Source organism: Micromonospora sp. NPDC005413, assembly GCF_040606435.1.
In the GTDB taxonomy this organism is placed as follows: Bacteria; Actinomycetota; Actinomycetes; order Mycobacteriales; family Micromonosporaceae; genus Micromonospora.
This window is the reverse complement of the sequence record NZ_JBEXEV010000002.1, coordinates 313738-540666: the sequence shown is the minus strand read 5'-3', so window position 1 is coordinate 540666 and position 226929 is coordinate 313738. Positions and strand designations below refer to the sequence as shown.

General features: G+C 71.1%; 214 protein-coding genes, 2 tRNA genes and 1 pseudogene (1 of these 217 only partly in view). 119 read left to right on the top strand and 98 right to left on the bottom strand.

Annotation, left to right across the window (positions count from 1 at the left end; all coding sequences use genetic code 11):
• A protein-coding gene (locus ABZS37_RS05275) for a molybdopterin-dependent oxidoreductase (protein ID WP_355165727.1) crosses the window boundary here: on the top strand, positions 1-378 show its end. It extends 1371 nt beyond the left edge of the window; 378 of the gene's 1749 nt are visible here — the last part of the coding sequence; its start codon lies beyond the left edge, outside the window; the stop codon is at positions 376-378.
• Positions 379-999: 621 nt separating this feature from the next.
• Here ABZS37_RS05275 and ABZS37_RS05270 read toward each other — a convergent pair.
• Both ABZS37_RS05270 and ABZS37_RS05265 read right to left on the bottom strand, forming a co-directional pair.
• Positions 1000-1554: a hypothetical protein gene (locus tag ABZS37_RS05270; protein WP_355165725.1), complete on the bottom strand. Its 555-nt coding sequence runs from the start codon at positions 1552-1554 to the stop codon at positions 1000-1002.
• A gap of 845 nt (positions 1555-2399) precedes the next feature.
• A complete protein-coding gene (locus tag ABZS37_RS05265) occupies positions 2400-2783 on the bottom strand; it encodes a WhiB family transcriptional regulator (RefSeq protein ID WP_354995091.1) in 384 nt (127 codons plus the stop codon).
• Between the two features lie 252 nt (positions 2784-3035).
• Here ABZS37_RS05265 and ABZS37_RS05260 point away from each other — a divergent pair, with 252 nt between their 5' ends.
• Complete coding sequence (locus ABZS37_RS05260) at positions 3036-3854, top strand: response regulator transcription factor (RefSeq protein WP_355165723.1); 819 nt, start codon at positions 3036-3038, stop codon at positions 3852-3854.
• A gap of 23 nt (positions 3855-3877) precedes the next feature.
• Here the strand turns inward: ABZS37_RS05260 and ABZS37_RS05255 are convergent, their stop codons facing one another.
• Positions 3878-4294, bottom strand: coding sequence for a DUF5319 domain-containing protein (locus ABZS37_RS05255; RefSeq protein WP_355165721.1), 417 nt, complete (start codon positions 4292-4294; stop codon positions 3878-3880).
• Positions 4295-4479: 185 nt separating this feature from the next.
• Here ABZS37_RS05255 and guaB point away from each other — a divergent pair, with 185 nt between their 5' ends.
• The gene (guaB, locus tag ABZS37_RS05250) at positions 4480-6042 is read left to right on the top strand and encodes an IMP dehydrogenase (RefSeq protein ID WP_354995094.1); all 1563 of its coding nucleotides are present in this window, start codon (positions 4480-4482) and stop codon (positions 6040-6042) included.
• Between the two features lie 36 nt (positions 6043-6078).
• Complete coding sequence (locus tag ABZS37_RS05245) at positions 6079-7197, top strand: GuaB3 family IMP dehydrogenase-related protein (RefSeq protein WP_355165719.1); 1119 nt, start codon at positions 6079-6081, stop codon at positions 7195-7197.
• Positions 7198-7266: 69 nt separating this feature from the next.
• Here the strand turns inward: ABZS37_RS05245 and ABZS37_RS05240 are convergent, their stop codons facing one another.
• Positions 7267-10584: a ThuA domain-containing protein gene (locus ABZS37_RS05240; RefSeq protein WP_355165717.1), complete on the bottom strand. Its 3318-nt coding sequence runs from the start codon at positions 10582-10584 to the stop codon at positions 7267-7269.
• Positions 10585-10799: 215 nt separating this feature from the next.
• Positions 10800-11915, bottom strand: a complete 1116-nt coding sequence (locus tag ABZS37_RS05235) for a sugar phosphate isomerase/epimerase (RefSeq protein ID WP_355165715.1) — start codon at positions 11913-11915, stop codon at positions 10800-10802.
• 326 nt (positions 11916-12241) lie between these two features.
• On the opposite strand from ABZS37_RS05235, the gene ABZS37_RS05230 reads away from it, so the two are divergent.
• Positions 12242-13663, top strand: coding sequence for a M1 family metallopeptidase (locus tag ABZS37_RS05230; protein ID WP_355165713.1), 1422 nt, complete (start codon positions 12242-12244; stop codon positions 13661-13663).
• A 109-nt stretch (positions 13664-13772) separates the two neighbouring features.
• Complete coding sequence (locus tag ABZS37_RS05225) at positions 13773-15230, top strand: M1 family metallopeptidase (protein WP_355165711.1); 1458 nt, start codon at positions 13773-13775, stop codon at positions 15228-15230.
• Between the two features lie 238 nt (positions 15231-15468).
• Here the strand turns inward: ABZS37_RS05225 and ABZS37_RS05220 are convergent, their stop codons facing one another.
• Positions 15469-16596 carry an LCP family protein gene (locus ABZS37_RS05220; RefSeq protein ID WP_355165709.1) on the bottom strand — a complete coding sequence of 376 codons (1128 nt, stop codon included), beginning with the start codon at positions 16594-16596 and terminating at the stop codon, positions 15469-15471.
• Positions 16597-16741: 145 nt separating this feature from the next.
• On the opposite strand from ABZS37_RS05220, the gene ABZS37_RS05215 reads away from it, so the two are divergent.
• Positions 16742-18439, top strand: coding sequence for a GMC family oxidoreductase (locus tag ABZS37_RS05215; RefSeq protein ID WP_355165707.1), 1698 nt, complete (start codon positions 16742-16744; stop codon positions 18437-18439).
• A 149-nt stretch (positions 18440-18588) separates the two neighbouring features.
• A complete protein-coding gene (gene guaA, locus ABZS37_RS05210; protein ID WP_355165705.1) occupies positions 18589-20145 on the top strand; it encodes a glutamine-hydrolyzing GMP synthase in 1557 nt (518 codons plus the stop codon).
• 125 nt (positions 20146-20270) lie between these two features.
• Here guaA and ABZS37_RS05205 read toward each other — a convergent pair whose 3' ends face one another.
• Positions 20271-20561 (bottom strand): PspC domain-containing protein, encoded by a 291-nt coding sequence (locus ABZS37_RS05205; protein ID WP_355165703.1) that lies wholly within the window; start codon positions 20559-20561, stop codon positions 20271-20273.
• 143 nt (positions 20562-20704) lie between these two features.
• On the opposite strand from ABZS37_RS05205, the gene ABZS37_RS05200 reads away from it, so the two are divergent.
• From ABZS37_RS05200 to ABZS37_RS05190, 3 genes are all read left to right on the top strand, one after another.
• Positions 20705-21655 (top strand): NUDIX hydrolase, encoded by a 951-nt coding sequence (locus tag ABZS37_RS05200; protein ID WP_355165701.1) that lies wholly within the window; start codon positions 20705-20707, stop codon positions 21653-21655.
• Between the two features lie 1118 nt (positions 21656-22773).
• A complete protein-coding gene (locus ABZS37_RS05195; RefSeq protein ID WP_355165699.1) occupies positions 22774-23679 on the top strand; it encodes an NUDIX domain-containing protein in 906 nt (301 codons plus the stop codon).
• Between the two features lie 345 nt (positions 23680-24024).
• Positions 24025-24963, top strand: a complete 939-nt coding sequence (locus ABZS37_RS05190; protein ID WP_355165697.1) for a CDP-alcohol phosphatidyltransferase family protein — start codon at positions 24025-24027, stop codon at positions 24961-24963.
• Positions 24964-25020: 57 nt separating this feature from the next.
• On the opposite strand, the gene ABZS37_RS05185 is transcribed toward ABZS37_RS05190, so the two are convergent.
• The 3 genes from ABZS37_RS05185 to ABZS37_RS05175 form a co-directional block, all read right to left on the bottom strand.
• Positions 25021-26274: a phosphatidylserine decarboxylase gene (locus ABZS37_RS05185; protein WP_355165695.1), complete on the bottom strand. Its 1254-nt coding sequence runs from the start codon at positions 26272-26274 to the stop codon at positions 25021-25023.
• Between the two features lie 170 nt (positions 26275-26444).
• Positions 26445-27125: a hypothetical protein gene (locus ABZS37_RS05180; RefSeq protein ID WP_355165921.1), complete on the bottom strand. Its 681-nt coding sequence runs from the start codon at positions 27123-27125 to the stop codon at positions 26445-26447.
• A complete protein-coding gene (locus tag ABZS37_RS05175) occupies positions 27122-28951 on the bottom strand; it encodes a PspC domain-containing protein (protein WP_355165693.1) in 1830 nt (609 codons plus the stop codon). The genes ABZS37_RS05180 and ABZS37_RS05175 overlap by 4 nt, the downstream gene beginning before the upstream one ends.
• Positions 28952-29106: 155 nt before the next feature.
• On the opposite strand from ABZS37_RS05175, the gene ABZS37_RS05170 reads away from it, so the two are divergent.
• The 7 genes from ABZS37_RS05170 to ABZS37_RS05140 all read left to right on the top strand — a co-directional run bounded on the left by ABZS37_RS05170 (position 29107) and on the right by ABZS37_RS05140 (position 37388).
• Positions 29107-30372: a PspC domain-containing protein gene (locus tag ABZS37_RS05170; protein ID WP_355165691.1), complete on the top strand. Its 1266-nt coding sequence runs from the start codon at positions 29107-29109 to the stop codon at positions 30370-30372.
• Between the two features lie 2 nt (positions 30373-30374).
• The gene (locus ABZS37_RS05165) at positions 30375-31061 is read left to right on the top strand and encodes a response regulator transcription factor (RefSeq protein WP_355165911.1); all 687 of its coding nucleotides are present in this window, start codon (positions 30375-30377) and stop codon (positions 31059-31061) included.
• Positions 31062-31650: 589 nt separating this feature from the next.
• On the top strand, positions 31651-33291 hold the full coding sequence (locus ABZS37_RS05160; protein ID WP_355165689.1) for an ABC transporter substrate-binding protein: 1641 nt from the start codon (positions 31651-31653) through the stop codon (positions 33289-33291).
• Positions 33292-33439: 148 nt separating this feature from the next.
• Complete coding sequence (locus ABZS37_RS05155) at positions 33440-34366, top strand: ABC transporter permease (RefSeq protein ID WP_354995109.1); 927 nt, start codon at positions 33440-33442, stop codon at positions 34364-34366.
• Positions 34359-35327 (top strand): ABC transporter permease, encoded by a 969-nt coding sequence (locus ABZS37_RS05150; protein WP_355165687.1) that lies wholly within the window; start codon positions 34359-34361, stop codon positions 35325-35327. Before ABZS37_RS05155 ends, ABZS37_RS05150 begins: the two co-directional genes overlap by 8 nt.
• Positions 35328-35353: 26 nt before the next feature.
• Entirely contained in the window at positions 35354-36382 is a 1029-nt protein-coding gene (locus ABZS37_RS05145; RefSeq protein WP_355165909.1) for an ABC transporter ATP-binding protein, read from the top strand.
• Positions 36375-37388 (top strand): dipeptide ABC transporter ATP-binding protein, encoded by a 1014-nt coding sequence (locus tag ABZS37_RS05140; protein WP_355165685.1) that lies wholly within the window; start codon positions 36375-36377, stop codon positions 37386-37388. Before ABZS37_RS05145 ends, ABZS37_RS05140 begins: the two co-directional genes overlap by 8 nt.
• 167 nt (positions 37389-37555) lie before the next feature.
• On the opposite strand, the gene ABZS37_RS05135 is transcribed toward ABZS37_RS05140, so the two are convergent.
• Positions 37556-37951, bottom strand: coding sequence for a chorismate mutase (locus ABZS37_RS05135; protein ID WP_355165683.1), 396 nt, complete (start codon positions 37949-37951; stop codon positions 37556-37558).
• A gap of 302 nt (positions 37952-38253) precedes the next feature.
• On the opposite strand from ABZS37_RS05135, the gene pcrA reads away from it, so the two are divergent.
• Positions 38254-40659, top strand: a complete 2406-nt coding sequence (gene pcrA / locus ABZS37_RS05130) for a DNA helicase PcrA (protein WP_355165681.1) — start codon at positions 38254-38256, stop codon at positions 40657-40659.
• A gap of 194 nt (positions 40660-40853) precedes the next feature.
• On the opposite strand, the gene ABZS37_RS05125 is transcribed toward pcrA, so the two are convergent.
• Positions 40854-41639: a M23 family metallopeptidase gene (locus ABZS37_RS05125; RefSeq protein ID WP_355165679.1), complete on the bottom strand. Its 786-nt coding sequence runs from the start codon at positions 41637-41639 to the stop codon at positions 40854-40856.
• A 274-nt stretch (positions 41640-41913) separates the two neighbouring features.
• Positions 41914-42621 carry a M23 family metallopeptidase gene (locus ABZS37_RS05120; protein ID WP_355165677.1) on the bottom strand — a complete coding sequence of 236 codons (708 nt, stop codon included), beginning with the start codon at positions 42619-42621 and terminating at the stop codon, positions 41914-41916.
• 502 nt (positions 42622-43123) lie between these two features.
• Between ABZS37_RS05120 and ABZS37_RS05115 the strand changes: the two genes are divergently transcribed.
• The 3 genes from ABZS37_RS05115 to sucD all read left to right on the top strand — a co-directional run bounded on the left by ABZS37_RS05115 (position 43124) and on the right by sucD (position 46071).
• Positions 43124-43528: a cobalamin B12-binding domain-containing protein gene (locus tag ABZS37_RS05115; protein ID WP_354995116.1), complete on the top strand. Its 405-nt coding sequence runs from the start codon at positions 43124-43126 to the stop codon at positions 43526-43528.
• A gap of 474 nt (positions 43529-44002) precedes the next feature.
• The gene (gene sucC / locus ABZS37_RS05110; protein ID WP_355165675.1) at positions 44003-45181 is read left to right on the top strand and encodes an ADP-forming succinate--CoA ligase subunit beta; all 1179 of its coding nucleotides are present in this window, start codon (positions 44003-44005) and stop codon (positions 45179-45181) included.
• A gap of 2 nt (positions 45182-45183) precedes the next feature.
• A complete protein-coding gene (gene sucD, locus ABZS37_RS05105) occupies positions 45184-46071 on the top strand; it encodes a succinate--CoA ligase subunit alpha (RefSeq protein ID WP_355165673.1) in 888 nt (295 codons plus the stop codon).
• A 95-nt stretch (positions 46072-46166) separates the two neighbouring features.
• On the opposite strand, the gene ABZS37_RS05100 is transcribed toward sucD, so the two are convergent.
• Complete coding sequence (locus ABZS37_RS05100) at positions 46167-46433, bottom strand: DUF4190 domain-containing protein (protein WP_355165671.1); 267 nt, start codon at positions 46431-46433, stop codon at positions 46167-46169.
• Positions 46434-46633: 200 nt separating this feature from the next.
• Between ABZS37_RS05100 and ABZS37_RS05095 the strand changes: the two genes are divergently transcribed.
• Positions 46634-47923, top strand: a complete 1290-nt coding sequence (locus ABZS37_RS05095) for a DUF6350 family protein (protein ID WP_355165669.1) — start codon at positions 46634-46636, stop codon at positions 47921-47923.
• A 70-nt stretch (positions 47924-47993) separates the two neighbouring features.
• On the opposite strand, the gene ABZS37_RS05090 is transcribed toward ABZS37_RS05095, so the two are convergent.
• Positions 47994-48479: a DUF4190 domain-containing protein gene (locus ABZS37_RS05090; protein ID WP_355165667.1), complete on the bottom strand. Its 486-nt coding sequence runs from the start codon at positions 48477-48479 to the stop codon at positions 47994-47996.
• A 322-nt stretch (positions 48480-48801) separates the two neighbouring features.
• Between ABZS37_RS05090 and purN the strand changes: the two genes are divergently transcribed.
• Positions 48802-49422 carry a phosphoribosylglycinamide formyltransferase gene (gene purN / locus ABZS37_RS05085; protein ID WP_355165665.1) on the top strand — a complete coding sequence of 207 codons (621 nt, stop codon included), beginning with the start codon at positions 48802-48804 and terminating at the stop codon, positions 49420-49422.
• Positions 49419-50990, top strand: a complete 1572-nt coding sequence (gene purH, locus ABZS37_RS05080) for a bifunctional phosphoribosylaminoimidazolecarboxamide formyltransferase/IMP cyclohydrolase (protein WP_355165663.1) — start codon at positions 49419-49421, stop codon at positions 50988-50990. The genes purN and purH overlap by 4 nt, the downstream gene beginning before the upstream one ends.
• Before the next feature lie 194 nt (positions 50991-51184).
• Here purH and ABZS37_RS05075 read toward each other — a convergent pair whose 3' ends face one another.
• The 5 genes from ABZS37_RS05075 to ABZS37_RS05055 all read right to left on the bottom strand — a co-directional run bounded on the left by ABZS37_RS05075 (position 51185) and on the right by ABZS37_RS05055 (position 56953).
• Positions 51185-52219, bottom strand: coding sequence for a dipeptide ABC transporter ATP-binding protein (locus ABZS37_RS05075; RefSeq protein ID WP_355165661.1), 1035 nt, complete (start codon positions 52217-52219; stop codon positions 51185-51187).
• Entirely contained in the window at positions 52200-53231 is a 1032-nt protein-coding gene (locus tag ABZS37_RS05070) for an ABC transporter ATP-binding protein (RefSeq protein WP_355165659.1), read from the bottom strand. Before ABZS37_RS05070 ends, ABZS37_RS05075 begins: the two co-directional genes overlap by 20 nt.
• Positions 53232-53237: 6 nt before the next feature.
• Positions 53238-54194, bottom strand: a complete 957-nt coding sequence (locus ABZS37_RS05065) for an ABC transporter permease (RefSeq protein WP_355165657.1) — start codon at positions 54192-54194, stop codon at positions 53238-53240.
• An 18-nt stretch (positions 54195-54212) separates the two neighbouring features.
• Positions 54213-55151: an ABC transporter permease gene (locus tag ABZS37_RS05060; RefSeq protein ID WP_354995126.1), complete on the bottom strand. Its 939-nt coding sequence runs from the start codon at positions 55149-55151 to the stop codon at positions 54213-54215.
• A 197-nt stretch (positions 55152-55348) separates the two neighbouring features.
• The gene (locus ABZS37_RS05055; protein WP_355165655.1) at positions 55349-56953 is read right to left on the bottom strand and encodes an ABC transporter substrate-binding protein; all 1605 of its coding nucleotides are present in this window, start codon (positions 56951-56953) and stop codon (positions 55349-55351) included.
• Positions 56954-57402: 449 nt separating this feature from the next.
• On the opposite strand from ABZS37_RS05055, the gene ABZS37_RS05050 reads away from it, so the two are divergent.
• Together ABZS37_RS05050 and ABZS37_RS05045 are read left to right on the top strand one after the other, a co-directional pair.
• Positions 57403-58263, top strand: a complete 861-nt coding sequence (locus ABZS37_RS05050) for a bifunctional methylenetetrahydrofolate dehydrogenase/methenyltetrahydrofolate cyclohydrolase (protein ID WP_238644677.1) — start codon at positions 57403-57405, stop codon at positions 58261-58263.
• Between the two features lie 95 nt (positions 58264-58358).
• On the top strand, positions 58359-59309 hold the full coding sequence (locus ABZS37_RS05045; protein WP_354995129.1) for a malate dehydrogenase: 951 nt from the start codon (positions 58359-58361) through the stop codon (positions 59307-59309).
• Between the two features lie 238 nt (positions 59310-59547).
• Here the strand turns inward: ABZS37_RS05045 and ABZS37_RS05040 are convergent, their stop codons facing one another.
• Complete coding sequence (locus ABZS37_RS05040) at positions 59548-60345, bottom strand: MBL fold metallo-hydrolase (protein ID WP_355165653.1); 798 nt, start codon at positions 60343-60345, stop codon at positions 59548-59550.
• A gap of 138 nt (positions 60346-60483) precedes the next feature.
• Between ABZS37_RS05040 and ABZS37_RS05035 the strand changes: the two genes are divergently transcribed.
• A complete protein-coding gene (locus tag ABZS37_RS05035) occupies positions 60484-61701 on the top strand; it encodes an NADP-dependent isocitrate dehydrogenase (RefSeq protein ID WP_354995131.1) in 1218 nt (405 codons plus the stop codon).
• 302 nt (positions 61702-62003) lie between these two features.
• Here the strand turns inward: ABZS37_RS05035 and galT are convergent, their stop codons facing one another.
• From galT to ABZS37_RS05015, 4 genes are all read right to left on the bottom strand, one after another.
• Entirely contained in the window at positions 62004-63080 is a 1077-nt protein-coding gene (galT, locus tag ABZS37_RS05030; protein ID WP_355165651.1) for a galactose-1-phosphate uridylyltransferase, read from the bottom strand.
• On the bottom strand, positions 63077-63901 hold the full coding sequence (locus ABZS37_RS05025; RefSeq protein WP_355165649.1) for a DeoR/GlpR family DNA-binding transcription regulator: 825 nt from the start codon (positions 63899-63901) through the stop codon (positions 63077-63079). The genes galT and ABZS37_RS05025 overlap by 4 nt, the downstream gene beginning before the upstream one ends.
• A 112-nt stretch (positions 63902-64013) precedes the next feature.
• Complete coding sequence (gene cysC / locus ABZS37_RS05020; protein ID WP_355165647.1) at positions 64014-65543, bottom strand: adenylyl-sulfate kinase; 1530 nt, start codon at positions 65541-65543, stop codon at positions 64014-64016.
• An 88-nt stretch (positions 65544-65631) separates the two neighbouring features.
• Positions 65632-67146, bottom strand: coding sequence for a glycosyltransferase family 2 protein (locus tag ABZS37_RS05015; RefSeq protein WP_355165907.1), 1515 nt, complete (start codon positions 67144-67146; stop codon positions 65632-65634).
• A gap of 243 nt (positions 67147-67389) precedes the next feature.
• Between ABZS37_RS05015 and ABZS37_RS05010 the strand changes: the two genes are divergently transcribed.
• The 5 genes from ABZS37_RS05010 to ABZS37_RS04990 all read left to right on the top strand — a co-directional run bounded on the left by ABZS37_RS05010 (position 67390) and on the right by ABZS37_RS04990 (position 71564).
• The gene (locus ABZS37_RS05010; protein ID WP_354995136.1) at positions 67390-68304 is read left to right on the top strand and encodes an ABC transporter ATP-binding protein; all 915 of its coding nucleotides are present in this window, start codon (positions 67390-67392) and stop codon (positions 68302-68304) included.
• Positions 68297-69202: an ABC transporter permease subunit gene (locus ABZS37_RS05005; RefSeq protein ID WP_355165645.1), complete on the top strand. Its 906-nt coding sequence runs from the start codon at positions 68297-68299 to the stop codon at positions 69200-69202. Before ABZS37_RS05010 ends, ABZS37_RS05005 begins: the two co-directional genes overlap by 8 nt.
• Positions 69202-70113: an ABC transporter ATP-binding protein gene (locus ABZS37_RS05000; protein WP_354995138.1), complete on the top strand. Its 912-nt coding sequence runs from the start codon at positions 69202-69204 to the stop codon at positions 70111-70113. The genes ABZS37_RS05005 and ABZS37_RS05000 overlap by 1 nt, the downstream gene beginning before the upstream one ends.
• Before the next feature lie 2 nt (positions 70114-70115).
• Complete coding sequence (locus ABZS37_RS04995) at positions 70116-70826, top strand: ABC transporter permease subunit (protein WP_355165643.1); 711 nt, start codon at positions 70116-70118, stop codon at positions 70824-70826.
• Between the two features lie 93 nt (positions 70827-70919).
• Positions 70920-71564, top strand: coding sequence for a hypothetical protein (locus ABZS37_RS04990; RefSeq protein ID WP_354995140.1), 645 nt, complete (start codon positions 70920-70922; stop codon positions 71562-71564).
• 78 nt (positions 71565-71642) lie between these two features.
• Here ABZS37_RS04990 and valS read toward each other — a convergent pair whose 3' ends face one another.
• From valS to ABZS37_RS04950, 8 genes are all read right to left on the bottom strand, one after another.
• A complete protein-coding gene (valS, locus tag ABZS37_RS04985) occupies positions 71643-74207 on the bottom strand; it encodes a valine--tRNA ligase (RefSeq protein WP_355165641.1) in 2565 nt (854 codons plus the stop codon).
• Positions 74208-74300: 93 nt separating this feature from the next.
• Entirely contained in the window at positions 74301-76181 is a 1881-nt protein-coding gene (locus ABZS37_RS04980) for an ABC transporter ATP-binding protein (protein ID WP_355165639.1), read from the bottom strand.
• Positions 76178-78034 (bottom strand): ABC transporter ATP-binding protein, encoded by a 1857-nt coding sequence (locus ABZS37_RS04975; RefSeq protein WP_355165637.1) that lies wholly within the window; start codon positions 78032-78034, stop codon positions 76178-76180. Before ABZS37_RS04975 ends, ABZS37_RS04980 begins: the two co-directional genes overlap by 4 nt.
• A gap of 37 nt (positions 78035-78071) precedes the next feature.
• Positions 78072-78581: a methylated-DNA--[protein]-cysteine S-methyltransferase gene (locus tag ABZS37_RS04970; protein ID WP_355165635.1), complete on the bottom strand. Its 510-nt coding sequence runs from the start codon at positions 78579-78581 to the stop codon at positions 78072-78074.
• Positions 78578-80092 carry an AlkA N-terminal domain-containing protein gene (locus ABZS37_RS04965; protein ID WP_355165633.1) on the bottom strand — a complete coding sequence of 505 codons (1515 nt, stop codon included), beginning with the start codon at positions 80090-80092 and terminating at the stop codon, positions 78578-78580. The genes ABZS37_RS04970 and ABZS37_RS04965 overlap by 4 nt, the downstream gene beginning before the upstream one ends.
• 86 nt (positions 80093-80178) lie before the next feature.
• The gene (locus ABZS37_RS04960) at positions 80179-81612 is read right to left on the bottom strand and encodes an FAD-dependent oxidoreductase (protein WP_355165631.1); all 1434 of its coding nucleotides are present in this window, start codon (positions 81610-81612) and stop codon (positions 80179-80181) included.
• A gap of 253 nt (positions 81613-81865) precedes the next feature.
• The gene (locus tag ABZS37_RS04955; protein WP_355165629.1) at positions 81866-82369 is read right to left on the bottom strand and encodes a hypothetical protein; all 504 of its coding nucleotides are present in this window, start codon (positions 82367-82369) and stop codon (positions 81866-81868) included.
• Positions 82366-82875, bottom strand: a complete 510-nt coding sequence (locus ABZS37_RS04950) for a SigE family RNA polymerase sigma factor (RefSeq protein WP_355165905.1) — start codon at positions 82873-82875, stop codon at positions 82366-82368. Before ABZS37_RS04950 ends, ABZS37_RS04955 begins: the two co-directional genes overlap by 4 nt.
• 139 nt (positions 82876-83014) lie before the next feature.
• On the opposite strand from ABZS37_RS04950, the gene ABZS37_RS04945 reads away from it, so the two are divergent.
• Both ABZS37_RS04945 and ABZS37_RS04940 read left to right on the top strand, forming a co-directional pair.
• Positions 83015-83521 (top strand): hypothetical protein, encoded by a 507-nt coding sequence (locus ABZS37_RS04945; protein WP_355165627.1) that lies wholly within the window; start codon positions 83015-83017, stop codon positions 83519-83521.
• Positions 83522-83645: 124 nt separating this feature from the next.
• Positions 83646-84380 carry a peptidase E gene (locus ABZS37_RS04940; protein ID WP_355165625.1) on the top strand — a complete coding sequence of 245 codons (735 nt, stop codon included), beginning with the start codon at positions 83646-83648 and terminating at the stop codon, positions 84378-84380.
• 7 nt (positions 84381-84387) lie between these two features.
• Here the strand turns inward: ABZS37_RS04940 and ABZS37_RS04935 are convergent, their stop codons facing one another.
• From ABZS37_RS04935 to ABZS37_RS04910, 6 genes are read right to left on the bottom strand one after another with little or no spacing between them, the layout of a single operon-like run.
• The gene (locus ABZS37_RS04935) at positions 84388-84735 is read right to left on the bottom strand and encodes a hypothetical protein (RefSeq protein ID WP_354995150.1); all 348 of its coding nucleotides are present in this window, start codon (positions 84733-84735) and stop codon (positions 84388-84390) included.
• Positions 84736-84764: 29 nt separating this feature from the next.
• A complete protein-coding gene (locus ABZS37_RS04930; RefSeq protein ID WP_355165623.1) occupies positions 84765-85319 on the bottom strand; it encodes a nucleotidyltransferase domain-containing protein in 555 nt (184 codons plus the stop codon).
• The gene (locus ABZS37_RS04925; protein WP_355165621.1) at positions 85316-85885 is read right to left on the bottom strand and encodes an exonuclease; all 570 of its coding nucleotides are present in this window, start codon (positions 85883-85885) and stop codon (positions 85316-85318) included. The genes ABZS37_RS04930 and ABZS37_RS04925 overlap by 4 nt, the downstream gene beginning before the upstream one ends.
• Positions 85882-86373: a hypothetical protein gene (locus ABZS37_RS04920; RefSeq protein WP_355165619.1), complete on the bottom strand. Its 492-nt coding sequence runs from the start codon at positions 86371-86373 to the stop codon at positions 85882-85884. Before ABZS37_RS04920 ends, ABZS37_RS04925 begins: the two co-directional genes overlap by 4 nt.
• Positions 86374-86381: 8 nt before the next feature.
• Positions 86382-86699, bottom strand: a complete 318-nt coding sequence (locus ABZS37_RS04915; RefSeq protein WP_355165617.1) for a hypothetical protein — start codon at positions 86697-86699, stop codon at positions 86382-86384.
• Between the two features lie 4 nt (positions 86700-86703).
• Positions 86704-87123 carry a YbaB/EbfC family nucleoid-associated protein gene (locus tag ABZS37_RS04910; protein ID WP_355165615.1) on the bottom strand — a complete coding sequence of 140 codons (420 nt, stop codon included), beginning with the start codon at positions 87121-87123 and terminating at the stop codon, positions 86704-86706.
• A gap of 158 nt (positions 87124-87281) precedes the next feature.
• Here ABZS37_RS04910 and ychF point away from each other — a divergent pair, with 158 nt between their 5' ends.
• A complete protein-coding gene (ychF, locus tag ABZS37_RS04905; RefSeq protein ID WP_354995156.1) occupies positions 87282-88367 on the top strand; it encodes a redox-regulated ATPase YchF in 1086 nt (361 codons plus the stop codon).
• Here ychF and ABZS37_RS04900 read toward each other — a convergent pair.
• Both ABZS37_RS04900 and ABZS37_RS04895 read right to left on the bottom strand, forming a co-directional pair.
• Positions 88357-89496, bottom strand: coding sequence for a site-specific integrase (locus tag ABZS37_RS04900; protein ID WP_355165613.1), 1140 nt, complete (start codon positions 89494-89496; stop codon positions 88357-88359). The two genes, ychF and ABZS37_RS04900, sit on opposite strands and share 11 nt — an antisense overlap.
• Positions 89489-89944 carry a helix-turn-helix transcriptional regulator gene (locus tag ABZS37_RS04895; protein ID WP_355165611.1) on the bottom strand — a complete coding sequence of 152 codons (456 nt, stop codon included), beginning with the start codon at positions 89942-89944 and terminating at the stop codon, positions 89489-89491. The genes ABZS37_RS04900 and ABZS37_RS04895 overlap by 8 nt, the downstream gene beginning before the upstream one ends.
• Positions 89945-90051: 107 nt before the next feature.
• Here ABZS37_RS04895 and ABZS37_RS04890 point away from each other — a divergent pair, with 107 nt between their 5' ends.
• The 9 genes from ABZS37_RS04890 (at position 90052) to ABZS37_RS04850 (ending at position 97526) form a co-directional block, all read left to right on the top strand.
• Positions 90052-90237: a helix-turn-helix domain-containing protein gene (locus ABZS37_RS04890; protein ID WP_355165609.1), complete on the top strand. Its 186-nt coding sequence runs from the start codon at positions 90052-90054 to the stop codon at positions 90235-90237.
• Position 90238: 1 nt separating this feature from the next.
• Positions 90239-90751 carry a hypothetical protein gene (locus tag ABZS37_RS04885; RefSeq protein WP_355165607.1) on the top strand — a complete coding sequence of 171 codons (513 nt, stop codon included), beginning with the start codon at positions 90239-90241 and terminating at the stop codon, positions 90749-90751.
• Positions 90748-92124: an AAA family ATPase gene (locus tag ABZS37_RS04880; protein ID WP_355165605.1), complete on the top strand. Its 1377-nt coding sequence runs from the start codon at positions 90748-90750 to the stop codon at positions 92122-92124. The genes ABZS37_RS04885 and ABZS37_RS04880 overlap by 4 nt, the downstream gene beginning before the upstream one ends.
• Positions 92121-92759 (top strand): hypothetical protein, encoded by a 639-nt coding sequence (locus ABZS37_RS04875; RefSeq protein ID WP_355165603.1) that lies wholly within the window; start codon positions 92121-92123, stop codon positions 92757-92759. The genes ABZS37_RS04880 and ABZS37_RS04875 overlap by 4 nt, the downstream gene beginning before the upstream one ends.
• Complete coding sequence (locus tag ABZS37_RS04870; protein ID WP_355165601.1) at positions 92756-93103, top strand: hypothetical protein; 348 nt, start codon at positions 92756-92758, stop codon at positions 93101-93103. The genes ABZS37_RS04875 and ABZS37_RS04870 overlap by 4 nt, the downstream gene beginning before the upstream one ends.
• Before the next feature lie 282 nt (positions 93104-93385).
• On the top strand, positions 93386-93805 hold the full coding sequence (locus tag ABZS37_RS04865; RefSeq protein WP_355165599.1) for a hypothetical protein: 420 nt from the start codon (positions 93386-93388) through the stop codon (positions 93803-93805).
• Positions 93802-94536, top strand: a complete 735-nt coding sequence (locus ABZS37_RS04860; RefSeq protein ID WP_355165597.1) for a hypothetical protein — start codon at positions 93802-93804, stop codon at positions 94534-94536. The genes ABZS37_RS04865 and ABZS37_RS04860 overlap by 4 nt, the downstream gene beginning before the upstream one ends.
• A 114-nt stretch (positions 94537-94650) precedes the next feature.
• Positions 94651-97395 (top strand): phage tail tape measure protein, encoded by a 2745-nt coding sequence (locus ABZS37_RS04855; RefSeq protein ID WP_355165595.1) that lies wholly within the window; start codon positions 94651-94653, stop codon positions 97393-97395.
• Positions 97392-97526, top strand: a complete 135-nt coding sequence (locus ABZS37_RS04850; protein ID WP_355165593.1) for a hypothetical protein — start codon at positions 97392-97394, stop codon at positions 97524-97526. Before ABZS37_RS04855 ends, ABZS37_RS04850 begins: the two co-directional genes overlap by 4 nt.
• A 497-nt stretch (positions 97527-98023) precedes the next feature.
• Here ABZS37_RS04850 and ABZS37_RS04845 read toward each other — a convergent pair whose 3' ends face one another.
• A complete protein-coding gene (locus tag ABZS37_RS04845) occupies positions 98024-98209 on the bottom strand; it encodes a hypothetical protein (protein WP_355165591.1) in 186 nt (61 codons plus the stop codon).
• 111 nt (positions 98210-98320) lie between these two features.
• Between ABZS37_RS04845 and ABZS37_RS04840 the strand changes: the two genes are divergently transcribed.
• A complete protein-coding gene (locus tag ABZS37_RS04840) occupies positions 98321-98581 on the top strand; it encodes a hypothetical protein (protein WP_355165589.1) in 261 nt (86 codons plus the stop codon).
• 55 nt (positions 98582-98636) lie between these two features.
• Here ABZS37_RS04840 and ABZS37_RS04835 read toward each other — a convergent pair whose 3' ends face one another.
• A complete protein-coding gene (locus ABZS37_RS04835) occupies positions 98637-98951 on the bottom strand; it encodes a hypothetical protein (RefSeq protein WP_355165587.1) in 315 nt (104 codons plus the stop codon).
• A gap of 433 nt (positions 98952-99384) precedes the next feature.
• Between ABZS37_RS04835 and ABZS37_RS04830 the strand changes: the two genes are divergently transcribed.
• Both ABZS37_RS04830 and ABZS37_RS04825 read left to right on the top strand, forming a co-directional pair.
• Complete coding sequence (locus ABZS37_RS04830) at positions 99385-99621, top strand: hypothetical protein (protein WP_355165585.1); 237 nt, start codon at positions 99385-99387, stop codon at positions 99619-99621.
• Positions 99618-99998 carry a hypothetical protein gene (locus ABZS37_RS04825; protein ID WP_355165583.1) on the top strand — a complete coding sequence of 127 codons (381 nt, stop codon included), beginning with the start codon at positions 99618-99620 and terminating at the stop codon, positions 99996-99998. Before ABZS37_RS04830 ends, ABZS37_RS04825 begins: the two co-directional genes overlap by 4 nt.
• On the opposite strand, the gene ABZS37_RS04820 is transcribed toward ABZS37_RS04825, so the two are convergent.
• From ABZS37_RS04820 to ABZS37_RS04800, 5 genes are all read right to left on the bottom strand, one after another.
• Complete coding sequence (locus ABZS37_RS04820) at positions 99949-100338, bottom strand: helix-turn-helix domain-containing protein (RefSeq protein ID WP_355165581.1); 390 nt, start codon at positions 100336-100338, stop codon at positions 99949-99951. The genes ABZS37_RS04825 and ABZS37_RS04820 overlap by 50 nt on opposite strands.
• A gap of 959 nt (positions 100339-101297) precedes the next feature.
• A complete protein-coding gene (locus ABZS37_RS04815) occupies positions 101298-101654 on the bottom strand; it encodes a hypothetical protein (RefSeq protein WP_355165579.1) in 357 nt (118 codons plus the stop codon).
• Positions 101651-101920, bottom strand: coding sequence for a hypothetical protein (locus tag ABZS37_RS04810; RefSeq protein ID WP_355165577.1), 270 nt, complete (start codon positions 101918-101920; stop codon positions 101651-101653). The genes ABZS37_RS04815 and ABZS37_RS04810 overlap by 4 nt, the downstream gene beginning before the upstream one ends.
• Positions 101920-102546, bottom strand: a complete 627-nt coding sequence (locus tag ABZS37_RS04805) for a hypothetical protein (protein WP_355165575.1) — start codon at positions 102544-102546, stop codon at positions 101920-101922. Before ABZS37_RS04805 ends, ABZS37_RS04810 begins: the two co-directional genes overlap by 1 nt.
• A gap of 137 nt (positions 102547-102683) precedes the next feature.
• Positions 102684-102992: a hypothetical protein gene (locus tag ABZS37_RS04800; protein WP_355165573.1), complete on the bottom strand. Its 309-nt coding sequence runs from the start codon at positions 102990-102992 to the stop codon at positions 102684-102686.
• A 508-nt stretch (positions 102993-103500) separates the two neighbouring features.
• Between ABZS37_RS04800 and ABZS37_RS04795 the strand changes: the two genes are divergently transcribed.
• A complete protein-coding gene (locus tag ABZS37_RS04795; RefSeq protein ID WP_354995157.1) occupies positions 103501-103791 on the top strand; it encodes a DUF1905 domain-containing protein in 291 nt (96 codons plus the stop codon).
• 59 nt (positions 103792-103850) lie between these two features.
• On the opposite strand, the gene ABZS37_RS04790 is transcribed toward ABZS37_RS04795, so the two are convergent.
• Both ABZS37_RS04790 and ABZS37_RS04785 read right to left on the bottom strand, forming a co-directional pair.
• Entirely contained in the window at positions 103851-104216 is a 366-nt protein-coding gene (locus ABZS37_RS04790; protein WP_355165571.1) for a hypothetical protein, read from the bottom strand.
• A gap of 220 nt (positions 104217-104436) precedes the next feature.
• Positions 104437-105369: an MBL fold metallo-hydrolase gene (locus tag ABZS37_RS04785; protein WP_355165569.1), complete on the bottom strand. Its 933-nt coding sequence runs from the start codon at positions 105367-105369 to the stop codon at positions 104437-104439.
• A gap of 139 nt (positions 105370-105508) precedes the next feature.
• Between ABZS37_RS04785 and ABZS37_RS04780 the strand changes: the two genes are divergently transcribed.
• Complete coding sequence (locus ABZS37_RS04780) at positions 105509-107158, top strand: FAD-binding dehydrogenase (RefSeq protein ID WP_355165567.1); 1650 nt, start codon at positions 105509-105511, stop codon at positions 107156-107158.
• Positions 107159-107242: 84 nt separating this feature from the next.
• On the opposite strand, the gene ABZS37_RS04775 is transcribed toward ABZS37_RS04780, so the two are convergent.
• The gene (locus tag ABZS37_RS04775) at positions 107243-107338 is read right to left on the bottom strand and encodes a hypothetical protein (protein WP_355165565.1); all 96 of its coding nucleotides are present in this window, start codon (positions 107336-107338) and stop codon (positions 107243-107245) included.
• 49 nt (positions 107339-107387) lie between these two features.
• Here ABZS37_RS04775 and ABZS37_RS04770 point away from each other — a divergent pair, with 49 nt between their 5' ends.
• Positions 107388-108395, top strand: coding sequence for a hypothetical protein (locus ABZS37_RS04770; protein WP_355165563.1), 1008 nt, complete (start codon positions 107388-107390; stop codon positions 108393-108395).
• A 12-nt stretch (positions 108396-108407) separates the two neighbouring features.
• A complete protein-coding gene (locus ABZS37_RS04765; RefSeq protein ID WP_355165561.1) occupies positions 108408-108923 on the top strand; it encodes a pyridoxamine 5'-phosphate oxidase family protein in 516 nt (171 codons plus the stop codon).
• A 570-nt stretch (positions 108924-109493) separates the two neighbouring features.
• Here ABZS37_RS04765 and ABZS37_RS04760 read toward each other — a convergent pair.
• The 4 genes from ABZS37_RS04760 to ABZS37_RS04745 all read right to left on the bottom strand — a co-directional run bounded on the left by ABZS37_RS04760 (position 109494) and on the right by ABZS37_RS04745 (position 112994).
• Positions 109494-109817 (bottom strand): hypothetical protein, encoded by a 324-nt coding sequence (locus tag ABZS37_RS04760; RefSeq protein WP_355165559.1) that lies wholly within the window; start codon positions 109815-109817, stop codon positions 109494-109496.
• Between the two features lie 204 nt (positions 109818-110021).
• Positions 110022-110525 carry a MarR family transcriptional regulator gene (locus ABZS37_RS04755; protein WP_355165557.1) on the bottom strand — a complete coding sequence of 168 codons (504 nt, stop codon included), beginning with the start codon at positions 110523-110525 and terminating at the stop codon, positions 110022-110024.
• Positions 110526-110615: 90 nt separating this feature from the next.
• Positions 110616-111914: an MFS transporter gene (locus ABZS37_RS04750; protein WP_355165555.1), complete on the bottom strand. Its 1299-nt coding sequence runs from the start codon at positions 111912-111914 to the stop codon at positions 110616-110618.
• 321 nt (positions 111915-112235) lie between these two features.
• Positions 112236-112994 carry an XRE family transcriptional regulator gene (locus ABZS37_RS04745; RefSeq protein WP_355165553.1) on the bottom strand — a complete coding sequence of 253 codons (759 nt, stop codon included), beginning with the start codon at positions 112992-112994 and terminating at the stop codon, positions 112236-112238.
• Positions 112995-113380: 386 nt separating this feature from the next.
• On the opposite strand from ABZS37_RS04745, the gene ABZS37_RS04740 reads away from it, so the two are divergent.
• The 4 genes from ABZS37_RS04740 (at position 113381) to ABZS37_RS04725 (ending at position 115912) form a co-directional block, all read left to right on the top strand.
• Complete coding sequence (locus ABZS37_RS04740; RefSeq protein WP_355165551.1) at positions 113381-114571, top strand: helix-turn-helix domain-containing protein; 1191 nt, start codon at positions 113381-113383, stop codon at positions 114569-114571.
• A gap of 89 nt (positions 114572-114660) precedes the next feature.
• Positions 114661-115119: an SRPBCC domain-containing protein gene (locus ABZS37_RS04735; protein ID WP_355165549.1), complete on the top strand. Its 459-nt coding sequence runs from the start codon at positions 114661-114663 to the stop codon at positions 115117-115119.
• The gene (locus ABZS37_RS04730; RefSeq protein WP_355165547.1) at positions 115116-115466 is read left to right on the top strand and encodes a metalloregulator ArsR/SmtB family transcription factor; all 351 of its coding nucleotides are present in this window, start codon (positions 115116-115118) and stop codon (positions 115464-115466) included. The genes ABZS37_RS04735 and ABZS37_RS04730 overlap by 4 nt, the downstream gene beginning before the upstream one ends.
• A gap of 2 nt (positions 115467-115468) precedes the next feature.
• Complete coding sequence (locus tag ABZS37_RS04725) at positions 115469-115912, top strand: SRPBCC domain-containing protein (protein WP_355165545.1); 444 nt, start codon at positions 115469-115471, stop codon at positions 115910-115912.
• Here ABZS37_RS04725 and ABZS37_RS04720 read toward each other — a convergent pair.
• The 5 genes from ABZS37_RS04720 to ABZS37_RS04700 all read right to left on the bottom strand — a co-directional run bounded on the left by ABZS37_RS04720 (position 115896) and on the right by ABZS37_RS04700 (position 120108).
• Positions 115896-117176: an MFS transporter gene (locus tag ABZS37_RS04720; protein ID WP_355165543.1), complete on the bottom strand. Its 1281-nt coding sequence runs from the start codon at positions 117174-117176 to the stop codon at positions 115896-115898. The two genes, ABZS37_RS04725 and ABZS37_RS04720, sit on opposite strands and share 17 nt — an antisense overlap.
• 112 nt (positions 117177-117288) lie before the next feature.
• Positions 117289-117663 (bottom strand): VOC family protein, encoded by a 375-nt coding sequence (locus ABZS37_RS04715; protein ID WP_355165541.1) that lies wholly within the window; start codon positions 117661-117663, stop codon positions 117289-117291.
• Positions 117664-117866: 203 nt separating this feature from the next.
• Positions 117867-118598: a class I SAM-dependent methyltransferase gene (locus tag ABZS37_RS04710; RefSeq protein WP_355165539.1), complete on the bottom strand. Its 732-nt coding sequence runs from the start codon at positions 118596-118598 to the stop codon at positions 117867-117869.
• Positions 118599-118827: 229 nt separating this feature from the next.
• Positions 118828-119190 carry a PH domain-containing protein gene (locus tag ABZS37_RS04705; RefSeq protein ID WP_007464929.1) on the bottom strand — a complete coding sequence of 121 codons (363 nt, stop codon included), beginning with the start codon at positions 119188-119190 and terminating at the stop codon, positions 118828-118830.
• 30 nt (positions 119191-119220) lie between these two features.
• Positions 119221-120108, bottom strand: a complete 888-nt coding sequence (locus tag ABZS37_RS04700) for a LysR family transcriptional regulator (RefSeq protein ID WP_355165537.1) — start codon at positions 120106-120108, stop codon at positions 119221-119223.
• A 118-nt stretch (positions 120109-120226) separates the two neighbouring features.
• Here ABZS37_RS04700 and ABZS37_RS04695 point away from each other — a divergent pair, with 118 nt between their 5' ends.
• Together ABZS37_RS04695 and ABZS37_RS04690 are read left to right on the top strand one after the other, a co-directional pair.
• On the top strand, positions 120227-120580 hold the full coding sequence (locus ABZS37_RS04695) for a DUF1801 domain-containing protein (protein ID WP_355165535.1): 354 nt from the start codon (positions 120227-120229) through the stop codon (positions 120578-120580).
• On the top strand, positions 120577-120972 hold the full coding sequence (locus ABZS37_RS04690) for a VOC family protein (protein WP_355165533.1): 396 nt from the start codon (positions 120577-120579) through the stop codon (positions 120970-120972). The genes ABZS37_RS04695 and ABZS37_RS04690 overlap by 4 nt, the downstream gene beginning before the upstream one ends.
• A 243-nt stretch (positions 120973-121215) precedes the next feature.
• On the opposite strand, the gene ABZS37_RS04685 is transcribed toward ABZS37_RS04690, so the two are convergent.
• The gene (locus tag ABZS37_RS04685; protein ID WP_355165531.1) at positions 121216-121524 is read right to left on the bottom strand and encodes a 4a-hydroxytetrahydrobiopterin dehydratase; all 309 of its coding nucleotides are present in this window, start codon (positions 121522-121524) and stop codon (positions 121216-121218) included.
• Between the two features lie 183 nt (positions 121525-121707).
• On the opposite strand from ABZS37_RS04685, the gene ABZS37_RS04680 reads away from it, so the two are divergent.
• A complete protein-coding gene (locus ABZS37_RS04680; protein ID WP_355165529.1) occupies positions 121708-122148 on the top strand; it encodes a (deoxy)nucleoside triphosphate pyrophosphohydrolase in 441 nt (146 codons plus the stop codon).
• 191 nt (positions 122149-122339) lie between these two features.
• Here the strand turns inward: ABZS37_RS04680 and ABZS37_RS04675 are convergent, their stop codons facing one another.
• The 6 genes from ABZS37_RS04675 to ABZS37_RS04650 form a co-directional block, all read right to left on the bottom strand.
• Entirely contained in the window at positions 122340-123401 is a 1062-nt protein-coding gene (locus ABZS37_RS04675) for a succinate dehydrogenase/fumarate reductase iron-sulfur subunit (protein WP_355165527.1), read from the bottom strand.
• Complete coding sequence (locus tag ABZS37_RS04670; RefSeq protein ID WP_355165525.1) at positions 123398-125326, bottom strand: fumarate reductase/succinate dehydrogenase flavoprotein subunit; 1929 nt, start codon at positions 125324-125326, stop codon at positions 123398-123400. The genes ABZS37_RS04675 and ABZS37_RS04670 overlap by 4 nt, the downstream gene beginning before the upstream one ends.
• A 12-nt stretch (positions 125327-125338) precedes the next feature.
• Positions 125339-126145 (bottom strand): hypothetical protein, encoded by an 807-nt coding sequence (locus ABZS37_RS04665; protein WP_355165523.1) that lies wholly within the window; start codon positions 126143-126145, stop codon positions 125339-125341.
• A 264-nt stretch (positions 126146-126409) separates the two neighbouring features.
• A complete protein-coding gene (locus tag ABZS37_RS04660) occupies positions 126410-127807 on the bottom strand; it encodes a metallopeptidase TldD-related protein (protein WP_355165521.1) in 1398 nt (465 codons plus the stop codon).
• Positions 127804-129240, bottom strand: coding sequence for a TldD/PmbA family protein (locus ABZS37_RS04655; RefSeq protein WP_355165519.1), 1437 nt, complete (start codon positions 129238-129240; stop codon positions 127804-127806). Before ABZS37_RS04655 ends, ABZS37_RS04660 begins: the two co-directional genes overlap by 4 nt.
• A 33-nt stretch (positions 129241-129273) precedes the next feature.
• Positions 129274-129822: a Uma2 family endonuclease gene (locus ABZS37_RS04650; protein ID WP_355165517.1), complete on the bottom strand. Its 549-nt coding sequence runs from the start codon at positions 129820-129822 to the stop codon at positions 129274-129276.
• Between the two features lie 276 nt (positions 129823-130098).
• On the opposite strand from ABZS37_RS04650, the gene ABZS37_RS04645 reads away from it, so the two are divergent.
• The 6 genes and pseudogenes from ABZS37_RS04645 to ABZS37_RS04620 all read left to right on the top strand — a co-directional run.
• The gene (locus tag ABZS37_RS04645; protein ID WP_355165903.1) at positions 130099-131154 is read left to right on the top strand and encodes an ABC transporter ATP-binding protein; all 1056 of its coding nucleotides are present in this window, start codon (positions 130099-130101) and stop codon (positions 131152-131154) included.
• Positions 131151-132215, top strand: coding sequence for a dipeptide ABC transporter ATP-binding protein (locus tag ABZS37_RS04640; protein WP_355165515.1), 1065 nt, complete (start codon positions 131151-131153; stop codon positions 132213-132215). Before ABZS37_RS04645 ends, ABZS37_RS04640 begins: the two co-directional genes overlap by 4 nt.
• Entirely contained in the window at positions 132212-133225 is a 1014-nt protein-coding gene (locus tag ABZS37_RS04635) for an ABC transporter permease (protein ID WP_355165513.1), read from the top strand. Before ABZS37_RS04640 ends, ABZS37_RS04635 begins: the two co-directional genes overlap by 4 nt.
• A gap of 10 nt (positions 133226-133235) precedes the next feature.
• Positions 133236-134222, top strand: a complete 987-nt coding sequence (locus tag ABZS37_RS04630; RefSeq protein WP_355165511.1) for an ABC transporter permease — start codon at positions 133236-133238, stop codon at positions 134220-134222.
• 156 nt (positions 134223-134378) lie between these two features.
• The gene (locus tag ABZS37_RS04625) at positions 134379-136121 is read left to right on the top strand and encodes an ABC transporter substrate-binding protein (protein ID WP_355165509.1); all 1743 of its coding nucleotides are present in this window, start codon (positions 134379-134381) and stop codon (positions 136119-136121) included.
• Between the two features lie 78 nt (positions 136122-136199).
• Positions 136200-136367 (top strand): annotated as a pseudogene (locus ABZS37_RS04620) (3-phosphoshikimate 1-carboxyvinyltransferase); the annotation flags it as partial.
• A 60-nt stretch (positions 136368-136427) separates the two neighbouring features.
• Here ABZS37_RS04620 and ABZS37_RS04615 read toward each other — a convergent pair.
• Positions 136428-137240 (bottom strand): DUF427 domain-containing protein, encoded by an 813-nt coding sequence (locus tag ABZS37_RS04615; protein ID WP_355165507.1) that lies wholly within the window; start codon positions 137238-137240, stop codon positions 136428-136430.
• A 561-nt stretch (positions 137241-137801) separates the two neighbouring features.
• Positions 137802-139946: a prolyl oligopeptidase family serine peptidase gene (locus ABZS37_RS04610; RefSeq protein WP_355165505.1), complete on the bottom strand. Its 2145-nt coding sequence runs from the start codon at positions 139944-139946 to the stop codon at positions 137802-137804.
• 86 nt (positions 139947-140032) lie between these two features.
• Between ABZS37_RS04610 and mshB the strand changes: the two genes are divergently transcribed.
• The 3 genes from mshB (at position 140033) to ABZS37_RS04595 (ending at position 141957) form a co-directional block, all read left to right on the top strand.
• Positions 140033-140959: an N-acetyl-1-D-myo-inositol-2-amino-2-deoxy-alpha-D-glucopyranoside deacetylase gene (mshB, locus tag ABZS37_RS04605; protein WP_355165503.1), complete on the top strand. Its 927-nt coding sequence runs from the start codon at positions 140033-140035 to the stop codon at positions 140957-140959.
• 17 nt (positions 140960-140976) lie between these two features.
• Positions 140977-141411 (top strand): hypothetical protein, encoded by a 435-nt coding sequence (locus ABZS37_RS04600; RefSeq protein WP_355165501.1) that lies wholly within the window; start codon positions 140977-140979, stop codon positions 141409-141411.
• An 81-nt stretch (positions 141412-141492) separates the two neighbouring features.
• Positions 141493-141957, top strand: a complete 465-nt coding sequence (locus tag ABZS37_RS04595; RefSeq protein WP_355165499.1) for a hypothetical protein — start codon at positions 141493-141495, stop codon at positions 141955-141957.
• A 424-nt stretch (positions 141958-142381) separates the two neighbouring features.
• Here ABZS37_RS04595 and ABZS37_RS04590 read toward each other — a convergent pair whose 3' ends face one another.
• Entirely contained in the window at positions 142382-143545 is a 1164-nt protein-coding gene (locus tag ABZS37_RS04590; RefSeq protein WP_355165497.1) for a GNAT family N-acetyltransferase, read from the bottom strand.
• Positions 143546-143624: 79 nt separating this feature from the next.
• On the opposite strand from ABZS37_RS04590, the gene fdxA reads away from it, so the two are divergent.
• From fdxA to ABZS37_RS04565, 5 genes are read left to right on the top strand one after another with little or no spacing between them, the layout of a single operon-like run.
• On the top strand, positions 143625-143951 hold the full coding sequence (gene fdxA / locus ABZS37_RS04585) for a ferredoxin (protein WP_091422126.1): 327 nt from the start codon (positions 143625-143627) through the stop codon (positions 143949-143951).
• Positions 143948-145054: a succinyldiaminopimelate transaminase gene (dapC, locus tag ABZS37_RS04580; RefSeq protein WP_355165901.1), complete on the top strand. Its 1107-nt coding sequence runs from the start codon at positions 143948-143950 to the stop codon at positions 145052-145054. The genes fdxA and dapC overlap by 4 nt, the downstream gene beginning before the upstream one ends.
• Positions 145055-145070: 16 nt before the next feature.
• The gene (locus ABZS37_RS04575) at positions 145071-146099 is read left to right on the top strand and encodes a prephenate dehydrogenase/arogenate dehydrogenase family protein (RefSeq protein WP_355165495.1); all 1029 of its coding nucleotides are present in this window, start codon (positions 145071-145073) and stop codon (positions 146097-146099) included.
• Between the two features lie 10 nt (positions 146100-146109).
• Positions 146110-146760 carry an SIMPL domain-containing protein gene (locus ABZS37_RS04570; protein WP_355165493.1) on the top strand — a complete coding sequence of 217 codons (651 nt, stop codon included), beginning with the start codon at positions 146110-146112 and terminating at the stop codon, positions 146758-146760.
• Positions 146760-147407, top strand: a complete 648-nt coding sequence (locus ABZS37_RS04565; protein ID WP_355165491.1) for a nucleoside/nucleotide kinase family protein — start codon at positions 146760-146762, stop codon at positions 147405-147407. The genes ABZS37_RS04570 and ABZS37_RS04565 overlap by 1 nt, the downstream gene beginning before the upstream one ends.
• A gap of 23 nt (positions 147408-147430) precedes the next feature.
• On the opposite strand, the gene ABZS37_RS04560 is transcribed toward ABZS37_RS04565, so the two are convergent.
• Positions 147431-147988, bottom strand: coding sequence for a sugar O-acetyltransferase (locus ABZS37_RS04560; protein ID WP_355165489.1), 558 nt, complete (start codon positions 147986-147988; stop codon positions 147431-147433).
• A gap of 139 nt (positions 147989-148127) precedes the next feature.
• Between ABZS37_RS04560 and ABZS37_RS04555 the strand changes: the two genes are divergently transcribed.
• Positions 148128-151493 (top strand): S8 family serine peptidase, encoded by a 3366-nt coding sequence (locus ABZS37_RS04555; protein WP_355165487.1) that lies wholly within the window; start codon positions 148128-148130, stop codon positions 151491-151493.
• Positions 151494-151544: 51 nt separating this feature from the next.
• Here the strand turns inward: ABZS37_RS04555 and dapD are convergent, their stop codons facing one another.
• Positions 151545-152504, bottom strand: a complete 960-nt coding sequence (gene dapD / locus ABZS37_RS04550; protein ID WP_355165485.1) for a 2,3,4,5-tetrahydropyridine-2,6-dicarboxylate N-succinyltransferase — start codon at positions 152502-152504, stop codon at positions 151545-151547.
• Between the two features lie 123 nt (positions 152505-152627).
• Between dapD and dapE the strand changes: the two genes are divergently transcribed.
• The 8 genes from dapE (at position 152628) to ABZS37_RS04510 (ending at position 164962) form a co-directional block, all read left to right on the top strand.
• The gene (dapE, locus tag ABZS37_RS04545) at positions 152628-153701 is read left to right on the top strand and encodes a succinyl-diaminopimelate desuccinylase (protein WP_355165483.1); all 1074 of its coding nucleotides are present in this window, start codon (positions 152628-152630) and stop codon (positions 153699-153701) included.
• Between the two features lie 367 nt (positions 153702-154068).
• Positions 154069-154932: a TIGR00730 family Rossman fold protein gene (locus ABZS37_RS04540; RefSeq protein WP_355165481.1), complete on the top strand. Its 864-nt coding sequence runs from the start codon at positions 154069-154071 to the stop codon at positions 154930-154932.
• Positions 154932-155477, top strand: coding sequence for a TIGR00730 family Rossman fold protein (locus ABZS37_RS04535; protein ID WP_355165479.1), 546 nt, complete (start codon positions 154932-154934; stop codon positions 155475-155477). Before ABZS37_RS04540 ends, ABZS37_RS04535 begins: the two co-directional genes overlap by 1 nt.
• Positions 155478-155615: 138 nt before the next feature.
• Positions 155616-159125, top strand: coding sequence for an ATP-dependent DNA helicase (locus ABZS37_RS04530; RefSeq protein ID WP_355165477.1), 3510 nt, complete (start codon positions 155616-155618; stop codon positions 159123-159125).
• 34 nt (positions 159126-159159) lie between these two features.
• A complete protein-coding gene (locus tag ABZS37_RS04525) occupies positions 159160-162528 on the top strand; it encodes an ATP-dependent DNA helicase (protein ID WP_355165475.1) in 3369 nt (1122 codons plus the stop codon).
• A 226-nt stretch (positions 162529-162754) separates the two neighbouring features.
• Positions 162755-162958 (top strand): cold-shock protein, encoded by a 204-nt coding sequence (locus tag ABZS37_RS04520; protein WP_101369720.1) that lies wholly within the window; start codon positions 162755-162757, stop codon positions 162956-162958.
• A 223-nt stretch (positions 162959-163181) separates the two neighbouring features.
• Positions 163182-164504, top strand: coding sequence for a DEAD/DEAH box helicase (locus ABZS37_RS04515; protein ID WP_355165473.1), 1323 nt, complete (start codon positions 163182-163184; stop codon positions 164502-164504).
• A gap of 257 nt (positions 164505-164761) precedes the next feature.
• A complete protein-coding gene (locus ABZS37_RS04510) occupies positions 164762-164962 on the top strand; it encodes a hypothetical protein (RefSeq protein ID WP_355165471.1) in 201 nt (66 codons plus the stop codon).
• Between the two features lie 107 nt (positions 164963-165069).
• Here ABZS37_RS04510 and ABZS37_RS04505 read toward each other — a convergent pair whose 3' ends face one another.
• The 4 genes from ABZS37_RS04505 to ABZS37_RS04490 are packed head-to-tail and all read right to left on the bottom strand — an operon-like array spanning position 165070 to position 168262.
• The gene (locus ABZS37_RS04505) at positions 165070-165546 is read right to left on the bottom strand and encodes an Rrf2 family transcriptional regulator (protein WP_355165469.1); all 477 of its coding nucleotides are present in this window, start codon (positions 165544-165546) and stop codon (positions 165070-165072) included.
• A 1-nt stretch (position 165547) separates the two neighbouring features.
• Positions 165548-166432: an ABC transporter permease gene (locus ABZS37_RS04500; RefSeq protein ID WP_355165467.1), complete on the bottom strand. Its 885-nt coding sequence runs from the start codon at positions 166430-166432 to the stop codon at positions 165548-165550.
• Complete coding sequence (locus ABZS37_RS04495) at positions 166422-167201, bottom strand: ABC transporter ATP-binding protein (RefSeq protein ID WP_355165465.1); 780 nt, start codon at positions 167199-167201, stop codon at positions 166422-166424. The genes ABZS37_RS04500 and ABZS37_RS04495 overlap by 11 nt, the downstream gene beginning before the upstream one ends.
• Positions 167198-168262: an ABC transporter substrate-binding protein gene (locus ABZS37_RS04490; protein ID WP_355165463.1), complete on the bottom strand. Its 1065-nt coding sequence runs from the start codon at positions 168260-168262 to the stop codon at positions 167198-167200. The genes ABZS37_RS04495 and ABZS37_RS04490 overlap by 4 nt, the downstream gene beginning before the upstream one ends.
• Positions 168263-168435: 173 nt before the next feature.
• Here ABZS37_RS04490 and ABZS37_RS04485 point away from each other — a divergent pair, with 173 nt between their 5' ends.
• From ABZS37_RS04485 to nudC, 4 genes are read left to right on the top strand one after another with little or no spacing between them, the layout of a single operon-like run.
• Positions 168436-169551 carry an LLM class flavin-dependent oxidoreductase gene (locus ABZS37_RS04485; RefSeq protein WP_355165461.1) on the top strand — a complete coding sequence of 372 codons (1116 nt, stop codon included), beginning with the start codon at positions 168436-168438 and terminating at the stop codon, positions 169549-169551.
• A 10-nt stretch (positions 169552-169561) separates the two neighbouring features.
• Positions 169562-170872 carry a pitrilysin family protein gene (locus ABZS37_RS04480; RefSeq protein ID WP_355165459.1) on the top strand — a complete coding sequence of 437 codons (1311 nt, stop codon included), beginning with the start codon at positions 169562-169564 and terminating at the stop codon, positions 170870-170872.
• Positions 170869-172221 carry a pitrilysin family protein gene (locus tag ABZS37_RS04475; RefSeq protein ID WP_355165457.1) on the top strand — a complete coding sequence of 451 codons (1353 nt, stop codon included), beginning with the start codon at positions 170869-170871 and terminating at the stop codon, positions 172219-172221. The genes ABZS37_RS04480 and ABZS37_RS04475 overlap by 4 nt, the downstream gene beginning before the upstream one ends.
• Before the next feature lie 46 nt (positions 172222-172267).
• Entirely contained in the window at positions 172268-173227 is a 960-nt protein-coding gene (nudC, locus tag ABZS37_RS04470; protein ID WP_355165455.1) for an NAD(+) diphosphatase, read from the top strand.
• Between the two features lie 126 nt (positions 173228-173353).
• On the opposite strand, the gene ABZS37_RS04465 is transcribed toward nudC, so the two are convergent.
• From ABZS37_RS04465 to ABZS37_RS04455, 3 genes are all read right to left on the bottom strand, one after another.
• On the bottom strand, positions 173354-173629 hold the full coding sequence (locus ABZS37_RS04465) for a hypothetical protein (RefSeq protein ID WP_355165453.1): 276 nt from the start codon (positions 173627-173629) through the stop codon (positions 173354-173356).
• A gap of 208 nt (positions 173630-173837) precedes the next feature.
• Positions 173838-174077, bottom strand: a complete 240-nt coding sequence (locus tag ABZS37_RS04460) for a DUF397 domain-containing protein (RefSeq protein WP_354995379.1) — start codon at positions 174075-174077, stop codon at positions 173838-173840.
• 73 nt (positions 174078-174150) lie between these two features.
• Complete coding sequence (locus ABZS37_RS04455; RefSeq protein WP_355165450.1) at positions 174151-175131, bottom strand: helix-turn-helix transcriptional regulator; 981 nt, start codon at positions 175129-175131, stop codon at positions 174151-174153.
• Positions 175132-175317: 186 nt separating this feature from the next.
• On the opposite strand from ABZS37_RS04455, the gene ABZS37_RS04450 reads away from it, so the two are divergent.
• Positions 175318-176643, top strand: a complete 1326-nt coding sequence (locus ABZS37_RS04450) for an MFS transporter (RefSeq protein WP_355165899.1) — start codon at positions 175318-175320, stop codon at positions 176641-176643.
• A gap of 67 nt (positions 176644-176710) precedes the next feature.
• Here the strand turns inward: ABZS37_RS04450 and ABZS37_RS04445 are convergent, their stop codons facing one another.
• On the bottom strand, positions 176711-176953 hold the full coding sequence (locus ABZS37_RS04445) for a mycoredoxin (RefSeq protein WP_354995376.1): 243 nt from the start codon (positions 176951-176953) through the stop codon (positions 176711-176713).
• Positions 176954-177045: 92 nt separating this feature from the next.
• Between ABZS37_RS04445 and ABZS37_RS04440 the strand changes: the two genes are divergently transcribed.
• The 3 genes from ABZS37_RS04440 to ABZS37_RS04430 all read left to right on the top strand — a co-directional run bounded on the left by ABZS37_RS04440 (position 177046) and on the right by ABZS37_RS04430 (position 180075).
• The gene (locus ABZS37_RS04440) at positions 177046-179211 is read left to right on the top strand and encodes an ATP-dependent DNA helicase UvrD2 (protein ID WP_355165448.1); all 2166 of its coding nucleotides are present in this window, start codon (positions 177046-177048) and stop codon (positions 179209-179211) included.
• A 120-nt stretch (positions 179212-179331) separates the two neighbouring features.
• Entirely contained in the window at positions 179332-179580 is a 249-nt protein-coding gene (locus ABZS37_RS04435) for a hypothetical protein (RefSeq protein ID WP_355165446.1), read from the top strand.
• 129 nt (positions 179581-179709) lie between these two features.
• Positions 179710-180075: a WhiB family transcriptional regulator gene (locus ABZS37_RS04430; RefSeq protein WP_121674877.1), complete on the top strand. Its 366-nt coding sequence runs from the start codon at positions 179710-179712 to the stop codon at positions 180073-180075.
• 293 nt (positions 180076-180368) lie between these two features.
• Here ABZS37_RS04430 and ABZS37_RS04425 read toward each other — a convergent pair whose 3' ends face one another.
• The 3 genes from ABZS37_RS04425 to ABZS37_RS04415 all read right to left on the bottom strand — a co-directional run bounded on the left by ABZS37_RS04425 (position 180369) and on the right by ABZS37_RS04415 (position 183208).
• Positions 180369-181715: an AarF/ABC1/UbiB kinase family protein gene (locus tag ABZS37_RS04425; protein WP_355165444.1), complete on the bottom strand. Its 1347-nt coding sequence runs from the start codon at positions 181713-181715 to the stop codon at positions 180369-180371.
• Entirely contained in the window at positions 181712-182824 is a 1113-nt protein-coding gene (locus ABZS37_RS04420) for a TOMM precursor leader peptide-binding protein (RefSeq protein ID WP_355165442.1), read from the bottom strand. Before ABZS37_RS04420 ends, ABZS37_RS04425 begins: the two co-directional genes overlap by 4 nt.
• A gap of 213 nt (positions 182825-183037) precedes the next feature.
• Positions 183038-183208 (bottom strand): DUF5679 domain-containing protein, encoded by a 171-nt coding sequence (locus tag ABZS37_RS04415; RefSeq protein ID WP_167457767.1) that lies wholly within the window; start codon positions 183206-183208, stop codon positions 183038-183040.
• 513 nt (positions 183209-183721) lie between these two features.
• Between ABZS37_RS04415 and ABZS37_RS04410 the strand changes: the two genes are divergently transcribed.
• Both ABZS37_RS04410 and ABZS37_RS04405 read left to right on the top strand, forming a co-directional pair.
• Positions 183722-184252, top strand: coding sequence for a M48 family metallopeptidase (locus tag ABZS37_RS04410; protein ID WP_355165440.1), 531 nt, complete (start codon positions 183722-183724; stop codon positions 184250-184252).
• Between the two features lie 684 nt (positions 184253-184936).
• The gene (locus ABZS37_RS04405) at positions 184937-185545 is read left to right on the top strand and encodes a hypothetical protein (protein WP_355165438.1); all 609 of its coding nucleotides are present in this window, start codon (positions 184937-184939) and stop codon (positions 185543-185545) included.
• A 120-nt stretch (positions 185546-185665) separates the two neighbouring features.
• Here ABZS37_RS04405 and ABZS37_RS04400 read toward each other — a convergent pair whose 3' ends face one another.
• Entirely contained in the window at positions 185666-186886 is a 1221-nt protein-coding gene (locus tag ABZS37_RS04400; protein ID WP_355165897.1) for a zinc-dependent metalloprotease, read from the bottom strand.
• A gap of 184 nt (positions 186887-187070) precedes the next feature.
• On the opposite strand from ABZS37_RS04400, the gene ABZS37_RS04395 reads away from it, so the two are divergent.
• From ABZS37_RS04395 to ABZS37_RS04365, 7 genes are all read left to right on the top strand, one after another.
• On the top strand, positions 187071-188084 hold the full coding sequence (locus tag ABZS37_RS04395) for a PDZ domain-containing protein (protein ID WP_355165436.1): 1014 nt from the start codon (positions 187071-187073) through the stop codon (positions 188082-188084).
• 96 nt (positions 188085-188180) lie between these two features.
• Positions 188181-191168 carry a UPF0182 family protein gene (locus ABZS37_RS04390; protein WP_355165434.1) on the top strand — a complete coding sequence of 996 codons (2988 nt, stop codon included), beginning with the start codon at positions 188181-188183 and terminating at the stop codon, positions 191166-191168.
• Positions 191169-191349: 181 nt separating this feature from the next.
• Positions 191350-191859, top strand: a complete 510-nt coding sequence (locus tag ABZS37_RS04385) for a SigE family RNA polymerase sigma factor (protein ID WP_355165432.1) — start codon at positions 191350-191352, stop codon at positions 191857-191859.
• On the top strand, positions 191849-192793 hold the full coding sequence (locus tag ABZS37_RS04380) for a hypothetical protein (protein ID WP_355165430.1): 945 nt from the start codon (positions 191849-191851) through the stop codon (positions 192791-192793). Before ABZS37_RS04385 ends, ABZS37_RS04380 begins: the two co-directional genes overlap by 11 nt.
• A gap of 84 nt (positions 192794-192877) precedes the next feature.
• Positions 192878-192951, top strand: a tRNA-Met gene (locus tag ABZS37_RS04375).
• A gap of 300 nt (positions 192952-193251) precedes the next feature.
• A tRNA-Met gene (locus ABZS37_RS04370) sits at positions 193252-193325 on the top strand.
• A gap of 321 nt (positions 193326-193646) precedes the next feature.
• Complete coding sequence (locus tag ABZS37_RS04365) at positions 193647-193895, top strand: hypothetical protein (RefSeq protein ID WP_354995367.1); 249 nt, start codon at positions 193647-193649, stop codon at positions 193893-193895.
• A gap of 62 nt (positions 193896-193957) precedes the next feature.
• Here ABZS37_RS04365 and ABZS37_RS04360 read toward each other — a convergent pair whose 3' ends face one another.
• Complete coding sequence (locus ABZS37_RS04360; RefSeq protein ID WP_355165428.1) at positions 193958-195289, bottom strand: extracellular solute-binding protein; 1332 nt, start codon at positions 195287-195289, stop codon at positions 193958-193960.
• Between the two features lie 136 nt (positions 195290-195425).
• On the opposite strand from ABZS37_RS04360, the gene ABZS37_RS04355 reads away from it, so the two are divergent.
• Complete coding sequence (locus tag ABZS37_RS04355) at positions 195426-196259, top strand: phosphoribosylaminoimidazolesuccinocarboxamide synthase (protein ID WP_355165425.1); 834 nt, start codon at positions 195426-195428, stop codon at positions 196257-196259.
• Between the two features lie 15 nt (positions 196260-196274).
• On the opposite strand, the gene glpK is transcribed toward ABZS37_RS04355, so the two are convergent.
• Positions 196275-197759 carry a glycerol kinase GlpK gene (gene glpK, locus ABZS37_RS04350; protein WP_355165423.1) on the bottom strand — a complete coding sequence of 495 codons (1485 nt, stop codon included), beginning with the start codon at positions 197757-197759 and terminating at the stop codon, positions 196275-196277.
• Positions 197760-197836: 77 nt separating this feature from the next.
• Between glpK and ABZS37_RS04345 the strand changes: the two genes are divergently transcribed.
• Complete coding sequence (locus ABZS37_RS04345) at positions 197837-198775, top strand: ribose-phosphate pyrophosphokinase (RefSeq protein ID WP_355165421.1); 939 nt, start codon at positions 197837-197839, stop codon at positions 198773-198775.
• 172 nt (positions 198776-198947) lie between these two features.
• Here the strand turns inward: ABZS37_RS04345 and ABZS37_RS04340 are convergent, their stop codons facing one another.
• Entirely contained in the window at positions 198948-199403 is a 456-nt protein-coding gene (locus tag ABZS37_RS04340; protein ID WP_355165419.1) for an ATP-binding protein, read from the bottom strand.
• 120 nt (positions 199404-199523) lie between these two features.
• Between ABZS37_RS04340 and ABZS37_RS04335 the strand changes: the two genes are divergently transcribed.
• Positions 199524-200663 (top strand): DUF5931 domain-containing protein, encoded by a 1140-nt coding sequence (locus ABZS37_RS04335; protein WP_355165417.1) that lies wholly within the window; start codon positions 199524-199526, stop codon positions 200661-200663.
• Between the two features lie 14 nt (positions 200664-200677).
• Positions 200678-201331 (top strand): response regulator transcription factor, encoded by a 654-nt coding sequence (locus tag ABZS37_RS04330; RefSeq protein WP_355165895.1) that lies wholly within the window; start codon positions 200678-200680, stop codon positions 201329-201331.
• A gap of 6 nt (positions 201332-201337) precedes the next feature.
• On the opposite strand, the gene ABZS37_RS04325 is transcribed toward ABZS37_RS04330, so the two are convergent.
• From ABZS37_RS04325 to ABZS37_RS04315, 3 genes are all read right to left on the bottom strand, one after another.
• On the bottom strand, positions 201338-201910 hold the full coding sequence (locus ABZS37_RS04325) for a DUF5709 domain-containing protein (RefSeq protein ID WP_112583682.1): 573 nt from the start codon (positions 201908-201910) through the stop codon (positions 201338-201340).
• A gap of 90 nt (positions 201911-202000) precedes the next feature.
• Positions 202001-202741 (bottom strand): ATP-binding protein, encoded by a 741-nt coding sequence (locus ABZS37_RS04320; protein ID WP_355165415.1) that lies wholly within the window; start codon positions 202739-202741, stop codon positions 202001-202003.
• Positions 202742-202800: 59 nt separating this feature from the next.
• Positions 202801-203832: an SDR family oxidoreductase gene (locus ABZS37_RS04315; protein ID WP_355165413.1), complete on the bottom strand. Its 1032-nt coding sequence runs from the start codon at positions 203830-203832 to the stop codon at positions 202801-202803.
• 204 nt (positions 203833-204036) lie between these two features.
• Between ABZS37_RS04315 and ABZS37_RS04310 the strand changes: the two genes are divergently transcribed.
• On the top strand, positions 204037-205236 hold the full coding sequence (locus tag ABZS37_RS04310) for a glycosyltransferase (RefSeq protein ID WP_355165411.1): 1200 nt from the start codon (positions 204037-204039) through the stop codon (positions 205234-205236).
• A gap of 25 nt (positions 205237-205261) precedes the next feature.
• Here ABZS37_RS04310 and ABZS37_RS04305 read toward each other — a convergent pair whose 3' ends face one another.
• The 4 genes from ABZS37_RS04305 to aroA form a co-directional block, all read right to left on the bottom strand.
• Positions 205262-206116 carry a hypothetical protein gene (locus ABZS37_RS04305; RefSeq protein ID WP_355165893.1) on the bottom strand — a complete coding sequence of 285 codons (855 nt, stop codon included), beginning with the start codon at positions 206114-206116 and terminating at the stop codon, positions 205262-205264.
• A 59-nt stretch (positions 206117-206175) separates the two neighbouring features.
• Positions 206176-206994 (bottom strand): histidinol-phosphatase, encoded by an 819-nt coding sequence (gene hisN / locus ABZS37_RS04300; protein WP_355165409.1) that lies wholly within the window; start codon positions 206992-206994, stop codon positions 206176-206178.
• Positions 206995-207022: 28 nt separating this feature from the next.
• The gene (gene rsgA / locus ABZS37_RS04295; protein ID WP_355165891.1) at positions 207023-208018 is read right to left on the bottom strand and encodes a ribosome small subunit-dependent GTPase A; all 996 of its coding nucleotides are present in this window, start codon (positions 208016-208018) and stop codon (positions 207023-207025) included.
• Positions 208019-208154: 136 nt separating this feature from the next.
• The gene (gene aroA / locus ABZS37_RS04290) at positions 208155-209456 is read right to left on the bottom strand and encodes a 3-phosphoshikimate 1-carboxyvinyltransferase (protein ID WP_354995356.1); all 1302 of its coding nucleotides are present in this window, start codon (positions 209454-209456) and stop codon (positions 208155-208157) included.
• Positions 209457-209558: 102 nt separating this feature from the next.
• Here aroA and ABZS37_RS04285 point away from each other — a divergent pair, with 102 nt between their 5' ends.
• From ABZS37_RS04285 to ABZS37_RS04250, 8 genes are all read left to right on the top strand, one after another.
• The gene (locus tag ABZS37_RS04285; RefSeq protein ID WP_355165407.1) at positions 209559-210269 is read left to right on the top strand and encodes an SOS response-associated peptidase; all 711 of its coding nucleotides are present in this window, start codon (positions 209559-209561) and stop codon (positions 210267-210269) included.
• A gap of 196 nt (positions 210270-210465) precedes the next feature.
• Complete coding sequence (locus ABZS37_RS04280) at positions 210466-210858, top strand: WhiB family transcriptional regulator (RefSeq protein ID WP_354995354.1); 393 nt, start codon at positions 210466-210468, stop codon at positions 210856-210858.
• 51 nt (positions 210859-210909) lie between these two features.
• The gene (locus ABZS37_RS04275) at positions 210910-211527 is read left to right on the top strand and encodes an alpha/beta family hydrolase (protein WP_355165405.1); all 618 of its coding nucleotides are present in this window, start codon (positions 210910-210912) and stop codon (positions 211525-211527) included.
• 272 nt (positions 211528-211799) lie between these two features.
• Positions 211800-212624 (top strand): sigma-70 family RNA polymerase sigma factor, encoded by an 825-nt coding sequence (locus ABZS37_RS04270; RefSeq protein ID WP_355165403.1) that lies wholly within the window; start codon positions 211800-211802, stop codon positions 212622-212624.
• A 1-nt stretch (position 212625) separates the two neighbouring features.
• Positions 212626-212913: a mycothiol system anti-sigma-R factor gene (gene rsrA, locus ABZS37_RS04265; RefSeq protein ID WP_355165401.1), complete on the top strand. Its 288-nt coding sequence runs from the start codon at positions 212626-212628 to the stop codon at positions 212911-212913.
• A 42-nt stretch (positions 212914-212955) separates the two neighbouring features.
• Positions 212956-213126, top strand: coding sequence for a hypothetical protein (locus ABZS37_RS04260; protein ID WP_272613379.1), 171 nt, complete (start codon positions 212956-212958; stop codon positions 213124-213126).
• Positions 213127-213330: 204 nt separating this feature from the next.
• Positions 213331-213552, top strand: a complete 222-nt coding sequence (locus tag ABZS37_RS04255; protein WP_354995411.1) for a biotin/lipoyl-binding carrier protein — start codon at positions 213331-213333, stop codon at positions 213550-213552.
• Positions 213549-214058 (top strand): GNAT family N-acetyltransferase, encoded by a 510-nt coding sequence (locus ABZS37_RS04250; RefSeq protein WP_355165399.1) that lies wholly within the window; start codon positions 213549-213551, stop codon positions 214056-214058. The genes ABZS37_RS04255 and ABZS37_RS04250 overlap by 4 nt, the downstream gene beginning before the upstream one ends.
• 50 nt (positions 214059-214108) lie before the next feature.
• On the opposite strand, the gene ABZS37_RS04245 is transcribed toward ABZS37_RS04250, so the two are convergent.
• On the bottom strand, positions 214109-214726 hold the full coding sequence (locus tag ABZS37_RS04245) for a TetR/AcrR family transcriptional regulator (protein ID WP_355165397.1): 618 nt from the start codon (positions 214724-214726) through the stop codon (positions 214109-214111).
• A gap of 110 nt (positions 214727-214836) precedes the next feature.
• Between ABZS37_RS04245 and ABZS37_RS04240 the strand changes: the two genes are divergently transcribed.
• The gene (locus tag ABZS37_RS04240) at positions 214837-216420 is read left to right on the top strand and encodes an MDR family MFS transporter (RefSeq protein WP_355165395.1); all 1584 of its coding nucleotides are present in this window, start codon (positions 214837-214839) and stop codon (positions 216418-216420) included.
• 52 nt (positions 216421-216472) lie between these two features.
• Here the strand turns inward: ABZS37_RS04240 and ABZS37_RS04235 are convergent, their stop codons facing one another.
• Positions 216473-218302, bottom strand: coding sequence for a tetratricopeptide repeat protein (locus tag ABZS37_RS04235; protein WP_355165393.1), 1830 nt, complete (start codon positions 218300-218302; stop codon positions 216473-216475).
• A 190-nt stretch (positions 218303-218492) separates the two neighbouring features.
• On the opposite strand from ABZS37_RS04235, the gene ABZS37_RS04230 reads away from it, so the two are divergent.
• Together ABZS37_RS04230 and ABZS37_RS04225 are read left to right on the top strand one after the other, a co-directional pair.
• Positions 218493-219524, top strand: coding sequence for an SIS domain-containing protein (locus ABZS37_RS04230; RefSeq protein ID WP_355165889.1), 1032 nt, complete (start codon positions 218493-218495; stop codon positions 219522-219524).
• A gap of 25 nt (positions 219525-219549) precedes the next feature.
• On the top strand, positions 219550-221124 hold the full coding sequence (locus ABZS37_RS04225) for a histidine kinase N-terminal domain-containing protein (protein ID WP_355165391.1): 1575 nt from the start codon (positions 219550-219552) through the stop codon (positions 221122-221124).
• A gap of 184 nt (positions 221125-221308) precedes the next feature.
• Here the strand turns inward: ABZS37_RS04225 and ABZS37_RS04220 are convergent, their stop codons facing one another.
• The gene (locus ABZS37_RS04220) at positions 221309-222808 is read right to left on the bottom strand and encodes a glycosyltransferase family 39 protein (RefSeq protein WP_355165887.1); all 1500 of its coding nucleotides are present in this window, start codon (positions 222806-222808) and stop codon (positions 221309-221311) included.
• 332 nt (positions 222809-223140) lie between these two features.
• Here ABZS37_RS04220 and ABZS37_RS04215 point away from each other — a divergent pair, with 332 nt between their 5' ends.
• From ABZS37_RS04215 to ABZS37_RS04200, 4 genes are read left to right on the top strand one after another with little or no spacing between them, the layout of a single operon-like run.
• A complete protein-coding gene (locus ABZS37_RS04215) occupies positions 223141-224853 on the top strand; it encodes a nitrite/sulfite reductase (RefSeq protein WP_355165389.1) in 1713 nt (570 codons plus the stop codon).
• Positions 224850-225011: a hypothetical protein gene (locus ABZS37_RS04210; RefSeq protein ID WP_354995344.1), complete on the top strand. Its 162-nt coding sequence runs from the start codon at positions 224850-224852 to the stop codon at positions 225009-225011. The genes ABZS37_RS04215 and ABZS37_RS04210 overlap by 4 nt, the downstream gene beginning before the upstream one ends.
• Positions 225008-225769, top strand: coding sequence for a phosphoadenylyl-sulfate reductase (locus tag ABZS37_RS04205; RefSeq protein ID WP_355165387.1), 762 nt, complete (start codon positions 225008-225010; stop codon positions 225767-225769). Before ABZS37_RS04210 ends, ABZS37_RS04205 begins: the two co-directional genes overlap by 4 nt.
• A gap of 8 nt (positions 225770-225777) precedes the next feature.
• Positions 225778-226563, top strand: coding sequence for a CbiX/SirB N-terminal domain-containing protein (locus ABZS37_RS04200; protein ID WP_355165885.1), 786 nt, complete (start codon positions 225778-225780; stop codon positions 226561-226563).
• A 68-nt stretch (positions 226564-226631) separates the two neighbouring features.
• Here ABZS37_RS04200 and ABZS37_RS04195 read toward each other — a convergent pair whose 3' ends face one another.
• On the bottom strand, positions 226632-226889 hold the full coding sequence (locus ABZS37_RS04195) for a WhiB family transcriptional regulator (RefSeq protein ID WP_007072794.1): 258 nt from the start codon (positions 226887-226889) through the stop codon (positions 226632-226634).
• Between the last annotated feature and the right edge of the window lie 40 nt (positions 226890-226929).

Genomic DNA, 226929 nt, shown 5'->3' with positions numbered 1-226929 from the left:
GACGCGTACTGGGTGCCGCGCGGCTGGTCCGTCGAGGGGCCGATCAAGACCCAGTCGCGGATCGACACGCCCCGGGGACGCAACAAGCTGACCACCGGGCCGGTGACCGTCGCCGGCGTGGCCTGGGCGCAGCACAGGGGCATCCGCCGGGTCGAGGTCCGCGTCGACGGCGGCGAGTGGCAGCAGGCGGAGCTGGCCCCGACCGTGTCGGTGGACACCTGGGTGCAGTGGTCCTGGCGCTGGGACGCCACGCCGGGCGAGCACCGGCTCCAGGTCCGGGCGAGCGACGCGACCGGCGAAACCCAGACCGAGCGTAAGCAGGATGTCGTCCCGGACGGCGCCACCGGCTGGCACACGGTCACTGTCACCGTCCGCTGATCCCCGCATGCGACGGACGGTCGGTCGTCGCCGCCCGCCGCCGAGCCGTCCGACTGATCAGCGGTACGCCCTACCGTGGAGATCTTGGACAATTTCCGTTATCTGCTAACGGAAACTGTCCAAGGTCTGCGGGTAGGCGCCAGTTGGGGCAAGGTCATTCGCCTCCCGCATCAGCCGGCGCGTCGCGCGCAGCGCGTGTTCGCGCACCGGCCAGTGCGTCGCTCGCTGCGCGTCCCTGCACCGGCCAGTGCGTCGCTTCCAGCGCGTCCGCATCGGACCGTGCGTCGCTTCCAGCGCGTGCCTGCGTCGGACAGCGCGTCGTTCGCAGCGCGTGCCTGCGTCGGACAGCGCGTCGTTCGCAGCGCGTGCCTGCGTCGGACAGCGCGTCGTTCGCAGCGCGTGCCTGCGTCGGACAGCGCGTCGTTCGCAGCGCGTGCCTGCGTCGGACAGGGCGTCGTTCGCAGCGCGTGCCTGCGTCGGACAGGGCGTCGTTCGCAGCGCGTCGCGGACCGGCCAGCGCGTTGCGCGCAACCACCAACCCGCGCGGGGTGTGCGGGCGTGGAAATGCCGCTGGCCGGCACCCCGGGTTGGGGTGCCGGCCAGCGGGTCTAGTTCGGTGGGTCAGCTGTTCCAGTGCTGGGCGACGAGGTCGGTGGCCTGCTGCTCCCACTGGGCGTAGGCGTCCGGGTACGCCGAGACCTGCACGGTCTGCGCGGCGACGGTCAGGGGCATGTCCTGCCATCCGTCGACCTGCTTCAGACCCTTGAGGAAGGCGGCCGTCGAGTAGGCGGGGTCGGTGATCTGCTCCGGCGTACCCCAACCACTGGTCGGACGCTGCTGGAACAGACCCAACGAGTCATGGTCATTCTTGTCGCCGAGGTGACCCAGGTTCTCCAACTTCGACTCCTGCAGACTCGTGGCGATCGAGATGACCGCGGCCCGCTCCGGCAGACCAGCCTTCTTCGTCGCGGCGATGATCGCCTTCACATTGGCGGTCTGCTCATCGTTCAGGGTGATCCGGGACTGGTCACCCTGCGGCTTGGCCGTCTGCACCGCGACCGCTACCGGCTTGGTGTCGACCGGGTTGGCGTGAGCGGCGATCGGACCGGCGAAGACACCACCGGCGAACGCGAGACCAGCAACAGACAACACACTCTTACGAATGATCGTGTTCATGAGAGTTAGCTCCTTCGGGGGTAAGGACACCCAGCCGCCAAAGGGGGAACCGGCGTGCAGGGTGTGAGCACCTCGTCCGGGCGCATCAAAAATCAGGGGGGAAAGTCTTTGAGGTTCGGCGCCTGCGGGCCGGGGGTGGCTTGGGGCGCCGAGGTCGGCGGCCTACGAGCGGAGGGCTCGTGGCGCCGGGTCCAGGTGTAACGACCGGGGGGCCGGGGTCATTCCGGGGGTGGCCCATCCACCGGCACCCACAAGGAGACGCTGACCGGGCGGTCGTTCGTGAGGACTGCAACGACCGGACGGAGCCAAGCATTCCAACCCCGGGGGGTCAGCACTCCAACCCGGGGTGGCGGGCCGGTGGTGCTGCGATCGTCAGGGTATGTAACGACCCCGGGCCGGCCATGATTCCGGGCCACGGGTGCGACCGATCACAGGCTAGAATCACCCCAAACCGGACAATGGCGATATCCCACCGAGTGGCGACGGGCCGCCAAGCCTCGGGCGCTGCCGGTGACGCGAACGCCGGGGGTGCGTGCCGTGTCCGCACGCCGGGGGTGCGTGCCGTGTCCGCACGCTGGAGGTGCGTGCCGTTTCGCTCTGAGCCCGCGCAACAACACCCGTCCGATACCCGGACAGCACCCGGACAGCCGGCCGTGCCAGCGGGGAGGGGGCAACGAAAACGCCCAGGAACGGCGATCCACTCCAGATCGGCGATGTTGGGGTATCCGGCACGACGCGATACCCCGATATCGGCGATCTGGTGTGATCGTGTGTCCGCGCTTGGCGGACGCGAAACCGCGCCTCCGAGTCGGGGGCGCGGTTCGCGGATGTAGGGGAGTGTCGGGTCAGGCGACGTTGCGTTGGGCCGGGACGGTCGACTTGTGCGGGCGGCCCAGGCGGGCTTCCAGTCGTGCGACGTCGACCCGGGCGTGTCGACGGTCTGCCAGGTCCTCCCAGCCGACGGCGAGCAGTCGCAGCCGCTCCGACTCGCTGAAGCCACCCCACACGCCGTACGGCTCGCGGACCGACAACGCGTGTGCGGCGCACTCGGCCCGGACCGGGCAGGCGCGGCAGACGGCCTTGGCGGCGGACTCGCGGCGCAGCCGGGACGACCCGCGCTCACCGTCGGGGTGGAAGAACTGAGCGCTGTCGCGCCCTCGGCAGGCACCGAGCCGCTGCCAGTCCCAGAGATCGACGATGGGTCCGGGCAGTCTACGTACGTTCGACATCAGCACCCCTCCTCCCGCGCGGCTCCGCGAGAATCCTTGTGGCCGGCATCCGGGCGGCGGGCCGCGCAGGCGCACCGTTCCCGGCCTGGATCTCCGGTACCCGGGCCGTCGGCGACTCACACATCTGTGATCGAAAACGTCATCGAAATTGCCGGTTTTGCCCTATCTGTCGGAAAAGTTCGAAGGATTGCCGGGAACCCCCTCCCCAGCCGACCCCGCCATGGTCTGCTCGTTGGCGGAGAGGAGACCACAGTGCGTACCGTTCTTGTGTGCGTTCGGACACCACTCGCGGCGCAGCACCTTACTTCTGCTGCCGCGCGACTGGGGTTGTCCGCGATCGTCCGTACCGCCGTCTCCGATCCTGAGGTGATGCTGCGGTTGGCCGAGCGACCGGCCGACGTGGTGCTGGCCGACACGGCCCTCACCAGGCCGGACAGCGCCGGCTTCGTCCGTCGGGTGCTGGCCCGCGCGCCGCAGGCCGCGGTGCTGCTGCTCGGCACCGAGGAGTCCGAGGCCGCCGCAGCCACCATCAGTGCGGGAGCCCGGGGTCTCATCCAGAATGTCGACCACGACCTGACCAGCGCGGTGGCAAAGGCTCTGCTGCTGCTCACCGCGCCTGGTCGGGCCTCCCGCCAACGGATCACCGACCCGGCCCGGGACGCCGCGGCGGTCGGTGGTTCCGGTCGTTCCGGGCCGTCGCCGCGTGGCTCCGGCGAGCCCGGCTGGACGGCCACGCCCGGCGAGGTGCCGGCGGGTGTGCCGTCGGTGCCGGTGCAGCGGGGTGATGACGAGGCCGAGTCGGCGAATGGCGAATCGGCGGCCGACCAGACCGACGTGGCCCGGCCCGCCCCGAACACCCGACCCGCCCGGGCGTCGGTCGGGCTCACCGAGCGCGAGCTTCAGGTGCTGCTCGGCATGGCTGAGGGCAAGAGCAACGCGGAGATCGGCCGGGAGTTGTTCGTCTCGGAGGACACCGTCAAGACGCACGCCCGCCGGTTGTTCCGCAAGCTCGGTGCGCGGGACCGGGCGCACGCGGTGGCGGCTGGCTTCCGCGCCGGCCTGGTCGCCTGAGGCACGCGCCGCGCCGCCGTCACCTACGTGGCGGTCGGGGTGTCCGGCTCGTCCTCGGTGCCTTCGGTCAGGGTGTCGTGCACCCCGTCGGCGTACCCACGGGCGTAGTCCCAGGTCACGTAGTGGTCCGGGTCGGGGTCGTAGGCGGGCTCGTGCACCCGGGGCCGACCCGAGTTGAGCAGGTGCCGCAGGTTGCCTCGGAGCAGGTCCCAGTCGAAGTAGTGCGGCTCCCGGCAGTCCTCGCATTCGATCACCAGCCCGCGGACCCCGATCGGGGCCAGCAGCGCCTGGTAGATCTCCAGGTCGGCGAGGTCTTCCAGCACGTCCTGCCGCTCGACGTCGGTCAGCGGATCCGGCGTCGCGTCGTCGCCCGGGTCGTCCAGACCCGCGGTCGGATCGGCCGGGTCGCCGTTGAACGGGTCGATGGGCTCGTCGTGCACCCCCTCACCGTAGACCCAACGCGGCGGGAACGTCCGCCCCCCGGCCTTGCGCCGGGCCGGCCCGCCACGGACAGGTCGCCCAGCTCACTGGGTACGATGAGACGACGTGCTTGCATCGTGGCGCGCTCCGGTGCCCGCCCGCGCCACCTCGCTGAAGCCCATCCGAGCAGCTCAGGGGAGCAATCGTGGAAAATTCGCCCAACAACGAGCTTCTGGCCGGCGTCGAGCACGCCGACCTGGGCGGCCACCTGCCCGAGCTGCCGGCCGGCTCCGCCCGGGTGGTTCCACTCGGTCTGACCTTCGATGACGTGCTGCTGCAGCCGGGCGAGTCGGACGTGGTGCCCAGCCGGGTCAACACCCGCACGAAGCTCACCCGCAACGTCGAGCTGTCCATTCCGCTGCTGTCCAGCGCTATGGACACCGTGACCGAGGCCCGGATGGCGATCGCCATGGCCCGTCAGGGCGGCATCGGCGTGCTGCACCGCAACCTCTCCATGGAGGACCAGGCGCTCCAGGTCGACCTCGTCAAGCGCTCCGAGTCCGGCATGATCACCAACCCGGTGACCGCCCGCCCGGACGACACGCTGCGTGAGGTCGACGAGTTGTGCGGGCGTTACCGCATCTCCGGCGTGCCGGTGGTGGACGGCGACGGCCAGTTGGTCGGCATCGTCACCAACCGGGACATGCGTTTCGTCTCCGAGCCGGACACTCCGGTCCGCGAGATCATGACCCACACCCCGCTGATCACCGCCCGGGTCGGGGTGAGCAAGGACGACGCACTGGCGCTGCTGCGCCAGCACAAGGTCGAGAAGCTGCCGATCGTCGACGAGTCGGGCCGGCTGCGCGGCCTGATCACCGTCAAGGACTTCACCAAGAGCGAGCAGTACCCGGACGCCAGCAAGGACGACGCCGGCCGGCTCCGGGTCGCCGCCGCCATCGGCGTTGGTGAGGACTCCTACAAGCGGGCCCGTGCCCTGGTCGACGCGGGCGTCGACGTGCTGATCGTGGACACCGCACACGGCCACCAGCGGGCCGTGCTGGACATGGTCCGCCGGCTCAAGTCCGACGTCACGATCGACATCATGGGCGGCAACGTGGCCACGTACGCCGGCGCGAAGGCGCTGGTCGACGCCGGCGCCGACGGCGTCAAGGTGGGCGTGGGGCCGGGGGCGATCTGCACCACCCGGATCGTCGCCGGGGTCGGCGTGCCGCAGGTGACCGCGATCATGGAGGCGGCCCGGGCCGCCCGCCCGGCGGGTGTGCCGGTGATCGGTGACGGCGGCATCCAATACTCGGGCGACATCGCCAAGGCCCTGGTGGCCGGTGCCGACACGGTGATGCTCGGCAGCCTGCTGGCCGGTTGCGAGGAGAGCCCCGGCGAGCTGATCTTCGTCAACGGCAAGCAGTACAAGGCGTACCGCGGGATGGGCTCGCTGGGCGCGATGCAGTCCCGGGGCCAGGCCAAGTCGTACAGCAAGGACCGCTACTTCCAGCAGGACGTGCTCAGCGACGACAAGCTGGTCCCGGAGGGCGTGGAGGGTCAGGTTCCCTACCGGGGGCCGCTCTCCCGCGTGGCCCACCAGCTGGTCGGCGGGCTGCGGCTCGCGATGGGGTACGCCGGTGCGGAGAACATCCCCGATCTGCACCGCCGGGGCCAGCTCATCCGGATCACCGCGGCCGGGCTGAAGGAGAGCCACCCGCACGACATCCAGATGACCGTCGAGGCGCCCAACTACCACACCCGCTGACCTCCCCCACCACCCCCGAAGACACCTGGAGTTTCCATGCGTGACGTGGTCGAGATTGGGCTGGGCAAGACAGCGCAGCGCGGCTACCACCTGGACGACATCGCCATCGTGCCGAGCCGCCGGACCCGGGACGTCGACGACGTCTCGACCTCCTGGCAGCTCGACGCGTACCCGTTCGGCATTCCGTGCGTCGGCCACCCCTCCGACGCCACCATGAGCCCGTCGTCGGCGGTGCGGCTCGGTGAGCTCGGCGGCCTCGGCGTGCTCAACGTCGAGGGGCTCTGGACCCGCTACGAGAACCCGACCAAGGTGCTGGAGGAACTGGCCGGCCTCGGCGAGGACGCCCGCGCCACCAAGCGGCTCCAGGAGGTGTACGCCGAGCCGATCCGCCCGGACCTGATCGCGGAGCGGGTCCGTGAGCTGCGGGCCGGTGGCAGCACCGTGGCGGTGCGGGTCTCCCCGCAGCACACCCTGGCGCTGGCCCCGGTGATCCTGGACGCCGGGGTGGACATCCTGGTCATCCAGGGCACCATCGTCTCGGCCGAGCATGTGTCGACCACCGACGAGCCGCTGAACCTCAAGGAGTTCATCGCCGACCTCGACCTGCCGGTGATCGTCGGCGGCTGCACGGACTACAAGACGGCGCTGCACCTGATGCGTACCGGCGCGGCCGGTGTGATCGTGGGCATCGGTGGCGACGAGTGGTCGACCACCGAGTCGGTGCTGGGCATCCGGGTGCCGATGGCCACCGCGATCGCCGACGCCGCGGCGGCACGCCGGGACTACCTGGACGAGACCGGCGGCCGGTACGTGCACCTGATCGCCGACGGTGACATCCAGACCTCGGGCGACATCGCCAAGGCGCTCGGTTGCGGCGCGGACGCGGTGATGCTCGGTGAGCCGCTGTCGCTCTGCGACGAGGCGCCCGCCGGTGGTGCCTGGTGGCACTCGGCGGCGAGCCACCCGTCGCTGCCCCGGGGTGCTTTCGAGGTTGCCGGTGAGCCGCTCGGGTCGATGGAGGAGCTGCTCTTCGGCCCGGCGGACGAGGCCGACGGTCAGCTCAACCTGTTCGGCGGGCTGCGTCGGGCGATGGCCAAGTGCGGTTACCGCGACCTGAAGGAGTTCCAGAAGGTCGGCCTGGTCCTCGACCGCTGACCTGTCCGTGAAACGCCGGAAGGCCGGCCCCGCTGTGATGCGGGGCCGGCCTCCGTCGTACCGGGCATGTCAGCCTTCGCTGAACTCCACCCAGTTGAGGTTGCCCAGGCCGCTCGTCGGGCCGCCCGGTACGGCGCGGTAGACCAGGTAGAGCCGGTGCGCTCCGGCCGGCTGGTCCACCGGTACCGCGGTGCTGGTGAAGGCCGAGTTTCCGGCCGTCGCGTTCAGCGTCGCCGTGGCGACGACCGGGCCGGTCGGCGAGTCGAGTCGCAGCTCCACCGCCGCCCGTGGGGTGCCGGCGGTGGCGGCCGAGCCGCCGGAGTGTCGCAGCGTCACGGTGGACACCCCGCCCAGGTTGATCGGGTCGAACGCGATGTGGTCGCCCGGGTCGATCGCGCTGACGTGCTGCCCGCCGCCGGTGTCACCGGTGGCGGCCACCTCGACGCCCTGCCTCACCTGGGCGTTCTCGGCCTGCTGACGGTGCGTCTGGATGATCGCCTGCCCGACCGTGGTGATCGGGGCCTGACCGCCTCCGCCCAGGTCGGTGTACGAGGCGCTGATCCCGCCGTACAGGTACCCGCCAGCGTGGTCACCGCCGTCGGCCGGGGTGGCGAGGGTGCCGGTGCAGCCGGTGGTGGAGCTGTCCGGGTGGCCGTGGCTGTCGTGGCCCAGGACGAAGGTCACGGTCACCCGTGCGCAGTCCACCGGCCCGTCCTCCGGGTCGGTCACCGTGACCGTGTAGGGCACGCTTTCACCCCAGGTGAAGAAGCTGCCACCCACCGGGGAGGTGACGGTCACCGTGGGTGCGGTGTTGCCGACCACGATCTCCTTGGTGAGCACCGCCGTCTTCCCGCTGGAGTCCGTCACCGTCAGCTTCGCGGTGAACGTCCCGTTCGACGTGTAGGTGAACGACGGGGCCGGGTCGGCCGAGTCGACCGTGCCGTCGCTGGTGAAGTCCCAGGCGTACGAGATGGACTCGCCCGGGTCCGGGTCGTAGCTGCCGGCCGAGGAGAACCGCACGGTCAGCGGTGCCGTCCCCGAGGTCGGGGTGGCGTCGAGCTTCGCCACCGGTGACCGCTTGCCCTTGACGTACCGGATCACCGACAGCTGCGCGTCGGGGTTGGCCCGGAAGAAGCCGTCGCCGTACTCCAGCAGGTAGAGCGAGCCGTCCGGGCCGAACTCCATGTCCATCGGGTTGTCGAAGACGACACCTGGCAGGAATTGCTCGACGCCGGTCAGGGTGCCCCGGCCGTCGGTGCGCATCATGAAGATCTTGTCCCGGGTGAACTCACCGAACACCACCGCGTCCTGGTAGTACTCGGGGAACTTCACCTCCGAGGTCGACGCCGGGTCGTACGAGTAGATCGGGCCGCCCATCGGGCCGACGCCGCCGGTGCCGATCACCGGCCACTTGAAGTCGCAGCTGACCGGCGGGTTTTCCAGGTACGACCCGGCACACGGGGTGCGCCCGTCGAACGTGTACCAGAACTGTGGCTGCTCGACCTTCGGCAGCACCCGCAGGCCGGTGTTACGCGGCGAGTTGTTGACCGGGGCGCCGCAGTTGAACGGGGCACCGGAGGTCCGGGTGACGAAGTCGAAGTCGATGTACGGCAGGCTCGGCGAGTAGCAGTACGGCCAGCCGTAATTGCCGGCCTTGTTGGTGGCGAACCAGCGGCCGGTGCCGTCCGGCCCCCGGGTGGCGCTGGGTACGCGGGAGTCCGGCGAGTAGTCGCCGACGTAGACCATGCCCCTGGCGTCCACGTCGTACCGGAAGGGGTTGCGCAGCCCCATCAGGAAGATCTCCGGCCGTGTCTTGGCGGCGGTGTCCTGCTCCTCGGGGAAGAGGTTGCCCTTCGGAATGGCGTACGTGCCGTTGGCCCGCACCTTGATCCGCAGCAGCTTGCCCCGCAGGTCGTTCGTGTTGGCCGCCGAGCGCTGCGCGTCGTAGCCGGGGCCCTGGGTCGGAGACTCGTTGATCGGGGCGTAGCCGTCGGAGCCGCCGGCGTTGGTGTCGTCTCCGGTGATCAGGTAGAGCAGGCCCTTGCCGTCGAACTTGATCTCGCCTGCCACGTGGCAGCAGATGCCGCGGTCCACGTCGACCCGGAGGATCTGCTGCTCGGTGCTCATGTCCAGGTGCGGGGTGGGGGAGTCCACCAGCTTGACCCGGGAGAGCTGGTTGTAGCCCTTGAACTTGTCCCACACGGTCGGGTCGGTGGAGGTGGCCGGCGCGTCGCCCTCGTTGACGCCCGGGGTGGCCGGGTCGTCGACCGGGGTGTTCAGCTTCGGCGCGTAGTAGATGTAGACCCACTTGTTGGTCGCGAAGTCCCTGTCGATCGCCACCGACTGGAGGCCGTCCTCGTCGTGCTGGTACACGTCGACGGTGGTGATCACCGGGCTGGCGCCGGTGGCGGGGTCGTAGAGCCGCACCTCGCCGCCGCGGGTGTTGTGCAGCACCCGACCGTCCGGGAGCACGGCCAGCGACATCGGCTCGCCCGGGTCGTCGTTGAGGGTGACCTTCTCGTAGTTGCCGAGCACCGTGGCACCGCAGTCGCCCTCGACCACGCCGGCGGACCACTGGATGCCGCCGAGCAGGTGCTCACGGAACTTCGCCGAGCGGTACGTCTCGATGCTGTGCCCGAGGCCGGTGTAGAAGGAGCGCCCGCCCTGGTGGTCCTTGCACCAGGTGATGGGGTGGTCGTGCCCCATCGCGCCGCCCGTGTAGGTCTTCTCGTCCACGGTGGCCAGGACGTGTGCGGAGCCCCGGACGTTGCGGCTGAAGTTGTACCACTCCTCGGTGAGGGTGAGCGTGCGCGGCAACGTCTCGCTGGCCGGGTGGGCCCGGTCGGCCACGTCCAACACACCGCGGACGGCCGGCGAGGCGCCGGCCACCTTCGCGCCGACCAGGTCCTGGTAGAAGGCCCAGTCCGGCTCGGTCTCCGCCGCCGCGTGCACGCCCACGTAACCGCCGCCAGCCTTGACGTACGCCTCGAAGGCGGCCTCCTGGCTGGTGTTGAGCACGTCGCCGGTGGTGTTGAGGAAGACCACCGCACGGAACTTCGCCAGTTCGGCGGCGGTGAACACGGCAGCGTCCCGGCTCACCGTGACGGTGAAGTCGTTCGCCCGGGCCAGCTGCCGGATGGTCTCGACGCCGTCGGGAATGGACGCGCGGCGCTCACCGGCGGTCTTGGTGAAGACCAGCACCCGGTAGGTCTGCGGGGCGCGGGCGGTGGAGCGCAGCGCGGCCGGTCCGTTCTCCACGGCGGCCGGCGCGGTCGGGGCCACGTCGTCGGTCGGTGCGGCGGTGGCGGGGACGGCGGAGGTGAGGGGGATGGTGAGGATCAGTCCAGCGGCGACGGCGAACCATCGTCGTCCGGTCGGTCGGGGCATCGGTTCCTCCGGTGGTCGGCAGGCGCGCGGCATCCCCAGCTTGTTAAGCGGGCAGCGCGTCTGCGTTGGGGGATGGACCGGGGCGCGTCCCGTCGCCGTACGGGAGGCGCGGGGTGACCGGGCCGGTGTCGACCGGGCCCGTCACCGGAAGCCGGCGCTGTGGCCGGCGGAGTGGGGCGCGACCGGCGTCGGGCGGACGCCGGTCGCGCCGGGTGTCACTTCTCGACGTAAATGGTCAGGTCGGACATGTTGCGGTAGCTGGTTGCCGCGAAGTCGAGCGACTGGCCCTTGTTCTCCGCGCCGCCGGGGGCGGTGTCCATCTCCCAGTTGGCGTGGTGGAAGTTCCGCTCGCCGATGGTCTGGAAGAACTGCTGGAAGTTGAGGTCGCCCTCGCCCAGCGGGGTCATCTGGTAGCCGTTGGGAACGCTGGTGTCCCCGTCACCGTCCTTGGCGTGGAAGAGCGGGAACCGGGTGGTCCGGTCGGCCACGGTGAGGATCGGGTCGAACAGGTCGGTCACCTCCTGGCCAGCCGCGTTGACGTACTTCTGGTGCTTGTAGCGGGCCACGTAGGCCCAGTAGATGTCGAGCTCGAAGAAGACGTACCGCGGGTCGGTGATCTCGAAGAAGTACTCCAGCCGGCGGACGCCGGAGGATCGGGTCTGCCGGCCCTGCGCGTCACGCGGGCCACGGTCGATCAGGAAGCTGTACGCGGCGTCGTGGTTGTGGGTGTAGAGCCGCATGCCCCGGGCCCGGGCCTGCCGGCCCAGCTCGTTCCAGGTGTCCGCGGCGGCGTCCCACTCGGCCTTGTACGCGCTGCTGGTCGGGTCGCTGCCGGTGCCGATGTTCTTCATGCCGAGTTCCTCGGCGATGTCCAGTTGCTGCTGGAAGGTGGCCGCCTGGATCGAGGCGTGGGTGCCGTTGGCGACCAGGCCGTTGTCGTCGAGGATCTTGCGGATCTCGGTCGGGGTGATCTGCCGGCCGAGGATCTCGGTGCTCTGGGTGTAGCCGGCGAACTCGATCTCCTTGTAGCCGATCTCGGCGAGCCGGGCGAGGACGCGCTCGAAGCCGTACGGCACTCCGCTGTCGTCGGGTGCGGCGGTGATCCGGTCCCGGACGCTGTAGAGGATGATGCCGCGGTTCTTCGTCGGGATCAGCGGTTCGACCCGCAGCTTGCCCTTGTCCTTGGGGTTGGCGAGCGCGGGGGTGCCGGTGGCGAGGACCGGCAGGCCGGCCGCGCCGAGCGCTGCGGCGGCGCCGGCGGAGGCGGCGAGTAGGGACCGGCGGCTGAGCCGGCCGGCGGAGGGTGCGTCGGGTGCGGTGTGGTCTGGCATCGTTCCACCTTTCGCGACGGTGGTTGCCGTCGATAAACGATCAGCAGAGGTGCGACGAGGGTCCGGTCGCGGGGCGCCGCCGAGCGCCCGTCGCGCGTGTCGGGGCGGGCGGCAGATGCCGTCCCGACGGTGATCGGTACGAATGTTCCGAGCACGTTACATCTTGGAGACAGACACTAACGTCGGTCTAAGCCGAAAGAAAGTGCCGATCGACGGGAACTTTTGTTTGTTTGAGCGAAAGTGACTGATGATCGTCAATATTGGCCGCACGTCCAGTGGCGCTGACTACGCTCGTCCTGACCGGGGATGCCGCAGGAGGAGTGTGCATGGTCCCTACCGGACGGACGCCCACCAGCAACCGGCTGGCCGCCACCGCCACCGCGTTGACCTGCGCGGTCGCGCTGATCGCCGCCGGTTGCACGGGCGACGACAGCGACGGCTTCCGGCCCGGAGCCGCCGACGTGGGCGACCCGTACGTGCCGGGGCGCGGTAACGGCGGCTACGACGTCACGCACTACGGCCTGGACGTCCGCTACGACCCGTCGACCGACCGGCTGACCGGTCGAGCCGTCATCACGGCCACCGCCATGCAGGACCTGTCCCGGCTCAACCTGGACCTCATCGGCCTGGACGTCGGCACGGTGAGCGTGGGCGACGCACGGGCCGACCACCGCCGCGACGACGGCGAACTTGTCGTGACCCCACGCGACGGGCTCCCACACGGTCGGCAGTTCACCGTGACAGTCGACTATGCGGGTGTGCCCACCGCCGCCGACGGGGCGCTGGGCAGTGGCGGCTTCCTGCACACCGCCGACGGTGCGGTCGCGCTCGGCCAACCCGACTCTGCCGCCACCTGGTTCCCCGTCAACGACCACCCATCGGACAAGGCCAGCTACGACCTGGCGGTGACCGTGCCGGACGGCCTGGCCGCACTGAGCAACGGGGTGCCCGGGCCGAAGAGCAGCGCCGACGGCTGGACCACCTGGCGCTGGTCGGAGCGCACCCCGATGGCCAGCTACCTGAGCACGCTGGTGATCGGTGACTACCGCGTGGTGAGTGGCAGCCACGCCGGCCGGCCGATGGTCACCGCGGTGGCGGCGAGCCTGCCGGCGACCGGCGGCGCGGCCAGCTCACTGGCCCGTACCGGTGAGATCGTCGACTTCCTCGCCAGCCGCTTCGGCCCGTATCCGTTCGACTCGTACGGCGGGATCGTGGTCGCCGACGACCGGATCGGGTACGCGCTGGAAACCCAGTCCCGGCCCGTCTACGGGCCGGCCTTCTTCACCGACGACCGGCCCAACCCGGGCGTGGTCGCGCACGAGCTGGCCCATCAGTGGTTCGGCGACAGCGTGTCGCTCAGCAGGTGGAGCGACATCTGGCTCAACGAGGGCTTCGCCAGCTATGCCGAGTGGCTGTGGGAGGAGCACGACGGCGGCCGGACCGCGCAGCACAACTTCGATCTCCAGTACGCGGCGACCGACTGGTCGCAACCGTCGGTCGAGCCGGGCCGGGAGCGGATGTTCGGCACGGCTGTCTACAAGCGCGGAGCGCTCGCCGTGCACGCGCTGCGCCGGACCGTCGGTGACGACACGTTCTTCCGCATCCTGCGTACCTGGACCACCGAGCGGGCGGCGGGTAACGGGACCACCTCGGACCTCGTCGCGCTGGCCGAGCGGCGGGCGGGTCGACAGCTGCGCCCACTCTTCGACGCCTGGTTGGTGGGCGGGTCGGCCCCCACACTGCCGTGACCGAGCCGCGATCGTCGGTCGATATGCTCCCGCCTGCGAACGACGGGAGACGTCCGTTCGCGCGGAGCGGCGTACGCCGCCACCGCCACCGTACGGGGGAGGGTTTGGGATGCTGGTGACGCGGCACAGACTGCGGATGGGTGTCGGTCTGCTGGTGACCGGAGCACTCGCACTGTCCGGGTGCGGCTCGACGACCCCTGCGGCGGCGCCGTCACCGAGTGCGTCCCCCACGCCGTCGCGGACGTTCACCGCGGGCGCCCAGGGGGTCGGCGACGCCTACTTCCCGAGCTACGGCAACGGCGGCTACGACGTCGCGCGGTACGCGGTCAAGGTGCGCTACGACCCGGCAAAGGACCAGCTGACCGGTACGACCACCGTGCAGGCCACCGCGACGGCCGACCTGTCGACGTTCAACCTCGACCTGGCCGGCCTGACCGTCACCGCGGTCACCGTGGACGGCGCACCGGCAACCCACAGCCGGGAGCGGAACGAGCTGGTGATCAAGCCGGCTTCCGGCCTGATCAACGGCAACGGGTTCGTCGCCGAGATCACCTATGCGGGGGTGCCGAAGCCACTGAAGAACGAGATCCTCGGTGACGGCGGGTTCCTGCACACCGCTGACGGTGCCATCGCGCTGGGGCAGCCCGAGTCGGCGAGCACCTGGTTCCCGGTCAACGACCACCCGTCCGACAAGGCGGCCTACGACTTCGAGATCACCGTCCCGGACGGCCTGACCGCGGTCAGCAACGGCGTTCCCGGCGGGAAGGCCAGCACGGCCGGTTGGACCACCTGGAAGTGGTCGGAGAAGTCGCCGATGGCCAGCTACCTGAGCACGCTGGTGATCGGCAAGTTCCGGATCACCACTGGCCAGCACAAGGGCCGCCCGGTGTACAGCGCGGTCACCACCAAGGTGGCCAAGGGCGCCGCGGACGCGTCGATCGCGCAGACCGTCAAGGTGGCCGACTACCTGGAGACCGTGTTCGGGCCGTACCCGTTCGACGCGTACGGCGGCGTGGTTGTCTCCGACAGCCGGATCTCCTACGCCCTGGAGACGCAGAGCCGCCCGGTCTACTCCGCCGGCTTCTTCCGAAGCGGCGAGAACACCGAGGTGGTCGCCCACGAGCTGGCGCACCAGTGGTTCGGTGACAGCGTCGCGCTGGCCAAGTGGGAGGACATCTGGCTCAACGAGGGCTTCGCGACGTACGCGGAGTGGCTCTGGGCCGAGCACACCAAGGAGTACACCGCCAAGCAGGCGTTCGACATCCGGTACGCCAGGGTGCCCGCCCAGGTGTGGAAGACGCCGCCGGGCAAGCCGGGTGTGAAGGAGCTGTTCAGCGAGTCGGTCTACCAGCGCGGTGGCATGACCCTGCACGCCCTGCGGGTGGCCGTGGGCGACAAGGCGTTCTTCGAGATCGTCAAGACCTGGGCGGCGGAGAAGCGCAACAGCACCGCCACCACGGCCGAGTTCGTGGCCCTCGCCGAGCGCATCTCCGGCAAGCAACTCGACGCCCTCTTCGACGCCTGGCTCTACGGAACCAAAAAGCCCCCAACCCCCAAACCCCTCTAACCCCCGCGCCCCGCGTCCCGCCCCCGCGCTCCCCGCGCCCCGCGCTCCGCGCCCCCGCGCCCCGCGCCCCCGCGCCCCGCGCTCCCGCGCCCCGCGCCGTTGATCTAGGGCATATCGCCGTGAGTTGATCTCCCAGAGCAGTGATATGCCCTAGATCAACGGGGATGGCGGCGGCGAGGGAGGGGAGGGAGGGGAGGGAGGGGGTAGGCGAGGGCGGGAGGGGCGGGAGGCGGGCGGGTCAGGATTTGACTACCAGGGTGGGGTGGGATTTCAGGTACGGGTCGGCGCGGCCGGCGCGGAGTTCGGTGAGGAACTCGCGGCCGGTGGCGGTGAGCTGTTCGCCGCGGTAGGCGCTGCCCTTGCCGACGCCGGCACCGGGCAGGCCCACCAGCGCGAACCGGTTCTCCGGCACTCCACTCAGGGCGTACGCCACGTCGACGATCCGGCGCCCACCCACGTAGATCAGCGTGTCGCCCAGTGCGGCGACCACCTTGTCGACCCGCTCCGGTTGCCGGGCCAGCCCTTCGTCCAGGATCTTGCGGGTCAGCGCCCGGATCAGTTGCTGCTGGTGGCGCTGCCGGGCGTAGTCACCGCCGGGGATGTAGCGCTGCCGCGCGTAGTCCAGCGCCTGCCAGCCGTTGAGATGCCGGTCGCCCTTCTCGTAGACCATCTGCGGCCCCGTGTATCCGCCCGGCGCGCTCTCCCGGTAGCGGCCGTCCGGTCGGCGGTGCATCGAGGCGACCCGCTGGTCGACGTAGATGTCCACCCCGCCCAGGGCGTTGACCAGCCGGTCGAACCCGTTGAACGTGAGCACCGCACCGGCGTCGATGCGCAGCCCGGTGTATCCGCTGACCGTGCTGCGCAGCAGCTCGTACCCCTGGGCTGTGCTCGGCTGCTTGGGTTTGCCCGGCACCCGGCTGCCGTAGCTCATCGCGTGGGTGAGCTTGGTCTTGCCGCCCTTGTAGCCGGCCTTCGGGAACGCCGGGATGTCCACCAGCAGGTCGCGGGGGAGTGAGAAGAGGTAGGCCCGGCCCAACCCCTTCGGTACGTGCAGCACCAGCACGGCGTCCGAGTGCGGCTCCCACCCGGGCACGCTGACCCGGGTGTCCACGCCGACCAGCAGCAGGTTGAGTGGGCCGGTGATGTTGGCACCCGGCGGCGGTCCGGACGGGCTGGGGCTGGGGGTGGGCGTGTTGGCCGGCGACGGGCTCGACGAGGCGGCCACCGGCGCCGTCCGGTCGGGCGTGCTGTTGCCGGTCAGCCGGGTGATCACCACCGCCCCGGCCGCGACCAGCGCGACGACGGCGAGGGCCGTCAGCCCCAGCACCAGCCACCGTTGGCGCGGCGCCATCGACGCGAGGTTCATGTTGGATTTCCTTCCACCCGTATCCGAACAACGCTCCGACGGGTGCCCCAGGTTGCGGCCCGGAGGCGTCCGGTCGGTTGGCCGGTGCATGATCGCGCGAAAACGGGCGCTGGCGCGAGCGCTACTGGCGAGTAATGATGCCTTCATGCGGTATGACGTGGTCGTCATCGGGTCCGGCTTCGGCGGCAGCGTCACCGCGCTCCGGTTGGCCGAGAAGGGCTACTCCGTCGCTGTGCTGGAAGCTGGTCGGCGCTTCGCCGACGACGAGTTCCCGCAGACGTCCTGGCAGGCCCGCCGATTCCTGTGGGCACCGAAGCTGGGCTGCTACGGCATCCAGCGCATCACCCTGCTCCGCCCGGCCGCCCGGCGTTCCGGCGGCGGAGTGCTGGTGCTCTCCGGCGCGGGGGTGGGCGGTGGTTCGCTGGTCTACGCGAACACCCTCTACGAGCCGCTGCCGGCCTTCTACACCGACCCGCAGTGGCGGAACATCACCGACTGGCGCGACGAGTTGGCCCGCCACTACGACCAGGCGAAGCGGATGCTCGGCGTCACCACGTACCCGGTGAACACCGGCGCGGACCGGGCCATGCGGGCGGTGGCCGAGCGGATGGGGGTGGGGCACACCTTCCACGCCACCCCGGTGGGCGTGCACATCGGCCGACCCGGTCAGCGGGTCGCCGACCCGTACTTCGGTGGCGCCGGCCCGGAGCGCACCGGCTGCCTGCACTGCGGCTCGTGCATGACCGGCTGCCGGCACGGGGCGAAGAACACCCTGGTCAAGAACTACCTCTGGCTCGCGGAGCGGCTCGGCGTCACGGTGCACCCGTTGACCACGGTGACCGCCGTCCGACCGGTCGCCGACGGCGGGTACGGGGTGCACACCGAGCGCACCGGCAGCTGGCTGCGCAAGGGGCGGCAGGTGATCCACGCCGACCAGGTGATTTTCGCCGCGGGGTCGCTCGGCACCCAACGGCTGCTGCACGCGATGAAGGACGATGGTGCGCTGCCCGGGCTCTCACCCCGCCTCGGCGAGCTGACCCGGACCAACTCGGAGGCGATCCTGGGCGCCTCGGTGGCACGCCAGCAGGCCCGGGCCGAGGGGTTGGACTTCACCGAGGGGGTGGCCATCACCAGCTCGTTCCACCCCGACCCGCAGACGCACATCGAGCCGGTCCGCTACGGGCACGGCTCCAACGCGATGGGGCTGCTCCAGTCGCTGCTGGTCGACGGCGGCCCACACCGGGTGCGGCGCTGGCTGGGCAGCATCGTGCGACAGCCGGGGCTGGCCGCCCGGATGCTGTCGGTGCGCGGCTGGTCGGAGCGAACGGTGATCGCCCTGGTGATGCAGTCGGTGGACAACTCGCTGACCACCCGGTGGCGGCGCGGCGTGTTCGGCCGCCGGCTGGTCACCGGCCCGGGCCACGGCTCGCCGAGCCCGACCTGGATCCCGGCCGGTAACACGGCGGCACGGCTGCTCGCCGACGAGATCGGTGGCACCCCCGGCGGCTCGCTCACGGAGCCGTTCGACGTCCCGGTGACCGCGCACATCCTGGGCGGGGCGGCGATCGGGGCCACCCCGGCCGACGGGGTGATCGATCCCTACCACCGGGTGTACGGGCACCCGGGGCTGCACGTCGTCGACGGCGCCGCGGTCTCGGCCAACCTGGGCGTGAACCCTTCCTTGACGATCACCGCACAGGCGGAACGAGCGATGTCCTTCTGGCCCAACAAGGGCGAGGAGGATCCGCGGCCGGCGCTCGGTGCGTCGTACAGCAGGCTGGCACCCGTACCCCCGCACCACCCGGCGGTGCCGGCGGACGCCCCCGCCGCGCTGCGTCCCTGACCCGCACCTCGGCGATCTTGCAGTTTCGGTCGCCGTCATACGGCAGATGTGGCTTTTGGTCGGGCAGTAAGTGCAAGATCGCGGCGGGAGGGGGTCGGGCGGCGAGCCGGTGCCCGCGGCGGCCGTGACTGTCGGTAGGCTTTGTGCACATGAGCCTGCCTCGCCCCGTCCTCGTGGTGGACTTCGGAGCCCAGTACGCCCAGCTCATCGCCCGCCGGGTCCGCGAGGCGAAGGTCTACTCCGAGATCGTGCCGCACTCGATGCCGATCGCCGAGATGCTGGCGAAGAACCCCGCCGCGATCATTCTCTCCGGCGGCCCGGCCAGCGTCTACGCCCCGAACGCGCCGCAGATCGACGCGGGCGTCTTCACCGCCGAGGTGCCGGTCTTCGGCATCTGCTACGGCTTCCAGGCCATGGCCCAGGCACTCGGCGGCACCGTCGCGAAGACCGGCAACCGCGAGTACGGCGGCACGCCGTTGCGCCCCCGCCTCCTCGACCCCGGTGTGCTGCTCCGCGACCTCCCGGCGGACCTGCCGGTCTGGATGAGCCACGGCGACTGTGTCACCGAGGCACCCGAGGGCTTCACGGTGACCGCCGAGTCGGCGGGCGCCCCGGTGGCCGCATTCGAGGACCTGGCCGGGCGTCGGGCCGGCGTGCAGTTCCACCCGGAGGTCGGGCACACCGCGCACGGCCAGGAGATGCTGACCCGCTTCCTGTACGACATCGCGGGCATCGAGCCCACCTGGACGCCCGAGAACATCATCGACGAGCAGGTTGCCCGGATCCGCGCCCAGGTCGGCGACAAGGAGGTCATCTGCGGCCTGTCCGGCGGGGTGGACTCGGCGGTCGCCGCCGCGCTGGTGCACAAGGCGGTCGGTGACCAGCTCACCTGCGTCTTCGTCGACCACGGCCTGCTGCGTGCCGGCGAGGCCGAGCAGGTGGAGAAGGACTACGTGGCCGCCACCGGCATCAAGCTGAAGGTGGTCGACGCCGCCGACCGGTTCCTCGGCGCGCTGGCCGGGGTGACCGACCCGGAGCAGAAGCGCAAGATCATTGGCCGGGAGTTCATCCGGGTCTTCGAGGCCGCGGCCCGCGAGATCGCCTCCCACGGCGACGTGGAGTTCCTGGTCCAGGGCACCCTCTACCCGGACGTGGTGGAATCCGGCGGCGGCACCGGCACCGCCAACATCAAGAGCCACCACAACGTCGGCGGCCTGCCGGAGGACCTGAAGTTCGCGCTGGTCGAACCACTGCGCACGCTGTTCAAGGACGAGGTCCGCGCGCTCGGCCTCCAGTTGGGCCTGCCCGAGGCGATGGTCTGGCGGCACCCGTTCCCGGGCCCCGGCCTGGCCATCCGGATCATCGGCGCGGTCGACCAGGAGCGCCTCGACCTGCTCCGCGAGGCCGACCTGATCGCCCGCGAAGAGCTGACCGCCGCCGGCCTGGACCGGGGCGTCTGGCAGTTCCCGGTGGTGCTGCTCGCCGACGTGCGCAGCGTCGGCGTGCAGGGAGACGGGCGCAGTTACGGGCACCCCGTGGTGCTGCGCCCCGTCTCCAGCGAGGACGCGATGACCGCCGACTGGTCACGACTGCCCTACGACGTGGTTGCCCGGATCTCCACCCGGATCACCAACGAGGTGGCCGAGGTGAACCGGGTGGTGCTCGACGTAACCAGCAAGCCGCCAGGCACCATCGAGTGGGAGTAAACCCCCACCCCCACCCCCACCCTCTCCCCTCTCCCCACCCTCTCCCCTCTCCCCACCCCCACCCCTACCTCCCGCCGATCTAGGGAAGATCGCTGCTAGTTGATCTCCGATCGCGACAATTTTCCCTAGATCGACGGGGGCGGGGTCGGGGGCGGGGCTTGCGGCGCGACGCCCGCCGCGTGCGGCCAGGCGGGCGCGCTGGCCGGCTCCTCGGGCATCAGGAACCACATGATCGGGTACGCGAACAGCGCGAGCCCGCCGGTGAGCAGGCCGCTGACCGCGAAGATCACCCGGACCAAGGTGGGGTCGACGGCGAAGTAGCGGCCGATGCCGCTGGCGACCCCCGCGACCATGCGGTCGGTGGTGGGTCGCCGGAGCTGCTTGTACGGGGCGTGGGGAGCGGCGGTGTATGTCATACCCCCACGGTCCGCGCCGGTGCCCGGCCTGCCCTCGGTGACCGCCCGGATCCTTACCCTGACCAATCCCTGATCGGGGTCAGACAGTCAGGAATCCGACTCTTTTCCGTTCCGGTAACCCGGCCCGGGGAGAATTTGCTTCCGTGACCACCTTGCTGGAGCCGCTCCGCAGGATCGCGGCATACGCAGTTTGTGCTGACTCAGAGGGCCGGGTTCTGCTGGTCCGCGCATCGGAGCGCTCCGGCACGCCCGGGACGTGGTCGCTGCCCGGCGGGGCGGTCGACCACGGCGAGGACCCGAACCACACAGTCGTCCGCGAAACCGCAGCCGAGACCGGCCTCTCGGTCGCCGTCTCGGGCCTGGCCGACGTCCTCGCCGACATGCGAGCGCTGCCGGAACGCGGCATCACCATCCACACCGACCGGCTCATCTACCGGGTGGCGGTGCGCGGCGGCACACTGGCCGATCGGGTCGGCGAGCGTCCCACCGACCTTGCCCGCTGGTACACCCTCGACGAGGCGCGTGAGCTGCCGCTGCGCTCGTTCACCGCACGTGCCCTCGGGCTGCCCGCCTCCTCGGCCGACGTGGTGCCCGACGAGGCGCCCGAGTTCCCCTCCTTCTACGCCGTGCCCGGCCCGGACGGGCTGCACCGCGCGCAGCGCTTCGCCGCGTACGCGGTGTGCACCGACCCGGCCGGCCGGGTGCTGCTCACCCGGGTCTCCGACGGCTACCCCGGCGCCGGCTGCTGGCACCTGCCCGGCGGCGGCACCGACTACGGCGAGCAGCCCGGCGCGGCCCTGATCCGGGAGTTGGTCGAGGAGACCGGGCAGACCGGCCGCCTGGTCGAGCTGCTCGGGGTGGCCAGCCACCGCGACGCCGCCTCGCTCGGCCCCGAGGGCTACCCGATCGACTGGCACGGGGTGCGCGCCTTCTACCGGGTCGTGGTCGACCAGCCCAACCCGCTGACCGTGGCCGACGTGGGCGGCTCCACCTGCGAGGCCCGCTGGTTCGGCCGCGAGGAGCTGGGCGCCCTCCCCACCCACCACCTCACCGAGGTGACCGCCGAAGCAGTCCAAGCCGCCCAGCTCACCTGACCTCCGCCGCCTCGGTCGCGGGCTGTCGTGCGATCCGAGGGGTCGTGGGTTCTGGCGGCCCCGGCGGTCGTGCGGTCGTGCGTCCCCGGCGGTTGTGCCGTCGTGCGCCTCCGGCGGTCGTGCGGTCGTGCGTCCCCGGCGGTTGTGCTGTCGTGCGCCTCCGGCGGTCGTGCGGTCGTGCGTCCCCGGCGGTCGTGCACCTTTGACGGTTGTGCGGGCGGTCGTGCGTCCGGGCGGTCGTGCGGGCGGTGGGGACGGTCGTGCGTCGGCGGGTTGTGCGGGCGGTCGTGGTGCGGGCGGTGGGGACGGTCGTGGGTCCCGGCGGTCGTGAGGGCGGTCGTGCGGCCCCGGCGGTCGTGCGGTAGTGCGCCTCCGGCGGTTGTGCCGTCGTGCGCCTCCGGCGGTCGTGCGGTCGTGCCTCCCGGCGGTCGTGCGCCTCCGGAGCTTGTGCAGGCGGTCGTGGGTCCGGGCGGTCGTCCGATCGTGCGGGCGGTGGGGATGGTCATGCTGGCGGTCGCGCCTCCCGGCGGCCGAGCGCGCGTCATGGGTCCGGACGGCGGTGCGGACGGTTGCCCAGCGATCTGAAGGCCCACTGGGGCGCGATACGGCGGGAACGAGCCCGCGGAAGAGCGATGTGCCCGCCTGATCGACTCCTTATCGCCGACATCGCGGTATCCCAGCGCCGGGATACCGCAACATCGGCGAGACGGAGTCGATCACCGTCCGACCCGCCTCCACCAGCGCGGATGGCCCTGCACAGCGCGGACTAATAGAGCAAAACGGACGCCCGCACAACACGGCCGGGTGAGGGCGGGCAGTGCAGCCCCCGCGCCACCTTGTCCGGCTGGTCGCCCGGCACGCGTGTCAGGAACGCGCCGGGCTGAAGTGCGCCGGGGATGCCGCAGCATCGGGTCCCGCCAGGCCCGCCGATCGCAAATCCCTCCACCGCCCGGCCCCTGCTGCGCCTCGGCATGGTCATCGACGCGCTCTCCCGCTCCCTGGTCCTCCCAGCCCCATCTCCCCGTTGATCATGAAGTTATTGTCAGGACACGCCGAGATGGACGGCGATAACTTCATGATCGACGGGGCGTTCGGCGGGGAGCGGAGGCGGGGCGGGGATGGAACTTGTGCGGCGGGTCGGGGTTCTTGGGGTTTCGTGGGATTCTGGGCGGGTCTTGGTTGTTCGGGACGGGGTAGGGGGTGAGTTTCCCGGGCTTTGGCGGCTGCCAGGCGGTGCCGTCGCGCACGCCGAGCACCCGGAGCACGCCGTGGTTCGCGAGATCACCGAGCAGACCGGGCTGACCGTGACGGTGGGCCGGCTGCGTGCGGTGGTCGCCGACGTGACCACGTACCCGGAGGACGACGCCGCGCTGCACACCGACCGGCTGTTGTTCGAGTTCAGTGTGCGCGGCGGCGCGCTGCGCGACGCCGGAGGCGGCCGGGTCGATCAGGCTCGCTGGCTCACCCCGACCGAAGCGGCGCAGGTGCCGCTGACACCGTTCACCGCCGAGGTGCTCGGCCTGCCGGTCACTCCGCTGCCGTCCGGAACGCGCCGGTCGCACGAGCCGTTCCCACCGCCGCACCCCGATCGCCGGCTGCGTTTCGGGGCGTACGGGCTGGTCACCGACCCGGCCGGGCGGATCCTGCTGACTCAGATCGCGGACGGCTATCCCGGGGCCGGCCAGTGGCACCTGCCCGGCGGCGGCACCGATCACGGTGAGCAGCCGACGACCGGGCTGCTCCGGGAGTTGGTCGAGGAGGGCGGCCAGTTGGGCCGGGTGGTGGAACTCCTCGGCGTGAACAATCTGCACAATTCCGCCGCACTCGGCCCGGAGGGCCGACCTTTGGACTGGCATGGCGTACGGGTGATCTATCGGGTGCTGGTGGACGTACCTACCGACGCGGTGGTCACCGAATCCGCCGGAGGTTCGACGGCACGGGCAGGCTGGTTCACGCGCGACCAGGCTGTTGAGCTGCCGTTGAGCGACATCGCTGCTTCGGCAATCGGACAGGGTGGCCGATAGCACACCGCTCGGTGAGCCGAGATGGTGACCCTCCGGTACAGTCAAGGGCGGGAATGATGGAGGAAACGGGCGATGAGGCCCGGGATGGGAACAAGCGAGCGGTTCGAGCGGTTTAAACCATATGCAAGTACCGCCGGCAGCTATCGCCAAGCCACGTCCCCCTATGCGATGGTGTACTCCGCAAAACGGCTGCCAGGCCACGGAAGGTCCGGCACGACACAGCCGGACACCCGCCCCACGGCGGCCAGCCGATCCGGTGATGGAGGAAACGTGCCGAGAGCCCCATGGCGCCGGCGTCGTACTACTGACAGTCCGCGCCCCGCAGGGCGTCGCTGGGCGGGCCGGTTGCGCCGCAGCAGCACGTTCGCCCGCCAGGTGCTGTTGGTCCGGGTTGGTCGCCGTGACGGCGACCTGCACACGACCGACATGACCCCGCCCGAGCACAGGTACGCCGACCGGCAGCGCCGTCGCTACGGCCTGGACCGGCTCAGCCGGCCGGCACCGGGCGTCGGTCGAGCCGAGATCGAGGCGGTCATGCCGGTCAGCCCGGCGATGCCGCCGATGGCGCACGCCGACGAGGCTTCGTCCCGGTCGATCCCACTGCTTCCCGGTGAGCGCACCATCGCACGCCGGATGAAGTTCGGCCTGGTCAACGCCTGCACGCTGGCTAGTCTCATGCTCGGCATGCTGGCCATCTTCCTGGCCATGCAGGGCGAGGTGCGCATCGCCGCGCTCTGCCTGATCGCCTGCGTTGCCTTCGACGGTCTGGACGGCGCACTGGCCCGCCGGCTCGGCGTGGCCAGCCCGTTCGGCGCGCAGATGGACTCACTGGCCGACATGTGCTCGTTCGGTCTCGCCGCGCCGGTCGTGGTCTACGCCTCGCTCGCCGGCTCCGTCTCGACGGCTGCGGCGGCGGTGGCGTGCGCCCTGGTCGCGGCGTGTGCCGCGATTCGACTGGCCCGTTTCAACGTCTCACCCAAGGACGGGCGCTTCTTCTGCGGGGTGCCCAGCACCATGGCGGCCGCGGTGCTCGCCGTGACAGTGGCGATCGGCCTGCCGGTGCCCGGCGCCGTGCTGGTCGCCGGGGTGGCGCTGCTCGCCTTCGCGATGGTCTCGAGCTTCCCGTACGCCAAACTGGCCCGCCTGGTGAAGCTGCCGCCGTGGCTCTGGCTGGCCCCGGTGATCGGCGCGCTGGTCGACATCCGGCTCACGTTCGCCCTGATCGTGGTGGGCTACCTGGTCAGCGGGCCGGTGCTCTGGCTGCGGCAGCGCCGTACCGCCTGATCTGAGCAGACAGAACGGGGCGCCGCGGACAGCGGCGCCCCGTTTCTCGTTAGCGGGTCAGCGCCAGCGGGCGATGACCGTGGACCCACCGACGACCTTGTCGCCCGGCCCGACCAGCGGGTCCGCGGCCTCCGCCGGGAGGTAGACGTCGGTCCGTGAGCCGAACCGGATCAGCCCGAAGCGTTCGCCCTTGGCCAGCAGCGCGCCGATCGGCGCGCGCTGCACGATCCGGCGGGCGATCAGCCCGGTGCGCTGGGCGACCACCACCGTGCCACGAGCGGTGTCCAGCACGGTGTACGCCGCCACGTTGTGTTCCGCGTCCGGCTTCATCGCGTTGACGAAGCCACCGTCGGCGACGAAGTAGTCCACCACCTTGCCGGCGACCGGGGCCCGATTGACGTGCACGTCCAGCACTGACAGGAAGACCGCGACCCGCAGCCACTCGCCGTCGCCGAAACGCTCGTCGTGCAGTCGCTGCACCGACAGGACCCGCCCGTCCGCGCTGGCGACCACGGCGGTCGGGTCTTCCGGCACGTCCCGCTCCGGATCCCGGAAGAACGCGGCGACCGGCCCTGCGGCCAGCGCCGGCAGCAGCCAGAGCTTGGACGACGGACGCGCCACCCGGGCCAGCGCCGCGAGGCCCAACGCGATGCCCGCCGCGGCCACGCCGTTGGAGTCGATGTGCATGCCGCGGGTCAGCGGCACACTCGACGGCCGGTGCGCGGGGGCCAACCGGTCGGCCGCGGCCGGGCTGGCCGGGGTGAACCGCAGTCGGTAGACCCGTACCGGTGGCGAGTTGCGCAGCACCAGATCGGCGCCGACGCCGTAGAGGGCGTCCTGTCGAGCCAGTTCGACGGCGGCGCCGGTGGTGCGGCCGGGCGTGGCGGTGGTCGCCACGGTCAGTACCGCGCCGTCGGCAAGGTACTTGACCAGGCCCTCGATGCCGCTGCGGGTCTCGTCGGCGGTGCCGGTGAACACGTCGCCGACGATGACGACCGCGGCGGCCTCGGCCTCGGCCAGCGAGTCGACGACGTCCACCCGGTCGGCGACCCAGCGGCCCTGGGCGGTGACGTGCTCGCGGAGCGCTGCGGCGCCGGACAGCTCGGCGGGCACCACGGTGAGCCGGTCACCGGGGAGCAGCGCCTCGATCGCCGCGGTCAGCACCGCGGATTCCGGGCTCGCGCCGACCAGCAGGGCGACCTTGGGATCGTTGATCCGGGCCAGCTCGGTGACGAGCGTACGGGCGGCTCGCTCGCCGATGCGGACCGGACCGGACCGGCCGGTGGTACGCACGGCGGGGGACTGGGTCATGTCGGGCGGGCTCCTGACGGGGGTAGAGACGGGAATCGCGGCGGGACCGCCATGGCGGGACGGGCCGGCCGGCGGAGGCGAGATCTCCACCAACCAGCATATGCGTCCGTCCGCGCCAGCCGCACCGCCGTGGCCGGGGGGAGTAGGCCGACGCAGGCAGGCACCCGAGGTCACGGCTCCCTGCGCCGATCCTCCCGCTCGTCGCCCGGCCGCTCGCCGACGGCCTCGATTGGATGGTCGGGCCGCGTCGGCTCGTCGCCCTCCGCCGGGGCCGGTCGGGTGAGAATCCCGATTGTCGGCTCCTCGTTCCGGTCGTCGGGCTGGCCGGAGACCGGAGCCGTCTGCGGCTCCGACGGCGGGTGAGCCAGCCAGGCCGGGTGGATCACCTCGGTGGTCGGCGGCTCCGGTGTCGGTCCCGGCGGGGAAGCGTCCCAGGTGGAGCGTTCGGCTTCCCAGACCGGCAGACCCGCGCCGGAGGTCGACGCGGCGGCCCCGGAAACCGGCGCGGCGGCCCCGGAGACGGGCGCGGCGGCCCCGGAGACGGGCGCGGCGGCCCCGGAAACCGGCGCGGTCGCGCCGGAGACTGGTGCGGCGGCCGCAGCGGCACTGGCCTCGGCGGCACTGGCCTCGGCGGCACTGGCCTCGGCGGTCGGCTCCGGTCGGCCCGACTGACCCGAGCGCAGCGCACCGACCAGCCCGAAGATTCCGATCAGGATGAGGGCGCTGGCCAAGAACCAGCCGACCGGCGGCAACGCGAGCCCGAGCAGTTGGGCGAGCAGCCACCAGGCGGACAGCGCCAGGAACACGAGCCCAAAGGCGAACGACACCAGATCCGTGCGGTGAGCCTTCACCGGGTCACCTCCAGGTTGCCGGCATTGACATGGATGTAGAGGCGTAAGGTCCCGCCGCCGGGCCCGTCCGCGCCGACGTCGGTGGACTCCCGCAGGTTGCCGTCCAGCCCGCTGGACCGGTTGCCGAAGACGTTGGCGTCACCCGCGTTGACGTCGGCCACCGTGGTGACGTCCACGTTCGGCGGCACGACCACGGTCGCCTTGCCGAAGTTGATGGCGACGGTCACCTGGGTGTCCCGTTTCGTGAAGTCGATCCCTCGCAGGTCGAGCACGGCGTCACCGAAGCTGTTCTCGTACCGGTCGGCGAGGTCGCGATAGTCGGTGGGCGCCCAGGTCACCGCACCGTCGACCCCCCGGATCCGGTCGTAGGACTCGGCGACCGTCGCCGTGCCCAGCGCCGCCGCGGTCACCAGGCCAAGCGCGATGAGCCAGCGGGCCCGCCCGAACCAGGTGCCGACCAGCAGCCCCAGCCCGATCGTGGCCAACGCGGCCGCGAAGTACGCCGAGGCGCTCACGGTGAAGACGTCCAGCAGATCGAGCAGGGCGACCACACCGAGGACCAGGAAGATCAGGGAGAAGGTCACCGCGCCGAGCGGTGAACGCTCCCGGGGACGCTTCGGCGGCTTCGGTGGCTTCGGTGGTTTGGGCGGGGGGTACGCGGCGGGCGCGGGTGAGGCGTACGGGCCGTGCGGCGCGAACGGGGGACGGTAGCCGGACGGTGGCGCGGCGGTCGGGTAGCTGGACGGGGCAGCGGGTGCTGCGGTCACCGGCGCAGACGGCCAGCCAGCGCTGGGCATGCCGGTGCTCGGCCAGCCTGTGGCTGGTGTCGGCCAGCCGGCCTGGACAGTGGTCGTGCCGGCGGGTTGCCCGGACACCGGGCCGACCCCGGACACCGGCTGCGCCGTGGCGGACGGCAGCGGAGCGTCGGTCGGCTGCACGCCGTACGCCGGGGCGGTGACGGTGGGCGTTCCTCCCGTCGTCGCGGTGGCGTACGCCGGATCGCCGCCAACCATCGGTGCCGTTGCCAGCGGGCCGGTCGATGGCGCCGCGCCGTACGACGGTGCGGGCCAGGCCACCGGAGGGACCGGACCGGGCGGGGTGCCGGACGGCGCGGACGGCGCCGGCCCGCCCGGGGCGCCGGGCTGTGGATTCCGGCTGGGACGGTTGAGCAGCAGCGCGCCGGCGACCAGGATGGCCGCGCCGAGCAGCACCGCACGGAAGGCGTCGGTGACGATGTAGCCGAAGCTGGCCGCGACCAGGATGCCCAGGATGATCACGGTCACCGGCGACATGCTGGAGCGACCGCGCCCGAGCATGGACTCGACGGGGGACGCGGTGTCGCCCTCGTTCGGAATGATCAGCCAGGCGGCGACGTACACCAGGATGCCGATGCCCCCGAAGAACCCGAGCACCGCGAGCAGCACCCGCCAGAGCACCGGATCGGTGTTGGTGGCTCGTCCGATCGCCGCGCAGACGCCGGCCAGGTACCGCCCCTCACGCGGCCGAACCAGCCCGTACCGCGAGGTGAAACCGGTGCCGCCCAGCGGCGCGGACGGACCGGGACCCCCTGGCCCGGGTGGCGTGCCCCCGGCCCCGTAGCCGGTGCCGGCCGCGAACCCCGCGCCGGGGCCGTGGGCCGCGCCGTGCGGCGCGTAGCCGCCGGCCGGATCGCCGGGTGCGGTGGCGGCGGCCGGGCCGGAGCCGGTGGGTGGGCCGAACGCGGTGGGCTCGGTCCATTCGGCGGGCGTCGCGGCTGGTGAGGGCGGTGATGAACCGCCCGGCTGTGCCGACCCCGGTCGGGGTGGCGGGGCAGCTTCCTCGGTCATGCTTCGATCCTGCTGCCAGGTGAACCCGAGCGGCCTCAGGACCCGACCCTGACCCCACCCTGATATCCGGCGGCAGGAATGTCGGGGGCGTCCCCGTGGTCGTGGAGGCCGCAGCGTGTGACGATCGGATCACCGACCTTGACCAGCCCGCCACCGTGACCAGGGAGCCTCCGATCAGCACCGTGACTGCGCCCGCGCGCCTCTACCGCGCCCCCGAGCACCGGATGGCCGCCGGCGTCGCCGCCGGTATCGCCGACCATCTCGGCATTTCGGTGCTGCGGGTGCGCGTCGCGTTCATGGTGCTGCTCGGGCTGAGCGGGCTCGGCCTGCTGCTTTACGCGGCCTTCTGGGCGGTGGTGCCGCTGCGGCCCGGTGACACCGCGGTGCCGCCCCGGCGCGACGTGGCCCAACTCCTGCCGTTCGTGGGGATCGGGCTCGGTGTCCTGCTGATCCAGGTGATGGTCTTCGACTCGGTAGGCGCGGCGGGCACCGCCGGCTGGCTGGTGGCCATCATCGCGGTCGGCGCCGGGGTCATCTGGCACCAGTCCGCGCCCGAGCGGCGGCGGCAGTGGGGCGACACCATGCCGGTGCCCTGGCTCGGAGCGGTCGTCGAGGAGAGCGACCGGCGGGCCTTCGTGCTCCGGTTCATCGGCGGGGGAGTGCTGGTCGCGGTCGGCATCATCGGCGTCGCGGCCGTCTACTCGCCGGCGCAGAACTTCGACGCGGTCATCAACGGCGTGATCTTCGCGCTGGTCGGGCTGGCGGGCGTCGGCGTGGTCGCCGCGCCGGTGCTCTGGCGGACGTACAGCCAGCTCCGCTCGGAGCGTGAGGGGCGCATCCGCGAGCAGGAGCGGGCTGAGTTGGCCGCGATGGTGCACGACCAGGTGCTGCACACGTTGGCTCTGATCCAGCGCAACGCCAGCGACGTCAAGACGGTGCAGCGCCTGGCCCGAGGGCAGGAGCGTTCCCTGCGCAACTGGCTCTACAAGCCGACCGCCTCGCCGAGCGAGCGCTTCGCCGCCGCGTTGGAGCAGGCCGCAGCCGAGGTCGAGGACACCTTCGCGATCACCGTGGAGGCGGTGGTGGTCGGGGACCGGGAGACCGACGAGAAGGTCGGTGCGCTGGTCGCGGCCGCGCGGGAGGCGCTGGTGAACGCGGCCCGGCACGGCGGGGTGCAGACCGTGTCGCTCTACGCCGAGGTGGAGCCCGATCAAATCAGCGTCTTCGTCCGGGACCGGGGGAAGGGCTTCGATCCGGATACCGTGGAGGACCACCGGCACGGCGTACGCGGCTCGATCATCGGGCGGATGAAGCGGCACGGCGGACGGGCCGAAATCCGGTCCGGCCCGGGGGAGGGGACCGAGGTCCGGTTGATCCTGCCGATCTCCCGGGACTCGTCCGCAGCGGAGAGGAACAGATGACCATGGCCGAGCAGCCGACCGAGCACCTCGACCCGGCGGAAGCCCGCCCTGAGCGGCTGCGGGTGTTCCTGGTGGACGACCACGCCATGTTCCGGGCCGGGGTGCGCGCGGAGCTGGGCGCCCACGTCGAGGTGGTGGGCGAGGCGAGCACGGTGGCCGAGGCGGTGACTCGGATCGCCGCCGTCAGCCCCGACGTGGTGCTGCTCGACGTGCACATGCCCGACGGCGGCGGACGCGCGGTGCTGGAGGCGATGCGACGCAGCCACCCGCAGGTCAAGTTCCTGGCGCTGAGCGTGTCCGACGCGGCGGAAGACGTCATCGGGCTGATCCGTGCCGGTGCCCGGGGGTACGTCACCAAGACCATCTCCCCGGACGAACTGGCCGCGGCGATCCGGCGCGTGGCGGACGGTGACGCGGTGTTCAGCCCACGGCTGGCCGGGTTCGTGTTGGATGCCTTCGCGGCCCGACCGGACGCCCCGGTGGCCGACCCCGAGCTGGACCAGCTCACCAACCGTGAGCGGGAGGTCCTGCGGCTGCTGGCCCGGGGGTACGCGTACAAGGAGATCGCCAAGGAGCTGTTCATCTCCATCAAGACGGTGGAGACGCACGTGTCGAACGTGCTGCGCAAGCTTCAGATGTCCAACCGTTACGAGCTCTCCCGCTGGGCGGCGGATCGCCGCCTCGTGTGACGGTGGTTCCTCAACGGCGAGGATCAGAGGAACGACCGCGGCGCCCTCGTCCACCCAGCCGGTGATCGTGCCCGTGCAGCCGTGTTGACCTCGTCCGGACGGGTGGAAATGCGGGTGGTGACGCACGCCGCACCGCGTGAGGTGAACCCGGGGGCAGCGCCGACGGCGTGAGCCGAGGCTGAGGCCCAATGGTCAGGTGACCCACGTATTTCCTGCTCAATGCTGCCCACACCGACCGGTTTATGATCATTTTTCAAGTATCGGCAACGTGGCGAGCAACTAACGGCTTGATAACGGCACCTTCACGGAAGCGGCCAGTGGGTGTCACAGTGGCAACACCTCACCATCGGTGTGTGGCACTCCGTACGGCTCATGGCCATGACCTCGTCGATCGCGGCGGTTCGTGGCTGTGTCGTCTGCGTCGTGTCGCGCCTTGTTGGAGGGGGAGCCCGGCGGATCGGAACATCAGGGGTGTCCCCAACTTCCCTGTGGTCCCGGCGACCCGCGCCCCGGGTGGTCGGGCGGTGTCACCCCCAAACGTGCGTGAACTCCACGACGGAACCTGGTTAGAAAGAGGAGGCCCCTCGGAATGAGAGTCTCGAAGCGGGCGACGAGCGCGATCGCGCTCAGCGCAGCTGCCGCACTTGTCGCGAGCGGTTGCTCGAGCGGTGACGGTGACGGCGACGCTGCCACCAGCAAGGATGGCGCGATCGTTGTGCACGGTGTCCAGCCGGAGAACCCGCTGGTCCCGTCGAACACCACGGAGACCGGTGGCGGCAAGGTCATCGACTGGCTGTGGACCGGCCTGGTCGAGTACCCGAACGACGGTGGGGCCCCGCGCAACGCGCTGGCGGAGTCGATCAACACCACGGATTCCAAGGTCTTCACGATCAAGATCAAGAAGGGTACCAAGTTCCACGACGGTACCGAGGTGAAGGCGAAGAACTTCGTCGACGCCTGGAACTGGGCCGCCTACTCGCCGAACGGTGCGCAGAACGGCACCTTCTTCTCGGACATCGCCGGCTTCGACAAGACCTACACCGAGGACCCGGATGGCCCGGATGGCCCCAAGAAGGCCCCGGAGCCGTCGGCCAAGGAGATGTCCGGCCTGAAGGTCATCGACGAGCAGACCTTCGAGGTCACCCTGGGAGCGCCCACCGCGGTCTTCCCGACCAAGCTCGGCTACAGCGCCTTCATGCCGCTGCCGGACGCCTTCTTCACCATGAAGCCCGAAGAGTTCGGCAAGAAGCCGATCGGTAACGGCCCGGTGAAGTTCGTGTCGTGGGAGGACAACGTCCTCATCAAGCTGACGCGCTTCGACGACTACAACCTTCGCGACAAGATGAAGGTCAAGGACGTCGACGTCAAGCTCTACCAGGACGAGACGGCCGCCTACGCCGACCTGCTGGCGAACAACCTCGACTTCATGGAGGTTGTCCCCACCTCGGCGCTCGCCGGTGACAAGTGGAAGACCGACCTCGGTGACCGGGGCCTGTCGACCGTCACGCCGTCGACCGCGTTCATCGCGTTCCCGATCTACGACAAGCGCTTCGCGAACCCGAAGCTGCGTCGTGCCGTGTCGCTGTCGGTGAACCGGCAGGAGATCTCGGACAAGATCTTCTTCGGTACCCGCAAGCCGGCCGACAGCTGGGCGAACCCGCTGACCCCGGGCGCCAAGCCGGGCAACTGCACCGCCTGCAAGTTCGACCCGACCACGGCCAAGCAGCTGCTGACCGAGGCCGGTGGCTTCACGGGCGAGATGGTCTTCTACTACAACGCCGACTCCAGCCACAAGGACTGGATGGACGCCGTTGCGCAGCAGGTCAAGACCAACCTCGGCATCGAGGCTCGGGCTGAGGGCGTGCCGACCTTCGCGGTCTTCCGCCAGAACATCAACGCCCACAAGATGACCGGTCCGTACCGTGCCGCCTGGCAGCAGGACTACCCGGACGTCGAGAACTGGGTCAACCCGCTCTTCATCACCGGTGGCTCGTCGAACGACGGCCTCTACAGCAACAAGGACCTCGACGCCCTGGCCAAGCAGGCCAGCGGTGCGCCGAGTCTGGAAGCTTCGCACGAGGCCTTCGCCAAGGCCGTCGAGCTGGTTGACCAGGACGTCCCGAGCATCCCGGTCTACTTCTACGGTCAGCAGTCCGGCCACTCGGAGAAGATCAAGAAGCTCGAGCTGAACAACGTCGGCGAACTCGACATCACCTCGGTCGAGCTCTGATCCGAACGGTCTGACCCCGGGTCGGGCTCGCCACATCCGGTGAGCCCGACCCGGGGCCGTTCCGCGAGTGGGTGTTACAACACTCCACTCGCACGTTGTCACCACCGTGTCGGCCGTCCGACGCGCCCCCTGTCTGGAGGACCACCCCATGGGCCGTTATCTGTTGAGACGGCTGCTCCAACTCGTGCCGGTCTTCATCGGTACGACGTTCCTGATCTACTGGCTCGTCTGGTCTGTCCCAGGCGATCCGTTCGCCGGCAAGTGCGGTGAGCGTCGCTGTCCGGACCAGTACATCGCCTTCATGACTGAGAAGTACCACCTCGACCAGAACGTCTTCGTGCAGTACGCCAACTACATGAAGAACCTGCTCCAGGGTGACTTCGGTCAGACGTTCTCGCAGCGCGAGATCAGCGACATCATCGCGACGGCGTACCCGAACACGCTGAAGCTGGCCCTGGTCGCGCTCGCCATCGAGGCCGTGATCGGCCTCGGCGCCGGCGTGCTGACCGGTCTGCGGCGCAACGGCTTCCTGGACAACCTGGTCCTGGTCTCCACGCTCTTCCTGATCGCGCTGCCGGTCTTCGTCGTCGGCTTCGTGCTTCAGTGGTTGCTGGGCGTGCAGTGGGGCATCGTCAAGCCGACCGTCTCCTCCGAGATGCGGTGGTCCGAGCTGATCGTGCCGGGCTTCGTGCTCGGCAGTGCGTCAGTGGCGTACATCGCCCGGGTGGCACGGACGAGCATCGCGGAGAACCGCAGTGCCGACTACGTGCGCACCGCTATCGCCAAGGGTCTTCCGATGCGCCGGGTGGTAGGCGTGCACCTGCTGCGCAACTCGCTCATCCCGGTGGTCACCCTGCTCGGCACCGACCTCGGTGCCCTGATGGGCGGCGCGATCGTCACCGAGGGGATCTTCGGCATCAACGGGATCGGCCGCGCGGTGTACCGCGCGATCGTGACCAAGGAGAGCGCCACCGTGGTGGGCATCGTGGTCGTCCTAGTGCTGGTCTATCTCGTGATGAACCTGCTGGTTGACCTGCTCTACGCCGCCCTGGACCCGAGGATCCGTTATGAGTGACCCGAGTATCGCATCGATCGTCAGCACCCCTCCCACGCATCCAACCGACTCTGGCGCCGCTGCCCCCGGTGGCCTGCCGCAGAGCAACGAGAAGCCGCGCGGCCTGCTCGGTGACGCCTGGCGGGACCTTCGGCGCAAGCCGTTGTTCTGGATCTCCGCCACGTTGATCGTGCTCTTCCTGCTGATGGCGGCCTTCCCGGCGCTGTTCGCCCCGGGTGACGCGGTCAACGGATCCCTGTCCCGTAGCCTCAACAAGGCGTCCGGGGACGCCTGGTTCGGATACGACCTGCAGGGCCGGGACGTCTACGCCCGGGTCATCTACGGCGCGAGCGCCTCCATCCAGGTCGCCGTGCTCGCCGTAATCGGCACCCTGCTGCTGGGCGGCACCATGGGCATCATCGCCGGCTACCGCGGTGGTTGGGTCGACGGGCTGCTCAGCCGGATCGCCGACGTCTTCTTCGGCCTGCCGTTCGTGCTCGGCGCGATCGTCATCCTGACCACGTTCAACGGCTCGGGCACCAGCAACAGCAAGTTCGAGATCACGGGCCTGGTGACCATTTCCCTGATCGTGCTGAGCTGGCCGGTCGTGATGCGGCTGATGCGCTCCTCGGTGCTCGCCACCAAGGAGGCCGACTACATCGTGGCGGCCCGCGCGTTGGGTGCCGGCACCGGCCGGATCATCCTCAAGCACCTGCTGCCGAACTGCCTGGCCCCGCTGCTGGTCTACGGCACGATCATGGTCGGCTCGTTCATCGGCGCCGAGGCCACCCTGTCGTTCCTGGGCGTCGGCCTGAAGTCGCCGGTGGTGTCCTGGGGCATCATGATCAGCGACGGTAAGGATTTCATCCGGGTTGCGCCAGGGCTGGTCTTCTTCCCCGCCGCGTTCCTCGTCACCGCAGTGCTGAGCTTCGTGATGCTCGGTGAGGCGGTCCGCGAGGCCCTCGATCCGAAACTCCGCTAGGGGAGATCCAGTTGTCCGACATTCTCGTGTCCGAGCAGTCCGCGCCGGGATCCGGCGGGTCCGGACGTCCCTCCGGTCGGCTGCTCGAGGTCGACGACCTGCGGGTGGAGTTCCGTACCCGGGACGGCGTCGCAAAGGTCATCAACGGGGTGACGTACCACGTCGACGCGGGGGAGACCCTCGCCGTGCTCGGCGAGTCCGGCTCCGGTAAGAGCGTCACGGCACAGACCATCATGGGCATCCTCGACACGCCACCCGGTTTCGTCACCGGCGGGCAGGTCCGCTTCCACGGCAAGGACATGCTCCGCATGTCCAGCGAGGAGCGCCGCCGCATCCGCGGCGAGGGCATCGCGATGATCTTCCAGGACGCGCTCTCCGCGCTGAACCCCGTCTTCACCGTCGGGTTCCAGATCGCCGAGCAGTTCCGGGTCCGCCGGGGAATGGGTCGCGCGGAGGCAAAGAAGCGCGCGATCGACATGCTCGACCAGGTCAAGATCCCGAACGCCAAGGACCGGTTCAACAACTACCCACACCAGTTCTCCGGTGGCATGCGGCAGCGCGCGATGATCGCGATGTCGCTGGCGCTCGACCCGGAGGTGCTGATCGCGGACGAGCCGACCACCGCGCTCGACGTGACGGTGCAGGCCCAGATCATGGACCTGCTCGCCGAGCTTCAGCGTGAGCGGCAGATGGGCATGATCCTGATCACCCACGACCTCGGTGTGGTCGCCGACGTCGCGGACCGGATCGCGGTCATGTACGCGGGCCGGATCGTCGAGGAAGCCAACGTGTACGACCTGTACGCCAAGCCGGCGCACCCGTACACGATCGGTCTGATCGACTCGATCCCGCGCCTGGACGAGAAGGGGCAGCAGCTCCGGACGATCAAGGGCCTTCCGCCGAACCTCATGAACATCCCGCCGGGCTGCCCGTTCAACCCGCGCTGCCCGATGGCTCAGCCGGTGTGCCGGGAGAAGGTGCCGCCGCTGCTGCAGGTGGGCAACGCCCGGGCCAGCGCCTGCCACTTCGCCGAGGAGCTGGTGAACCGTGTCTGAGAACATCCTCGAGGTCCGTGACCTGGTCAAGCACTACCCCGTCACGCAGGGTGTGCTGTTCAAGAAGACCGTCGGTCAGGTCAAGGCGGTCGACGGAGTTTCGTTCGGTCTGGGCGCCGGCGAGACCCTCGGCGTGGTCGGCGAGTCCGGCTGCGGCAAGTCGACCCTCGCCCGGGTGCTGATGAACCTGGAGAAGCCGACCGCCGGCAGCGTGATCTACAAGGGCCAGGACACCTCCAAGCTGTCCGGTGGGGCGCTGCGGCGCCTCCGCCGGCAGATCCAGCTGGTCATGCAGGACCCGTACACCTCGCTGAACCCGCGGATGACCGTCGGCGACCTGATCGGTGAGCCGTTCGAGATCCACTCGGAGGTGGCGCCGAAGGGCAGCCGTCGGGCCAAGGTCAGGGAGCTGCTCGACCTGGTCGGGCTCAACCCGGAGCACATCAACCGGTACCCGCACCAGTTCTCCGGCGGTCAGCGTCAGCGCATCGGCATCGCCCGTGCGCTCGCGCTGCGGCCCGAGATCATCGTCTGCGACGAGCCGGTGTCGGCGCTGGACGTCTCCATCCAGGCCCAGGTGATGAACCTGCTGGAGCAGCTGCAGGGCGAGTTCGGGCTCTCGTACGTCTTCATCGCCCACGACCTGTCGGTGGTCCGCCACCTCTCCGACCGGGTCGCGGTGATGTACCTCGGCAAGGTCGTCGAGATCGGCACCGAGGACGAGATCTACGAGCGGCCGACCCACCCGTACACCCAGGCTCTGCTCTCCGCGGTGCCCGTTCCGGACCCGACGCAGCGGAACAACAAGACGATCATCCGGCTCACGGGTGACGTGCCGTCGCCGATCAGCCCGCCCTCGGGCTGCCGGTTCCGGACCCGCTGCTGGAAGGCGCAGGATGTCTGCGCCGAGCAGGTCCCGCTGCTGGAGATCCGACGCGACTCGGACCACCCGAGCGCCTGCCACTTCGCGGAGCGGCGCCAGATCGTCGCCACGCACGAGGCGTGAGTCACCGAAGCCGCCTGCCGACGTCGCCACGACGACGGCAGGCGGTTTTGGCTGTCCCGGGACCCGGATCGGGCCGCTCCCGCGCCGAATGGCCGGCTGGTAGGTCCGGGCCCGCCCCGGCAGCCAGCGGCCCGCCGGTGCGGCTTACAGCGGCCCGCCGGTGCGGCTTACAGCGGGCCGCGGCCTGCGCGGAGCAGCAGCAGTGCCAACTGGGTGCCGTCGGCGCCGAGCACGACCCGGAAGCGCTCCAGGATGTCCCGTTCCCGGGAGAGCACCAGGCGCGTACCACCGGAGGCCAAACGGGTCGCCCCGACCTCCTGGGACAGCGCGGCCCGCTCCTGCCAGAGCGCGATCAGCGCCTGGTCGATCTCGTCGATTCGTTCCCTGATCTGCACGATCCGAGCGGCGGCGGTTGGCTCCTCGGTGCCGGTCCGCGCCTCGGCCGGCCCAGCGTTCTCGACCGCCGGCAACGGGGGCACCGCCGGCTCGCTCGCGTCCACCGAGGGCTGCTCATCCTTCGGTCGGATCGGGCCGCCGCTCTGCTCTACCACGTCTGTCATCATCGGGTACCCCTCGCACTGTGGTGCCCGGTGCCCGGAACCCGGGACGGAAAAAGCCCCGGACTCCAGGAGCCCGGGGCTTTCGTAGGTCTGAATCGATCAGGCGCGACCTACGGCAGCCGGACTCCCGGGGCCGTAGTAAAAGTAGTAGCGCGCAGCGATCACGCCGTCGAGTATGCCCACCTCGGCGCCGAGCGCGCAAGGATTCAGCGTCGCGAAGGGGGACCTTTCTTACGCCTGGGCGCGGGGGTGGCGGTAGCGCGCGGTCGGGAAGTGTCTGGCCGGCGGCATAGACTTGTCGGGCGATGCATCCTCTCTTCGACATCCCCGCGTCCCCGCCTGCGCCGGAGTCCGCGCCGGCTCGCCCGGACCGGCCCCGGCCGGCCGCCGTCCACCTCGATCCGCAGCAGCTGCTCGCCGGGCTGAACGGGCCGCAGCGCGACGCGGTCACCCATGCCGGCTCGCCGCTGTTGATCGTGGCGGGCGCCGGTTCCGGCAAGACCCGGGTGCTCACCCACCGGATCGCCTACCTGCTCGCCGCACGGGACGTCCATCCCGGGGAGATCATGGCGATCACGTTCACCAACAAGGCGGCCGGCGAGATGAAGGAGCGGGTGGCCGCGCTGGTCGGCCCGCGCGCCCGGCTGATGTGGGTGTCGACGTTCCACTCGGCGTGTGTCCGGATCCTCCGCGCCGAGCACGAGCACGCGGGCCTCAAGTCCACATTCTCGATCTACGACGCGGACGACTCCCGCCGGCTGATGCAGTTGGTCGCCCGCGAGCTCGATCTCGACCCGAAGCGCTACCCGGCGCGCGGGCTGGCCGCCCAGGTCTCCAACCTCAAGAACGAGCTGGTCGACCCGGAGCAGTTCGCGGCGCGGGCCACCGGGCCCAACGAGCGGGCGTTGGCCGAGGCGTACACGCTCTACCAGCGCCGGCTGCGCGAGGCGCACGCACTGGACTTCGACGACCTGATCATGACCACGGTGCACCTGCTCCAGTCCCACCCGCACGTCGCGGAGAGCTACCGTCGGCGGTTCCGGCACGTCATGGTCGACGAGTATCAGGACACCAACCACGCGCAGTACACGCTGATCAAGGAGCTGGTCTCCGGCACCGAGGGGCTGGAGCCGGCCGAGCTGTGCGTGGTCGGTGACGCCGACCAGTCGATCTACGCGTTCCGGGGCGCGACGATCCGCAACATCCTGGAGTTCGAACGGGACTTCACCAGCGCGCGGACGATCCTGCTGGAGCAGAACTACCGCTCCACCCAGACCATCCTCAACGCGGCCAACGCGGTGATCGACCGGAACACCTCCCGCAAGCCGAAGCGGCTGTGGAGCGAGGCCGGCGCCGGCGAGCGGATCGTGGGCTACGTGGCCGACACCGAGCACGCCGAGGCGGACTGGGCGGCCCGGGAGATCGACCGGCTGGTCGACGCCGACGAGACCCGTCCCGGGGACGTCGCGGTCTTCTACCGCACCAACGCTCAGTCCCGGGTCTTCGAAGAGGTGTTCATCCGCGTCGGCCTGCCCTACAAGGTGGTCGGCGGGGTGCGCTTCTACGAGCGCAAGGAGGTCCGCGACGCACTGGCGTACCTGCGTTCGGTGGTCAACGACGACGACACCGTGAGCCTGCGGCGGGTGCTCAACACCCCTCGCCGGGGGATCGGCGACCGCGCGGAGGCGTGTGTCGAGGCGCTCTCCAGCCGCGACCGGATCTCGTTCGGTGCGGCACTGCGCCGGGCCCGTGAGGCGCCGGGCATCTCCAGCCGGGCGGCCAACGGCATCGCCGACTTCGTGGCGCTGCTCGACGGCGCCCGGGAGCTGGCCGAGACCGGCACCCCGGAGGAGGTGTTGGAGGCGCTGCTGACCCGCTCGGGCTACCTCACCGAGTTGGAGGAGAGCCTGGACCCGCAGGACGCCGGCCGGGTGGACAACCTCCAGGAGTTGGTCAGCGTCGCCCGGGAGTACACCGAGCGGATCGAGGCGCTGGGCGAGGAGGGGGAGCGGGCCACCCTGGCCGGTTTCCTGGAGCAGGTGGCGCTGGTCGCCGACGCCGACCAGATCCCCTCGGACGACCCCGACCACCAGGGCGTGGTCACGCTGATGACGTTGCACACCGCCAAGGGGCTGGAGTTCCCGGTGGTCTTCCTGACCGGGCTGGAGGACGGCGTCTTCCCGCACCTGCGCTCGCTGGGCGACACCCGCGAGCTGGAGGAGGAGCGCCGGCTGGCGTACGTCGGCATCACCCGCGCCCGACAGCGGCTCTACCTCTCCCGGGCGGTGACCCGCTCGGCCTGGGGGCAGCCGTCCTACAACCCGCCGTCGCGGTTCCTGGAGGAGCTGCCATCGGAGCTGGTGCACTGGGAGCGCACCGAAGGGTCGTACACCTCGTGGGCCGGCGGGGGCGGCGGCGTCGGCGGTCGTGCCGACCGCGCGCCCGGCGCTCGGGGCACTTTCACCGGGGGCACGCCGAAGGCCGCGCAGCTGGCCCAGCGGCTCGGCGTGGACGCCAGCCGGCTGACCACGGCCAGCGAGCTGCCGCAGGGGCCGAAGGTGTCCGCTGGCGACCGGGTCAATCACCAGCGGTACGGGCTGGGGCGGGTGCTCGCCGTCGAGGGACACGGCCCGGGCGCCCGTGCGCAGATCGACTTCGGCGACCAGACCATGTGGCTGGTGCTGCGGCACGCCCCGGTCGACAAGCTCTGACCCAAACGACCCAAGGCAGCGCCCGGCTGCCCGCCGCCCGGCTGCCCGCCGCGCCGCGCCGGCTGCGCCGCCGCCGCCGCCCGACCAAGATCGCGCTACTTCGTTGAAAGAGTGGCCTCCGCGCTGCCGGAGGCCACTCTTTCCATGATGTTGTGCGGAACAGGCGGATCTTCAGACGCGCGGGGTGTGCTGGCTCAGCAGCCCAGGTCCACGCCGCGTGCCCGCATGAACGGGGCCGGGTCGACCTGGTTCCACATGCCCTGGTGCACCTCGAAGTGCAGGTGCGGGCCGGTGGCGTCGCCGGTGGCGCCCTCGTAGCCGATGACCTGGCCGGCCTTGACCTTCTGACCGACCGTGACCGCGATGCGGCTCTGGTGGGCGTAGTGGGTCAGGTAGCCGTTCCCGTGGTCGATGAAGACGGAGTTGCCGTACCCGTCGGAGGCGTCACCGGCCTGGGTCACGGTGCCGGCGGCCGCGGCGCGGATCGGCGTACCCGAGGGCAACGCCAGGTCGATACCGGCGTGCAGGGTGCCCCAGCGCTGCCCGTAGCAGGAGGTGACCGCGGCACCCGGCATCGGGTTGACCCAGGCGGGTGTGGGTTTGGTGGTCGTCTTCGGCTTCGGTGTGGCCTTCGCGGTGGCCGCCTTCGCGGTGGCCGCCTTCGTCGCTGTCGGGCTGGCGCTGGCCGCCGAGGGGCTCGGTGTCGGGCTGGCCGAGGGGACGGTCGGCGCGCTCGACTCGCGGGCGGAGCGGTCCGCCCGGCTGGCGGCGTCGGCCCGGGACTGCGCGTCGAGGGAGACGGCGGCGGGTGCCGGGCGTTCTGTGCCGGTGGTGGCGACGGCGACACCACCGAGGCCGAGGGCGACCAGAGCGGCGGCGCTGAGCACGATGAGCCGGTTCCGCCGGCCGGCGCGCTGCGGCTGCTCGGTCTGGGCGGTGTCGGGGGCGTTCTCGTTCTGGACGGGGCTGTCTTCCTGCACGGCGGGCCTTCACAGTCGAGGGGGCACTTGACCTCGAAATACTGGTGTCGGGCCGAGCGAGGGCTGGTACGGGGACCGCAGGGCCGGGCGGTTGGCGCTGGGCCGCGTGCCCGGATATAGCCCGCTCTGTTGCGTTACATCCGGAAACGTGATCATGCTGCTAGGTGTCGCCGGTCACAATCGCGGCTGTGACCCGGCAGACATCCGCCGGAGGCGCCCAACGAAAAACCGCCCGAATCGACAGATCCGGGCGGTCAACGGTCGGTACGCAGCGTCAGGAGGCGGCTACCTCGCTGTAGATTGCCTCGACTTGCAGCTTGATGTCCACTCCGCGGTCCTGGAGGAACGGCACCGGGTCGATCGGCTTGCCCTTGACATGGATCTCCAAGTGCAGGTGGGTGCCGTAGGCGTGGCCGGTCTGGCCCACCAGGCCGAGCTGGTCGCCCGCCTTGATCTGCTGGCCTTCCTTGACGCTCACCGCGGAGGAGTGGCCGTAGATGGCCTCGCTGCCGTCGGCGTGCTGAACGATCACGGCGTTGCCGTACCCGCCGAACCAGCCGGCCTTGGTGACCAGCCCGTCGTGGATCGCCACATAGGGCGTGCCCTCACCGGCGACCAGGTCCACGCCGGTGTGCATCTTGCCCCAGCGCATCCCGTACGGGGAGTTGAAGTCGTAGCCCTGCAGTGGCAGCAGCCAGACCTCGGGCTCGGCGCTGTCCTTGCTCCGGCTGTCCCGGGAGGCGCGGTCGGCGTTGTCCGCACGGGCCGCGACGTCCTGGCTGGTGACCGACGCCTGCTTGAGCTCGTCGAGCACCGTCGGGCTGACGTCCTTGGCGTCCGGCAGGGCGCTCGCGCCGAGTGCGACGATGCCGGCCCCGACGAACGCGGTGGTGACGACAGCGGCGTAACGGCTACGCGGCGGGGTGGGAACGCGGCGGCGACCGCGATATCGATCGGGCTCAGACGACAGGCGCTGGCGCACGCACACCCTCCGTTGTCGGGGTTCCGAAGCGGCCGGTGGACGTTCGTGAAGCTCCAGTGAACGTCCGCTGATCGCGTCGTCACCCGTCCATGGACCTGATGACAACCGTGGCCACGTTAGCCAACCATCAGGCGACTCACAAGCTAGAGCGCCAAATTGGCGTGTCGATCTGTCCGTTTGCGTCCATGATTGTCATGCATCGCGACGCCAAACGGTGCCCTCGTTGCTGCCCGTTCGTCGCCGAGCGTTACCGATCCGGCGGAGTCGTCCGGCTTGACTGCGGGCAGTTCCCCGGCGCGGTGCCGGACGCCTCCGGCGGACCTCCCCCGGCACCCGGTGGTCACACGGGCGGAACCCGGTGGTCACACGGGCGGAACCCGGTGGTCGCACGGGCGGAGCCCGATTGCGGAGCCGGGTTTCCGGCCCGGATTTCCCGGGCTGGGTCCGTCGGGTTACCGTTCGTTCAGGTGAAGGCCGTGAAGCCGGTGAAAGGTGTGCGCTGATGAGCTCTCGTATTCGGGTCGTCGTCGCGAAGCCCGGTCTGGACGGCCACGACCGGGGCGCGAAGGTCGTCGCGCGTGCCCTGCGGGACGCCGGGATGGAGGTCGTCTACACCGGCCTGCACCAGACCCCCGAGCAGATCGTGGAGACCGCCATCCAGGAGGACGCCGACGCGGTCGGCCTGTCCGTCCTCTCCGGCGCGCACATGACGCTCTTCCGCCGGGTGCTGGAACTGCTCAGTGAGCGGGACGCCCGCGACATCGTCGTGTTCGGCGGCGGCATCATTCCGAACGGCGACATTCCCGAGTTGCAGAAGCTGGGCGTCGCAAAGATCTTCACGCCGGGCGCCACCACTCAGGCGATTGTCGAGTGGGTCCGACAGAACGTCGCGCAGCCGGTCTCCTGAGGCACGCCGCGTTTCCTGAGGCACGCCGCGAAGGGTTCGCCAGGCGGGCCGTGACGGGCCGGCGACCGGATCCGGGCACGGGGGAGGGGCCGGACGCACCCCTCACACGTCCGGCCCCTCTATGCACGATGCCCCGCCGCCACCCCTCGACCGACAGGGCATCGGCCGTCTCCCGTCATCGCGCTTCTCAGCGCTCCGACATCTGACTCAACGACGCCCTCACTGCCGGGTTACGCACCCCGGGCAACATCGCCCGGACGGTGGATGCCGCCCGTGTCACGACCGGAAACTGGCCGCGCCCGATGTCCGGTTGTGCATTACCGCACACCGTGCACCCGCTCGGTTGCCGGTGGTGCCGACCTCGCTAGGCTGCGGCCAATGGCCTGTTTCAACTGATGACAGGCGTCAAACTGTTTTTTGAACGCTGGTGGCGGCGCGACGGCGCGCCGCGGAGACGGGACGGGACGCGCAATCGTGGACCTGTACGAGTACCAGGGGCGGGACCTGTTCGAGCGGCACGGCTTGCCCGTGCTGGCCGGCGGCGTCGCCACTACCCCGGAAGAGGCCCGCGCGATCGCCGAACGCCTCGGCGGTCGAGTGGTCGTCAAGGCGCAGGTAAAGGTCGGCGGCCGAGGTAAGGCCGGCGGCGTCAAGCTGGCCGAGGGCCCGGATGAGGCGGTGGCCAGGGCCACGGACATCCTCGGCATGGACATCAAGGGTCACACCGTCCACAAGGTCATGATCACGGTGACCGCGGACGTGGTCGAGGAGTACTACTTCTCGTACCTGCTCGACCGCGCGAACCGCACCTTCCTCTGCATCGCCAGCGTCGCCGGCGGCATGGACATCGAGCAGGTCGCCGCCGAGACCCCCGACAAGGTCGTGAAGGCCCCGATCGACGCCGTGAAGGGCGTGGACGAGGCCAAGGCTCGCGAGATCGTGACCGCCGCAGGCTTCCCGGCCGAGGTCGCCGACCAGGTGGTCGAGGTGGCCGTCGGTCTGTGGCAGGCGTTCGTCGCCGAGGACGCCACGCTGGTCGAGGTGAACCCGCTGGCCAAGAACGGCGACGGGCGAATGCTGCTGCTCGACGCCAAGATCAGCTTGGACGAGAGCGCGGCGTTCCGGCACCCGGACCACGAGGCGCTGGTCGACCAGGCCGCGGTGGACCCGCTGGAGCAGGCCGCGAAGGCCAAGGACCTCAACTACGTCAAGCTCGACGGCGAGGTCGGCATCATCGGCAACGGTGCGGGTCTGGTCATGTCGACCCTCGACGTGGTCGCGTACGCCGGTGAGCGGCACGGCAACGTCAAGCCGGCCAACTTCCTCGACATCGGCGGCGGCGCGAGTGCCGCGGTGATGGCGAACGGGCTGGAGATCGTGCTCTCCGACCCGGCCGTGAAGAGCGTCTTCGTCAACGTCTTCGGCGGCATCACCGCCTGCGACGAGGTCGCCAACGGCATCATCCAGGCGCTGGCCCTGCTGGAGCAGCGCGGCGAGCAGGTCACCAAGCCGCTCGTCGTTCGTCTCGACGGCAACAACGCCGAGGCTGGCCGGGCGATCCTGGACAGCGCGAACAACCCGCTCGTGCAGCGGGTGGACACCATGGACGGTGCGGCCGAGCGGGCCGCCGAGCTGGCAGCTGCGGGGGTCTGATCATGGCTATCTGGCTGACCAAGGACTCGAAGGTCATCGTCCAGGGGATGACCGGTTCCGAGGGTTCCAAGCACACCCGGCGGATGCTCGCCGCCGGCACCAACGTGGTAGGCGGCGTCAACCCGCGCAAGGCGGGCCAGAAGGTCGACTTCGACGGCACCGAGCTGCCGGTCTTCGCGTCCGTCGCGGACGCGATGGCCGAGACCGGGGCCGACGTCAGCGTCATCTTCGTGCCGCCGCAGTTCACCAAGGCCGCCGTGGTCGAGGCGATCGACGCCGCGATCCCGCTGGCCGTGGTGATCACCGAGGGCGTCCCGGTGCACGACACCGCGGCGTTCTGGGCGTACAACGTGGCGCAGGGCGAGCAGACCCGGATCATCGGGCCGAACTGCCCGGGCATCGCCTCGCCCGGCGCGTCCAACGCGGGCATCATTCCGGCCGACATCACCGGCTCCGGCCGGATCGGCCTGGTCAGCAAGAGCGGCACGCTGACCTACCAGATGATGTACGAGCTGCGCGACATCGGCTTCTCCACCTGCGTCGGCATCGGTGGCGACCCGATCATCGGGACCACCCACATCGATGCCCTGGCGGCGTTCGAGGCGGACCCGGAGACCGACGCCATCGTCATGATCGGTGAGATCGGCGGCGACGCCGAGGAGCGGGCCGCCGAGTTCATCAAGGCCAACGTCACCAAGCCGGTGGTCGGCTACATCGCCGGCTTCACCGCACCTCCCGGCAAGACCATGGGTCACGCCGGAGCGATCATCTCCGGGTCGGCCGGCACCGCCGAGGCGAAGCAGGCGGCGCTGGAGGCGGTCGGAGTCAAGGTCGGCAAGACGCCGACCGAGACCGCGAAGCTGATGCGGGAGATCATGTCCGGCAGCTGAGCCGGTCAGGCAGCAGCGAAGGGGGTCGACCGCAGCCGGTCGGCCCCCTTCGGCGCACGTGCGTTACCAGCGGGCTCGTTGGTCGACCAGCCCGCTCAGTCGTTGTTCCAGAACGGGTAGTTGCCGGTCGACCGCAGGATCGCTCCGCCGATGATGTTGATCACGCCGAACACGATGGCGAGATACCCGAGCAGCGGTGACTGCCCGTACCGCCGGGCGTCGCGGATGGACAGGTAGCCGAAGATGATGCCGAGAATGCCGCAGCAGATCAGCCCCAGCACGATGCCCAGCACGCCCCAGAGCGTCGTCCGGTCCCGTCCCCGGGCCGGTGGTGGCGGTGGTGGCGGGTATGGCGTCGTCACAGCTTCCTCCGGGCGGTCGTGAGCGGCGTGCTGGCCCGGACCGCGACCGGCGGACCCGACCCGGGCGGCGGTGAGGCGCGCCCCCTCTGGCCCGAGGCTAGACCGGACCGCGTGGCCTGGGCCCCGGTTCGGTCAACTCGCCGCACTTCGGGCGGGTTAACGGACTGCCACCGCCCGCGCGACGTGCCAGAGTAGAGCGGATGTCCCCCGTCACCCCTGACCGTCCCAGCCGTCCCGGCGGTGTGAACGCCGACGACCGGCCGGTCGACCGTGCCGTACCGGCCCGACGGGTGCCCGCGCCTCGCGCGGGCGGGTCGCCACGCGGGCGTGCACCGTTGCCCGTCGCCGCCGGGGTGGCCGCCGGCTGGGCCGCCCTCACCTCTTACCTGCCGGTCGCCATCGTGCTCGGTCTGGTCCAGCTCGGCGCGGATTCCACCACCCTGACCAGCACCCTGCGCACCGCGCTGGCCGGCTGGCTGCTCGGGCACGGCGTTCCGCTGCACACCGAGTCCGGTCCGCTCGGGCTCGTCCCACTGGCGTTGACCGTGCTCGCGCTCTGGCGGCTGACCCGAGCCGGCGTGCACGTCAGCCGCGCGATCGGTGCCCGCGACACCCGCTCACCGCGCCGAGCGCTGCTCGCCGCGGGCGCGGTTGGCATCGCGTACGCGCTGCTCGGCGCGCTCGCGGCAGTGCTGGTCGGCAGCGGTGGGCCGGAGGTGTCCCCGATCCGGGCGGGAGCCACGTTCGCGGTGGTCGGCACACTCGCCGCCCTGGTCGGCGCCACCCGGATCACTGCCGTGACCCGGCTGCTCGTCGCCCGGATGCCGGACCCGGTGCGGCACGGCGTTCGCACCGGTCTGGTGGCCGTCCTGCTGCTGCTCGGCGCGGGCGCCGGTGCGGCCGGTCTGGCGGTGGCCACCGGCGGCGGTGACGCGGCGGACATGATCGGGGCGTACCGGACCGGGGTTGCCGGGCAGGCCGGGATCACCGTGGTCAGCATGGCGTACGCGCCGAACGCGGCGATCTGGTCGGCCAGCTACCTGCTCGGGCCGGGCTTCGCGGTCGGCACCGACACCGCGGTTCGCACCAGCGAGGTGTCGGTCGGCGCACTGCCGGCCGTACCGTTGCTCGCCGGCCTGCCGCGTGGCCCGGTGGACGGCTTCGGCGCCCTGCTGCTCGCGGTGCCGGTGCTGGCCGGGATGGTCGCTGGCTGGCTGCTTGCCCGCCGGGTGGCCCGGCTCGCCGGGCCGGAGCGGGCCCCGCGGCGCTGGGCCGCTCTGCTGGTGCCAGCGGCGCTGGCCGGGCCGGTGGCCGGCCTGCTGCTCGGCGTGGCCGCCACGGTCTCCGGCGGGCCGCTCGGTGCCGGCCGGCTGGCGCACGTTGGGCCGGTGGGCTGGCAGGTCGGGGCGGTGGCGGCCGGTGTCATCGCGGTCGGCGCACTGCTCGGTGCCGCCGCCACCCGGGCGCTCACCCGCGTCCCCGCACAGTAGAAGCCGGGCGCAGCTGACGAGCGCGGGGCGCCCCGGACGAATCCGGAGCGCCCCGTCGATACTCAGCCTGTCAGGGCTGGGTCGGCAGGTTGACCTGCGCCACGACGCTCAGGATGAGCAACAGGATGCCCAGCACGACGCCGACGGCGCCGCAGATCAGACCGGCCTTGGCCTGCCCAGCGTTGCTGGCCTGGCCCTGGGCGACCTTCTGCCGGGCGAGGTAACCGGTCACGACGGCCGCGATGCCGACGGGGATGCCGATGTAGAGGCAGCAGACCAGCGGGATCGACGCGATACCGAGGATCATCGACACCAGGCCGAGGGTGTTGTTCTGCCCCTGCCCCTGCGCCTGCGGGTAACCGGCGTTCGGGTACTGCGGGCCGGCACCGTACTGGGGCTGCTGCTGGCCGTACGGGTCCTGGTACGGCTGCTGCTGGCCGTACGGCTGACCAGAGGTCGGCTGCTGGCCGTACGGGGCGGCCGGCGGCTGGGGGGCGTTCGGGTCCTGGTTGGGCTGCTGGCCGTACGGGTCCTGGCCGGGGTTACCGGGTTGCATTCGAGAGCTCCTTGAACTGGTTCCGTCAGTTACTGCTGTTGTTTCCACCCATGATCGCGGTCAGTCCTCCTGATGCACAGCACAGCAACAGGACGACTTACCACCCGAGCCGACGAGAAGGGCTCATTTCGACCACTTCTGTGACTCCGGAGCGGCCGTCTGAGCCCCGGCGCGGTCGCCTGTTGAAGCAGCGGGTTGAGCTTCGACGCGGCGTTCGGCCCGAGCGACCGGCAGCGTACCGGGTCGATGCGCATCGGCACTGTCAAAGATCGGCGCGCCGCCCAGCCGAAGGGCATCCTGACCTGCCCGATAGGGTGGCCCGGTGACCGAGCCCGCGTCTGTCGCCCGCATCGTCGTCCTCGTCTCCGGCTCCGGGAGCAACCTTCAGTCGCTGCTGGATGCCGCCGCCGACCCCGCGTACGGTGCACAGGTCGTCGCGGTCGGCGCGGACCGCGACGGCATCGCGGGCCTGGACCGGGCCGAAGCGGCCGGGGTGCCGACCTTCGTCGAGCGGGTCCGCGACCACGACACCCGGGAGGACTGGGACCGTGCGCTCACCGCGCACGTCGCGAAGCACCAACCAGACCTGGTCATCTCCGCCGGTTTCCTCAAGTTGGTCGGCCCGCACTTCCTCGCCGCCTTCGGCGACCGCTACCTGAACACCCACAACACCCTGCTGCCGGCGTTCCCCGGCATCCATGGCCCGCGTGACGCCCTCGCCTACGGTGTGAAGCTCACCGGTGCCACCCTCTTCTTCGTCGACGCCGGCATGGACACCGGGCCGATCGTCGCGCAGGTTGCGGTGCCGGTGCTCGACGACGACGACGTGGACGCGCTCACCGAACGCATCAAGGAAGCCGAACGGCGCCAGCTCGTCGAGCAGGTGGGTCGCCTGGTCCGCGAAGGTTGGACCATCACCGGAAGGAAGGTCACGGTTCCGTGAGTTCCACTCAGGACGGGCGCCGCCCGATCAGGCGGGCGCTGGTCAGCGTCTACGACAAGACCGGGCTGGTCGAGCTGGCTCAGGCCCTGCACGCGGCCGGCGTGGAGATCGTGTCCACCGGCAGCACGGCGGGCACCATCGCCGCCGCCGGGGTGCCGGTGACGTCGGTGGAGACGGTGACCGGGTTCCCCGAGGTGCTCGACGGCCGGGTGAAGACCCTGCACCCGAAGGTGCACGCGGGTCTCCTCGCCGATCTGCGCAAGGACACGCACGTCACGCAGCTCGATGAGCTGGGGGTTGCGGCGTTCGACCTGCTGGTCTCCAACCTCTACCCCTTCCAGGCGACCGTCGCCTCCGGCGCGGGCGTCGAGGAGTGCGTGGAGCAGATCGACATCGGTGGCCCCGCCATGGTGCGGGCCGCAGCCAAGAACCACGCCTCGGTCGCCGTGCTCACCGACCCGATCGGTTACCCGGCACTGATCGGCGCGCTGGGCGAGGGTGGCTTCACCCTGGCCCAGCGCCGCGCGCTGGCCGCCCGGGCGTTCGCCGACATCGCCGAGTACGACGTGGCCGTGGCCCAGTGGTGCGCCCAGGAACTGGCCCCGGCCGACGACTCCTGGCCGGCGTTCGCCGGGTCCGCGCTGCGCAAGTCGACCGTGCTGCGCTACGGGGAGAACCCGCACCAGCCGGCCGCGCTGTACACCGACCCGGACGCCCCGGCGGGGCTGGCCCAGGCCGAGCAGCTGCACGGCAAGGAGATGTCCTACAACAACTACGTCGACGCGGACGCCGCCTGGCGGGCAGCGAACGACTTCGCCGACCAGCCGGCCGTGGCGATCATCAAGCACGCCAACCCGTGCGGCATCGCGGTGGGCGCGGACGTGGCCGAGGCGCACCGTCGGGCGCACGCCTGCGACCCGGTGTCGGCGTTCGGGGGTGTCATCGCGGTCAACCGGCCGGTCTCGGTCGAGCTGGCCCGGCAGGTCGCCGACATCTTCACCGAGGTGGTGGTCGCCCCCGGCTTCGACGAGGGCGCGGTCGAGGTGTTGCAGGGCAAGAAGAACATCCGGCTGCTGCGCGCGCCGGCCTGGACTCCGGCGAAGATGGAGTGGCGGCCGGTGACCGGTGGCGTGCTGACCCAGGTCGCCGACCGGGTGGACGCCCCCGGTGACGACCCGGCGAGCTGGCGGCTGGCGACCGGCGAGGCCGCCGATGAGGAACTGCTGCGTGACCTCGCGTTCGCGTGGCGGGCGGTCCGGGCGGTGAAGAGCAACGCGATCCTGCTCGCCAAGGACGGCGCCACCGTCGGGGTCGGTATGGGGCAGGTCAACCGGGTCGACTCGGCGCAGCTCGCGGTCAACCGTGCCGGTGCCGACCGGGCCCGCGGCTCGGTCGCCGCGTCGGACGCGTTCTTCCCGTTCGCCGACGGCCCCCAGATCCTCATCGACGCCGGCGTCCGCGCCATCGTCCAGCCCGGCGGCTCAATCCGCGACGAAGAAGTAATCGCAGCGGCCAAAAAAGCCAACGTAACGATGTACCTAACAGCAACCCGCCACTTCTTCCACTAACTCCCCCAACCCCCCACCCCCACCCCCACCCCGCGCCCCCCGCGGGTCGCACGCCCCACCCCGGGCGCGTTGATCTAGGGCATATCGTCGCTATCGGAGATCAACTCGCGACGATATGCCCTAGATCAACGTGGGAGAGGGTGCGCGCGGGGGGCGCGGGGCGCGGGGGGAGAGGGGGGAGAGGGGGGAGGGGGTTACGGGGTTGGGGGGCGGAGTTCGGCGAAGTGGCAGGCGGACGGGTGGGGGTCTGCCGCTCTTGGGACTGTTTGCGGGTCCTCTATGGCGCAGATGTCCTGGGCCTTCCAGCAGCGGGTCCGGAAGTGGCACCCGCTGGGCGGGTCGGCCGGGCTGGGCACGTCGCCGACCAGCCGGATCATGTTGCGCTGCTCGCGCGCCTCCGGGTCGGGCACCGGCACGGCGGAGAGCAACGCCTGGGTGTACGGGTGGGTGGCCCGCTCGTAGATCTCGTCCTCGGTGCCGATCTCGACGATCCGACCGAGGTACATCACGGCAACCCGGTCGGCGATGTGCCGCACCACGGACAGGTCGTGGGCGATGAAGATGTACGACAGCCCGAACTCGTCCTGGAGCTGCTCCAGCAGGTTGATGACCTGGGCCTGGATGGAGACGTCCAGTGCCGACACCGGCTCGTCGCAGACGATGATCTCGGGCCGCAGCGCGAGCGCACGGGCGATGCCGATGCGCTGACGCTGACCGCCGGAGAACTGGTGCGGGTACCGGTTGATGTGCTCCGGGTTGAGCCCGACGACGTCCAGCAGTTCCTGGACCCGCTTCTGCTTGCTGCCCTTCGGTGCCGCGTCCCGGTGGATCTCGAACGGCTCGCCGATGATGTCGCCGACCGTCATTCGCGGGTTCAGCGAGGTGTACGGGTCCTGCATCACCATCTGCATGTTGCGGCGCAGCCGGCGCAACTCGCCCCCGGAGGCCTTGAACAGGTCCCTGCCCTCCAGGGTGGCCCGTCCGGAGGTGGGCGTCTCCAGCCGCATCAGCAGCCGGGCGAGGGTGGACTTGCCGCAGCCGGACTCGCCGACCACGCCCAGCGTCTCGCCCCGGCGCAGCTCGAAGCTCACGCCGTCGACGGCCTTCACCGCGCCGACCTGCCGCTGGAACAGCACGCCCTGACTGATCGGGAAGTGCTTCACCAGGTTGTCGACGGAAAGGATGGTCTCGCCGCGGACCTTTGTGGAGTTAGCGGGCGACGCTGTCATCACGGACCTCCTGCGCGAAGTGGCAAGCGCTGGTCCGGCCATCGCCGAGGACCAGGTCGTGCGGCACCACGTCCACGCAGACCTGCTGGACGTACGGGCACCGGGGGTGGAACGGGCAGCCGGAGGGGATGCGCATCAGGTTCGGCGGCAACCCCTTGATCGTCGACAGCTCCTGGCCGCGGACGTCCATCCGCGGAATCGACTCCAACAACCCCTTGGTGTACGGGTGGGCGGGCGCCTTGTAGAGCGAGCGGACGTCGGCGTGCTCGACGATCCGGCCGGCGTACATGACCGCGATCCGGTCCGCGACACCGGCGACCACACCCAGGTCGTGGGTGATCAGGATCATCGCCATGTTGAGGTCCCGGCGCAGGTCGGCCAGCAGGTCCATGATCTGGGCCTGCACGGTCACGTCGAGTGCCGTGGTGGGCTCGTCGGCGATCAGCACCTTCGGGTCCATCGCCAGCGCCATGGCGATCATGACGCGCTGCCGCATGCCGCCGGAGAACTGGTGCGGGTAGTCGCCGGTCCGCTTCGCGGCACCCGGGATCTTGACCAGGTCCATCAGCTCGATGGCGCGGCGTCGGGCGTCGCCCCGGGACATGCCGGCGCGCTGGCGCAGCGTCTCGCCGATCTGCCAGCCGACCGGAAAGACCGGGTTGAGCGCGGAGAGGGCGTCCTGGAAGATCATCGCGATCTCCTTGCCGCGTACCTGCCGGCGCTGCTCCTCGGAGCAGGTGAGCAGGTCCTTGCCCTGGTAGAGGATCTGGCCGGAGCGGACGAACGCGGGCGGGGTGTCCAGGATGCCCATGATCGCCTGGGCGGTGACCGACTTACCCGAGCCGGATTCGCCGAGCACGGCCAGCGTCTCGCCGGCATCCAGGTGGTACGACACGCCGTTGATCACCCGGGCCACACCCTCGTTGGTGCGGAACTCGACGTGCAGGTCCCGCAACTCCAGCAGGTGACCGCCCTCGGGTGTGGCGGAGGCGGGCGTGGGTTGAACGGTCATGAGAGATCACCGCAGCTTCGGGTCGAAGGCGTCACGGATGGCGTCGCCGAGCATGATGAACGCCAGCACGGTCAGCGCGAGGAAGGCCGACGGGACGATCAGCGGTGTGGCCGCCTCCCGCATGTGGATGCGGCCGGTGTCGATGTCCTGGCCCCACGAGATGGTCGGCGCCTTCAGGCCGATGCCCAGGAAGGAGAGCGTCGCCTCGGCCGCGATGAACGAGCCGAGCGCGATGGTCAGCACGACGATGGCCGGGGCCAGTGAGTTCGGCAGGATGTGCCGCCACATGATCCGGCCATTGCTGGCGCCGAGCATCCGGGCCGCCGCCACGTAGTCCTGCTCCTTCGCGGTGATCACCGAGGAGCGCACCACCCGGGCCGCCGTGGTCCAGCCGAGAATGGCCAGCACGAAGATCACTGCCGCGATCCGGGCGGTTTGGCTGCTGCTGGCCACTCGCTTGAGCAGCACGATCGCGGCCAGCAGCAGCGGGATGCCGAGCACCACGTCGATCACCCGGGAGAGCACCGCGTCGACCCAGCGGCCGAAGTAACCGGCCAGCATCCCGACCACCAGCGCGATGATTCCGGTGCCGAGCGCGGCGAGCGCGCCGACCAGCAGCGAGGCCCGGGTGCCGTAGACCGCCCGGGAGTACGTGTCGCAGCCCTGGAAGTCGTACCCGAAGATGGCCCCGCCGGACGGCCCGGCGTGCTGGCGGGAGAGCAGGCAGTCCCTCGGGTCGTTGGCGGTGAACACGCTGGGGGCCAGGGCCATCAGGGTGAGGATGACGACCAGCGTCAGCGAGATCCAGAAGATCGGGTTGCGGCGCAGGTCGCGCCAGGCGTCGCCGGCCAGGCTGCGCGGCTTCTGCGGCACGCCGACCTGGTTCGGTGCGCCGGGCTCGCCCGAGGGCCCACGCCGAGCGGCCTGGTTCTCGGTGGCCGCCACAGTTTCGAAGTCACTCACGCCGGCACCTCGCTGCGCTCACTCATAGCGGATCCTCGGATCGAGTACGGCGTACAGGACGTCCACCACCAGGTTCGAGACCAGGTAGACCACGACGAGCACGCTGACGATGCCCACGACCAGGGGACCGTCCTCGGTCCGGATGCCGCGGAAGAGGTTGAAGCCCACGCCGGGGATGTTGAAGACGCCCTCGGTGATGATCGCGCCGCTCATCAGGTTGCCCAGCTCCACACCGAGGAAGGTGATCACCGGGATGAGGGAGTTGCGCAGCACGTGCACGGTGACGATGCGGCGCTTGACCAGGCCCTTGGACCGGGCGGTCCGTACGTAGTCGGCGCGCAGGTTCTCGGCCACCGACGTACGGGTCAGTCGCAGCGCGGTGGCCAGCGACAGGGAGCCGAGCACGATGCCGGGCAGCAGCAGCGCGTAGAAGGTCGGCTGGGAGCCGGCGGTGGGTGGGAAGAGCTGCCACTTGACGCCCAGGAAGTACTGCGCGAGCGGCGCCAGCACGATGGTGGGGATGCCCAGCACCAGCAGGGTCAGCACCAGCGTGGAGTTGTCGAAGATGCTCCCGCGGCGGATGCCGGCGATCACGCCGGCGGTGACGCCGACGATGATCGCCACGGCGAGTGCGATGATCGCGAGCTTCAGTGTGACCGGCCAGGCCGCCTGCAGGATGTCGCCGATCTGCCGGCCGGTCAACGACTGCCCAAGATCGCCTTGGAGCAGGCTCTTGACGTAGTCGAAGTAGCGGTAGAAGAAGCCGCCGACGCCGGTGGCGTCCAGGTGGTACTTCTCGGTCAGGTAGGCCCGCTGGGCCGCCGTCACCGGTCGTTCGCCCGCGAGGGCCTGGATCGGGTCGCCCTGGCCGGCGAACATCAGCGCGTAGACGATCAGGGTGGTCCCGAAGAACGCCAGGACCATCTGCAGTAGGCGCCGCAGGATGTAGCGGAACATGCTTAGCAGTCTCTCCGGAAATGTGCGAAAGGGTCGCAGGACGGCATCTCTGGTCGTACCCGAAATATCCGAGAGGTGCCGTCCGGCCCGGGGGAGCCCAGCGCCGCCGACCCAGGCCCGCGGGAGCGGTCCGGCCGGCACAGCGCGGTCCGGGCCACCCCGGCGTTGTCGCCGGGGTGGCCCGCACCATGGTCAGCTCAGCTGGCCGCTTCGATCTTCACGAGGTTGACCCGCTGGAACAGGTCCATCTCGACGTTCGTGACCTTGGACGAGTGGCCGAACACGTTCTCGCCGAAGCGGAGCGGGATCACCGGCATGTCCTTGGCCAGGATGTCCTCCGCCTGCTGGTACTTGGCGATCGCCTCGTCCTGCGTCTTGGCGGCGGAACCCTCCTTGACCAGCTTGTCGAACTCCGGGTTGCTGTAGCCGTAGTAGTTCGACGAGCCGTTGGTGGTGTACAGCGGGCCGAGGTAGTCCTCCATGGTCGGGTAGTCCATGACCCAACCCAACCGGAACACACCCACCGACTGCTTCTTCTCGACCTTGGTCAACAGGTCGGCGAACTTCGGCTCGGCGGAGCCGACGACCTCGACGCCCAGGTTGGCCTTCAGCTGGTTTGCCGTGGCGTCGACCCAGTCCTTGTGACCGCCGTCGCCGTTGTAGGAGATGACGATCTTCGACGGGCCACCAGCGGCCTGGTAGAGCTTCTTGGCCTCGGTCGGGTTGAACTCCCCGGCCGCGCCCGCGGTGTTCTCCCGGTAGCCCGGCAACACCGGCGAGACGAACGAGCGGGCCGAATCCTGCGAACCCTTGAAGACCGACTTGGTGATCTCGTCCCGGTCGATGGCCATCGAGATGGCCTTACGCACGTCCGGGTTGCTGTAGTCCTTGTCGAAGGTCGGGAACGCGAGGAACTGGAACGACGACATGGGGCTGGTCTGGTACCGGTCACCCAGGTCGGTCGGCGCGTTGCTCAGGCTCTCGGTCGGGATCGTGGGCAGCACGTCCAGGTTGTCGCCCAGGACGTCCGCGTAGGCCGCGGAGAGCTGCTGGTAGACCCGGAACTGGACGCCCTGCACCTTGGGCTTCTCGCCCGGGTACGCGTCGTACCGCTCGACATCGATCTTGGAGTCGTGCTGCCAGGTGCCCTTCATCTTGAAGGGGCCCTGACCGATCGGTGCCTGCTCGTACGAGTCCTTCAGCACGCCCGGGGCGGAGAACGCGGCGTCCGGCAGCGGGTAGAACGCGTTGTAACCGAGCATCGTCTTGAAGTCGATGTACGGCTCGGACAGCGCCACGGTGAAGGTGAGGTCGTCGACCTTCTTCAGGCCGGACATCGTCTGGGCCTTCGGCTTCTCGCCCTGGAGGTCCTGGTAGCCGGCGACCTTCTCGAAGAAGTACGCGCCGCCCTGACCGTTGGGCGCATACGCGCCGTAGTTCCAGGCGTTGATGTAGTCCTCGGACGTGACCTTCTCACCGTTGTGGAAGGTGAAGCCGTCCTTGAGCTTGATCGTCCAGACCTTGTTGTCCGGCGACGTCACCGACTCGGCCGCGACCTCGAACGGCTTGTTCTGCGCGTCGTAGTCCACGAGCGGGCTGAACAGGCCGGCGAGCACCTGCGAGCCCGACGTCTCGGTGGTGTTCGTCGGAACCAGGTGCTGCGGCTCGCCGATCTGGATGCTGACGGCCGCGTTGGGGTCGCTGCTGCCGGATCCACCGTCTCCGCCGCTGCCGCAGGCCGCAAGGCCCAGCGTCACCGCGAGCGGGAGGGCGGTCCAGGCAGCGAGTCTACGAACTCGCATTGAGCCTCCTCATCTCCTCACGCTGCGCAGTCAGGCCCGACGCTGGGTTACGCTGCGCAACAAGCGGCAACGGTAGGTCGGCAGCGGGCCTTCGGCAACGACGCGGTTGCGGGTGGGTAACGGTCCAGGCACCCCTCCCTTGACGAAGCCCGGCGGTCCTGGTAGCACGAAATCGGCTCAAACCTCGCCGACCTGCGGATGTTCACGCAGTCAAAGGGGATGGATGTGCCTGCCTGCGGCAGACTAACGCCCTCTGCGTCAGAGGTCCGGTCTCCGCCGCCCTCCGCCATCCCGCCTGGTTCGACGGTGACCGAACCCACAAATCGTGACGCAGAGTGACTAGCGACACGTCACACACGGTCACGCTCGGCGGTGCTGATCGGGACTGTGACGGGTGGCCCGAGTGAGGTCGTCTGAACCTCCGGCGGTGGCCGTGAGACGATCGGGTCGTGACGGCGACGCTTCTGGACGGCAAGGCAACCGCAGCGGAGATCAAGGACGAGCTGCGGATACGGGTGAAGGCACTCGCGGAACGCGGCATCATCCCGGGGCTGGGCACGGTCCTGGTCGGGGCTGACCCGGGCAGTCAGGCGTACGTCAACGGCAAGCACCGGGACTGCGCGGAGGTGGGCATCGCCTCGATCCGCCGGGAGCTGCCGGCCGACGCCACCCAGCAGCAGGTCGACGACGTGCTGGCCGAGCTGAACGCCGACCCGGCGTGCCACGGCTACATCGTCCAGCTGCCACTGCCGGCCCACCTCGACACCCAGCGGGTGCTGGAGCTGATCGACCCGGACAAGGACGCCGACGGCCTGCACCCGGTCAACCTGGGCCGACTCGTCCTCGGCTACGACGGCCCGCTGCCCTGCACTCCGCGCGGCATCGTCGAGCTGCTCCGCCGGCACGACGTGGCCCTGCGTGGCGCCACCGTCGCGGTGGTCGGTCGCGGCAACACCGTTGGCCGCCCGCTCGGCCTGCTGCTCACCCGGCGCAGCGAGAACGCCACGGTCACCCTCTGCCACACCGGCACCCTCGACCTCGCCTCGCACACCCGGGCCGCCGACATCGTCATCGTCGCGGCCGGCGTACCGGGCCTGCTCACCGCCGACATGATCAACCCCGGCGCGGTCGTGGTGGACGTCGGCATCACCCGCGTGATCGGCGCGGACGGCAAGGGCCGCTACACCGGCGACGTGGACCCTGAGGTGGCCGAGACGGCCGGCGCACTGGTCCCCATGCCCGGCGGCGTCGGTCCGATGACTCGGGCCATGCTGCTCACCAACGTCGTGGAGCGTGCCGAGCGCGGTTGAGGTGTAAGGCCGTAACCGTCCGCCCCTGGCCTGATCGGTGCCAGGATGACTGATACGGTCCGGAAAACCGACTGGTAACAGGGAGTGGGACGACCATGGGTAAGAAGGTCACTGTCGTCGGGGCTGGTTTCTACGGCTCCACCACCGCACAGCGCCTGGCCGAGTACGACGTCTTCGACACTGTAGTGATCACCGACATCGTGGAGGGCAAGCCAGCGGGTCTCGCCCTCGACCTCAACCAGTCGCGGGCCATCGAGGGCTTCGAGACCAAGGTGGTCGGCGTGACCACGGGCGCCAACGGTGAGGGCTACGAGGCAATCGAGGGCTCCGACGTCGTCGTGATCACCGCCGGTCTGCCGCGCAAGCCGGGCATGAGCCGGATGGACCTGCTGGCGACCAACGCCAAGATCGTCCGCCAGGTCGCCGAGAACGTCGCCAAGTACGCCCCGAACGCCGTCGTCATCGTGGTCTCCAACCCGCTGGACGAGATGACCGCGCTGGCCCAGCTCGCCACCCAGTTCCCGAAGAACCGGGTGCTCGGCCAGGCCGGCATGCTGGACAGCGCCCGGTTCACCAACTTCGTCGCCGAGGCGCTGAACGTACCGGTGGCGTCGGTCCGCACGCTGACCCTCGGCTCGCACGGCGACACCATGGTGCCGGTGCCGTCGAAGAGCACGGTCAACGGCAAGCCGCTGCGTGACGCGATGCCGGCCGAGCAGATCGAGGAGCTGGTCGTCAAGACCCGCAACGGTGGCGCCGAGGTCGTGGCGCTGCTCAAGACCGGCTCGGCGTACTACGCCCCGTCCGCCGCCGCGGCCCGGATGGCCAAGGCCGTCGCCGAGGACTCCGGCGACGTCATGCCGGTCTGCGCCTGGGTCGACGGCGAGTACGGCATCTCCGGTGTCTACCTGGGTGTCGAGGCCGAGATCGGTGCCGAGGGAATCAAGCGGGTCGTCGAGACCGACCTGGACGCCGACGAGATGGCCAGCCTCAAGGAGGCCGCCGAGGCCGTCCGCGCCAAGCAGGGCGACGTCGCCAGCATGTGATCTCCGTACCAAGCGCTTCGAAGGGCCCGTCGGCACCGCCGACGGGCCCTTCGCTCGACCTGGCTCCGAACGGCCCGCGTCCTCGGCGGGGGGGATCCACTTCATGTCGCCGATGTGGCGGTGTCCCAGCGCCGGGATACCGCCACGTCGGCGAAATGAAGTCGATCATCGTCCGACCCGCCTTCACTCGCGCGGACGGCCTGCACGACGCGGACCAACTGGCGCGAAACGGAGGGGCTCAGAAGGCAGCGAAGGGCTCGCTCAGATGGGGCGTGGCGAGGATGGCGGGGGAGAAGGTGGCGAGGAGGTTGGTGCGGGAGAGCCGGGCGGCGTCCGGGTCCTCCTCGTGGGCGTACGCCAGGTCGGGGTCGACCAGTTGCACGGCGTGCACCAGCAGGTCGCCGGTGAACAGCATCCGATCGCCGGCCGCCTCCAGCAGCACCGACTGGTGGCCCGGGGTGTGGCCGGGGGTGGGCAGCAGGCGTACCGCCGGGGTGAGGGCGGTCTCGCAGTCGACCACGCGGAGCTGGCCGGCGGCGCGCAACGGCGCGATCAGGCCGGCCGGTAGCCCGGGGTTGAGCGTCTCCGCCGCGTCGAGTTCGGCGCGCTGCACCAGGTAGCTGGCGTTCGGGAAGTATGGCCGCCCCGGCGTGCCGGTCACCGCCCAGCCGATGTGGTCGCTGTGCAGGTGGGTCAGCACGACCGTGTCGACGTCAGCCGGGTCGATGCCCGCGGCGGCCAACTCGGCGGGCATCCGGCCGGGCACCGGTGCCCAGCTCGCGGCGAGGGAGTCTGCCGGGCCGATGCCCGCGTCGACCAGGGTGACCGGCCCGTCACCGGCGCGGATCGCGAAGCTGCGGAACGGCAGCCACCACTGCCCGTCGGCGGTCACCGAGCCGGGGTCACGCCGGTCGGCTTCCCTCCAGTGGGCCTCCGTGGCATGCGGAAACGCCTCCGTGCGGGGTTGGAAGAAGGCGCCCTCCCCGTCGCTGAGCGCCGTGACCGTGATAGACCCGAGGGTGCGGCTCAGAGGCATCGGGTGATGGTGCCAGGGAACCCCTGAGCCGTCCAGCCCGGTTTCCGCCGGTCGGTCGAGGCCGGCTGAGGGCTGCCGGTCCAATTGCAGTACGCTCGTACTGCTAGAGCACGTGTCCCCCGAGAGGAGCGCCGGCCGATGGCGAAGATCAAGGTAAACAACCCGGTCGTAGAACTCGACGGCGACGAGATGACCCGGATCATCTGGAAGCAGATCCGCGAGCAGCTGATCCTGCCCTACCTCGACGTCGACCTGCACTACTACGACCTGTCGATCCAGCACCGCGACGAGACCGACGACCAGGTCACCATCGACGCCGCCAACGCCATCAAGGAGCACGGCGTCGGCGTCAAGTGCGCGACCATCACCCCGGACGAGGCCCGGGTGGAAGAGTTCGGCCTGAAGAAGATGTGGCGGTCGCCCAACGGCACCATCCGCAACATCCTCGGCGGCGTCGTCTTCCGCGAGCCGATCATCATGTCCAACGTGCCGCGGCTGGTCCCCGGCTGGACCAAGCCGATCATCATCGGCCGGCACGCCCACGGTGACCAGTACAAGGCCACCGACTTCGTCGTCCCCGGCCCCGGCACGGTGACCATCACCTACACCCCGGCCGACGGCGGCGCGCCGATGGAGATGGAGGTCGCCAACTTCCCCGGCGGCGGCATCGCCATGGGCATGTACAACTACGACGAGTCGATCCGTGACTTCGCCCGCGCGTCGTTCCGGTACGGCCTGGACCGCAACTACCCGGTCTACCTGTCGACCAAGAACACCATCCTCAAGGCGTACGACGGTCGGTTCAAGGACATCTTCGCCGAGGTGTTCGAGGCCGAGTTCAAGGCCGAGTTCGAGGCCGCCGGCATCACCTACGAGCACCGGCTGATCGACGACATGGTCGCCGCCGCGCTCAAGTGGGAGGGTGGCTACGTCTGGGCCTGCAAGAACTACGACGGTGACGTGCAGTCCGACACCGTCGCGCAGGGCTTCGGCTCGCTGGGTCTGATGACCTCCGTCCTGCTCTCCCCGGACGGCCGTACCGTCGAGGCCGAGGCCGCGCACGGCACCGTCACCCGGCACTACCGGCAGTACCAGAAGGGTGAGAAGACGTCGACCAACCCGATCGCGTCGATCTACGCCTGGACCCGGGGCCTCGCCCACCGGGGCAAGCTGGACGGCACCCCGGCGGTCACCGAGTTCGCCAACACCCTGGAGCAGGTCATCGTCGACACCGTCGAGGGTGGCCAGATGACCAAGGACCTGTCGCTGCTCATCTCGCGCGACGCGCCGTGGCTGACCACCGACGAGTTCATGAACGCGCTCGACGAGAACCTGGCGCGCAAGATCGCCGCCTGACCCAGGCGTACCGCGTCATCGGAGCCCGCCGGCACTCGCCGGCGGGCTTCGGCGTGTCCACCGGTGGCGCGCCAGTTGGCGTCACTCCGGTCGGCGCGCCTCGTTGACCAGGATGGACGAGATGCCAGTCGCGTCCAAGGAAGGTTGACCACGGTCGACCCGCGGCACCCGTGCGCCGATCAGCCAGCCTTCCCGGCTGTGCCGTGCACAGCCAGCCGTCCCTTCCCTGCGGGGGGCCCTGTCCCGGGCCCCCCGCGCCCTGTTTCCCGGACATCTCAGGCAGCGGTGTGTTTCCGCCTGGATCAGGCGGCGCGCAGCAGGTCGGCGGCACGCTCGGGGGAGATGTCGTTGATGAAGACACCCATCCCGGACTCGGAGCCCGCCAGGTACTTCAGCTTGTCCTTGGCTCGCCGGATGCTGAACAGCTGCAGGTGCAGGTGGCCCAACTCCCGGTCGATCCGCACCGGGGCCTGGTTCCAGGCCGAGATGTACGGCATCGGCATGTCGAACAGGCCGTCGAAGCGGCGCAGTAGATCCAGGTACAGCGGCCCGAAGGCGTCCCGCTCGCTGTCACTGAGCGCCGGGATGTCCGGCACCACGCGGCGCGGCGCGACGTGCACCTCGAACGGCCAGCGGGCAGCCGCCGGGACGAACGCCGTCCAGTGATCGTTCTCGGCGACCACCCGGTCGCCGGTGGCGCGTTCGGCGGCCAGCACGTCCGCGTACAGGTTGCCCCCGCCGGTCCGTTCCGCGTGCCGGCGCGCCGCGGCCAGCAGCGCGCGGGTGTGCGGCGTCACGAAGGGGTACGCGTAGATCTGCCCGTGTGGGTGGTGCAGCGTGACGCCGATCTCGACGCCCCGGTTCTCGAAGCAGAAGACCTGCTCCACGCCGGGAAGTTCGCCGAGCACCTCGGTGCGGTCGGCGAGCGCGTCCAGCACGGTGCGAACCCGGCGCGGGGGCAGGCTGGCGAAGGAGGCGTTGTGGTCCGAGGTGAAGCACACCACCTCGCACCGCCCGAGGCCCGGCCGGACCGGTGTGAACGGGGTGATTTCCCCAGGCTCGTCGGCCACCCGGCCGCTCAGCGACGGGAACCGGTTCTCGAAGACCACCACGTCGTAGTCGGGCGCGGGGATCTCGGTCAGCCGGTCACCCACCGACGGGTCGAGCGGGCACTCGTTCGCCGGCGGGAGGAAGGTGCGGGTCTGCCGGTGCACGGCGACCGCCACCCACTCGTCGGTCAGCGGGTCGTAGCGCAGCTGGGACGCGGGGGGCGGCGGCGGCAGGTCCCGACGGTCCGGCTGGTCGCGGACCGCGTCGTCGCGCTCGTCGAAGTAGATCAGCTCCCGGCCGTCGGCCAGGTCGATCGCGGTGCGCTTCACTGCGCCGCCCCCTCACTCGTCGGCGTGCGCGTCGCGCGGCCCGCCCCTGTCGCCTTCACCATGATCAATTCGCCCACCTGTTCGCCGAGTACCCGTCGTGCGGGCGGAGGCAACCGGTCGTCGCTGACCAGTACGTGTGCCGCGGCCAGCTCGATGATCGAGGAGATGCCCACCGTGCCCCACTTGGTGTGGTCGGCGAGCACCACCAGCCGGTCCGCCGCGGCCACGAGCGCGCGGTCGGTTTCGGCCTCCATGAGGTTCGGGGTGGTGAAGCCCGCCCGCTCGGTGATGCCGTGTACGCCCAGGAAGAGCAGATCCAAATGCAGTGACCGGACGGCCCCGACCGCGAGTGGGCCGACCAGCGCGTCCGACGGAGTGCGTACGCCGCCGGTGAGCACCACCGTCTGGTCCGGTCGACCACCGGCGTGCAGGATCTCGGCCACCGGCAGCGAGTTGGTCACCACGGTCAGGCCGGGCACGTCCACCAGCCTCCGGGCCAGTTCGGCCGTGGTGGTGCCGGCGGAGAGCGCGACCGCAGCGCCAGGCCGGACCAGCTGGGCAGCCCGGTCCGCAATGGCCGCCTTCTCCGGCAGTTGGCGGACCGACTTGGCGTGAAAGCCCGGCTCGTCGGTCGAGCTCGGCCCGGTTGTGGTGGCGCCGCCGTGCACCTTGGCCAGCAGGCCGCGATCGTGCAGCGCCTCCAGATCGCGCCGGATGGTCATGTCGGAGACACCGAACTCGCCTGCCAACTCACTCACCCGGACCCCGCCGGTTGACCGGACCCGCTCCAGGATGGCCACCTGCCGCTGCTGAGCGAGCATTCGCCGTGCCTCCCGGGGGTCCACGTACTCTCACGCGGTCAAACGTGTTCCAACAAAGATGAACACTAGCGCGTAGCGGACAGCGGTGGAAGGAACGGGGTACGGCGACGCCTCAGGCGGACGGGATCTTCATCTCCACCCAGCCGGTCTCGGTCAGATGGTGCAGCACCACCTGCACCGCGTCCGCCACACTCAGGTCGGTGGTGTCGAGCACCAGGTCGGCGTCGGTCGGCTCCTCGTACGGGTCGTCGATGCCCGTCATCCCGGTGAGCAGGCCGGCCCGCGCTCGCGCGTACAGGCCCTTGCGGTCCCGACGCTCACACACCTCCAGCGGAGTGGCGACATGCACCAGCACGAAACCCGCCCCGGCGGCCAGGGCCATCTCCCGGGCGGTGGCGCGGGCCGCCGCGTACGGGGCGATCGGGCAGCAGACACCCACCCCACGGTGCCGGGCGATCTCGGCAGCCACCCAGCCGATCCGTCGGACGTTCAGATCCCGGTCGGCCTTGCTGAAGCCCAGCCCGGCGGAAAGTTCCCGGCGCACCACGTCCCCGTCGAGCAGGGTGATCGTGCGGTCGCCGCTCTCCCGCAACGCGTCCGCCAACCCTCGGGCGATGGTCGACTTGCCGGAGCCGGAGAGACCGGTCATGAAGACCACCAGCCCTCGGTGCCGGCGCGGCGGCCGGGCCCGGGCCAGCTCCCTCGCCACGGCCGGCGGGGTGTGCCACTCCGGCAACGGGAAGCCCCGGTCGAGCAGGTCGTCGATCTCCTGCTGGGTCAGCGCGAGCCGACGGTTGCGCGGTGGGATGTCCTCCCGCCAGCGCCACTGGCCGTCCCGGTTGTCGTACGCGAGTTCCCGCGGCACCAACACCCGCAGCCCGGCACCGGAGAGCATCTCCCCCGTGGAGAGCAGGTGGGTGACGCCGTACGCGGCGGAGACCCGGGCGCGCAACAGCGCGTCGCTGATCTCCTCCCGACGGTGCGACAGCGGCACCGCGACGAGAGTGGCGGGCGGCATCCGGTCCCGGGCGGCGAAGATCGTGCGCACCAGCGCCTCCGGCGGGAGCCCACCGACGCCACCCTCACCGACCGGGATCATCACGAGCAGGTGCGCGGCCAGGGTGCGGACGGCATGGGCGATCTGGGCGAGCTGCGGGCGATGCAGCGGCCGGTCGGCGATCACCCCGAGCACCCGGCCCGGGGGCAGCAGCGCCCGGACCTCCTCCGGGCTGCGGCGCAGTCGCTGGAACGGGCCGTGGCCACCGTCGCCCAGTCGCCGGACCTGGCCGCCCACCCCGGCCACGCCCTCGCGTACCTGCCAGACGTCCGCCACGTCCAGGGCAGCCGTCGGCGCGCCCTCGCCGTCGGTCAGCACCAGCGCCCGGCGGGCCGGGTCGCGCGGATCGAAGCTCTGGGCCAGCGCGGCCGGCACCTGGAGGGTCACCGCGACCTGCCACGGAACGCCGTCGGCCAGCCGGCCGCGTCGGCTGACCGAGACCAGGTCGGCGCGGGTCATGAAACCGGTCAGAGGGGCGTACGCGTCGGTCAGCAGCAGCTCCAGATCCGCGAGCTCACCGGGACGCGGCGTGTACGCCGGCGCGTCCCGCAGCACCTCGTCGGGCAGCACCCAGCCGTTGCTCATCCACACCCCCCACTCGCTGACCGGCACACAGTTTCGCAGCCGACCGCCGATCGGTCGAGGGCGCCACTCCACGACCCGGGCGGGCGGATCAGCGCCGGATCCGCCGGCCCACCGCCGACCGCACCCGGTTCCATACCTTCCGCTCGTCGCGGATCCGGGGCCGCGAGCCGTCGGCCCGGCAGATGAACACCAGCGGCAGCCGCGCGTCCTCGGTCCAACCCGCGTTGGTGATCCGGGCCTTGAGCAGCCAGCTACCCCTGGTCCGGCCGCCGTTGAGGGCGCCGAAGTCAATCGTGGTGGTGGCCCGGTGCACCAGGTGGACGGTGTCCGCTCCGGTCGTTCCGGTGATCCGCTCGGTCTGGAAGGTCACCGGGAGGAAGATCTCGTCGCCGGTCTCCCGGCGGCGGGCGACCATGTCCAGGCGGGCCTTGCGGACCTGCGCGGTGGAGTCGAGCACCTCGGGGTCGATCTCTTCCATCGGGAGCACCAACACGTCCCGGCCGTCGTCGGCGCGGAAGCCGACCGGCTGGTCCGCGGAGCGCAGCTCGGCGGCGACAGTCACGGTGACGGCGCGGTCGGAGCGCTGGAGTTCGTCGATCGTGCCGTGCGCGGCGATGCCCGCCTCCCAGCGGGCCAGCCGGCGCAGGTCGGCGACACGGCCCCGCTCGGCCAGGTACGCCACGGCCCGAAGCAGGGGCGGCAGGCCAGCGGCGACGCCAGGGGCGAACCGGTCCTGGATGACCTTCTGGGTCTCCAGCGCGACCTGCTCCAGCCAGCCCTCGGGGGCGTCCAGCAGCCGCTTGCCGCGTAGTCGGCTGAGCATCTCGTTGCGCAGCCACCGCCGGTGCAGCCGGTCCCGCAGCGGACCCGGCTCGGTGTTGGCGTCGACGATGTCCAGCGCATCCCGCACGCTGGCGAAGTAGCTCGACGGGTCCAGTTGGGCCGCCGTGATGTTGCTGGCGCCGCTCCGCTGGACGTGGTGGTAGCAGGTGTAGTCGGACAGCACGGAGGTCCGTCGGGACAGGAAGTAGGCCCGCACGACCATCGAGTGGTCCTCCAGCCGACGCTTGCCACCCTCCGGGAACCGCAGATCGTGCTCGTTGAGGAACGACCGCCGGAACAGCTTGTGGCAGGTCAGGCTGTCGATCAGCGGGGAGTTCTCCAGGGTGGCGGCGAAGCGGTTCTTCCGGAACAGCTCGCGCGGCACGGAGCGCCCGTGGCCGGCCATCTTTCCGACCACGATGTCGGCGTCGTGCGTCTTCGCGCAGGCGTGGAGCCGCTCCAACGCCTCGTCGGCGAACCAGTCGTCGTCGTCGGCGAAGAAGACGTACTCGCCGCGGGCGTGCTCGATGCCCAGGTTGCGCGGGCGCGACGGCCAGCCGGAGTTCTCGATGTGCCGCACCCTGATGTGTGGGTGCTCGGCGGCCAGCCGGTCCAGTCGTCTGGCCGTGTCATCGGTCGACCCGTCGTCGACGAAGATCACTTCGAACTCGTCGGCGGGTAGTGACTGGCGCAGCAGCGAGGCGGCAAGCTTGTCGATGTGCGGGCCGCAGTTGTATGCCGGCACCACGACGCTCACCTTAGGGACGCCCACTTCGGCCATCACGATCCCTCCCGCGCGTCGTCAGTCGTTCACCTGCCGGACTGCTGCCTGGTGAACGGGAGATGAATGGTGTCACCCCGGACGGGCCTTTCCAGTGGCGGGGTGGGGCCGACCGCCGGACCGGCCAAAACGTCTCGACCACCCCCGGCGGCGGACCTTAGGGGTCCGCTGCGGCAAGGATCAGGGGAGCGCCGGGGGCGCGCCGGTGTCCGTGGTGGGCATCGACTCCCTACGCTGGGCAGCGTGACACTGATCGCGACCCAGTCGCTCACCAAGACGTACGGAGGTCGGGTTACCGCGCTCGCCGACCTCACCGTCGCCGTCGAGCCCGGGATCATCGGCCTGGTGGGCGCGAACGGCGCCGGCAAATCCACGTTGATCAAGATTCTGCTCGGCCTGATCGCCCCGACCAGCGGTCAGGTCTCGGTGCTCGGCATCGACCCGACCGCCGACCCGGCGGCGGTCCGCGCCCGGGTCGGCTACATGCCCGAGCACGACTGCCTCCCGCCGGACCTGTCCGCCGCCGAGCTGGTCACCCACCTCGGCCGGATGAGCGGCCTGCCCCGCACCGCCGCTCGCGAGCGCGCCTCCGAGGCACTGCGGCACGTGGGGCTCTACGAGGAGCGTTACCGCCCGGTCGGCGGCTACTCCACCGGTATGAAGCAGCGGGTCAAGCTGGCCCAGGCGCTGGTGCACGACCCCGACCTGCTGCTGCTCGACGAGCCGACCAACGGCCTGGACCCGGCCGGCCGCGACGCCATGCTGGCCCTGGTGCACCGTATCGGCACCGAGTTCGGCATCTCCGTGCTGGTCTGCTCGCACCTGCTCGGCGAGGTGGAGCGGATCTGCGACACGCTGATCGCCATCGACGGCGGCCGGTTGCTGCGCGCCGACCACATCTCCGCGATGACCACGGCCACCGACGTGCTCGCCGTGGAGGTCAGTGAGGGCACCGAGGAGCTTGCCGCCCGGCTCGCCGAGCTGAAGCTGACGGTGGCGCGGGACGGGCGACTGCTACTCGTACCTCTCGCCGACGACGGCACCTACGACCTGATCCTCGGCGCGGTCGCCGAACTGGACCTGCCACTGCACCGACTGGACCAGCGCCGGCACCGGGTGGCCGAACTCTTCGCCACGAGGGAGCTCACTCATGCCTGAGCCGTCTTCCGCCGCCGTGCGGTCCACGCCCACCGGCGTCATCCACGACATCGGCTACCAGCGTTACGAGGGCCCGAGGCTGGGCCGGCGGCACGTCTTCGGCGCGCTCTACGTGCACGGGCTGCGCACCACGTTCGGCTTCGGGCGCAGCGCCAAGGCCAAGATCTTCCCGTGGCTGGTGGTCGGCATCGTCACCCTGGTCGCGGTGGCCCTGACAGCGGTACGCAGCCAGATCGGCGAGCCGGTCGCCACGTACGCCCAGTTCGCCGACTCGATGAGCTGGCTGGTCATCTTCTTCGTCGCGGTGGCCGCACCCGAGCTGGTCTCCCGGGACCTGCGCAGCGGTGTGCTGCCGCTGTATTTCTCCCGGCCCCTGCCGCGCTCTGACTACGCGCTGGCCAAGCTCCTGGCGCTGGTCACGGCGCTCTGGCTGCTGCTCGGTGGGCCGCAGCTGGTGATGTTCCTGGGTGCCGCGTTCACCACCAAGGAGGGCATGCGCGGGGTGTGGAACGAGCTGCTCGACCTGCTGCCCGGGCTGCTCTACGCCGGGCTGTGGGCGGTGGTCTTCGCCTCGGTCGGCCTGCTGGTCGCCTCGCTGACCGGCAAGCGCGCCTTCGCCGCCGGTGGCGTGGTCGCGGTCTTCCTGATGACCACCCCGATCGTCGGTGTGCTGAGCATCCTGCCGTCGCAGACGGCCAACGAGCTGGCCGGGCTTGCCTCGCCCTCCACGCTGGTGCAGGGGGTGGGCATCTGGTCGCTGGGTGACCTGCTGGTCGAGGGCGATCCGGGCGAGATGATGATCGGCAGGTTCGGCCCGGTCTACGCCCTGGCCGCGGTGCTGCTGGTCGCCGGCGCGACCGCCCTCCTGCTGGCCCGCTACCGGAAGGTCGCCTCCTGATGAGCACGCTGAGCCTGACCGGGGTGTCCCGGTGGTATGGCAACGTGGTCGCGGTCAACGACATCAGCATGACCCTCGGGCCGGGGGTGACCGGGCTGCTCGGCCCGAACGGCGCCGGCAAGACCACGCTGCTGCACATGATGGCCGGGTTCCTCTCCCCGTCACGGGGCACGGTGACCCTCGACGACGAGCCGACCTGGCGCAACCCCGGCGTCTACCGACGTCTGGGGTTGGTCAGCGAGCGGGAGGCGGTGCAGGGCTTCCTCACCGCGTACGAGTTCGTGCTGGCCAGCGCGAAGCTGCACCGGCTGGCCGACCCGGCGGCGGCGGCCCGGCGGGCCATCGACCTGGTGGAGCTGGAGTCGGCGCAGGACCGCCGGATCGGCACGTACTCCAAGGGCATGCGGCAACGGGCAAGAGTGGCCGCCGCGCTGGTGCACGACCCGCAGGTGCTGCTGCTCGACGAGCCGTTCAACGGAATGGACCCGCGCCAGCGGCTGCACATGATGCAGTTGCTGCACACCCTGGGCGACGCGGGCCGGACGATCCTGTTCAGCTCGCACATCCTGGAGGAGGTCGAGCAGGTCTCCGGGACGGTGCAGGTGATGGTGGCCGGCCGACTGGCGGCCTCCGGCGACTTCCGGACCATCCGCCGGTTGATGACCAACCGCCCGCACGTCTTCGCGGTGCGTTCCACCGACGACCGGGCGTTGGCTGTCGCGCTGATCGCCGAGCCGTCGGTGAGTGGGGTCGAGTTGGACCCCACGGGCCTGACCGTGCGTGCCGGTGACTACGGCGCCTTCACCCGGGCGCTACCCCGGATCGCGCTCAATCAAGGCATCCGGGTGCGCCAACTGGTGCCGTCCGACGAGTCCCTGGAGAGCGTCTTCTCCTACCTGGTGGAGGCATAGAGATGTCGACCATTACCTGGATCACCGCGCGCGGGCTGTTCGGCCGCCGTCGGTTCCTGCTGCTGCTCCCGCTGCCGTTGGTGCTGCTCGGGCTGGCCGTGCTCTGCCGCTCGCTGGGGGTGGACCCGGGCCAGTGGGGGCCGCCGGTGCTGGTCGGCCTCGGGTTGGCCGTGGTGCTGCCGGTGGTGGCGCTGATCATCGGCACCGGCGTGCTCGGCGCCGAGATCGACGACGGCACGGTCGTGCACATCCTGACCAAGCCGCTGCCGCGCTGGCAGATCGTGCTGCCGAAGCTCGCGGTGGCCGCCGGGGTCACCGCGGTCACCGTGGCGGTGCCGCTCTACGTCGCGGGCGTGCTGGCCGCTTCGGTACGCCTCGGCCTGGCGCTGGCCGTCGCGGCGACGCTCGGTGCGCTGGCGTACTCGGCACTGTTCCTCGCGCTCAGCCTGGTCACCCGGAGGCCGGTGCTGCTCGGCCTGGTCTACGTGCTGATCTGGGAAGGGCTGCTGGGCAACTTCGTCAGCGGCACGAAGGTGCTCTCCATCCAGCAGTACGTGATCGCCCTCGCCGATCAGCTCGCCCCCAGCGGGCTGCTGGAGACCACCGTGTCGGTGCCCGTGGCGTCGGTGATGACCGCGCTGGTCAGCGTCGGCTTCACCGTGCTGGCCATCGACCGCCTGCGCTCGTTCAGCGTGGCCGGCGAGACGAGCTGAGACCGGTGCGAGGCGGTGTTCCGGCCAGCCACCGTACGGCGGTAGGGCTGGCCGGATGTACCGGCGGGGGCGGTACCGGCCAGGCTGGTGGGCGTGAGCGTCGAAGCGGAGCGGACGTCGTTGGCTGAGCCGTACTCCCGGAGCAGCCGGCCGTGGCTGACCAGCCTGGCGGTCGCCGGGCTGGCCTGCGCCACGGTCGCCACGGCCGCTCAGGGCACCGGCCAGTTCCACTGGTGGGCCGTGTTCATCCTGATCCCGGCCGCGTTGATCGCTGCCAGCGGCGGGCCGTTGCTGGCCCGGGGCGGTGGCCGGGCCTTCGCCGGGTACATGCTCGCCTGCGTCGGCACCCTGGTGTTCGCGGTGGGCGCGCTGCTGATGTTCGGCGTGATGGGGCGGGGTTGGCCGCTGATGGTGGTGCTGCCCTGCCTGGCGGTCGCCGGCACCTACGGCTGGCGGGCGGCCCACCCGCTGGCCCGCGGCCTGCACCGGGCGGTGGCCCTGCTCGCGCTGACCGGCGCGCTGCTCGGCCTGACCCTGCAACTGATCCGGGTGACTCTGATCCACCTGGAGACCGGTTGGTGGGGCGGGTTCCTGATGCTGGCCGGGGCCATCGTGCTGGGCAACGCGGGGGAGCTGACCCGGCACCGGATGCCGTACCGCCTCCAGGCGATCACCCTGCTGGTGGGGCCAGCCGTGATCGCGTTCCTGCTCGGGCTGCGCTTCCTGCGCGGCTGGTGACGGCCCGTCCGTCGCCGCCCCGGCGGGGTGGGCGGCGGCGGACGCAGCCGCTCCGGCGGAACAGGCGGCGGACGCAGCTCAGAAGGCGCAGGCGATGACGAGCTCCGGGGTGCGGTCGGGGAGCAGGTCGAGCTTGCCGATCCGGCCGGCCGCACGCAGGTCGTCGGCGACCAGGGTGAGCTGTTCCAGTAGCGCCGCCGGGCCGAGCGCCTCGGCCAGCGGCACCTCCGCCTTCATCGACAGCTTCCGCTCCGACTTGGCCCGCCGGACCTGGCTCAACGCGTCACCCGCGAGCCGCAGCAGCGTCGGCTCAGCCGTCCCCTCGATGGAACGGGCCACCTCGTGGGTGGTGGGCCACGGCGCGCGGTGCACCGAGCCGTACCGCCACCACGACCAGACCTCCTCGGTCACGTACGGCAGCACCGGGGCGAACAGCCGCAGCTGCACCGACAGCGCTGAGGCCAGCGCGGCCCGCGCCGAGTCGGCGGCCGCTCCAGTGCCGTACGCCCGTTCCTTGACCAGCTCGATGTAGTCGTCGCAGAACCGCCAGAAGAACGCCTCGGTCGCCTGCAACGCCGCCGTGTGGTCGTACGCGTCGAAGGCGGTGCTCGCGGCGGTGACCACGGTGGCCAACTCGGCGAGCATGGCCCGGTCCAGTGGTGCGGTCGCCGGCGAGCGCAGCGCGTCCGCCGCGCCCAGCCCGAGCGCGAACTTGGACGCGTTGAGCAGCTTCGTCGCCAGCCGTCGGCCGACCTTGATCTGCGCCGGGTCGAAGGCCAGGTCCATGCCGGGCTTGCCGCTGGCCGCCCAGTAGCGCACCGCGTCCGAGCCGTGCTGCTCCAACAGCGCCAGCGGGGTGACCACGTTGCCCTTGGACTTGGCCATCTTCTTGCGGTCCGGGTCGAGGATCCAGCCCGAGAGCACGGTGTCCCGCCAGGGCAGCACCCCGTGCTCAAGGTGCGAACGGACCACGCTGTCGAAGAGCCAGGTCCGGATGATCTCCTGCCCCTGCGGGCGGAGGTCCATCGGGAAGATCCGGGCGAACAGGTCCGGGTCGGTCTCCCAGCCGCCGACGATCTGCGGGGTCAACGACGAGGTGGCCCAGGTGTCCAGCACGTCCGGGTCACCGATGAAGCCGCCCGGTTGGCCGCGCTGCGACTCGTCGTAGCCGGGTGCCGGGTCGCTGGATGGATCGACCGGCAACGCGGACTCGTCCGGCGTGAGAGGGTGGGACCAGTCCGGCTCGCCAGTGTTGTCGAGCCGGTACCACACCGGCACCGGCACCCCGAAGAAGCGTTGGCGACTGACCAACCAGTCCCCGGTCAGCCCGCCCACCCAGTGGTCGTAGCGGTGCTTCATGTGCGCCGGCACCCAGTGCAGCTCTGCGCCCCGGGCCAGCAGCGTCGCCCGCAGCGCGTCGTCCCGGCCGCCGTTGCGCAGATACCACTGTCGGGTCGAGACGATCTCCAGTGGCCGGTCGCCGCGTTCGTAGAACTTGACCGGGTGGGTGATCGGGCGCGGCTCGCCGATCAGGTCACCCGCGTCGGCCAACATCCCGACGATCTCCCGGCGGGCGCCGTTGACGGTCTGCCCGGCCAGCGCCGCGTACGGCTGCGCCGGCACCCCGGCCGGCGGCTCGGGGAGCAGCCGACCGTCCCGGCCGATCACCACCCGCGTCGCCAGCCCCAGCTCACGCCACCAGGTCACGTCGGTCAGGTCACCGAACGTGCAGACCATCGCGACGCCGGTGCCCTTGCCCGGGTCGGCGAGCGGGTGGGCGTGCACCGGCACCTCGACGTTGAACAACGGGCTGCGCACCGTGCCGCCCACCAGGTCGGCGTACCGCTCGTCGTCGGGGTGGCAGACCAGCGCCACACAGGCCGGCAACAGCTCGGGCCGGGTGGTGTCGATGAGCACCTCGCGCCCGTCGGACGCGATGAACCGCAGCCGGTGGTAGGCGCCGGGGCGCTCCCGGTCCTCCAACTCCGCCTGGGCGACCGCGGTCGCGAAGCCGACGTCCCAGAGCGTCGGTGCCTCCGACTGGTACGCCTCGCCGCGGAGCAGGTTGCGCACGAATGCCCGCTGGCTGGTGGCCCGGGCGATCCGGCCGATCGTCGTGTACGTCAAGGACCAGTCCACCGAGAGCCCGAGCCGCCGCCACAGCGCCTCGAAGGCCTGCTCGTCGGTGACCGTCAGTCGTTCGCACAGCTCGATGAAGTTTCGCCGGGAGATCGGGGTGGGGTCGCGGCGGGCCGCGTCGTCGACCGGGGCCGCCGGTGGCCGCCACACCGGGTCGTACGGCAGCGCCGGGTCGCAGCGCACCCCGTACACGTTCTGCACGCGACGCTCGGTGGGCAGGCCGTTGTCGTCCCAGCCCATCGGGTAGAAGACGGCCCTGCCGCGCATCCGCTGGTACCGGGCGACGGTGTCGGTGTGCGTGTACGAGAACACGTGCCCCATGTGCAACTCGCCCGATACGGTCGGCGGCGGGGTGTCGATGGAGTACACGTCGACCCGCTCCTTGCTCCGGTCGAACGCGTACGTGCCCTCCCCCTGCCAGCGGCGTGCCCAGCTCTCCTCGAGCCCGTCCAGGGTCGGACGCTCGGGAACGCCGGCGCGGGCCGTCCTCGCCGTATCGGTCATCCTGCGATCGTAGGCACCTCCCGGGTGCGGAGCCACGTAGTTGCTGCCGAACACACCGGCCAGCGGGAACGGCCACCGCCCGGGGCCACGCTGCTAGATCAGCGAGTCGCGCCACTGCCGGTGCAGGGCCGCGTACCGGCCGTCGGCCTCGGCCAGCACGGCGGGTGGACCGTCCTCGACGACCTGCCCGCCGTCGAGGACGAGCACCCGGTCGGCGGTCTCCACGGTGGAGAGTCGGTGCGCGATCACGACGGCGGTCCTGTCGCGCAGGATGGTGCCGAGTGCCCGCTGCACCAGCCGTTCGGTCGGCACGTCCAGCGACGACGTCGCCTCGTCCAGGATCAGCACGGTCGGGTCGGCCAGGAACGCCCGGGCGAACGCGACCAGTTGCCGCTGCCCGGCGGAGAGCCGGCCGCCGCGTCGGTGCACCTGGGTGGCGTACCCCTCGGGTAGGGCGGCGATGAAACTGTGCGCGCCGATTGCCCGCGCGGCGGCCTGGACGGCGGCGTCGTCGGCGTTCGGGCGGCCGAACCGGATGTTCTCGGCCACGGTCCCACTGAACAGATGGTTCTCCTGCGTCACCAACACCACGGCGCGGCGCAGGTCGGCGTCGCTCACGTCGCGCAGGTCGACCCCGTCCAGTCGGACCGTGCCGGTGTCCGGGTCGTGGAACCGGGCGACCAGCTTGGCGATGGTCGACTTGCCCGCACCGGTCGGGCCGATCAGCGCCACGGTCTGTCCGGCTGGCACGGTCAGCTCCAGCCCGGCGAGGATCGGGGTGTCCGGGCGGTATCCGAAGGAGACCGCCCGGAAGGTCAACTCGCCGTGACCGGGGCCGGTCGGCAGCGGTGTGGGTCGGGTCGGCTCGACGACGGCGGGCCGCTCGTCGAGCACCCCGGCCAGCTTCTCCAAGGCGGCGGTGGCCGACTGCAGCGAGTTGTAGAACTGGCTCAGCTCCTGCATGGGCTCGAAGAAGCGGCGCAGGTAGAGCAGGAACGCGGCGAGCACACCGACCTCGGTCCGTCCGTCGAGCACCCGCCAGCCGCCGTAGCAGAGCACCACCGCCACCGTGACGTTGCCGATCAGCTTGATCGCGGGCGAGTACGTGGCGATCAGCCGGAACGCGTGCAGGCTGGTTCGTCGGTAGTCGTCGCCGAGCGCCACGAAGATCCGTTGGTTGCGCGGCTCCCGACGGAACGCCTGCACCGCCCGGATGCCCCGCATCGACTCGACGAAGTGCACGATGACCAGCGCGACCGCGTCCCGGGTTCGGCGGTACGCGCTGGCCGACGACCGGGCGAACCAGCGGGAGAGCCCGAACAGGAACGGGAAGGCGAACAGCGTCACGGCAGCCAGCGGCAGGTCCAACCAGAGCAGGATGGCGGCCACCGACACGATCGACAGCCCGGCCAGCACCAGGCTGTCGATCCCGCCGTCGGCCAGTTCGGCGATCGAGTCCAGGTCACTGGTGAGCCGGGACACCATCCGGCCGGAGGTGTACCGCTCGTGGAAACCCACGGACAGTCGCAGGAAGTGCCCGAACACCCGCTGCCGCAGATCCAGCAGGACGGCCTGGCCGATCCGGGCGGAGAGTGTGAGGAACCCGCGGCGGGCCGCGTACTCGGTCACCGAGGCGGCCGCGAACGCCCCGGCGACGGCGACCAGCGGGCCAGGGTCGCCGGCGCGCAGCGGCGGGACGGCCCGGTCGATGCCGATCATGACCAGGTACGGGCCGGCCATCGCGGCGGCGTTCTGGGCCAGCAGCAGACCGACTGCGGCGGTGAGTCGTCTCCGGTGCGGGCGGAGCAGGTTGGCCAGCAGGGCCCGGCTGAGCTGCCGCAGCCGGGCCACCGCCTCGGGTGCGGTGTCCTCGGCTCGGCTCCGGTCGGCCTCCGGGTCGGTGGCGGTTCCGCGCCAGCGGGTGAGCTCCGGCTCCTCCTCGGGCGGTGGGTCGGCCTGCTTCGGCACCGTCACGAGTGCACCAGCCCCCACCCGTCCGAAGGGGACGGCCTCGGCCCGGCGGCTCCGGCTGGCGGGGGGTGCCCGGCGGGTGGCTCAGCGGCGAGCAGCGCCCGGTACGCCGGCACGGTGGCCAGCAGCTCGGAGTGCCGGCCGATCGCGGTGATCCGCCCGTCTTCGAGCAGGGCGACCCGGTCGGCCAGCGCTATCGTCGACGGCCGGTGCACCACCAGCAGCGCGGTGCTGTTGCGCAGGACCCGCCGTAGCGCCGCCTCGACCAGCGCCTCGGTGTGCACGTCGAGAGCCGAGAGCGGGTCGTCCAGCACCAGCACCGCCGGTCGGCCGAGCACGGCCCGGGCCAACGCGAGCCGCTGCCGTTGCCCGCCGGAGAGGGACAACCCCTGCTCACCCACCCGTGTGGCCAACCCCCACGGCAGGTCGTACGCGAAATCGGCCTGGGCCAGCGCGAGGGCCGCGCGGACGTCGTCGTCGCCGGCGTCCGGGCGGCCCAGGGTGAGGTTCTCCCGCACCGACATGGAGAAGAGCGTGGGTTCCTCGAACGCCACCCCGACCAGTCGGCGCAGTGACGCCAGCCGCAGCTCGCGCAGGTCGTGCCCGTCCAGGGTGATCCGGCCGGCGGTCACCTCGTGCAGCCGGGGCACCAGCGAGAGCAGCGTGCTCTTGCCGGAGCCGGTGGCACCGACCAGGGCCAGCGTCTCGCCCGGCTCGATGGTCAGGTCGATCTCGCGCAGCACCGGTGTGGTGGCGCCCGGGTAGCTGAACGCGACCCGCTCGAAGCGGAGCCGACCGTGGACCGCGTCGCGGGGCAGCGCGAGCGCGCCCGGCACGTCCACGATCTGGGGTGGGGTGTCCAGCACCTCCTGGATCCGGTCGGCGGCGGTGGCGGCCTCCTGACCGTTGGCGATGATCCAGCCCAGCGACTGCACCGGCCAGATGAGCATCAGTTGGAGGCTGACGAACGCGACCAGTTCGCCGATGGTGAGCGTGCCCTCCGCGGCGGAGGCCGCCCCGGCCACCAGCACCACGCCCAGGGTCACGTTGGGCACCAGGTCGAGCAGCGCCGAGGTGTTGGCCAGCAGCCGCCCCTTGCTGACGCCCGTGTCGTGCAGCCTCCGGGCTCCACCGGCGAAGCGGGCGGCCAGTTCGGGCCCCCGGCCGTACGCCTTCATGGTGCGCAGGCCCTGCGCGGTCTCCTCGACCAGGGTCGCCACGTCGCCCTGCTGGTCCTGCATCCGCCGGGACGCGGCATGGTAGTGCCGCCCGAACCGGCGGCTGATCAGCAGCAGCGGCACCGCGCTGGCCGCGACCAGCACCCCGAGTGCCGGGTGCAGGTCGATCAGCAGCGCGACCACGACCACGTAGGTGGTCAGGTTGAGCACCAGGAAGAACACGCCGAAGGAGAGGAACCGGCGGATCACCGACAGGTCGCTGGTGATCCGGGAGAGCAACTGGCCGGACTGCCAGCGGTCGTGGAAGCTCGTCGGCAACCGTTGCAGGTGGGCGTAGACGTCGGCGCGCAGCGCCGCCTCCATGCCCACCGCCGAGGAGGACTGCACCCATCTCCGGATGAAGATGAGGACCGCCTCGACCACACCGAGCAGCAACGCCAGGCCGCCGAGCTGGAGCAGCCCGCGAGGTTCGTGTCGGGCCACCGGCCCGTCCACCACCCGTTGCACGACCAGCGGCACGGCGATCCCGGCCGCCGTTCCGGCGAGCCCCGCGACGAGCAGCCAGGCGAACTCGGCGGCGTACGGGCGCAGGTAGGGGCGCAGCCGCCAGAGGTTGTGCACGGGGTGGGGGCCCACAGCGGCCCGGTCAGCCGGGTCGCCGTCGCTCTCCACAGGCACTATCCGACGGTAGCGTCAATAGGTGTCGATGCCCCTGTCAGGTTGTTGTCACGCGTTGCTCATGACCGAGAAGCCACCTCTTCACGTCCAGCCCCCAGCGGTAGCCACCGAGGGTGCCGTCGGTGCGAAGGACCCGGTGGCAGGGCACGAACAGTGCCGCCGCGTTGCGGGCGCAGGCAGCCGCCGCGGCCCGCACCGCCGGTGGTCGGCCGGCCAGCGCCGCGTACCCGGTGTAGGTGACCGGGGTGCCCGGCGGCACCTCGCGCAGCACCTGCCAGGCGTGCGCCATGAATTCACCGCCGGTGAGCTGACGGACCGGCACCGCGTCGATGGCGGTGAGGTCACCGTCCAGGTAGGACCGGACCGCCGTGCTGACCGGGCCGAGGTCGGCCCGCTGCCGCAGCGTCGCCCGCAGGGTCGGGTGGACCAGGGGCAGCAGCGCCGTCGGGTCCGGGGTGAAGCCGGCCGCCCGTACGTCGCCGTCCGGGCCGGCGAGGATGCTCAACGGGCCGGTGGGTGTGCTCAGGACGGTGCTGTCGATGTTCATGCCGCTCTCCAGAGTCTGATCGTTGCGTATGACCGCCAGGGACGCCAGCGGTCGGCGTACCCGTCGAGGGTTGTCGGGGTGGCGGGCAGGCCGAGCGCGGCGGCGCCGCGTCGGACCGCGAGGTCGGTGCTGAGCAGGACGTCCGGGTCGCCGAAGGCGCGCATGGCGAGGTAGTTGGCGGTCCACGGGCCGATGCCGGGCAGTGCCAGCAGCCGCCGCACGGTCTCCGCCCGATCGACACCCGCCGCGAAGTCCACGGACCCGTCAGCAACCGCCCGAGCCAGCCCCCGCAAGGTCTCCCGCCGCCCCACCGGCATCCCAAACCCAGAGTCCGGCACCCCCAACACCTCCTCAGCGCTCAAGAACCCCCGCAACCTCCCCAATTCCCCGGCCTCCCCAGGCCCCCCTTCGTCCTGTTGATCATGAAGTTGTTGTCGCGACACGCCGGTGCCGTTGGCAACAACTTCATGATCAACGCGGGCGGAGGTCAGGAGGCGGGTGAGGGTTGTTCGGGCGGAGGTGACCGAGATCTGCTGGCCGATGATGGCGCGGACGGCCAGCTCGAAGCCGTCCACCGCGCGGGGGATCCGGATGCCGGGTTCGGCGGCGACAGCCGGGGCGAGCGCCGGGTCGGCGGCGAGCGTGGCGTCGACGGCCGCCGGGTCCGCGTCCAGGTCGAGCAGCCGGCGGCAGCGTGCCACCGCCGGCGCCAGGTCACGCAGGTCGGCCAGCCGCAGCGTCGCCGCCACGTACCCGTCCGCCGGGGTCAGCGCCACCTGGCCGATGCCGTGTGGCAACCGCAAACCCCGGTGGTACGTCCCGTCGCGGACCTCCTCCACGCCGGGCAACGCCCGCGCCGCGAGGAAGTCCAGCAGCGCCTGGGCGTGCAGCGGCGGGCGGTACGCGAGCCGGAGCGCGATGGTCCCCGCCCCGGCCGGCGCCTGCTGGCGGCCACGGGCCGTCCGCAGGTCGGAGGGGGCACTCGCGTACACCTCGCGGAGCGTGTCGTTGAACTGCCGCACGCTGCCGAACCCGGCGGCGAACGCGATCTCGGCCATCCCGAGGTCGGTTGTCTCGATCAGGATCCGGGCGGTCTGTGCCCGCTGGGCCCGCGCCAGCGCGAGCGGCCCGGCGCCCATCTCGGCGCTCAGCATCCGGTGCAGGTGCCGCTCGGTGTAGCCCAGGCGGGAGGCCAGCCCCGGTACGCCGTCCCGGTCGACCACCCCGTCGGCGATCAGCCGGATCGCCCGGCCGACCACATCGGCGCGGACGTCCCACTGCGGTGAGCCGGGCGTGGCGTCCGGCCGGCAGCGGCGGCAGGCGCGCAGCCCGGCACCCTGTGCGGCAGCGGCGGACGGGAAGAACCGGACGTTCTGCCGCTTGGGTGTGGTCGCCGGGCAGGACGGCCGGCAGTAGATCCCGGTGGACGTCACGCCGGTGTAGAACCAGCCGTCGAACCGCTGGTCACGGCTGTCCACGGCCCGGTAACACCGCTCGAAGTCCATCTCCATGTCACCGATCATGCCCCGCACGACGGGCCTCCGGCTGGCGGGAATCGGACCTGGGCGTGCCGCCGGGTCAGCCGCTGGCCCGACGATCAGCGGCGGCGTCGGTGGGACTGCCCCGACCGCGCGGGCTGACCGGACCGAGAAGGTTGGCCGGACCGAGAAGGTTGGCCGGAACGGGCGGGCTGACCGGATCGGGAAGGCTGCCCGACTCGGGCGGTCAGCAGGGCCGACCGGAACACGCCGTCCGGGTCGTACCGCCGCCACAGCCGCCGTACCCGGGCCCCGGTCTCGCCCGGGTAGACCCGGTCGAACGCCGCCGGGTCCGGCCGGCTCTCGAAGTTGACGTAAGCGCCGTCGGCACGGGCGCCGGCGGCCCGCCAGGCGGCGTCCAGCGCCGCGCCACCCTGCGGTGGGAACACCGAGGCGATGACCATCGTGTCCTGATGCCGGTGCGGGTAGGCGGTCGCGTCGGGGGCGACATCGTTGACCGCGCCGCCCAGCGAACGGAGCTGGATCACCGCCCGCCCCGGCCCGGTCGCCGCCCGCGTCACCGCCCGCGCCCCGGCCTCGTCCAACCCGTTGAACAGGCCGTTGGTGGTCGTGCCCCGCTGCTGCCCAACGTTCGGGTGCAGGTGCGCGGTCGGCACCAGGGTCGGGTACGGCATCAGGTCGGTCCGATGTTCGAGGACCTTCCCGATGGCCAGCAGCGGCTCCACCACGGGCCGAACCCGACGCAAACTCTCGGCGGCGACCACGGCGGTGATCGACATGAGAGCCGACCGGCCCTCCGCGTACAGCATGGCGGCCGTGGACAGCTCCCGCGGGGCCTGCGCCAGGTAGGCCGCCCACTCCCGAACGGTCCGGCCATCCGGGTGCGCCTCGACGACCAGTTGTGCCACCCCGACGTTGCGCTGCTCGGTGGCCTCGATCTCGAACGCCACCACGATCCCCGCACCCGCGCCGGCACCCCGGACCAGCCAGAACAGCTCCGGCTCGTGCTCCGCGTCCGCGCGTACCTCCGTCCCGTCCGCGAGCACCACCTCCACCGCCCGAACACGGTCGATGGTGAGGCCGTAGGAGCGGACCAACCAGCCAACGCCGCCACCGGTGGCCAGGCCGCCGACGCCGACACCGCCGTGGTCACCCGAGCTGATCACCAGGCCGTACGGGGCCAGCGCCTTCGCGACATTCGCCCAGCGGGCACCCGCCTCTACCCGGACCAGCCCGGACCGCTCGTCGAGCACCTGCACCCGGTTGAGCAGCGACAGGTCGATGACCAGCCCGCCGTTATTGGACGATGCGCCGGAGAAGCCGTGGCCGCCGCTGCGGACGGCGATGGGCAGCCGCTGTTCCCGCGCGTAGCGGATCGCGGCGACCACCTGGGCGGTGGTCTTCGGCAGCAGGACGGCGGCCGGCGACGCCGTCGTGGTGTACGTCGAGCGGAGCTGCGCGTACCGGCGATCTCCGGGTGTGACGATCTGCCCGGTGAGTGACCCAGGCACCCGGGCCAGGGCGGCGCTCATCCCTGCCCCCGCAGCTTGCGCGTCGTCGGGTGTCCGTGGTTGGTCATGGCTCAAGAGTGGGTCGGCCGCGCCGACCTTGGCAAACCACACCCTGTTCGCCGTGCTGGGCGGCGCATGCCGGTGCGGGGAATGCCGGGCGATGGTGACCAGGATCTCCGACCGCTCCTCGCTCGACAGCTCAGGGAGCTGGGGCGGCGGGCTTGCCGAGGGCGGTCGGACCGGGCGGGAGACCGCCCGGTCCGACCGGATCTGATCAGCTCGCCGGGGCGGGCCCCTCACCCGGCTCGGCGGGGATCCGGGTGACCGACGCCCGCATCGGGCTCGGCACGCCGGGAGGGCTCAGCGATGCCGGCGTTTGCATTGGGCTCGGCTTGCCCGGCACGCCGGGTTCGCCTGGCCTGCCGGGCACGCCGGGAGGCCCCGGCGGGCTCGACGTGACCGTCGGCATCACCGGGCCCGGCTGGTCGGGCTGGCTGGGCACGCCGGGCGGCCCGGACGGGTTGGGGGCGGGCGCGCCCGCCGGGCCCGCTGGGCTGGGCGCGGCCGGTGGAGGTCCGTCCGAGCCGGTCGCGGCCAGGGCGATCGGGGTGGCGATCAGGATCGCCGCCAGGGCGCCCACCGCCCCCATCGTCACCGTGGCGCGGCGCCGGTTGCGCACCCGCCGTTCCGCTCGATTCAACTGGTCATGCACGATCGGTGCCTCCTCGGCCAGGTCGATGAGGGTGGTGCGGATGAGGTGCTCGACGGGATCGCTCATCGCCGTACCTCCAGCAGTTCGATCTCCGGCAGGAGCGCCCGCAGTCGGCTGACCGCCCGGTGGGTACGGCTGCGCACCGTGCCCACCGAGCAGCCCAGCAACTCGGCAACCTGGGCTTCGGGCAGGTCCTCGTAGTAGCGCAGGACCACCACCGCCCGCTGTGCCGATGGCAGGTGGCCCAGCGCGGCGCGCATCGCCAACCGCACGTCTGAGCCGCCGCTCGGGTCGGCGCCGACCGGTTCGTCGGCCGGGTTGAGCGGCGTCTCCCGCCACCGACGCAGTCGCCGCCACCAGCTGATCTGCTCGCGGTACATCACCACGCGCAGATACCCCTCCGGGTCGGCGTGCCGGATGCTCCCCCACTTGGGGATGGTCCGCGCCAACGCCGACTGGAACAGGTCCTCGGCGGCGCTGCGGTTCCCGGTCAGCAGGTACGCGACCCGCATCAGCGCCGGAGTCCGGCTGGCGACGAACTCGGCCAACCGGGCTCGCTCGTCCTCGTCCACCCACCACCCCGTTTCCTTGTCACCCATACAGACGCCCCAGGTCATCCTGGCTATCCACGTTGGAGGGCGAATTTTCCGTCCGAAAGTGTCGGTCGTGGCGGGTAACGTCCGGCCACCAACTCAAGAAGGGGTGCGGCCAATGGCGAGCGTGGCGGGTCGGGCGGCGGCGTCGACACAGGGCGCGTTCCCGCCGTTGCCCCGCGCGGTGGCGCAGTCCTTCTACCGCCGGATGCGGGCCGTGGCGCCGGCCGCCGTCGGCGCCATCGAACGGGACCGGGCGGGCGACCCCGAGCAGATCTTCTCCGACACCGCCTGCGGCCGGTTGGCGGGCTCACTCGACGACGCGGGTCTGCGGGCGCTCGGCATGTGGACGCACCACTGGTGCATGCGCTTCTACGACGACGACACCCGGGCCGGCCGGCGGCTGGTCCGGGAGATCGCCGCCCGGCCAGCGCTGGGCTGGACGGCCGACGAGGTGCGCTGGATGCTGCGTGAGTCGGTCGCCGCCGGCCCGGCCGCCGCCGAACGATTCACCCTGCCCCGTGCCGCCGCCGCGCAACTGCCCCCTGCCGACCGGCCGCTCGACGAGCTGCCCCCGGGTCATTGGCCCGAGGTCCAGGTGCCTCGCCAGCGGCGACCTGACTGACTGACTGAGGCTGCGCTGGCACGATGCGGCTGCCTGGCCGGATCGGTCGCCGCGCGGGTGGGTGCTCGGCCGCGGGCCGGCTGCGGCAGGATGGACGCCGCACCGCCCCGACGGAAGGACCCACATGCCCGCCAGCGAACCGACCATCGTCGCCACCAGCATGGGCTTCGTCCGGGGCGACCGGGGGCCTTACGACATGCGCCCCAGCCCCGTCTTCGAGCTGGCGGCCGAGCTGGCCGAGGCCGGTCCGCAGCCGCGGGTCTGCTACCTCGGGCAGGCCGTCGGCGACCAGCCCACCTCGCTGACCGCTGTCTACGGCGCGTTCGCCGACACCCGGTTCCGACTGTCGCACCTCGCCCTGTTCCCCATGCCGAACGTCGAGGACGTCCGCGCCCACCTGCTCGCCCAGGACGTGATCTGGGTCGGCGGCGGCAGCGTGGCCAACCTGGTCGCGGTCTGGCGGGTGCACGGGCTCGACGAGATCCTGCACGAATGCTGGCAGGCCGGCGTGGTGCTGGCAGGCGTCTCCGCCGGCTCGATCTGCTGGCATGTCGGCGGTGCCACCGACAGCTTCGGCCCCCGGCTGCGCGGCTTCACCGAGGGCCTGGCCTGGCTGCCGTACGGCAACGGGGTGCACTACGACAGCGAGGGTCAGCGGCGCCCGCTGATGCACGAGCTGGTCGGCGACGGGACGCTGCCGACCAGCCACTGCACCGACGACGGGGTCGGCCTGGTCTACCGGGGCACCCGCCTGGTCGAGGCAATCGCGGACCGTGAGGGCGTTTCGGCGTACGAGGTCAGCCGCGGCGCGGACGGCAGCGTCCGGGAGGCGGTCATCGCCCCGCGTCTGCTCGGCTGAGAGCGGGTCAGACGCGGTCCTCGAACGCGGCGCACACGGTCGCTCGTGCCTGCGGGCCCTCGATCGCCCGCAGTAGCTCTCGGGCCAGGCCGATCTGGTGCCCCTCGTCGACCGTGTTGTCCATCGGGGTCAGCTCCACCCGCCACCGGAAGTAGAGGTAGTCGTCCTCGTCCGTGGCGGCGAGCTGCGGGTCGGCGTCCTCGTTGGGGTTGATCTCCAACAGGTTGCCGCGTACGTCCACGGAGTCGCGCCGGTAGGGCACCGCGTCGGGCAGCCGGGTGCGGATCCGGTCCAGCAGCTCCGCCGCTGTCAGCGGGCCGTCGACCATGATGAGGAACTGCAACGTCGTCTGCACGTCTGCCACCTTGCCAGATGCCGGTCCGCTCAATCGAGCGGGAGGAACGGGCCGTTGTCGAACTTGCCGCCGCGGCGCAGCACCGAGAACTGCACCTTGTGCGGCACGTGCGTGTCCATCAGCTCGCGACGCAGATGGGTGAAGTCGGTGCCCAGGTCGAAGCTGGCGAGCTGACCGTTCACGTTGATCCGGCGCAGCATGGTCTTACGCAGCCGAGTCCCGTCCGGTGCCCGCGACAGGGAGCGTTCGGCGAGGTTGAAGAAGGTGTCGTCGTCGACGATCAGCGCCACGTCGATGTCGGAGTCGGGGCGGGCGGTGCCGCGTACCCGGCTGCCGTGGGCGACCAGGTCGCCGTCGGGAAGCCCGGCCTGCCGCTGGGTCTGCCGGGCGCCTCGGGCGAACCGGGTCCACTGTCGCTCGGTGAAGCCCTGCGGGATGTGCCGGGCGGCCCGGGTGGTCGCCTGCTCCGCCGCCTCGCCGGCCACGTCGTCGGCCTTGCGCATCATGCTCCGGGCGGCCTGCGCCACGATGCCCCGGGCGGCCGTTGTGGCCCCGTCCGGCAGGTCCCGGCGTCGCCCGGTCACGCCGGCTCGTCCGACTGCCGGCGGCGCAGTACCGCGTCGAAGACCTGCGCCAGCTCGGCGGCGTCCTCCCCGGCGTGGTGTGTGTGGGGCACGTCGTGCAGGCCCAGCTCGTGCTTGATTTTGCCTTTTCGGGTCTGGACCCACTCGCTGCCGGTCAGGCCCATCCAGTAGCTCCGCAGGTCGACGCCCGAGCCGGTGGCACCGAACGGGCTGTGCCCGACGAACCGGACGAAGTACCAGTGCACGAACATGCCGTCCCAGACGGCCGGTGCGGCGAGGAAGACCGGACGCCCGACCCGGCGTAGCCCGTTGACCCAGGCCGCCGCCGCGGCCATCGCCTCCTGCGGCTGGGGTGCCTCCCGGAGCAGGCGCTCCCGGTCCAGGCCCGACACGGCGAGGGCCGCCGGCACGAACTCGTCGGAGATGGGGCGCAGCTCTGTGTAGAAGGCCATGTCCGGGTGGCCGGTCACGGCCATCCCCAGCGAGATCATGCTGTACGGCCCGGGGATCGGGCCGTCCGCCTCCACATCGACGGCGATATACAGCTCGGGCAGCGGAGAGGTCATCCCAGCACCACCCCGATGGCCTGGTCGATCAGCATGTTGAGGACGATGTCGGTGAGCTTCTTGAAAACGGGGATCTCCAGCAGAGAGGCACCGAACGTCGGCGCGGCCGTCGCGATCGCCTGGATGATCTGCACCAGCAGGATGATCAGCTGGACGATCACGTTGATCTTCAGAGCGAGGACGATGAGCGCGCACACGAAGAGCGTCGCGGCCACCATCTGCGCACCGGTGCCCCCGTCCCGGAGCACCGAGATCGCCGACCCGCCGGCCTCCCAGCGCTGCTGGAACGCGGCCAGCGCGTCGCCCTGGTTGCCGTCCAGCACCCGTTGCGCCGCCGCCGTGCCCTCTGCCGCCGCGCTGTTCAGCGAGTCGGCCATCTCCATCCACATCTGCCCGAGCTCGAACATCTTCGTCTCGTCCGACTTGGGCCACGTGTAACCCAGCTCGTTGAGCAGGCCGGCGAGTTCGCCCGGCAGCATGATGCCCATCGATCCGCCTACCAGCTCATCGTCGTGAACTGGGCGTCGTTGTCCTGCTCGACCAGGTCGTACTGATCGGCCATCAGGCTCAGGCCGTCACCGAAGCCGCGCAGCCCGTCGACGACCGACCCGAGGCACTCCGCCGCGATCTCCTCGGCCACCTGGTACGACATGCCGATCAGGCCGCCCACGTCATCGTCACCGAAGATGTCGCCCATCGAGGCCGTCCGCGCGCGCAGCGCCTCCCACTGCCCGGCGAGCTGCTCGGCCACCGTCGTCAGGTGGCCGCCGCCCTGACGCAGTGCGGGTGGATGGACCTGCAGGTCGTCGCGCATGTCGTCACCTCGCTGACTGCTGGATGCGCCGCACCGCATCGGTGAGGGCGTCGGTCATCGCTGCCATGCTGCGCACCGACTCGTTCTGCAACTCGTCGAGCTTCTCGCCAAGGACCACCGGGTCCACCGGCGGCGCGTCCACGGCCGCCTCGCCGGCCTGGAGTCGCAGGTCGTCCAGCGCGGCATTGACCGCCAGGGTGATCTGCTCGCCGAGCAGTTCGGCGCCCATCCGCAGAGCGCGAGGGTCCACCGTCACCGACTCGACCCGTTGGCCGACCATGGCCACCTCGACCTGGCCGCCCGCTGCGGATCCCGTGCCCCGCGCCTGCTCGACGGCCAGACCGTCGCCGGGCACCTGCCCTGTCGACCTCATCGACGCCAGTGCCTGTCGGGTCTGCTGGAACAGCCGGTCGAATTCCGTCACCTGGTCCACAACGCCCCCTAACGCCGCACGCGACATCGAAAAGGGTAGCAACGGGACCGCGCCGTCGTGGTCCGCCGACGTGGCGGCCGGTGGTCCGGCGCGACCCGATCGGAGCCGCCTGGACCGGTCTGGACGCGACCGGCGTAAGCTGGCCCGTCGTGAGTCTCTCCATCGGCATCGTCGGCCTGCCCAACGTCGGCAAGAGCACGCTTTTCAACGCGTTGACCAAGAACGACGTGCTGGCGGCGAACTACCCGTTCGCCACCATCGAGCCCAACGTCGGCGTGGTCGGGCTGCCTGACGAGCGGCTGGGCAAGCTGGCCGAGATCTTCTCCTCGCAGAAGGTGCTGCCGGCCCCGGTGTCGTTCGTCGACATCGCCGGCCTGGTTCGCGGTGCGTCCAAGGGACAGGGTCGGGGCAACGCCTTCCTGGCCAACATCCGGGACGCCTCGGCGATCTGCCAGGTCGTCCGGGCCTTCTCCGACCCGAACGTGGTGCACGTCGACGGCAAGATCTCCCCGGCCGACGACATCGAGACGATCAACACCGAGCTGATCCTCGCCGACCTGCAGACCCTGGACAAGGCGCTGCCCCGGTTGGAGAAGGAGGCCAAGCTCCGCAAGGACCGGGCCGCCGCGGTCGCCGCCGCGAAGGCCGCCATCGAGGTGCTCGACGGCGGCACCACCCTCTACTCCGGGGCCGCCGCAGCCAAGATCGAGCTGGAGCACCTGCGCGAGCTGCACCTGCTCACCACCAAGCCGTTCCTGTACGTCTTCAACGTCGACGAGGCCGAGCTGGCCAACGCCACGTTCCTCGACGAGCTGCGCGCCCTGGTCGCCCCCGCCGAGGCCGTCTTCATGGATGCGAAGATCGAATCCGAACTGGTGGACCTGCCCGACGATGAGGCCCGCGAGCTGCTGGAGTCGATCGGGCAGAACGAGCCCGGCCTCAACCAGCTCGTCCGGGTCGGCTTCCGCACCCTCGGCCTCCAGACGTACCTCACGGCCGGCCCCAAGGAAGCGCGCGCCTGGACCGTCCCGGTCGGCGCCACCGCGCCGGAGGCCGCGGGCGTCATCCACAGCGACTTCCAGCGCGGCTTCATCAAGGCCGAGGTGGTCTCGTACCACGACCTGGTCGAGTTCGGCTCGATGGCGGCGGCCAAGGCGGCGGGCAAGGTCCGCATCGAAGGCAAGGAGTACGTCATGCAGGACGGCGACGTCGTGGAGTTCCGCTTCAACGTCTGACGAAACGCCGTGACCTGCGGGAACGCCGCTCAGGCCGCGAGTCAGTCCGCGTGTGGTCCGCGCTTCCCTTCCGCCAGGCGTTCTCCACCGCCTTGCGGGTCCGCTCTTCGGAGTCCGGCATCAGGTGCCCGTACGTCGAGAGCACCAACTTGGCGTTCTTGTGGCCGAGCCGTTCAGCGACCGCGACGACCGACTCGCCAGCGTGGAGTAGAACGCTCGCGTAGTGGTGCCGCAGGTCGTGGGGCGTCGTGCCGTCCGGGAGCCCTGACGCTGCCACGGCGGCCTGAAAGATCCGCGTGCCGTAGTAGTCGTGGCGGTACGGCTGCCCGAACCGCGTCGTGAACACCGTGCCGTCTGCCGGCGGCGGGAAGGCCGCGACGTGCGCGGTCAGCGCCTCCGCCACGGGCGCCGGCAGCGGCACGGTGCGTTCCGACCAGGCCGTCTTCGGGGCTGTCCGAGTGCGCTCGCCGGGCGCGATCTGCGTCTCCACGCGGACCACCTTGCCCGCGAAGTCGACATCGGCCAGGCGTAGCGCGAGCAGTTCACCGATGCGCAGCCCCAGCCCCGCCTGCGTGAGCACCATCGCCCGATTCCGTGGCGGCATCGCCGCCGCCAGGTCGTGAACCTGCTCGACCGTCAACGGGACGACCCGCTTCTGCTGCGACTCGGGCATCGTCAGTCGAGCCGCGAACGGCGACGACCCGACCAGCCGGTCGTGCTGCGCGCTGGTGTAGATCGAGCGGACCAGCGACACCAGTAGCCGCAGCGTCGATGGCGACAGGCCCTGACTGCGATCTGTCACCCACGCCTGGGCGTCGGAGGGAAGTACCTGAACGAGTCGGCGGGTTCCGATGCTGGTGCCCTCGATGTGCGTACGGATCAGCGAGTCGACCCGCCTGACCGTGCGCGGGTTGTGCGGCCGGGCCGCGGCCCACCGGCGGGCGTACTGCGCGACCGTGGTCCGGTCGGTCGGGTCGATGTACTGCCCGCGCAGCTTGTCGCCCTCCACGATGGCCAGCCAGGCATCCGCGTCGCGCTTCTTCGTGAAGTGCTTCGCGTGCTCCTTGCCGGACAGGTCGCGCCACCGAGCGCGGTACTTCCCGTCAGGCCGCTTGGCGACGTTACCCATCCCGGCGCTCTTCGTAGTCCCGGATGGACGCCTCCAGGCGCACCCGCGCGTCACGGAGGGCCGCCACGGAACCCTCAGCCTCCTGCGCCTCTCGGTCCGCCCTCACCCGCACCCTGGCGAGGTGTTCCCGGGCGGCGGCCTCCTGTCTGCGCGTCTCTTCGAGCAGCACCTGCGCCTGCTCGTACTCCTCGGCCGTGAGTGGTGGCTTCCCTCCGGCGTACTGGTCCAGTCGAAGGCCGAGCACCTGCGCGAGGGCTGCCACCTCGTTCAGTCGGATGGCCCGTTCGCCTCGCTCAAGCCGTGCGATCGCCGTCTGGTGCAGCTCCAGCCCTGCCGACTCCCGCAGGTGGCGTGCCAACGCCTCCTGACTCCAGCCGCGCAGCTCCCGCGCCTCCCTGACCTGTCCGCCGAATCTCTGCTCTGCCGTTGAAGTGTCCGTATGCGTCACGCGCATGACTCTAAATGCGCGCGGAGCTTGACGGCAAGCGTTGGTCATGCTTGAGTTCATGAGCGAAACGCATCATCGCTGTATGCGACTGACGCATTGGAGTCGTCATGGAGAAGTACCTGACCACCGAAGAGGTCGCGGCCCTCACCCGCAGCACGCCGAGCACCGTTCGGTACTGGCGGCACATGGGCAAGGGGCCGCGCGGGATCAAGCGCGGAAAGCGGGTCCTCTACGCCGAGCGCGACGTCGCCGCCTGGCTCGCCGAGGACGACGACGCGACGGTGGCCGCCTGAGATGACGCAGACACACAGCCGCCCCGCGGGCAACGGGGCGGCGGCAGAGCAGGTCGGCGAGACCAGTAGCCAGTCTACGCACGCCACCGACACGCTGCGCCCCCTCGCCGGATGGTGCCCGCCCGGTGGCTGCCCGGTGCGAGTCGCCGGGCAGATCCAGCGCGCTGCCGTCATGGCGCACGCCATCGGCCGGGCCTACGAGCGCGCGGAACTCGCCGAGCTGGCCATGACGACCTGGGCGCCGATCGCCCGGCGCACCCGCGAGCAGTGGGTCGCCGCACGCATCGCCGAGATGGAAGCCGCAGCGCAGCGTGTCGCCACCGACCTGCTCGACCGGTACGGGCGGGTGCCGTGGACCTACACCGGTGGCCCGGTCGACTGGAACACCGGCCGACCCGTGAGCGACGGCGACTGGCTTCCGCTGGTCGACGGTCTGTACCACTGCTCGTGCCGGCGGCTGCCCGACGGTCGGCACCGCGTGCCCGACGACGCACCGATCGGAGCGGCAGCGTGAACGAGGACTGGACCGACGACCAGATCGCCGACGCCGCCATCGCGGCCGGCTTCGTCGACGAAGAGCCCGAGCGGCCCCGCCGGCGCCTGGTCCTCACCGCGGCGTCGGATATCGAGCCCGAGCCGGTGGTATGGGCGTGGCGCCACGAAGACGACCTGACCGACGGCAGTGGACGCATCCCGCTCGGGTCGCTGTCCGTCGCCGCTGGCCGCGAAGGCACCGGGAAGAGCAGCTTCGGCATCTGGCTCGCAGCCATGATCACGCGCGGCACGCTGCCCGGGTCGCTGTACGGCCAGCCTCGCGCGGTCATCTATGCCGCCGTGGAGGACTCCTGGAAGTACACCCTGGTGCCCCGGCTCATCGCCGCCGGGGCGGACCTGACGAAGGTGTTCCGGGTCGAAGTCGTCGAGGACGAACAGGACGGCACCACGCTGTCCCTGCCCGTCGACAACTCCCTGTTGGAACGGGAGATGCGCCGGGTCGGCGCCGCGCTGCTCGTCCTCGACCCGCTCATGTCGACCATCGGGGCCGGCATCGACACCCACCGCGAGCGTGACGTCCGGGTCGCCCTCGACCCGCTCGCCCGCCTCGCCGACCGTGCCCGCTGCGTCGTGCTCGGGATCGCCCACTTCAACAAGGGCGCCGGTACCGACCCGTCGTCGCTCATCACTGGGTCGGGCGCGTTCAAGAACGTTCCCCGGTCGGTGTTCGGCTTCGCTGCCGACCCAGAGGGCGGCCGGGTGATGACGCAGACGAAGAACAGCCTGGGTCGCCTGGACCTGCCGTCGCTGAGCTACGAGATCGAGGGCGTCGAGATCCCCACCCGCCTCGGGCCGGCGCACGTCGGCCGGCTCGTGTGGCTCGGTGAGTCCGACCGGTCGGTGACGGACATCCTCAGCGACCGGGGGGACCCCGAGGACCAGGAGGACCGCAAGGACGCCGCTGACTGGCTCCGCGGCTACCTGGTCGACCAGGGCGGCGAGGCGTCCGCCGTGGACGTGTTCAAGGCCGGCGAGAAGGACGGGTTCCGCAAGGACGCGCTCAAGCGGGCCAAGCGGAAGGCCGGGGTGCTCTCCGAGAAGAGCGGCATGGACGCCGGCTGGATGTGGCGACTCAAGCCCGCCGAAGGGAGCGAAGGGAGCAAGGGAGCAGACGGTATAGAGCCCGCTCCCTTCGTGCTCCCTTCGGAGCACGATCCCGCGAAGGGAGCACCGAAGGGAGCACCGCCTAGGGAACTGCGTCCTTCGCTCCCTTCGCTCCCTTCGCTCCCTTCGGAGCCCGACAGCCCTCACTCCTGGTGGGTCGCCAGCAACCGACCCGAACACCCCAACTGCCTCGCCTGCCGAGCCATGCGCCCTGGAGGTGCCGCGTGACCCCCACCCTGGCCCTGGAGCGTCTGATGCTGCATCCCGCCTACGAGCAGTTCGTCGAGCAGCTGCGCGCGGTCGCACCCGTCGGGCACGTCGACCAGCTCGACGCCGCCACCAGCGACGCCCTACGCCTCATGACCGACACCGGCCGTGCCATCCTCGGCACCAGCCAGGCCCACGGCGCAGACGCAGCCGACATCCCCTCATGGCTGCGCCTCGGCCTGCTCGACACCCTCACCGGGTGGGCGGACGGCCGGGCCTCGACGTGCCGGCACCAGCCCACCCCCGACCGGCCGCAGCCGGTGATCGCTGCGGCGTGGAAGCCCGGCTTGGTGACCTGCCCCGGCTGCGTCTACCTCACCGCGCTTCCCCGCAACAGCGTCCGTGACCGCACCTGCGACGCCTGCGGACGAGAGTGCGCCGGCCCGCAGCACGGGGACGGCATCTACCCGGGCATGGTCCAACTCGGACCGCTGATCTACCAGTACGGCACCTGCGGCGACTGTCGACCGTCCACGGCCAGCGGCAACCCGCTCAGCGCCACGCTGCCGGCCGAACAGGACTCCCTGAGGGGTACGGGAAGGGTCCAACCACGAGGCTCACGAGGACGCAGGCGCGGGAAGGGCGGTCGGCGGTGAGGCGCTGCCTGATCTGCCCCGCCGCCGCCGGGCAGTCCCTCGCCATTGGCTGGACCACCCGCACCCTCCGCGCACCCGTCATCTACCGCAGTGCCCTCGGCGGCGGCACGGCCGACACCCCCGCTGGCGAACACCGGCTGTGCCCCACCTGCTCGGCGTGGCTGCCCGAGCACCGGGACCGGATGCTGCCGCCAGCCGTGCTCGACGGCATCGAGGCCACCGTCGGCGCGGCCGACCTCCACCCGGCCACCGCCCGACGGTTGCGCCTGGAGCTGGTCGGCATGGTGCGTCACCTCGCCGAGGCGCTCACCCAGCCCGGCAACACCACCCCGGGGCCTGCGTGAGCACCCCCTGGGGGGAAGACCCCAACGCCCCTCCAACCGGGGACCGCCGGGGAGGTCGTTTTCCGTCTGTACGGATCTGGGACTTGGCAGACCCGTACGGAGGTGACGCCCGGTGACCCGCCTGCGGACGTTCGCTGACCTGACCGCCCCGTTGAGGCGGTGTGAGGTGTGCGGGCACGAGATGCCACAGCCGGCGCATCAGGGCAACCCGCGCCGGTTCGGCTGCGAGGGGTGCCGGGTGTGGTCGTACAGGAACCCAGGGCAGGCGAGGGAGTGCCAGCGGTGCGCGACAGCGACGCTGAGCGGCCAGCAGCATCCCTGATCGCCGCTGGCGGGGTGTTCCTACCCGGCCATCTCGCCGAGCCGATATGGCGCACCCTGCGAGAGGACATCGCCCGCCGCCAGCGCGACGGCGGGCGAGTGCGCCCGGAAGTCACTCAAGCCCTGGAGGTGCTGCGGGCCGCAGCAATGGCCCACCTGTCCGCGCACGGACACGACGCGCGGACCTTCACGGACGCCAGGCCACAGTTACCCCCGACACCACTGGTGACCACCGCCGACATGGCGACCCGACTCAAGGTGACCGAGCGGCACGCCCGCCGGATCGCCCACGCCGAGGGCGTCAAGCCGGTGGCCCGGAACCTGTGGGACCGCGAAGACGTGGCCGCACTGGTGGCCCGCAGAGGAGGCACGCCGAGATGACCGCACCGGACCAGGACGAGGCCCTGCAGAAGCTGCTCCAGGCGCTACGCGGCGGCAGCTCTACCAGCCCGGCCGGCGCGGCGGTGCCGCCCAGCCTGCCGCCGGTCAACGAAGACCCCATGTACCTGGGCGCGGAGACGCTGCAACGGTCGTACCTGACGCGGGCTGCGGAGATCCGGGGGAACTTCGACATCACCGACCTGGCCAAGGCCCAGCAGATCGCCAAACTGTGGGTGGACACCTGCGCGCAGCTGGTGGAGTTCGGGGAAGACATCCAGGCCCGTCGCACCGCCCGCGCGGAGTGGATCGAACGACAGTTGCCGGTCGGCCCAGGGATCCCCGCCGACGTCAGCCCCGCCGACCGGGTCGTACTGAACGCGGCGTGGCGTACCGCGTGGGAGCGGGTCACTGCCGGCGACCACAAGCGCCGCCAGCAGCTGCTGGCCGAGGCCACGAGGTTCGGTGACGACACGTTGAAGCGGGCCGTCCTGACCGCCTGCCTCGACCTAAGCGAGACGGACACCGTCGACGAGTGGACGAAGAGCCACGACCCGGCCACCGGCGCGCTGCTCACGGAGTGGCGGTACCTGCGATCGCTGATCGCCGGGGACCACTTCGACAACAGGTGGGAGCCGCTGACGTTCCGCAAGCCTCCGAAGCCGGGCGAGGTCAACGAACTACCGCGGCTGGAGAGGGCGCGCGAGGCTGCCCAACGGGGCGCCGGTCGGTAGAGCCCAGACCCCCAAGGGGGGCAGGGGAGGGGACCCCAAGGCCCCATGCCAGCGGGACCGCCGGGGAGGGCTCTGTCGGGTCGGTCAGGTTCAAAACTTTCGGAAGGGTGCGCGATGGCACTACGAACGGTGGGTGTCCGCCTCCAGGCTGAGGTGGCCGGGTACATGTCGGGTCTGCGGCAGGCTCGTGGCGCTACCAGGGACTTCGTGGGTGAGCTGGACGGGGCGGCGAAGGCCGGGCGCCTGGACGCGGTCGCTGATCAGATGGCCCGCATGGGGCTGGCCGCGGCTGCGGGGTTCGGGGCTGCTGTGGCTGTAACAGCGAAGTTCGACAAGCAGATGTCGGAGGTCGGGGCGGTCAGCAATGCCACGGGGGCGGAGCTTGAGCGTCTCCGGCAGTCGGCCCTCGATGCCGGGCAGGCCACCTCGTTCAGCGCCACCGAGGCGGCGAAGGCGCAGGCCGAGCTGGCGAAGGCCGGCCTTGACTCGTCCGAGATCCTCGGCGGGGCCCTGACCGGCTCCCTGTCCCTGGCGGCAGCAGGATCACTCGATCTGGCGGAGGCGGCGGACATTGCCGCGAAGACCATGAACGTCTTCAAGCTCAAGGGTGGCGACGTCGGGCACATCGCCGACGTGCTCGCCGCGGCGGCGAACAAGTCCGCGACGGACGTGCACGAGATGGGTGAGGCGCTCAAGCAGGGCGGGCTGGCGGCCAACGGCGCCGGCGTCAGCCTGGAGGAGACGGTCGGCACCTTGGCGGCGTTCGCCGATCGGGCGTTGATCGGATCCGACGCCGGGACCAGCCTGAAGACGGCCCTGATGATGCTGCAGGCGCCGACCGATAAGGCTGCCGGGCTGATGGATGAGCTCGGCATTAACGCCTACGACGCTCAGGGAAACTTCGTCGGCATGGCGAGCCTGGCCGGCCAGCTGCAAACGCAACTCGGCGGGCTCACCCAGGAGCAGCGCAACGCGGCGCTGGCGCAGATCTTCGGCGCGGACGCGATGCGCGCGGCGAACGTCCTGTACGAGGTCGGCGAGAAGGGCATCCGCGACTACACCGCAGCGGTCAACGACCAGGGGGCGGCGTCGGACGTCGCGCGAGCCAAGACGGACAACCTGGTCGGCGACATCGAGCGCTTGCGTGGCTCTCTGGAGACGATGGCGATCGAGGCCGGGTCGGGTTCGTCGTCGGCCCTGCGGACCTTGGTGCAGACCGCGGATGAGCTGGTCGAGTCCGTGTCGGCGATCCCTGGGCCGGTTCAGTCAGGTGCGGTCGTGCTGGCCGGCCTCGCGGGGGCGACCCTGTTGACGGCTGCGGGGGCGGCGAAGATGCGGGTGGCGACCACCCGCGCCAGCGAGGAGCTGGCGACGATGGGCCCGCGCGGCGAACGAGCCGCTAGAGGGCTGGAGCGCGCCAGCAGGGCCGCAGGCCGGGCCGGGATCGCCTTCGTGGCCCTGGAGGTGGCGGGTGCCGCCCTGAGCAGCTTCCACGACGATCTGAACCCGCAGATCGACGCGATGGCGAAGGGTCTGTCCGAGTGGGGTGCCAGCGGGAAGTTGGCCGGGGAGTCCGCTCGGGTGCTCGGCTCCGATCTGGAAGACCTGTCGGTGGGGCTGAAGTTCCTGGCCGACACCGACAACACCCGCCGGAGCACCGTGCGTTGGATGCAGGACATGTACGAGCGGGCACCATTCCTTGGGGCCGCCCTGCGGGACACGAACACGTCGCTGGCGATGACCCGTGAACGCGTCGAGGCGATGGACTCGGCCCTGGCTCAGCTCGTGTCGGGCGGCGAGGCCGACCAGGCTGCGGCTGCGTTCGACCGGCTGGCTGAGGCTGCGGCGAAGGACGGCGTCAGCGTCGATGAGCTGCGCAAGCTGTTCCCGGTGTACGCCGCCGCGGTGGAGACGGCCGGTTCGGCGTCGGCCACGGCTGCCGGTCAGGTCGGGGGGCTCGGCGGGTCGGCGGGTGAGGCTGCGGACAAGGTCGTCGAGCTGAAGGAGGCTTTCGACAAGCTGTTCGGTGAGCGCATGGACCTGGACAAGGCGGTGATCGCCTACAAGCAGGGCCTGGCTGATGTGCGTGAGGAGCTGGAGACCGGCACCCGCACGCTCAACGACAACAAGCAGGCTGGCCGGGATAACGCCACTGCGGTGTTGGAGCAGATCGACAAGATTAACGATCTGCGGCAGGCGCGCATCGACAACAACATGACCCTTGACGAGGCGAACGGGAAGTACGTCAAGGACATCGCTGGGCTGCGGGCGACGCTGCTGCAGCTCGGCTTCAACGAGACGGCCGTGGATGAGCTGATCGGCAAGTACCGGGCGATCCCGGGCGAGGTGTCGACGGATGTGTCGGCGCCGGGGGCGAAGACGGCGAAGAAGCAGGCGGAGGATTTCAACTTCGAGGTCAGGTCGGTTCCGCCGTCGAAGACGGTGCCGTTCTGGGCGAAGACTTCGGAGGCGAAGGCTGCGGTCAACGCGCTCAAGTCGAAGATCAACGAGCTGAAGAACAAGCACATCTACATCAGCGGCACCGTCCGGTGGACCAGCACCGGCGACCTCAAGGTGCCGGGCGGCACCCAGCTCAAGAACCGGTGGGGTGGACTCTACGAGCACGCCGCTGACGGTCTGGTCTGGTGCGGCTGCGTGACGCGGCCATGTATTCCCCGCAGGGCCCGGCCCGGTACGCGTTCGCGGAGCCCAGCACTGGTGGTGAGGCGTTCATTCCGAAGAACGGCAACCCGGGCCGGTCGCTCGACATTCTCGACAAGGCGGCCGGCTGGTATGGGGCGACCGTTCAGCCGCGGTATACCCCTGGCCCGGGGTTCGCGCCGGGCGGCGGCGGTATGACCGTCATCCACCGGACCCTGCACCTCACCGTCAACGTGCCTCCGACGGCGAATCCGGCTGAGGTGGGCCGGGTGACGGTCTCGGCGATCCAGGCGTACGAGCGAGGCAGCGGTAAGGGGTGGCGTAAGTGACTGATCCCCTGTCGTCGACCGGACAACCCGCTCGGCGTGAGGTCGGGTCAGCCTGCTCGGCGCTCTTCGGCGACGGGCCCTGGTAGCTGGCCCGACTACCCGCGACACCCCCACGAACCGGGCAGAGTCCCGTGAACGTGACTCTTGATCGCACAGTCGGTGCGATCACGCATTGCGGCAGTCCCGTTGTTCGTCCGCGATGGCAATCGTGTCTGTCGCGGGGCCGGAAGGGGCGGTGCACCGATACCAGCGGGCACCGCCCCGGCCTCTGTCCTATTTGGGAGGGCACAGGCAATGTCGGTAACGAGGGGGAGGGGACGGCGGGTACGCCGGCCGAAGGACAGCGAAGCCACCGGGCGCTGGGCGGAGCTGACAGCTCTGATCGTGGCCGTATCCGGCCTCGTCGTGGCAGTAGGGGGAGTGATCGCCGCTTGCGCGGCGTGATCCTGTAGCAGGGCGACGGCCCGCCAGGATCGCGCCTGGCGGGCCGTTCGTCGTCATCTGTTCTCGCGCTGTATGGCCTGCACTTCGGCAGCCACTGGGCTGAGCAGCGCGACGATGAGGTCGATCTGCCGCTCGGTGAGCGGTGGCCAGTCGGCAACCGCGGCGGCGCCAGCGGCGAGGATCTCGGCCTCGGTGCGCAGCAGGCGGGGTGTGTCTTCGGTTCGTGGTGTGCGAGTCATGCCTCAGGCCAACGAGAGTGGAGGTGTCCAGTATTCGACAGATGGGCCGGGACTCAACGCTGAGTCGACACGATCCCTGAGGGATGACCCTCGACCGGATGGAGCAACGCCATGCCGAAGCTGGACCCCGTCGCTCGTGCTGAGAACTGCATCGCGCTCGCTCAAGAGCCACACACCGAGCCGGAGAAGGCGCAGGCCCTGCGCTTGGAGGCCGTGACGTTGGGGCTGCTGGCGGTCGCCCACGAGCTGCGGGGGTTGAGGGAGACCGTTAGCGGGGTCAGCGAGGCGTTGACTGATCCATACGGTCGCGGCAACACCGGGACTGGCCTCCACTACATCAGCGACTACTTGAAGACGATCGCGGAGCGGTGATGCGAAACAGCCCGCCAGGATCGCGCCTGGCGGGCCGTTCCTTACGTTCCGGAGGTCAGGCTTCCTGCAGCTCCTGCAGGCTTCGATCAGTCGCCACGTACTGCGGCCAGTCGTCCGTGTGGCACTCGGACGCGTGCAGCGCAGTGCGCAGGTCGACAAGCAGGGTGTTGACGGCACTCTCAAAGTCGGGGGCCTCGATGCTCGTGGCAAACTCCGCAGTGCGGTCGACCAGGCTCGCAGCCATCTGTACCTCGCGGCCGAGCCGGTCCAAGTGTTCCTGTACCGCGTCAAGGAACTCTTCGTACTGCTCGTCAGTACCGTGCGGAGTGCCTTCGAACGTCATCTGGATCGCGATTCGATGCTGTCGCATGATCAGTCGTCCTCCCAGCACGTGGCCCGCTTGAGTTGACCCGTCAAGTCTTTCAGGTAGTTCGCGTTCGAAGGGGTGCATTTCACGGTTTTCAGATGTTTTGCGGGGCAGGGGCAGTACAACTTGAAGTACCTGTCTCCCCCTCCGGTGACTCTCCAGCCCCGTCGCTCGGCTTCCCGGAGAAGATCCTCAAGTTCCTTGTACCTGTGCTTGGGGCGTGACACTTGGTAAACGCTCCTTGCCTCTTGAGGTTACATACCCAGAAGATCGACTAACAGGCGCAGTTGGTCACAGCCGGGTGAACGGGTGAACGAATCCAGACTGAGCACGGTATGGGACACCAACGTTCAAATACCCCGCGCCGGTCGGCAACGCGACAGACATTTTCGTCCAGTCGTCGAACTGGTGCTGGTCGAAGGCCGTACAACGGGGCATGACCGCCTCCACCGCCGGCCGTATCGCCGCCTACACCCGCCGGGGCAACACCGTGGACCGGGCCGCCGCCACCGAGCCCGCCCGCCGAGCCCTCGCTTCGAAGTGGCTACAGGAAATCCAAGCCGAGTTTCCGGACGTGCCGCTGGCGACCCAGCAGCAGATGGCGGACAGCCGTCGGCGGGCGCACATGATCCGAATCGCGCACCTGCCTCGCCGAAGGGCAGGTAAGGCGTGACGGAGGCAGAGATGAACGCCCGCTCTTTGGGCGGCTGGCAGCTCACAGATCAGCAACTGGCGCAGCTCGTTGCCACCCTGAGACCGGTCATGGAGGCGATGCGAGCGCGGGTGGCAGGCGACGACCAGAAGTGGCTAGACAAGACTCAACTGGCCGCGAGGCTTCAGGTCTCGGTCTCTCTGGTGGACCTGAAGGTTGCCGGCCGGGAGATCCCGCACCATCGGGTGGGCAGACTCGTTCGGTTCACCCCAGCCGACATCGCCGAGATCGAGCGGCTCATGCAGGAGCCGACCCGCAACTTCGAGCGTGAGTCCGCGCTCGCGCTCACTAGCCTGCGGGCCCCGCAGCAGCCGCGGCGTCGACCCCGGCGGCAATAGCTGCCTTCGCGCGCAGCTTCTCGACGTAGGCCTCAAGCGTTGCATCCGGCACCAGACGACGGGAACCGATCATCACGGATTCCAGCTCGCCGGCCCTCAGGAGCTTGTACACAGTTCGGGTGCTGATTCCACCGAGCTGCTGCGCTGCCTCCTCGATGTTGTAGAGCAGTCGCCTCCGCCTGGCCGGATCAGGGATATTGCCGCCATGCACGCGGCGTTCCGCTAGCTCCAGCAGAGACTCAACCTCCGTCCGCACGGCAGCGCGGGCTTCCTCGAACGCCTCTACCTCCTTGCGCTCCCACAACGCTTGGTGGATTTGATCGAAGACCTTGGTCAGCATGACTCCGACCTCACGTGCGGCGAGGGAGCCCGGCTCAAGTGGGGAGGTCATGTCGTGTCGAACGAGGGAGGGGGTCACGAAGCTCCGGTGGCATGGGCTCCTAGCCCTTTACCACTCGTACGGCACCCCGCCAGACGGTACATACCGTGTTGTGGGTGGCGAGTGGTACAGGGGCTAGTCCGCTGCTCAGACGGGCTAGGGGAGGGTCTAGCAGTAGCCCTAACCGGGGCTAGCAGTGGCGGCCCGTACCACGCCACCCAACCCGCCACGTACCACGCCAGTTGGCGGGTTCCGTACCACGCCAGTTGGCGACCTGTACCACTGTGGCCGTACCGCAAAATGGCCGGTTTCTGCGGCCACCGGTGGCGGGTTCCGTACCGCAAAATGGCCGCCTCGGTGGCCGGTTTCTGCGGCCATCAGACCGGCCACCGGTGGCGATAGCGTGGCCGGTTCGTGGCCGGTCTGGTTGCGCTATCGATAGCGGGGGAGCTAGCGCGCGAGCAGGTGCCGCGAGCAGCGCGGACCCCCCTGGATAGCGGATAGCTCGGGCTGCCCGGAGGTGTCCCCGAAGACCCTGATGGGCCGTTGACCAGGGATGTCCCCGGGGACCGGGGACATGGTCGCGCGGGCTGGTCGCGGCAGTGGTCGCGGCGCCGATCGTGGTCGCGGGGGTGCGACCACGTTGGTCGCGGCCCTGACCGGCCGAAACAGCGTTGGTCGCGTGGTCGCGGCACCCCCGCCGAGGCCCCAAAAGCCGTCCTGGGGAGGTAGCACGGGTAGCGGCCGGTAGCGGAGAGGTAGCGGCAGCGCTACCTACTGCCGCTACCTCTCACTGTGCCTGCGACCTGCGGAAACCCCTTCGGCGCATGATCAGGTAGCAGGTAGCGGCACAACGGCGAGACCCCCGGAAACCCCTGCTTTCGGGGGTCCGGGGGTCTCTGGTGCCGCTACCGCTACCGCTACCCGGCAACCGGGTCGGTGACGGCGTTCCGCTTGGCTGCGGCTTCCTCGCACATCTGGGCGACGGCGATGCAGTGCGCGGCCATGCGCCGCAACTGCTCCGAGGTCAGCTCGAAGTCGTCCGGCTCACGGTGGGTCTCGCCGATGAGGCCGACCGGCCGAATGTGCCCGTCCGGACCCACGCGCAGCTCCGGCCAGACGTGCATCTCCATCGGTGCACCGTTGCTGGCCGACTCGCCGACCACGCCGCGGGTCATCGGGCCGGAGTGGTTCTGCGTGCCGTCCTCACCGGTGTAGTGCTCGACGCACCACGGCGGGCAGACGTCGGTACGGGCCTCGCTGAAGGTGGCGCTCATCGGGTCAACTCCTTGTCGGTGGTGCTGTCGTGTACCAGGAGGGAGCCGGTGGGTCGGCCGGCGGCGAGGATCGCGGTACGCATCATCAGAGCGATGGCACCGCGCTGCGAGAGACCCGATCCGACGACTCGGTCCACCGCGGCGACCTGCCACCCGGCCGGGCTGATGACGGCTGCCGCGAGCGGCCCCCGCTCGGGCTGGTCCACGTCACGGACCACGTACGCCTGACCGGCCCGCAGCGTCTGCTTGAGCAGGACGGGGGCCATCAGCGGGCGTGCCGGGCGATACGGGCGGCGGACAGCAGCGCGTACGCCAACTGCTCGACCTCGGCGGGAGTGCCGCTCCAACCCTGAACGTCCTCGCTGCCCGGGTAGTGGCCCTCAAGGCCCTCGGCGATCGACAGGACAACCCGGGTCGGGGTGGTGACCTCGCCGCGCTCGCTGGTCGACTCCACCAGCACGCGGGCGGTGGCGGGCAGGATGGTGGACGACGGGTCCCGCGAGGTCAGGTCCGCCACGACCACTTCGTGACACAGGCCGATCGAGAACCCGTCGACCTCGGTCACCTGGCCGCGGTGGTCTTCGGTGCAGTAGGGCGGGCAGCCGGCCGGGCGGGCGGCCAAGGCCCGCTGGAGGCCGTCGACGTAGCCCTCGGCGTACCGGTCGTCGCCGTGGCGGATCGCGTCGGCCAGCTCGTGCACGGCGCCGGGGTTGGCTCGCATCGCGGCCTGGATCAGCTCCAGGTCGTCGGCATCGGCGGCGGCGGCGTACGGGGCGTTCACCGGGAACCGGCCCTGGTTGGTGTCCGCCAGGCGGATCGCGGTCAGGTCGGTGGTGTCGGCGTCGATGAGCCGGTTGGCCGGCGGGACGGGTGCGGATGCAAGAATCTTCACTGGGTCGCCTCCTGGGGCGATCAAGGGCCCGGATCTACAGGAGCTGGAACTCCTGCCGGGCCCGTCCCTATTCACTGGCCGGGTCGGTCAGCTACCGGTACGTCCGGGGGTGCCGGACGCACGGGGAAGCCGACCGATCAGGCGGCAACCGGGGTGCGGAGGATGCGGCCGATCAGGTGGGCCTGCCAGACGGTCACAGGCACCGTCCTGACGACGGACCCCTCGGCGGGCTCGATCACCAGCCGGGCGGGGCGGTAGCCGGGCTCAAGCACCTGGCGCGCGGCGTCGTTGCGCTGATCCGGACGCACCAGCCTCAGCGTGAGCGGCTGGTCGGCGTCGATGACGGTCACGGGTCGGCTGGCGTGGCTGCCGTTGGTGTGGTCCGCACTGACCGTGCACCGGGCCGGGTCGCACCACTTCGGGTGCTTCGGGATCGTGTTCTCCATCTGGTCGCCTCCTGGGGCGATCGAGGCTCGCTCGGTGCTGGAACACTCTGCGGGCCGTTGGGTGTTGTGGGTTGGCCGGTCGCCCGGCCCTCTCGATCAACCCGCGCACGGCGAAGCGAGTCGACTCGCTGTTCTCGTAGCGCTCGCAGGTCTTGCAGGCGTCCATCGTGTCGCCGCTGGGGGCCGGAACGGTCCGGGCGCCGGCCTCACCGCAGATCTCGCAGTGGAGGCTCTTGGCGGTGGCGGTCATCCCGGTCTCCCTCACTCGTCCTTGTTGGATACGTTGACCCTATGCGAGAGAAGCATAAGACGCAATGCTTATGGCTCATCGGTCCGCAAAAAGTCCGCACTACTTCCGCAGATGACCAACGCGAGCCAACTTGACCATGCACAACAAGCACAGTTCAGAGCGTGTGTCGAACCATCACAGCAGCTCACAAATCCGACGTACGGAGTTCCGCTTCAACGTGTGATTCCCGGGCCGGCGTCGGCCGCCTAGGCTGCCCTCGTGGAGTGGGCTTTCGACGGTGAGATCATCGAGTGGCGTGGACCCGCGCCGTACTTCTTCGTGGCGATGCCTGAGTCCGACAGCGCCGAGCTGAAGGAGGCGACGCGGTCGCTCGCCTACTGGGGCCAGGTGCCGGTGCACGTCGTCATCGGGGGCACGGAGTTCAGGACGGCGCTGTTTCCCAGGCAGGGCCGCTACCTGGTTCCGCTCAAGGACGCCGTCCGAAAGGCCCAGGGCATCAGCGAGGGTGACGTCGTGACGCTGCTGCTGCGGCCCGCTCCGAGGATCTGATGTCTGGTCCGGCCCGGGCCGGACAGGGCCCGCCATCGACGGAGACGCCTTCGAGTGCCTCAGCCGGCCATCCGCAGCGGTACGGCGATGACCACACCGGCCGCGGCGACGGCGAGCAGGACACGCGGTACGCGTAGACCACGCCACCAGGGCACCAGCCAGAGCAGCAACCACATCCCGGCGGCGACCGCCAGGTGCGCGCCCAGCACGGTCAGCGTGGCCTCCTCGCAGCCGTTCTCGGAGCGGACCGCCTCGCACAGGGCCGGCGGCTGATCGGCTCCGAGCACGGTGACCATCGCGGTGCAGCCGGCCAGCACCGGAGTCACCACGAGTGTGACGAGCGGAGTCAGCACCCAGCCGGCCAGATCACGACGTCGGTCCAGCCAGTTGGCCCGGCCCGACCCGGCGTCGTCAGTTTCCGACACGGTGCGGACGGTACCGCCCCGACCCGCCCACCGTTGCCCCGTACCCGGGACCGCCGGGGGGCGACCCGGAGGCGGCCCACCGCGTGTGTCTCTGCTGGGGCGGCGCGGCCATCTTGAATTCCGCCGGCCGGCTCGCACGCCCGCGACCCTAGCGGCCGTCAGCAACGCCTCCCGCTGTCAAGTGCGCACCCGGCAGAGCCGGCAGGTCCACTGGGACGTGTCACCGCAGCCCCGCCCAGGGGTCCTCCCGACGCCACAGGGTCGGCAGGTGCAGAGCGACCCGCTCGTCGTGGGCCAGCCGGGTGAGGACCCCCATGGTGAAGTCGAGGTCGTCGCCCGCGTACGGCAGGGCGCGCAGCGGCCGGTCGAGCGGGCGGAAGAAGTCGTCCCAGTGGACGAGGACCACGCGACGGGCTCCGACGGCTCGTACGGTCTGCGCCCAGTACGTGCGGAGGTAGCTTTCGTCCTGCCCGCCGAGCTGGCCGACGCCGAGGTAGACGACGTCGGCCCGGTATCCGTCGAGCGCTCCTGGCCGGTAGCCGGCGCTGCCCTGGACCAATGCGGTCCGGCCGCTCGCGTGCGCGACGAGCACCGACCAGGCTTCACCGCACCGGTAGGCGGACGCCCTGGCCGGGGGCACCACGGGCGCGGTGATGGTGCCAGGGAAACGATCCGGTGGGCAGTGCTCAGACTCGACGAACGTGAGGGTGAAGGCACCCAGGGACATCGGCTCGTGGGGGGTGACGACGTGGATGCGTTCATCGGTGAGCCCGGCCCCTCGGCCGACGTTGGCTGCGGACCGGCCGCCGGCGAGCACCGCCCCGGTGCGCAGGGCGACGGTCGCGGAGTCCATGACGTGATCGAAGTGGGTGTGCACCGGGATCACGGCGGCCAGCCGGCGGCCCCCGTGGTCGAGGCCCAGTCGGGTGAGCGCGGAGTCGATGCGCACGTCGTCGGGTACGAGCCTGCCGAGGGCGACCCTGAGCAGGGACGGCCGGGAGAAGAACCCGTCGGTCATCACCGCCGTGTCGCCGTCGTCGAACAGCAGGCTGGAGACGCCGAGGAACGTGACGTTGAAGCCCTCCGCAGCGGGCGGGACGTCGAACCGGTCGGCGTATGCAGCCAGGTCGGGCCGGCCGAGCTTCATGCGCATGGCGGGACGCTACCTTCTGCCGGGCGGCCACTCGCTCCGGAAGGCCCCATAAAGCTGTCTTACCACTCAGTGACAAGATGCGTCCTCATCCGCTGCGGTTCTGGACCGTGAGTGAGTACGACGGTGGGGAGTGCCTGTCATGGACGCAGACGTGATCGTGGTCGGAGCCGGGCTGGCCGGTCTCGTCGCCGCCGCCGAACTCGCGGAGGCGGGCCGCCGGGTGATCCTGCTGGACCAGGAGCCCGAGACGAATCTGGGTGGGCAGGCGTTCTGGTCCTTCGGTGGCCTGTTCCTGGTCGACTCGCCGGAGCAGCGCCGGATGGGGATCCGGGACTCGCGCGAGCTCGCCCTGCAGGACTGGCTGGGCACGGCCGGGTTCGACCGGCCCGAGGACGAGTGGCCGCGCCGGTGGGCCGAGGCGTACGTGGACTTCGCGGCCGGGGAGAAGCGGTCCTGGCTGCACGCCCAGGGCGTTCGGTTCTTCCCGGTGGTCGGCTGGGCCGAGCGCGGCGGGTACGGGGCCACCGGGCACGGCAACTCGGTTCCGCGTTTCCACGTCACCTGGGGCACCGGACCTGCGGTCGTCGCGCCGTTCGCGCGTCGGGTCCGCGACGCCGCCGCGAAGGGACTGGTCACCTTCGCGTTCCGGCACCGGGTCGACGAGCTCATTGTTACCGACGGTGTGGTGACCGGCGTACGGGGTGCTGTCCTGGAATCCAGCGACTCCGCTCGCGGGGTGGCCAGCAGCCGCACGGTGGTCGGCGACTTCGAGTTGACCGCCCAGGCTGTCCTGGTGTCCTCCGGCGGTATCGGCGCCGACCACGACCTGGTCCGCGGCAATTGGCCGGCCCGGCTCGGCACCCCACCCGAGCACATGATCACCGGTGTCCCCGCGCACGTGGACGGGCGGATGCTGCGGATCACCCAGGAAGCCGGCGGCACCGTCATCAACCCCGACCGGATGTGGCACTACGTCGAGGGGGTGAAGAACTGGAACCCCATCTGGGCCGGCCACGGCATCCGCATCCTGCCCGGGCCCTCCTCGCTGTGGTTCGACGCCACCGGCAAGCGGCTGCCCGGACCGCTCTACCCCGGTTTCGACACCCTCGGCACGCTGGCGCACCTGCGGACCACCGGGCACGACCACAGCTGGTTCGTACTCACCCAAAAGATCATTGAGAAGGAGTTCGCGCTCTCCGGCTCCGAGCAGAATCCCGACCTCACCAACAAGTCGGTCCGGCAGACCCTCGGCCGCATCCGCCCCGGCGCACCCGCACCCGTCGAGGCGTTCAAGCAGCACGGCGAGGACTTCGTCGTCGCCGACACTCTCGACGAGTTGGTCGCCGGCATGAACGCACTGACCGACACGCCCCTGCTCGACGTGGAGGACATCCGCCGCGAGGTCGTCGCCCGCGACCGGGAGCTGGACAACGCGTTCACCAAGGACGGCCAGATCTCCGCCATTCACAACGCCCGCCGGTACCGCGGCGACAAGCTGGTCCGTACGGCGACCCCGCACAAGATCCTCGACCCGAAGGCCGGTCCGCTCATCGCGGTCCGGTTGCACGTGATCACCCGCAAGACCCTCGGTGGCCTGCAGACCGATCTGTCGGGGCGGGTGCTCGGATCCGACGCGACCCCGATCCCCGGCCTGTACGCCGCCGGTGAGGCGAGCGGATTCGGCGGGGGCGGCGTGCACGGCTACCGCTCCCTGGAGGGCACCTTCCTCGGCGGCTGCATCTTCTCCGGCCGCCAGGCCGGCCGCGCAATCGCGCAGGCAACCGCCTGACGGGGGCGCGGCGGGCCGGGCGGGCGAGGGCTGGTCGACGTCCCGGCGCGGTTCCGACCAGGCCGGGATCGGCCGAGGGACGGTTCAGCCGATGCACGGGGCGTACCTGATGAGGGCGACCCCGACCAGGCAGATGACCGCGCCGACGACGTCGTAGCGGTCGGGGCGGGACTTGTCCACCACCTGGTCCTACGGGGCGGGCCGCCCGGCGGCCGCCTACGATCTCGCCATGATCACCCCGCCCCTGCCGCCCGAGGCGCTCGCTCGCTATCCCGGCCTGGAGAAGCTCGGCCGCACGACGACCCGGCTACACCCACGTCCCGGGGCGGTCACGGCGGCCGACAGCCACGTCGGCGGGCCGCTGCCTTGGCCGGCCGACGAGCCCTGGCCCACCTGCGACGTGCCGCATATGGTCCACGAGGACGTGCCAATCCCGGCCGAGCTGGCGACCCGGATGCGGACGGCGGAGCGCGGGCGCAGGCAGCCGCACATCCTTGCCGAGGGTGAGCTCGATCTGCACCAGGAGTTGGCCGTCCTGGTCGGCCCGGGTTTCGTCGGCTGGGGCTCGCGCGACGGCGGCCCGGTCGTCGGCCACCGGTACGTGCCGCGAGAACACCCCGCGCCCAACCCGATGGTCGCGCTGGCGCAACTGCGCGCCGAGGACGTACCCGACCTGCCCCGCCCCGGTGGGGCAGACCTGTTGCAGGTGCTGTGGTGCCCGTTCGAACACTCCGAGGGCCCGTGGGGGCCGACGGTGCAGCTGCGCTGGCGGCGGGAGACGGAGCTGACCGACCTCCTCGCGGAGCCGCCGCGCGGCGAGGTCGGCACCGACGGTTATATGCCCCGGCCGTGCCGGTTGCACCCGGAGCAGGTCGTCGAGTACCCCTACCCGCAGGAACTGCCGGAGGACCTGCAGCGGCTGGTCGACGAGGATGAGGACGAGGAGTACGTCGACACCTTCATGACGCCCGGGTGGAAGGTCGGCGGGTACGCCAACTGGAGCCTCACCGACCTGCACCCGACGCCGTGCCCCCGCTGTGCCGGCCCTACCACGTTGACCCTCGTCATCGCCTCCTCAGAGCGGGACAGCGGGCGGTGGCAGCCGACGCGGGCGGACGGCGAGCCGGATGACGATTCGTATGAGCCGACCGGGGTGGTCGTCGGCCGGCACGGCGCGCTGCGCATCTTCGTCTGCCTGACCTGCCCGGACGTGCCGTTGCTGCTCGACCAGCAGTGAGGTGAGGTGACCGTGCCGTCGACGAACCCATGGCTGTCCGGACCCACGCCCACCGGCCGCCTGCCCCGCGAACGCCTGGAGGAGCGAATCCTCAACCTACTGTCGTCGCAGAACATGTGCGTGCTTGCCACCGCCGGCCCCGACGGGCCGCTCGCCACGCCGGTGCGCTATTACGCGCTGGGCTTCGCCGTGCTGTTCACCGCCGCGCCGAGGTCGCCGAAAATGCACAACCTCGCCATCGACCCGAGGGCGTCGGTCGGGATCTTCGCTCCGCTGGTCGGGTTGGCCAGCAGCCGTGGCGCGCAGGTCTTTGGCACGGCCCGGGTGCTGGGCCCGGACGACCCGGACCGGGCCCACTATTGGTCGGCGTTCCGCTGGGAGAACGAGCACGTCGAGCGCGGCCGGTCGCTGTCCGACCCTCCCCGGGACACGCTCGTGGTCGTCGAGGCGGATCGCATCGTCTACACAGAACACTGGCTGCGGCGCGATGGCTTCGCACCCCGCCAGATCTGGCGACGCGAAGGCTGAGAGCCACCTACCACGACCCGGTCAGCCGGCTAGAGATCCTGTTCCTGCAAACGGGTATCAGGAGCTCAGCGGGTGTACCGGACCATGATCGTTCCTTGGCACGGAACGAGGAGCGGGTAGAGGTCTCGGGACTCTTGGTTGATCATTGAATGATGCGACGGCCGAGGGTTGTTGGGGTAGTTGGTTGGTTCATGATCGGCGGGGGAATCTTGGTTCCGCTGTTCGCTTGCTGCATGGGAGCAACGATCCCTTACCAGGACCCCACTCCGGAGATGGCGCAGCAGTACGACAAGGAGGTTGCCGCGTCTGACCGTCTGCTCTACCTCGGGCTGGCCCTTGGTCTATTCCTCTTGGTTGCTGGCATCGGAGCAGTCGTCGGAAGCGCGACGAGCCGCCGCATACCCTCTGAGCAGGAGGAACGGGGACGATAGACGTGCCCGATATAGCGGTCAACATCGGCCAGCACTGGCACTTCCACGGTGTCGAGCTGAACGCTCTGCGCCTGTCTGCCGGCCGCGCAGCTACCCGGAGTGTCAATCAAGGCGATTCCTAAGCTGAGAGTTCAGTTGATCAGGTCGGGCTCGTCCGCTCTAGCTGATCCGGGCGGACCCGGAACTGGGTGGTTCTGTCCTCAGCTTCCACGTGGTCTGGTTCAGTACTAACGACAAGAACTTGGTCCTCCTGCTGGCCGACGACGTAGCACCGCATGAACGCCGGACGGGGGAGGGAAGCGCCGGGAAGGATGCCGTCATCCGTGAAGAAGATCGGAACCTTGTCGACGAAGAACCAGCTTCGTCCGTCGGCGTCGACGAGCCGCACACGGACCCACCCCGGCCAGTCTTCGTCGACCCATGCGATCGCCTCGCAGCGCAGCAAGCCGGCGGAACTCCTCACCCCAGTTGATCCTGCCAGGTCTCACCCTCTGTCGGCGCGGTTGTCTGGGGCACACACGGGGCACGAGACACTGCCAAACGTTGTCGACTAGTGAGCAGGCCTGGCAGCCTGAGACGCCGTGTGAGCAGCTGGTGAGCCAATCACGGCTCGCAGTTCCGCTTCAACGTCTGAATCCGGCGCAGCAGCCCTGGGATGGCGATGGCTCTAGACCGGGTTTCCCCCGGTGTTCTCGATCATCCGTCGTAGCACCTTCAAGGCAGTGACATAATCGACGTCATCGATGCCCTGATGGATGCGCGCCCGGATGGCCGGGGCGTGGGTCTTCAAGTCCACGCGCACCTGCTCGCCGGTTTCGGTGATCCACAGTCGGCTCTCGCTGTCGCGGCTGATCCAGCCACGTTCCAGCAGCACCTGCGCCTCGGCGTGCAGGTCGTCCTCGGGCTTGATATAGGTGGCCATGGCCTCTTGGAGTTCAGGAATGGTCATGCCGTGGCCGTCAGGCGAGATGTCGTTCTTGGACAGGTTGCGCAGCAGCCAGAACTGGGGCTGGCTGAAGCCGAGCTCGGCCTGCTGGGCGCGAACGAAGGCGATGAGGGCCTCGTAAGCCAGGCGGGTCCAGTAGGCCGCCGGCTGGGCTGCCAGTTCGGCGTCGGTCATCCGATCGGTCGTCATGGTGCCGCCCTGGTTGAGTGAGATCGTTGGTCGCATGACCGTAGAACCTCAAGCACGGTTGAGGTCAACACGCCGGAGGTTTGGCCGCTCCCGGTAGGGCGTGCCTGGGCAGTACAGCTAGCCCAGCTACGCGGGCTGCTTCGCGTACGGGCGCGTCCGTTCTGCCCACCGCACGAAGTGCGGCGTCACCAGACCCGCCACGACGAACACCCCGCCGAGCAGGAGCCAACCAGGGACTCCCCAGGCGATGCAGAAGAGCGCCAGTACGGTGGGAGCAACCATGTTCGCCAGGCCGGCTCCGAACCCGAACAGTCCCATGTACTGCCCCTGAGCGTGGGCGGGAGCGAGGCTGAATCGGAGTTCCAGCGAACCGGCTGTGTGCCAGAGTTCACCGACCGTGTGGACGATGACGCCGACGACGATGCCTATGAGCGCAAGCCACGAGGGAAGTCCTGCCGCTGCGGCCATCGCCGCCATTCCGACGAAGAACGCCACACCCGAACGCCGCATGGCTTTCCCGGCGCTGACACTGTCGTCGACCCCTCGGCTGGCCCGGACTTGCAGTAGTACCACCAAAGCGGTATTGACGAGTGCTGCCCCACCAATCAGCCATCGGGGTGCGTCGGTGTGTCCGATTATCCAGAGTGGCAGTGCGAAGAGCAGCACCTGGTGGTGAATCGCCATGATGCCGTCGAGCACGGTGACGGCAACGTACGCCCGGTCCTTCATTACATTCCAGGGGCTGGCCGTTTGCGGTGCGGGCACGGGCGGTATCGACGGCAACGCCGCAACGATGGCGGCGCTGGCGACGAAACTGAGCGCATTGCCCAGCACCAGGGCCAGGTACGCCGGACGCGTGTCGTACTGCACTGCGAAGCCGGCAGCCACGGCGGCACAGCTGCCGGCGAGGTTCGCGACCGAGCGTAGGTAGGCGCGGTATCTGGTGAGGTCGGCGCCGCCGATTCCGCGAACCAGCGGGCCACGTGCCGCTCCTCCCGCCGAACGAGCGAGTTCGCCCACGCAGAGCGCCACCAGAACCAGCCAGAACGACTGCACGAGTACCAGCGCCGCCATCGCCACCCCCTGAATGACGAGCATCCGGAGATACACCCCTCGGGACCCTCGTCGGTCAGCGAGATGCCCGACCGGTACGCCGGCAAAAAGACCAACCGCGGCCGCGATGCCCAACCCGAGGCCGACTTGACCCAATGGAAGTCCGACGACACGGGTGAAGAAAAGCGCGGCACTGACCATAAAGACGCCGCTGCCCATCATGTTGACGAACGTCGCTAGAGCGAGAATCCGCTGCGGGCGCGTCTCGGGAATCAGTCCTCGTCGGACCAGAATCGACGTCTTTTGCTTTTCGTCGTCGACCGAGTCTCGTCCGGAAGGGTGATTTTCTTTCTGACCCTGTAGAGCCTGCACAGACTTCGGATCCCTCCCGTTGATTAGCTCGGCGACTCTAGCGAGATCGCAGTGAGCGTGTAATCGGTCTGTCGGCCGATACCGAGAGTCAGCAGCCCCTGTTAGCTTTATTAGCGTCGCAAGAAGGCGTGTGAAGCCCCGCCACGCCATCGCTTACGCCGCCACCGTGGTGCCTGCAGCGCTCAACCCTGGCCGGCTTGCCGGGACAGCGACGGCTCCACTCCAGAGCCACAACTCCACGAACATGGTTGTGGCGGGCGGCGGCGCGCCGAGCGGGCTAGAGCTTGGACCGGACCGCACCGGCCGAAGCCAAAGATGTAGTTACACGACGGGGGCGTTGTACCGATCGAGTGTCGCCTTGGAGGTCGAGGCGTCCTGGAAGATCAGCTCCCACGGCCCGGTGTTGACATCCATGTCCTTGCCGAACCCGACCCACTTGCCGGCCATCCGCCTGCCGGTGGGCTCCGCCAGCAACTGGACCGCGCCGTGATACCTGGCGCCCCGGTAGTAGCCGCCCGGGTCAGTCTGCTCCACCCACGTGCCCGTGACGACGCTGCCGTCCACGGTGAGGTCGAGCGACAGCGACGACGCGGCCGAGCCCGGGAGGCTGCGCACACTTAGCCGGTCCCCGTGCTGCATCACGACCACATAGTGCTGCCCGGCAAACGACTCTTCCCGTCCGCTGGAGTGGTACTGGTAGCGGCTGAGCCATACGCCCTCGTATGACCCGTGGGAAGCGGCGGGCCGGCGTGCGGGAGTCGGCGTGGCCAGGTCGGACATCGGCGACGTCAGGTCGTGGCCACCACGCTGGTCCTCGGCGGCTTGGCCGTTGGGCACCTCGGCAAACCCGAGAAGCGAGATGGGCAGGCCGGTGACGACCTCCAAGGCGCGGGCGTAGACGGGCCGCGGCGCGGCAATCGCACCGGACTCCCACCGCTGGACGAGCCGCTTGTTGGCGTCATTGGGTTCGCCCGTGCGGTGGCCTGCGGCCTGAAGTGCGCGAGCGAAGTCGTCCTGACTCATCCGCATCCCTGCGCGGACGGCCCGAAGAGCGGCATTGGGGGTCGTCATGCACCTCACATTAAGCGACTGTCGTCTTAATGTCGCCCCCACTGTGTCCGTTATGCCGCGTGCTGTGCCGTCGCACCCGGCAACAGAAAGACGGCATCGTGAGGTGCAGAAACACGCGGTCGGATGCACCGCGTCCGCGTGGAAGGAGGCAAACCATGGCGACATCGATCCCCGGGAGCTCATGCGGAAGCTGGCCGGACTACCGCCCCGCCAGGTGTCCATCAGCGAGCAGCCAGAGGTGAGCGGTACGCAGCACGATCCAGGGTCAAGCCGGAGTGAGCAGGCGGAAGGAGCGGAGCGAGAGGCGGCCAAGCAGCGACTCCTCGCCCAGTCCGAGGCGGAGCGAATACCGGTCGAGGAGACGACTCGGGCTGTTCCGGAGCGGCGGTGGCGTCGTGAGTAGTGACCACCTACCGATCGGGCGGCGGGTCGCGTATCTGCGTGCCCGGCGGAAGCTGTCGCAACAGTCCTTCGCTGATCGCCTCGGCAAGTCGAAGAGCTGGGTGGACAAGGTTGAGCGCGGGGTCCGATCGCTGGAGCGGGTGTCGACCATCCGAGATATCGCGGCCGTTCTGCGGGTCGACACCGCAGCATTACTCGGGCGCGATGCGCAGCCCGTGGACGCGACCGAGCAGATCGAGGGCGTCGCGCGAATTCGGGCAGCGCTGTCCACGTACGAGATGGCGCTTGGCCGGACGGCAGCACGCCGACCGACGGTTTCGGCTGACCGTCTCGCCCGGGAGTTGGAGCATGCGTGGACCAGCTACCAGCACGCCCGGTATCCGCAGCTCATTGAGCTGTTGCCGAAGCTGTTGACCGAGGTCCAGCGCACTCACGCATCGGATCCGGAGGCCTGCCGTGTCGCACTTGTGGAGTCGTACCGGGTGACGACGTCGTTGCTGGTCAAGCTGGACGAGGCCAACCTCGCGTGGCTGGCCGCCGACCGGGCCATGTCCGCCGCGACCGGCGATCGGGTGTTGGTGGCTGCCGCGGCGGTGCAGCTCGGCCAGGTGCTTCGGCCATCGGCGCGGGCGAGGTCGGTGATGCTGGCCGCCGCGTACCTGATCGGTTCGCGCGACCTTGACGAGGGCACGCCGCAGGAGCTGTCGCTGTGCGGGTGTCTCCTGGTCCAGGCCGCACTGATGGCGGCACGAGCCGGAGATGACCGCGCCACCGTCGACCTGTTCGACGAAGCCACCGACATGGCCGCCCGCGTGGGCGACGGGCACGACCATTACCGGACCGCCTTCGGACCGACCGCCGTCGAACTTGCCCGGGTCGCCGCCGCCATTGACCTGGGTGACGGGCGGGACGCGGTCGCCCGGCACGAGAAGGCGACCCAGCGAGAAGGGTGGCGATGGTTGCCCGTCGAACACCGAGCGGCACATCTGATCGACGCGGCTCGCGCCTACCTCCAGATCGGTGACCCCGGCAACGCGGCGCGGGTCCTGGTGCAGGCCGACAGCCTCGCCCCTGCGGAGGTACGGAACCGGCCGGCGGCCCGCGAGGTGGTCGCGCAGGTGGCCCGTGACGCGAACGCCCCGATGATGATCACCCAGCTCGCCCTCAGCCTCGGGGTGGTCTGAGCATCCATCAATATGCAACGAAAGGTTGCGCGTCGGCCGAGGAGTGTCGTAGGTTCAGTGCAACCAAAGGTTGCGAAAGGTTGATACGCATGGAGCAGGGAACCATCGAGCGCGACATCCAGGTCGACGCTTCACCCGAGGTGGTCTTCGAGGTCGTCAGTCAACCCGAGCACATGCGGGAGTGGTGGTCTGACGACGCGCGGTTCGAGCCGGTCGCGGGCGCCCCCGGCGAGTTGGTGTGGCGCGACGCGAAGACCGGCGAGACGACGACCGTCGCACTCGCCGTGGTGGAGGTCGACCCCCCGAAGCGATTCTCCTTCCGGTGGTGTTTCACCGACCCGGACCGGAGTGGGCAGGCCCTGCTCGTCACCTTTGACCTGGTCCCGAGCGGTGCGGGGACCCGGGTCCGGATGACCGAGACCGGTTACCGCGAGATGGGCTGGGAGGTCGCCGTCCTTGAGGAGCAGTACCGCGACCACGAAAACGGGTGGGACCACTACATCCCCAGGCTCGGCACCTACGTCGCGCGGCTGGTCTCGACCCCATGAGTACGGCGGTCGACGATGAGCTGTGGTCGGCGATCGGCGACCCCACTCGGCGTACGATGATCGATCTTCTTCTTTCCGACGGGCCGGGCACGGCCACCTCGCTGAGCAGGCGGCTGCCCGTCACCCGCCAGGCCGTCTCGAAGCACCTTGCCGTCCTGGACCGGGTCGGGTTGATCCACGCCGAGCCGGCCGGTCGCGAACGTCATTACCAGGTCGACGAGGCGCAGCTCGCCCGTGCCGTCGCTCAACTGTCGGCGGTGGGTGCCTCCTGGGACGCCCGACTCCGTCGGATCAAGTGGATCGCCGAGGCGATCGAACGCAGCCGCACCAACAACGAAGGAGACTGAGAATGGTCGATATTCTGCACCGCGTGGGCGTCGTCGCTCCGCTCGACGACGTCTACCGAGCGGTGGCAACTCCAGAGGGCCTCGCCGGCTGGTGGACGACCGACACGGTGGGCAAGAGCGAGGTCGGCGGGCAGTTGGCGTTCCGGTTCGGCGAAGCGGGCGGCTTCGACATGGAGGTCCTGGAGCTGGATCCCGCCGGCCGGGTGCGGTGGCGGGTCGTCGACGGTCCCGAGGAATGGATCGGCACCGAGGTCAGCTGGCGTCTCGACCAGCGCGGCGAGTACACGATCGTCCAGTTCACGCACGAGGGCTGGCGCGACCCGGTCGAGTTCATGCACCACTGCAGCACCAAGTGGGCGATGTTCCTGATGAGTCTCAAGGAGCTGGTCGAGACCGGGCGCGGCAGGCCGGCGCCGGACGACGTCCGCATCAGCGACTGGCACTGATCTCCGTGACGGCTGAATCGCCGGGGGATCGCGCGCTCCGCCGCGAGATCGCGATTCCCCCGGCGATCAGGCCGAGGGTCACGATCGCCGTGGCGCAGAACAGCAGCGTCGGACGTGCGCCGATGGCCCCCACCAGCGGACCGCCGAGCATGGTGCCCAGTGGCACCGCCAGCACGAGGATGGCACCGTTCGCGGCGAGCACCGCAGGTAACTGCACGGTCGACGTGCTGCGCTGGAACAGCGCCATCGACGTGGACATGTACGGGGCCCAGATCAGGCCCGCGAGGGCGAAGGCCGGCAGGGACAGGCCGACAGGTACGCCCAGGCCGAGTGGCAGCATGGCGACGCCGAACGCGACGACGATGCCGATGGTGGTGGCCCGGAGCGGCAGGTGGCGAAGGTGGCCGGCAACCAGACTTCCGACGAGGCCGCCGACGCCGAAGGCGGTGTAGTAGACGCCGAGCAGCGTCGCGGAGGCGTGCAGGTCGTCGGTGATGTGGATCGGCATGGCCACGTACACCGGTCCGAAGAGGAAGAAGAACCCGAGGCTCAGCGCCAGAAGGCCCAGCAGCGCGGGGTTGTGGCGGATGACGGCGAAGCCGGCGGTCCGCGAAGCGCCGCGCTCGTGCCCTGTGGCTCTGCCGGTCGCGGGAAGGGCGAAGCGGTACGTGAGGGCCAGCGCGGCGAAGGTGGCGGCGTCGACGGCGATGACCCACACCGGCCCCGCCCAACCGATCAGGATTCCCGCCAGCGGCGGGCCGACGATGGTGGCGAACCCTCCGATGGTGCCGAGCACCGCGTTGGCCGGCAGGTGGTGTCGCTCCGGCAGCACTTCGGCGATCAGGGTGAACCGGCCGGCGGAACCCCACGAGTGCAGCAACGCCGACGCGGCCAACAGGATCACGTACAGCCCGATGGTGAGCACGCCGGCGAGATGCGCGAGGGGGATCGCCGCGAGCGCGGAGGCCCGCAGGATCGCGTCCCACCCGGCGAGCTGGGCACCGCTGCGCCCCCGCAGCAGCCGGCCGAAGACGACCGTCCCGGCCGCGCTGGGCAGGGTGTACGCCGCCATGGCCACCGCGATCCACGTGCCGCGCTGACCGTGCGGAGCGAGCTGGATGGCGAGCCAGGTCACCGCGACCACCGCCATACCATCGCCCAGTGCCGACACGGCCAGCCCGGGCAGGACGCGCCGGAGCAGTGGGTGACTGACCACCGGCCAGTACGGCGATGAGCGCGGGAAACGGGCGGCGTCCGAAGGCATGCTGCCAGCTCACCCGGCGGGAGCCCCGCGAATCAACAAAGACTGCCAGCAGCAGAATCCGCTCTGAGCACAAGGCACTCCCGGCGGCTGACCTGACAACCTCCGCTTCGCGCTACAGCTCGGCCCACACACCAAGCTCGTTGCCGCTGGGATCGGTGAACTGGAACCTACGGCCACCGGGGAACTCGTACGGCCCGTTCACCACCTGGCCGCCGGCACCCTGCACCGCCTGCACGGACTTGTCCAGGTCGCTCGAGTAGAGCAAGACGAGCGGGCCGCCCGCCCGGACTTCCTGGTCCACACGGAGACCGCCAACCTCGGGTGCGGACTCACCCTGCGGGCTCCGAATGCCGGCGTACTCCGGCCCGTAGTCGTTGAACTGCCAGCCGAACGCTTCGGCGTAGAAGCGCTTGGCCTGCTGAAGGTCGGTGACCGTGAATTCCACGTAGTCGATGGCGTGGTGTCGCTGGGGAGAAGACTCAGGCATGCGTCGCATTGTGCGCGCCGGGTATGACGCGCTGGCGGAGGTCGGTCGAGCCCATCTGGACCAGGGAGGCGATTCTAGGAGCGTGTAGCGGCGTGCGTGGCCCCGTGTCGGTAGCCCGACTGCCGGATGGGTCACCGCCCTTGGCTCGTTCCTCGCACCCGACGCGGAGGAACGAGCCAAGGCGGTGCGTCGACCAACCGTCGCTACTCCGCGCGGTAGACGGAGACGTGCGCCGTGCTTTCGGCGTCGAACGGGTGCCGGTGCCAGTCGGCGTACCGCTCGGTGAGCCGGAGCCCCGCCTGCTGCGCCATCTCATCGATCTGGTGCGGCCAGGCGTACCGCATGGCGAACGGCTTCAGGTGTACGCCGTCACCGTCGAACGTGATGGTCTGCCGGATGAACCGCTGCGCCGCCCGGTCGTACCGGTGCAGCCGGATCGTCGCGGAGTCCTCGGTCACGGCACGGACCTGCACCTGCTCGTCGGCGTCGAAGTCGCGCGGGTCGGGCACGAACGTCTCGATGACGAACGCCCCGCCGGGCGACAGCACCCGAGCGACGTTGCGGAAGCAGTCCGCCTGCCGTTCGGCGTCGACCAGGTTGAACAGCGTGTTGTAGACCAGGTACGCGAGCCGGAACTCACCCGCTACTCCGACGTCCGCCATGTCGGCGACGACCACCGTGATCTGCTCGCCGCCAGGCTTGGCCCGTAGTTGCGCCACCATCTCCTCGGACGCTTCGACGCCGTGCACGGTGAGGCCGCGCTCGGCCAGCGGCAGGGCGATCCGGCCGGTGCCGATCGCCAGTTCAAGTACCGGCCCGCCGTCGGCCAGGTCGGCCAGGAAGTCGACGGCCGGAGCCGGGTCCGGGTTGGGTCCGTCGTCATAGCCGGCGGCCCACAGCCGGCCGAAGAGGCCGGGATCGTCGAAGACCGACATCAGCGGCCTCCGGGGTTGGTGTCAGTGGCGCGCAGCCGCGCCGTGGCCAGGGGAGCTGATCTGCTCACGAAGTCTCGATTCCTCAGGTCGGATGACGTTCGGTCGGGGGGACTTCGGTGAGTCGGGCATGGCGGCTGCTCCCTTCGCGCGGCTGTCGGTTGAGGACACCAGAGGCCGCCGGGCCCGGCAAGGCATTTACCTCTGCCGGGCCTGTGGCAGGCCGGATCCGTCAGGAGATGTGGTGCAGGATCACGTTGTGCACGTGGTGGCTCTTCTGCGCGCCACGGAACTCCACCTCGTACGTGTGCGTCCCGACGTGGATGGCGATCGCCCCGGTGGAGAAGAACGTGCCACCCCAGGACTTGTTGCTGACCACGCTCACGCTGGTGATCTTCGAGTACGGGATGCTGGTGATCGCATGCCGCTTCCCGACGAACGAGCGGTCCTGGATGATCACGCGCCGGTCGGTCAGCCCGATGAACCCGGTGCCGGTGCCGACGGCGTCGTAGACGGCGATGATCTGCTCACCGTCGAGGAGCCCGCTCTCGATCTGCTGGACCTGCTCCTTGCGGTCGTACGCGATGTTCGCCATGCCAACCAGGCTAGGCAACCGGTGCCAGTATCAAGTGATCATGGAGCTGTCGGTCGCGGCACGGACGAACTCCCGCACCCGGGCGGTGCTGTTGCTGGCCAGCCAGACCGGCCCCCGCTGGATCGGCGGCGCGTCATGGATCGGCACGTACGCCACGTCGGGGCGCGGGTAGTAGCGCCGGGTGTGCTCGCCCACCGGCAGCACGCCACGTCCCAGCGCCACCAGGGACAGCATCTCCGAGAAGGTGTTCCCGGTCGGGCCCTTCGGCACGGGCCGGCCGGACGGGGTGCGCTCCGGCGTTCGGTCCCGCTTGAACTCCGCCGAGGTCACCGTCGGGTACTGCACCACCGGATGCTCGGCGAGCACCTCCAGCGACACGGACGGCTCCCGGGTGAGCGGGTGACCCGCGGCCACCGCCAGCACCCGGTCCTCGGTGAGCAGCGCCGGGCCGTTGGCCATCCCGTCGAAGGGGTACGAGGCGATCAGCACGTCGGTGGAGCCGTCGAGCAGACCGGAGCGGGTGGTGGCCAGCTGTGCCTCGTGCACCTCCACCTGGCAGTCGGGGTGCCGCTCGGTGAACAGGGCAACCGCTCGGAGCAGCACCGGTGCGGTCCACTCGCCCAGGAACGCCACCCGCAGCGTCCCGGTGACGCCCCGCCCGGCGTCGACCGCGCGACGGACCGCCTCGTCCATCCCGGCCACCAGCGGGGCCAACTCGTCGGCGAGCTGCCGCCCGATCGGGGTGAGCTGGACGACGCGACTCGTTCGGGCGAACAGGGGTGCCCCGATCCGGCGTTCCAGCTTCTTGATCACGTGGCTGACCCGGCCGGTGCTGACCAACAGCCGCTCTGCGGTCCGGCCGAAGTGCAGCTCCTTGGCGAGGGTCAGGAACGTCTCGACCTCGTACCGCTCCAGCACACCGCTCCCATTGTTGACCTGTGCGCAACGATCGTAGCGGCAACGGCTCTTGGTCGGCGTCGCCCGTCAGCGGATCTTGAACGGCGGCAAGGGAACCACTCGACCGAAGGGCTTCGCGATGACCATCGACGACTACCTGACCGGCCTGCCCGGCCCACTGCGCGAGATCGGGGAGAAGCTGACACCCGTCATCGCGGCTGCCCTGCCCGGGGCGACCGGCGCGATGTGGCACGGCCACCCCGTCTGGAGCCTGGGCGACCGGCCGGGCCTGCGCCCGGTCTGCCTGCTCAAGGCGTACCGGTCGAACGTCACCTTCGGGCTGTGGCGGGGGCAGGAGATCACCGATCCGTCCGGACGACTGGTGCCCGGCGCACGGGCGATGGCGGCGGTGAAGCTGCACGAGGTCGCCGACATCGATCCGGCGCTGTTCACCGACTGGCTCCGCGCGGCGACCGCGCTGGAGGAGGCGTGAGCACGCTGCGGGTGACGGGTTTCGACCACCTGGTGCTGACCGTCGCCGACGTGGAGCGGGCGCTGGACTTCTACTGCGGCCAGCTCGGGTTGGAGCCGGTACGGGTCGACGAGTGGCGGGCCGGCGCCGCTTCCTTCCCGTCGGCGCGGATCAGCCCGGAGAGCATCGTCGACCTCGTTCGTGGCGACCGGCAGGGCGCGAACGTGGATCATTTCTGCCTGGTGGTGGCACCACTGGACTGGGCGCAGGTGATCGACTCGGGGGCCTTCACGGTGCTGACCGGCCCGGTCGGCCGGTTCGGTGCTCGCGGCTCGGCGACCTCGATCTACGTGCGGGACCCGGACGGAAACTCCGTGGAGCTGCGCTGGTACCCGCAGGACGCCGACCGGTGAGCCGACCGTGCGGTCGGGTCGTGCGGTGGGGTCGTGCCGTGATCGGCTCGATGTCGCCGATGTTGGGGGATCCCCGGCGTAGGGAAACCCCGACATCGGCGAAACGGAGTCGATCACCGCCGGCGAGGTCGGTCCCTGGTGGGCTTGCGGCGGGACCCTGCACCACATCAGCACGCCGATCACGGCCAGCGGACTGGTGCCCCTTTCGCGGAGACCTCAGACCTCGGCAACCACTCAGGAACCTCAGGACTCGGTGACGGTTCGGTAGACGTCCTCGATCCGGGCGGCCAGCAGGACCTCGCCCTCGGTCAACGGCTCGCCGTTGCCGTGCCCCACCCGGATCTGGGTGCTGTCTGCGTGGCGGCTGATCTCGGGGCGCAGGTGCAGCGCGTCGGCGATCACCTTCACACGTTCGGTCAGCGCCGCGTGTTGGGTATCGTCGATCACGAGCGTGCGTCGGATCTGCTCGTCTTCCCGCGTCCAACCAGATAGCAAGGTCAACGCGTCGGAAAGGTAGTCGTGCTTGGCTCGGCTGTTGAACAGCACGCGCATCACCGCACCCCCCAAGCGCCGTTGCCGGCTTGTGGCCAAATCGTCGCCATCCCGTGCCTTGTCGGTGCCCTCTAGTCTCTCGCCGCTCGGAAGGGGTGTCCACGCCCACACTTCCGGGTTCTATTGGCCTAGCGGCCGGTTACGGTACCCAAACCGCCGATTGATCTGGCACCCTGGACGCCCGTGCAGACCGAACGGGCGAATGGTGGCGGGCAGGCCGAACGACGGGACCCGAAGGTGATCGTCGGTGCGGCGATCATCCAGGACGGGCGGGTGCTCGCCTGTGCGCGCTCCGCCCCGCCGGAGGTGGCGGGGATGTGGGAGTTTCCCGGTGGGAAGGTCGAGCCGGGGGAGGCCGAGACCGACGCGCTGATCCGGGAGTGCGCCGAGGAGTTGGCCGTACGCGTGGAGATCGGCGACCGGGTCGGCCGCGACGTGCGGATGGCGCACGGCCGCTCGGTGCTCAAGGTGTACGCCGCCCGCCTGCTCGATGGCGAAGAGCCGCAGGCGCTGGAACACGAGGCGCTCCGCTGGCTCGCGGCCAACGAACTGGACTCGGTCACCTGGCTCCCCGCCGACGCCCCCATCGTCGCGGCCCTGCGCCCCCTGCTAACCACCCCCTGAACCCCCACCCACGGCGGGCTCCCTGGCCACCATGGCTCCCGTTGATCATGAAGTTATTGCCGCGACACGCCGGACAGCGTGGCAATAACTTCATGATCAACGGGGTGGGTCGGCGGGGTGGGGACGGGGTGGGTGAGGGTATGGGACGGGGGCTACCGGCAGCGCCGGTAGCCCCCGTTTTGGTGGTCTTGTCAGTGCTTGTCCTGGTCCGGGTGCGCGAAGTTGAGGTGCTCCGGAGGCAGCGGGAAGGTCACGTCGTCGCCGAACGGCGACGGCGCGGCGGCCCGGTCGAAGGTGAGCTCGGTCAGTGGCAACCGGCCCCGGTCGTCGACCGCCGGAGCGGTCGGGTGGGGCACCTCCCGGTCCCAGTTGACGCCGCTCTGCGCCTGCGTCTCGGCCCGCGGGTCGTGGGAGCCACCCGCGTGCGAGTGCACCCCGCCCCTGGCCGCAGCCGGCGACGTCGAGCCCTGACGGGCGGTGGTCACGCTGGTCTGGGGAGTCTCGCCCCGACGGAAGATCTTGCTACCAAGCCACACAAGGGGATCGTACCTGCGGTCGACGACCCGTTCCTTCATGGGGATGATCCCGTTGTCAGTGATCTTGATGTGCTCGGGGCAGACCTCGGTGCAGCACTTGGTGATGTTGCAGAAGCCGAGGCCCTGTTCGGCCTGCGCGTACTCCTTGCGGTCGGTCCGGGCGTCCAGCGGGTGCATGTCCAGCTCGGCCGCCCGGATGAAGTACCGCGGGCCGGAGAACGCCTGCTTGTTCTCGTCGTGATCGCGGATCACGTGGCAGACGGTCTGGCACAGGAAGCACTCGATGCACTTGCGGAACTCCTGCGAGCGCTCGACATCCACCTGCTGCATCCGGTAGTCGCCCGGGGCCACGTCCGCCGGCGGCGCGAACGCCGGCGTCTCCCGTGCCTTCTCGTAGTTGAACGAGACGTCGGTGACCAGGTCCCGGATGACCGGGAAGGTACGCAGCGGGGTGACCGTGACGGTCTCCTCGTCGCCGAAGGTCGACATCCGGGTCATGCAGCCCAGCCGCGGCTTGCCGTTGATCTCCATTGAGCAGGAGCCGCACTTGCCGGCCTTGCAGTTCCACCGGCAGGCCAGGTCGGGCGCGTCGGTGGCCTGCAAGCGGTGGATGACGTCGAGGACGACCTCGCCCTCGTTCACCTCGACCATGTAGTCCTGCAGGTCACCGCCGGTCTCGTCACCCCGCCAGATCCGGAACTGACGCTTCACGCTCATCGGTTGTCCGCCTCTCCAGCGTCGGCGACGAGAGCGTCGAAGTCGGCGAGCTCCTCGTCGGTGAGGTACTTGCCCAGCTCCACCCGGTCGAAGAGGCCGATCAGCTCCGGCCGCATCTTCGGCAGCGGCTTCCGGGTCAGCTGCACGGTGTGGCCGTCCAGCGAGCAGACCAGGTTCACCTGCCGCCACTTCGGCTCCATTGCCGGGTAGTCCTCCCGGGTGTGCCCGCCGCGCGACTCCTGCCGCTCCAGCGCCGCCTTCGCGGTGCACTCCGAGACCACCAGCATGTTGCGCAGGTCCAGGGCCAGGTGCCAGCCCGGGTTGTAGCGTCGGCCGCCGGCCGCACTCACCTTGGCCACCCGCTCGCGCAGCTCGGCCAGCCTGACGAGCGCGTCGGCCAGCTCGCCCTCCCGCCGGATGATGCCGACCAGATCCCCCATGACCGCCTGAAGGTCCTGCTGCAGGGTGTACGGGTTCTCGCCGGTGTCCCGTTGCAGCGGGGCGAGCGCGGTCTCCACGGCAGCCTCGACCGCGTCCACGGCCACCTTCGGCCGGGCGGCCAGCCCGTCGGCGTAGCTGGCCGCGTGCCCGCCCGCCCGCTTGCCGAAGACCAGCAGGTCGGACAGGGAGTTGCCGCCGAGTCGGTTGGAGCCGTGCATGCCGCCGGAGACCTCACCGGCGGCGAACAGGCCGCGTACGTGGCCGAAGGCGGCACCCGAATCCGGGTCCACCTCGACGCCGCCCATCACGTAGTGGCAGGTCGGCCCGACCTCCATCGGCTCGGCGGTGATGTCGACGTCGGCCAGCTCCTTGAACTGGTGATACATCGACGGCAGCCGTCGGCGGATCTCGTCGGCCGAACGCCGGCTCGCGATGTCCAGGAAGACACCACCGGCGGGGGAGCCCCGGCCGGCCTTGACCTCGCTGTTGATCGCGCGGGCCACCTCGTCACGGGGCAGCAGCTCCGGCGGACGCCGGTTGTTGTCCGGATCGGTGTACCAGCGGTCCGCCTCCTCCTCGGTCTCCGCGTACTGCTTGCGGAAGACGTCGGGGACGTAGTCGAACATGAACCGCTTGCCGTCGGAGTTCTTCAGGACGCCACCGTCGCCGCGTACCGATTCGGTGACCAGGATGCCCTTCACCGAGGGCGGCCAGACCATGCCGGTCGGGTGGAACTGGAGGAACTCCATGTTGATCAGAGTCGCCCCGGCGCGCAGCGCCAACGCGTGCCCGTCCCCGGTGTACTCCCAGGAGTTCGAGGTGACCTTGTAGGAGCGTCCGACGCCACCGGTGGCCAGCACGACGGCCGGCGCCTCGAAGAGAACGAACTCCCCGGACTCGCGGTAGTAGCCGAACGCGCCGGCGACCCGGTCACCGTCGAGCAGCAGCTCGGTGATGGTGGTCTCGGAGAACACCTTGATCCGGGCGTCGTACGAGCCGAACTCCCGGTGATCCTCCTGCTGGAGCGAGACGATCTTCTGCTGGAGGGTGCGGATCAGCTCCAGGCCGGTCCGGTCGCCCACGTGCGCCAGGCGCGGGTACTCGTGGCCGCCGAAGTTGCGCTGGGAGATCTTGCCGTCCTTGGTGCGGTCGAAGAGCGCACCGTACGTCTCCAGCTCCCAGATCCGCTGCGGCGACTCCTTCGCGTGCAGCTCGGCCATCCGGAAGTTGTTGAGGAACTTGCCGCCGCGCATGGTGTCGCGGAAGTGCACCTGCCAGTTGTCCCGGCTGTTCACGTTGCCCATCGCGGCGGCGGCGCCGCCCTCGGCCATCACCGTGTGCGCCTTGCCGAAGAGCGACTTGGAGATGATCGCGGTCTTCTTGCCGGCGAGCCGGGCCTCGATCGCCGCGCGCAGACCGGCGCCGCCGGCTCCGATGACGACGACGTCGTAGTGGTGTCGTTCGATGCGAGTGGTTGTGGTCATGTCAGGGGCCCTTTAGTTGATGAACCGCAGGTCGGAGAACCAGCCGGCCGCGAGCGCCATGATGTAGAAGTCGGCCAGCGCCAGGGTGCCGAGGGTGATCCAGGCGAGCTGCATGTGCCGGACGTTCAAGGCGGAGACGAACGTCCAGGCCTTGTACCGCACCGGGTGCTTGGAGAAGTGCTTGAGCCGGCCACCGATGATGTGCCGGCAGGAGTGGCAGGAGATGGTGTACGCCCAGAGCATGACCACGTTGAGCAGCAGGATGATGTTGCCGAGCCCGAAGCCGAAGCCCTTCGGCGAATGGAAGGCGAGGATCGCGTCCCAGGTGTTGATCAACGAGATGATCGCGGCGGCGTAGAAGAAGTAGCGGTGCAGGTTCTGACCGAGCAGCGGGAAACGGGTCTCACCGCCGTACTCCTTGTGACCGTCCGGCACGGCGCAGGCCGGCGGCGACAGCCAGAACGACCGGTAGTAGGCCTTGCGGTAGTAGTAGCAGGTGAGCCGGAACAGCAGCAGGAACGGCAGGGTCAGCGCGGCGTCCGGGATGATCCACCAGCCGGGCAGGAATCGGCCGAAGTGCGAGGCTGACTCGACGCACCGGTCGGTCACGCACGGGGAGTAGAACGGGGTCAGGTAGTGGAACTGGTCCACCCAGTACCACTTGTGCATGAACACCCGGACCGTCGCGTACGCGACCCAGGCGCTGAGCCCGATCACGGTGATCAGCGGGGCGAACCACCATCGGTCGGTACGCAACGTCTTCGCCGCGATGGCGGCGCGCGCCCGCGCTCCCCGCGGCTTCGTTGCCGTTGAAGTCATTCGAGTCGTCTCCTCGACGGGCCCGTACGGGCGGGCTGATCTTTCTCCGGTCGGCACGCGGACCGGCGAACCCGCACCCGCTGCCACGTCCATGCGCACACCAACGACCACGCCGGATCGACCGACGCAGCTAAGTGACACACGTTACGCCGATCTCTGCGGGCCGTCCGCGCAAGGGAGTGTCCCGTGTGTCTGGCCTGCGGAGAAGCCCTGGCGCGCAGATCGATGGCCGTTGTTAAGAACATCACTGCGCGTCCGGTCGGCTCAACCCGAGGCGCCCCCGGTGAAGTGCCAGGACGCCAGTCGCAGCGAGGGTGCCGCCCACCATGCACCGTCCACCCGGTCCGGTATGCGCACCGCCCCCGCGCCCAGCCCGAGCACGGCCCCGGGGCCGAGCGCCCGCGGGTACGACTCGGTGAACCGCAGGTCGCGTACGGCTCGCACGACCGTGCCGTCCTCGATCAGCCAGACACCGTTGCGGGTCAACCCGGTGACGACGAGGCTCTTCGGGTCGAGCACCCGGGTGTACCAGAGGTCGGTGACCAGCAGCCCGCGGCGTACGCCGGCGACCAGCGCCGCGGTGTCCGCGTCGACCACCGCACCGGCGGCTCCGCCGGTGGTGCTGCGGCCCACCGCACTGGCCGGGCCGGCCGCCGCGCCGGACAGGCGCAGGTTGCGCGCCATCGGACCCCAGGTGACACCACCCGCGGTCGCGTGGCCGGTGGACTCCGCGCCGGCCTCGGCGGCGGTACGCCGATCGTGCGCCACCGCTCGGGTGGTGCCCGCCTCGACCAGGGTCAGCGCCCGTCGACCGGTGCCTTCGGCATCGAACGGCAGCCCCGACGCGCCCAGCGGATCGTCCACCAGGGTCACCGCCGAGTCGAACTGGGCCACCCCTGGCTGGGCGAACGACTGTCGCTCGGCGTACCGCTTGCCGTTGAAGCCGTACCAGGCGAGGTTCTGCAAGAGGTCCGCCACGGCGGACGGCTCGAACACCACCTCGTAGCGCCCCGGCGGCAGCTCGACCGGGTCGGCCGCCGCCTGCGCCTTCGCGGCGGCCTGCGCGCCCAACTCGGCACCGTCGAGGTCGGAGAGCCGGTCGGCGCAGCGCCGGGCCACCCCGTCCGCGCCGTCGCGGCGGGCGATGCCGTCCATCGCCGCCTCCGCGGAGCGGCCGTACGCGGTGTGCCCGGCCGAGTTGGCGAACGCCGACGAGCGGTGCGCGGTGCGGCAGTAGCCGGCGGTGCTGAGGCCCCCGGCGGCGGCCACGAACGCGCCGACCCGATCGGCCCGCTGATCCGGCTCGGCGTGTGCGGTGGCCTCGTCGACGGGCGGCGCGGCCGGCGCGGGTGTGGGCGGAGCCAGCCCCGGCCAGCCCGGGTCGGGCGGGCAGAGCCGCGCCGCGGCCAGGGTGCGCTCGACCAGCGCGTGCAGCCCGTCGGCGGTGACCACACTGCCGCTTCCGGCGGTGGTCCGACCGTCGACGTGCACCCGCAGCCGGACCCCGACGGTCGACTCCGCGACGTTCTGGTGGATGGCCGAGTTGGCGAACCGGGTCAGCGCCAGGTCCGCCCGCGTCACCACCGCCTCAGCCTGGGCGGTCGGACCACCTAGCCGTCGGACCAGCTCAATGACCTGCCCCGCCAACTCTGGCTCCGTCATGCCGACACCCCCACCCGGACGTTGCGGAAGCGGGCCGGCGCGGCCGGGTGGCCGGTGTGCCCGATCTGGCCGGGCTGGCCCTTGCCGCAGTTGGGCGTTCCCCAGGAGACCGTCTCGCCGGAGAGCATGTCCATTGAGCGCCAGAAGAGCGGGCCGATCCCGGTGTAGGTGGGATTGCGCAGCATCCGCCCCCGCCGACCCTTCTTGATCTCCCAGCCGACCTCACAGCCGAACTGGAAGTTGAGGCGCTTGTCGTCGATCGACCAGGAACGGTTGAGGTCCATCAGCACCCCGTCGTCGGTGGCCGCGATGATCTCCTCCAGGGTGTGCGGGCCGGGTTCCAGGCCGACGTTGGTCATCCGCACCATCGGCAGCCGGGCCCACCCGTCGGCCCGTACGCTGCCGGCGTAGTCGAGGCTGGCCATGGCTGCGGAGTCCCGGCCGGCGAGCACGCCCACCCACCGTCCATCACGGACCGCGTCGCGCCTGACCGCGGGGGAGCCCTCGTCGTCGAAGCCGAAGCTGCCCAGCGCTCCAGGGATGGTCGGGTCGATGGTGATGTTCATCAGCTCCGAGCCGTAGCGCAGCGAGCCGAGTTGGGCCAGGTCCAGCCAGGACGTGCCGGCGAACGCGGCCTCCCAGCCGAGGATCCGGTCCAGCTCGATGGCATGGCCGACCGACTCGTGGATCTGCAGGGCGAGCTGCTCGCCGCCGAGGATCAGATCCGTCTCGCCGGCCGGGCAGGGCGGCGCGGTGAGCAGCGCCCGCGACTCCTCAGCGATCTGCGCGGCGTGCGCGGCCAGGTCGAGCGACTCGACCAGCTCCCAGCCGGTGGTGCCGTACTGCCCCCGGTAGCTCGGCCAGGACCGGCGCTGTGTCTCGCCGTCGCCGATCGAGGTGGCCGAGATGCCGCCACCGCACTCGCGGATCCGCTGGTCGATCCGGTGGCCCTCGCTGGAGACGAACCACTTCGCGGTGTCCCAGATCTGGTACAGGCCCTCGGCCAGGTCGGCGCCGTGCTCGGCCATCGTCCGGGTCGCGCCGACCAGGAGGTCGCCCTTGTCCGACAGCGGCACCCCGAGCGGGTCGATCTGGCAACCGGAGGCCCAGCTCGCGGTGACCGCTTCGACCGGCACCAGGTCGACCGGCGGACCGGGCACCCGCGCGCTCGCCATGGCGGTCCGGGTCGCACGTCGGCCGGCGTCGCGGGCGGCAGCGTCCGAGAGATCGGGTACGGCGTGGAAGCCCCAACTCGCCCCGACCAGCGCCCGGACGCCGAGCCCGATGCTCTCGTCCTGGGTCAGCTCCTCCACGTCGCCGTTGCGCGCGGTCATCGACTCGTAACGGCGGTGCATCACCCGGGCGTCGGCGTACCGGGCGCCCGCGTCGAGAGCGGCCTGGACGGTGGCGGTGGCCGCGTCGAACTCGGTCATGTGACCGACCCTAGGCCAGCCGACCGACACCCGTCAGGGGAGCAGATCCTCCGGCCGGATAGTGGCCTTCACCGGCTCAGTGAGCACCAGCAGATCACCCGGTCTGGTCACGGACTGTTCGGTGTAATGACCGCCCCGACGCCGGTACAGATGCATGGTGCCGCTGTCCTGCTCCACCAGGAGGTACCACTCGATGCCCGCGGCGGCGTAGTAGTGCATTTTGAGCACCTTGTCGGTCGACGCGTTGCTCGGCGAGATGATCTCGCACACCAGCCGCACGTCACCCGCCTCGACGTTGAGTTCGTCGAAGTCGATCGGGCCGGTGATAACAAGATCGGGAATCGGTATCCGTCCTGGCCTGAGTCGAACGTTCACCGCTTCCAGGACGTGCAGGCCGGCTTCGCGAACCGGGGTTCGCAGCACCGCGCGTAGTTCGCCGGAGATGTTCTGGTGTCGGGGGGTGGAGGCTGGGGTCACGTGGAGGCTCCCGTCGAAGAGTTCGACGCGTTGCTGCGTCTCGCCGAGGGCGAGGTAGTCCTCTTCCGTCCACGGGCCTTCGTGGCCGAACACTGCCGCGGTCATCGTCACCTCCACCTCGTGCCGGCGGGAATCCTCCCGGTGCCGCCGCCACCATGGTCGCACCCGACGTGCGATCAGGAGATGAATGGGCGTGGATAGCGAGGTGAGGGGTGTTCAGGGCGATGCCGACTCGTTACGCTCTGGCCCGCTGACAGGTGCCGACTTTGTAGCTTATTTTCACCCTCGGGACTTTCCTGTAAGTTCTCTTCGTCACTGAGGGAGGCGGCCGTGGACAGCTCGGATTCGGCGCCGTCCGGGGAACCGGACGACAGTCCCGCCGTGCCGGGGCAGCGTGGCAACGAGGACGCCTACCTGCGGGTGACCGACCTGCGGGTCCGGTTCGACACCGAGGACGGCGTGGTGCGCGCGGTCGACGGGGTGTCGTTCGCCGTCGAGCGGGGCCGCACGCTCGGCATCGTGGGCGAGTCGGGCTCCGGCAAGAGCGTCACCTCGCTGGCCATCCTCGGCCTGCACGATGCCAAACGGACCACCATCACCGGGGAGATCTCCGTCGGTGGCCAGCAGTTGGTGGGCCTCGGAGACGAGGAGGTACGCCGGCTGCGTGGCCGTGACATGGCGATGATCTTCCAGGACCCGCTGTCGGCGCTGCACCCGTACTACACGGTGGGCCGGCAGATCGCCGAGGCGTACCGGGTGCACCACCCGAAGGCCAACCGGCGGGAGGCCCGCCAACGGGCGGTGGACATGCTGGACCGGGTCGGCATCCCGCAGCCGGCACGCCGCTTCGACCAGTACCCGCACGAGTTCTCCGGCGGCATGCGCCAACGGGCGATGATCGCGATGTCCCTGGTCAACGACCCGGCGCTGCTGATCGCCGACGAGCCGACCACCGCGCTGGACGTCACCGTGCAGGCGCAGATCCTGGACCTGCTCGCCGACCTGCAGGCCGAGTTCCACTCCGCGATCATCCTGATCACCCACGACCTCGGCGTGGTCGGCCAGGTCGCCGACGAGGTGCTGGTGATGTACGGCGGTCGGGCCGTCGAGCGGGGCAGCGTCGAGCAGGTGCTCCGCTCGCCGCAGCATCCGTACACCTGGGGGTTGCTCTCCAGCGTGCCGTCGCTGCACGGCGACGCGGACGCGGACCTGTTGCCCATCCGCGGCAACCCGCCCAGCCTGATCAACCTGCCGCCCGGCTGCGCGTTCCACCCACGCTGCCGGTACGCGGAACGCACCGGCGGCCGGTCCCGCACCGAGGTGCCGGAGCTGCGTCCGGCGGGCGCGGGCGGTCACCTGGCGGCCTGTCACCTGAGCGTCGAGCAGCGCGCCGCGCTCTATGCCGAGGACATCGCATCCGTGGGGGTGGCCCGATGACGGACGAGCCGCTGCTGCGGGTACGCGGTCTGACCAAGCACTTTCCGGTACGCCAGGGGCTGCGTTCCACGGGTCTGGTGCAGGCGGTCGACGGTCTCGACTTCGACGTGCGCCCGGGCGAGACGCTCGGCCTGGTGGGGGAGTCGGGCTGCGGCAAGACGACCACCGGCCGAATGCTGGTGCGGCTGCTGGAGCCGACCAGCGGCAGCATCGAGTTCGCAGGGCGGGACATCACGCACGCCGGCCGTCGGGAGTTGCGCCCGCTGCGCCAGGAATTCCAGATCATCTTCCAGGACCCGTACGCGTCCCTGAACCCCCGGCACACCGTCGGACGGATCGTGGCGATGCCGTTGCAGGTCAACGGGATCAAGCCGCCGGGCGGGGTCAAGGCGCGGGTGCAGGAGCTGCTGGAGCTGGTCGGGTTGAACCCGGAGCACTACAACCGGTACCCGCACGAGTTCTCCGGCGGGCAGCGCCAGCGCATCGGCATCGCCCGCGCGCTGGCCCTGCGGCCCAAGCTGATCGTCGCCGACGAGCCGGTCTCCGCGCTGGACGTCTCGATCCAGGCGCAGGTGGTCAACCTGCTGCGCGACCTGCAACGAGACCTCGGCCTGGCGTTCGTGTTCATCGCGCACGACCTGGCCGTGGTGCGGCACTTCTGCCAGCGGGTCGCGGTGATGTACCTGGGCCGGATCGTCGAGATCGGCGACCGTGCGGATATCTACGAGCGCCCGCAGCACCCGTACACCCGGGCGTTGCTCTCGGCGATCCCGGATGTCACCCAGCTCGGCCCGGTCGGCCGGATCCGGTTGACCGGTGACGTGCCCACGCCGCTCGACCCGCCGTCGGGATGCCGGTTCCGTACCCGGTGCTGGAAGGCGCAGGACATCTGCGCCACCGAGGAGCCGGCGCTGGTCCCGCGCGACGGTGGCAGACAGGCCACCGCGTGTCACTTCCCCGAAGGGGAAGCAGCCAGCACCGGCCCGGAACGGGAAGCAGCCAGCACCGGCCCGGAACCCGCGGGGTCGATTGCCCAGGTCATCGAGGAGGTGTCGCCGTGAGCCTGTCCCCGGTGGAGGGTGTGGCGCTGGCCGAGATCGAGTCCGGCGCGGGCGCGGGCGCGGGCGGCCCGGCCGTGAAGGGCGTCGTCGGCCGCTCACCCGGTCAGCTCGCCTGGCTGCGGCTGCGCCGCGACCGGACGGCCGTGGTCAGCGGCGTACTGCTGATCTTCTTCATGCTGCTGGGGTTGGCCGCACCGCTGATCGAGATGGCCTACGGGATCGGGCCGCGGGAGCAGTTCCAGAACCTGCTGGACGGCTTCGGCATGCCACTGGGCTATGCCGGCGGGGTCACCGGGGAGCACTGGTTCGGCCTGGAACCGGGGCTGGGTCGGGACATCTTCATCCGGTTGATCTACGGGCTGCGGACCTCGCTGTTCATCGCGTTCGCCGCGGCACTGATCACCGCGACGATCGGTGTCATGCTCGGTGCGCTCGCCGGCTACCTCGGCGGCTGGCTCGACGCGGTGATCAACTGGATCACCGACCTGACCCTGGCCATGCCCTTCCTGATCATCGCGCTGGCGCTCACCCCCACCCTCACGCTGCGCTTCTACGGCGAGCGGGGGCAGGTGTCGTCCGCCTTCGGGGTGGGCGTGCTGATCGCCGTCTTCGCCGTCTTCGGCTGGACCAGCACGGCCCGGCTGGTGCGCGGGCAGGTGATCGCACTGCGCGAGCGGGAGTTCGTGGAGGCGGCCAAGGCCAGCGGCGCAGGGGTGGGGCACATGCTCTTCCGGCAGTTGCTGCCGAACATCTGGGCGCCGATCCTGGTCTCGTTCTCCCTCGCCGTGCCGCAGTTCATCACCAGCGAAGCCGCGCTCTCGTTCATCGGCGTCGGCCTCAGCGACGAGACGCCGAGCTTCGGTCGGATGATCTACCGCAGTCTGGACTTCCTCCAGACCGACCCGGCGTACGTGTTCTTCCCGGGCATCACGATCTTCGGGCTCGTGTTCGCCTTCAACCTCTTCGGCGACGCGTTGCGCGACGCGCTCGACCCGAAGTCGTCCCGGTAGGGGTGGACTCATGGCGCGGTTTCTGATCAAGCGGATCCTCTCCGCTCTGCTGACCCTCTTCGCGGTGAGCGTGCTGACCTTCCTGATGTTCTTCGCCCTGCCGCGCGACCCGGTCACCGGCATGTGCCCGAAGAACTGCAACCCGGAGCGGCTGGAGCGGGTCCGCGACGAGTTGGGCCTGAACGACCCGCTGATCAGCCAGTACGCCGGCTACATGAAGGGCATCGTCACCGGACGGGACCTGGGCAGCGCCCAGGGTGGCCGGTGTGACGCGCCCTGCCTGGGCTGGTCGTACGTCACCAACGAGGCCGTCTCGGACACCATCGCCCGGGTGCTGCCGGTGACGCTGAGCATCGTGATCCCGGCGGCGATCCTCTGGTTGCTGCTGGGTGTTGGTCTCGGCATGGTCTCCGCGTTGCGCCGGGGCACCTGGTTGGACCGCGTGGCCATCGGCTTCTCCCTGACCGGCGCCTCGTTGCAGCTCTACTTCGTGGGCGCGGTGCTGCTGCTGGTCTTCGTCTACAACCTGCGGGTGCTGCCGGTGCCCAGCTACACCTCCCTCTTCGACAATCCGGCGAAGTGGGCCAGCGGTCTCGTGTTGGCCTGGGTGGCGTTGGCCTTCCTGTTCTCGGCCATCTACGCCCGGCTGTCGCGGGCGCAGATGCTGGAGACGCTGTCGGAGGACTTCGTCCGCACCGCGCGGGCCAAGGGCCTGGCCAAACCCAAGGTGTACGGGCGACACGCGCTGCGCGCGGCGATCACCCCGGTGGTGACCATCGCCGGCCTGGACGTCGGTGGCGCGCTCGGCGGCACGGTGATCACCGAGACCACGTTCGGCATCCAGGGGCTGGGGCGTACGGCGGTGGACGCGGTGCGCTCGGGCGACCTGCCCACCATCATGGCCACCGTGTTGATCGCGGCCGTGTTCGTGGTGCTGGCGAACGTGCTGGTGGATCTGCTCTACGCGGCCATCGACCCCCGGGTCCGGCTGCGCTGAGCCGGGCGGTCGGCCGAGGTGTCCACCACTCGGCTCGGCGGCGAAATTTATCGACAACTGTTACACAATCCGTAGGTTTTCTTCCTTACGATCCTCGGGACGTCGGCGGTTCTCGCCCCGACGGACCGCACAGCACATTGGTGAAGGAGGTACTTCATGCGACCACGCGTAGCGGCTGCCGCAGGCGGCGCGATTGCTCTGGTTGTGGCATTGGGTGCGTGCTCGGAGAACACGGGCGAGGGCACCACGGTGGACACCGAGCGGCAGCAGACCGGGGTCATCGCGACCGACCCCAAGGACTCCAAGGGGCCGGCCGCCGAGGTGAGTGGGGCCGCGAAGGGCGGCACCTTCACCATCATCCGGGAGACGCCCATCTCCCACCTGGACCCGCAGCGGACGTACTCGTTCGCCGGTCTGATGACCAACCCGCTCTTCGCCCGCTACCTGACCACCTGGAAGGACGACGGCAAGGGTGGTCTGGTCCTGGTGGGCGACCTGGCCGAGACGCCGGGCACGAACGTGAACAAGGACTGCAAGGTCTGGGAATTCAAGGTCAAGGATGGGGTGAAGTTCGAGGACGGTCGGCCGATCACCTCCAAGGAGATCGCGTACGGCATCGCCCGTTCCTTCGACCCGGACCTCTCCGGCGGCCCGACCTACATCCAGGAGTGGCTGGCCGACACCGCGCAGTTCGACACGAAGTGGGACTTCAAGAAGAACAAGACGTCGCTGCCGCCGGGCCTGAGCACGCCGGATGCCAAGACGCTGCGCTTCGAGTTCGCCAAGCCCCGCTGCGACCTGCCGTTCGCGGTCTCGCTGCCGACCACCGCGCCGCTGCCCGCTGACAAGGACACCGGCGTCAACCTGGACCAGCAGCCGTTCTCCTCCGGCCCGTACAAGGTTGCCAAGAACCAGACCGGCGTACAGCTGACCCTGGACCGCAACCCCAACTGGGACCCGGCCACCGACGCCGTGCGCCACCAGTACCCCGACCAGTTCGTCCTGACCTACGGGCCCACCGCGGACGCCGCCAACAACCGGGTGATCGCCGACAACGGCGCCGACCAGAGCGCGCTCGCCTGGAACACCGTGCCGGCCTCGCTGGTCGCCCGGGTGGCCGGGGACGCCTCGCTCAAGTCGCGCAGCATCCTCTCGCCAACCCCGAGCGCCAACCAGCTCGTGATCAACAACCAGCGGGTCAAGGACCTGAAGATCCGCCAGGCGCTCAACTACGCCATCGACCGCGAGGGTCTGATCAAGGCGCTCGGCGGGCAGACCGTCGCCGCGCCGCTGACCACGCTCATGCCGCCGGCCACCATCGGCTACAAGGCGTACGAGGCCTACCCCGCGGGCCCCAACGGCGACGTCGCGAAGGTCAAGGAACTGCTCGGCGGGCAGACGCCGGAGCTGGTCCTCGGCGTCGCCGACAACACGACCGAGCAGCAGGAGGGCGCCCAGCTCAAGGCCAACCTGGAGCGGGCTGGCTTCAAGATCACGCTGCGGAACATCTCGGACGACGCGAAGCTCGACGAGGTCAAGAAGAAGGACAACCCCTGGGACCTGTACATCGGTAACTGGGCGGCGGACTGGCCGAGCGGCGCCTCGATCCTGCCGGTGCTCTACGACGGCCGCACCATCAAGGCCGAGGGCAACAGCAACAGCGCCTACTTCAACGACCCGACGATCAACGCCGAGATGGACCGCATCCTGGCGCTGGCCCCGGCCGAGCAGGGCCCGGAGTGGGCCAAGCTCGACGAGCGAATCATGAAGGAGCACGCCCCGGTGGTGCCGCTCTTCGTCGACGTGGCCTACAACGTGCACGGTTCCAAGGCCGGTGGGGTCTTCATCTCCAGCGTCTTCGGTTACCCGTCGTTCGTGAACGCGCACGTCAAGCCGTAAGTCACACCGCAGACAGGCAAGGGTCCCCGCCCAACAACGCCGTCGGGCGGGGACCCTTGCCGGATCTTGATCAATCCAGTGCGGCGTCAAGGAATCGACCGCATCGACGCCATGGCCACCGCACTTCATGCGTGCGGCATCATCACCAGTGCCGGACCCGACTGGCTGGAAATAATCCCCGGCCGACCGCACCCGGCACTGGTACAGACGCGAGCCGACCGCTGCATCGCGATGAGCATGAGCGCGCTGGGCATCATCCGTACACCGGGAATCCAGTTCGACGCGGTGCCAGGGCGTGCGTTTGGTTCAGGGAAAGTGCGTTGTCGGCCGGCTCAGTCGCTCGCCGTCGACGACGAGATCGACTTTCTCGTTGTAGAAGGCGATCAGGCCGGCGATCGGCAGGAGTGCGGCGGTTGGGAAGTCGTACGACCAGGCCAGGTCCGGGTGGGTTTGGTCATCGAGACGGACGGACCAGTAGTCGCTGGTCTGGCCCTTGTACGGGCAGGCGGTCCTCGTCGCCGACGCCACGAGGTGCCTGAAGTTCACGTCGGTCCGGTTGAGGTAGTAGCGGGTCGGTAGACCGGTTTCGAGGACCAGCACGGGCGATGTCGACTCGGCCAGGACGACCCCTTCCAGTTCCACCCTTACGCTGCGGGTGGAACGCAGCGCGTCCACCCGCGCATAAGGGTTCCGGGGGTGCACGAAGACCTCCTCGTCCTCCTCGAACCAGCTATCCATGGCTGCCCAGTCGAACCGGATCGTGTCCGCCAACCCGGCCAGCGCGTCGTCTCCGTACAACCGCCCGCACGAAGGACGGATCGTCTCGCCAACCTGCAGCCCGTGCAGCCGCGCGGTCCCGCGCCGGGACACCTCGGTGCGCTGGCCCTCGATCAACAGGTTGCGATTCAGGTCGTCGATGGGGATGTAGTACTGCGGGTAGAACGGCCATTCCCACACGTACCGCGCCCGCGTGGTTTCCAGTACCTGCTCGCCGCCGAGGAAGGCTCGGATCCGGCGAGGCACCGGCTCAATGTGGTCGACCGGGACGATCATCTTCGGATAATCCGACACGTTGTCCTCCCGTAATGTGACGGCCGGCTCGGGCAGGCGCCGGTTCAACGATCAGGGTGGCCCCCGCGTTGTCACATGCGTTTGTTGCAGCGACCGTAACCGATGTCGCCTTTCGTGACGAGCCCTTGGCGGCAGATCCGGACCCTCGCCGATGGTGGCCCGATGAGCGCAGCAGTCGATGGGTCAGCTCGGCGGGCGCTGTGTAGCAGTCCATCGCGGCAGATCCGCTCGCCGTGCCGGCAGGTCGTGCCGAGAAAGAACCAGGTGGGCGACAACCGGTTCGGCTTGATCCGCCGGGCTGCGGTGCTGCTCGTGCGGCACCCGAGCGTCCGGCGCCTCGCGTGGGCCCTGCGCCGGCACGGTGTACTGCGCGAGCTACGCCGCAAGTCAGAATCCAGACCAGTTGATGCCCAACTAACCGAGCCACGATCAGGTGCGGCGTAGCACTCAGCGTCACGAAACCCAGAACGTGGCGGTACCTGATCTTTCGCAATCCCACCGGCGCATCCGCGACCCGCAACTGCAGGATCCGATCTGGCGGCCGTTGCAACCCGACGAGGTGGCTGCCAGCAGCACCGCGTCCACCGCCGTGCAGGCCCGCCTCCGCACTCACCCGAGGTGGGTGCGAAGGAAATCCAGCTCCAGGGGGAGCAGGCGCTCGGCGGTGCCGTTCGCGGCCATGTGCGTGGCGCCGGTCAGCGGCAGCACGGCGTGCGGGCGGCCGGTGCTCAGCAGAGCCGCCGATAGCCGGAGCGTGTGCGCGGCCACCACGTTGTCGTCGGCCAGACCGTGCACCAGCAGCAACGGACGGGCCTGGTCCGGGCCGGTGACCGGCTCGGCGGCCATCTCGACCAACGAGTGGTGCGCGTAGACGTCCATGCCGTCCTCCGGCAACCCCAGATAACGCTCGGTGTACGCGGTGTCGTACAGCGTCCAGTCGGTCACCGGGGCACCCGCGATCCCGCACCGGAACAGCTCCGGGTGGCGCAGCACCGCCAGCCCGGCCAGCCACCCCCCGAACGACCAGCCGCGCACCCCCACCCGACCCAGATCCAGGTCGGGGTGCTTGCCGGCGAGCGCGGTCAGCGCATCGATCTGGTCGGTCAGGATCACGTCGGCCATCCGCCGGTGGATCGCCTTCTCGAACGACGGGGCCACTCCAGGCGTACCCCGGTTGTCGATCGTGACCACCGCGAACCCGGCGTCGGCCCACCACTGCCGTTCCAACCAGGCGGCCCGGGCCGCCACGACCTCCTGGTGCCCCGGCCCGCCGTAGATGTCCAGCAGCACCGGCAGCCGCCGGCCCGTCACGTGGTTGTCCGGGTAGAGCACCGCCGCCGGCAGCCGCCGGTCGGTCACCCGCTCCAGCAGAGGCAGCGGAGAATACGGAGGGATGGCCGCGAACGACCGCAGCTCCGCCAGCTCCTGATCGCCGCGACGCACCGTCCAGCGCACCCCGGCGTGGTCCAGCGACGCGACACCGACCACCAGCACGTCCCCACCCACGGCGGCCGTGTACCAGCCAGAGTCGTTGGTGAGTCGGCGCGCGTCCACCCCACCGCCGATGGTGGTGCGGACCCGGAACAGGTGCCGCTCGCTCGGCTCGCCGTCGCTCGCCTCCACCAGCAGGTCGGCCGGGCCGGCGGCGGCCGCCAGCCGACCCACCACCCGCCGTACGTACAGCGACGGCGGGGTGAGCAGGGTGCCGTCGGCGAACAGGCACCGCGCGTCGTACCCGTCGTGGGCCAACTCCCCGCCGACCAGCACCCGGCCGTCCGGCAGGTGCGCCGGCGTGCCGGCGATCGGCTCGACCCAGCGCGGATCGGCCAACTCGGCGTGCACCTGCGTCTCACCCGTTCGTGGGTCCACCGCCAGCACCAGCCCGTGCTGCTGCGAACGGCGCAGCACGGTGATCAGAGGGCTGCCCTCGACCCAGCTGACCGCGGTCAGGTACGGGTAGGTCTCCCGGTCCCAGTGCACGTCGACCCAGCCGTCGTCCAGGTCCAGCAGGTGCAGGCTGACCTCGGCGTTCGGCCCACCAGCCCGGGGGTACGCAACGGCGGTCGGCGGGCTGGCCGGCTCGGCCGGGTCGTGCAGGTGCCAGCGGTCCAGGCGGGACTCGTCGACCCGGGCGGCGAGCACCGAGCGGCCGTCCGGCGCCCACCAGTAACCCCGGTACCGGCCGAACTCCTCCGCCGCGATGTGCTCGGCCAACCCCCAGCTCACCCCGGCGTCCTCGCCGGCCAGCAGGGTGTCGGTGCCATCGGCGTCGATCACCCGCAGCTCGCCCCGACGCACACCCTCGGCGGCGTCGGTCACGTACGCCAACTGCTGCCCGGTCGGGTCCGGACGTGGGTCCAGCACCGGACCGAGGGCGGCCACCTCCACCACGTCGCCGTGCACCAGATCGGCCCGGTACAACCGCCCGGCCAGCGCGAACACCGCCACCCGGCCGGCGGCGTCCAGCGCGTACGAGCCGATGCCGGCGGCGCTGAGCCGCAGCCGCTCGCGCAGCGCGCGCTCGCCGGGGGACAGGGACCTCGGGTCACCGCCCTCGCCCAGCAGGGTTGCCGGATCGGCGACCAGCCGCTCCTCGGCGGCGGCCACGTCAAACAGCCAGAGCGCGTCCGCCGGGTCCTCCGGGCCGGCAGAGCGCAGGAAGATCACCCGGGAACCGTCCTCAGCTACGGAGACAGCGCGTGGCGCGCCGTGGCTGAACCGGCGGGTGCGGGCGGCCAGCTCCGGAAAGTCCACACGCCAAATCGTAGAGCGGTACCGGGGGTGATGTGGCCGACCTGGGCGGACGCGTCAGCGTCGGCCGGGGCGAACCGCCAGTTAGAGTGACCGTCGTGACGATGCTGCCCGACCGCCGCCTGCTGCTGGTCCACGCGCACCCCGACGACGAGTCGATCGGCACCGGCTCGACGATGGCCCACTACGCGGCCAATGGCGCGCACGTCACGCTGGTGACCTGCACCCTCGGCGAGGAGGGCGAGATCCACGTGCCCGCGCTGGCCCAGCTCGCCGCCGCCGAGGCCGACCAGCTCGGTGGGTACCGGATCGGCGAGTTGGCCGCCGCGTGCGCCGCGCTCGGCGTCAACGACCACCGCTTCCTCGGTGGTGCCGGCCGCTACCGCGACTCGGGGATGATGGGGCTCGCGACCAACGAGCACCCCCGCGCCTTCTGGCAGGCCGACCTCGACGAGGCCGCCGGGCACCTGGTGGAGATCATGCGGGAGGTACGCCCGCAGGTGCTAATCACGTACGACCCGAACGGCTTCTACGGCCACCCCGACCACATCCAGGCGCACCGGGTGGCGATGCGCGCCGTCGAGTTGGCCGCCGCCGAGGGCTGCGCCCCGCTCAAGGTCTACTGGACGGCCATGCCGCTCAGTGTGCTGGAGGCCGGCATGGCGCACTTCGCCGACTCCTCGGACAACCCGTTCGCCGGCATCGAGGACGTCGCCGACCTGCCCTTCGGCACCCCGGACGACCAGATCGCCGCCCGGATCGACGGCACCGACCAGCACACGGCCAAGGAAGCCGCGATGCGGGCGCACGCCACCCAGATCCCGGCCACCTCCTGGCTCTACTCGATTGCCGGCAACTTCGGCGGCGAGTTCATGGGCGTGGAGTTCTTCACCCTCGCGGCCGGCGAGAAGGGCCCGGGCGCCGGCCCGTACGGCTGGGAGGACGACCTCTTCGCCGGGCTGCCCGAGGAGATCGCCCCGGACCGGTCCCCGGTCGCGGCGGCCGGTCTCCGGTGACCCTGCCCGCCGTACCGATGACGGTTGTGGACGACCAGGACGCCCCGCCCTCGGCGGGGCCACCGCCGCGACTGCTGGACCTGGGCCTGCGGCTGGCCGGCGCGATCGTCGTGGTGGTCGCCGGGGTGCTGACCGGGGTGCTGGAGCTGTTGCTCGCCACGGTCCGCGTCGGCGGGCAGTTGATCGGCGTGTCGGCACTGCTCGCCATCGGCGCCAACATCGCGCTGAGCTGGTTCGCCCACGAGGTGGTCGGCCGCAGGTGGGCGGTGGCGCTGCCGGCGGTGCCGTGGTTCGCGCTGATGGCGGTGGCCGCTATCCGGACCACCGAGGGCGACCTGTTGCTGGCCGGCGACAACTGGGTCGGCCTGGCGATGATCGTGGCCGGCGCGATGACCTTCGCGGTGATGGGCTTCCGGCAGATCCTTGCCCCGCCGCCCACACTCGGCGGCTGATGACTTACCCAGGTAAGAGTGGTAAATATTCCTGCCTGGGATGCGGGCCCCGTTATGGGGCGTACGGCAGGAGGTCCTGCGATGGACAGACGGTGGCGTGACATCGGCGTGCTCGCGGCAGCACTGTTCGCGGTCAACGTGGCTGCCCGGCTGATCATTCGGTTCGGCTTCGACGGTGACGACACCGCCGCCGACCGGGTGTCGCTGGTGATGTTCGGGGTGATCGGGCTGATCCTGGCCGTGATCGCCTTCCGCTGGGGTCGTCGCCGGCCGCTGGCCGACTGGGCGGCCGACATCGCCCTCGTGGTGCCGGTGGCGATGGTGCTGACCGTGTTGGTCGGGCCTCTGCTGATCGGTCACAACCCGTTCGCTGGCGGTGCGGCGACGTTCTTCGCGCAGATCTGGCTCTACCTGCTCGCCGCCGGCGCCGGGGTGCTGGTCGGTTACCTGGTGCTCACCGCGCTCGGTCGCGACTACCGCTCTCAGCAGCTCAAGCGGTACGCCGAGGTCAAGGCCGCCAAGCCCCGCCGCGTCGTCCGCCGTTAATCCACCGCTGACCGGCCGCCGTTGACCGGCCGCGTGGTCCGCCGTTGACCGGCCGCCTGGTCCGTCGCTGACCGGCCGTCGTCCGCCAGTCTGGGGTCGCTGTCGCTGTCGTGCGTCTGCGGGGCGCGCGGTGCTTGATCGACTCGCTATCGCCGATGTGGGGGTGTCCTGGGCATCTGATGCCCCCGCGTCGGGGATGTGGAGTCGATCATCGTCGGGTAGTCGACCGGCCGTCGTCCGCCGGTCTGAGGTCATCCGTCGCCGTCGCCGTCGCCGTCGCCGTCGCCGTCGTGCGTCTGTGGGCGCGCGGTGCTTGATCGACTCGTTATCGCCGATGTGGGGGAGTCCTGGGCATCTGATGCCCCCGCATCGGGGATGTGGAGTCGATCATCGTCTGGTGGTCGACCTGGGGTTGGTCGCTGGGTCAGTGCGGGGCGACCCTGGTCAGGTAGGTGTGGTGGGTGGTGAAGCCGAGCCTCTGGTAGAGCGCGACCGCTGCCGCATTGCGCTGCTCGACCTGGAGGAAAGCGTGCGTCGCGCCGCTCGTCACGCCCCAGACGACCAGCTCGTGGATCACCCGGCGGGCCAGCCCCTGCCGGCGGGCCACCGGCAGCACCTCGATCAGGCTGAGGCCCAACCAGCGCCCCTGGCCGGTCACCGTGCCTCGGCCGATTGCCACCAGCGCGCCGTTGGCGTACACGTGGGCGAAGCGGACCTGGTCCACGGCGGTGAGCACGCGCCGGGCGGCGTCCGGCAGGCCGCCCTTGCGGCCCGCGGCGACGGCCAGCCACCCCTCGCTCGGCGCGGTCGCCAGCTCAACGACCGCACTGTTCCACCCGCCAGCGGCGTCGGACTGCTCGGCGGCGGCGCCGCCCCCGCCCTGTCCGCTGGCCGTGCCGCCCTCTCCGCCAGCGGTGCCGGGTTGGTCGCCGGCAATGCCGGACTGCTCGGCGGCGGCGCCGGACTGTCCGCTGGCCGTGCCGCCCTGTCCGCTGGCGGCTGTGCCGGGTAGTCGGACGGCCGGTGGGTCGGCGGGCGGGGCTCCGGCGGACGCCGACGTCGGTAGGGGGAGCGGCGCGGTCTGCACCAGTGTCGGCGGGCGGCTGCCCCAGCCCCGCGCGTCCAGCTCGGCACCGACCGGCGCGGCGAGCGGCAGCGGTGTATTGATCATTGCTGGCTGGCCCTGCTCGGCGTACCAGCGCTCGACGGCGTCCACCGCGGCGGGCAGGGGTCGGTCCGGGTCGCCGATCGGCAGGGCCGAGTTGGCCCGCCCGGTCCAGCCGTCAGCCGACCGGAGCAGCCAGTCGCCGAGCCGACCCTGCGTCGGTGCCGGCCAGGCCTCGTCGGCGGCCCGTTCCAGCGCCACCACCGCCGCGGCGGTCGGCCGACGGGTCGGCGGCACCCGCTTGGCGCGGTGGACCTGTGCCACCGGGACCCGCAGCTGGCCCTGCGCGGTGGCCAACGTGAGATGGGTCTCGCTGAGTTCGACCAGCTCGCCGAGGGCATCGGAGAAGAGCGGGCGGCCTTCGCGAATCCCCACAATTCGGCGGACCACGATCCGGTGTCCCACATCCTGCTGTCGGAGCACGATCGACCCCCTCCCCGGCGAGATACTAGGCTCTTACCGTCGCGGGTGATCGCGGCGTGTCTTGCGGAGGAGAAGACCGGTGACCTACATCATCGCCGAGCCGTGCGTGGATGTGCTCGACAAGGCATGCATCGAGGAGTGCCCGGTCGACTGCATTTACGAGGGCAATCGGATGCTCTACATCCACCCCGACGAGTGCGTCGACTGTGGTGCCTGTGAGCCCGTCTGCCCGGTGGAGGCGATCTTCTACGAGGACGACGTCCCCGAGCAGTGGAAGGACTACACCGGCGCCAACTACGAGTTCTTCGAGGAGCTGGGCTCGCCCGGTGGTGCCTCGAAGATCGGCAAGGTGGAGAAGGACGCCACCTTCGTCGCCGCGCAGCCGCCGCGCGGCGAGGGCCACTGAACCGGCCCGCGCCGGTCTCGTCGCGGCTGCCCGAGTTCACCTGGGACACCCTGGACGCCGCGGCCACGCTGGCCGCGGCGCATCCGGAGGGCCTGATCAACCTCTCCATGGGTACGCCGGTCGACCCGGTGCCCGAGGTGATCCGGCAGGCGCTCGCTGACGCGTCCGACGCCCCTGGCTACCCGCTGACCGCCGGCACCCCGGCGTTGCGGGCCGCGATCGCGGCGTGGGTGTCCAGGGCCTGTGGCGCCGGGGTCGACGGTCTCGGCGTGTTGCCGACCATCGGCTCGAAGGAGCTGGTGGCCTGGCTGCCCACCCTGCTCGGCATCGGCCCGGGTGACGTGGTGGTGGTGCCGTCGATCGCGTACCCCACCTACGAGGACGGCGCCCGGCTGGCCGGCGCCACCGTCGTGCGGAGCGACTCGCTCACCTCGGTCGGGCCGACCTCGCGGGTTCGGTTGGTCTGGGTCAACTCGCCCGGCAACCCGACCGGCCGGGTGCTGCCCGCGGCGCACCTCCGAAAGGTGGTCGACTGGGCCCGGGAACGCGGCGCGGTGGTCGCCAGCGATGAGTGCTACCTGACTCTCGGCTGGTCGGCCGAGCCGGTCTCGGTGCTGTCCCCGCAGGTCAGCGGCGGCAGCTATGCCGGGGTGCTGGCCGTGCACTCGCTGTCCAAGCGTTCCAACCTCGCCGGCTACCGGGCCGGCTTCGTCGCCGGTGACCCGGCGCTCGTCGCCGAGCTGCTGAAGGTCCGCAAGCACGCGGGCATGATCGTGCCCGCACCGGTGCAGGCGGCCATGGTGGCCGCACTGGAGGACGAGCGACACGCCGACGAGCAGCGGGAGCGTTACCGCGCCCGGCGGGAGGTGCTGACCACCGCGTTCACCGACGCCGGGTTCACGGTCGAGCACTCCGAGGCGGGTCTCTACCTCTGGCTCACCCGCGGTGAGGACTGCTGGCAGACGGTCGACTGGCTGGCCCGACGCGGCATCCTGGTCGCCGCGGGCGTCTTCTACGGCCCCGCCGCCGGGCAGCACGTCCGGGTTGCGTTGACCGAGTCCGACGAACACGTCGCGGCGGTCGCCGGCCGGCTGCGGGCCTGACCCCGGCGGCCCGGCGATGACCGACGGCGTGACCGGGCGGTACGCCGGGGTGCGGGCGGCCGTGATCGGCACCGGCCTGATCGGTGGATCGGCACTGTTGCGCCTGGCCGATGCCGGCCTGGACGTGGCCGGATGGGATCCGGACCCGGCGACCCGTGCACGGGCCCAGAGCCGGGGGGTGGTTGCCCCGGCCACGATCGAGCAGGCGGTGGCCGGCCGGGATGTGGTCTTCCTCTGCGGCCCGCTGCCCACGCTCCCACACACCCTGGCCCGGGTGGCCGAGCTGACCGGGCCCGGCTGCGTGCTCACCGATGTCGGCAGCACCAAGGTCGAGGTGGCCGAGGCGGCCGATCGGCTCGGGCTCGCCGACCGGTTCGTCCCCGGGCACCCGATGGCCGGCGCGGAGTCCGCCGGCCTGACCGCGGCCTCGCCGACCCTGCTGGCCGGTGCCGCCTGGGTGCTCTGCCCGGCGCAGGGTGCCGCGACGGACGCCTTTCGCTGGCTGACCGGGCTGCTGGTGGAGCTGTTCGGCGCCCGGGTGGTGCCGATGTCCGCGCCGGCACACGACTCGGTGGCCGCGCTCGCCTCGCACGTGCCGCACCTGCTGGCTGGTGCGCTTGCCGGGGCGGCGCAGCGGGCGCCGCTGCGCGACGCCGTCCTGGCGCTGGCAGCGGGCAGCTTCTCCGACGGCACCCGGGTCGCCGGCACCCCGGCGGAGCGGACCGCGAACATGCTGCTCGGCAACCGCGATCGGGTGCTGCACGAGCTGGCCGAGGTCCGCGCGTTTCTGGACGGGCTGGCCGCCGCGTTGCGGGCCGACGACGCACCGGCGCTCATCGCCGCGTACGCGGAAGCCAGGTCGGCCCGGTCGGCGTTGCTGGACCGGCGGTTCGTCGGTGAGGCCCGGGAGTTCCCGGCCGGCGGCGAGCATGACGCCGAGGTGACCTGGCTGCGCGGGCTGGGCGACGCTGGTGGGCACCTGACGGGGTGTCAGGTCGACCCGGACGCGGTCTCCTACACGGCGTGGCTACCGATGGCTGACTAGGCTGGGGGGTATGGCGGTGGACAGTCCGGTGGTGCAGGTGCGTGGCGAGGCGTACCGGGAGGTGCCGCCCGAGCTGGCCCGGTTCGCGGTCACCGCGACGGCGCGTGATCGGGACCGGGAGGCCACCCTGACCCGGCTGGCCGAGCGTGCCGCCGCTGTCCGGGTGCTGCTGGACGGCTCCGGTCCGGCGGTGGCGCGGCGGGAGACCGGCGACCTGCGGGTCCGACCGGAGACGCGGCGCTCGGGCGAGCGGGTGATCGCCTGGCACGGCAGCGTGACCACCACGGTCACGGTCACCGACTTCACCGCCCTCGGCGAGCTGATGCTCCGGTTGGCCGACCAGGACCAGGTCGAGGTGGCCGGGCCCTGGTGGGAGCTTCGCCCGGACAGCCCCGCGCACCGCGAGGCGCGACACGCCGCGATCAGCGACGCGCTGCTGCGGGCCCGGGAGTACGCGGAGGCGCTCGGTGCCCAGGTCACCTCGCTGATCGAGTTGGCCGACGCCGGCTCCGCCGACCGGCCGATGTTCGCCCGTGCGGCGTTCGCCGGGGGCGGCGGTGCGGGTGGTGGCCCGCCGGAGCTGGAGCTGGACCCGCAGCCGCAGACCGTCCAGGCGGCCGTACAGGCGAGGTTCACCATCAGCGACCCGGTCCTGGGCTGATGCCGCCGGCTCGGGTGCTGTCGGTCGACGAGTTGGTGGCCCGGGCGCGGGCACTGGCCGAGGCCGGTCCGCGACAACTGCTCGGCATCACCGGCGCGCCGGGCGTCGGGAAGTCCACGCTGGCCGAGCAGATCGTGGCCGAGATCGGTCCGACCGCCCGGCTGGTGCCGATGGACGGTTTTCACCTGGCCCAGGCGCAGTTGGTCCGGCTGGGCCGCGCCGACCGCAAGGGTGCCGTGGACACCTTCGACGCCAACGGGTATGTCTCGTTGCTGCGCCGATTGCACCGGTTGGAGCCGACCTCGGTCTACGTTCCGGAGTTCCGTCGGGAGCTGGAGGAGCCGGTCGCCGGGGCGATCGAGGTGCCGCCGTCGGTCCGCCTGGTGGTGACCGAGGGCAACTATCTGCTGCTGCCGGACTTCCCCTGGCAGGAGATCCGGTCGCTGCTGCACGAGGCGTGGTTCCTCGACCTGGACGCGGAGGTACGCCAGCGTCGGTTGACCGCCCGGCACGAGGCCTTCGGGCGGTCGCCGGAGCAGGCACGCGAGTGGGCGCTGGGCAGTGACGAGGCCAATGCGGCCCTGGTCACCCCTACCGCCGAGCGGGCCGATCTGGTCGTCCGCCTACCCGAGCCGCCGGCGGCCTGACCGGCCCGTCGAGGTCGGCGCAGTCAGTCCAGTTCGCGGACCGCCCGGGCGGGGTTGCCGACCGCGACCACGTTGGCGGGCAGATCCCGGGTCACCACCGCGCCCGCGCCGACGACGGTGTTCGCGCCGATCGTCACCCCGGCCAGCACGATGGCGCCGCCGCCGAGCCAGACGTTGTCGCCGAGGGTGATCGGCTTGGCGGCCTCCCACTTGTCGCGGCGCGGACCGGGCTCCACCGGATGGGTCGGTGTGAGTAGTTGCACGTTGGGTCCGATCTGGACGTCGGCACCGAGGGTGATCGGTGCGCCGTCGAGGAAGACCGCGTTGTAGTTGACGAAGCTGCGTGGCCCGATGCGAATCTGTGTGCCGTAGTCGCAGTAGAACGGTGGGCGGATCCAGGTGCCCTCGCTCACGTCGCCGAGGAGCTCGCGCAGCACCGCGAGGCGGGCCTGCGGGTCGGCCGCGGCACTGGTGTTGAAGCGTTCCATCAGCCGGGCGGCCCGGTCCAGGTCAGCGATGAGCTCGGGATCGTCCGCCAGGTATGGATCGCCGGCGAGCATCCGGTCCTTCATGGAGGTCACCGCTCGATCATGCCGGCCCAGGTCCGCGACGGTTGTTCAGATCGTCATATTCGGGACTTCCGTCTGCATACCGAGTATGCAATTCTGATGATTGTCAATGCGTCTCCCGTGGTAATGACGCTCCACCGAGGAGGATCCGTTGCACCACGCAAGAAGATTGGCCGCTCTCGGCCTCGTGTCCGTACTGGCGCTCTCCGCGCCGGTCCCCGCCTCCGCCTCCGCCGCTGTGCCCGGTACGCCGGGCAGGGCGGACCTGGCGACCCGCCCGGCCACCCCGGGCGCGCCCGCCGCCGACCGATCGACCACGGTCACCCTGATCACCGGTGACCGGGTGACGGTCACCGCGTCCGGCGCCGCCGTCCGACCCGGCGCCGGCCGGGAGGACGTACGGTTCCTCGTTCGACGCGAGCGCGGCCACCTGTCGGTAACGCCGCAGGACGCGTTGCCACTGCTCCGCTCCGGCCGGGTCGACCGGCGGCTCTTCGACGTCACCGAGTTGGTCGAGGCGGGCTACGACGACGCCCACCGGAACACCCTGCCGCTGCTCGTCTCGTACGGCTCGGCGGGCACCGCCCGAAGTGCCGCTGGCGCGCTGCCCGGCGCGCGGGTGACCCGCGACCTGCCGGCGATCCGCGGCGCGGCCCTGAGCACCGGCAAGTCCTCCCTCGGCGCGGTCTGGGCGACGATCATCACCGGCCCCAGCGCGGCCCGGCTCGGCGCGGCGGGGGACGTCGAGCGGATCTGGTTGGACGGTCGCCGCCGGGTGACCCTTGACCACAGCGTGCCGCAGATTGGCGCGCCCGCCGCGTGGGCGGCCGGGTTCACCGGCAAGGGAGTGTCCGTGGCCGTGCTGGACACCGGCGTCGACGCGACTCATCCGGACCTGGCCGGCAAGGTGGCCGAGGCGCGCAACTTCACCGAGGCCACCGACGGTCGGGACACGATCGGCCACGGCACCCACGTGGCCTCGACCATCGCCGGTACCGGCGCGGCCTCCGACGGCCGGTACAGGGGCGTGGCACCGGATGCGACGCTGCTGGACGGCAAGGTCTGCGAGGACTTCGGGTGCACTGACTCGGCGATCCTCGCCGGCATGCAGTGGGCCGCGGTGGAGAAGAAGGCCTCCGTGGTCAACATGAGCCTCAGCGGCTGGGACACCCCGGAGGTCGACCCGCTGGAGGAGGCGGTGCAGACCCTGACCGCGCAGACCGGCACGCTCTTCGTCACCGCCGCCGGCAACGACGGCTCGGACGGCTCGGTCGGTTCCCCGGCCAGCGCGGACGCCGCGCTCGCCGTGGGCGCGGTGGACCGCGACGACGAGCTGGCCGACTTCTCCAGCCGGGGCCCTCGCGTCGGGGACGACGCGCTCAAGCCGGACATCACCGCGCCAGGCGTCGACATCGTCGCCGCGCGGGCCGCCAACGGCGTGATCGGCGACCCGGTGGGGGAGCGCTACGTCACGATCTCCGGCACCTCCATGGCCACCCCGCACGTGGCCGGGTCGGCGGCTCTCCTCGCCCAGCAGCATCCGGGCTGGCGGGCCGACCGGCTCAAGGCGACCCTGATGGCCGCCGCCAAGCCGCACCCGACGCAGACCGCCTACCAGCAGGGCGCCGGCCGGGTCGACGTCGCTCACGCGATCACCCAGCCGGTAAGCACCGACCCGGTGAGTGTCTCGTTCGGGCGCGCCCTCTGGCCGCACGGCGACGACGCCCCGATCACCCGCACGGTGACCTGGCGCAACGACGGTCCCGGCCCGGTCACCCTGGACCTGAGCGTCGAGGGCGCCGGCCCCGACGGACGGGCCGTTCCGGCCGGCATGTTCCGGCTCGGCGCGAGCCAGCTCACCGTGCCGGCGGGTGGCACGGCCGCGACCACTGTCACCGCGGACACGCGGCTCGGCGACGCCGACGGCTACTGGACCGGACGGGTCGTGGCCCGCTCCGGGTCGACGGTCGCGGTCACGCCGCTGGCCGTGCACCGGGAGGTGGAGAGCTACACGCTGACGGTGGAGCACCTGAACCGCGCCGGTGTGCGAACGGCGGACCACTCCACGTCCCTGGTCGGGCTGGTTGGCTTCGGCTACTGGGACCTCTACGGGACCGACGGGGTGGCCACGGTACGGCTGCCCAAGGGGCACTACGGCCTGAGCAGCCTGATCTTCGAGACCGGACCGGACGGTGAGCCCGATGGGCTGTCCATGCTGGCGCAGCCCGAGCTGACCGTGGAGCGCGACACGCGGATCACCGTCGACGCCCGCCGGGCGAAGCCGGTCCGGACGACCGTCCCGGAACGGGGTGCCACCCCGGAGTTGATCGATGTCAGCGCGGTCTTCACCGCCGACGACGGCAGCGTGTACGGCATCGGGCTCTGGACGGACAGCTTCACCGGCCTGACCACCGGCCAGCTCGGCAACCCGGTCTCCGAGGACCGGTTCGTGGCTACCGTCAGCAGTCAGTGGATCAAACCGGGTTCGGCGCCCAGTCCCTACCTGTACGCGTTGGCCGAAGCGATCCCGGGCCGGATGCCCACCGGCTTCGTCCGGAACTACGCGCGGCGGGACCTGGCCACCGTCGTGCACCGGTTCCGGGGCGGCTACCCGGGGCTGGAGGCCGAACGGTTGGTGCTGGCCGAGCTGGAGTACAACACCGGCGGTTCCGCGCTGGTCCTACCCACCGCCGTACCCGGCCAGCGCGTCGAGCACTACAACACCAGGGGCGTGAAGTGGGAGTCCGAGATCGACTTCGGGACGCGGGACGAGGACGGCTGGCTGAACGCGAAGGCGGTGCTCTCCTCCACATCCACTGCGTACCGGGCCGGACGGACCGTCCGCGAGGACTGGAACCAGGCGCCGTACGCGCCGTCGTTCCCGGCCCCGCGCTGGCCCGAGCAGAGCGTCACCCGGATCGGTGACACCATCCTGGTCGGGCTGCCGATGTTCAGCGACGCCGCCGGGCACCCGGGCGGGTCGCTCACCGACACCGAGCGAACCGCCCTGTGGCGCAACGGGAAGCTGGTCGGCGAGAGCGAGTACGCCGGCTACGGCGAATTCGCCGTGCCGCCGGGCGCGGCGGACTACCGGCTCAGCACGTCGGCGACGCGCAGCTTCACCGATCTGAGCACCGAGGTGGAGTCCAGCTGGACCTTCCGGTCACGGCACGTCACCGGCGACGTGCCGGCCCGGTTGCCCCTGATGGCGGTGCGCTTCGCGCCGCCGCTGCGGGTCGACAACAGCGCTCCGGCCGGGCGGAGCTTCGTCATCCCGGTGCGGGTGGAGCCGCAGCCCGGCGCGCCGGCCGCCCGGGTGAAGAAGCTGACCGTCGACGTCTCCTACGACGGCGGCAAGACCTGGCAGGCCGCCCAGGTCCGCAACGGTGGGCACGGCTGGACCGCCACTGTCCGGCATCCCGCCGGGCCCGGTTATGCGTCCCTGCGGGCCACCGCCCGGGACGCCGCCGGGAACACGGTGACCCAGCGGATCATCCAGGCGTACCGGCTGCGCTGAGGCGTACCCCGTCCGGGTCCGCGGCCGAGTGCCGCGGACCCGGCGGGTCCGTCAGTCGTTGGCGTGCAGGGCGGCGTTCAGCTCGATGCCCCGGCCGGTGCGCGGCCGAGCCTCCAGCGCGCCGGTCACCGAGTTGCGCCAGAACAGCAGACCGTCGACGCCGGAGAGCTCCCGGGCCTTGACCACCCGGCCGTCCGGCAGAGTGATCTTGGAAGCGGCGGTGATGTAGCAGCCCGCCTCGACCACGCAGTCGTCGCCGAGAGAGATGCCGACGCCAGCGTTCGCGCCGATCAAGCTCCGCTCGCCGATGCTCACCTTCTCGGTGCCACCACCGGAGAGCGTGCCCATGATGGAGGCGCCCCCACCGACGTCGGAGCCGTCGCCGACCAGCACGCCCTGCACGATCCGACCCTCGACCATCGAGGTGCCGACGGTGCCGGCGTTGAAGTTGACGAAGCCCTCGTGCATCACGGTCGTACCGGCGGCCAGGTGTGCGCCCAGGCGGACCCGGTCGGCGTCGGCGATCCGCACACCGGCGGGGACCACGTAGTCGGTCATGCGGGGGAACTTGTCCACCCCGTACACCGCCAGGTGCCGGCCGGCGGCCCGCTCGATCACCCGCAGCTCGTCCACCCGCTCCGGGGGGCACGGCCCGGCGGACGTCCAGGCCACATTCGCCAGCTTGCCGAAGATGCCGTCCAGATTGAGCTGGTTGGGTCGGACCAGGCGGTGCGAGAGCAGGTGCAACCGGAGGTACGCGTCCGGGGCGTCCTTGATCGGGTCGTCCAGCGAGCCGATCACGGTGACCACCTGCACGGTACGCAGACCAGGCAGCGACCGGTCACCGAGCGCTGCCGGCGGCAGGTCGAGCACGTCCGCCTTGTCCTCACCGGCGACCAGCGGCAGCTCGCCCAGGCCCAACTTGCCGGTCGGATACCAGGTGTCGAGCACCTGCTCGTCTGCGGTGACCGTGGCCAGGCCGATGCCCCAGGCGGAATCTGCGGACGTCACTGTTACACCTCTCGGTCGCGGCCGGGCTGGCCTCTGCTCACGGCTGCGGGGCTCCTCGCGCTCGCCCCAGGGGCCCGCAAGCTCGCTCCTCGCGCCGACAGACCTGAAGGTACCGTGCGAACCATGGAGAACCCGCTGACCCCCGAGGTCCTCGCCGATCCGGTGGCGCTGACCCGTGCTCTGGTCGACATAGAGTCCGTGTCCCTCAACGAGAAGGCGATCGCCGACTGCGTCGAAGAGGTGCTGCGGGGCGTACCGCACCTGACCACCCACCGGCACGGCAACACGGTGATGGCGCGCACCGACCTCGGTCGGTCGCAGCGCGTCGTGCTGGCCGGGCACCTCGACACGGTGCCGCTGAACAACAACTTCCCGTCGACCATGCGCGGCGACCTGATGTACGGCTGCGGCACCTCCGACATGAAGTCCGGTGTCGCTTACGCGCTGCACCTCGCGGTGAGCCTGCCCGCGCCGCGCTACGACGTGACGTACTTCTTCTACGAGGCCGAGGAGATCGAGTCGCGGTACAACGGGCTGACCCTGGTCGCCCAGGCGTACCCGGAGTGGCTGGAGGCGGACTTCGCGGTGCTGCTGGAGCCGACGTACGGCATCGTCGAGGCGGGCTGCCAGGGCACCATGCGGGCCATCGTGACGACCTCGGGTGAGCGGGCGCACGCGGCGCGCTCCTGGCACGGGGTGAACGCGATCCACGCGGCCGGTGAGGTGCTGCGGCGCCTCCAGACGTACGAGGCCCGCCGCGTCACCATCGAGGGGTGCGACTACCGCGAGGGCATGAACGCGGTGCGGATCACCGGTGGCGTCGCCGGCAACGTCATCCCCGATCGCTGTGAGATCGAGGTCAACTACCGGTACGCGCCGGATCGTGACCCGGCGGCGGCGGAGGAGCACCTGCGGGAGGTCTTCGCTGGCTTCGAGGTGGAGGTGACCGACGCGGCAGCCGGTGCACCCCCCGGGCTGGAGGCGGCCCCGGCGAAGGAGTTCGTGGCGGCGGTGGGCGCGGCGCCGATCGGCAAACTCGGCTGGACGGACGTGGCACGATTCGCGGCCATGGGCATCCCCGCGCTGAACTTCGGGCCCGGTGACCCCAACCTCGCCCACCACAAGGACGAGCACGTCGAGATCAGCAAGATCCGCGATGGTGCGGCAACCCTGCACCGCTGGCTAACCCCGGCCTGACCCGCTTCCCGGCCGTGCCCGCTCCCGGTGATCAAGAGGTTTGCGTCAGCCGGGCCCGTTGTCGGCGACGCAAACCTCTTGATCAGCTCCGGGTGGAGCGGGGGAGAGGGGTGCTGGGTCCTGTTGGCGGGTGCGGCGGCGTTCGGCCACCACGTCTCGGATCCGTCGCTGCATCTGGCGACGGATCCGGATCATCTCGCTGTTGCTGATCACGCTGTCTCCTCCCCCGAAGGCGCGCGCCGGGGCATACCCGGTATGTGAATAGTAAGACGTACGGGCGAGCCGAATAGTTGCCCATGATCCCGAACTATTTCTCGGCGTCCGCGCCCCGCGCACCCGAGAGGTGTGGCTCCACTACGGTTGCCCCATGAGCCAGAGCAACGGGCGGGAGGCCGGTCGCGGTCCGGGACAGGAACGACACCGGGGTGCGGTCACGCTGCGCAGAGGGGCGATCCCGAGCAGCACCGCCGACCAGCGGTTGCTGGATTCGCGTGGGCGGGGCGACTGGAAGACCAGGGACGCCTGGCGCGCGCTGCGCATCCTCTCCGAGTTCGTCGAAGGCTTCGACACCCTCGCCGACCTGCCGCCGGCGGTCAGCGTCTTCGGCTCCGCACGCAGCGGGCCGGACAGCGCCGAGTGCCAGCTGGCCGAGCAGGTGGGCGGCGCGCTGGCCCGGGCCGGCTACGCGGTGATCACCGGGGGTGGGCCGGGAGTGATGGAGGCCGCCAACCGCGGCGCCAGCGAGGCTGGTGGGCTCTCCGTCGGGCTCGGCATCGAGCTCCCGTTCGAGCAGGGCATCAACGAGTGGGTCGACCTGGCCATCGACTTCCGCTACTTCTTCGCCCGCAAGACCATGTTCGTCAAGTACGCCCAGGCGTTCGTTGTGCTGCCCGGTGGGTTCGGCACCATGGACGAGCTGTTCGAGGCGCTCACCCTGGTGCAGACCGGCAAGGTCACCCGGTTCCCGGTGGTGCTCATGGGGGTCGCCTACTGGCAGGGCCTGCTCGACTGGCTGCGCGACACGATGGCCACCACCGGCAAGATCGGTCCGGTCGACCTGGAGCTGATCTGTCTCACCGACGACGTCAACGCCGCGGTCCGGCACATCGTCGAGGCGGAGGCGGCACTCTCCGCGGAGCAGGAAGCGGTCCGCGACGAGGCCGTCGCCCGTACCGGTGCCGACCAGCAGGCCGCCGCAGAACAGGCCGCCGACCAGCCACGGGACAAGTGATGGCGGCGATCTGCGTCTTCTGCGCCTCCTCCCGTACCCTCGATCAGCGCTGGTTGGATCTGGCCGCCGAGACCGGTGCGGAGCTTGCCCGGCGCGGGCACACGTTGGTCAGCGGTGGTGGCTGCGTCGGCATGATGGGCGCGCTGGCGGACGGCGCCCGGTCCGCCGGTGGGCGCACCCTGGGGGTGATCCCGCAGGCGCTGGTCGATCTGGAGGTCGCCGACCTGGCCGCGGACGAGCTGCTGGTGACCGACTCGATGGCCAGCCGCAAGACCCTGATGATCGAGAAGTCGGACGCGTTCCTCACCCTGCCCGGCGGGCTGGGCACCCTGGACGAGCTGTTCGAGGTCTGGACCACGGCCACCCTCGCGCTGCACTCCAAGCCGATGGTGTTGATCGACACCGACGGGTTCTACCGTCCGCTGCTGGGCTGGCTCGACGCACTGGCCGACCAGAACTTCCTCAAGGACGCCGGCCGCAACCTCCTGACGGTGGCCACCTCCGTCCCCGCAGCCCTGGACGCCCTGGAGTCCCACCTAATCTGACCCACCCCCGGTGCCCCGCACTGCGTCGATCATGAAGTTGGCGGCGTGTCGCGCCGCTAACTTCATGATCGACGGGGGTGGATGGGGTGGGGTTGGGGTGTGGGGATGGGTGTCGGATGGGCGTGATGGGATGAGCTGATGCAGGCGTACCGGTTGGTGCGGCGGTCCGGAGGGCCGACGCCGGAAGGCGTAGGCGCGCCGGCCAGCGGCATCGTGCCCGCCGGCAGCGGCGCGTCCGCGAGCGCTGCCCTGCCCGGCGAGTGGACGGGCCTGCGGGTCGATCCGGTGCAGGCGGAGGTGGTCGGGCACACCGACGGGCCGATGCTCGCGCTCGGCGGCCCGGGCACCGGCAAGACCAGCACGCTGGTCGAGGCGGTCGCCGCCCGCGTGGCCGAGGGGGTCGACCCCGAACAGATCCTGGTGCTGACCTTCGGTCGTCGAGGCGCCACCGCGCTGCGCCAGCGCATCGAGGCGCGGGTTGCGCAGGACGGCCACCGGGTGCTGCGCGAGCCGCTGGTGCGGACCTTCGCGGCTTACGCCTTCGGGCTGCTCCGCCGGGCCGCCGCCGAACGGGGCGAGCCGTCGCCCCGGCTGCTCACCGGCCCCGAGCAGGATCTGATCATCCGCGAGCTGCTGGACGTGGTGGGCGAGGAGCCCGAGGACGACCCGGTCGGCTGGCCGACGGACCTGCGCCCCGCCCTGCGGACCCGGGCCTTCGCCGGTCAGCTGCGTGACCTGCTCATGCGCGCCGCCGAGCGCGGCGTGGGCCCGGCCGACCTGGCCCGGCTGGGCGAAAAGCTCGGCCGCGCCGACTGGCCGGCCGCTGCCCGCTTCCTGCGGGAGTACGTCGCCGTGCTCGCGCTGCGCGACGTCAGCAACCGGGGCTCCATCGCGTACGACCCGGCCGAGCTGGTCCGGGCGGCCACCGGGCTGCTGCGCGACGACGAGGAGTTGCTCGCCGCCGAGCGCCGCAGGCTCGCCCACGTGTACGTCGACGAGTTGGCCGACACCGACCCCGCGCAGCTGGAGCTGCTCTCGGTGATCGCCGGCGGAGGCAAGTCGCTGGTCGCGTTCGCCGACCCGGATTCCTCCACGTACGCCTTCCGGGGCGCCGACCCGGCCGGGGTGACCACCTTCCCGCACCGTTTCCGGACGGCCTCCGGAGCGCCGGCCGCGCAGGTGCTGCTGACCACGTCGTACCGGGCCGGGCCGGTTGTGCTCGGCGCGATCGCCCGGCTGGGCCGTCGACTGCGCGGCCCGGCGGCGCACCGCCGGCTGCACCCGCTGCCGGACGCGCCGCCCGGGGTGGTCGAGGTGCACACGTTCCGCTCGGCGACCAGCGAGGCCGCCTGGCTGGCCCACGCGCTGCGCTCCGCCCACCTGCTCGACGGCGTGCCCTGGTCGCGGATGGCGGTGCTGGTGCGGTCCACCGCGTTGCAGCTGCCCACCCTGCGACGGGCGCTGCACGCGGCCGGCGTACCCACCGTGGTGCACGGCGAGGACCTGCCCCTGCACCTGCAACCAGCGGTCGCCCCGCTGCTGCTCCTGCTGCGCTGCGCGCTCGAACCGGACCGACTGGACGAGGAGGCGGCGGTCGCGCTGCTGCACTCGTCGTTGGGTGGAGCCGACCCGCTGGCCGAACGGCGGCTGCGGCAGGGCCTGCGTGCGCTCGCGCTGGCTGGCGGTGACCGACGCCCTTCCGGGGAGCTGATCGTCGAGGCGCTGGGCGACCCGGCGGAGCTGGCCGGCATCGACCGGCGGTGGGCGGAGCCGGCGCAAACGGTGGCCGGGCTGCTGGCCACCGCACGGGACGCCGCCGCCCGGCCCGGTTCGACCGCCGAGGATGTGCTCTGGGCCGTCTGGCATGCCAGTGGTCTGGCCGAGCGCTGGGCGGGCGCGATCAACCAGGGGCGGCCGGAGGCCGGTGAGGGGGACCTGGCCCGGCGTCGGCGAGCCGAGGCGGCCGACCGCGACCTCGACGCTGTGCTGGTGCTCTTCGACGCGGCGGCCCGGTTCACCGACCGGCTGCCCGGAGCCCGCACCGAGGTCTTCCTCGACCACGTGCTCGCCCAGGACCTGCCGGCCGACACCATCGCCCCGACCGCCGACCGGGGCGCGGCGGTCCGGTTGCTCACCGCGCACGCCGCGAAAGGCCTGGAGTGGGACCTGGTCGCGGTGGCCGGTGTGCAGGAGGGCATCTGGCCGGACCTGCGACTGCGCGGCAGTCTGCTCGGCTCGGAAAGGCTGGTCGACGTGCTGGCCGGTCGTTCCGTGGGAGGTGCCCGCGCGGCCAACGTGGTGGGTCAGACCTCGGCGTTGTTGGACGAGGAACGCCGGCTCTTCCACGTCGCCATCAGCCGCGCCCGGCACCGACTGCTGGTCAGCGCCGTGGCGTCTGCGGCGGTCGGCGGTGACGACCACGAGGAGCAGCCGAGCCGGTTCCTGCATGAGCTGGGCCCGACCCCGCCGCCCGCACCGCCGAACGGTGCCGGGCCGGCCGACCCGCCCGCGCCGCCCGGCCCGCGTACCGGCCCGCCGACCGCGGGTCCTCCCTACAGCAGCCCGCACACCGCGCCCGGCGACGGCGACACGGACGAGGACGGCGAGCCGGACCGGCCCGGGGCGCTGCCGGTGACCCGTCCACCCCGGGCGCTCACACTGCCGGCGCTGGTCGCCGAACTACGTACCGCCATCACCGACCCGGCCGCCCCGGCGGGCCGGCGGCGCGCGGCGGCGGCCGAGCTGGCCCGGCTCGCCGCCGCTGGGGTTCCCGGCGCGCACCCCGACGACTGGTGGGGTTTGCGGGTGCTCTCCGACGACCGGCCGTTGGTCGACGAGGGGAAACCGGTGCGGGTCACCCCGTCGGCGATGGAGAGCGCACTGCGGTGCAGCCTGCGGTGGCTGCTGGAACGGCACGGCGGCAGCGGCCCGACCAGCACGGCGCAGGGGGTGGGCAACCTGGTGCACGCCGCCGCGATGCTCGCCGAGGATGCCAGTGCCGACCGGGGGGCTCTGCTCGACTACGTGGCCGCCCGGTTCGACGCGATCGAGTTGGCGGCCCGGTGGATGGCCGGGCCGGAGCGCGAGCGCGCCGAGGCGATGGTCGACAAACTGCTGCGCTGGCTGGCCACGAACCCGCGTCGGCTGCTCGCCATCGAGCACGAGTTCGCGGTCCGCCTGGACGACCCGAATCGGCCCGTCGACCTGACCGGTCGGGTCGACCGGCTGGAAATCGACGAGGCCGGGCGGCTCGTGGTGATCGACCTGAAGACCGGCAAGTCCACCGCTGTCACCGGCACCGAGCTGGCCGAGCATCCGCAGCTCGGCGCCTACCAGGCGGCGGTGGAGGCGGGGGCGTTCGCCGAGTTCGGTGACGAGTCGGGGGGCGCCGCGCTGGTGCAGCTCGGCACCTCCGCCAAGGACGCCAGGGAGCAGAATCAGCCGTCGGCCGGCGAGGGGCCGGCAGCCGGTTGGGCGACCGCGCTGGTCCGGCGGACCGCCGATACGATGGCAGCCGCCACGTTCGCCGCGGTGGCCAACTCGAAGTGCCGGGTCTGCCCGGTGCGCACCAGCTGCCCGGTCTCCGGGCAGGGGCGCCAGGTCGTCGAGCCGCCGACCACCCGACGCACCCGTGAGGGCGAGGAGTGAGCTTGCGAGCCCCTCAGTCACGAACGACGGCACCGTGAGTCAGCCCACCCTGTTCGGCACGGGCCCCGCGCCGACGCCCCGGCTGGCGGACTCCGGCCCCCGGTACACGCCGGTGGAGCTGGCCAAGCTGCTGCGGTTGCCCGCGCCCACCCGGGAGCAGGCCGCGATCATCGCCGCCCCGGTGGAGCCGCTGCTGGTGGTCGCGGGAGCCGGGTCGGGCAAGACGGAGACGATGGCCGCGCGGGTGGTCTGGCTGGTGGCCAACTCGTACGTGCGCCCGGAGCAGATCCTCGGGTTGACCTTCACCCGTAAGGCGGCCGGCGAACTGGCCCACCGCGTACGGGCCCGGCTCGACCAACTGATTCGCCGCGTCGGCCGGCAGGGGCGGGACCCGCTGGACGATCCGCTCGCCGGTGAGCCCACCGTTTCCACGTACCACTCGTACGCGGGGCGGATCGTCACCGAGCACGGGCTGCGGGCCGGCTACGAGCCGTCCACCCGGCTGCTCACCGAGGCGTCCCGCTGGCAGTTGGTCGACCTGCTGGTGCGCAACTACGACGGCGACATGTCCGAGGTGGACCGGATGCCGAGCACCATCACCGACGCGGTGCTGGCGCTCGCCGGGGAGTTGGACGAGCACCTGGTCGCACCGGACCAGCTGGCGGCCTGGACGGGGCGGTTCTTCGCCGAGGTGCAGTCCCGGCCGGGTCGGGTGTACGCCGACGTGCGCAAGGCGCTCACCCTGCAGCAGACCCGGCTGCGTCTGCTGCCGCTGGTGCGGGCGTACGCCCGGCGCAAGGGGGACTTCGAGGCGATGGACTTCGCCGATCAGCTCGCGCGGGCGGCCCGGGTGGCCCGGGATCACCCGGGGGTCGGCGAGATCGAGCGGGACCGCTTCCGGGTGGTGCTGCTCGACGAATATCAGGACACCAGTCACGCCCAGGTGGTGTTGCTCAACGCGCTGTTCGGTGGCGGGCACCCGGTCACGGCGGTGGGCGACCCGTGCCAGTCGATCTATGGCTGGCGGGGGGCCAGCGCCGGCACTCTGGACCGGTTCCCCAGCGAGTTCGCCCGCACCGACGGCCAGCCCGCCGACGCGCTGGGGCTCACCACGAGCTGGCGCAACCGCCCGGAGATCCTCCGGGTGGCGAACGCCCTGTCGACTCCGCTGCGCGCGGCGGGTGCTCAGGTGCCGGAGCTGCGCTCCGCGTTGACCGTCCGGGATCCGATCCCGCACCGCAGCCCCGGTGGGGCGGCCGGCGGCACGGTGCACTGCGCGTTGCTGCCCACATATGCCGACGAGGCGGACTGGATCGCCGGCAGTGTGCTCGCCGCCTGGCGCGGCGCGGCCCGGATGCCCGGCGCGGCTCCCGAGCACATCCCGGTGGCGCAGCGCCCGACCACGGCCGTGCTGGTCCGGGTCCGCAGCCAGATTCCGGCGATCGAGTCGGCGCTGCGCGAGCGCGGCCTCCCGGTGGAGGTCGTCGGGCTGGGCGGTCTGCTGGACACCCCCGAGGTACGCGACGTGGTCTGCACGCTGCGGGTGCTGGCCGACCCGACCGACGGTGCGGCGCTGCTGCGGCTGCTCACCGGCGCCCGTTGGCGGATCGGGCCGCGTGACCTGGTTGCGTTGCACCGGCGGGCTCGGGCCATCGCCAACGCCCGGCGACAGGTGGCCGCCGACGACACCTCGGAGATCACCCCCGACCTGTTGGACGAGGCGACCCTGGTGGAGGCGCTGGCCGATCTCGGGCCTGCGCAGGCGTACTCGGCGGAGGGCTTCGCGCGGCTGCGCGCGTACGGCCGGGAGTTGGCGCTACTGCGCTACCGGCTGGACCAGGCCCTGCCGGATCTGATCGCGGACATCGAGCGGACCATCGGCCTGGACGTGGAGGTCGCGGTGCGGGCCGGCCGGGACGGCGCCGGTGACGCCGGCCTGGCCCGGGGTCACCTGGATGCCCTGGGTGACGTGGCGGCCCGGTTCAGCGGCGAGACCCCGGGCGCGACGCTCTCCGGTTTCCTGTCCTACCTGGCTGCCGCCGAGGACGAGGAGCGCGGTCTGGCTCCTGGTGAGGTCGAGGTGGTGGAGGGCGCGGTGCAGGTGGTCACCGCGCACGCCGCCAAGGGCCTGGAGTGGGACGTGGTGGCGGTGGCCGGGCTGAGCCGTGGGCTGTGGCCGGGTCCGGTACGCAATTCCGACCACTGGTTGGGCGGGCTGGGCGTGCTGCCGTTCCCACTGCGCGGCGACGCCGACGGGTTGCCCGAGTTGGCGCTCGACGAGGCGGCGGACCAGCGGGCGGTGGCTCGGGCGGTGACTGACTTCACCGACGCGTGGCGGGCCCACGACGAGCGGGAGGAACGCCGGCTGACGTACGTGGCGGTCACCCGGCCGCGGCGGCTGCTGCTCTGCTCCGGCTACTGGTGGGGGGAGGGCACGAAGCGACCGCGAGGTCCGTCGCTCTTCCTGCGCGAGATGTACGATGCCTGCCTCGACGGCGGGCCGGGGCACCTGATCGACGCGTGGGCGCCGGAGCCGACCCCGGATGCCACGAATCCCACGGCCGAGGTGGTGCTCCGCGCGGAGTGGCCGGCCGACCCGCTGGGTGGCCGCCGGCCGGCGCTGGCCGAGGCGGCCGGGCTGGTGCGTCGCCTGATGACCGACGGCCCGGTCGAGGTGGTCATCGCCGGTGGGCCGGAGGTCGACCCGGAGGTGGCGCGCTGGCAGCGCGAGGCGGATCTGCTGCTGGCTGAGCGGGCCGAGTTGACCCGGCTCTCCGGTGCGGTCGAGGTGGCCCTGCCGGGGCAGATGAGCGTCACCCAGCTGGTCGCGTTGCGACGCGACCCGGCGGCGCTGGCCCGTGCGCTGCGCCGCCCGGTGCCGGCCGAGCCCAACCCGTACGCCCGCCGAGGCACCGCCTTCCACGCCTGGTTGGAGCAGCGCTTCGGAGCTGACCGTCTGCTGGATCTGGACGAGCTGCCCGGTGCGGCCGACGCGGATGCCGCGCCGGACGAGGCGCTGGTCGAGCTCCAGGAGCGTTTCCTGGCCAGCGAGTGGGCCGACCGGTCACCGGTGGAGGTGGAGGTGCCGTTCGCCACGGTGATCGCCGGAGTCGTGGTGCGGGGGCGGATGGACGCGGTCTTCGCCCGGCCGGGCGGGCGGTTCGATGTGGTCGACTGGAAGACCGGCGCGCAGCCCACCGGGCCGGCGGCAGACGTGGCTGCCGTGCAGTTGGCGGTGTACCGGCTGGCGTGGGCTGAGCTGGCCGGCGTGCCAGTCGACCAGGTGGGCGCGGCGTTCCACTACGTCCGGCACGGGGTGACGGTCCGGCCCGCCGACCTGCTGGATGTGACGGGGCTCACGGCCATGATCGCCCAGTTGCCCGAAGATTCCGCCCAAGCTTGACCTCGGCGGGTAAATCCGTGGTAGGTTGACCGGGTTGCAGTTTTGGTTACCAGAGACTCTGTGTGCGCCTGGCGGGATTGTGGCCCCAGGCGCGCTTTGTTGTGTCCGGAGTTCTCCGGGCGGGGCGACCAGAAGCGACAGGCGATTCGCGCATCCCCGCGCGGAGCGCTCCTCTTCGGTCTCGCAACAAGTGCGAGTCCGACGTTCCGTCAAGGAGACGAAACACATGGCTATTGGCACCGTGAAGTGGTTCAACGCTGACAAGGGCTTCGGCTTCATCACCCCGGACGGCGGCGGCGCTGACGTCTTCGCCCACTTCTCGGCGATCCAGTCCTCCGGCTACCGGAGCCTGGACGAGAACCAGCGGGTCGAGTTCGAGGTGACCCAGGGCCAGAAGGGCCCGCAGGCGGAGAACATCCGCCCGATCTGATCTTCGGATCGGTCAGCATTACCTGTCGCGCCCTCCGGGTGTGACGGTGACGGGACCGGCCCGCCCCGCCGCCGCCTGCGCACGCAGGCGGTGGCCCGGCGGCGGGCCGGCCTGTACTCCAATCGGTTCGTGCTTGTGAGTCCTGGCTGCCTTGCGCCGCCGGTTGACAGCGCCGACTTCGGCGCCCTCCCTCGACACGTTCCGCGTCGAGGAAGGCTCTTGCATGACCACAGTTATTCCTTCTTTCGCTCATTCCGGTCTGGCACCGGCGCTGCTCACCGCGCTGACCGCGCAGGGCATCACCGAGCCGTTCCCGATCCAGACGGCGACGCTGCCCGACTCGCTCGCCGGCCGGGACGTGCTGGGCCGGGGTCGTACCGGCTCCGGCAAGACCCTCGCCTTCGGGCTTGCTCTGCTGTCCCGCACCGCTGGCCGTAAGGCCCGGCCGGGTCGTCCGCTGGCCCTGGTGCTGGTGCCGACCCGCGAGCTGGCCCAGCAGGTCACCACCGCACTGGCCCCGTACGCCCGCGCCGTCGGGCTGCGCTGCACCACCGTCGTCGGTGGCCTGTCGCTGCAGCGGCAGGCGGACGCGCTGCGCGCTGGCGCCGAGGTGGTCGTCGCCACCCCCGGCCGGCTGCACGACCTGATCAACCGCGGCGATGCCCGGCTCGACCAGGTCGAGATCACCGTGCTGGACGAGGCCGACCAGATGGCCGACATGGGCTTCCTGCCGCAGGTCACCAAGCTGCTGGAGCAGGTCGCGCCGCAGGGGCAGCGGATGCTCTTCTCCGCCACTTTGGACGGCGGCGTGGACCGGTTGGTCCGCCGCTTCCTGAGCAACCCGGTCACCCACTCGGTGGACCCGGGCACCGCCACGGTCACCGCGATGACCCACCACGTGCTGCACGTCGACGCATTGGACAAGCCCGACGCGCTGACCCGGATCGCCGCCCGTGAGGGCCGCACCATCCTGTTCATGGGCACCAAGCACCGCGCCGACCGGCTCGCGCGCCAGTTGCTCTCCAAGGGGGTACGCGCGGCCGCGCTGCACGGCGGCAAGTCCCAGCCGCAGCGCACCCGCATCCTGGAGCAGTTCCGCAACGGCCAGGTGACCGCCCTGGTCGCCACCGACGTGGCAGCCCGTGGCATCCACGTGGACGGCCTGGACATGGTGGTCAACGTGGACCCGCCGACCGAGGCGAAGGACTACCTGCACCGGGGCGGCCGTACTGCCCGTGCTGGCGAGTCCGGCTCCGTGGTCACCCTGGTCCTGCCCGAGCAGCGCCGCGACGTTTCCCGACTGATGGCGACCGCCGGCATCCGGCCGGAGTCGGTCCAGGTCCGCTCGGACGAGGCAGGGCTGGTCCGGGTGACAGGTGCCCGCCAGCCGTCCGGTGTGCCGGTGACCATCGTCGCCCCGCCGGCTCCCGCCGCTCGGGGACGTGCGACCGGTGGCTCCGGTGGCCCGGCCACTGACGGTGCCGGCCGGTCGGCGCACCGCGCGTCGGGTCGGTCCCGCCGACCGCGTCGCCCCCACACCGTCTGATCTTCTAGACCCGACCGACCCGTCCCGCTTCGGCTGGGCGGGTCGGTTTTGTCTGCGAGGTGATCCGTGCCGGATGGCTGTCCGTGCGGCTCGGCCACCAGGCCGACCGGCCAGTCGGCCGCGCCGCACGGCCCACTCGTCTGAGTCGGTAATCAGCCTCGGCTGGGTCGGCTGGCCGACTGCGCCCCGACTGGCCGTGGTCGAAGCTGACCAGCGGGGGGAAACCGGGCGGGGGGCCCGGCACGGGAGGGGTGACCATGGCGGGCGAAGCCGGCTCGGGTGCACTGCGCGAACTGATTCTGGTGGTCGCGGTCGCGCTCGCCGGGTTGTTGCTCGCCATGGTTGCGGCCTTCGCACCCTGGCACGCCACCCCGGTGGGTAACGCTCCCGCCGGTCTGGTGGAGCTGCACAGCCCTGGCGGCCCGGGCTCCGGCCCGGTGGCCGCACACGTGGGCTGAGCAGCGACCGGCCGACCGGTGCCGGCGGAGGGGCAGGCCCGGTCAGGATCGGTACGAGATGTGGTCGGGTCGGCGGGGCACCGACCCGACCACATCGCCTCCGCCGCTCATGAGGTGGTGGGGGCGTGGTCGGTCGGGTCGCGGGTGAGCAGGTTGGCCAGGGTGGTGCTGTCGACCACCGTGGCGATCGCCCCGTGCACCGCCAGCCAGACGTCGGTCAGCCCCGCGGCCACTCCGTGATAGCCGGCGCGCTCGGCCGGCAGGCCGCGCACCGTGGTGAGCGAGCCGCCGACCGCACGCAGCACGTCCCCGACGGTGATCTCGTCGGGTGGGCGGGTCAGCGCGTACCCGCCGTCTGCGCCCCGGTGGCTGTGCAGCAGACCGGCTCGGCGCAGGTCCAGCAGGATGCCCTGCAGGAAGCTGAGCGGGATGTCCTGCACCTCGGCCAGGCTGGCCGCCTTCACCAGTTCGCCGCCACCATCCCCGCCGCCACCATCCCCGCCGCCGCCGCCGCCACCACCACCGGCGGCGGCGACGGCGAGCATGGCCCGGAGCGCATAGTCGCTGCGCGCGGAGACGTACACGTCACTGTCCAGCCTGGTCCAGCACACCCCAGCGGCGTCGGATCGCCTTGTCCGCCGCGCCGAAGGCGGCGTCCACGCCGAGGCCGAGCACCAGGATGACGATCATGGTGGAGAGCAGCCAGGGCGCGTCGGACAACTCGCGGGAGTAGGTCAGTTGGGCGCCGAGCGAGGTCTGCGAGATGCCGACCACGATCAGCTCACCGGCCATCAGGCTGCGCCAGGCGAACGCCCAACCCTGCTTGAGGCCGGCGACGATCGCCGGCAGGGCGGCCGGTGCGATGACGTACCGGTAGAGGTTGAGCCCTCGGGCACCCAGGTTGCGACCGGCGCGCAGCAGCAGCGGCGGCACGTAGTCCACACCGGAGATCACCCCGTTGGCGATGGACGGCGCCGCGCCGAGCACCACCACGAAGAAGATCGCCTTCTCGCTCAGCTCGAACAGCAGGATGGCCAGCGGGAACCAGGCGATCGACGGCATGGTCTGCAACGCCGTGATCATCGAGCCGATAGCGGCCCGGAACACCTTGGAGCGGGCCACCGCCAGGCCCAGCAGCAGACCGACGGCGACTGAGAAGACGTACCCGACGGCGGCCCGTCGCAACGTGGTGACCAGGCCCTCCCAGAGCTGCGGGCCCTGGGCCTGGGCCGCCAGCTCGCGGCCGACCTCCAGCGGCCCGGGCAGCGAGTATGGCGGCTTCCAACCCGACCAGACCACCAACTGCCAGGCGGCGATGGCGATGGCCAGCGCCGCCAGCTTGGGCCAGGTGGCCGCCCAGAGCCGGGCGCCCCGGGAGACCTCCTTGTCCCGGCCGGCGATTTCCAGCGCGTCCAGGCCGGAGATCTGCGCATCGGTACGCGCGGCGCTGGTCAGGGTGTCACTGGCCATGACGGCCCACCTCCGTACGGAGTCGCTCGGTGACGTCGGCGGCGATCGCGGCGACCTCGGGGGAGTCGATCCGACGAGGGCGCGGGATGTTCACCTCGGTGGAGTAGATGATGCGACCGGGTCGGCTGGAGAGCAGGATGATCCGGTCGGCCAGCCGGGCGGCCTCGCGGACGTTGTGCGTCACGAAGAGCACCGAGAGCTTGCGCTCGGACCAGATCCGTTCCAGCTCGTCGTGCAGGATGTCCCGGGTCATCGCGTCCAGCGCGCCGAACGGCTCGTCCATCAGCAGCACCGGGGTGTCCAGGGCCAGCGTGCGGGCCAGCGCGACCCGTTGCCGCATTCCGCCGGACAGCTCGTGCGGGCGTTTGCGGCCGAAGTCGGCCAGGTGCACCGTGCGCAGCAGCTCGGCCACCCGCTCGCGTCGCTCGGCCCGGGGCAGCCGGCGCAGCTTCAGCGGCACCTCCACGTTGCCCTCGACGGTCAGCCAGGGAAACAGCGCCGGCTCCTGGAACATCAGACCCGGACTGGCGTCGTCGGCCAACCCGATCTGCCCTCCGCTGGGCCGGTCCAGCCCGGCGACCAGGTTGAGTAGGGTGCTCTTGCCGCAGCCGGACGCGCCGACCAGGCAGACGAACTCGCCGGGCGCGACGTCCAGCGACACACCGTCCAGGGCCAGGACGGCGTTCGCCCCGCGTCCGTACACCTTGGTCACGCCGGAGAGCGCGACCGCGGTGGTCGCGCTCTGCGGCGCCGTCGTGGTCGACGTCATGGCTGGACGACCTCGGGCTTGCCCTGCGCCTTGAGCGCGTTGTTGAGGTACGTCAGGTCGTACAGGCCCTTGAGGTCGACCGGTTCGGTCAGCTCGACCTCGACGGCGTGGTCGAGCCCGGTCTTCAGGGAGGAGGAGATCGGGTCGTTGGTGAACTCCAACGTCGGCCACGCCTGCTTGATCAGCTTCGGGTCGAGCGGCTTGCCGGTGATCTTGCCGATCGCCTCGGAGATGGCCTGCTGGGCCTCTTCGGGCTTGCTGTTGACGAACTCGTTGGCGGCCACCTGGCCGTCGACCAGCTTCTGCACCACGTCCGGGTGCGCCTTGAGGAACTTGGTGCTGACCAGCAGGTTGGTGATGACGAACTTCCTGTCCGGCCACAGGTCGCGCTCGTCGACCAGCACTTTGCCGCCGGCGTTGATCAGGCGGGAGACGAACGGCTCGGGCACCCAGGCGCCGTCGATCGCGCCGCTGTTGAACGTCTCGACCGTCTGGGCGTTCTCCTGCGGCACGATCTTGACGTCGCCGCCACCCTCCTTGGTGGTGGTCAGGCCCTGCTCCTTGAGCCAGTAACGGATCGCCACGTCCTGGGTGTTGCCCAGCTGCGGGGTGGCGATCTTCTTGCCCTTCAGGTCCTGCGCGCCCGTGATGCCGGGCTTGACCACCAGCGCCACGCCGCCCGAGGCCGCGCCGGAGATGACCCGGACAGCTTCACCCTTGGACTTTGAGAAGGCGTTCACGGTCGGGTTCGGACCGATGTAGGTGGCGTCCAGCGCGCCGGAGAAGACGGCCTCGATGGCGGCCGGGCCGGCGTTGAAGGTCTTCGGGTCCAGCTTGACGTTGGCACCGAGCTTCTCGGCGAAGATGCCCTTCTCCACGCCGACGACCGCCGGCGCGTGGGTGATGTTGGGGAAGTAGCCGAGGCGCAGCGTCACCGGGCCGGAGCTGCCGCCCGTGCCCTCGCTGTCGTCGCCGCACGCTGCGGTGCTGCCCAGGGTCGCCGCGCCGAGGGCGGCGAGGGTGGCCAGGGTGACCAACCGGCGCAGGGGAAGCCGTCTCATCGTCCATCCAATCCGCAGTATTCCTACTTAGTTGGTAGGAAGAGTGGGCCAGGCTGCGGTCAGCGTCAAGGCTCATCCACATAGCGGGATAGGGCGTCTCAGTTATGTCGGTATTTTCTACCGGCTTGCTAGGATAATCGGCACTCGGTGACCGGCAGAGAGGCGACTTCGCGATGACCTTCCACTGGTTCCTGCCCACCTCCGGCGACGGCGACCAGGTCGGTGCCGCCACCGTCACCGCGGGTGCCGCGAGACACGACCGGGCCGCCACCGTGGCGTACCTCGCCGAGGTCGGCCGGGCCGCCGAGGCACACGGCTTCACCGCTGTTCTCACGCCCGTGGGCGCCGGCTGCCCCGACCCGTGGATCGTCTGCGCGGCGGTCGCCCAGCACACCGAGCGGCTCGGCATGCTGGTCGCGGTCCGGGCCGGCTTCGCGCTGCCCACCCTGATCGCCCAGCAGGCCGAGGCGTTCCAGGCCGTCTCCGGTGGTCGGCTGTCGCTCAACATCGTGACCGGCGGTGACCCGGCCGAGCAGCGGGCGTACGGCGACTTCCTCGGGCACGACGACCGCTACGCGCGCACCGGCGAGTTCATCGAGGTGCTCCGCCGCGCCTGGGCCGGTCGGCCCTTCGACTACGCCGGGAGGCACTACCGGGTCGACGGTGGCGGCCTGGCCACCCCGCTCGCCGAGCCGCCACCGGTCTACTTCGGCGGCGCGTCCCCGGCCGCTGAGACGGTGGCCGCCCGCCAGGCCGACGTGTACCTGATGTGGGGCGAGCCGCCAGCGGCCATCGCGGCCCGGATCACCCGGGTCCGGGCGCTCGCCGCCGAGCACGACCGCGTCCCGCGCATGGGCCTCCGGCTGCACGTCATCGCCCGATCCACCAGTGCCGAGGCCTGGGCGGAGGCCGACCGGCTGCTGGCCGGGATGAGCCCGGAACGGATCGCCGCCGCCCAGGCCAGGTTCCGCCGGATGGACTCGGTGGGTCAGGCCCGGATGGCCGCGCTGAACGCCGGCCGCACCGACGGGCTCACCGTCGCACCGAACCTCTGGGCCGGGGTCGGCCTGGTCCGCGAGGGCGCCGGCACCGCGCTGGTCGGCAGCTACGCCGAGGTCGCGGCCCGGATCGACGAGTACGCCGCGCTCGGCGTCGACGAGTTCGTCCTCTCCGGCTGGCCGCACCGGGAGGAGGCCGAGCGGGTTGGCGCCGAGGTGCTGCCCCTGGTCACCGCCCCGGTCGCGGCGGCTCCGGGGAGGTCGTGGGTGCCGAGGGTGCCAACGCGCTAGGGTCGATCCCGTGGCGGCGCGGAGATCCAGAATTCCAGCGACGAAGTATCCGGTCGAGCGGTTCACCCTCGACAACGGCCTGCGGGTGGTGCTCACCCCCGATCGCAGTGCGCCGGTGATCGGGGTGGCGGTGGTCTACGACGTGGGCATCCGATCCGAACCGGAGGGGCGCAGCGGCTTCGCCCATCTCTTCGAGCACCTGATGTTCCAGGGCTCGGAAAACCTGGAGAAGCTGGCCCACTTCCGGCACGTGCAGGGCGCCGGTGGCACCTTCAACGGCTCCACCCACCTGGATTACACCGACTACTTCGAGACGCTGCCGAGCAACGCGCTGGAACGCGCGTTGTTCCTTGAGGCGGACCGGATGCGCGGCCCCCGGCTGACCGAGGAGAACCTGCGCAACCAGGTCGACGTGGTCAAGGAGGAGATCCGGGTCAACGTTCTCAACCGGCCGTACGGCGGCTTTCCCTGGCTGACCCTGCCGCCGGTCATGTTCGACACCTTCCCGAACGCCCACGACGGCTACGGCTCCTTCGACGATCTGGAGTCGGCCACCGTCGCCGACGCCGCGGACTTCTTCCGCCGCTACTACGCCAGCGGCAACGCGGTGCTGGCGGTCAGCGGTGACATCGACGTGGCCGAGGCGACCGCGCTGGTCACCCGGCACTTCGGCGACGTGCCGGCCCGGCCGGCACCTAAACGGCCCGATTTCACCGAGCCCGACCTGACCGCCGAGCGGCGCACCTCGTACACCGATGCCCTGGCACCGCTGCCGGCGGTGGCCGGCGCCTGGCGCGTGCCCGACCCGGTCGACGACTTCGCCGGTTACCTGCCGTACGTGGTGCTGGCCGAGGTGCTGACCGACGGCGACGCGTCGCGGCTGGTCGAGCGGCTGGTGCAGCGTGACCGCACGGTAACCAGCCTCGGCGGATACCTCGGCTTCATGGGCGACCCGTTCGACGTACGCGACCCCACCGCGATGCTGTTGCAGGCCCACCTGCCGCCCGGAGGCGACGTGGACAAGGTGCTGCGCACGATCGACGAGGAACTGGACCGGCTGGCCACCGACGGGCTGACCGACGGTGAGTTGGCCCGCACCCAGGCCCGGATGGCGACCCACCTGCTGCGGGACACCGACGCGGTGCTCGGCCGGGCGCTGCGGATGGCCGTGCTGGAGCAGCAACGCGGGGAACCAGGCCTGCTCAACGACCTGCCCCGGCTGGTCGGCGAGGTCACCGAGGAGCAGGTCCAGGCCGCCGCGGCCACCCTGCGCCCGGAGCGCCGGGCCGCGATCGAGGTCATTGCCGGAGGATCCCGATGACAACTACTACTACCACCACCGCTCCGGCTGGGCCGCGGACGCTGCCGCCGCTCGGCCCCACCCGCAAGCTCAAGGTGCCCAAGCAGGCCGAGCGCACGCTGCGCAACGGCCTCACCGTGATCGCCGTACGCCGGCCCGCCGTACCCCTGGTCGAGCTGCGGCTCTGGGTCCCGTTCGGCCGGGTCCACCTGGCCCGCGGCGCGATGCTCTCGCAGACCATGCTCTCCGGCACCGAGTCGATGACCAGCGTGCAGATCGCCGCAGAGTTGCAGAAGGTGGGCGGCGGGCTCTCCGCGGGTGTCGACCCGGACCGGCTGATGCTCGCCGGCGCCGGCCTGGTCACGGGCCTGGACCGGATGCTGGAGCTGCTGGCCGAGGTGCTGACCAGCGCCAGCTACCCCAGTGACGAGGTGGCCACCGAACGGGACCGACTGGTCGACCGGATCCAGGTGGCGCAGAGCCAGCCGGCGCACCTGGCCCGGGAGGCGCTGCTGAAGCGGATCTACGGCCGGCACCCGTACGCCACGCAGACCCCGGAGCCCGGCCAGATCCGCGCCGTCCGACCGGCGGCGCTGCGCACCCTGCACTCGGAGCGGGTTCATCCGGCCGGCGCGCAGTTGGTCGTGGTCGGCGACGTGCAGCCGGAAAAGGCCCTCGACGCGGCCGAGCGGGCGCTCGGTGGCTGGGCGGGCGCGGGGCGCACCGCCGATCTGCCGGCCACCCCGCCGTTGGAGCCGGGGCCACTGCTGCTCGTCGACCGGCCCGGCTCGGTGCAGTCCTCGCTGCGGATCGCGCTGCCGGCCGTGTCGCGCACCGACCCCGACCACGCCCCGCTGCAACTGGCCAACCTGATCTTCGGGGGCTACTTCTCCTCCCGGTGGGTGGAGAACATCCGCGAGGACAAGGGCTACACGTACGGCCCGCACTCGGGGATCGAACACTCCGTCGCCGGGTCGGTGCTGGTCGCCGCCGCAGAGGTGGCCACCGAGGTCACCGGTCCGGCGTTGCTGGAGACGACGTACGAGCTGGGTCGGCTGGCGTCGCTGCCACCGAAGCCCGAGGAGTTGGAGCAGGCCCGTCAGTACGCCCTGGGCACCCTTCAGCTCGGCATGTCCACCCAGGCCGGGTTGGCGGCGCTGACCAGCGCGTACGCGGGCAACGGGCTGCGCCTGGACTTCCTCGCCGAGTATGCGGCGAGGTTGGCGAAGGCGAGCATCGACGACGTCGCGCAGGCGGCGGCCCGGTACCTGGCGCCGGCCCGTGCGGCGGTCGTGGTGCTCGGCGACGCGGAGCGGATCACCCCGGGGCTTTCCGCGCTGACCACGGTCCGCACCGAGCCTGTGCAGTGAGCGAGCGCAGCGAGCAAGCCATGCGGCACGGCCGCGGAGCGCGGGCGTGAGCGGGGAGACGGCTCCGCCGTTGGCCCGGTCCACCCTGGATCGGGCGGCACACCGGCGGGGTGACTCGCAGTGGCTCACCGAGGCGTGGCTGCGTGCCCGGGTGCTGCTGCTCGACTCGACCGACGAGGGGCAAACGCTGGCCCGTACCGACACGTCGCCTCCGGCGTTGGTGCTGTTCGGTGCGGCCGACGTGCCTGCCGGGTCCGAGTCGATGGCGATGTTCCTCGGTGTAGAGCCGGACGGGGTGCCGGTCTTCGCGGTCGATGCGCCGTTGCCGGCGTTGCCGGGGACCCGGGCGGTCAATCTTCGCGAGGTGGGCCACCTGCTCGCCGACCGGGAGGCCGGCATCTTCACCACCGCGTTGGCGCTGATCAACTGGCATACCCGGCACAGCTACTCGACGAGCACCGGGGCACCGACCGCGATGGACGAGGCCGGTTGGTCCCGGGTGGACCGTAACGGTGGGCGGATCTGGCCGCGTACCGATCCGGCGATGATCGTGCTGGTGCAGGACGGCGTGGACGGCCTGGACGGGCGCTGTCTGCTCGGCAACAACGTCGGCTGGCCGGGCACCCCGGGCGGTCGGCGCTACTCCTGCCTGGCCGGCTACGTCGAGCCGGGCGAGTCGGCCGAGGCCGCCGTGCTGCGCGAGGTCCGCGAGGAGGTGGGCATCGAGGTCGAGCGCATCGGGTATGTGGGCAGCCAGGCGTGGCCGTTCCCCGGCTCGCTGATGCTGGGCTTCCTGGCCCTCGCGAACCCGGGCGATCCGGTGCGGGTCGACCCGTCGGAGATCGCGTACGCCCGGTGGTTCTCACGCCGGGAGATCGGGGCGGCGCTGGCCGGGCAGACGGTGGACGTGGGCGATGGAGCCCGGCTGATCCTGCCGCCACCGTCGTCGATCGCGCTGTTCCTCATTCACCGTTGGCTGGATGGTTGGGTGCACGTCGACCGCTGAGCACGGTCCCGGCCTGTGGCCGCCGTTGCCGCGGCGGCCACAGGCCGGGAACACGGGCCGCCGTGGTCGGCGGGTGCGAATAACGCGGCGGGGGAGCCGGTCCGACCACGACGGACGTCTGGTGGATCAGGTGCCGGTGCGGGCCGGTCTGTGTGGGAAGACGGGTCGGGGCTCGTTCAGCGGCAGGACCTTGACCCGTTGCTTGCCGGCGCGGACGGCGCCGACCGTGGCCAGGGCCCGGGCCAGCAGCAGTGCGGCGTCCCGGTCCTCGGCGTGCACGGTCTGCCGTCGCGGCTCGGGCGTGGTCGTCTCGTCACGAAGTCGGTGGCCGTCCGCCCAGGCGGCGGCGATGTCTCCGTCGGCGACGGCGCGGATGTCGGTGCGAACGATCAGGAACCGCATGAGGGTCTCCGGATGAACCGCGACAGATGAGCCAGTGTGGAAGTTCCACCGGGGGCCATGTTACGCCCCGTGTTCGTCCCAGCAACTGAAACGCGCCTATCGGTTTCGAGCCTCGTCCGATCGGCGGATGGCTGCTCAGCGGGGTCGACGGCGCGCAACGCGACGGGGCCGCCGGCAGTGCGCCGACGGCCCCGTACCAGTCACCGGATCAGTTCAGATCGAACTGACCCTTCTTTGCCCCGGTGATGAAACCGAGCCACCCCGCGCGGTTGAACAGCAGCACCGGACCGCCTCGGTCCTTGCTGTCGCGCAGTGCGACCGCCGACGGGCCGGTGCCGAGTGGGGCGACCTCCACGCAGTTGGAGGTCTGGCTGCGCGTGCTGGTACGCCACGGGGCATCCGCCAACGAGTGGGCGGTGACGGACGGCGTGTTGCGGATGTCGTTCATGGTTCTACTCCTGGTGTGAACCGATCCGATGGGACGAGTGGTGCCGCACGTCCGACGGAGGGTCCCCCGTGGATCACCGTTCCGTCAGTCGCCCCGAGGCCCGGCGGCGTTGGGTCGGCGCCGTTGCCGGCCCGAACGCCACTGTGGAAGGGGGCGCTGCCTCGGTCAGCCGTACCGTCGCCTCGATCAGCCAGGTGAGGGTGTCCGATGCGTTAAGTGCCGCCGTGCATAGCCACTCGAACACCACTTTATAGCGATTTAGCGCGATTGCCTCGGTCGACATGACGTCGGTGAAGCCACCTTCGATGGCCAGCGTCTCCGGATCGAGGGGATCCGCGAACCGGTAGACGGAAAACGCGGTCGGCGGAAGGTACCAATTGCCGATCTGGGTGTCCCGGAGCAGCACGTGCAATGTCACGTTGGGCAGCAGGGCCAGCTCACAGAGCTGGAGCAACTGCTCGTGCAGCACTTCGGGTGGCCCGGCCCGGCGGCCGAGGGCCGCCTCCTCCAGTACGGCGGTGTAGCGGGGCGCGTACGGCTCCCGGGTCAGCAGCGACTGGCGTGCCAGCCGCGCCTGCACCTCGGTCTCCGGCTCGTCGTCTGGCTCCGGCTCGCCCGCGCCCTCGCCCACCTGACGGGCCGAGACAATCCGCACCTGGGCGTACCCGGGGGTCTGCAACAGGCCAGGCACCAGCACCGGGTTGTACTCGGAGATCTCCGCGCAGCCCGCCTCCAACTCGGCCCAGCTGCGCTGCTGCTGCGTCATCACCGGGAAGTTCTTCAACCAGCCGCGCATGTCGCCGGCCTCGCTGGTGATGCCGAGCAACTCATCGTGCAGCGCCTTGTCGGCGCCGTAGAGGTCGAGCAGGTCGCCGACGTCCTGCGGGTCCGGTCGGCTGCGACCGTTCTCCAAACGGGACAGTTTGGACGCGGAGGCCCAACCGATACGCTCGATGACCTGGTCGCCGGTGAGGCCCGCGGCCTCACGCAGGCGGCGCAGCTCGATGCCCAACCGGCGACGACGCAGGATCGGGCTGGGTGCGGCAGGAGGCACAGTGTCCTCTTTCCCGTCGACCGTCGCCGACGCGACGGTAACTGTATGAAATTCGCCCCCCACGGTCAGTATGGACGGCGCGACCAGTGTCGGAGGTTCCGGCGGGGGCGTGTCTTACGAAAAATGGACCACGGGTACGCCGGACGATGACGGACCCACGGTCGCGATCCCGTCGACCACGCCCACCTGGGCACGCCATCCCGCCGGAGGGACCCCATGCGCACCGTCCTGCGCCGACCCGACTTCCGCCTGCTCTTCGGCGGCCTGCTGGCCAGCATGACCGCCGAGTCGATCCTGCTGCTCGCGCTCGCCATCTGGGTCAAGGATCTGACCGGCTCGAATGGGTTGGCCGGCGCCACGATCTTCGCCGTCATCGCGCCGATGACGCTGGCGCCGCTGGTTGGCTGGTTCGTCGACCGGTACCCGCGCCGGCCGTTCTTCGTGGCCGCGAACGTGGTCACCGCGGCCCTGCTCGTCCCGTTGTTCACCGTCCGGGACGCGGGCGACGTCTGGATCGTCTACCTGGTGGCCGCCCTGTACGGACTGTCGTCCATCACGCTCGGCGCGGCGCTCAGTGGGCTCATCCGGGAGTTGGTGCCGGTCGAGCTGCTGGCCGACGCGAACGGCGTGCTGCAGACCGTACGCCAGGGGATGCGGCTGATCGGCCCGCTGGCCGGCGCGGCGCTCTACGCGGCACTCGGCGGGTGGGCGCTGGCCGGGATCGGCATGGTCGGATTTCTGACCGCGGCGGCGGTGGTGACCGCGCTGCCCACCCCGCAACAGGTGCCGCCGACCGTGCGCCTGCGCTGGCCGGCCGAGCTGGGCGCCGGTCTGCGGCACCTGGCCGATGAGCCGGCCCTGCGTCGGGCACTGCTCGGCTACGGGCTCGGGTCGCTGGTGATGGGCTTCAGCGAGTCGCTCATCTTCGCCTACGTCGACCAGGGGCTGAACCGGGATGCGGCGTTCGTGGGCGTGCTGGTCACCGTGCAGGGCGTGGGCGGGCTGCTCGGCGGGCTCTGCTCACCGGCGCTGGTCCGCAAGCTCGGGGAGGTGGGCACACTGGCCGCCGGGGTCGCCTTCTTCTCCCCGGCCGCGCTCGCGCTCGCGTACCCCGATCTCCGGCTCGGGTTCGCGGCGGTGCTGCTGGCGGGCGTCTCGCTCCCGCTGACGATGGTGGGGCTGCACACACTGATCCAGCGCCGGACCCCGCCCGCGCTGGTCGGCCGGGTCGCCGCGGCCACCCAGGCGGTGGTCAGCGGGCCACAGGCGCTCTCCATCGGGGCGGGCGCCCTGCTGGTCGGGTTTCTGGACTACCGGGTGTTGTTCGCGCTGGTCGGGGTGGCCACCCTGGCTGCCGGCAGCTACCTGTGGCGGGGCCGGCACCTGAGCGCGCCGGCCGGCACCCGCCCGCCCACGCCGCCGACCCGCCCGACGCTCCCGGCACCTCGGCGACCGGCCGAGGACGCCGACCGACAGGTGGCGCCCAACATCCACCGGCCGCCGTCACGATGACCGATACCTGACACGACGAGCGGCCGCCCCGGGTGGGGCGGCCGCTCGTCGAGAGTGCTTCGGCCGGTCAGGCGGTGAGGGTCTCCAGGTGCTTCTTGACCTGGGTGATCGAGGGATTCGTCAGGGCGCTGCCGTCAGCGAAGCGCAGCGTCGGCACCGTCTGGTTGCCGCCGTTCACGCTCATCACGAAGTCGGCGGCCTTCGGGTCCTGCTCGATGTCGACCACCTCGTACCCGATGCCCTCCCGGTCGAGCTGCGACTTCAGCCGGTGGCAGTAGCCGCACCAGGGGGTGGAATACATCGTCAGCATGGTCGGATCCTCCAACTCCTCCGGCCGCGGCTTGCGGATCAAGCCGAGGCTGTTCGCTGCAACGCTGGGAGGAGCTGAGATGATTCCTTGTTGTGGTGGTTCACTCAGGGTCGGAACAGGTGCTCGCCGGGCTGGACCCGGAGCAACGGTCCGCGGTGACCGCACCTGCCGGCCCGGTCTGCATCCTGGCCGGCGCCGGCACCGGCAAGACCCGGGCGATCACCTCCCGGATCGCCCACCGGGCGCTCTCCGGTGAGATCTCCCCCCGGCACGTGCTCGCGGTCACCTTCACCGCCCGTGCCGCCGCCGAGATGCGGAGTCGTCTCACGGTGCTCGGGGTGGGCGGTGTCCAGGCGCGCACGTTCCACGCCGCCGCGTTGCGCCAGGTGCGGTACTTCGCGCCCCGGCTGCTGGCCGGGCGGGCCATGCCCGAGCTGCTGGACAGCAAGGTGCGGCTGGTCACCCTCGCAGCCGCCCGGGTCGGCCTGCGCACCGACCGGGCCGCCGCCCGCGACCTGGCCGGCGAGATCGAGTGGGCCAAGTCGTCGTTGGTCGAGCCGACGGACTACGTGGTGTCCGCGGCACGGGCGCTGCGCGACACACCGCACGAGCCGGCGAAGGTGGCCGAGGTGTTCACCGCGTACGAGCAGATCAAGCGCTCGAACGGCGTCATCGACTTCGAGGACATGCTGCGTGCCGCGGTGTGGGGCATCGAGGAGCACCCGGACGTCGGCGAGCAGGTCCGTGGCCAGTACCGGCACTTCGTGGTCGACGAGTACCAGGACGTCAACCCACTCCAGCAGCGCTTGCTGGACGCCTGGCTGGGCGGCCGCAACGACCTGACCGTGGTCGGCGACGCCAGCCAGACGATCTACTCGTTCACCGGGGCGACCTCGACGTACCTGGTCGACTTCCCACGCCGGCACCGGGGCGCCACCGTGGTGCGGCTGGTCCGCGACTACCGCTCCACCCCGCAGGTGGTCGGGCTGGCCAACGCGGTGATCTCCCAGGCCCGGGGCACCGAGGCGCGGCTGCGGCTGGAGTTGAGCGGGCAGCGCCCACCCGGCCCCGAACCGGACCTGCGGATCTTCACCGACGAGCCGGCCGAGGCGAACGCGGTGGCCGCGCGCTGCCGGTCGCTGATCGACGCGGGCACGCCGGCGAAGGAGATCGCCGTGCTGTTCCGGATCAACGCGCAGTCCGAGGCGTACGAGAAGGCGCTCACCGAGGCCGAGGTGCCGTACGTCGTGCAGGGCGCGGAGCGGTTCTTCGAGCGGACCGAGGTGCGCCAGGCGATGGTCGCGTTGCGGGCCGCCACCCGATCGATCCCCGGGGAGACGCCGCTGCCGGCCGCCGTCGTCGAGGCGCTCACCGCGGTCGGTTGGGCCCCGGGCGCGCCCCCGGCCGGTGGTGCCGCCCGCGAGCGCTGGGAGGCGCTGTCCGCGCTGGTCCAGCTCTCCGAGGAGTACGCGGCCACCCCCGAGGTGGTGCCGATCGGCGAGGCCGCGTCGGTGGAGCGCCCCGTGACGCTTTCCGACTTCACCGAGGAACTGGCCCGCCGGGCCGCCCAGCAGCACGTCCCGACGGTGGACGGGGTGACCCTCGCTTCGCTGCACTCGGCCAAGGGGTTGGAGTGGGACGCGGTCTTCCTGGTCGGTCTCGCCGAGGGCACCCTGCCCACCACGTACGCCAAGACCGTCGAGCAGGTCGAGGAGGAGCGCCGGCTGCTCTACGTCGGGATCACGCGGGCACGGGAGTGGCTCTGGCTGTCGTACGCCGCCGCGCGCTCGCCGGGCGGACGGGCCCGGCGGCCGTCGCGGTTCCTGCCCCAGCTGAATGGCTCCGGCGGAACCGAGCGGGCAGCCGCCGGCACCGGTCCGGCACGTAGCCCGGAGCGGCGCCGGACGCAGATCATGTCCTGCCGGATCTGTGGCGCCACCCTGCTCGCCGGCCCGGACCGCAAGCTGGGTCGCTGCCCTACCTGCCCGTCCGATATCGACGATGAGCTGCACGAACGGCTGCGCGAATGGCGGCAGCGGGTGGCCGGGGCGCAGAAGGTCCCGGCGTACGTGGTCTTCACCGACGCGACGCTGACCGCGCTGGCCGAGCGGCGACCCGGTCGGCCGGAGGAGTTGATCGCCATCGCTGGCATCGGCCCCCGCAAATTGGGCCTCTACGGGGAGTCGGTGCTGGCGCTGGTGGGGGGCGCGGGGGTGGACGACGTCTGCCCAGAGAAAACTTTCGAAATCTCGTCGTAAATTCGTTTGCCCTCGCCCCGGCGCGAGGAATAGCCTCAGAACACACCACGCGAGCGGCGCCATTCCGGCTGCTCACGGGGTTGGTCCAGTCGATCCGAGGAACGTGAGGGAGGTGGCACCGTGAAGATCTTCACCTATGAGCGTCTGGCGGCGATGCCGTCTGTCCACGCTCCGCTGTCGACTGTCCGGGTGGCCCTTGCGGCCGCACGACCGTCGGTTCCGCAGGTGCACCAGGTTCAGGCCGAGCTGATCCTGACCGTCGCGCCCGCCGGAGTCGAGGGGACCAGTGGCTTCACGGGCAATGGCATCCAGGTCGCCAAGAAGCGCATGGATGTCCGCGGTGTTCCACCTCGAGGTAGACCGGTCTGATCAACAGACACCGGCTCACCTTGAGGCCGCGGAACCCGTTACCGGGATCCGCGGCCTTAGTTTTTTGCCCGCCGTAAGTACGTCGGAATGCGATCCACGAGATCGAAGTGAGAGAGAGGTGACCGGGCGATGAGTCTGGCGTTGGCCCCCCTCGACGTGAGCGTCGAGATGGAGGCGAACCTGCCCTGCCGGAAGTTCGACCCCGACCTGTGGTTCTCCGACTCGCCTGCACAGCTTGAGCTGGCCAAGTCGCTCTGCGGGGACTGCCCGCTGCGCGTCGAGTGCCTGGCTGGTGCGGTGGAGCGAGCGGAGCCGTGGGGCGTCTGGGGCGGCGAGATCTTCGAGCGTGGCGCGGTTGTTCCGCGCAAGCGGCCCCGTGGCCGTCCGCGTAAGGAGGACGTCGCTCGTGACGCCGAGCTTCGGGTCGAGGCCGAGGCGCGTCTGGCGGCCAGTGGGCTGTCCGAGGTGCGTGGCGCGGTCCGGCTGGCAGCCTGACATGTTCCCGATCCGTACCAACTACGCCGGTGGCACATCGGCAGTTAGTGAGACGACGATGTTGAACGTTCCGACTGGAGCCTTCGAGATGCAACTACTCCACGAAGCGTTGTCCCGGGTTCGAATGCGCCGGCCTCAGGCCGGTCGTACCACCACGAGCACTGAGGCAACCCGATCCGCCCGTACCGTCGCCATGAACAGCCGCAATCAGGCGGCCCGCGACCTGGGCATTCTCTAGTACCACCCCACACAGAAGGGCGGGTGCCGGTCGGCACCCGCCCTTCGTGACGTCCTCAGGCGATCGGGGCGAAGCCGGGCAGCCAGCGTTCCAGGATGCTGCGGTACGGGGCCTTCGCCTCCAACTGGCAGAGCACCCCGATCGACCCGAGCGTCACCCGGTGGATCAGCAGGTACGACGGCGGCAGGTTGAGCTGCCTGCTCAGCTGGTACGTGGGGGACCGAGGGCTGGCCAGTCGGCCCGCCTCGGCCCGCAGCCAGGCCCGGGTGAACCGGAACCCGTCGGCCGCGATGGGCTCCAGCATCGGACGGATGAAGTCGAGCACCCCCTCGGCGTCGATCTCCTCGGCGGAGCCGATGAAGCCCTCTGACCGCAGCCCCGCCACCACCTCGTCGGCGTCGCCCCGCAGGGCCATCGCGGCGATGCGACCGATCGGTTCCGGCGTGCCCTCCGGCATCCGGGCCACCGCGCCGAAGTCGATCACCCCGAGGCGGCCGTCGGGCAGCAGCCGGAAGTTTCCCGGGTGCGGGTCGGCGTGCAGCAGCCCAGCCCGCTGCGGCGCGGAGAGGTGCAGGGTGGCCATCAACCGGCCGGCCTCGTCCCGTTCCTCCTCGGTGCCCTCGCGGATGATGTCGGCCAGTGGGGTGCCCGTCACCCATTCGGTGACCAGCACCCGGGGCGCCGCGTTGACCACCTTCGGGATGTAGATCTCCGGGTCGTCGGCGTACGCGGCGGCGAAGGTGCGCTGCGACTCGGCCTCCAGCTCGTAGTCCAGCTCCTCGGTGATCCGTTCACGCAGCTCGACCAGGAGCGGCTTGACGTCCAGGCCGGGCTGAATGGCCCGGAACATCCCGCCCAGGCGGGAGAGCTGCTTGAGGTCGGTGAGCAGCGCTTCGCCCGCGCCCGGATACTGGATCTTGACAGCCACGTCGCGGCTGTTCGGTGCGCCCGATTCGTCGACTCCCGGCTCCCGCCACCGCGCCCGGTGCACCTGACCGATGCTGGCGGCGGCAGCCGGGGTGTCGTTGAACTCGACGAACCGATCCCGCCAGTCAGGGCCGAGCTGCTCGGCCAGCACCTTGTGCACGCTGGCGACCGGTAGTGGTGGTGCCGCCTCCTGGAGCTTCGTGAGCGCCTGGCGGTAGGGCGCGGCGATCTCCTCCGGCAGCGCCGCCTCGAAGACCGACAGCGCCTGGCCGAACTTCATCGCCCCGCCCTTGAGCTGGCCCAGCACGCTGAACAGTTGCTCGGCGGTGCGCTGCTGGATCTCCGCGGAGATCACGTCGGAGGCGAGCCCGGTGACGCGCTTTCCCATGCCGAGAACGGTCCGGCCGGCGAAGCCGAGCGGCAGGGCGGCGAGCTTGGCGGTGCGGGACACGGCGCGGCGCGGGATGTCGGTCACTCGGTCATTGTTACCGACCGGAGGGCCCCGCTGCTGCTCTGCGGCCGGGCTGGTGCGGACACTCGGCCCCGCGAGCACCCACACGCCGGGTGTGGTGGCCAGCCCCGACGACGGAAACGGCCGGCACCGGTGATCTCCATGGCCCCACCCAGCGTCTCCGGCTGGCCGCCGTCGAGCTGCGTCAGCGCCTCGGCCAGCGCATACGCGACGGCTGCGAGCAACGTGCCGGTCGCGCCGACGGCCACCGTTTCGGCGGCGGCGAGTTGGGCGGCGAGCCGCGGCCAGTCCGGGTCGCGGTCGGCCCGGTGCAGCTCGACGCAGTGCAGGCACGGTCCGGCGGGTGGGCGGACCAACGGCCCGACGACCGGTATGCCCTCGCGCAGGGTGACCAGCAGGTGCGGCTGTCGGCGCTGGGCGAGACCGGCGGCGAGCAGCGCGGGCGGCCGGTCCGTGCCGAGCTGGACCACCAGGTCCACCCGGACGGCCCGGCCCGGGTGGGTGCCGGTGCCCGGCGCGACGCGGCCGACCGCGGCCCGCACCGCCGGCGCCAGCGGGTGGCCCAGCTCGGTGGCGGGGATGCCCGAGCCGACCAGGTCGACGGGGCGTACCGATCCGGTGAGCTGTGGGATCACCTGCCCGACGCCGGACTGGGCCAACGCCACCGTCAGCGGCCCGCCGAGCGCCCCGGCGCCCGTGAGCAGGACTCGGGCGGCCCGCCGCCGACGCAGGACCTGTGCGGGGGTGCCCGGCAGTCGAGCGGCGGCCAGGGCCAGCGCGCCGGCCTCCGCTGCGAGCCGGGCACGGACCGGGCCGGTCAGGTCGCGGGGGAGCAGGCTGTGCGCGGGCACCAGCAGGCCGGCCGCACGCAGGGCGTCGAGCAACGTACGCGCATCGTCGGCGGTGACCCGGGCGGTGGCCGCCTGGATCAGTAGGGCGCGCTCGCTGCGGGTGCCGTCGAGCAGGTCGAGCAGGTGGGCGGTGCGGGGGTTGGCCAGCTCCAGCAGCACGGCGGGCCCGGGGCCAACGCCGAGCTGGAGGGTGTGCCGGTCCCGCCAGAGCCGGTGGAGGCCGGGCAGCAGCGTGGGGCGGGGCTGTACGGTGCGACTCATGGTCACGAATCGTGACCGAATCCTTGCTTTCGGTCGATCGTTATCCACAGGTGGCCAGGCCTCTGTCCAGCGCTGTCCACAGGATTCGGCGGGTTATCCACAGCCCGCCGGTAGGGGTGTCGGGCACCCGACAGGCCGTCGATGGCGCCGACCTCCCGAAACGGCAACGGGGCGGGATGGCCACCGGCCACCCCGCCCCGCCATCCGTCTGGGTCAGACCTTGGCCTTACCCAGGATGCGGTTCACTGTTGTTCCGCATACCGGACACTTGCCCTTGGCCATGTTCATTCCGGTCTTCGAGACCTCGACGTGCCCCTCGAAGTCCCGCTTCTCCTTGCACTTCACGCAGTAACCGTTGTAGGTCGTCTGGGCCTGGTCGGCCACGGTGCCCTCCTCGTCTCGTCCGCCGGTCAATGCCGTCCCGGCGGGGTGCCCGGCGGCGGGCCACACGGGGCGCCGGCGCTGGGTCTCACTCCGCGGCCACCTTCGTGACCGCTGGTTCGCGGACCCTACCCAGGTCTGGGCAGTTCCATGTCAGCTGTGCATCGACACTGTGAGCAAGTCGACGTCGAGAGTGTGCATGGCGAAATAGGTCGGATAAGTCAGTTTGGCGGGGACACGCCGACCAAACCCTCACAGCCACCCGTGCGAGTGCCCCCACGGCAGCATTCGGAACGGTGATCACCTACGGTGGAGAGGTGCCGCGGACCGGCGCCATCGGTGTTCACGAAGGGTGACGAGATGGCGCGACGGCGCTGACTCCAAGAAATTTTCGGGACGCTGGGCGACCAATCGCCATCTTCTGGGCGCGTGTCGTGCGGTTGACTCTTGCGGACCCCTGGTCAGTACGCATTAGCTTTCCTTCGTGACACGTAGCCGAGGCTGCGCGGGCCAGTGATGGCGGGGACGCGTAAGCCGGTCGTCGAGGTACGGCGCAGCCAGCGCCGACGACGCACGGTGTCTGCGTACCGTGACGGTGAGCGAGTCGTCGTCCTCATCCCGGACCAGTTCTCCCGTGCCGAGGAGAGCGAGTGGGTCGACCGGATGCTCGCCCGGCTCGCCGCCCGGGAGGGGCGCCTGGCCCGCTCCGACGCCGAGCTGCTGGCCCGAGCCACCCGGCTGATCGACCTCTACCTCGCCGGGCACGCCGCGAAGGCGGTGCCGGCCAGCGTCCGATGGGTCACCAACCAGAACGGCCGTTGGGGCTCCTGCACGCCTGCCGACCGCAGCATCCGGATCTCCCACCGCGTTCAGGACATGCCCGAGTGGGTGATCGACTACGTGCTGCTGCACGAGCTGGCCCACCTCATCGTGCCCAGTCACAATGCCCGGTTCTGGGCGTTGGTCGGCCGCTACCCCAAGGCGGAACGCGCCCGCGGTTACCTCGAAGGTGTTGCCGCCGCCTCCTGCGCCCCCGTTCCCACCTGACCTCGCCCGCAGACCCTTGGAGCCCGATAGTCCGCGCCGAGACCCGCTTTGCCGCGCGCCCCGCCCTCGGCCCGTTCGGACTCCCCGTCCGGTTCGGTCCGTGCGGTTCGGTCCGTGCGGTTCGGTCCGTGCGGTTCGGTCCGTCCGGTTCGGTTTGCGCCGGACCCTCCTTGATCAACTCCGTTTCCCCGATGTTGGGGTATCCGCGACGTGGGATACCGCGATATCGCCGAAACGGAGTCGATCACGCCTCGGCCGTTGGAGGAGCAGGCCAAGACTGGCCAGATGAGGCCAGGCGAACCTGGTCAAGCCGGGCAAAATGGGTCAGGCCAGGTGGGCTCGAGGAGAGTGGCGAGTCGCGCCGGACCGTGACGGGTCGGCGGGTGCGAGTAACGCGGCGGGGGAGCCGGTCCGACCACGACGGACGTCTGGTGGATCAGGTGCCGGTGCCGCCCGGTCTGTGTGGGAGACGGGTCGGGACTCGCTCTGGCGGGGCGGGGTCACGGTCGTCCGGCCGGATCGGGACGCGGGTTGCCGGGGTCAAGCCGGGCCGGGCGGGGTGCTGAGCCGGGCCGGGCGGGGTGCTGAGCCGGGGTCGGTGGGGTTCAGAGCCGGGCCGGGCGGGGTGCTGAGCCGGGCCGGGCGGGGTGCAGAGCGAGGCCGGGCGGGCGCTAGGGTCGGGACATGGCACGACGGGTGGTGGTGGCGTTGCTCGGGCCGGTCCGCTGGTCGCCGCCCGGCGTCGACCGGGCGGAGTGGCGAGCGGCGCTCGCAGAAGACGTCATCGACCTGCTCGCCACGCTCAACGAGGTGGAGGTCGCGGTCGCGGTGACCCCGGCCGATCGTGGTCTGGCCGAGGCTCTGGTGTGGCCCGGCACGGCCGTGTACGAGGTGGCCCGGCCGACGCCGAACGCCGTGTTCGCTGCGCTGGAGGGGTACGACCAGGCGGCGGTGCTCGCCGGCGACGTGCCCGACCTGCCCGCACTGACCGTCGGCAAGCTGCTGCGCCCGCTCACCACCCGACCGGTCGCGGTGGCTCCGGTCGAGGGTGGCGGGCCGGGCCTGCTCGGGGTGGCTGTGCGGCTGCCCGTGCCAGGCTGGCTGGCCCCGCTGGACCTGGACACGGCGACGCCGGTTGACGCGCGTGCCGGTGCCCCTCGACCGGGGGACGTAGCGGTCACCGCCGGTTGGCGACGGCTGCGCGGCCCGGCCGACCTGGCCACGCTGGACCCGGCATTCGAGGGCTGGGAAGCAACGCGCGCCCTTCTCTCAGGCTCGGGCCGACCCGCCTGACCAGCCAACCGCCAGCCCAGCTGACCAGCCCGCAATTGCGTGACCAGCCAGCCCTCCTGACGAGGGCAGCAGCACGCCGGGTGCCCGTTGTCGATCAGTGCGGGCACCCGGGCTCTGACGTCAGGACTTGGCGTCGTCCTCGCCGTTGGTCTCGTCGGGCTGGCCCGGGGCCTTCTCCTCCGCCCCGCCGGGAGCGGTGAAGTCGAAGGTGTCCAGCTCGCTGAGGTCCATGTCGTTCATTGCGAAGGCGACCGGGTCGGCGAAGTCGTCGTCCGACGGGAGCAGGTCCGGGTGGCCCCAGACGGCGTCGCGGCCTTCGATCCCCCGGTGCTCGGTGAGCGCCGCCCAGAGCGCCGCGGCCTCACGCAGTCGGCGCGGGCGCAGCTCCAGGCCGACCAGCGCGGCGAAGGTCTGCTCGGCGGGACCGCCGGCGGCCCGGCGACGGCGGAACGCCTCGCCCAGCCGGACGACGTTGGGCAGCCGGTCGCTGGCGGCGCTGTCCACGACGTGGCACACCCAGCCCTCGACCAGGGCGAGTGCGGTCTCCAGTCGGGCCAGTGAGGCCTTCTGCGCCGGGCTGTCCTCCGGGGTGAAGATGCCCTCCAGGGCGATCGCCTGCATCGACTCCGGGTCGGTCGGGTCGACCCGGCCCATCGCCTCCTCGATCGCCTCCCGGTTGACCCGGATGCCCGAGGCGTAGATCTCGACCGCGCTGAGCACATGCCCGCGCAGCCACGGAACGTGCTGGAACAGCCGCTGATGGGCTGCCTCGCGCAGCGCCACGTAGAGGCGGACCTCGTCCTCCGGCAGCTCCAGGCCTTCGCCGTACGCCCGGATGTTGGCCGGGATCAGCGCGGCCGTGCCGGCCGGACCGAGCGGCAGCCCGATGTCGCCGGCGGAGAGCACCTCTGCGGCGAGCGAGCCGAGGGCCTGGCCCAGTTGGCCGCCGAAGAGCGCGCCACCGAGGGTGGCCACCATCGACTGCATCGGGCCGAGCTGGGCGCGCGCCTCTGGCGGCACCAGGTCGCCCATCGCGCCGACCATCCGGCTGGCGACGGGGTCGCAGAGCTTGCCCCACACGTCCAGCGTCTTGAAGATCCACTCATTGCGGTTCCAGGCAACCGGGGACTGGATGCCGGATGGCCACGCCGAGGCAGGCTCCAACCACAGGTCGGCCAGGCGCAGCGCCTCCTCGACCGCGTTGCGCTCGTACGGTGACACCGCCGGGTCGCCGACGGCCGCGAGCTGGCTGGCCGCTACCTGCCGGGCCAGGTCCCAGTTGACCGGCCCGCTGCCCGGCGCGGAGAGCAGGTGCTGCAACTGCGACATGAACTGCTGCATCTGCGCGGGATCATTGGGGTCTGGTGGTTGCCCACCCGGGAGCGCGAAACCGAACGGAATATCAGGCACGACGTCTACGGTACGCGGGCCGCGCCCCAGGTAGCCGCCGCTGGGGTTGCGCTGAGGGCGAAGTCGCGCGGCGCATCCGGCCGGAGGCCCCCGGCCGGTCGGTACGCTCTGCGGCATGAGACGTCGTGGCCTGACGGTCCTGCTCGGTGCCCTGTTCACCGCCCTGCTGAGCATCGGGGTGCTCCGGGTGCCGATCCCGTACGTGGTGCTCGGTCCGGGCCCGACGGTCAACACCCTCGGTACGGCCGACGGTAAGGAGGTCATCCAGGTCTCCGGGCGGGAGACCTCGACCTCTGCCGGCCAACTGCGGTTGACCACGGTGGGGGTGCAGCCCACGGTGCGGCTGCGGGGGGCGATCGCGGGCTGGTTCTCCGACGACGAGGCCGTCGTACCGCGCGAGTTGGTCTACCCGCCGGGGGAGTCGACGGAGCAGGTCGAGCAGCGCAACGCCGAGGACTTCAAGGCGTCGCAGACCAGCGCGGAGACTGCCGCGCTGCGGGAGTTGGGCTTTCCGGTGCAGGTGGTGATCAAGACGGTGGCCGCGGACGGCCCGGCCGCCGAGGCGCTGAAGGCCGGTGACGTGATCACCTCGGTCGACGGTCAGCCGGTGCCGGTGGCCGCGAAGGTCACCGAGTTGGTCCGGGCCAAGCCGGTCGGCACGGAGTTGACCATCGGCTACACCCGTGACGGCGCGCCAGCGACCGCGACGGTCAAAAGCAGGGAGCAGGACGGCCGGCCGCGGATCGGCGTCGAGATCGACCAGCAGCAGCCGCACCCGTTCACGCTTGGCATCGACCTGGGGGACATCGGCGGGCCGAGCGCCGGTCTGATGTTCGCCCTGGGGATCGTGGACAAGTTGACTCCGGCCGATCTCACCGGAGGCAAGGTCATCGCTGGCACGGGCACCATCGACGACGAGGGCACCGTCGGCCCGATCGGCGGGATCGCGCAGAAGTTGGTCGGCGCGAAGCGCGCGGGCGCCAAGGTCTTCCTGGTGCCGGCGGACAACTGCGCCGAGGCGGTCCGCAATCCGCAGCCCGATCTGCCGCTGTTGCGGGTCGGTTCGTTGGACGAGGCGATGACCGCTCTGGAGGCGTTGCGCACGGGAGGCCAGCCGACCCGCTGCTGACCCGTGTGACCGTGCCCCGACACGTTCAGGAACACCCCGTACTCTGGGTGCCTGGTCGGAGCCGATCATATCGAGCGTGCGGAGCCAACAGTGGTCATGCGTAGCAGCAGCCCCCTTCCGAGGATGAGCCGGCGCGGACGCGTCACCATCGCCGTGCTGGTCGGGGTGTTCGTGCTCTTCACCCTGCTCGGGTGGGGCGTCCAGGCGTGGACGGACTGGCTCTGGTTCGACGAGGTCCGCTACACCGAGGTCTTCACCGGTGTGCTGCTCACCCGACTGCTGCTCTTCCTCGCCGTCGGTGTCGGCATGGCGGTGATCGTCGGCGGCAACCTGTGGCTGGCCCATCGGCTGCGCCCGCGTCTGCGTCCGCACTCGGTGGAGCAGGCGACCCTGGAGCGCTACCGGATGGTGCTCAGCCCGCGCCTCGGCACCTGGATCGCGCTGACCGCCGCCGTGATCGGGCTCTTCGCCGGTCTCTCCGCGCAGAGCCGGTGGAATCAGTGGCTGCTCTTCCGCAACGGCGGCGACTTCGGGATCAAGGACCCGGAGTTCGGGGTGGACATCGGCTTCTACGTCTTCCAGCTGCCGTTCTGGCGGTACCTGCTCGGGGTCGCCTTCACCGCCGTGGTGCTGGCCGTGATCGGCGCGCTGGCGGTGCACTACCTCTTCGGCGGCGTTCGCCTCCAGGGCGTCGGGGACCGGATGAGCAACGCGGCCCGCGCCCACCTGAGCAGCCTGATCGCCGTCTTCGTGCTGCTCAAGGCAGTCGCGTACGTGCTGGACCGCCGGGCGATGCTGCTGGAGTACAACGAGGGCGCCAAGTTGTACGGCGCCGGCTACGCCGACGTCAACGCGCTGCTGCCGGCGAAGGAGATCCTGGCCTACATCTCGATCGTGGTGGCGATCGCGATCATCGTGTTCTCCAACGCCTGGATGCGGAACCTGGTCTGGCCGGGCATCTCGCTGGCCCTGCTCGGCGTTTCCGCGGTGGCCATCGGCGGCATCTACCCCTGGGCGGTGCAGACCTTCGAGGTCAAGCCGAGCGCCAAGGACAAGGAGGCGCCGTACATCCAGCGCAGCATCGACGCGACCCGGGCGGCGTTCGGGCTGGCGGCCACCGAGACCACCCCGTACGCGGCGAGCAACCTCAACCCGCCGGCGAACCTGGCCACCGACACCTCCGTGGTGTCGAACGTGCGGCTGCTCGACCCGCAGTTGGTCAGCGAGACGTACACCCAGCTCCAACAGGTGCGCGGCTTCTACGACTTCGGCCCGAAGCTGGACATCGACCGGTACGGGGTGAACGGGAATGTCTCCGACTACGTGGTCGGCGTCCGGGAGATCAACTACGGCGAGCTGACCGACCAGCAGAACACCTGGATCAACCGGCACACCGTCTACACCCACGGCTTCGGTCTGGTCGCGGCCCCGGCCAACCAGGTGGTCTGCGGCGGGCAGCCGTTCTTCGTCTCCGGTTTCCTCGGCGAGAAGGCCCAGGAGGCGTGCTCCTCGCAGACCGAGCAGATCCCGGCCAAGCAGCCGCGCATCTACTACGGCGAGCGCATGGCGGCCGACGACTACGCGATCGTCGGTCAGGCCGACCCGACCAGGAAGGCCGAGTTCGACCGGCCGGTCGGTGAGGGTGGCGGCGAGTCCTACACCTACACCGGTGAGGGCGGCGTGGAGATCGGCTCCTTCGCCCGGCGGCTGCTGTACGCCATCAAGGAGCAGGAGTCGAACTTCCTGCTCTCCGAGGCGGTCAACAAGGACTCCAAGCTGCTCTACGTGCGTAACCCGCGGGACCGCGTGGAGAAGGTCGCGCCGTTCCTCACCCTGGACGGCGACCCGTACCCGGCGGTGGTCGATGGTCGGGTGCAGTGGATCGTCGACGGCTACACCACGGCGGCCACCTACCCGTACGCCGAGCGGGTCAACCTGCAGACCGAGACCACCGACGAGCTGACCAACCGGGGCACCTTCCAGCTGGCCCGGGAGAACGTCAACTACATGCGTAACTCGGTGAAGGCCACCGTCGACGCGTACGACGGCACTGTGAAGCTCTACGAGTACGACGACACCGACCCGGTGCTCAAGGCGTGGAACAAGGCGTTCGGCGGTGACCTGGTGCTGCCGAAGGCGGACATCCCGGTCGAGCTGAGCGAGCATCTGCGCTACCCGGCGGACATGTTCAAGGTGCAGCGCAACCTGCTCACCAAGTTCCACGTGACCAACCCGGGCGACTTCTACTCCGCACAGGACTTCTGGCAGGTGCCCAACGTGCCGGACGCTCCGGACAGCGGCCAGAAGCAGCCTCCGTACTACCTGTTCACCCAGTTCCCGGGGCAGGAGAGCCCTCGGTTCCAGCTCACCTCGGCGGTCACCCCGAACGGCCGGCAGAACCTCGCCGCGCTGATCTCCGGGTCGTACGTCGATGGGCAGCCCCGGCTGGAGGTGCTGGAGTTGCCGGATCAGACCCGGATCTCCGGCCCCGTGCAGGTGCACCAGCAGATGACCAACAACGCCAACATCCGCCAGCAGTTGAACCTGCTCTCCAGCAATCAGGCGCAGGTGCAGTACGGCAACCTGCTCTCGCTGCCCTTCGCCGACGGCATGCTCTACGTCGAGCCGGTCTACGTGAAGAGCAACCAGCAGGACGCGTACCCGCTGCTGCAGAAGGTGTTGCTCTCCTACGGTGACGGTGGCTCCTTCGTGGCGCTCGCCGACAACATCAACGACGGCATCAAGCAGCTGGTCGAGCAGGGTAAGCGGGCTGGGCAGGGCACGTCGCCGCCCCCGACCACCGGGGGCAACCCGACGACCCCGGCGACCCCGACGCCGACGCCGAGCGCCGGCACCGGGAACCCGCCGCCGACCGGCGAACTGGCCACCGCCGCGGACCGGGTGCAGACCGCGATCACCGAGGTCCGGGCCGCGCAGGCGTCTGGCGACTTCGAGCGGTACGGTCGGGCGCTCAAGGCGCTGGATGAGGCGCTCACCGCGTTCCAGCAGGCGCAGCAGGCCAACCCGGGCGGTACGCCCAGCGGTGGCCCGTCACCGAGCGGCAGCCCCAGCGCTGGCGGCTGATCCGCCACCGCCGAAAGTTCAGCCCGGAGCCCTCGTCGTCGGACCGCACCTGGTCCGGACGCCGAGGGCTCCGCTGTCTGCCGGACCTGTCGCCTCTCCGACAGGTCCGGCTGGCCCCGCAACCTGCCACACAGGTCTGCCGTCCTCATTGCAACGGGGTGGGGACGGAGGGGGAGCAGTCGTGAGGGACGCGCAGAGCTTCGATGACTTTTACCGCAGCACGGCGCGGCGGATGGCGAGGTACGGCTATGCGGTCGCCGGCGACCACAGTGAGGCGCAGGACCTGGTGCAGGAGGCGTACACCCGGGCCTGGCGGCAATGGGGGCGGCTGTCGGCGCACCCGGCGCCGGAGGCGTGGCTGAGGCTGGTGGTGTCCCGGCTGGCGACCGATCGCTGGCGGCGGCTGCGTTCGTTGCGCGGTGCGCTGCGGTTGGCCGGACCTCCACCTGCGGCCCCTCCGCCCAACGAGGACAGCGTGCTGCTGATCCAGGCCCTGCGCCAGGTGCCGGCGAACCACCGGCAGGCGTTGGCTCTGCACTACCTGTTCGACATGCCGGTTGAGGAGATCGCCCGTGAAGTCGGCGTGCCCGTTGGCACGGTGAAGTCCTGGCTTTCCCGGGGCCGGGCCCGACTCGCCGCGTTGCTGCCCGATCTCGCCATCGTGGAACTGGAGGCCAACGATGTCGCGTGAACTTTTCGAGATGTATCGGTCCCTTGCGGCCGACGCCGACGCCCGCGACCTGGGCGCCCCCGACGTCCTGCGGCACCGGGCGGACCGGAGGGCCCGGCTCCATGTGGCCGGGGGCGCTCTCGCCGTGGCGCTGGTGGTGGGAGGCGCGGTGATCGGTGCCCAGGTGGTCGCCATGCCGCCGCCGCCGACGACGACCGTACCCTCGCCGGCCGGCACGCCGACGCTCCCGTCGCCGCCCGACCCGAGTGCGACTGGCGGCTCCCCGTCGCCGTCCGTCCCGCCGACCACGCCCGGCCGACCCTCGGGTACGACCCCCGCCTCCCCGCGTGGCACCAGCGCGTCGCCACCACAGGCTCCGGTCAGCATCCCGGATCGGGCGTTCTTCACTCTCGCGCCCGCCAACCAGACCGGCATCACGCCAAAATTCCGGGACCTGGACGTCCTGCCGGGCCTGTGCGGCGCCGGCTACCCGAGTGAGGCGGCGGTCGTGCAGCGTCGAACCCGGCTCCTCGTCTACAACCTGCCAAGGAACGCTGGCAAGGGGTACGTCCCGGACGGCAGCTACACGCACGCCATCACGATCTACCGGGCTGGGCGCGCCGACGACGTGCTGGAGGAGTTGCGGCGGGCGGTGCGCGGGTGCCCCGTGCAGGAACTGCCGGGCGGCGTCACGAGAGTGCTGAGCAGGCAGCGGCTGCTCACCGACGGCGGGTATGGGGACGAGTCGGTGCTGTTCGAGATGCGGAGCCCAGGTCACGACATCAACGGCGACCCGACCGGCGTGGAGGATTTCCGGCTGATCCGGGCGATCCGGGTCGGCGATGTGGTGACCGTCCTCTGGGAGACAGGCTGGGAGAACACGTCCAGCGATCGGACACAGGTCGACGCGGACAGTCGCCGCGCGGTCGCCGCCATCAAGGCCTGGCTCGGCTGACCTCAGGAGGCCGGGCCGTGATCCGGCGGATTCGACGGTCGTTTTGCGGGAGCCGGGGGTGGTGCGCTACGGTTATCGAGCCGACGCGGGGTGGAGCAGCTCGGTAGCTCGCTGGGCTCATAACCCAGAGGTCGCAGGTTCAAATCCTGTCCCCGCTACAACAGAAACACCAGCTTAGAGCCCGTCTCCTGCAGGAGACGGGCTCTTGCGTGTTCGGTGGTAGGGATGCCTCGACCAGGCCGGCTGCCCGCCAGCTCGTTGCGGGCAAGTCCGACATGCGTGGGGCCGGAGTGGCTTGGCTTGACTTCGAGCGTGCTCTGAGGGGAAGGCTGGTCGGCATGGATCGTGTGCTCGGCCGGTGAAACGGGTGGCGGCCCGTTCCTGGGTACGGGCGTTCGCAGCGGTCGGCGACCCCGCTGATCATCGCCGGACGGGATGGGTTAGTCTTAACCAGTCGACGCGGGGTGGAGCAGCTCGGTAGCTCGCTGGGCTCATAACCCAGAGGTCGCAGGTTCAAATCCTGTCCCCGCTACAACTGGAAGTGGTAACAAGTCCGGCCCCCACACTGTGGGGGCCGGACTTGTGTGATGCCGCTGCCACACGGGGTCGGCACCTCGCTGGCACCGGCACCTCGAAGAGTTGCTTGTCGAGTCGACCGGTCGCGAGGTAGCGCGCGGGGTACACATAGGTGGCCCCGCCCTCGGTGGCGATGCGCACGGAACCCGTGGCGCCCGGCGCGCGCTTGACGTCCACTGAGGGCGTTCCCCCATTGATGTGCGCCTGGAAGATCTCGATCCCCTGATTCGGCGTGGACCGACGTGCCCAGGTTGCGCCCTTCGGCGAGGATGGGCACATGTCTTCATTCGGTAAGTGGTGGGGCCGCCTCAGCGCGGTCTTTGGTGCGGTCGTACTGGCGGTCTTCGTGCCCGTCGCGGCGTGGGCGTCCACGGGTACCGGCGAGCTCGTGGTGGAGGCCGCCCGGCGGCGATCCCGTGGTGGCTTCGGGGTCTTCGGCCTGCTCTGCTGCCTGGTGGTGGTCGCGGTAATCGTGTACCTGGTGCTGCGCCTGACTCGCAGCCGCCGGGGTGGCCCGCCCCGCTGACCAGGCAACCCCGCCTCGGAGGGCCGGCCGACGGCGGCATGCCGTGGGCGGGCCCCCGGTGGTCACTCCGCCAGGGCGGCGTTGGCCTGGGCGAGGAAACGCGAGGTGGCTGCTCGGGTGCCGGCTCGCTTGACGCGGATGCTCTCCGCGGCGGCGACCAGCAGGGTGCGCACCTTGGCGTGCCCCTTCGGCGGGGGCGCCGGAGCCGGCCCGAGCTGGTCGACCAAGGCGGCACCGAACGCGGCGGCGCGTCGCTGGGCCGGGTCGGTGATGCTGCCCTCGGTGTAACGGCGGACGGCGAGACTGGCGTTCAGGCCACGTTCGTGGCCGAGGACGGTGCCGGCCTCGCCGTTCGTGGTCAGAAAATTGATCACGTCGATGACGGTCTCGGGGTGGCGGGTGCCACGGAACGCCGCCCAGTACATCGACGCCCGCGCCCACTGCGCGCCGGACGGCCCCGGAAAGCCCACCACGCCCAACTCGGCCTTGGTGAGACGCTGCAGCTCCGGTAGCTGGTGTGACCAGGCGAAGGACGCGGCGGTCAACCCGGTGACCACCAGTTGCCGGGCCGGCTCCCCGCTGTCGGCCTGCTCGACCAGCGCCGCACCTGGTGTGGCCCGCCCGCTGCGGGCCCGCTGCCACAGCTCGAACCACGCGACCAGCTCGTCCGCGCCAAAACCGAGCTGGTTGCCCCGATAGAACTCGCCGCCCTGCGACCGTAGCCACAGCCAGAGCGCCCGGTAGTCACTGGACGCGTCCATGGTGCCGGCCACCTGGCCGTCGCTGGCCTCGGTGACCTGTTCCGCCCAGGAGATGTACTCGGCCCAGGTCATTCCGCCGCGCGGCTCCGGCACCCGCAGCTCCTGCAGCAGGTCCCGGTTGAAGACCACGCACGCGTGGGTCTGCCCGCCGGCCACCGCCATCGTCCGCCCCTCCACCGTGCCGTAGCGGATCAGGCCCTCGGGCAGGCCCCGCAGATCCAGGCGGTGGTCGGCGACATGATCGGTGAGATCGAGGACGATCTGACGTCGGGTGTACTCGGTCAGCATGGCGTCGTCGATCTGGATCAGGTCCGCCACGTTCCCACCGGCCGCCTGGGTGGCCAGCCGGTCGTAGTAGCCGTCGGCACCCTGCCAGGTGACCCGGAAGGTGACCCGGGGGTTGCGCTCCGAGTAGAGCCGCAGCACCTTTTCGGTGAGCTCGGCCCGCTTGGTGCCGCCCCACCAGAAGACCGACAGCTCCACCGGCCCGTCCTGGGTCGAGGTGGCGGCGCCGTCGCTGCATCCGGCCAACCCACCGGACGCGAGCAGGGGAGCACCGAGCAGCGCGGTGAGCAGTCGGCGCCGGCCCGGGTCGGCGCCGAGGCGGTCGATCGGGGGTCGAACAACGGACACGGGGGTCTCCTGGACCTGCGAGGGCGGCGGTCGGACCATTCACGCAGTCAGCGCACGAAGGTGTCAACGTCCGTCTGGTCACCCGGCGTGGGTGGTCGAATCAGGCCTTCCGATACCGCGTGGTGTACTAGGGCGCGTGGAACTTCTGCATTCGGGCAAGGTTCGGGACGTCTACGCCGATGGCGATGACCTGATCCTGGTCGCCTCGGACCGCATCTCGATCTATGACGTGGCGCTGCCGACGCCGATCCCGGACAAGGGTCGCCTGCTCACCGCGCTCTCGCTCTGGTGGTTCGAGCAGCTCGCCGACCTGGTGCCGAACCACGTCATCTCGGCCACCGAGGTGCCCGTTGAGTTCGCCGGACGGGCGATCCGCTGCCAGCGGCTGGACATGGTCCCGGTGGAGTGCGTCGCTCGCGGCTACCTCACCGGCGGCGGCCTGCGGGAGTACGAGCAGACCGGCGCGGTTTCCGGCGTAGCACTGCCCCGGGGGCTCGGTGAGGCGTCGATCCTGCCCGAGCCGATCTTCACGCCGTCGAGCAAGGCGCCGATGGGCGAGCACGACGAGCCGATCACGTTCGACGACGTGGTGGACAAGGTGGGTCAGGCCACCGCCGAGCGACTGCGGCAGATCACCATCGACATCTACCGGCGCGGTGCCGAGTTGGCCGCCGACCGGGGCATCCTGGTCGCCGACACCAAGATCGAGCTGGGCTGGGCACCGGACGGCACCCTGGTCCTCGCCGACGAGCTGCTCACCTCCGACTCGTCGCGGTTCTGGCCGGCCGAGTCGTACCAGCCGGGCCGTGTGCAGTTCTCCTACGACAAGCAGTACGTGCGGGACTGGGCCACCGGCAGCGGTTGGGACAAGCAGGGTCCGGCCCCGGACATGCCGGCCGAGGTGGTCGAGGCGACCCGGGCCCGCTACATCGACGTCTACGAGAAGCTCACCGGCAACCGCTGGGACTGACCACCGGGCTGGCGATCACTCCACCCAGTCGAGGGTGCGTTGCACGGCCTTGCGCCACTGGCCCAGCTCCCGATCGCGCAGCCCCGGATCCATGGCCGGCTCCCACTGCGCGTCGGAGCGCCACTGCGCCCGCAGGGTGGCCAGGTCCGGCCAGAAGCCGACCGCCAGACCGGCCGCGTACGCCGCGCCCAGGCAGGTGGTCTCGGTGATCCGGGAGCGGACCACCGGCACGTCGAGCACGTCGGCGAGAAACTGCATGAGCAGCCCGTTGGCGGTCATCCCGCCGTCCACCCGCAGCCGGCGCAGCGCCACGTCGGAGTCGGCGTTCATCGCGTCGACCACCTCGCGGGTCTGCCACGCCGACGCCTCCAGCACCGCCCGCGCCAGGTGCCCCTTGGTGATGTATCCGGTCAGGCCGGCGATCACGCCGCGCGCGTCGCTGCGCCAGTGCGGGGCGAAGAGCCCGGAGAACGCCGGCACCACGTAACAGCCACCGTTGTCGTCCACGGTGCGGGCCAACTCCTCCACCTCGGCGGCGGTGGAGATCAGCCCGAGGTTGTCCCGCAGCCACTGCACCAGCGAGCCGGTGACCGCGATCGCGCCCTCCAGGGCGTACGCCGGCGGTTGGCCCTCGATCTGGTAGGCGACCGTGGTGAGCAGGCCGTGCGTCGACGGGACCGGGCTGGCTCCGGTGTTGAGCAGCAGGAAGCTGCCGGTGCCGTAGGTGCACTTCGCCTCGCCGGGCTGGAAGCAGGTCTGCCCGAACAGGGCGGCCTGCTGGTCGCCGAGCGCGCTGGCGACCGGCACCCCGGCGAGGATGCCGGTGGCGTGGCCGTACACCTCCGCGGAGCAGCGGATCGCCGGCAGCATCGCCGGCGGGACGCGCATCGCGTCCAGCAGATCCGGGGCCCAGTCGAGGGTCGTGAGGTCCATGAGCATGGTCCGGCTGGCGTTGGTCACGTCGGTGACATGCTCGCCGGTCAGCTTCCAGATCAGCCAGCTGTCCATGGTGCCGAAGAGCACCTCGCCGCGCTCGGCGCGCTCACGCAGGCCCTCGACCTCGTCCAGCAGCCAGCGCAGCTTCGGCCCCGCGAAGTAGGTGGCCAGCGGAAGGCCGGTGCGGGCCCGGAACCGCTCCTCGCCGTACGCCGAAGCCAGCTCGCGTAGCAGCGGCCCGGTCCGGGTGTCCTGCCAGACGATGGCGTTGGCCACCGGCCGGCCGGTGGCCCGGTCCCAGACGAGGGTGGTCTCCCGCTGGTTGGTGATGCCGACGGCGGCCAGCCCGGCCGCGTCGGTGTCGGCGGCCCGCAGCGCCTCGGAGACCACCTGCTGGACGTTGTCCCAGATCTCCTCGGCGTCGTGCTCCACCCAGCCGGGCCGGGGAAAGATCTGCCGGTGCTCGCGCTGGGCCACGGCGACGATCTCCCCGGCCTGGTCGAAGACGATGCACCGGGAGGAGGTGGTGCCCTGGTCGATGGCGGCGACGTACTGGGGGGTCACCGCAGCACCGTACCCAACGTGGCGACCCGGTGCGACCGCCGTCACGCCGGCCAGCACGTCGCCTACGATGTGCGAACGTGCGCGACATCGCCGTTTTCAGTGGAACTGCCCATCCCGACCTGGCTGCCGAGATCTGTGCCCACCTGGGGGTGCCGCTGCATCCGGTGCGGGTGTCCCGGTTCGCCAACGACTGCCTGGAAGTGCAGTTGCAGGCCAACTGCCGTGAGCGGGACGTCTTCCTGATCCAGCCGTTGGTGCCGCCGGTGCAGGAGCACCTGGTCGAGCTGCTACTGATGATCGACGCCGCCCGGGGTGCGTCCGCCGGCCGGATCACGGTGGTGCTGCCGCACTACGCGTACGCCCGGTCGGACAAGAAGGACGCGCCGCGGATCTCGATCGGCGCCCGGCTCGTCGCCGATCTGCTCACGTCGGCCGGGGCGGACCGGGTGCTCGCGATGACCCTGCACTCGCCGCAGGTGCACGGCTTCTTCAGCGTCCCCGTGGATCATCTGCACGCGCTGCGCGAGCTGGCCACCCACTTCCGGCGTTACGACCTCAGCAACACCGTGGTGGTCTCGCCCGACCTGGGCAACGCCAAGGAGGCGGCGGCTTTCGCCCGGCTGCTCGGTACGCCGGTCGCGGCCGGGGCGAAGCAGCGGTTCAGCGACGACCTGGTCAAGATCAGCGCGGTGATCGGCGACGTGGCCGACAAGGACGTCATCGTGCTGGACGACGAGATCGCCAAGGGCAGCACGGTGGTCGAGCTGATGGAGCATCTGCGCGGTCTGAAGGTCCGCTCGATTCGGCTCGCCTGCACGCACGGCCTCTTCTCCGGCGACGCGTTGCAGCGGCTCAGCGACCAGAACGGCGTCCTGGAGATCGTCTGCACCAACACGGTGCCCATCCCGGCCGCCAAGCGGGTTCCGAAATTGCAGGTCCTGTCGGTGGCCCCTGCCCTGGCCGAAGCCGTGCGCCGGATTCACAACGGAGAATCCGTCTCCGCGCTGTTCGCCTAACCCCGCCCCGCCCCGCCCCGCCCTCGCCCCGCCCCCGCTCTCCGCGATCTTGCAGTTTCGGTCGCCGAAATGCGCTGTTTTGGTTGTTCTGCCGGGGCAGCAAGTGCAAGATCCCCGGGGCCGGGGCCGGGGCCGGGGCCGGGGCCGGGGCCGGGGTGCGGGGGCGTGGAGGTCAGCGCGGGGTGTGGTTGCGGCTGACGGGGCCGGTGGTGATGCGGACGGTGGTGCCGGCGGTGCCGGTGACGACCTCCATGGCGTCGGTCAGCTCGCGGGCCAGCCAGAGGCCCCAGCCGCCGGCGGTGTCCGCGGCCGGCCGGCTGCGGTCGCCCAGTCGTTGTGGGCTGATCCCTTGACCGTGGTCGGCGACCTCGCAGACCAGCAGGCCGGACTCGTGCCAGAGCCGCAACCATCCGCGCCCGCCGCCGTGCCGCACCGCGTTTGTGATCAACTCGTTGATCGCGAGCACGAAGTCGTCCAGCCGTTGGCCGGCCAGCCCGAAGGCATGCGCACAGGAGGTGACCGAGTGTCGAATCTCGGTCACCTGGGCCTGGTCGAAGGCTTTGGCGATCAGGAGGGCAGGTTCGATGGGCACAACCGTACGCGGTGCGTGCGGATCTGCGTTCGTCATGGGCCCGTCCCGGCGGCGGATCACGGAGAATTTCGCGGCTTTTCCACCGTACGTCAGGGTTTCCTGAACCGCACTCGCTGCCCGTCACGCGGCTGGCCCGGCTGTGGCATCCTGACCGCCATGTCGTCGCCGCCGGGTGGTTTCGAGGTGCCGCTGTGGCGTGCGCTCGCGGTCTTCCGGCTGGCGTCCCTGGCGTACGTCTGCGTGCTCGCGGTGCGCGACGCCGACCGGTACGCCCACCCGTACGCGGTCGGTGCCCTGATCCTGGTGATGATCGCCTGGACCGGGGCGACCGCGATCGGGTACGCCCGGCCGGCCTGGCGGCGCTGGCCGCTGCTGCTGGCCGACCTCGGAGTGGTGCTGGTCGTCGTGTCGGCCACCCCGTGGGTGGTCGGTCGGGCGCCGCTCGCCAGCGGCGTACCCACCATGGGGGTGGCCTGGATGGCCGGCCCGGTGCTGGCCTGGGCCGTCTCCGGCGGCCGTCGGCGTGGCACGGTCGCCGCGTTGCTGGTCGCCGGCGCGGACCTGGCCACCCGGGAGCGGGTCGGCCAGTCCTCGTTCACCGGCGTGATCCTGATGCTGCTCGCCGGACTGGTGGTCGGGCACGTGGCCCGGCTCGCGGCGACCGCCGAGGAACGGCTGCAACGCGCGGTGGAGTTGGAGGCCGCCACCCGGGAGCGGGAGCGGCTGGCCCGGGGCATTCACGACTCGGTGCTCCAGGTGCTGGCGTTGGTGCAGCGGCGCGGCGCGGACCTGCCCGGCGAGGCCGGCGAACTGGCCCGGCTGGCCGGCGAGCAGGAGGCCGCGTTGCGGGCACTGATCGCCGGCGCCGGCCCGGCCGCTGCCGTGATCCCGGATGGCCCCGACGCCGCCGCGGTGGACCTGCGGACCCTGCTCGGCCGGTACGCCTCGCCGGCGGTGTCGCTCTCCGCCCCGGCCACCGCGGTGCCGCTGCCTCGACGGGTGGCCGGGGAGTTGGCCGCCGCGACCGGCGCGGCCCTGGACAACGTGGGGCGGCACGCCGGCGGACGGGCCTGGGTGCTGATCGAGGACGAGGGGGCGACGGTGACCGTGTCGATCCGCGACGAGGGACCGGGCATCCCGGACGGCCGGCTGGCCGAGGCGGCCGCCCAGGGCCGGTTCGGCGTCACCCAGTCGATCCGGGGCCGGGTGGTCGACCTGGGCGGGACGGTTCGGATCGTGTCGGCCCCCGATGCGGGCACCGAGATCGAGCTGACCGTGCCGAGGGCGGGGCGGTGAACCCGACACGGGTGATGGTGGTCGACGACCACCCGATGTGGCGGGAGGGCGTGGCCCGCGACCTGACCGAGGCCGGATTCCTGGTGGTGGCGACCAGTGGCGAGGGGCGACAGGCCATCCGGGTGGCCGCCGCCGCCCGGCCCGACGTGGTCGTCCTCGACCTGCAACTACCGGACATCTCCGGCGTCGAGGTGATTCTGGGGCTGCGCGCGACACTGCCCGACGTGCGGGTGCTGATGCTCAGCGCCAGCGGCGAACAGCAGAGCGTGCTGGACGCCGTCAAGGCGGGGGCCACCGGTTACCTGGTGAAGTCGACCGCGCCCGCCGAGTTTCTCGACGCCGTCCGCCGCACCTCGGCCGGCGAAGCGGTCTTCACCCCCGGCCTGGCCGGGCTCGTCCTCGGCGAGTACCGCCGGCTGGCCGCCGGGCCGGGGCAGGACACCGACCCGGCCGGCGGCGCGGAGCCCGCAACGCCCCGGCTCACCGAACGGGAGACGGAGGTGCTGCGGCTGGTGGCCAAGGGGCTGTCGTACAAGCAGATCGCGCAGCGGCTCGGGCTGTCGCACCGCACGGTGCAGAACCACGTGCAGAACACCCTGGGCAAGCTGCAACTGCACAACCGGGTCGAGCTGACCCGGTACGCCATCGAACGCGGCCTGGACGACTGACCCGGGTCAGACCGAGCGCGGCGGCTCCGTCTCGTGGATGGCCAACTCCTCGGCTGTCGCGCCACCCCCGGCCGATCCGGCGTCGTACGCCACCGAGTCGGTCTCCTGGTCGGTGTGCGACCCCTCGTCCGGTTCCACCAGCCGGCCCACCGTGGCGTCGGCCACCGTGCCGAGCTGACCGTGGTCGTAGAGGGAGACCGGCGAGTTCGGGTCCGAGGTGGGGCCCGGGTCCATCACGTCGGCGTCCAGCTGGGCCTCCGCCGCGGCTTCCAGATTGTCCGCCTCGAAGGCGATCTTCGGGTCGATCGTTCCGGCCAGCGGGTCGTCCGCCGGGCGTTCGTAGACCTCTCGGTCGAGTTTGTAGTCCAACGACTCGCCGTCGAGTTGCTCCTCGGCGGTCGTCCCGAACCGGTCCACCGCGACCGGCGTCCGGTCGCCGGGCAGCTGGGCCGGATCCGGGCCGTCCGCCTCGCGCCCGGTGAGCACGTCGTCGTTGGCGGTCGAGTCGTCATCGGCGGTGTCGGGCAGCCCTTGTGCCTCGGTGTCGGACACGGGGGTCGGGTACTCGTTGTCGCGCATGTCTGATCACTACCCGCTGCCCTCCCGCCGTAACCGGAGCACCGCCGCCCGTGCCGTGGCGAAACCGGCACCAGGGGCGAAAAGCCCGTCTCAGCCGAACATGGCGGCCTCGTCGTCCGGGTGCAGCACGCACCAGACGACCTTGCCGTCCGGTACGGCGCTGCTGCCCCAGCGACGGGCCACCGTGTCGATCAGCAGCAGGCCCCGACCGCCGGCCCGGGTCGGCGGGGACACCCCGGCGAACGTCGGCAGACGCGGGGAGTGGTCGCGGACCGCCAGGTGCAGGGTGCTGTCCTGGGGAGCCAGCCGCACCGTCATCGGGGTCCGGGCGTGCGCCACCACGTTGTTGACCATCTCGGTGATCGCGATGCACGCCGGGTCGGTGAGCGTTGGCATGCCCCAGCGCTGGCACCCGGTGGTGACCAGCTCACGGGCCTGCCGGGCGGCCCCCACCGTCGGGGCCAGATCGATGGTGAGCACCGCCGCCAGCGCCGCCGCCGCGACCGCGGCCAGCGCGCCGTCCAGGGTGGGCCAGGTCGGCACGCCGGCCAACGCGGCGTCCGCGTGGTCGGGCCTGCCGGCCGCCGGGTCACACAGCAGCAGATCCGCGGCGGGCCAGTCGGCGACCTCCCGGCGAACCTCGGCGAAGACGCCCCATCCAGCCGGGTCAGCGACCCGCAGCCCGCTCACGTCGGCCACCACCGGGCCGGGTCGGTCGCAGAGTCGGGCGAGCAGCGCGCCCCGTACCGCCTCGGCTCCGGCGCCATCGAGCACGCCGGTCAGCCGGACCACCGCCGACGACTCGTCGATCTCCACAAGACAGCTCGACATGATCGCCCCATTGTGCGCTCCGGTCACCGTTCGCGCATTCGGACGCTCGACGCCGGTCATCAGCGCTCCAACCGGGACCGGCGGTTCATAGCCGCCATCGTGCCGACCGCGGTGCCGGCGGCGGCGAGACCGAACGCGGCGGTCATCCGCACCAACTGGCGCCGTCGACCGTGCCAGCCGCCGTCCCGGTGCGCCTCCGCGTCGGCGTGGAACACGTTGCCGCTGCTGTCCACCCGAGCGCCCGGACCGAACTGGGTGCGGTGGGCGTACCAGCCGAGGGTGCGTTCCACCAGCGCGGGCGCCAGCCGCCACTGCAGGCCGAACAGCCGGGCGGCGCCGCCGGCGTACGCCTCGCGGCGGGGCCGGCGCAGCAACCGGACGATGGTCTCGGCGACCACCTCCGGCGGGTAGATCGGCGGCGGTGGCACCAGCTCACGGCCGCTGTAGTTGGCCGCGTGCCGGAAGAACGGGGTGTCGATGGTGGCCGGCAGCACGGTGCAGACCGAGATCTGACCGCGGCCGGTGACCCGCAGCTCCTGCCGGACCGTGTCGGCCAGCCCTCGGATGCCGTGCTTGGCGGCGTTGTACGCCGACTGGTACGGCATCGCCACCTCGGCCAGCACCGAGGCGTTGTTGATCAACACGCCACCGCCGGCCGCGCTCAGGTACGGCAATGCTGCCTTGATGCCGTGCACCGTCCCGAGCAGGTTGACCTCCAACACCCGGCGGAACTCGGCGACCGGGATCTCGTCGAACAGACCCACGGCGCTCACCGCGGCGTTGTTCACCCAGGCGTCGATCCGGTCGAACTCGGCCGCCGCCCGGTCGGCCAGCCGCTGCACCGACTCCAGATCGGTCACATCGGTCGGTACGACCAGCGCCCGGCCGCCCAACTCCCGGCAGCGCCGCGCGACCTGTCCCAGGGCTGGCTCGCTGCGGGCGGCCAGCACGACGGCGGTGCCCCGGCGGGCCAGCGCGTACGCGGTCGCCGTGCCGATCCCGCTGGAGGCGCCGGTGATCACCACGGTCGAATCGTCGAGGGTGCGGGTCAGCGGCATTCCTGAGCGGTACCCCAGCCCAAGCCTGGTCATACCAGCGAATGGTTGTCGATCATCACGGGAATCGTCGTGTGGTGTGGCCGCGCCCAAGTTTTGTGGTTGCCGTGGCGCAAGTGTCGGTGGCACCTGCGGGGACTGTTCCCGATCTGCCAGGTTTCGACTCCGGCTCCCGAGGTTAATGGGACGCTCTGACCGGGAGGACCACTGCCGAGGAATGAGATCGCAGGGAGGTGACCCATGCGCGTCGGCCTCGTCTGCGCGCACGCCAGTTCGTACCGCCACGCCGACGGCCCACCGGTCGGCACCCGACAGCACATCGCGCGGGTCGCCGCCGAGCTGGCCGATCGAGGTCACGACGTCCGGCTCTACGACCGCCGGGACGACCCCGGGCTGCCGGCGACGGTCGACCTCGACGGCTACCAGGTGCACCAGGTGCCCGCTGGCCCGCCCACCCCACTGTCCACCGCCGAGCTGATCCCGTACGTGACGGAGTTCGGCCGCTGGTTGGCCGACGAGTGGGCCGGTGCCTGGCGCCCCGAGGTGGTGCACGGGCACTACTGGGTCGGTGGCCTGGCCGCCGCGCACGCCGTTCGGGAGACCGACATCCCGGTGGTGCAGACGTTCCACTCGCTCGGCGTCGAGCAGCTGCGTCACCTGGGCGGCCGCTACGACGGGCCGGGGGAGCGGATCACGCTGGAACGCGCGCTGACCCGGGCGGTGGACATCGCCGTGGCCCAGTCGAACGACGAGGTCGACGAACTGACCCGGATGGGTCTGCAACGCAGCTCGGTCGCGCTGGTTCCGGCCGGCGTGGACATCGAGCAGTTCCACCCCGACGGCGAGGCGGCACCGCGCGAGCAGCGTGCCCGCATCCTCTCGGTGGGCTCGCTCGCGGCAGGGCACGGCCAGGAGGACCTGATCCGGGCGATGCGGCTGGTCGGTGACGCCGAGCTGGTGATCGCCGGTGGGCCGCCGGCCGACCAGCTCGCCAACCACGCGGAGGCGCGACGGCTGCGCGAGCTGGCCGAACAGGCCGGTGTCGTCGACCAGGTGCGGCTCGTCGGTGCGGTGCCGCACGACCAGATGGCCACCTGGTACCGGTCGGCGGACGTGGTCGCCTGCACGCCGCACTACTCCTCGGCCGGGCGGGTCTCGCTGGAGGCGATGGCCTGCGGAGTGCCAGTGATCGGCTACGCGATGGGCGGCCTGGCGGACGCCGTCGTCGACGAGGTCACCGGACGGCTGGTGCCCCCCGGTGACGTGCGGGCACTCGGAGTCTCGCTGCGCCGGATGCTCGCCGACAACGCCGGCCGGTTCGCGTACGGGCACGCTGCGGTGGACCGGGTCCGCAGCAGCTACACGTGGGAGCGCACCGCCGGCGCACTGGAGCGCCTCTACGAGCGGGTGGTGAGCCGCCGCAAGCCGGTCGAGGCCTGAGCGGGCTGTGGCGCGGCCCCGGTCGTCAGCCGGGCCGGGCCGCGCCGACCATGGCCCGATCGCGGCGGCGCGCCACCGAACGGTGCTGCTGCGGCTCGGCGTACCGGGTCAGCCCGATCACCGCGGCCAGGGTGACCAGGAAGCCGGCCGCGGCCAGCCACTCCCGCCCCGGCCAGATCTTGTCGTTGAGCAGCAGCAGGCCGACGATCGCGGCCGGCACCGCACCGGCGGCGTCCATCGCGGCGACCGCGGCGGTCGTCGAGCCGCGCTGCATGGCCAGGCCGAGCAGCAGCTGACCGACGATCGAATGGGCGATCAGCAGGTAGAACAGCGGGTCGGCGAGGAACGCCTGGGCGGACGACGCGGACGCCAGTGGTCGAGCGGCGACCGCCGCTGAGCTGAACGCCAACCCGGCCAGTGAGCCGAGGGCCACCGACCCAGGTGCCCCGTGCAGCCGGACGGTGAAGAAGCCGAGCACCGCGATGACGCCGAGCGCCACCAGCAGGGCGATCGAGCCAGCGGTGCCGAGCTGCCGCGACGGCGCCGGCCGGGCGGACAGCACCAGCGCGGTGATCCCGGCGAAGAGCAGAACCAGCAGCACCACCTCCGCCGCAGGTAGCCGCCACTTCAGCACCAGCACTCCGAGGATGGCGGTCACCCCGAGCCCGGCGGCCACGCTGGCCTGCACGAGGAACAGCGGCAGGTCCCGCCGGGCCAGGAACGCGAGCACGAAACCGCCGATCTGGCAGCCCAGGCCGACCAGGTACGTCCGGTGCCCGGCGAGGCGCAGCAGCAGACCCGGATCGAAGGTGTGGTGGACCGTGATGCGGGCCGCGGCCACCGACTGGAGAAGGTTGGCGAAGCCGTACGCGACGATCATCGCCGCGAGAAAGCACCAGCCGGAGGAGACCACCTGGCGAGGATAGAGGTTGCCGGGGGTCAGCGCTCGGCTGGTCGATGGAGCCGGGCGAGGATGTCGGCGTGCAGCACACCGTTGGTGGCGACCACGCTGCTGTCGGTGCCCGGAGCACCAGCCGGGGCCGGTCGACCGAACAGATCCGTGACCGTGCCACCCGCCTCGGTGATGATCGGCACGAGCGCCGCCACGTCCCACAGCGACAACTCCGGCTCGGCCATCACGTCCAGTGCTCCCTCGGCCATCAGCACGTAGCCGTAGAAGTCGCCGTACGCGCGGCTGCGCCAACTGGCGCGCATCAGGTCGAGCATCGCGTCGAGTCTCCCGGCGCGCTCCCACCCGTCCAAGGACGAGTAGCAGAAGCTGGCGTCCTCGATCCGGCGCACCGCGGACACCCCGATCCGCTCGCCGGCGGCGGGGCCCGGCCCGGCGTACGCGCCCGCGCCCGCGCTCGCCCACCAGCGCCGCCCCAGCGCCGGTGCGGACACCACGCCGACCGCCGGCCGGTCGCCGTCGTAGAGCGCGATCAGAGTGGCCCAGACCGGCACGCCGCGGACGAAGTTCTTGGTGCCGTCGATCGGATCGATGATCCACCGGCGGCCGTTCGGGTCGGTGGACGGCTCCGCGCCGTACTCCTCGCCGAGCAGCCCGTCGGCCGGACGGTGCTCGGCCAGCAGGGCGCGGATCTCCCGCTCCACGGCGGTGTCCGCGTCGGAGACCGGGGTCAGATCGGGCTTCGACTCGACCCGCAGGTCGAGGGCGCGGAACCGGGCCGTGGCGATGGCGTCGGCCCGGTCGGCGAGCAGGTGGGCAAGGGCGAGGTCGTCGGCGTACCCGGTCATGCCGGCAACCTAGCCGACGCCCGTCGGCTCACTCGTCGGGCCCGCGCCGGTCACCCTCGCCGGGCCCGCGCTGGTCGCTCTCGCCGCGCGAGTCACCCTCGCCCGCGCGGGAGGCGAGCAACCGGCGGTACGAGGCCAGCCGGCGCGGGTCGGCCTTGCCGGCGGCCACCCAGGCGTCCAGCCCGCAGTCGGCCTCGTCGGCCGTGTGCTGGCAGTTGGGCGGGCAGTCGACGGTGCCCTCGACCAGGTCCGGGAAGCCGTGCAGCAGGCTGTTGGCCGAGACGTGCGCCAGCCCGAAGCTGCGGATCCCGGGGGTGTCGATGATCCAGCCCGGGTCGGTGTCGACACCCGGCACCGGTGGCAACCGCAGCGCCACCGCGCTGGTGGACGTGTGCCGGCCACGGCCGATCGCGCTGACCACACCGACCGCACGGAGGGCGTCCGGGACGAGGCGGTTGACCAGCGTCGACTTGCCCACCCCGGAATGCCCGACCAGCACCGAGACCCGGCCACTGAGCAGCGCGCGCAGCGCGCCCAGGTCCGAGTCGGGGCGGTTGAGCACGTACGGCAGCTCCAGCTCGGTGTAGTAGCCCAGCACCTCCTCCGGCCCGGCCAGGTCGGCCTTGGTGAGGCAGAGCAGCGGCTCGACGTCCGCGTCGTACGCGGCCACGAGGCAGCGGTCGATGAACCCGGTACGCGGCGGCGGGTCGGCCAGCGCGCTGACGATCACCAACTGGTCGGCGTTGGCCACCACCACCCGCTCCAGCCGGCCTTCGGCGGTGGTCTCGTCGTCGTCGGCGGTGCGGCGCAGCACCGAGCGGCGCTCGGCGATCCGGACGATGCGGGCGAGGGCGCCCTCCGCGCCGGAGGTGTCCCCGACCAGGCTGACCCGGTCGCCCACCACCACCGACTTGCGACCCAGCTCACGGGCCCGCATCGCGGTGACCGTGGGCAACTCGGCCCCGGCCACGCCGTGCTCAGCCCCGGCCAGCACGCAGGTGTAGCGCCCCCGGTCGACGGCGATGACGAAGCCGTCGACGGCGTCGGCGTGCTGGGGTCGGGTGCGCGTACGCGGGCGCGACGACTTTCCGGGCCTGACCCGTACGTCGTCCTCGTCGTACTCCCGCCGTTTGGTCGCCAGGACCTGTCCTCTTCTCGCGTCAGCTCTTGCCGGTCACCATCGCTGACCATAGTGCCGGGAACTCGGGCATGGTCTTGGAGGTACACCCCACGTCGTCCACCTCGATGCCGGGAACGGCGAGCCCGGCCACTGCGGCGGCGTGCGCCATCCGGTGGTCCTGGTAGGTGCGGAAGACGCCGCCGCGCAGCGGTCGGGGCCGGATCTCCAGCCCGTCCGGCGCCTCGGTGATGTCCGCGCCGAGTGCGGTGAACTCCCGCGCGAGCGCGGTCAGCCGGTCGGTCTCGTGGCCACGGATGTGCCCGATGCCGGTGAAGACCGACGGCGAGTCGGCCAGCATGGCCAGCGCGGTCAGCGCCGGGGTCAGCTCGCTGACGTCGGAGAGGTCGGCGGTCAGGCCGTGCACCACGCCGGTGCCCCGGACGGTCAGCCCGCTGGTGGAGAGGGTGACCTCGCCGCCCATCCGGTGCAGCAGCGAGCGGAGTTGCTCGACCGGCTGCGCGCTGCTGCGCGGCCAGCCCTGCAGCGTGACCTCGCCGCCGGTGACCAGGGCGGCGGCGAAGAACGGCACCGCGCCGGAGAGGTCCGGCTCGATCTCCCAGCCGCGGCCGGTCAGCGGGCCGGGCTCGACGGTCCAGACGTCGGGGGTGGTGTCGTCGACGGCCGCGCCGGCGGCACGCAGCATCTGCACCGTCATCCGAAGGTGCGGCGCGGAGGGCACCGGCGGGCCGACGTGCCGCACCACGACGCCCCGGTCGAAGCGCGGGGCGGCCAGCAGCAACCCGGAGACGAGCTGGCTGGAGGCGGATGCGTCGATCACCACCTCGCCGCCCGTGATCCCACCGGTGCCGAGCACGGTCAGCGGCAGGCTGCCCGTGCCGGTGACGTCGATCCGGACGCCCAGCGAGCGCAGCGCGCCGATCAGCGGGCCGAGCGGTCGGGTGCGGGCGTGCGGGTCGCCGTCGAACGTGACCTGCCCGTCGGCCAGCCCGGCCACCGGCGGCACGAACCGCATCACGGTGCCGGCCAACCCGACGTCCACGTGCGCGGGGCCGACCAGCGGGTGCGGCCGGACCAACCAGCGCTCGTCGTCGCTGATCGACACGTGCGCGCCCATCGCTCGCAGGCCGGCAGCCATCAACTCGGTGTCGCGGGCGCGGAGCGGCCCGGCCAGCGTCGACGGGCCGGCGGCCAGCGCGCTGAGCACCAGGGCGCGCGCGGTCATCGATTTGGAACCAGGCAGGCGCAGCGTCGCCGCCACCGGGTCGGACGCGGTCGGTGCGGTCCACGGCTGCGGCGGCCGGGTCGCGGTCAGATTCCCCACGGTTACATTCTGCCGTCTCGGCCGGTGGGTGGCGGGGACCGGCGGTCGTACTCCCGGTTGGCGGGACAGCCGACGGGCCTCCGACGCGTTAGCGTGTTCCCCATGTGCGGCAGGTACGCGACGACCCGGAGCGCCGGCGAGCTGAGCGCGCTGTTCGAGTCGTCCGACGACACTGACGGCCTGGTCCGACCGGATCACAACGTCGCGCCGACCGACCCGGTGCCGCTTGTCCGGGTCAGCCCGGAGGGGCACCGCAGCCTCTGTGTCGGTCGTTGGGGTCTGCTGCCGCACTGGTCCCGGTCCGCCGCCGGGGCGGCCCGCATGATCAACGCGCGGGCGGAGACGGTGGCCACCAGCCGGGCGTACGCCGGGTCGTTCGCCCGTCGCCGCTGCCTGGTCCCGGCCGACGGCTGGTACGAGTGGGTCCGCCAGCCCGACGGCGGGCGGCAGGCGTATTACATGACCCCCGCCGACGGCTCGGTGCTCGCCCTGGCCGGCATCTGGTCGGTCTGGGAGTCCGACGCCGACACCCGGCTCACCTTCAGCGTGCTGACCACCGCGGCGCTCGGCGACCTGGCCGAGGTGCACGACCGGATGCCGGTGCTGCTGCCGCCGGAGCGTTGGTCGTCGTGGCTGGCGCCGACCGACGAGCCGGAACGGCTGCTCGCCCCGGCGTCGGCGGAGCGGCTGGCCGGGTTGGAGATCCGCCCGGTAGGGGCGGCGGTGGGCGACGTTCGCAACGACGGGCCGCACCTGACCGCCCGGGTGTCGGTGGCGCAGGCGGTGGCGCCGCAGGAGCTGACCCTGTTCTGAGGTTGACGCGCATCGTCGAGCACCGATTTGCCAGGGTTGCGCGCGATTCGTCTCTTGACTGTTCAGTCATGTTCCCGGCAGACCCTTGTCCCAATGTCGTGAAGTGCGATAGAACACAGCGCCGGTAGTGGCTGTCGATTCGCACGGGGCGGACGACGTCCACCGATCTTGCCGGTCCCACGGGGGAGGTGGGTGGATGACACGGGCGCGTATGCCCCGCCAGCACGAGGTGGCCGCGGCGCGGCGAGATCCGCGACTGCTGCGGGCAGTGCGGGAACGGCAACAGGACGACGCGTGGCGCACCAGAGGCGCATGTCAGAGCGTCGATCCGGAGACATTCTTTCCGGCACCGAACGAGCCGGCGGACGCCGCCGTCGCGCTCTGCCGCAGTTGCGACGTGCAGGGGTCCTGCCTGGCCTGGGCCCTCGACGTCGGTGACTGTCATGGCGTATGGGGCGCGACCACGCCCCGCGAGCGGCGGGCGATGCTGGTCGCCTGGCGTGGCCAGGTCGAACCGGACCTGGCCGCCCTCGACGACGCCGGCCCGCCGGTGCGGGACCGCCTGCTCACCCTGGTCCCGCTGAGCTGATCAGCGGCCCGGTCCGCACCCGTCGCCTGCCAGGCAGCGCAGAATGGGTCGGTGCTGCCCAGCGACGAGATCCCCACCCCGCGCGGTCCGGCGCGGGTCGACACCGACCTGCCGGCCCGCCCGGCCACCGCTCTGCTCGTGCTCGGGCACGGTGCGGGCGGCAGCGTCGACGCGCCCGACCTGCTCGCGGTACGGGACGCGTCGGTCGCGGCCGGTCTGGCGGTGGTCCGGGTGACCCAGCCCTACCGGGTCGCCGGTCGGCGTGCGCCGGCACCGGCCGGGCACCTCGACGAGGCCTGGACGGCGGTGCTCGCCGTGCTGCGTGACCGGCACGCCGACGTGCCGACGGTGCTGGTCGGTGGTCGTTCCAGCGGCGCGCGGGTGGCCTGCCGGACGGCCCACGCCGTGGGTGCCGTCGGCGTGGTCGCGTTGGCCTTTCCGCTGCACCCGCCCGGACGGCCGGAACGTTCCCGGGCCGCCGAACTGGACACCGGCCTACCGACGTTGGTCGTCAACGGTGACCGGGACCCGTTCGGGACGCCGGAGCCGGGGCCGGCCGTGCAGGTGGTGACCCGTCCGGGGGAGACGCACGACCTACGACGGGATCCGACCGGCACTGCGGTCGTCGTGCGGGACTGGCTGCGCGCCCAGGGCTGGGCGGCCAACTGATCCGGCGCGGCGGCTGATCCGGTTCGGCGCGGCGCGGCCGGCTGACCGCGCTCGCCCGGTTCGACCGTTTCCGGTGCCGGGCGCGGGTCGTTGCATCCGATAGTGCCGCCGGCCCCATGTCGGACAGGCGGCACAGTCCTCCCAGGCCCTTCCTGGTCCCAGCGCCGGCCGCCGTCGGGGCCGGGACCAGGAACGGGAGGGCCGGCCGGAATGCCCCAGTGGTCATCTCGCGTTACTACCCCCGGACGACTTTTCTGCGAGGGGGGTGACCGGTGCCGACCGAGACACGGAGCCTGGAACGGGACGAGCGGGACGCCCGGCAGCTGAAGCGGCTGCTGGATGGCCCGGAGTGGCCGGCGACGGCGGGACCGGGCGGGGTGAGTGCGGTGAGCACGGGCACACCAGCCGGAAGTGAATCTGCGGGCAGGTCCGTGCGCGTATCCTCGGCGGGAAAGCATCCGACGCGAGGGGATGTGCGGTTGACCACCGAGAAGACGGACGAGCGCAGGGCCCGATTCGAGCGGGACGCGATGCCATTCGTCGATCAGCTCTACGCTGCTGGGCTGCGAATGACGCGCAACCCGGCGGATGCCGAGGACCTGGTCCAGGAGACCTACCTGAAGGCGTACGCGGCCTTCCACCAGTTTGAGCAGGGCACGAACCTGAAGGCCTGGCTCTACCGGATCCTGACCAACACCTACATCAACTCCTACCGCAAGCGGCAGCGCCAACCGATCCAGGCGCCCACCGAGGAGATCACCGACTGGCAGCTCGCCGAGGCCGAGTCACACACCTCCAGTGGGCTGCGCTCGGCCGAGACCGAGGCACTGGACCGGCTGCCGGACAGCGACGTCAAGGAGGCCCTCCAGCAGTTGCCGGAGGAGTTCCGCCTGGCCGTCTACCTCACCGATGTCGAGGGCTTCTCCTACAAGGAGGTCGCCGACATCATGGGCACGCCGATCGGCACCGTGATGTCGCGTCTGCACCGGGGCCGTCGTAATCTGCGCAAGCTGCTTGAGCGCTACGCCGGGGAGCGGGGCTTCAGTGCGGCCCGCTCATCGAAGGGCTCGACTGCCGCTGCCGGCCGGGAGGTGTGACGTGAGCTGTGGGGAGCCGCACGAGACGGATTGCCGCGAAGTGCTCGCGGAGGTCTACCTCTACCTGGATCTGGAGTGCGTCGACGAGCGGCGCACGCTGATCCGGCACCACCTGGACGAGTGCGGGCCCTGCCTACGCGAGTACGGGCTCGAGCAGGAGGTGCGGGCGCTGGTGGCGCGTTGCTGCGGCAACGAGACCGCGCCGGACGAACTGCGCGAACGGCTGCGGGTCAAGCTCACCGAGTTGGTGGTCTTCGAGACCAATGATTCCCGCGAGCTGGCCGACTGAGCGTCGGCGCAACTGACGGACCAAGACCGGTGGCCCGGGTCGATGTCGACCCGGGCCACCGGTGTACCCGGCGTCGGCCGGGTCGGGCTGATCGGTGACGGGCCGCCGGCCCGTCGACCCGTTCAGGAGTTGGGACGCTTGCCGTGGTTCGCGGCGTTCTTCTTGCGGGCCTTCTTCTTCCGGGACTTCTTCGCCATGCTGACCTCCTCGTGATGGGTCGGATCCGTTCTGCCCACGACCTCGGCGCCGGTGTACCCACCGGCGGCCCGGCATCGGGTCCGACCCGCTGATGGTAGTGCGGTCGACACCCGCCGCCTTCCCCAGGGCGGGCGCGCCATCCCGCCAGGCCACTGCGCGCCCATGGCCGGCCGTCACATGATTGGATACGTCGGCAGGCACATCGCGAAAAGGGAGGGCCTGGACATGGCCGAGGAGATCCGCGCCGAGATGGTGGCGAACGTCTGGAAGGTTGTCGCCACGGCCGGTGACACCGTGGCCGAGGGCGACACCCTGGTGATCCTCGAGTCGATGAAGATGGAGATCCCGGTCATCGCCGAGTCCGATGGTGTGATCAAGCAGCTCGCCGTCAACGAGGGCGACGTCGTGCAGGACGGCGACCTCATCGCGGTGATCGATTGAGCGGGCTGCTGGTCCGTCGTGCGGAGCCGGTGGACTTCCCGGCGGTGGCCCGGCTGACCGTGGCCGCGTACGAGGCGGACGGCCAGCTCAAGGGCGAACACGGGTACGGCGCGGTGCTGGCCGACGTGTCGACCCGGGCCGCCAGCGGCGAGGTGCTGGTCGCGGTGGACGAGGAGACCGACGCCGTGCTCGGGTCGGTGACCTTCGTGCTGCCGGGCACCCCGTTCGCCGAGCTGTCCGGGCCGGGCGAGGCGGAGTTCCGGATGCTCGCCGTCGACCCGGGCGCTCAGGGGCGGGGTGTCGGTGCCGCGCTGGCCGAGGCGTGCGTCGATCGTGCAGCCGGGTTGGGCTGCGCGGCGGTGGTGATCTGCGTCCGGGCCGGGATGGCCGATTCGGCGCACCGGCTCTATCAGCGGCTCGGGTTCGTCCGCTCGCCGGAGAAGGACTGGTCGCCGCTGGCCGGCGTTGACCTGCTCGGCCTGCGACTGGACCTGACGCGCGGCTGAGCCGCAGATCGCAATTGAGCCGCAGATTGCGCGGCTGAGCCGTCGACCGATCAGCCCAGGTTGTCTGCGGTCGCGCCCTTGCCGGGCTCGGCGCTCTGGTCAGGTTCCGTGCCGATGGCGGCCAGCAGCTCGTCGGCCACATCCAGGGCGATCTTGCGGCGCTCGTCGTCGGTGATGCCCGGGGCGCGGACCGCGAACCAGCTGCTGTGCACCGCGAACAGGGACAGCACGGCCCGCAGCTGGGCGGTGGGGGAGTCGTCGCCCCGGCAGAGCGCGTTGGCCAGCTGCATCATCCGGCCGCGCATCTGCTGACCGGACGCGAGGCTCTTGAGCACGGTCTGGTTCTGCTCGAAGAAGCGCATCACCGACGGCTGTTCGCCGGTGAACATCGTGTCGGCGTACTGGGAGATCAGCTTGCGCCGGGTGGCCAGGGTCGCCGGCTGTGACTCCGCCCAGGCGGTCAGCGCGTCCATCCGCTCCAGCCGCTCCTCGACGAAGCTGGCGACGATGTCGTCCTTGCTCTTGAAGTGGTAGTAGAGCGCGGCCTTGGTGACGTTGAGGCGCTCGGCGATCTCCCGCAGCGAGGTCTTCTCGTACCCCTGCTCGGTGAAAAGCTCGAGCGCGACGACCTTGATCCGCTCTCGAGTGCCGCCTGTGCTCTCCCTCACCCATGCCCCCAAATCGGTTGACCGCCAGTTGACCCCAACTTACCGTGCGGCTAGTAAGGTGACTAGCCGGGCGGCAAGTAAGTGTGGCAATCCTCGGGGGGAGCTTACCCATGACTCAGGCAACCCAGACCGGCGTGCGACCCAACAACATACGGGTCGTGCTGTTCGGGCTGATGATCGCGATGATGCTCGCGATGCTCGACAACATGATCGTCAGCACCGCGCTACCGCGGATCGTTAACGAGTTCGGCGGCCTCAACCACTTCACCTGGGTGGTCACCGCGTACGTCCTGGGCACCACCGTCTCCACCCCGATCTGGGGCAAGCTCGGTGACCTCTACGGCCGCAAGTCGGTCTTCCTGACCGCGGTCGTCATCTTCCTCGTCGGCTCCGCCCTCTGTGGCATGGCCGGCTCCGCGATGCTCGGCGGCCCGCAGGACGGCATGGTCCAGCTCATCGCCTTCCGTGCCGTGCAGGGCCTCGGCGCCGGCGGTCTCATGGTCGGCGTGATGGCGATCATCGGTGACCTGGTCCCGCCCCGCGAGCGCGGCCGCTACCAGGGCATGATCGCCGGCATCATGGCCATCGCCATGGTCGCCGGCCCGCTGGCCGGTGGCTTCATCACCGATCACCTCTCCTGGCGCTGGGCGTTCTACGTGAACCTGCCGCTGGGTGGAGTCGCGCTGCTCGTGCTGATCAGCACCATGCACCTGCCGAAGTACCGCACCGAGCACCGGATCGACTGGCTCGGCGCGGGGCTGCTCTCGGTCGGCATCACCGCGATCGTGCTCATCACCACCTGGGGTGGCAACGAGTACGACTGGACGTCGCCGCAGATCCTCGGCCTGGCCGTGCTCGCGTTGGTGACGTTGGTGGCGTTCGGCCTGGTGGAGCGTCGGGTCCAGGAGCCGATTCTTCCGTTGGCGCTCTTCGCCAACCGCAACTTCGCGCTGATCTCGGTGATCGGCTTCCTGCTCGGCTTCGCGATGTTCGGCGCGATGAACTTCCTGCCGCTCTACCAGCAGACGGTGCAGGGGGCGTCGGCGACCAACAGTGGTCTGCTGCTGCTGCCGCTGATGTTCGGCATGCTGGTCGTCTCGCTGGTCATCGGCCGGGCGATCACCAAGAACGGCAGGTACCGGGCGTACCCGATCATCGGTGGCGTCGTGATGACCACGGGCATGGCACTTCTGTCCATGCTGGACACCGACACCAGCAAGTTGATGTCCTCGCTCTACATGGTCGTGCTCGGCGTCGGCATGGGCTTCCTCATGCAGACGTCGATGCTGATCGCGCAGAACAGCGTGGAGCAGAAGGACCTCGGCGCGGCCAGCGGCGCGGCGACCTTCTTCCGGTCGATCGGCGGCTCGTTCGGCATCTCGCTGTTCGGCGCGATCTTCGCCAGCCGGTTGGCCAGCTCCGCTGGCGGCGGAGCGTTCGGCGGCGAGTCCGGCGCCGGGCTGGACCTGGAGAAGCTCAAGGAACTGCCCGCCCAGGCGCGCGAGGCGGTGCTCGGTGGTCTCGCCGACGCGATCTCGAACGTCTTCCTCTGGGCGGTGCTGTTCACCATCGTGATCCCGGTGCTCGCCTGGTTCATCAAGGAGATCCCGCTGCGCACCGCGAACGAGGCGCCGCCGCAGGCCACTCCGGAGGACGAGGCCGAGATCGCCCTCGGCAAGGCCCCCGTCGCCTGACCCGAAACATCCACCGCGCCGCGTCGTCCCCCTCGGGGCGGCGCGGCGCGGTCTAGTTGCGGCCCGTCAGGCGTTGCCAGAGGCGGCGCAGCGGGTTGCGGGGGCGGGGGAGTTGGGGGGATCGCGTGCGGAGCAGTTCGGTGGCCAGTACGGCGGTGGCCGGGTCCAGCTCCGGGGCGGCCAGCGCCAGGTGGGCCAGCGAGACGGCGATCGGGACCGGTCGGGCCTGCGCCACCGCGGCCGCGTCGGCGAGCCGTTCCGCCACCACCCGCGCCACGTCCGCCCGTACCGAGGGGTCCACCCAGGCGGCGGTGACCAGGGCGAACAGGGCAGCCTCGGTGACCCAGTCCTCGACGCCCCAGATCAGGTCGAGCAGCACGCGGCGTCGGGTCGAACCCTCCCACGGCTCGTCGGTGCGGTGGTGCAGCAGCCCCAGGCAGGCCCACACCTGCACGCCACGGACCCAGACCGACGGGTCGTGGGCGGCCAGCAGTCGGCCCACCGCGTTGGCTGGCGCCGCCGGCGGATGCACCAGCAGGCCGAGCAGGTCGGCCACGTCGAGGCCGGCCAGGCCCACCGCCGCGTCGTACGCCGCCGGGGGGTGCGGCCACGCCGGATGTGCGACCTGCCCGATCCGTTCGACCGCCGTCGCCGAGGGCGCCGGAAGCGCGGGCGTGGGGACAGCGTCCGCGTAGTGCCACAACCGCTGGGCGGACGCCCGTCGGGGCTCGCGCGGGTCCGGCTCCGGCGCGCCCGCGACCTCGATCCGCAGCCCGGGGGCGGTGGATGTCGCCGTCCGGACGGCGCTCGGCGGGGCGGCGGCAGGGAGGCGTACGGCGCTGCCGAGACCGTTGTCGTCATCGGCGACGGCCTGGCGCATCGCGTCGACCAGTGGACCGCCGGCCGGGGTCAGTTGGCCGAGCCAGGGCCGACCTCGGCAGCACTGGGCCAGGTCACCGTGCTCGTGGCTGTCATCGGGGTGGTCGCGGACGAAGTCGGCGAGCGCGACCAGGTGGGCCAGGTCGCCGTCGCGCAGGTGCCGCAGGCGGTGGGCGGTGTGCACCGCGCAGTCGAACGACGGGTCGCGTGCCAGCGCCCGCTCGGTCCAGTCCAGGGCCTCGTCCAGTCGGCCGGTCTCGGCCAGGGTGCCGGCGATGTCCGCGTAGATCGCCAGGTCGTCGGGGTCCAGTTTGACGGCCCGACCGAGGGCCGCGAGGCCCTCGCGGGTCCGGCCCGCGCTGCGGTACGCATACCCGAGCCAGACCTCGCCCATCTTCGACGGTTGTGCGCGGACCCCTCGGGTGGCCCAACGGATCGCCAGCGCGACCTCGCCGAGACGCCGGGCCAGCGCGGACGCCGCGCCGAGCAGCAGACCGTGCTCGGGTTGGACGGTGACCGCGTTGCGGGCCAGGGTCAGGTACGGCGTCAGTGCGCTCCGGCCGACCCGTGGAACCGGGTCGGGCAGCGCGGCGCAGACCTGCATGAGGACGCGGGCGATGTGCTCCGGGTCCAGCCGTTCGGCCAACTCGGGCGCGGTGACCCACGGAACGCCGGCCCACTGGGTGCCGGGCGCGTACGCGGTCGCCGCGGCCAGCAGCTCCAGCCCTTCGGCGGGGCGGCCGGCGGTGGCGAGCAGATGGGCACGGGCGACGACCGCGCCCACGAAGGTGTGGTGGTTGATCGGGAAGAGGTCGAGGCCACCGCCGTTCGTCGCGGCCAGCCGGGCCAGCGTCTCGTGCACCTCCGGGAGGGTGGGGGCCCGCGCCAACGCGCCGGCGAGGTGGCCGGCGGCGTGGTGCAGGTCGCCCTCGTCCAGTGCCAGCCGGGCCAGCGCCAGCTCCTCCGTCGCGGAGAGCGCGGGGTCGTCCGTTCCCTCGGGCACGTCGTCCTCTCGTCGCGGGCTAGGCCGGGTACAGCCGGCCAAGCGTAGTTGATATTGAGATCATCCGCTGATCATCTGCGCACTCCTGCTCGTTCGATTGCTCGGATACGCTAAAAAGTGCAAGACTGAGCAGGAAACGCGCGGTAACCGCGCAAGGGGAGGAGTGTCCGTGACACGTGCAGGGGCCGGAATGGCCGCCGACATCGACGAGCAGCCGGCGGGCTACGCACGCCTGCTCTCCGCCGCCAACGCGGCCGAGATCGCCCGGGTGGCGGCGGTCATCGCCGAACGCCGCCCGCGGCACGTGGTCTTCACCGCCCGCGGCACCTCCGACCACGCGGCCCTCTACGGGGCGTACCTGACCGAGATCCGGCTCGGCCTGCCCGCCGGGCTCGCCTCGCCCAGCGCGGTCACCCTGTTCGGCGCCCGCCCCGACCTGTCCGACGCGCTCGTCGTCGGGGTCAGCCAGAGCGGCGGCTCGCCCGACCTCGCCGAGGTGCTGCGCGCCGCCCGAGCCTCCGGTGCGCTGACCCTCGCGGTGACCAACGCGCCAGAGTCGCCGCTGGTCGAGGTGGCCGAGCTGAGCGTCGACATCGCCGCCGGGCACGAGCGGGCGGTGGCCGCCACCAAGACGTACACCGCCGAACTGCTCGCCCTGCTGATGCTGGTGGAGGGGATCCGGGCCGGCGACGGCGTGCTCCCGGCGGCCGAACGGGAGGCGCTCGACGCGCTGCCCGAGCTGGCCGCCCGCACCCTGGCCGACGGCACCCCGGCCCAGCTCGCGTCGCGCTACCGGTTCGCCCGCCAGCTGGTCACCACCGGTCGGGGGTACGCCTACCCGACCGCCCGGGAGGCCGCGCTGAAGCTGATGGAGACCTCGTACCTGCCGGCGCTCGCCTTCTCCGGCGCCGACCTGCTGCACGGCCCGCTCGCGATGACCGACCCGGAGGTCCCGGTGCTCGCCGTGGTCGGCTCCGGTCCAGGTGGACGGTCGATGGGTGAGGTGCTGCCCCGCCTCGGCGAACGCCGCGCCGACGTCGTGGTGGTCGGTTCGGCCGACGTGCCGGGCGCTACCCGGCTCGCCGTTCCCGAGGTCGACGAGCGGTACGCCCCGTTGCTGGACATCCTGCCGTTGCAGCGGTTGGCGCTGGCCCTGGCGCTCACCCGAGGCGAGGACCCGGACGCGCCGCGCGGGTTGAAGAAGGTCACCGCCACGATGTGAGGCGGGGCGTGGCACCCTGGTCACCGTGTCCACGCTGCGCGACCTCGCCGAGGAGCACACCCATCTCCGTCCGGCCGACATCGACCACCTACACCGGATCGCCGGCGACTGGCAGCTGCTCTCCGATCTGTCCTTCGCCGACCTGCTGCTCTGGGTGCCGGTCGACGCCGACGGCACGTTCCTCTGCGTCGCCCAGGTCCGCCCGACGACCGCGCCCACCGCGTACCAGGACGACCAGGTGGGGCGGATCGTCGGCGGGCCGGAGGTGGCCCACCTTCAGGTGGCGTACTCCCAGGGCCGGATCTGGCGGGAGGGCGACCCGGTCTGGTACGGCGACGTGCCTGCCCGGCACGAGGCGATCCCGGTCCGTCTGCGTACCGCCGAGGGGGAGGCCGGCGAGGTGATCGCCGTGGTCGGCCGGGACACCAACCTCTCCACCGCGCGTACGCCCAGCCAGCTGGAGCTCAACTACCTGACCACGGCGGACGACCTGGCCCAGATGATCGCGGACGGCACCTTCCCGCCACCGCGGCACCCGGGCGAGACCACCTCCGCGCCCCGGGTCGGCGACGGTCTGGTCCGGCTCGACGCCGGAGGCAAGGTCACCTACGCCAGCCCGAACGCGCAGTCCGCGTACCGCCGACTGGGCTACGCCTCCCACCTCGTGGGCGAGGACCTGGCCGAGCTGCACCGCCGGTTGGCCGGTGACCCGCTGGACGGCACCGAGGCGGCGAACGGGATCCTGGCCGCGCTGCGCGGTGAGGCGCCGCCCCGGCGGGAGATCGACGCGCGCGGCGCCACGATGCTCACCCGGGCACTGCCCCTGATGCCCGCCGGGGTGCCGATCGGCGCGCTGGTGTTGGTCCGGGACATCACCGAGGTACGTCGCCGGGACCGGGCGCTGATCACGAAGGACGCCACCATCCGGGAGATCCACCACCGGGTGAAGAACAACCTCCAGACGGTTGCCGCGCTGCTGCGGTTGCAGGCCCGACGGGTGTCCATGCCGGAGGCGCGGGTCGCCCTGGAGGAATCGGTCCGCCGGGTCGCCTCGATCGCTCTGGTGCACGAGACGCTCTCCATGTCCAGCGACGAGGCGGTCGAGTTCGACGGCATCGTCGACCGGGTGGCCAGCGCGGCGACCGAGGTCGCGGCGACCGAGGTGAGCGTCGGCATGCGCCGGAGGGGCAGCTTCGGTGTGTTGCCGGCGGAGATCGCCACCTCGCTGGTGATGGTCCTCAACGAGTTGCTGCTCAACGCCGTCGAGCACGGCTTCCCGCCGGCCGACGAGGACGAGGTCCCGCCCGCCCTGCCTGCCATCGTTCCTGAGATCGACCCGTCGGGACGGCCGGAGGTGGTGGTTTCGGCCCACCGGTTCCGCAAGATGCTGCACGTTTCGGTGACGGACAACGGGCGCGGTCTGCCGCCGGACTTCGACGCCGAACGCGGCAGCCGGCTCGGCCTCCAGATCGTCCGCGCCCTGGTTACCGGGGAACTGCGCGGCACCATCGAGCTGCGCGCCGGTGCCAACGGCGGCACCGAGGCGATGCTCGTCGTCCCGCTGGCCCGCAACGCCCCCGACGGCCGCTCGCAAGCCTGAGCTTTGTCGGCTGCTGATGTGAGTCCTGACGTCGCTCATCCCGTCGGGCCTACGGTTTCGAGCGATATGCCGGTGGGTCATAGATATGACGCACCGGTATATCGCTCACCGAGGTGGGCGCGGTCAGGCGGCTGCTGCCGGTCCGTCGCGTGTTTGCCGGTCGTCTGCGCGGCAACCGGTCAGGTCAGCGGCCGGGGCGACTGGTCAGCAGGGCGACGGTCAGGCCGGGGCGCTGCGAGACCTGGGCGACTTCGAAGTCCGCGCGGAGCGCGTCGCCCTTGGCGCCCGGCACGGCGGCCAGCGGCTCGGCGTGCCGGCCGGCGACGATCAGCCATACCCGTGACGTGCCGGCCAGGCACTGTGCTGGCTGGGGGCACTCGGCGGCCCACAGGTCGCCCCGGCGGACCTCGTCCTCGGTGAGCAGCACGTCCCGTGGCGGGTCGCCGAGGTGGTACTCGATGCCGAGGTCGAGGAAGAGCCAGCTGTGCCGGGGCGAGTAGACCACCGCGTCCCCCGGTCGTTGACCGTCGGCGATCACTCGTGCCGCCCCGGCGTAGTCCACCGGCGCGCTGCGCGGCCACTCGTGGGTCCGTCGCAGCGCGGTCTGGTCGGGCAGGCCGAGCAACCCGGCCAGAACCACCACGACGAGTGCGGCCGGCGCGGCCACCGCGGCCAGCGCCGCGCCCGCCAGCAGGCACGCGAAGGGCACCACGAAGACCAGGTACCGGGGCACCCACAGCGGTGTGACCGTGCCGGCGGCGAAGAGCAGCAGTACGGGCAGCAGCACCGCGCTCAGCGGCAGCAGGGCGCGCCGCCCGAGCCGGGCCGCGCCCAGCGCGGCGACCCCGATCAGGAGGCCGCCCACCACGCTGCTCTGGGCCACGCCGCCGGGCAGCGCGGTCAGGTCGTCCAGCCGAGCCAGGTTGACCCAGTTCAACTGCCGGGACCGCTGTGTCCGGGCCTTGAGCAGCAGCGGGCCGGCCAGCAGCGCGACCGGCACCACGGCGACCACCCACCGCCACACCCGCCGGTCCCGCTCAGCGGTGCCATGGGTCGGTGCGGCGACGCCAGCCGCGGCCGGGCCGCGCCACCAGGCGATGAGGACGACCAGCGCGTGCGCGGCGAGCAGGGTGAGCGCGATCAGGTGGATGAGTCCGAGAGCGGCGACGGCGGCGGCGTAACCGGCCCAACGGGTCCAGCTCGGTCGGCGCAGCGCGGTCACCAGCAGCAGGGTGGCGAGCACCGCGAGCATGGTGGCCAAGGCGTACGGGCGGGCCTCCTGCCCGTAGCGGGAGGTGCCGGGGAGCACCGCGAACAGCAGCCCGGCGAAGAGGCCGGTGCGCCGGTCGACGAGGCGCGCGCCGAGCACGGCGAGCAACCCGGCGGCCACGGTCATCGCCAGCACGGCCGGTGCGCGCAGGGCGATCGTGGAGTCGCCGACGACCGCGAGCCAGCCGTGCATCAGCAGGTAGTACGGGCCGGTGGCGGCGTCGATGGTGCCGGCCAACCGAGCCAGGTCGCTGGGCGACCGGGTGGCCGCGCTCCAGGTCGCCAGCTCGTCGCGCCACAGTTGGGCGGAGCCCAGCCCGGTCAGGGTCACCGCCAGGGTCAACAGTGCCGGGGGGAGCCAGACCGGCACGCGGAATCGACCCGTCGGCCCCCACCGTCGCCATTTTCCGGACAATGTGCCCACGCGCCGAGCCTGCCACAGCGATCCGGAGAACTTGGCCCGTGATGTGGGATCCGGCACGCGGACATTGGCCGGCCACCATGCGGTGTGGCAGCATAGGCCCCATGACCGCCGCTGTCGTCCGCCGCTTCGTGGCTCGTCGCCACGTCGATTACGGCCGCGTGCGCAGCGCGATCTGTCCGGCCTACTGACGACGCCCGACCAATCTGTCTCGGGCGCGCTCTGCGCCGGCTGTCTCAGACACCGTTGTCCCGCCCGCTCTCGCCGGGCCGGCCGCCGCGCCCCGCGCGTGCCCCGAGGCACAGCAGACAACGGAGGACGCCGCGATGGCGGTCAGCAGCATCCCGGCCCGTTCCGAGGACCCGACGGCCCGCCCGGCCCGGGCTCCGCGCCGGCCACGGGGTGAGGGTCAGTGGGCGCTCGGCCACCGCGAGCCGCTCAACCCCAACGAGCGGATCAAGAAGGACGACGACCCGCTCAACGTCCGGGCTCGAATCGAGAACATCTACGCGCACGGCGGCTTCGCCTCCATCGACCCGCAGGACCTGCGCGGCCGATTCCGCTGGTGGGGCCTCTACACGCAGCGCAAGGCGGGCATCGACGGCGGGCGCACCGCCGTGCTGGAGCCGCACGAGCTGGAGGACGAGTTCTTCATGCTGCGGGTCCGCATCGACGGCGGCCAACTCAGCCTGGCCCAGCTGCGGGTGATCGCGGACATCTCGCGGGAGTTCGCCAGGGACACCGCCGACATCACCGACCGGCAGAACATCCAGTTCCACTGGATCCGGGTCGAGGACATGCCCGAGATCTGGCGGCGGCTGGAGTCGGTCGGTCTCCAGACCACGGAGGCGTGCGGCGACTGCCCCCGGATCGTGCTGGGCAGCCCGGTCGCCGGGGTGGCCCGCGACGAGTTGCTCGACCCGACGCCGGCGATCGACGAGATCGTCGCCCGGTACGTCGGGGACAAGCAGTTCTCCAACCTGCCCCGCAAGTTCAAGACGTCGATCTCCTGGCTGGTGGACACTCCGTACGAGTCGAACGACATCGCCTTTCTCGGTGTCGATCACCCCGAGCACGGCCCCGGTTTCGACGTCTGGGTCGGCGGCGGCCTCGCCACCAACCCGATGCTGGCCCAGCGGCTCGGCGTCTGGGTGCCGCTGACCGAGGTGCCGGACGTGTGGGCCGGGGTGGTCGGGATCTTCCGCGACTACGGTTACCGCCGGCTGCGTAACCGCGCTCGGCTGAAGTTCCTGGTGGCCGACTGGGGCGTGGAGCGCTTCCGCGAGGTCCTGGAGAAGGACTACCTCGGCCGTACGCTGCTCGATGGCCCGGCGCCGGTCCTGCCGTCGAAGCCGGTCGACCACGTGGGCGTGCACGAGCAGGCCGACGGGCGGCACTACGTGGGCGCCGCCCCGGTCGTCGGGCGGGTCTCCGGCGCGCAGCTCACCCAACTGGCCGACGTGGTCGAGGCGCACGGCAGTGACCGGGTGCGGCTCACCCCGTACCAGAAGCTGCTGGTGCTCGACGTGCCGTCGGAGCGGACGGAGTCGCTGGTCGACGCGCTGCGCGGCATTGGCCTGGAGGCCCGGCCGTCGGCCTGGCGGCGCGGCACCATGGCGTGCACGGGCATCGAGTACTGCAAGTTGGCCATCGTCGAGACGAAGGCCCGCGGCGAGGAGTTGGTGGCCCGGATGGAGCAGCGGCTGCGCGACTTCGACGCGGACATCTCGATCCACATCAACGGCTGCCCGAACGCGTGCGCGCGCACCCAGGTGGCCGACATCGGGCTCAAGGGCCAGCTGGTGGTCGGCCCGGACGGCCGGCAGGTGGAGGGCTTCCAGGTGCACCTCGGCGGCGGGTTGGGCATGGCGCAGGGGCAGACCGCCGGTTTCGGGCGCAAGCTGCGTGGCCTGAAGACCACCGCCGAGGAGCTTCCGGAGTACGTGGAACGGCTGGCCCGCCGCTACCTGGCTGGTCGGAGCGAGGGCGAGACGTTCGCCAACTGGGTGATCAGAGTCGACGAGGAGGAACTGCGGTGAGCAGCGAGAACCGAGCGGCACCTCTGTACTGCCCGTACTGCGGCGAGGAGGACCTACGGCCACACGAGGCGGGGCACGGCGCCTGGGAGTGCCGCGCCTGCACCCGGGTCTTCTCGGTGAAGTTCACCGGGCTGCTCCCGCGGCAGGTGACCCGATGAGCCTCGTCTCCGCCGCAGGCCTGGGCCTGGTCGGCCCGGGTGGTCCCACGCCGGCCGACCCTGCCCGACGTCCGCCGGACGAGCTGCGGGCCCTGGCCGAGCAGGCGGCTCGGGACCTGGAGGGCGCCCCGGCACTGGAGATCGCCCGCTGGGCGGCGCAGACCTTCGGCGACCGGTTCTGCGTCACCAGCTCGATGGCCGACGCCGTGCTGGCCCACCTGGTGTCCCGGGTGGCCCCGGGGGTGGACGTGGTCTTCCTCGACACCGGCCTGCACTTCCCCGAGACGCTGCGGGTGCGCGACGAGGTCGCACGGACGCTGCCGGTGAACGTCCGGTCGATCCGGCCCCGGCTCACCGTCGGTCAGCAGGACGGCCAGTACGGCCCCCGGCTGTTCAACAAGGCACCGGACGACTGCTGCCAGCTGCGCAAGGTGGAGCCGCTGGAGCGGGCGCTGACCGGGTACGACGCCTGGGCCGCGGGCCTGCGCCGGGACGAGTCGCCGACCCGGGCGAACACGCCTGTGGTGACCTTCGACGCGCGGCGCGCCAAGGTCAAGGTCAACCCGATCGCGGCGTGGTCGCAGGGGGATGTGGACGCCTACATCGCCCGCTTCAACGTGCCGGTCAACGAGCTGTTCAAGCAGGGTTACGGCTCGATCGGCTGCTGGCCGTGCACCCGCCGGACGAAGGCTGGCGAAGACGCGCGGGCCGGCCGGTGGGCCATGTTCGAGAAGACCGAGTGCGGGCTGCACGTCTGACCTCCCCGGTGACGACCCCGACCGGCCCCGGTGCGGCCGGCGGGGCGGATCCGGTGGTGCTGGTCGCGCACGGCAGTCGAGATCCACGCGCGGCCGATGCCACCCGAGCGCTGGCCCGGGCCGTGTCGGCGGCCCGGCCGGGCACGCCGGTATGGGCAAGCTGGCTGGACCACACTGAGCCGGGGCCGACCCAGGTGCTACGCGACCTGGCCGTGGCCGGCCACCGTCGGGCGGTGCTGGTGCCGGTGCTGCTGACCGCCGCGTACCACCATCGGGTGGACATTCCGGCGGCGGTCGCCGCGGCGGCGCAGGCCGGGCCACCGCTGGCGGTACGGGTGACCGATGTGCTCGGTCCGGCGGACGGAACGGTCGACCCGGGGCTGCTGGCCGGGCTGTGCCGTCGGCTCGGTGAGGCGCATCCGGGCCGCTTCGACGCGCTGGTGCTGGCCGCGGCGGGCACCCGGGACGCACGGGCGCGTCGGTCGGTGGGCCGGGTTGCGGATGCGCTCGGCGAGGAGTTCGGGGTGCCCTGCCGGGTGGCGTACGCCTCGGCGGCTCCACCGGCGGCCGGCGTGGCGGTGTCCCGGCTGCGGGCGGGCGGCGCACGCCGGGTCGTGGTGTCCGCGTACTTCCTGGCACCGGGGCTGTTCCACGACGCGGTGGCTGAGGCGGCCAGTGCGGCCGGTGCGACGGCGGTTGCCGGCCCGTTGACCGACGCGCCGGAGTTGGCCGAGTTGGTGCTGCGCCGGGTCGACGACCGGTCCGGCCGGCGCGTGGTGGCACCGGCGGGGTGATCCTGTGGCGGACAGCGGAACGCCCCGGTGGGCGAACCCACCGGGGCGTACAGCTGTGTCGTTGGGGATCAGGCGGAGTGAGCGCGCAGCACCCGGAGGCCGCCGCGCCGCTTGACAGCGCGCCGCTCCTCCTCGCTCATTCCGCCCCAGACGCCGGCGTCCTGACCAGACTCAAGTGCCCACTGCAGGCACTGGTCGGTCACGGAGCAGCGCCTGCAGACGGCCTTGGCCTGCTCGACCTGCAGGAGAGCCGGTCCGGACGTCCCGATTGGGAAGAACAGCTCCGGGTCCTCGTCGCGGCAGACAGCATGGTGACGCCAGTCCATGGCGGCAACACTCCTCATTCTGGATGGGTGGCAAATATTG

Coding starts and splice junctions, on each gene's coding strand:
- ABZS37_RS04675 (WP_355165527.1), bottom strand. CDS start 123,401: ATGAGCGTGAAGCGTCAGTTCCGGATCTGGCGGGGTGACGAGACCGGC.
- ABZS37_RS04915 (WP_355165617.1), bottom strand. CDS start 86,699: ATGCGCGACGACCTGCAGGTCCATCCACCCGCACTGCGTCAGGGCGGC.
- ABZS37_RS04660 (WP_355165521.1), bottom strand. CDS start 127,807: ATGACGGAGCCAGAGTTGGCGGGGCAGGTCATTGAGCTGGTCCGACGG.
- ABZS37_RS04195 (WP_007072794.1), bottom strand. CDS start 226,889: ATGGACTGGCGTCACCATGCTGTCTGCCGCGACGAGGACCCGGAGCTG.
- ABZS37_RS04945 (WP_355165627.1), top strand. CDS start 83,015: ATGGCGAGCGTGGCGGGTCGGGCGGCGGCGTCGACACAGGGCGCGTTC.
- ABZS37_RS04600 (WP_355165501.1), top strand. CDS start 140,977: ATGACGGTTGTGGACGACCAGGACGCCCCGCCCTCGGCGGGGCCACCG.
- ABZS37_RS05215 (WP_355165707.1), top strand. CDS start 16,742: ATGCGGTATGACGTGGTCGTCATCGGGTCCGGCTTCGGCGGCAGCGTC.
- ABZS37_RS04755 (WP_355165557.1), bottom strand. CDS start 110,525: ATGCGACCAACGATCTCACTCAACCAGGGCGGCACCATGACGACCGAT.
- ABZS37_RS04575 (WP_355165495.1), top strand. CDS start 145,071: ATGACCGACGGCGTGACCGGGCGGTACGCCGGGGTGCGGGCGGCCGTG.
- ABZS37_RS04960 (WP_355165631.1), bottom strand. CDS start 81,612: ATGAGCGCCGCCCTGGCCCGGGTGCCTGGGTCACTCACCGGGCAGATC.
- ABZS37_RS04830 (WP_355165585.1), top strand. CDS start 99,385: ATGACCGCCTCCACCGCCGGCCGTATCGCCGCCTACACCCGCCGGGGC.
- ABZS37_RS04850 (WP_355165593.1), top strand. CDS start 97,392: ATGACCGTCATCCACCGGACCCTGCACCTCACCGTCAACGTGCCTCCG.
- ABZS37_RS04685 (WP_355165531.1), bottom strand. CDS start 121,524: ATGCGCGTGCTGTTCAACAGCCGAGCCAAGCACGACTACCTTTCCGAC.
- ABZS37_RS04315 (WP_355165413.1), bottom strand. CDS start 203,832: ATGACCAGGCTTGGGCTGGGGTACCGCTCAGGAATGCCGCTGACCCGC.
- ABZS37_RS04305 (WP_355165893.1), bottom strand. CDS start 206,116: ATGATCGTCGCGTACGGCTTCGCCAACCTTCTCCAGTCGGTGGCCGCG.
- ABZS37_RS04995 (WP_355165643.1), top strand. CDS start 70,116: ATGTCGACCATTACCTGGATCACCGCGCGCGGGCTGTTCGGCCGCCGT.
- ABZS37_RS04395 (WP_355165436.1), top strand. CDS start 187,071: ATGAGACGTCGTGGCCTGACGGTCCTGCTCGGTGCCCTGTTCACCGCC.
- guaA (WP_355165705.1), top strand. CDS start 18,589: ATGAGCCTGCCTCGCCCCGTCCTCGTGGTGGACTTCGGAGCCCAGTAC.
- ABZS37_RS05135 (WP_355165683.1), bottom strand. CDS start 37,951: ATGATGACAGACGTGGTAGAGCAGAGCGGCGGCCCGATCCGACCGAAG.
- ABZS37_RS04495 (WP_355165465.1), bottom strand. CDS start 167,201: ATGACGTCGACCACGACGGCGCCGCAGAGCGCGACCACCGCGGTCGCG.
- ABZS37_RS04735 (WP_355165549.1), top strand. CDS start 114,661: ATGGAGCAGGGAACCATCGAGCGCGACATCCAGGTCGACGCTTCACCC.
- ABZS37_RS04445 (WP_354995376.1), bottom strand. CDS start 176,953: ATGCTGACGATGTATTCCACCCCCTGGTGCGGCTACTGCCACCGGCTG.
- ABZS37_RS05075 (WP_355165661.1), bottom strand. CDS start 52,219: ATGACAGCGTCGCCCGCTAACTCCACAAAGGTCCGCGGCGAGACCATC.
- ABZS37_RS05000 (WP_354995138.1), top strand. CDS start 69,202: ATGAGCACGCTGAGCCTGACCGGGGTGTCCCGGTGGTATGGCAACGTG.
- ABZS37_RS05230 (WP_355165713.1), top strand. CDS start 12,242: ATGGTCCCTACCGGACGGACGCCCACCAGCAACCGGCTGGCCGCCACC.
- ABZS37_RS04835 (WP_355165587.1), bottom strand. CDS start 98,951: ATGCGACAGCATCGAATCGCGATCCAGATGACGTTCGAAGGCACTCCG.
- ABZS37_RS04530 (WP_355165477.1), top strand. CDS start 155,616: ATGCAGGCGTACCGGTTGGTGCGGCGGTCCGGAGGGCCGACGCCGGAA.
- ABZS37_RS05025 (WP_355165649.1), bottom strand. CDS start 63,901: ATGCTCGCTCAGCAGCGGCAGGTGGCCATCCTGGAGCGGGTCCGGTCA.
- ABZS37_RS04845 (WP_355165591.1), bottom strand. CDS start 98,209: ATGACTCGCACACCACGAACCGAAGACACACCCCGCCTGCTGCGCACC.
- ABZS37_RS04325 (WP_112583682.1), bottom strand. CDS start 201,910: ATGCGCGACAACGAGTACCCGACCCCCGTGTCCGACACCGAGGCACAA.
- ABZS37_RS04630 (WP_355165511.1), top strand. CDS start 133,236: ATGGCGCGGTTTCTGATCAAGCGGATCCTCTCCGCTCTGCTGACCCTC.
- hisN (WP_355165409.1), bottom strand. CDS start 206,994: ATGACCGGGTACGCCGACGACCTCGCCCTTGCCCACCTGCTCGCCGAC.
- ABZS37_RS04510 (WP_355165471.1), top strand. CDS start 164,762: ATGGCGGGCGAAGCCGGCTCGGGTGCACTGCGCGAACTGATTCTGGTG.
- ABZS37_RS04340 (WP_355165419.1), bottom strand. CDS start 199,403: ATGACGAACGCAGATCCGCACGCACCGCGTACGGTTGTGCCCATCGAA.
- ABZS37_RS04625 (WP_355165509.1), top strand. CDS start 134,379: ATGCGACCACGCGTAGCGGCTGCCGCAGGCGGCGCGATTGCTCTGGTT.
- ABZS37_RS04205 (WP_355165387.1), top strand. CDS start 225,008: ATGAGCCTCGTCTCCGCCGCAGGCCTGGGCCTGGTCGGCCCGGGTGGT.
- ABZS37_RS05195 (WP_355165699.1), top strand. CDS start 22,774: ATGGAACTTGTGCGGCGGGTCGGGGTTCTTGGGGTTTCGTGGGATTCT.
- ABZS37_RS04940 (WP_355165625.1), top strand. CDS start 83,646: ATGCCCGCCAGCGAACCGACCATCGTCGCCACCAGCATGGGCTTCGTC.
- ABZS37_RS04900 (WP_355165613.1), bottom strand. CDS start 89,496: ATGGGTAACGTCGCCAAGCGGCCTGACGGGAAGTACCGCGCTCGGTGG.
- ABZS37_RS04890 (WP_355165609.1), top strand. CDS start 90,052: ATGGAGAAGTACCTGACCACCGAAGAGGTCGCGGCCCTCACCCGCAGC.
- ABZS37_RS04460 (WP_354995379.1), bottom strand. CDS start 174,077: ATGAACGACATCCGCAACACGCCGTCCGTCACCGCCCACTCGTTGGCG.
- ABZS37_RS04320 (WP_355165415.1), bottom strand. CDS start 202,741: ATGTCGAGCTGTCTTGTGGAGATCGACGAGTCGTCGGCGGTGGTCCGG.
- ABZS37_RS04335 (WP_355165417.1), top strand. CDS start 199,524: ATGTCGTCGCCGCCGGGTGGTTTCGAGGTGCCGCTGTGGCGTGCGCTC.
- ABZS37_RS04475 (WP_355165457.1), top strand. CDS start 170,869: ATGACAACTACTACTACCACCACCGCTCCGGCTGGGCCGCGGACGCTG.
- ABZS37_RS04490 (WP_355165463.1), bottom strand. CDS start 168,262: ATGAGACGGCTTCCCCTGCGCCGGTTGGTCACCCTGGCCACCCTCGCC.
- ABZS37_RS04955 (WP_355165629.1), bottom strand. CDS start 82,369: ATGAGCGATCCCGTCGAGCACCTCATCCGCACCACCCTCATCGACCTG.
- ABZS37_RS05185 (WP_355165695.1), bottom strand. CDS start 26,274: ATGACCCAGTCCCCCGCCGTGCGTACCACCGGCCGGTCCGGTCCGGTC.
- ABZS37_RS04420 (WP_355165442.1), bottom strand. CDS start 182,824: ATGAGTCGCACCGTACAGCCCCGCCCCACGCTGCTGCCCGGCCTCCAC.
- ABZS37_RS04260 (WP_272613379.1), top strand. CDS start 212,956: ATGTCGACCCGGGCCACCGGTGTACCCGGCGTCGGCCGGGTCGGGCTG.
- ABZS37_RS04730 (WP_355165547.1), top strand. CDS start 115,116: ATGAGTACGGCGGTCGACGATGAGCTGTGGTCGGCGATCGGCGACCCC.
- ABZS37_RS04920 (WP_355165619.1), bottom strand. CDS start 86,373: ATGGGCATCATGCTGCCGGGCGAACTCGCCGGCCTGCTCAACGAGCTG.
- ABZS37_RS04820 (WP_355165581.1), bottom strand. CDS start 100,338: ATGCTGACCAAGGTCTTCGATCAAATCCACCAAGCGTTGTGGGAGCGC.
- ABZS37_RS05220 (WP_355165709.1), bottom strand. CDS start 16,596: ATGAACCTCGCGTCGATGGCGCCGCGCCAACGGTGGCTGGTGCTGGGG.
- ABZS37_RS04520 (WP_101369720.1), top strand. CDS start 162,755: ATGGCTATTGGCACCGTGAAGTGGTTCAACGCTGACAAGGGCTTCGGC.
- ABZS37_RS05155 (WP_354995109.1), top strand. CDS start 33,440: ATGGGCCGTTATCTGTTGAGACGGCTGCTCCAACTCGTGCCGGTCTTC.
- ABZS37_RS04780 (WP_355165567.1), top strand. CDS start 105,509: ATGGACGCAGACGTGATCGTGGTCGGAGCCGGGCTGGCCGGTCTCGTC.
- ABZS37_RS04925 (WP_355165621.1), bottom strand. CDS start 85,885: ATGACCTCTCCGCTGCCCGAGCTGTATATCGCCGTCGATGTGGAGGCG.
- ABZS37_RS04500 (WP_355165467.1), bottom strand. CDS start 166,432: ATGGCCAGTGACACCCTGACCAGCGCCGCGCGTACCGATGCGCAGATC.
- ABZS37_RS04695 (WP_355165535.1), top strand. CDS start 120,227: ATGACCATCGACGACTACCTGACCGGCCTGCCCGGCCCACTGCGCGAG.
- ABZS37_RS05090 (WP_355165667.1), bottom strand. CDS start 48,479: ATGCAACCCGGTAACCCCGGCCAGGACCCGTACGGCCAGCAGCCCAAC.
- ABZS37_RS05205 (WP_355165703.1), bottom strand. CDS start 20,561: ATGACATACACCGCCGCTCCCCACGCCCCGTACAAGCAGCTCCGGCGA.
- ABZS37_RS04860 (WP_355165597.1), top strand. CDS start 93,802: ATGACCGCACCGGACCAGGACGAGGCCCTGCAGAAGCTGCTCCAGGCG.
- ABZS37_RS05165 (WP_355165911.1), top strand. CDS start 30,375: ATGGCCGAGCAGCCGACCGAGCACCTCGACCCGGCGGAAGCCCGCCCT.
- ABZS37_RS04725 (WP_355165545.1), top strand. CDS start 115,469: ATGGTCGATATTCTGCACCGCGTGGGCGTCGTCGCTCCGCTCGACGAC.
- ABZS37_RS04710 (WP_355165539.1), bottom strand. CDS start 118,598: ATGTCGGTCTTCGACGATCCCGGCCTCTTCGGCCGGCTGTGGGCCGCC.
- ABZS37_RS05070 (WP_355165659.1), bottom strand. CDS start 53,231: ATGACCGTTCAACCCACGCCCGCCTCCGCCACACCCGAGGGCGGTCAC.
- ABZS37_RS04855 (WP_355165595.1), top strand. CDS start 94,651: ATGGCACTACGAACGGTGGGTGTCCGCCTCCAGGCTGAGGTGGCCGGG.
- ABZS37_RS05225 (WP_355165711.1), top strand. CDS start 13,773: ATGCTGGTGACGCGGCACAGACTGCGGATGGGTGTCGGTCTGCTGGTG.
- ABZS37_RS04965 (WP_355165633.1), bottom strand. CDS start 80,092: ATGGAGATGGACTTCGAGCGGTGTTACCGGGCCGTGGACAGCCGTGAC.
- ABZS37_RS04595 (WP_355165499.1), top strand. CDS start 141,493: ATGGACAGACGGTGGCGTGACATCGGCGTGCTCGCGGCAGCACTGTTC.
- ABZS37_RS04280 (WP_354995354.1), top strand. CDS start 210,466: ATGACACGGGCGCGTATGCCCCGCCAGCACGAGGTGGCCGCGGCGCGG.
- ABZS37_RS04400 (WP_355165897.1), bottom strand. CDS start 186,886: ATGCAGCAGTTCATGTCGCAGTTGCAGCACCTGCTCTCCGCGCCGGGC.
- ABZS37_RS04800 (WP_355165573.1), bottom strand. CDS start 102,992: ATGGAGAACACGATCCCGAAGCACCCGAAGTGGTGCGACCCGGCCCGG.
- ABZS37_RS04655 (WP_355165519.1), bottom strand. CDS start 129,240: ATGACCGAGTTCGACGCGGCCACCGCCACCGTCCAGGCCGCTCTCGAC.
- ABZS37_RS04230 (WP_355165889.1), top strand. CDS start 218,493: ATGGCCGCCGACATCGACGAGCAGCCGGCGGGCTACGCACGCCTGCTC.
- ABZS37_RS04705 (WP_007464929.1), bottom strand. CDS start 119,190: ATGGCGAACATCGCGTACGACCGCAAGGAGCAGGTCCAGCAGATCGAG.
- ABZS37_RS05245 (WP_355165719.1), top strand. CDS start 6,079: ATGCGTGACGTGGTCGAGATTGGGCTGGGCAAGACAGCGCAGCGCGGC.
- ABZS37_RS04810 (WP_355165577.1), bottom strand. CDS start 101,920: ATGGCCCCCGTCCTGCTCAAGCAGACGCTGCGGGCCGGTCAGGCGTAC.
- cysC (WP_355165647.1), bottom strand. CDS start 65,543: ATGAGCAACGGCTGGGTGCTGCCCGACGAGGTGCTGCGGGACGCGCCG.
- ABZS37_RS04535 (WP_355165479.1), top strand. CDS start 154,932: ATGGCGGCGATCTGCGTCTTCTGCGCCTCCTCCCGTACCCTCGATCAG.
- ABZS37_RS04365 (WP_354995367.1), top strand. CDS start 193,647: ATGTCTTCATTCGGTAAGTGGTGGGGCCGCCTCAGCGCGGTCTTTGGT.
- ABZS37_RS04840 (WP_355165589.1), top strand. CDS start 98,321: ATGCCGAAGCTGGACCCCGTCGCTCGTGCTGAGAACTGCATCGCGCTC.
- ABZS37_RS05015 (WP_355165907.1), bottom strand. CDS start 67,146: ATGGCCGAAGTGGGCGTCCCTAAGGTGAGCGTCGTGGTGCCGGCATAC.
- ABZS37_RS04330 (WP_355165895.1), top strand. CDS start 200,678: ATGGTGGTCGACGACCACCCGATGTGGCGGGAGGGCGTGGCCCGCGAC.
- ABZS37_RS04970 (WP_355165635.1), bottom strand. CDS start 78,581: ATGAACATCGACAGCACCGTCCTGAGCACACCCACCGGCCCGTTGAGC.
- ABZS37_RS04240 (WP_355165395.1), top strand. CDS start 214,837: ATGACTCAGGCAACCCAGACCGGCGTGCGACCCAACAACATACGGGTC.
- ABZS37_RS04670 (WP_355165525.1), bottom strand. CDS start 125,326: ATGACCACAACCACTCGCATCGAACGACACCACTACGACGTCGTCGTC.
- ABZS37_RS04380 (WP_355165430.1), top strand. CDS start 191,849: ATGTCGCGTGAACTTTTCGAGATGTATCGGTCCCTTGCGGCCGACGCC.
- ABZS37_RS05095 (WP_355165669.1), top strand. CDS start 46,634: ATGTCCCCCGTCACCCCTGACCGTCCCAGCCGTCCCGGCGGTGTGAAC.
- ABZS37_RS04665 (WP_355165523.1), bottom strand. CDS start 126,145: ATGACTTCAACGGCAACGAAGCCGCGGGGAGCGCGGGCGCGCGCCGCC.
- ABZS37_RS04215 (WP_355165389.1), top strand. CDS start 223,141: ATGGCGGTCAGCAGCATCCCGGCCCGTTCCGAGGACCCGACGGCCCGC.
- ABZS37_RS04640 (WP_355165515.1), top strand. CDS start 131,151: ATGACGGACGAGCCGCTGCTGCGGGTACGCGGTCTGACCAAGCACTTT.
- ABZS37_RS04410 (WP_355165440.1), top strand. CDS start 183,722: ATGGCGGGGACGCGTAAGCCGGTCGTCGAGGTACGGCGCAGCCAGCGC.
- ABZS37_RS04405 (WP_355165438.1), top strand. CDS start 184,937: ATGGCACGACGGGTGGTGGTGGCGTTGCTCGGGCCGGTCCGCTGGTCG.
- ABZS37_RS04715 (WP_355165541.1), bottom strand. CDS start 117,663: ATGCCTGAGTCTTCTCCCCAGCGACACCACGCCATCGACTACGTGGAA.
- ABZS37_RS04515 (WP_355165473.1), top strand. CDS start 163,182: ATGACCACAGTTATTCCTTCTTTCGCTCATTCCGGTCTGGCACCGGCG.
- ABZS37_RS05175 (WP_355165693.1), bottom strand. CDS start 28,951: ATGACCGAGGAAGCTGCCCCGCCACCCCGACCGGGGTCGGCACAGCCG.
- ABZS37_RS04390 (WP_355165434.1), top strand. CDS start 188,181: ATGCGTAGCAGCAGCCCCCTTCCGAGGATGAGCCGGCGCGGACGCGTC.
- ABZS37_RS04785 (WP_355165569.1), bottom strand. CDS start 105,369: ATGCGCATGAAGCTCGGCCGGCCCGACCTGGCTGCATACGCCGACCGG.
- ABZS37_RS05150 (WP_355165687.1), top strand. CDS start 34,359: ATGAGTGACCCGAGTATCGCATCGATCGTCAGCACCCCTCCCACGCAT.
- ABZS37_RS05160 (WP_355165689.1), top strand. CDS start 31,651: ATGAGAGTCTCGAAGCGGGCGACGAGCGCGATCGCGCTCAGCGCAGCT.
- ABZS37_RS04815 (WP_355165579.1), bottom strand. CDS start 101,654: ATGAGCGCCACCTTCAGCGAGGCCCGTACCGACGTCTGCCCGCCGTGG.
- ABZS37_RS04540 (WP_355165481.1), top strand. CDS start 154,069: ATGAGCCAGAGCAACGGGCGGGAGGCCGGTCGCGGTCCGGGACAGGAA.
- ABZS37_RS05115 (WP_354995116.1), top strand. CDS start 43,124: ATGAGCTCTCGTATTCGGGTCGTCGTCGCGAAGCCCGGTCTGGACGGC.
- pcrA (WP_355165681.1), top strand. CDS start 38,254: ATGCATCCTCTCTTCGACATCCCCGCGTCCCCGCCTGCGCCGGAGTCC.
- dapE (WP_355165483.1), top strand. CDS start 152,628: ATGGAGAACCCGCTGACCCCCGAGGTCCTCGCCGATCCGGTGGCGCTG.
- ABZS37_RS05035 (WP_354995131.1), top strand. CDS start 60,484: ATGGCGAAGATCAAGGTAAACAACCCGGTCGTAGAACTCGACGGCGAC.
- ABZS37_RS04770 (WP_355165563.1), top strand. CDS start 107,388: ATGATCACCCCGCCCCTGCCGCCCGAGGCGCTCGCTCGCTATCCCGGC.
- ABZS37_RS04650 (WP_355165517.1), bottom strand. CDS start 129,822: ATGACCGCGGCAGTGTTCGGCCACGAAGGCCCGTGGACGGAAGAGGAC.
- ABZS37_RS05040 (WP_355165653.1), bottom strand. CDS start 60,345: ATGCCTCTGAGCCGCACCCTCGGGTCTATCACGGTCACGGCGCTCAGC.
- ABZS37_RS05235 (WP_355165715.1), bottom strand. CDS start 11,915: ATGCCAGACCACACCGCACCCGACGCACCCTCCGCCGGCCGGCTCAGC.
- ABZS37_RS04885 (WP_355165607.1), top strand. CDS start 90,239: ATGACGCAGACACACAGCCGCCCCGCGGGCAACGGGGCGGCGGCAGAG.
- ABZS37_RS04430 (WP_121674877.1), top strand. CDS start 179,710: ATGAGTCTGGCGTTGGCCCCCCTCGACGTGAGCGTCGAGATGGAGGCG.
- ABZS37_RS04465 (WP_355165453.1), bottom strand. CDS start 173,629: ATGCGGTTCCTGATCGTTCGCACCGACATCCGCGCCGTCGCCGACGGA.
- ABZS37_RS04285 (WP_355165407.1), top strand. CDS start 209,559: ATGTGCGGCAGGTACGCGACGACCCGGAGCGCCGGCGAGCTGAGCGCG.
- sucD (WP_355165673.1), top strand. CDS start 45,184: ATGGCTATCTGGCTGACCAAGGACTCGAAGGTCATCGTCCAGGGGATG.
- ABZS37_RS04720 (WP_355165543.1), bottom strand. CDS start 117,176: ATGCCTTCGGACGCCGCCCGTTTCCCGCGCTCATCGCCGTACTGGCCG.
- ABZS37_RS04565 (WP_355165491.1), top strand. CDS start 146,760: ATGCCGCCGGCTCGGGTGCTGTCGGTCGACGAGTTGGTGGCCCGGGCG.
- ABZS37_RS05005 (WP_355165645.1), top strand. CDS start 68,297: ATGCCTGAGCCGTCTTCCGCCGCCGTGCGGTCCACGCCCACCGGCGTC.
- ABZS37_RS05045 (WP_354995129.1), top strand. CDS start 58,359: ATGGGTAAGAAGGTCACTGTCGTCGGGGCTGGTTTCTACGGCTCCACC.
- ABZS37_RS05060 (WP_354995126.1), bottom strand. CDS start 55,151: ATGTTCCGCTACATCCTGCGGCGCCTACTGCAGATGGTCCTGGCGTTC.
- ABZS37_RS05055 (WP_355165655.1), bottom strand. CDS start 56,953: ATGCGAGTTCGTAGACTCGCTGCCTGGACCGCCCTCCCGCTCGCGGTG.
- ABZS37_RS05270 (WP_355165725.1), bottom strand. CDS start 1,554: ATGAACACGATCATTCGTAAGAGTGTGTTGTCTGTTGCTGGTCTCGCG.
- ABZS37_RS05240 (WP_355165717.1), bottom strand. CDS start 10,584: ATGCCCCGACCGACCGGACGACGATGGTTCGCCGTCGCCGCTGGACTG.
- ABZS37_RS04310 (WP_355165411.1), top strand. CDS start 204,037: ATGCGCGTCGGCCTCGTCTGCGCGCACGCCAGTTCGTACCGCCACGCC.
- valS (WP_355165641.1), bottom strand. CDS start 74,207: ATGACCGATACGGCGAGGACGGCCCGCGCCGGCGTTCCCGAGCGTCCG.
- ABZS37_RS04485 (WP_355165461.1), top strand. CDS start 168,436: ATGACCTTCCACTGGTTCCTGCCCACCTCCGGCGACGGCGACCAGGTC.
- ABZS37_RS05265 (WP_354995091.1), bottom strand. CDS start 2,783: ATGTCGAACGTACGTAGACTGCCCGGACCCATCGTCGATCTCTGGGAC.
- ABZS37_RS04570 (WP_355165493.1), top strand. CDS start 146,110: ATGGCGGTGGACAGTCCGGTGGTGCAGGTGCGTGGCGAGGCGTACCGG.